Origin of the sequence: Amycolatopsis rubida, assembly GCF_900115345.1 — a bacterium.
Lineage (GTDB): Bacteria > Actinomycetota > Actinomycetes > Mycobacteriales > Pseudonocardiaceae > Amycolatopsis > Amycolatopsis rubida.
The window spans coordinates 338,981-568,373 of the sequence record NZ_FOWC01000001.1 but is presented as its reverse complement, the minus strand read 5'-3'; the positions used below and the strand labels follow the sequence as shown (position 1 = coordinate 568,373).

215 protein-coding genes, 4 tRNA genes, 3 pseudogenes and 1 CRISPR repeat array (2 of these 223 cut by a window edge) are annotated in these 229,393 nt (G+C 69.1%); of the genes and pseudogenes, 139 read left to right on the top strand and 83 right to left on the bottom strand.

What is annotated here, in order from left to right:
- Window positions 1-1,533: the 5' portion of an NADPH-dependent 2,4-dienoyl-CoA reductase gene (locus BM362_RS02795; RefSeq protein ID WP_093572115.1), read on the bottom strand. 474 nt of this gene lie to the left of the window's left edge; 1,533 of the gene's 2,007 nt are visible here — the first part of the coding sequence; its start codon is at window positions 1,531-1,533; its stop codon lies beyond the left edge, outside the window.
- Between the two features lies 1 nt (window position 1,534).
- A complete protein-coding gene (locus tag BM362_RS02790; RefSeq protein ID WP_093572712.1) occupies window positions 1,535-2,077 on the bottom strand; it encodes a PadR family transcriptional regulator in 543 nt (180 codons plus the stop codon).
- Between the two features lie 113 nt (window positions 2,078-2,190).
- Here BM362_RS02790 and BM362_RS02785 point away from each other — a divergent pair, with 113 nt between their 5' ends.
- Complete coding sequence (locus BM362_RS02785) at window positions 2,191-3,120, top strand: patatin-like phospholipase family protein (RefSeq protein ID WP_093572114.1); 930 nt, start codon at window positions 2,191-2,193, stop codon at window positions 3,118-3,120.
- On the opposite strand, the gene BM362_RS02780 is transcribed toward BM362_RS02785, so the two are convergent.
- The 3 genes from BM362_RS02780 to BM362_RS02770 are packed head-to-tail and all read right to left on the bottom strand — an operon-like array spanning window position 3,121 to window position 4,876.
- Entirely contained in the window at window positions 3,121-3,462 is a 342-nt protein-coding gene (locus BM362_RS02780; protein WP_093572113.1) for a hypothetical protein, read from the bottom strand. It lies immediately after the preceding gene.
- Window positions 3,463-3,504: 42 nt separating this feature from the next.
- Entirely contained in the window at window positions 3,505-4,353 is an 849-nt protein-coding gene (locus BM362_RS02775) for an SAM-dependent methyltransferase (protein ID WP_067583924.1), read from the bottom strand.
- A gap of 49 nt (window positions 4,354-4,402) precedes the next feature.
- Complete coding sequence (locus BM362_RS02770; protein ID WP_067583927.1) at window positions 4,403-4,876, bottom strand: MarR family winged helix-turn-helix transcriptional regulator; 474 nt, start codon at window positions 4,874-4,876, stop codon at window positions 4,403-4,405.
- A gap of 164 nt (window positions 4,877-5,040) precedes the next feature.
- Here BM362_RS02770 and BM362_RS02765 point away from each other — a divergent pair, with 164 nt between their 5' ends.
- A complete protein-coding gene (locus BM362_RS02765) occupies window positions 5,041-6,003 on the top strand; it encodes an alpha/beta hydrolase (RefSeq protein ID WP_067583930.1) in 963 nt (320 codons plus the stop codon).
- 155 nt (window positions 6,004-6,158) lie between these two features.
- A complete protein-coding gene (locus BM362_RS02760) occupies window positions 6,159-7,376 on the top strand; it encodes an alpha/beta hydrolase (RefSeq protein WP_093572112.1) in 1,218 nt (405 codons plus the stop codon).
- Between the two features lie 3 nt (window positions 7,377-7,379).
- Here BM362_RS02760 and BM362_RS02755 read toward each other — a convergent pair whose 3' ends face one another.
- Together BM362_RS02755 and BM362_RS02750 are read right to left on the bottom strand one after the other, a co-directional pair.
- Window positions 7,380-8,264, bottom strand: a complete 885-nt coding sequence (locus BM362_RS02755; RefSeq protein WP_093572111.1) for a serine hydrolase — start codon at window positions 8,262-8,264, stop codon at window positions 7,380-7,382.
- 119 nt (window positions 8,265-8,383) lie between these two features.
- Entirely contained in the window at window positions 8,384-8,962 is a 579-nt protein-coding gene (locus BM362_RS02750) for a TetR/AcrR family transcriptional regulator (RefSeq protein WP_067583939.1), read from the bottom strand.
- Window positions 8,963-9,052: 90 nt separating this feature from the next.
- Here BM362_RS02750 and BM362_RS02745 point away from each other — a divergent pair, with 90 nt between their 5' ends.
- Complete coding sequence (locus BM362_RS02745; protein WP_067583942.1) at window positions 9,053-9,499, top strand: anthrone oxygenase family protein; 447 nt, start codon at window positions 9,053-9,055, stop codon at window positions 9,497-9,499.
- Window positions 9,500-9,663: 164 nt separating this feature from the next.
- A complete protein-coding gene (locus tag BM362_RS02740) occupies window positions 9,664-10,194 on the top strand; it encodes a DUF4383 domain-containing protein (RefSeq protein ID WP_067583945.1) in 531 nt (176 codons plus the stop codon).
- A gap of 183 nt (window positions 10,195-10,377) precedes the next feature.
- Here the strand turns inward: BM362_RS02740 and pcaB are convergent, their stop codons facing one another.
- Complete coding sequence (pcaB, locus tag BM362_RS02735) at window positions 10,378-11,733, bottom strand: 3-carboxy-cis,cis-muconate cycloisomerase (protein ID WP_093572711.1); 1,356 nt, start codon at window positions 11,731-11,733, stop codon at window positions 10,378-10,380.
- Window positions 11,734-11,894: 161 nt separating this feature from the next.
- Here pcaB and BM362_RS02730 point away from each other — a divergent pair, with 161 nt between their 5' ends.
- A complete protein-coding gene (locus tag BM362_RS02730) occupies window positions 11,895-12,095 on the top strand; it encodes a hypothetical protein (RefSeq protein ID WP_143132368.1) in 201 nt (66 codons plus the stop codon).
- Window positions 12,096-12,557: 462 nt separating this feature from the next.
- Here the strand turns inward: BM362_RS02730 and BM362_RS02725 are convergent, their stop codons facing one another.
- Window positions 12,558-13,097: a DinB family protein gene (locus BM362_RS02725; protein ID WP_067583951.1), complete on the bottom strand. Its 540-nt coding sequence runs from the start codon at window positions 13,095-13,097 to the stop codon at window positions 12,558-12,560.
- Window positions 13,098-13,428: 331 nt separating this feature from the next.
- Between BM362_RS02725 and BM362_RS02720 the strand changes: the two genes are divergently transcribed.
- Together BM362_RS02720 and BM362_RS02715 are read left to right on the top strand one after the other, a co-directional pair.
- Window positions 13,429-14,526, top strand: a complete 1,098-nt coding sequence (locus BM362_RS02720; protein ID WP_244287025.1) for a tryptophan dimethylallyltransferase family protein — start codon at window positions 13,429-13,431, stop codon at window positions 14,524-14,526.
- 45 nt (window positions 14,527-14,571) lie between these two features.
- Window positions 14,572-15,945, top strand: coding sequence for a tryptophanase (locus BM362_RS02715; protein WP_093572109.1), 1,374 nt, complete (start codon window positions 14,572-14,574; stop codon window positions 15,943-15,945).
- 81 nt (window positions 15,946-16,026) lie between these two features.
- Here the strand turns inward: BM362_RS02715 and BM362_RS02710 are convergent, their stop codons facing one another.
- From BM362_RS02710 to BM362_RS02690, 5 genes are all read right to left on the bottom strand, one after another.
- Window positions 16,027-16,614 carry a GTP-binding protein gene (locus tag BM362_RS02710; RefSeq protein ID WP_067583957.1) on the bottom strand — a complete coding sequence of 196 codons (588 nt, stop codon included), beginning with the start codon at window positions 16,612-16,614 and terminating at the stop codon, window positions 16,027-16,029.
- Window positions 16,595-16,960: a DUF742 domain-containing protein gene (locus tag BM362_RS02705; protein WP_067583960.1), complete on the bottom strand. Its 366-nt coding sequence runs from the start codon at window positions 16,958-16,960 to the stop codon at window positions 16,595-16,597. The genes BM362_RS02710 and BM362_RS02705 overlap by 20 nt, the downstream gene beginning before the upstream one ends.
- On the bottom strand, window positions 16,957-17,382 hold the full coding sequence (locus BM362_RS02700) for a roadblock/LC7 domain-containing protein (RefSeq protein WP_009071597.1): 426 nt from the start codon (window positions 17,380-17,382) through the stop codon (window positions 16,957-16,959). The genes BM362_RS02705 and BM362_RS02700 overlap by 4 nt, the downstream gene beginning before the upstream one ends.
- Window positions 17,383-17,424: 42 nt before the next feature.
- On the bottom strand, window positions 17,425-19,785 hold the full coding sequence (locus BM362_RS02695) for a sensor histidine kinase (RefSeq protein WP_093572108.1): 2,361 nt from the start codon (window positions 19,783-19,785) through the stop codon (window positions 17,425-17,427).
- Between the two features lie 388 nt (window positions 19,786-20,173).
- Window positions 20,174-22,558: a class III lanthionine synthetase LanKC N-terminal domain-containing protein gene (locus tag BM362_RS02690; protein WP_093572107.1), complete on the bottom strand. Its 2,385-nt coding sequence runs from the start codon at window positions 22,556-22,558 to the stop codon at window positions 20,174-20,176.
- 318 nt (window positions 22,559-22,876) lie between these two features.
- Here BM362_RS02690 and BM362_RS02685 point away from each other — a divergent pair, with 318 nt between their 5' ends.
- The 4 genes from BM362_RS02685 (at window position 22,877) to BM362_RS02670 (ending at window position 24,947) form a co-directional block, all read left to right on the top strand.
- Window positions 22,877-23,242, top strand: a complete 366-nt coding sequence (locus BM362_RS02685; protein WP_067583964.1) for a hypothetical protein — start codon at window positions 22,877-22,879, stop codon at window positions 23,240-23,242.
- A 22-nt stretch (window positions 23,243-23,264) separates the two neighbouring features.
- A complete protein-coding gene (locus BM362_RS02680) occupies window positions 23,265-23,627 on the top strand; it encodes a hypothetical protein (protein WP_093572709.1) in 363 nt (120 codons plus the stop codon).
- A 158-nt stretch (window positions 23,628-23,785) separates the two neighbouring features.
- On the top strand, window positions 23,786-24,499 hold the full coding sequence (locus BM362_RS02675; protein WP_067583967.1) for a S1 family peptidase: 714 nt from the start codon (window positions 23,786-23,788) through the stop codon (window positions 24,497-24,499).
- An 82-nt stretch (window positions 24,500-24,581) separates the two neighbouring features.
- Window positions 24,582-24,947: a DUF427 domain-containing protein gene (locus tag BM362_RS02670; RefSeq protein ID WP_067583970.1), complete on the top strand. Its 366-nt coding sequence runs from the start codon at window positions 24,582-24,584 to the stop codon at window positions 24,945-24,947.
- A gap of 118 nt (window positions 24,948-25,065) precedes the next feature.
- On the opposite strand, the gene BM362_RS02665 is transcribed toward BM362_RS02670, so the two are convergent.
- Window positions 25,066-26,112, bottom strand: a complete 1,047-nt coding sequence (locus BM362_RS02665) for a LysR family transcriptional regulator (protein ID WP_093572106.1) — start codon at window positions 26,110-26,112, stop codon at window positions 25,066-25,068.
- Between the two features lie 267 nt (window positions 26,113-26,379).
- Here BM362_RS02665 and BM362_RS48100 point away from each other — a divergent pair, with 267 nt between their 5' ends.
- Complete coding sequence (locus BM362_RS48100; RefSeq protein WP_208865095.1) at window positions 26,380-26,682, top strand: hypothetical protein; 303 nt, start codon at window positions 26,380-26,382, stop codon at window positions 26,680-26,682.
- Window positions 26,683-27,432: 750 nt separating this feature from the next.
- Here BM362_RS48100 and BM362_RS02655 read toward each other — a convergent pair.
- The gene (locus BM362_RS02655) at window positions 27,433-28,029 is read right to left on the bottom strand and encodes a TetR/AcrR family transcriptional regulator (RefSeq protein ID WP_093572105.1); all 597 of its coding nucleotides are present in this window, start codon (window positions 28,027-28,029) and stop codon (window positions 27,433-27,435) included.
- 79 nt (window positions 28,030-28,108) lie between these two features.
- Here BM362_RS02655 and BM362_RS02650 point away from each other — a divergent pair, with 79 nt between their 5' ends.
- Complete coding sequence (locus BM362_RS02650; protein ID WP_093572104.1) at window positions 28,109-28,855, top strand: alpha/beta fold hydrolase; 747 nt, start codon at window positions 28,109-28,111, stop codon at window positions 28,853-28,855.
- A gap of 6 nt (window positions 28,856-28,861) precedes the next feature.
- On the opposite strand, the gene BM362_RS02645 is transcribed toward BM362_RS02650, so the two are convergent.
- Window positions 28,862-29,629, bottom strand: a complete 768-nt coding sequence (locus BM362_RS02645; protein ID WP_093572103.1) for a methyltransferase — start codon at window positions 29,627-29,629, stop codon at window positions 28,862-28,864.
- 117 nt (window positions 29,630-29,746) lie between these two features.
- Between BM362_RS02645 and BM362_RS02640 the strand changes: the two genes are divergently transcribed.
- Window positions 29,747-30,118 (top strand): YciI family protein, encoded by a 372-nt coding sequence (locus BM362_RS02640; protein ID WP_067583987.1) that lies wholly within the window; start codon window positions 29,747-29,749, stop codon window positions 30,116-30,118.
- Entirely contained in the window at window positions 30,115-31,317 is a 1,203-nt protein-coding gene (locus BM362_RS02635) for an RNA polymerase sigma factor (RefSeq protein WP_093572102.1), read from the top strand. The genes BM362_RS02640 and BM362_RS02635 overlap by 4 nt, the downstream gene beginning before the upstream one ends.
- Window positions 31,318-31,500: 183 nt before the next feature.
- Here the strand turns inward: BM362_RS02635 and BM362_RS48675 are convergent.
- Window positions 31,501-31,551: pseudogene (locus BM362_RS48675) on the bottom strand (hypothetical protein); the annotation flags it as partial.
- A 19-nt stretch (window positions 31,552-31,570) separates the two neighbouring features.
- Between BM362_RS48675 and BM362_RS02625 the strand changes: the two are divergent.
- The 7 genes from BM362_RS02625 (at window position 31,571) to BM362_RS02595 (ending at window position 38,642) form a co-directional block, all read left to right on the top strand.
- Window positions 31,571-31,993, top strand: a complete 423-nt coding sequence (locus tag BM362_RS02625) for a nuclear transport factor 2 family protein (protein WP_208865094.1) — start codon at window positions 31,571-31,573, stop codon at window positions 31,991-31,993.
- 27 nt (window positions 31,994-32,020) lie between these two features.
- On the top strand, window positions 32,021-32,491 hold the full coding sequence (locus BM362_RS02620; protein WP_093572101.1) for an NAD(P)H-binding protein: 471 nt from the start codon (window positions 32,021-32,023) through the stop codon (window positions 32,489-32,491).
- 153 nt (window positions 32,492-32,644) lie between these two features.
- On the top strand, window positions 32,645-34,279 hold the full coding sequence (locus BM362_RS02615; RefSeq protein WP_093572100.1) for a fatty acyl-AMP ligase: 1,635 nt from the start codon (window positions 32,645-32,647) through the stop codon (window positions 34,277-34,279).
- A complete protein-coding gene (locus BM362_RS02610) occupies window positions 34,272-34,529 on the top strand; it encodes an acyl carrier protein (protein WP_067584101.1) in 258 nt (85 codons plus the stop codon). The genes BM362_RS02615 and BM362_RS02610 overlap by 8 nt, the downstream gene beginning before the upstream one ends.
- A 1-nt stretch (window position 34,530) precedes the next feature.
- Complete coding sequence (locus BM362_RS02605; protein ID WP_067583998.1) at window positions 34,531-34,863, top strand: hypothetical protein; 333 nt, start codon at window positions 34,531-34,533, stop codon at window positions 34,861-34,863.
- Window positions 34,863-38,228, top strand: a complete 3,366-nt coding sequence (locus BM362_RS47235) for a WXG100 family type VII secretion target (protein ID WP_093572098.1) — start codon at window positions 34,863-34,865, stop codon at window positions 38,226-38,228. Before BM362_RS02605 ends, BM362_RS47235 begins: the two co-directional genes overlap by 1 nt.
- 9 nt (window positions 38,229-38,237) lie before the next feature.
- Window positions 38,238-38,642: a hypothetical protein gene (locus BM362_RS02595; RefSeq protein WP_067584002.1), complete on the top strand. Its 405-nt coding sequence runs from the start codon at window positions 38,238-38,240 to the stop codon at window positions 38,640-38,642.
- 42 nt (window positions 38,643-38,684) lie between these two features.
- Here BM362_RS02595 and BM362_RS02590 read toward each other — a convergent pair whose 3' ends face one another.
- Window positions 38,685-39,674: an NADP-dependent oxidoreductase gene (locus BM362_RS02590; RefSeq protein WP_067584005.1), complete on the bottom strand. Its 990-nt coding sequence runs from the start codon at window positions 39,672-39,674 to the stop codon at window positions 38,685-38,687.
- A 124-nt stretch (window positions 39,675-39,798) separates the two neighbouring features.
- Here BM362_RS02590 and BM362_RS02585 point away from each other — a divergent pair, with 124 nt between their 5' ends.
- The 4 genes from BM362_RS02585 to BM362_RS02560 all read left to right on the top strand — a co-directional run bounded on the left by BM362_RS02585 (window position 39,799) and on the right by BM362_RS02560 (window position 43,698).
- Entirely contained in the window at window positions 39,799-40,692 is an 894-nt protein-coding gene (locus BM362_RS02585; protein WP_093572097.1) for a LysR family transcriptional regulator, read from the top strand.
- 918 nt (window positions 40,693-41,610) lie between these two features.
- Window positions 41,611-41,859 carry a diguanylate cyclase domain-containing protein gene (locus BM362_RS49840; RefSeq protein ID WP_067584011.1) on the top strand — a complete coding sequence of 83 codons (249 nt, stop codon included), beginning with the start codon at window positions 41,611-41,613 and terminating at the stop codon, window positions 41,857-41,859.
- Between the two features lie 70 nt (window positions 41,860-41,929).
- Window positions 41,930-42,862 (top strand): patatin-like phospholipase family protein, encoded by a 933-nt coding sequence (locus BM362_RS02565; RefSeq protein ID WP_067584014.1) that lies wholly within the window; start codon window positions 41,930-41,932, stop codon window positions 42,860-42,862.
- On the top strand, window positions 42,859-43,698 hold the full coding sequence (locus tag BM362_RS02560; RefSeq protein ID WP_093572095.1) for an SDR family NAD(P)-dependent oxidoreductase: 840 nt from the start codon (window positions 42,859-42,861) through the stop codon (window positions 43,696-43,698). The genes BM362_RS02565 and BM362_RS02560 overlap by 4 nt, the downstream gene beginning before the upstream one ends.
- Here the strand turns inward: BM362_RS02560 and BM362_RS48095 are convergent.
- Together BM362_RS48095 and BM362_RS02550 are read right to left on the bottom strand one after the other, a co-directional pair.
- A complete protein-coding gene (locus tag BM362_RS48095) occupies window positions 43,669-43,983 on the bottom strand; it encodes an SGNH/GDSL hydrolase family protein (protein WP_208865093.1) in 315 nt (104 codons plus the stop codon). The genes BM362_RS02560 and BM362_RS48095 overlap by 30 nt on opposite strands.
- Before the next feature lie 158 nt (window positions 43,984-44,141).
- Window positions 44,142-45,287 carry an FAD-dependent monooxygenase gene (locus BM362_RS02550; protein ID WP_093572094.1) on the bottom strand — a complete coding sequence of 382 codons (1,146 nt, stop codon included), beginning with the start codon at window positions 45,285-45,287 and terminating at the stop codon, window positions 44,142-44,144.
- 111 nt (window positions 45,288-45,398) lie between these two features.
- Here BM362_RS02550 and BM362_RS02545 point away from each other — a divergent pair, with 111 nt between their 5' ends.
- Window positions 45,399-48,491: an AfsR/SARP family transcriptional regulator gene (locus BM362_RS02545; protein ID WP_093572093.1), complete on the top strand. Its 3,093-nt coding sequence runs from the start codon at window positions 45,399-45,401 to the stop codon at window positions 48,489-48,491.
- 62 nt (window positions 48,492-48,553) lie between these two features.
- Here the strand turns inward: BM362_RS02545 and BM362_RS02540 are convergent, their stop codons facing one another.
- Window positions 48,554-49,087 (bottom strand): DUF4232 domain-containing protein, encoded by a 534-nt coding sequence (locus BM362_RS02540; RefSeq protein WP_093572092.1) that lies wholly within the window; start codon window positions 49,085-49,087, stop codon window positions 48,554-48,556.
- Window positions 49,088-49,189: 102 nt separating this feature from the next.
- On the opposite strand from BM362_RS02540, the gene BM362_RS46760 reads away from it, so the two are divergent.
- From BM362_RS46760 to BM362_RS02525, 4 genes are all read left to right on the top strand, one after another.
- Complete coding sequence (locus BM362_RS46760) at window positions 49,190-49,681, top strand: hypothetical protein (RefSeq protein WP_143132367.1); 492 nt, start codon at window positions 49,190-49,192, stop codon at window positions 49,679-49,681.
- A 1,092-nt stretch (window positions 49,682-50,773) separates the two neighbouring features.
- Window positions 50,774-54,979, top strand: a complete 4,206-nt coding sequence (locus tag BM362_RS02535; RefSeq protein WP_093572091.1) for a LamG-like jellyroll fold domain-containing protein — start codon at window positions 50,774-50,776, stop codon at window positions 54,977-54,979.
- Between the two features lie 105 nt (window positions 54,980-55,084).
- Window positions 55,085-61,837: an RHS repeat-associated core domain-containing protein gene (locus BM362_RS02530; RefSeq protein WP_143132366.1), complete on the top strand. Its 6,753-nt coding sequence runs from the start codon at window positions 55,085-55,087 to the stop codon at window positions 61,835-61,837.
- On the top strand, window positions 61,834-62,229 hold the full coding sequence (locus tag BM362_RS02525; RefSeq protein ID WP_342029777.1) for a CPCC family cysteine-rich protein: 396 nt from the start codon (window positions 61,834-61,836) through the stop codon (window positions 62,227-62,229). The genes BM362_RS02530 and BM362_RS02525 overlap by 4 nt, the downstream gene beginning before the upstream one ends.
- A gap of 581 nt (window positions 62,230-62,810) precedes the next feature.
- On the opposite strand, the gene BM362_RS02520 is transcribed toward BM362_RS02525, so the two are convergent.
- Window positions 62,811-63,083: an ASCH domain-containing protein gene (locus BM362_RS02520; RefSeq protein ID WP_208865092.1), complete on the bottom strand. Its 273-nt coding sequence runs from the start codon at window positions 63,081-63,083 to the stop codon at window positions 62,811-62,813.
- A 104-nt stretch (window positions 63,084-63,187) separates the two neighbouring features.
- The gene (locus BM362_RS02515; RefSeq protein WP_093572088.1) at window positions 63,188-64,195 is read right to left on the bottom strand and encodes a hypothetical protein; all 1,008 of its coding nucleotides are present in this window, start codon (window positions 64,193-64,195) and stop codon (window positions 63,188-63,190) included.
- Window positions 64,196-64,277: 82 nt separating this feature from the next.
- Between BM362_RS02515 and BM362_RS02510 the strand changes: the two genes are divergently transcribed.
- Both BM362_RS02510 and BM362_RS02505 read left to right on the top strand, forming a co-directional pair.
- Entirely contained in the window at window positions 64,278-64,475 is a 198-nt protein-coding gene (locus tag BM362_RS02510; protein WP_093572087.1) for a hypothetical protein, read from the top strand.
- An 18-nt stretch (window positions 64,476-64,493) separates the two neighbouring features.
- Complete coding sequence (locus tag BM362_RS02505) at window positions 64,494-64,694, top strand: hypothetical protein (protein ID WP_093572086.1); 201 nt, start codon at window positions 64,494-64,496, stop codon at window positions 64,692-64,694.
- Between the two features lie 381 nt (window positions 64,695-65,075).
- Here BM362_RS02505 and BM362_RS02500 read toward each other — a convergent pair whose 3' ends face one another.
- A complete protein-coding gene (locus BM362_RS02500; RefSeq protein ID WP_143132365.1) occupies window positions 65,076-65,276 on the bottom strand; it encodes a hypothetical protein in 201 nt (66 codons plus the stop codon).
- Between the two features lie 690 nt (window positions 65,277-65,966).
- Here BM362_RS02500 and BM362_RS46070 point away from each other — a divergent pair.
- From BM362_RS46070 to cas2, 14 genes are all read left to right on the top strand, one after another.
- On the top strand, window positions 65,967-66,374 hold the full coding sequence (locus tag BM362_RS46070; protein ID WP_167545188.1) for a site-specific integrase: 408 nt from the start codon (window positions 65,967-65,969) through the stop codon (window positions 66,372-66,374).
- A gap of 1,046 nt (window positions 66,375-67,420) precedes the next feature.
- Window positions 67,421-68,482 carry a DUF6414 family protein gene (locus BM362_RS46755; protein WP_143132364.1) on the top strand — a complete coding sequence of 354 codons (1,062 nt, stop codon included), beginning with the start codon at window positions 67,421-67,423 and terminating at the stop codon, window positions 68,480-68,482.
- 33 nt (window positions 68,483-68,515) lie between these two features.
- Complete coding sequence (locus BM362_RS46750; protein ID WP_143132363.1) at window positions 68,516-69,061, top strand: AbiTii domain-containing protein; 546 nt, start codon at window positions 68,516-68,518, stop codon at window positions 69,059-69,061.
- A gap of 4 nt (window positions 69,062-69,065) precedes the next feature.
- A complete protein-coding gene (locus BM362_RS02490) occupies window positions 69,066-69,587 on the top strand; it encodes a tyrosine-type recombinase/integrase (protein WP_244287023.1) in 522 nt (173 codons plus the stop codon).
- 485 nt (window positions 69,588-70,072) lie between these two features.
- Window positions 70,073-70,627 (top strand): hypothetical protein, encoded by a 555-nt coding sequence (locus BM362_RS48090; RefSeq protein WP_208865091.1) that lies wholly within the window; start codon window positions 70,073-70,075, stop codon window positions 70,625-70,627.
- A 201-nt stretch (window positions 70,628-70,828) separates the two neighbouring features.
- Complete coding sequence (locus BM362_RS02480) at window positions 70,829-74,674, top strand: YobI family P-loop NTPase (protein WP_143132362.1); 3,846 nt, start codon at window positions 70,829-70,831, stop codon at window positions 74,672-74,674.
- Window positions 74,608-77,199 (top strand): CRISPR-associated helicase Cas3', encoded by a 2,592-nt coding sequence (gene cas3, locus BM362_RS02475; RefSeq protein WP_342029776.1) that lies wholly within the window; start codon window positions 74,608-74,610, stop codon window positions 77,197-77,199. Before BM362_RS02480 ends, cas3 begins: the two co-directional genes overlap by 67 nt.
- A 245-nt stretch (window positions 77,200-77,444) precedes the next feature.
- Entirely contained in the window at window positions 77,445-77,672 is a 228-nt protein-coding gene (locus BM362_RS02470; protein WP_093572080.1) for a hypothetical protein, read from the top strand.
- A gap of 347 nt (window positions 77,673-78,019) precedes the next feature.
- Window positions 78,020-78,682 (top strand): type I-C CRISPR-associated protein Cas5c, encoded by a 663-nt coding sequence (gene cas5c, locus BM362_RS02465; RefSeq protein ID WP_093572079.1) that lies wholly within the window; start codon window positions 78,020-78,022, stop codon window positions 78,680-78,682.
- Complete coding sequence (gene cas8c / locus BM362_RS02460; protein WP_093572078.1) at window positions 78,683-80,458, top strand: type I-C CRISPR-associated protein Cas8c/Csd1; 1,776 nt, start codon at window positions 78,683-78,685, stop codon at window positions 80,456-80,458.
- Between the two features lie 52 nt (window positions 80,459-80,510).
- Window positions 80,511-81,398, top strand: coding sequence for a type I-C CRISPR-associated protein Cas7/Csd2 (cas7c, locus tag BM362_RS02455; protein ID WP_093572077.1), 888 nt, complete (start codon window positions 80,511-80,513; stop codon window positions 81,396-81,398).
- A 5-nt stretch (window positions 81,399-81,403) separates the two neighbouring features.
- Window positions 81,404-81,949, top strand: a complete 546-nt coding sequence (locus BM362_RS02450; RefSeq protein ID WP_280142702.1) for a CRISPR-associated protein Cas4 — start codon at window positions 81,404-81,406, stop codon at window positions 81,947-81,949.
- 86 nt (window positions 81,950-82,035) lie between these two features.
- Window positions 82,036-83,052 (top strand): CRISPR-associated endonuclease Cas1, encoded by a 1,017-nt coding sequence (gene cas1, locus BM362_RS02445; RefSeq protein ID WP_093572076.1) that lies wholly within the window; start codon window positions 82,036-82,038, stop codon window positions 83,050-83,052.
- Window position 83,053: 1 nt separating this feature from the next.
- Window positions 83,054-83,344, top strand: a complete 291-nt coding sequence (gene cas2, locus BM362_RS02440) for a CRISPR-associated endonuclease Cas2 (protein WP_093572075.1) — start codon at window positions 83,054-83,056, stop codon at window positions 83,342-83,344.
- Window positions 83,345-83,469: 125 nt separating this feature from the next.
- Window positions 83,470-84,470: direct repeats of the CRISPR family, unit length 37 nt; unit sequence GTGGCATCGGCCCTCCGGGGCCGATGAGGATCGAAAC.
- Between the two features lie 220 nt (window positions 84,471-84,690).
- On the opposite strand, the gene BM362_RS02435 is transcribed toward cas2, so the two are convergent.
- The 6 genes from BM362_RS02435 to BM362_RS46745 form a co-directional block, all read right to left on the bottom strand.
- Window positions 84,691-85,215, bottom strand: coding sequence for a suppressor of fused domain protein (locus tag BM362_RS02435; protein WP_093572074.1), 525 nt, complete (start codon window positions 85,213-85,215; stop codon window positions 84,691-84,693).
- Complete coding sequence (locus BM362_RS02430; RefSeq protein ID WP_093572073.1) at window positions 85,212-85,619, bottom strand: ankyrin repeat domain-containing protein; 408 nt, start codon at window positions 85,617-85,619, stop codon at window positions 85,212-85,214. Before BM362_RS02430 ends, BM362_RS02435 begins: the two co-directional genes overlap by 4 nt.
- A 37-nt stretch (window positions 85,620-85,656) precedes the next feature.
- Window positions 85,657-86,958: a putative T7SS-secreted protein gene (locus BM362_RS02425; protein ID WP_093572072.1), complete on the bottom strand. Its 1,302-nt coding sequence runs from the start codon at window positions 86,956-86,958 to the stop codon at window positions 85,657-85,659.
- A gap of 1 nt (window position 86,959) precedes the next feature.
- Window positions 86,960-87,301, bottom strand: coding sequence for a hypothetical protein (locus BM362_RS02420; RefSeq protein WP_093572707.1), 342 nt, complete (start codon window positions 87,299-87,301; stop codon window positions 86,960-86,962).
- Window positions 87,302-87,330: 29 nt separating this feature from the next.
- Complete coding sequence (locus tag BM362_RS02415) at window positions 87,331-87,723, bottom strand: SseB family protein (protein ID WP_093572071.1); 393 nt, start codon at window positions 87,721-87,723, stop codon at window positions 87,331-87,333.
- A 567-nt stretch (window positions 87,724-88,290) separates the two neighbouring features.
- The gene (locus BM362_RS46745; protein WP_143132361.1) at window positions 88,291-88,752 is read right to left on the bottom strand and encodes a hypothetical protein; all 462 of its coding nucleotides are present in this window, start codon (window positions 88,750-88,752) and stop codon (window positions 88,291-88,293) included.
- 587 nt (window positions 88,753-89,339) lie between these two features.
- Here BM362_RS46745 and BM362_RS02410 point away from each other — a divergent pair.
- The 5 genes from BM362_RS02410 to BM362_RS02390 all read left to right on the top strand — a co-directional run bounded on the left by BM362_RS02410 (window position 89,340) and on the right by BM362_RS02390 (window position 93,389).
- On the top strand, window positions 89,340-89,546 hold the full coding sequence (locus tag BM362_RS02410; RefSeq protein ID WP_093572070.1) for a DUF397 domain-containing protein: 207 nt from the start codon (window positions 89,340-89,342) through the stop codon (window positions 89,544-89,546).
- A gap of 123 nt (window positions 89,547-89,669) precedes the next feature.
- Entirely contained in the window at window positions 89,670-90,536 is an 867-nt protein-coding gene (locus BM362_RS02405; protein ID WP_167545187.1) for a Scr1 family TA system antitoxin-like transcriptional regulator, read from the top strand.
- 113 nt (window positions 90,537-90,649) lie between these two features.
- Window positions 90,650-91,534, top strand: a complete 885-nt coding sequence (locus tag BM362_RS02400) for an SAM-dependent methyltransferase (RefSeq protein WP_093572068.1) — start codon at window positions 90,650-90,652, stop codon at window positions 91,532-91,534.
- 408 nt (window positions 91,535-91,942) lie between these two features.
- Window positions 91,943-92,302: a hypothetical protein gene (locus BM362_RS02395; RefSeq protein WP_093572067.1), complete on the top strand. Its 360-nt coding sequence runs from the start codon at window positions 91,943-91,945 to the stop codon at window positions 92,300-92,302.
- A gap of 145 nt (window positions 92,303-92,447) precedes the next feature.
- Window positions 92,448-93,389 (top strand): transposase, encoded by a 942-nt coding sequence (locus tag BM362_RS02390; protein ID WP_093572066.1) that lies wholly within the window; start codon window positions 92,448-92,450, stop codon window positions 93,387-93,389.
- A gap of 210 nt (window positions 93,390-93,599) precedes the next feature.
- On the opposite strand, the gene BM362_RS47230 is transcribed toward BM362_RS02390, so the two are convergent.
- Window positions 93,600-93,776, bottom strand: coding sequence for a hypothetical protein (locus BM362_RS47230; RefSeq protein WP_167545186.1), 177 nt, complete (start codon window positions 93,774-93,776; stop codon window positions 93,600-93,602).
- A gap of 233 nt (window positions 93,777-94,009) precedes the next feature.
- On the opposite strand from BM362_RS47230, the gene BM362_RS02385 reads away from it, so the two are divergent.
- The 3 genes from BM362_RS02385 to BM362_RS02375 all read left to right on the top strand — a co-directional run bounded on the left by BM362_RS02385 (window position 94,010) and on the right by BM362_RS02375 (window position 99,509).
- Window positions 94,010-97,144 (top strand): RHS repeat-associated core domain-containing protein, encoded by a 3,135-nt coding sequence (locus BM362_RS02385; RefSeq protein WP_093572065.1) that lies wholly within the window; start codon window positions 94,010-94,012, stop codon window positions 97,142-97,144.
- 512 nt (window positions 97,145-97,656) lie between these two features.
- Window positions 97,657-98,169: a hypothetical protein gene (locus BM362_RS02380; protein ID WP_143132359.1), complete on the top strand. Its 513-nt coding sequence runs from the start codon at window positions 97,657-97,659 to the stop codon at window positions 98,167-98,169.
- Between the two features lie 146 nt (window positions 98,170-98,315).
- Window positions 98,316-99,509: a helix-turn-helix domain-containing protein gene (locus BM362_RS02375; protein WP_093572063.1), complete on the top strand. Its 1,194-nt coding sequence runs from the start codon at window positions 98,316-98,318 to the stop codon at window positions 99,507-99,509.
- 61 nt (window positions 99,510-99,570) lie between these two features.
- Here BM362_RS02375 and BM362_RS02370 read toward each other — a convergent pair whose 3' ends face one another.
- Window positions 99,571-99,891, bottom strand: coding sequence for a hypothetical protein (locus BM362_RS02370; RefSeq protein WP_143132358.1), 321 nt, complete (start codon window positions 99,889-99,891; stop codon window positions 99,571-99,573).
- A 233-nt stretch (window positions 99,892-100,124) separates the two neighbouring features.
- On the opposite strand from BM362_RS02370, the gene BM362_RS48660 reads away from it, so the two are divergent.
- Complete coding sequence (locus tag BM362_RS48660) at window positions 100,125-100,304, top strand: SAM-dependent methyltransferase (RefSeq protein ID WP_244287020.1); 180 nt, start codon at window positions 100,125-100,127, stop codon at window positions 100,302-100,304.
- Window positions 100,305-100,397: 93 nt separating this feature from the next.
- Here the strand turns inward: BM362_RS48660 and BM362_RS02360 are convergent.
- A tRNA-Lys gene (locus BM362_RS02360) sits at window positions 100,398-100,470 on the bottom strand.
- Window positions 100,471-100,685: 215 nt separating this feature from the next.
- Between BM362_RS02360 and BM362_RS02355 the strand changes: the two genes are divergently transcribed.
- Window positions 100,686-101,183, top strand: coding sequence for an amidohydrolase family protein (locus BM362_RS02355; RefSeq protein WP_342029775.1), 498 nt, complete (start codon window positions 100,686-100,688; stop codon window positions 101,181-101,183).
- Window positions 101,184-101,325: 142 nt separating this feature from the next.
- Here BM362_RS02355 and BM362_RS02350 read toward each other — a convergent pair whose 3' ends face one another.
- Window positions 101,326-101,736, bottom strand: coding sequence for a histone-like nucleoid-structuring protein Lsr2 (locus tag BM362_RS02350; RefSeq protein ID WP_093572059.1), 411 nt, complete (start codon window positions 101,734-101,736; stop codon window positions 101,326-101,328).
- A gap of 455 nt (window positions 101,737-102,191) precedes the next feature.
- On the opposite strand from BM362_RS02350, the gene BM362_RS02345 reads away from it, so the two are divergent.
- Entirely contained in the window at window positions 102,192-102,629 is a 438-nt protein-coding gene (locus tag BM362_RS02345; protein ID WP_093572058.1) for a peptidase inhibitor family I36 protein, read from the top strand.
- Between the two features lie 309 nt (window positions 102,630-102,938).
- Here BM362_RS02345 and BM362_RS02340 read toward each other — a convergent pair whose 3' ends face one another.
- The 16 genes from BM362_RS02340 to BM362_RS50190 all read right to left on the bottom strand — a co-directional run bounded on the left by BM362_RS02340 (window position 102,939) and on the right by BM362_RS50190 (window position 116,855).
- Complete coding sequence (locus tag BM362_RS02340) at window positions 102,939-104,150, bottom strand: methyltransferase domain-containing protein (protein WP_093572057.1); 1,212 nt, start codon at window positions 104,148-104,150, stop codon at window positions 102,939-102,941.
- 427 nt (window positions 104,151-104,577) lie between these two features.
- Window positions 104,578-104,973, bottom strand: a complete 396-nt coding sequence (locus BM362_RS02335; RefSeq protein WP_244287019.1) for a helix-turn-helix domain-containing protein — start codon at window positions 104,971-104,973, stop codon at window positions 104,578-104,580.
- Window positions 104,974-105,255: 282 nt separating this feature from the next.
- Window positions 105,256-106,179, bottom strand: coding sequence for a helix-turn-helix domain-containing protein (locus BM362_RS02330; RefSeq protein WP_143132357.1), 924 nt, complete (start codon window positions 106,177-106,179; stop codon window positions 105,256-105,258).
- Window positions 106,180-106,508: 329 nt separating this feature from the next.
- Entirely contained in the window at window positions 106,509-107,744 is a 1,236-nt protein-coding gene (locus BM362_RS02325) for a Scr1 family TA system antitoxin-like transcriptional regulator (RefSeq protein ID WP_107309520.1), read from the bottom strand.
- A gap of 436 nt (window positions 107,745-108,180) precedes the next feature.
- Window positions 108,181-108,435, bottom strand: a complete 255-nt coding sequence (locus tag BM362_RS02320; RefSeq protein WP_093572054.1) for a helix-turn-helix domain-containing protein — start codon at window positions 108,433-108,435, stop codon at window positions 108,181-108,183.
- A gap of 148 nt (window positions 108,436-108,583) precedes the next feature.
- Entirely contained in the window at window positions 108,584-109,591 is a 1,008-nt protein-coding gene (locus tag BM362_RS02315; RefSeq protein ID WP_093572053.1) for a S1 family serine peptidase, read from the bottom strand.
- The gene (locus BM362_RS02310) at window positions 109,573-110,307 is read right to left on the bottom strand and encodes a hypothetical protein (protein WP_093572052.1); all 735 of its coding nucleotides are present in this window, start codon (window positions 110,305-110,307) and stop codon (window positions 109,573-109,575) included. Before BM362_RS02310 ends, BM362_RS02315 begins: the two co-directional genes overlap by 19 nt.
- Window positions 110,304-112,559: a glycoside hydrolase family protein gene (locus BM362_RS02305; RefSeq protein WP_167545184.1), complete on the bottom strand. Its 2,256-nt coding sequence runs from the start codon at window positions 112,557-112,559 to the stop codon at window positions 110,304-110,306. Before BM362_RS02305 ends, BM362_RS02310 begins: the two co-directional genes overlap by 4 nt.
- Entirely contained in the window at window positions 112,556-113,209 is a 654-nt protein-coding gene (locus BM362_RS02300) for a sigma-70 family RNA polymerase sigma factor (protein WP_167545183.1), read from the bottom strand. Before BM362_RS02300 ends, BM362_RS02305 begins: the two co-directional genes overlap by 4 nt.
- A gap of 83 nt (window positions 113,210-113,292) precedes the next feature.
- On the bottom strand, window positions 113,293-114,153 hold the full coding sequence (locus BM362_RS02295) for an SAM-dependent methyltransferase (protein ID WP_244287018.1): 861 nt from the start codon (window positions 114,151-114,153) through the stop codon (window positions 113,293-113,295).
- Window positions 114,141-114,809 (bottom strand): HAD family hydrolase, encoded by a 669-nt coding sequence (locus BM362_RS02290; RefSeq protein WP_093572048.1) that lies wholly within the window; start codon window positions 114,807-114,809, stop codon window positions 114,141-114,143. The genes BM362_RS02295 and BM362_RS02290 overlap by 13 nt, the downstream gene beginning before the upstream one ends.
- Window positions 114,803-115,414: a hypothetical protein gene (locus tag BM362_RS02285; RefSeq protein ID WP_093572047.1), complete on the bottom strand. Its 612-nt coding sequence runs from the start codon at window positions 115,412-115,414 to the stop codon at window positions 114,803-114,805. The genes BM362_RS02290 and BM362_RS02285 overlap by 7 nt, the downstream gene beginning before the upstream one ends.
- Entirely contained in the window at window positions 115,411-115,638 is a 228-nt protein-coding gene (locus BM362_RS02280; protein ID WP_143132356.1) for a hypothetical protein, read from the bottom strand. The genes BM362_RS02285 and BM362_RS02280 overlap by 4 nt, the downstream gene beginning before the upstream one ends.
- 95 nt (window positions 115,639-115,733) lie before the next feature.
- The gene (locus BM362_RS02275; protein WP_093572045.1) at window positions 115,734-115,967 is read right to left on the bottom strand and encodes a DUF397 domain-containing protein; all 234 of its coding nucleotides are present in this window, start codon (window positions 115,965-115,967) and stop codon (window positions 115,734-115,736) included.
- 34 nt (window positions 115,968-116,001) lie between these two features.
- Window positions 116,002-116,379, bottom strand: a complete 378-nt coding sequence (locus tag BM362_RS50195) for a DUF5753 domain-containing protein (RefSeq protein WP_342029774.1) — start codon at window positions 116,377-116,379, stop codon at window positions 116,002-116,004.
- Window positions 116,295-116,855, bottom strand: coding sequence for a helix-turn-helix domain-containing protein (locus tag BM362_RS50190; protein ID WP_342029773.1), 561 nt, complete (start codon window positions 116,853-116,855; stop codon window positions 116,295-116,297). Before BM362_RS50190 ends, BM362_RS50195 begins: the two co-directional genes overlap by 85 nt.
- 628 nt (window positions 116,856-117,483) lie before the next feature.
- On the opposite strand from BM362_RS50190, the gene BM362_RS48655 reads away from it, so the two are divergent.
- The 7 genes from BM362_RS48655 (at window position 117,484) to BM362_RS02240 (ending at window position 123,451) form a co-directional block, all read left to right on the top strand.
- Window positions 117,484-117,813 (top strand): hypothetical protein, encoded by a 330-nt coding sequence (locus tag BM362_RS48655; RefSeq protein ID WP_244287017.1) that lies wholly within the window; start codon window positions 117,484-117,486, stop codon window positions 117,811-117,813.
- 436 nt (window positions 117,814-118,249) lie between these two features.
- The gene (locus BM362_RS46740) at window positions 118,250-118,543 is read left to right on the top strand and encodes a hypothetical protein (protein ID WP_143132355.1); all 294 of its coding nucleotides are present in this window, start codon (window positions 118,250-118,252) and stop codon (window positions 118,541-118,543) included.
- On the top strand, window positions 118,540-119,094 hold the full coding sequence (locus BM362_RS02260) for a hypothetical protein (RefSeq protein WP_143132354.1): 555 nt from the start codon (window positions 118,540-118,542) through the stop codon (window positions 119,092-119,094). The genes BM362_RS46740 and BM362_RS02260 overlap by 4 nt, the downstream gene beginning before the upstream one ends.
- Before the next feature lie 20 nt (window positions 119,095-119,114).
- Window positions 119,115-119,588, top strand: coding sequence for a hypothetical protein (locus tag BM362_RS02255; RefSeq protein ID WP_093572043.1), 474 nt, complete (start codon window positions 119,115-119,117; stop codon window positions 119,586-119,588).
- On the top strand, window positions 119,585-119,875 hold the full coding sequence (locus BM362_RS02250) for a hypothetical protein (RefSeq protein WP_093572042.1): 291 nt from the start codon (window positions 119,585-119,587) through the stop codon (window positions 119,873-119,875). The genes BM362_RS02255 and BM362_RS02250 overlap by 4 nt, the downstream gene beginning before the upstream one ends.
- Window positions 119,872-120,438, top strand: a complete 567-nt coding sequence (locus tag BM362_RS02245; RefSeq protein WP_208865089.1) for a DUF6624 domain-containing protein — start codon at window positions 119,872-119,874, stop codon at window positions 120,436-120,438. Before BM362_RS02250 ends, BM362_RS02245 begins: the two co-directional genes overlap by 4 nt.
- 709 nt (window positions 120,439-121,147) lie before the next feature.
- A complete protein-coding gene (locus BM362_RS02240; protein ID WP_093572041.1) occupies window positions 121,148-123,451 on the top strand; it encodes a tetratricopeptide repeat protein in 2,304 nt (767 codons plus the stop codon).
- Between the two features lie 1,188 nt (window positions 123,452-124,639).
- Here the strand turns inward: BM362_RS02240 and BM362_RS02235 are convergent.
- Window positions 124,640-125,290, bottom strand: a complete 651-nt coding sequence (locus BM362_RS02235; RefSeq protein WP_093572040.1) for a prepilin peptidase — start codon at window positions 125,288-125,290, stop codon at window positions 124,640-124,642.
- 219 nt (window positions 125,291-125,509) lie between these two features.
- On the opposite strand from BM362_RS02235, the gene BM362_RS02230 reads away from it, so the two are divergent.
- The 11 genes from BM362_RS02230 (at window position 125,510) to BM362_RS02180 (ending at window position 134,261) form a co-directional block, all read left to right on the top strand.
- Window positions 125,510-126,082 (top strand): hypothetical protein, encoded by a 573-nt coding sequence (locus tag BM362_RS02230; RefSeq protein WP_093572039.1) that lies wholly within the window; start codon window positions 125,510-125,512, stop codon window positions 126,080-126,082.
- Window positions 126,076-127,095 (top strand): hypothetical protein, encoded by a 1,020-nt coding sequence (locus BM362_RS02225; protein WP_244287016.1) that lies wholly within the window; start codon window positions 126,076-126,078, stop codon window positions 127,093-127,095. The genes BM362_RS02230 and BM362_RS02225 overlap by 7 nt, the downstream gene beginning before the upstream one ends.
- A gap of 128 nt (window positions 127,096-127,223) precedes the next feature.
- Window positions 127,224-127,943 (top strand): SAF domain-containing protein, encoded by a 720-nt coding sequence (locus tag BM362_RS02220; protein ID WP_244287015.1) that lies wholly within the window; start codon window positions 127,224-127,226, stop codon window positions 127,941-127,943.
- Window positions 127,943-128,875, top strand: a complete 933-nt coding sequence (locus tag BM362_RS02215) for a CpaE/TadZ family protein (protein ID WP_093572038.1) — start codon at window positions 127,943-127,945, stop codon at window positions 128,873-128,875. The genes BM362_RS02220 and BM362_RS02215 overlap by 1 nt, the downstream gene beginning before the upstream one ends.
- Window positions 128,872-130,251 (top strand): TadA family conjugal transfer-associated ATPase, encoded by a 1,380-nt coding sequence (locus tag BM362_RS02210; protein WP_093572037.1) that lies wholly within the window; start codon window positions 128,872-128,874, stop codon window positions 130,249-130,251. Before BM362_RS02215 ends, BM362_RS02210 begins: the two co-directional genes overlap by 4 nt.
- On the top strand, window positions 130,248-131,180 hold the full coding sequence (locus tag BM362_RS02205; RefSeq protein WP_093572703.1) for a type II secretion system F family protein: 933 nt from the start codon (window positions 130,248-130,250) through the stop codon (window positions 131,178-131,180). The genes BM362_RS02210 and BM362_RS02205 overlap by 4 nt, the downstream gene beginning before the upstream one ends.
- Window positions 131,177-132,070 carry a type II secretion system F family protein gene (locus BM362_RS02200; protein WP_093572036.1) on the top strand — a complete coding sequence of 298 codons (894 nt, stop codon included), beginning with the start codon at window positions 131,177-131,179 and terminating at the stop codon, window positions 132,068-132,070. Before BM362_RS02205 ends, BM362_RS02200 begins: the two co-directional genes overlap by 4 nt.
- A 65-nt stretch (window positions 132,071-132,135) precedes the next feature.
- On the top strand, window positions 132,136-132,330 hold the full coding sequence (locus BM362_RS02195) for a hypothetical protein (protein ID WP_043835512.1): 195 nt from the start codon (window positions 132,136-132,138) through the stop codon (window positions 132,328-132,330).
- A gap of 2 nt (window positions 132,331-132,332) precedes the next feature.
- Window positions 132,333-132,773, top strand: a complete 441-nt coding sequence (locus BM362_RS02190) for a TadE/TadG family type IV pilus assembly protein (RefSeq protein WP_093572035.1) — start codon at window positions 132,333-132,335, stop codon at window positions 132,771-132,773.
- 49 nt (window positions 132,774-132,822) lie between these two features.
- Window positions 132,823-133,803 carry a hypothetical protein gene (locus tag BM362_RS02185; RefSeq protein ID WP_143132353.1) on the top strand — a complete coding sequence of 327 codons (981 nt, stop codon included), beginning with the start codon at window positions 132,823-132,825 and terminating at the stop codon, window positions 133,801-133,803.
- On the top strand, window positions 133,800-134,261 hold the full coding sequence (locus tag BM362_RS02180) for a TadE/TadG family type IV pilus assembly protein (protein ID WP_342029772.1): 462 nt from the start codon (window positions 133,800-133,802) through the stop codon (window positions 134,259-134,261). Before BM362_RS02185 ends, BM362_RS02180 begins: the two co-directional genes overlap by 4 nt.
- Window positions 134,262-134,269: 8 nt before the next feature.
- On the opposite strand, the gene BM362_RS02175 is transcribed toward BM362_RS02180, so the two are convergent.
- On the bottom strand, window positions 134,270-134,800 hold the full coding sequence (locus tag BM362_RS02175; RefSeq protein WP_143132352.1) for a hypothetical protein: 531 nt from the start codon (window positions 134,798-134,800) through the stop codon (window positions 134,270-134,272).
- Between the two features lie 99 nt (window positions 134,801-134,899).
- On the opposite strand from BM362_RS02175, the gene BM362_RS02170 reads away from it, so the two are divergent.
- The 16 genes from BM362_RS02170 (at window position 134,900) to BM362_RS02100 (ending at window position 148,941) form a co-directional block, all read left to right on the top strand.
- Complete coding sequence (locus BM362_RS02170) at window positions 134,900-135,289, top strand: hypothetical protein (protein ID WP_093572032.1); 390 nt, start codon at window positions 134,900-134,902, stop codon at window positions 135,287-135,289.
- A 32-nt stretch (window positions 135,290-135,321) separates the two neighbouring features.
- Window positions 135,322-135,744 carry a hypothetical protein gene (locus BM362_RS02165; RefSeq protein WP_093572031.1) on the top strand — a complete coding sequence of 141 codons (423 nt, stop codon included), beginning with the start codon at window positions 135,322-135,324 and terminating at the stop codon, window positions 135,742-135,744.
- Complete coding sequence (locus BM362_RS02160) at window positions 135,744-138,746, top strand: BTAD domain-containing putative transcriptional regulator (protein ID WP_093572030.1); 3,003 nt, start codon at window positions 135,744-135,746, stop codon at window positions 138,744-138,746. Before BM362_RS02165 ends, BM362_RS02160 begins: the two co-directional genes overlap by 1 nt.
- A 1,068-nt stretch (window positions 138,747-139,814) precedes the next feature.
- Window positions 139,815-141,026 (top strand): AAA family ATPase, encoded by a 1,212-nt coding sequence (locus tag BM362_RS02155; protein ID WP_093572029.1) that lies wholly within the window; start codon window positions 139,815-139,817, stop codon window positions 141,024-141,026.
- A 47-nt stretch (window positions 141,027-141,073) separates the two neighbouring features.
- Window positions 141,074-142,825: a VWA domain-containing protein gene (locus tag BM362_RS02150; RefSeq protein WP_093572028.1), complete on the top strand. Its 1,752-nt coding sequence runs from the start codon at window positions 141,074-141,076 to the stop codon at window positions 142,823-142,825.
- Window positions 142,826-142,907: 82 nt separating this feature from the next.
- Window positions 142,908-143,075: a hypothetical protein gene (locus tag BM362_RS47225; RefSeq protein WP_167545182.1), complete on the top strand. Its 168-nt coding sequence runs from the start codon at window positions 142,908-142,910 to the stop codon at window positions 143,073-143,075.
- Window positions 143,076-143,193: 118 nt separating this feature from the next.
- Complete coding sequence (locus BM362_RS02145; protein ID WP_093572027.1) at window positions 143,194-143,739, top strand: F0F1 ATP synthase subunit epsilon; 546 nt, start codon at window positions 143,194-143,196, stop codon at window positions 143,737-143,739.
- Window positions 143,736-144,050, top strand: coding sequence for a hypothetical protein (locus BM362_RS02140; protein WP_093572026.1), 315 nt, complete (start codon window positions 143,736-143,738; stop codon window positions 144,048-144,050). The genes BM362_RS02145 and BM362_RS02140 overlap by 4 nt, the downstream gene beginning before the upstream one ends.
- A 61-nt stretch (window positions 144,051-144,111) precedes the next feature.
- Window positions 144,112-144,798, top strand: coding sequence for a hypothetical protein (locus BM362_RS02135; RefSeq protein WP_093572025.1), 687 nt, complete (start codon window positions 144,112-144,114; stop codon window positions 144,796-144,798).
- A gap of 32 nt (window positions 144,799-144,830) precedes the next feature.
- Window positions 144,831-145,160, top strand: coding sequence for a hypothetical protein (locus tag BM362_RS02130; RefSeq protein ID WP_093572024.1), 330 nt, complete (start codon window positions 144,831-144,833; stop codon window positions 145,158-145,160).
- A gap of 155 nt (window positions 145,161-145,315) precedes the next feature.
- Window positions 145,316-145,534 (top strand): hypothetical protein, encoded by a 219-nt coding sequence (locus BM362_RS02125; protein WP_093572023.1) that lies wholly within the window; start codon window positions 145,316-145,318, stop codon window positions 145,532-145,534.
- Between the two features lie 13 nt (window positions 145,535-145,547).
- Window positions 145,548-146,033: a hypothetical protein gene (locus BM362_RS02120; RefSeq protein ID WP_093572022.1), complete on the top strand. Its 486-nt coding sequence runs from the start codon at window positions 145,548-145,550 to the stop codon at window positions 146,031-146,033.
- Window positions 146,030-146,845: a hypothetical protein gene (locus BM362_RS02115; protein ID WP_093572021.1), complete on the top strand. Its 816-nt coding sequence runs from the start codon at window positions 146,030-146,032 to the stop codon at window positions 146,843-146,845. Before BM362_RS02120 ends, BM362_RS02115 begins: the two co-directional genes overlap by 4 nt.
- Before the next feature lie 36 nt (window positions 146,846-146,881).
- Window positions 146,882-147,232, top strand: coding sequence for a hypothetical protein (locus BM362_RS02110; RefSeq protein ID WP_093572020.1), 351 nt, complete (start codon window positions 146,882-146,884; stop codon window positions 147,230-147,232).
- Entirely contained in the window at window positions 147,229-148,398 is a 1,170-nt protein-coding gene (locus BM362_RS48085) for a hypothetical protein (RefSeq protein WP_208865088.1), read from the top strand. The genes BM362_RS02110 and BM362_RS48085 overlap by 4 nt, the downstream gene beginning before the upstream one ends.
- A 327-nt stretch (window positions 148,399-148,725) precedes the next feature.
- Window positions 148,726-148,941: a DUF4314 domain-containing protein gene (locus tag BM362_RS02100; RefSeq protein WP_093572019.1), complete on the top strand. Its 216-nt coding sequence runs from the start codon at window positions 148,726-148,728 to the stop codon at window positions 148,939-148,941.
- 567 nt (window positions 148,942-149,508) lie between these two features.
- On the opposite strand, the gene BM362_RS02095 is transcribed toward BM362_RS02100, so the two are convergent.
- Window positions 149,509-150,441 (bottom strand): hypothetical protein, encoded by a 933-nt coding sequence (locus BM362_RS02095; protein WP_093572018.1) that lies wholly within the window; start codon window positions 150,439-150,441, stop codon window positions 149,509-149,511.
- Between the two features lie 381 nt (window positions 150,442-150,822).
- On the opposite strand from BM362_RS02095, the gene BM362_RS02090 reads away from it, so the two are divergent.
- On the top strand, window positions 150,823-151,860 hold the full coding sequence (locus tag BM362_RS02090; RefSeq protein WP_143132351.1) for a restriction system modified-DNA reader domain-containing protein: 1,038 nt from the start codon (window positions 150,823-150,825) through the stop codon (window positions 151,858-151,860).
- 142 nt (window positions 151,861-152,002) lie between these two features.
- Window positions 152,003-152,698: a hypothetical protein gene (locus BM362_RS02085; RefSeq protein ID WP_093572016.1), complete on the top strand. Its 696-nt coding sequence runs from the start codon at window positions 152,003-152,005 to the stop codon at window positions 152,696-152,698.
- Window positions 152,699-152,874: 176 nt separating this feature from the next.
- On the opposite strand, the gene BM362_RS02080 is transcribed toward BM362_RS02085, so the two are convergent.
- The 8 genes from BM362_RS02080 to BM362_RS02045 form a co-directional block, all read right to left on the bottom strand.
- Window positions 152,875-153,852, bottom strand: a complete 978-nt coding sequence (locus tag BM362_RS02080) for a C40 family peptidase (protein ID WP_093572015.1) — start codon at window positions 153,850-153,852, stop codon at window positions 152,875-152,877.
- Between the two features lie 96 nt (window positions 153,853-153,948).
- The gene (locus BM362_RS02075) at window positions 153,949-155,028 is read right to left on the bottom strand and encodes a replication-relaxation family protein (RefSeq protein ID WP_093572014.1); all 1,080 of its coding nucleotides are present in this window, start codon (window positions 155,026-155,028) and stop codon (window positions 153,949-153,951) included.
- Window positions 155,029-155,413: 385 nt separating this feature from the next.
- Window positions 155,414-157,978 (bottom strand): type IV secretory system conjugative DNA transfer family protein, encoded by a 2,565-nt coding sequence (locus BM362_RS02070; protein ID WP_093572013.1) that lies wholly within the window; start codon window positions 157,976-157,978, stop codon window positions 155,414-155,416.
- 66 nt (window positions 157,979-158,044) lie between these two features.
- Window positions 158,045-160,015, bottom strand: a complete 1,971-nt coding sequence (locus tag BM362_RS02065) for a VirB4 family type IV secretion system protein (protein WP_093572012.1) — start codon at window positions 160,013-160,015, stop codon at window positions 158,045-158,047.
- A 5-nt stretch (window positions 160,016-160,020) separates the two neighbouring features.
- Entirely contained in the window at window positions 160,021-161,310 is a 1,290-nt protein-coding gene (locus BM362_RS02060; RefSeq protein WP_093572701.1) for a PrgI family protein, read from the bottom strand.
- 11 nt (window positions 161,311-161,321) lie between these two features.
- The gene (locus BM362_RS02055) at window positions 161,322-163,742 is read right to left on the bottom strand and encodes a TrbL/VirB6 family protein (protein ID WP_244287014.1); all 2,421 of its coding nucleotides are present in this window, start codon (window positions 163,740-163,742) and stop codon (window positions 161,322-161,324) included.
- 3 nt (window positions 163,743-163,745) lie between these two features.
- On the bottom strand, window positions 163,746-164,036 hold the full coding sequence (locus BM362_RS02050; RefSeq protein ID WP_093572011.1) for a pilin: 291 nt from the start codon (window positions 164,034-164,036) through the stop codon (window positions 163,746-163,748).
- Between the two features lie 242 nt (window positions 164,037-164,278).
- Entirely contained in the window at window positions 164,279-165,331 is a 1,053-nt protein-coding gene (locus BM362_RS02045) for a sigma-70 family RNA polymerase sigma factor (protein WP_244287013.1), read from the bottom strand.
- An 837-nt stretch (window positions 165,332-166,168) separates the two neighbouring features.
- Here BM362_RS02045 and BM362_RS02035 point away from each other — a divergent pair.
- The 8 genes from BM362_RS02035 to BM362_RS02000 all read left to right on the top strand — a co-directional run bounded on the left by BM362_RS02035 (window position 166,169) and on the right by BM362_RS02000 (window position 173,828).
- A complete protein-coding gene (locus tag BM362_RS02035; protein WP_093572008.1) occupies window positions 166,169-166,951 on the top strand; it encodes a hypothetical protein in 783 nt (260 codons plus the stop codon).
- Between the two features lie 68 nt (window positions 166,952-167,019).
- The gene (locus tag BM362_RS02030) at window positions 167,020-168,165 is read left to right on the top strand and encodes a TRM11 family SAM-dependent methyltransferase (protein WP_208865087.1); all 1,146 of its coding nucleotides are present in this window, start codon (window positions 167,020-167,022) and stop codon (window positions 168,163-168,165) included.
- Window positions 168,166-168,306: 141 nt separating this feature from the next.
- On the top strand, window positions 168,307-169,269 hold the full coding sequence (locus tag BM362_RS02025; protein ID WP_093572007.1) for a DNA cytosine methyltransferase: 963 nt from the start codon (window positions 168,307-168,309) through the stop codon (window positions 169,267-169,269).
- 258 nt (window positions 169,270-169,527) lie between these two features.
- Window positions 169,528-170,022, top strand: coding sequence for a hypothetical protein (locus tag BM362_RS02020; RefSeq protein WP_093572006.1), 495 nt, complete (start codon window positions 169,528-169,530; stop codon window positions 170,020-170,022).
- Between the two features lie 260 nt (window positions 170,023-170,282).
- On the top strand, window positions 170,283-170,819 hold the full coding sequence (locus tag BM362_RS02015; protein WP_167545181.1) for a recombinase family protein: 537 nt from the start codon (window positions 170,283-170,285) through the stop codon (window positions 170,817-170,819).
- Window positions 170,816-171,292, top strand: a complete 477-nt coding sequence (locus tag BM362_RS48645) for a hypothetical protein (RefSeq protein WP_244287012.1) — start codon at window positions 170,816-170,818, stop codon at window positions 171,290-171,292. The genes BM362_RS02015 and BM362_RS48645 overlap by 4 nt, the downstream gene beginning before the upstream one ends.
- A gap of 44 nt (window positions 171,293-171,336) precedes the next feature.
- Window positions 171,337-172,266 carry a helix-turn-helix domain-containing protein gene (locus BM362_RS48640; RefSeq protein WP_244287073.1) on the top strand — a complete coding sequence of 310 codons (930 nt, stop codon included), beginning with the start codon at window positions 171,337-171,339 and terminating at the stop codon, window positions 172,264-172,266.
- 83 nt (window positions 172,267-172,349) lie between these two features.
- Window positions 172,350-173,828 carry a tyrosine-type recombinase/integrase gene (locus BM362_RS02000; RefSeq protein WP_093572003.1) on the top strand — a complete coding sequence of 493 codons (1,479 nt, stop codon included), beginning with the start codon at window positions 172,350-172,352 and terminating at the stop codon, window positions 173,826-173,828.
- 136 nt (window positions 173,829-173,964) lie between these two features.
- Here BM362_RS02000 and BM362_RS01995 read toward each other — a convergent pair whose 3' ends face one another.
- On the bottom strand, window positions 173,965-175,437 hold the full coding sequence (locus BM362_RS01995) for a helix-turn-helix domain-containing protein (protein WP_093572002.1): 1,473 nt from the start codon (window positions 175,435-175,437) through the stop codon (window positions 173,965-173,967).
- A gap of 211 nt (window positions 175,438-175,648) precedes the next feature.
- Between BM362_RS01995 and BM362_RS49830 the strand changes: the two genes are divergently transcribed.
- The 3 genes from BM362_RS49830 to BM362_RS01980 all read left to right on the top strand — a co-directional run bounded on the left by BM362_RS49830 (window position 175,649) and on the right by BM362_RS01980 (window position 178,151).
- Window positions 175,649-175,774, top strand: coding sequence for a hypothetical protein (locus tag BM362_RS49830; protein ID WP_267903761.1), 126 nt, complete (start codon window positions 175,649-175,651; stop codon window positions 175,772-175,774).
- A 77-nt stretch (window positions 175,775-175,851) separates the two neighbouring features.
- A complete protein-coding gene (locus BM362_RS01985) occupies window positions 175,852-177,414 on the top strand; it encodes an asparagine synthase-related protein (RefSeq protein ID WP_093572000.1) in 1,563 nt (520 codons plus the stop codon).
- Window positions 177,411-178,151, top strand: coding sequence for a class I SAM-dependent methyltransferase (locus tag BM362_RS01980; RefSeq protein WP_093571999.1), 741 nt, complete (start codon window positions 177,411-177,413; stop codon window positions 178,149-178,151). The genes BM362_RS01985 and BM362_RS01980 overlap by 4 nt, the downstream gene beginning before the upstream one ends.
- 106 nt (window positions 178,152-178,257) lie before the next feature.
- Here BM362_RS01980 and BM362_RS01975 read toward each other — a convergent pair whose 3' ends face one another.
- Window positions 178,258-180,552 (bottom strand): helix-turn-helix domain-containing protein, encoded by a 2,295-nt coding sequence (locus BM362_RS01975; RefSeq protein WP_093571998.1) that lies wholly within the window; start codon window positions 180,550-180,552, stop codon window positions 178,258-178,260.
- Between the two features lie 236 nt (window positions 180,553-180,788).
- Between BM362_RS01975 and BM362_RS01970 the strand changes: the two genes are divergently transcribed.
- The 6 genes from BM362_RS01970 to BM362_RS01945 all read left to right on the top strand — a co-directional run bounded on the left by BM362_RS01970 (window position 180,789) and on the right by BM362_RS01945 (window position 185,212).
- The gene (locus tag BM362_RS01970; RefSeq protein WP_167545180.1) at window positions 180,789-181,205 is read left to right on the top strand and encodes a helix-turn-helix domain-containing protein; all 417 of its coding nucleotides are present in this window, start codon (window positions 180,789-180,791) and stop codon (window positions 181,203-181,205) included.
- Window positions 181,206-181,391: 186 nt separating this feature from the next.
- Window positions 181,392-181,838, top strand: a complete 447-nt coding sequence (locus tag BM362_RS01965) for a zinc metalloprotease (RefSeq protein WP_093571996.1) — start codon at window positions 181,392-181,394, stop codon at window positions 181,836-181,838.
- On the top strand, window positions 181,835-182,959 hold the full coding sequence (locus BM362_RS01960; protein ID WP_093571995.1) for an MAB_1171c family putative transporter: 1,125 nt from the start codon (window positions 181,835-181,837) through the stop codon (window positions 182,957-182,959). The genes BM362_RS01965 and BM362_RS01960 overlap by 4 nt, the downstream gene beginning before the upstream one ends.
- Window positions 182,956-183,402: a hypothetical protein gene (locus BM362_RS01955; protein ID WP_093571994.1), complete on the top strand. Its 447-nt coding sequence runs from the start codon at window positions 182,956-182,958 to the stop codon at window positions 183,400-183,402. Before BM362_RS01960 ends, BM362_RS01955 begins: the two co-directional genes overlap by 4 nt.
- A gap of 17 nt (window positions 183,403-183,419) precedes the next feature.
- Window positions 183,420-184,595 carry an amidohydrolase family protein gene (locus BM362_RS01950; RefSeq protein WP_093571993.1) on the top strand — a complete coding sequence of 392 codons (1,176 nt, stop codon included), beginning with the start codon at window positions 183,420-183,422 and terminating at the stop codon, window positions 184,593-184,595.
- Window positions 184,596-184,912: 317 nt separating this feature from the next.
- Entirely contained in the window at window positions 184,913-185,212 is a 300-nt protein-coding gene (locus tag BM362_RS01945) for a hypothetical protein (protein ID WP_093571992.1), read from the top strand.
- A gap of 706 nt (window positions 185,213-185,918) precedes the next feature.
- Here BM362_RS01945 and BM362_RS01940 read toward each other — a convergent pair.
- Window positions 185,919-186,537, bottom strand: a pseudogene (locus tag BM362_RS01940) (epoxide hydrolase N-terminal domain-containing protein).
- Window positions 186,538-186,608: 71 nt separating this feature from the next.
- On the opposite strand from BM362_RS01940, the pseudogene BM362_RS01935 reads away from it, so the two are divergent.
- Window positions 186,609-187,497: pseudogene (locus tag BM362_RS01935) on the top strand (helix-turn-helix transcriptional regulator).
- Here BM362_RS01935 and BM362_RS01930 read toward each other — a convergent pair.
- The 3 genes from BM362_RS01930 to BM362_RS01920 all read right to left on the bottom strand — a co-directional run bounded on the left by BM362_RS01930 (window position 187,484) and on the right by BM362_RS01920 (window position 189,797).
- Window positions 187,484-187,993 carry a hypothetical protein gene (locus BM362_RS01930; RefSeq protein ID WP_093571991.1) on the bottom strand — a complete coding sequence of 170 codons (510 nt, stop codon included), beginning with the start codon at window positions 187,991-187,993 and terminating at the stop codon, window positions 187,484-187,486. The pseudogene BM362_RS01935 and the gene BM362_RS01930 overlap by 14 nt on opposite strands.
- Before the next feature lie 122 nt (window positions 187,994-188,115).
- On the bottom strand, window positions 188,116-188,523 hold the full coding sequence (locus BM362_RS01925; RefSeq protein ID WP_093571990.1) for an acyl-CoA thioesterase: 408 nt from the start codon (window positions 188,521-188,523) through the stop codon (window positions 188,116-188,118).
- Window positions 188,517-189,797, bottom strand: a complete 1,281-nt coding sequence (locus tag BM362_RS01920) for a hydroxyacid-oxoacid transhydrogenase (RefSeq protein ID WP_093572698.1) — start codon at window positions 189,795-189,797, stop codon at window positions 188,517-188,519. Before BM362_RS01920 ends, BM362_RS01925 begins: the two co-directional genes overlap by 7 nt.
- A 124-nt stretch (window positions 189,798-189,921) precedes the next feature.
- On the opposite strand from BM362_RS01920, the gene BM362_RS01915 reads away from it, so the two are divergent.
- The 8 genes from BM362_RS01915 (at window position 189,922) to BM362_RS01880 (ending at window position 199,827) form a co-directional block, all read left to right on the top strand.
- On the top strand, window positions 189,922-191,565 hold the full coding sequence (locus tag BM362_RS01915) for a thiamine pyrophosphate-binding protein (protein WP_067584041.1): 1,644 nt from the start codon (window positions 189,922-189,924) through the stop codon (window positions 191,563-191,565).
- 232 nt (window positions 191,566-191,797) lie between these two features.
- The gene (locus BM362_RS01910) at window positions 191,798-192,139 is read left to right on the top strand and encodes a hypothetical protein (protein ID WP_093571989.1); all 342 of its coding nucleotides are present in this window, start codon (window positions 191,798-191,800) and stop codon (window positions 192,137-192,139) included.
- 211 nt (window positions 192,140-192,350) lie between these two features.
- The gene (locus BM362_RS01905) at window positions 192,351-192,554 is read left to right on the top strand and encodes a cold-shock protein (RefSeq protein WP_009071749.1); all 204 of its coding nucleotides are present in this window, start codon (window positions 192,351-192,353) and stop codon (window positions 192,552-192,554) included.
- Window positions 192,555-192,725: 171 nt separating this feature from the next.
- Complete coding sequence (locus BM362_RS01900) at window positions 192,726-192,947, top strand: heavy-metal-associated domain-containing protein (RefSeq protein WP_093571988.1); 222 nt, start codon at window positions 192,726-192,728, stop codon at window positions 192,945-192,947.
- 146 nt (window positions 192,948-193,093) lie between these two features.
- Window positions 193,094-194,149, top strand: coding sequence for an ATP-NAD kinase family protein (locus tag BM362_RS01895; RefSeq protein ID WP_067584048.1), 1,056 nt, complete (start codon window positions 193,094-193,096; stop codon window positions 194,147-194,149).
- A gap of 91 nt (window positions 194,150-194,240) precedes the next feature.
- A complete protein-coding gene (locus BM362_RS01890) occupies window positions 194,241-195,629 on the top strand; it encodes a hypothetical protein (RefSeq protein WP_067584050.1) in 1,389 nt (462 codons plus the stop codon).
- A complete protein-coding gene (locus BM362_RS01885; RefSeq protein ID WP_232791721.1) occupies window positions 195,626-196,594 on the top strand; it encodes a glutamate ABC transporter substrate-binding protein in 969 nt (322 codons plus the stop codon). Before BM362_RS01890 ends, BM362_RS01885 begins: the two co-directional genes overlap by 4 nt.
- A gap of 899 nt (window positions 196,595-197,493) precedes the next feature.
- Window positions 197,494-199,827 carry a serine/threonine-protein kinase gene (locus BM362_RS01880; RefSeq protein WP_244287072.1) on the top strand — a complete coding sequence of 778 codons (2,334 nt, stop codon included), beginning with the start codon at window positions 197,494-197,496 and terminating at the stop codon, window positions 199,825-199,827.
- Window positions 199,828-200,219: 392 nt separating this feature from the next.
- Here the strand turns inward: BM362_RS01880 and BM362_RS01875 are convergent, their stop codons facing one another.
- Window positions 200,220-200,798 carry a PaaI family thioesterase gene (locus BM362_RS01875; protein ID WP_067594954.1) on the bottom strand — a complete coding sequence of 193 codons (579 nt, stop codon included), beginning with the start codon at window positions 200,796-200,798 and terminating at the stop codon, window positions 200,220-200,222.
- A gap of 204 nt (window positions 200,799-201,002) precedes the next feature.
- Here BM362_RS01875 and BM362_RS01870 point away from each other — a divergent pair, with 204 nt between their 5' ends.
- Window positions 201,003-202,361, top strand: a complete 1,359-nt coding sequence (locus tag BM362_RS01870) for an MFS transporter (RefSeq protein ID WP_067594964.1) — start codon at window positions 201,003-201,005, stop codon at window positions 202,359-202,361.
- 352 nt (window positions 202,362-202,713) lie between these two features.
- Here the strand turns inward: BM362_RS01870 and BM362_RS01865 are convergent, their stop codons facing one another.
- The 4 genes from BM362_RS01865 to BM362_RS01850 all read right to left on the bottom strand — a co-directional run bounded on the left by BM362_RS01865 (window position 202,714) and on the right by BM362_RS01850 (window position 205,443).
- Entirely contained in the window at window positions 202,714-203,223 is a 510-nt protein-coding gene (locus BM362_RS01865; protein WP_067594952.1) for a hypothetical protein, read from the bottom strand.
- Window positions 203,220-203,765, bottom strand: coding sequence for a SigE family RNA polymerase sigma factor (locus tag BM362_RS01860; RefSeq protein WP_067594949.1), 546 nt, complete (start codon window positions 203,763-203,765; stop codon window positions 203,220-203,222). Before BM362_RS01860 ends, BM362_RS01865 begins: the two co-directional genes overlap by 4 nt.
- A gap of 7 nt (window positions 203,766-203,772) precedes the next feature.
- Window positions 203,773-204,072, bottom strand: coding sequence for a hypothetical protein (locus BM362_RS01855; RefSeq protein WP_093571987.1), 300 nt, complete (start codon window positions 204,070-204,072; stop codon window positions 203,773-203,775).
- A 162-nt stretch (window positions 204,073-204,234) separates the two neighbouring features.
- Window positions 204,235-205,443: a L,D-transpeptidase gene (locus tag BM362_RS01850; RefSeq protein WP_093571986.1), complete on the bottom strand. Its 1,209-nt coding sequence runs from the start codon at window positions 205,441-205,443 to the stop codon at window positions 204,235-204,237.
- Between the two features lie 458 nt (window positions 205,444-205,901).
- On the opposite strand from BM362_RS01850, the gene BM362_RS01845 reads away from it, so the two are divergent.
- Window positions 205,902-206,105, top strand: a complete 204-nt coding sequence (locus BM362_RS01845; protein ID WP_003097368.1) for a cold-shock protein — start codon at window positions 205,902-205,904, stop codon at window positions 206,103-206,105.
- A 729-nt stretch (window positions 206,106-206,834) separates the two neighbouring features.
- Here the strand turns inward: BM362_RS01845 and BM362_RS01840 are convergent.
- Window positions 206,835-207,254 carry a hypothetical protein gene (locus BM362_RS01840; protein ID WP_067594937.1) on the bottom strand — a complete coding sequence of 140 codons (420 nt, stop codon included), beginning with the start codon at window positions 207,252-207,254 and terminating at the stop codon, window positions 206,835-206,837.
- Window positions 207,255-207,704: 450 nt separating this feature from the next.
- Here BM362_RS01840 and BM362_RS01835 point away from each other — a divergent pair, with 450 nt between their 5' ends.
- The 7 genes from BM362_RS01835 (at window position 207,705) to BM362_RS01805 (ending at window position 209,948) form a co-directional block, all read left to right on the top strand.
- Window positions 207,705-207,956, top strand: a complete 252-nt coding sequence (locus BM362_RS01835) for a hypothetical protein (protein WP_037807458.1) — start codon at window positions 207,705-207,707, stop codon at window positions 207,954-207,956.
- A gap of 380 nt (window positions 207,957-208,336) precedes the next feature.
- Window positions 208,337-208,409 (top strand) — tRNA-Glu (locus BM362_RS01830).
- A gap of 14 nt (window positions 208,410-208,423) precedes the next feature.
- Window positions 208,424-208,497, top strand: a tRNA-Asp gene (locus BM362_RS01825).
- A gap of 31 nt (window positions 208,498-208,528) precedes the next feature.
- A tRNA-Phe gene (locus BM362_RS01820) sits at window positions 208,529-208,602 on the top strand.
- A gap of 215 nt (window positions 208,603-208,817) precedes the next feature.
- On the top strand, window positions 208,818-209,033 hold the full coding sequence (locus tag BM362_RS47220) for a cellulase N-terminal Ig-like domain-containing protein (protein ID WP_093571985.1): 216 nt from the start codon (window positions 208,818-208,820) through the stop codon (window positions 209,031-209,033).
- Between the two features lie 108 nt (window positions 209,034-209,141).
- Window positions 209,142-209,669: a hypothetical protein gene (locus BM362_RS01810; RefSeq protein ID WP_093571984.1), complete on the top strand. Its 528-nt coding sequence runs from the start codon at window positions 209,142-209,144 to the stop codon at window positions 209,667-209,669.
- Window positions 209,670-209,681: 12 nt separating this feature from the next.
- A complete protein-coding gene (locus tag BM362_RS01805) occupies window positions 209,682-209,948 on the top strand; it encodes a hypothetical protein (protein WP_093571983.1) in 267 nt (88 codons plus the stop codon).
- Window positions 209,949-209,984: 36 nt separating this feature from the next.
- On the opposite strand, the gene BM362_RS01800 is transcribed toward BM362_RS01805, so the two are convergent.
- Window positions 209,985-210,818, bottom strand: a complete 834-nt coding sequence (locus BM362_RS01800) for a serine protease (protein ID WP_093571982.1) — start codon at window positions 210,816-210,818, stop codon at window positions 209,985-209,987.
- Window positions 210,819-210,974: 156 nt separating this feature from the next.
- Between BM362_RS01800 and BM362_RS01795 the strand changes: the two genes are divergently transcribed.
- Window positions 210,975-211,775 carry an arylamine N-acetyltransferase family protein gene (locus BM362_RS01795; protein WP_093571981.1) on the top strand — a complete coding sequence of 267 codons (801 nt, stop codon included), beginning with the start codon at window positions 210,975-210,977 and terminating at the stop codon, window positions 211,773-211,775.
- Here the strand turns inward: BM362_RS01795 and BM362_RS01790 are convergent.
- Both BM362_RS01790 and BM362_RS47215 read right to left on the bottom strand, forming a co-directional pair.
- The gene (locus BM362_RS01790; protein ID WP_093571980.1) at window positions 211,769-214,474 is read right to left on the bottom strand and encodes a sensor domain-containing protein; all 2,706 of its coding nucleotides are present in this window, start codon (window positions 214,472-214,474) and stop codon (window positions 211,769-211,771) included. The two genes, BM362_RS01795 and BM362_RS01790, sit on opposite strands and share 7 nt — an antisense overlap.
- A 117-nt stretch (window positions 214,475-214,591) precedes the next feature.
- The gene (locus BM362_RS47215) at window positions 214,592-215,596 is read right to left on the bottom strand and encodes a rhomboid-like protein (RefSeq protein WP_232792052.1); all 1,005 of its coding nucleotides are present in this window, start codon (window positions 215,594-215,596) and stop codon (window positions 214,592-214,594) included.
- Between the two features lie 148 nt (window positions 215,597-215,744).
- On the opposite strand from BM362_RS47215, the gene BM362_RS01780 reads away from it, so the two are divergent.
- Complete coding sequence (locus BM362_RS01780; protein ID WP_093571978.1) at window positions 215,745-216,275, top strand: hypothetical protein; 531 nt, start codon at window positions 215,745-215,747, stop codon at window positions 216,273-216,275.
- A 40-nt stretch (window positions 216,276-216,315) separates the two neighbouring features.
- Here BM362_RS01780 and BM362_RS01775 read toward each other — a convergent pair whose 3' ends face one another.
- Together BM362_RS01775 and BM362_RS01770 are read right to left on the bottom strand one after the other, a co-directional pair.
- Window positions 216,316-217,734 carry a pyridoxal phosphate-dependent decarboxylase family protein gene (locus BM362_RS01775; RefSeq protein WP_067594922.1) on the bottom strand — a complete coding sequence of 473 codons (1,419 nt, stop codon included), beginning with the start codon at window positions 217,732-217,734 and terminating at the stop codon, window positions 216,316-216,318.
- Between the two features lie 212 nt (window positions 217,735-217,946).
- A complete protein-coding gene (locus BM362_RS01770) occupies window positions 217,947-218,387 on the bottom strand; it encodes a pyridoxamine 5'-phosphate oxidase family protein (protein WP_067594919.1) in 441 nt (146 codons plus the stop codon).
- Between the two features lie 90 nt (window positions 218,388-218,477).
- Between BM362_RS01770 and BM362_RS01765 the strand changes: the two genes are divergently transcribed.
- On the top strand, window positions 218,478-219,047 hold the full coding sequence (locus BM362_RS01765) for a TetR-like C-terminal domain-containing protein (protein ID WP_093571976.1): 570 nt from the start codon (window positions 218,478-218,480) through the stop codon (window positions 219,045-219,047).
- Here the strand turns inward: BM362_RS01765 and BM362_RS01760 are convergent.
- Entirely contained in the window at window positions 219,004-220,344 is a 1,341-nt protein-coding gene (locus tag BM362_RS01760) for a nucleobase:cation symporter-2 family protein (RefSeq protein ID WP_067594913.1), read from the bottom strand. The genes BM362_RS01765 and BM362_RS01760 overlap by 44 nt on opposite strands.
- A 74-nt stretch (window positions 220,345-220,418) precedes the next feature.
- Between BM362_RS01760 and BM362_RS01755 the strand changes: the two genes are divergently transcribed.
- Together BM362_RS01755 and BM362_RS01750 are read left to right on the top strand one after the other, a co-directional pair.
- Complete coding sequence (locus tag BM362_RS01755) at window positions 220,419-221,540, top strand: 5-methyltetrahydropteroyltriglutamate--homocysteine S-methyltransferase (RefSeq protein WP_093572696.1); 1,122 nt, start codon at window positions 220,419-220,421, stop codon at window positions 221,538-221,540.
- Window positions 221,537-221,845: an NIPSNAP family protein gene (locus tag BM362_RS01750; protein ID WP_067594907.1), complete on the top strand. Its 309-nt coding sequence runs from the start codon at window positions 221,537-221,539 to the stop codon at window positions 221,843-221,845. Before BM362_RS01755 ends, BM362_RS01750 begins: the two co-directional genes overlap by 4 nt.
- Here the strand turns inward: BM362_RS01750 and BM362_RS01745 are convergent, their stop codons facing one another.
- Window positions 221,846-222,517, bottom strand: a complete 672-nt coding sequence (locus tag BM362_RS01745; protein ID WP_093571975.1) for a MerR family transcriptional regulator — start codon at window positions 222,515-222,517, stop codon at window positions 221,846-221,848.
- Between the two features lie 89 nt (window positions 222,518-222,606).
- Between BM362_RS01745 and BM362_RS01740 the strand changes: the two genes are divergently transcribed.
- From BM362_RS01740 to BM362_RS01725, 4 genes are all read left to right on the top strand, one after another.
- Complete coding sequence (locus tag BM362_RS01740) at window positions 222,607-223,686, top strand: erythromycin esterase family protein (protein WP_093571974.1); 1,080 nt, start codon at window positions 222,607-222,609, stop codon at window positions 223,684-223,686.
- A 67-nt stretch (window positions 223,687-223,753) separates the two neighbouring features.
- The gene (locus BM362_RS01735) at window positions 223,754-224,977 is read left to right on the top strand and encodes an NAD(P)/FAD-dependent oxidoreductase (protein ID WP_093571973.1); all 1,224 of its coding nucleotides are present in this window, start codon (window positions 223,754-223,756) and stop codon (window positions 224,975-224,977) included.
- A gap of 13 nt (window positions 224,978-224,990) precedes the next feature.
- Complete coding sequence (locus BM362_RS01730) at window positions 224,991-226,163, top strand: 4-hydroxybenzoate 3-monooxygenase (protein ID WP_093571972.1); 1,173 nt, start codon at window positions 224,991-224,993, stop codon at window positions 226,161-226,163.
- A gap of 61 nt (window positions 226,164-226,224) precedes the next feature.
- A complete protein-coding gene (locus BM362_RS01725) occupies window positions 226,225-226,947 on the top strand; it encodes a Clp protease N-terminal domain-containing protein (protein ID WP_093571971.1) in 723 nt (240 codons plus the stop codon).
- A gap of 55 nt (window positions 226,948-227,002) precedes the next feature.
- On the opposite strand, the gene gndA is transcribed toward BM362_RS01725, so the two are convergent.
- Window positions 227,003-228,439: an NADP-dependent phosphogluconate dehydrogenase gene (gndA, locus tag BM362_RS01720; RefSeq protein ID WP_067594893.1), complete on the bottom strand. Its 1,437-nt coding sequence runs from the start codon at window positions 228,437-228,439 to the stop codon at window positions 227,003-227,005.
- Between the two features lie 86 nt (window positions 228,440-228,525).
- Window positions 228,526-229,393: the 3' portion of an MBL fold metallo-hydrolase gene (locus BM362_RS01715; protein WP_067594890.1), read on the bottom strand. Its footprint extends 50 nt past the window's final position; only the last 868 of its 918 coding nucleotides appear in the window; the start codon falls outside the window, past its right edge; its stop codon occupies window positions 228,526-228,528.

Genomic DNA, 229,393 nt, shown 5'->3' with positions numbered 1-229,393 from the left:
GACGTCGACGCCGATGCCGCCCGCGCCGATCACCGCGACCCGCTCGCCGACGGGTTTGCCGTGCCGCACGACATCGACGTACGAGAGCACCTTCGGATGGTCGATCCCGGGCAGCGCCGGGACTCGCGGTGTGACGCCGGTGGCCAGCACGACCTCGTCGAAACCGGTCAGGTCCGTGGCGGTCGCCCGGGTGCCGAGGCGCACCTTCACGCCGGTGACCTCCAGCCGCCGCAGGTAGTACCGGATGGTCTCGGCGAATTCCTCTTTGCCCGGAATCCGTTGTGCGATGCCGAACTGGCCGCCGATTTCGTCGTCGGCCTCGAACAGCTCGACGTCGTGGCCGCGTTCGCCGAGCGCGGTCGCGGTGGCGAGCCCGGCCGGTCCGGCTCCGACGACGGCGATCCGCTTGGCGCGCCGGGCCGGGAGCAGGTTCAGGGTCGTCTCGTGCCCGGCGCGGGGATTCACCATGCAGGACACCGGTTTCCGGCTGAACGCGTGATCGAGGCAGGCCTGGTTGCACGCGATGCAGGTGTTGATCTCGTCCGCGCGGCCGGTTTCGGCCTTGTGGATCCAGTCCGGGTCGGCGAGCAGCGGCCGGGCCATCGAGACCAGGTCCGCGTCGCCGTCGGCGAGCGCTTGTTCCGCGACGTGCGGCAGGTTGATCCGGTTGGAGGTCACCACCGGCACGGAAACGTGCGGCTTCAGCTTGCCGGTGACCCAGGTGAACGCGCCGCGCGGCACGGACGTGACGATCGTCGGCACGCGGGCTTCGTGCCATCCGATGCCGGTGTTGATGATCGTGGCTCCGGCCGCTTCGACCTCGCGGGCAAGCGCGACGACGTCGTCCCAGCTCTGTCCGCCTTCGACGAGGTCGAGCATGGACAGCCGGTAGACGATGATGAAGTCCGGCCCGACCTTTTCCCTGGTACGGCGGACGATCTCGACCGCGAACCGGCGACGCTTCGCCGCGGTGCCGCCCCAGGCGTCGGTGCGCCGGTTGGTGCGTTCGGCGAGGAACTGGTTGATCAGATAGCCCTCGGACCCCATGATCTCGACGCCGTCGTACCCGGCGTCACGGCCCAGCGCGGCGCAGTCGGCGAACGCGCGAATGGTGCGGTGCACGCCGTACGCGGTGAGCGCGCGCGGGCGGAACGGGTTGATCGGCGCCTTGCGGCTCGACGCGGAAACGCTCAGCGGGTGGTAGGCATAACGGCCGGCGTGCAGGATCTGCAGCGCGATCTTGCCGCCCTCCGCGTGCACCGCGCTGGTGAGCAGCTGGTGCTGTTTCGCTTCGGCGGACGTGGACAGCTTCGAGGCCAACGGCAACAGCCACCCGGTGCGGTTCGGCGCGAACCCGCCGGTGACGATCAGGCCGACGCCGCCGCGCGCGCGTTCGGCGTAGTACTCGGCCAACTGCGGGAAGCGGGACGCGCGGTCCTCCAGACCGGTGTGCATCGAGCCCATCAGGACGCGGTTGCGCAGCTTCGTGAAGCCGAGATCGAGCGGGGACAGCAGGTTCGGGTACTCGGTCATGTCAGTCCTTCTCGTCGGCCCGCAACGCGGTCAGGATTTCTTCCAGCCACTCGACCTGGCCTTCTTCGACCCGGATTCCGCCGCGCAGCACGAGGTATTGGTGCAGCGGACGGCCGCGGAGCCGGTCCGGGGCGGGGAAGTCGCGCTTCTCGATCTGCCGGTACAGGTCGAGCCGTTCAGCGTGCGCGTCGCGATGCCGGGCGATCTCTTCGGCGACCGCGTTCGCGTCGCCGAACGACGCTCCGCGCAGCTTCACCGCCACCTCCTGCGGACCGGCTTGCGGCGACGGTTCGGCGAGCCAGCGACGCAGTTCGACCCGGCCCGGTCCGGCGACGGTGTAGACCTTCTTGTCCGGCCGACCGTCCTGCGGGACCACATCGACGGCGACCTGGCCTGCTTCCTCCATCCGCTTCAGCACGCGGTAAATCTGCTGGTGGGAGGCACTCCAGAACAGCCCGATGGACTTCTCGAACCGGCGGGCCAGCTCGTAGCCCGAGCCGGAGCGTTCCGACAGCGAGACGAGGATCGCGTGCTCCAGTGCCATGCCGGACAGTGTCATATGCAACTAGGTGCAGTGCAACTGAGTGCAATCCAGGTCACCCCGCGGAGGGGGCAAATCGGGTCGATCGGAGCCGGAAACGGGATCAAGATGGAGGAGTGCACCCGGTCCTAGAACTGCTCACCACCCGAATCGCCGAAGGCAGCGTGCCAGGGCGGCGAACAGACGACCGCCGGCTGGCGCTCGCGGTCGAAGGTGGCAGCAGTCGCGGCACGTACTCCAGCGGGATGGTGCTCGCGCTCGACGAACTTGGGGCCACCAGCGCGTTCGACGACGTCTACGGTGCCTCCGCCGGTGCGCTCAACGCGGCGTGGCTGTTGTGCGGGCGCTCGCGGACCGGCGTGCGGACCTGGTGGAATCCGACCGTCATGCGGCGGATCATCAACCCGCTGCACACCCTGCGCGGCCGGGCGGTGATCGATCTCGAGTATCTCGTGCACCAGGTGTACTCGGTGCTCGAACCGATGGATTTCCCGGCGATACTGGCGAATCCGGTCGGCTTCCACCCGCTCGCCACCGACGCCGACACCGGCGAGTCCACCGATCTGCATCCGTTCATCGAGGACGTCGACGGGATCAAAACGGCGCTCGCGGCGTCGTCGTGCATGCCCGTGCTGGCCGGGCCGCCGATCGCGATGGGCGGGCGGCGGTTCGTGGACGCGGGGATCGCCGAGCCGCTGCCGTTTCGTACTGCGTTGGCCCAGGGTGCGACGGACGTGCTGGTGTTGCGGACCCGGCGCGAGGACGAGCATCCGGTGCCGCCGCCGCGTGTGCAGGACGTCGTTGTGCCGCGGTTTCTGCGCCGGCACGCGCCGGGCACCATCGACGCTTGGCGGACGCAGTATCACCGGGATCTGGAGGATGAGCGCCAGTTGCGGGAAGATCCGCGGTTGGCGAGTGTGCGCCCGCCCGCTGGCGCTCCGGATGTTGTTGTGCTGGAACGGGATCCGGTCGTGCTACGACGTGCGGTGGAGTTGGGGCGGGGAGCGGTTTATGCGGCGTTGGAGGGCCTGCGCAGGGCGTCGTGACTACGAGAACGTACTGTTATTCGTTGGGCGAAAAGCGAAACCGCGAGGTAGAGCAGGATTGACGCCCCGCCACAGGGTTCCGCCGGTGCACCAGATGCGCATGGTGTACCCGCGGGCCACGCCGAAGCCGTCAGCTACCGCGAAACTGGCGATGAGCAACAGGATCGCCGCCGAAGTCGGAGTGGTCTTCGCGATCGCCGCGCCGAGTGCGGCGGCACCCAGTGCGCTGATGACGAGCAGGATCACTGGCGGCCGGTCGGCGCGACGGGCTTGCAGTTGTCGCCACATCAGCCAGGTCAGGACGACCAGGCCGATCAGGATGTTGTCGAAGGTGTTCGGCACGGGGGCCACCGTGCCGGGCACGCGCCGGGTGGGAAAACCCTGTCAGGCCTGCGGTTTGCGGGCCACGCCGCCGATCACTCGCGATTCCGACGGCACCTTCGCGAACACAGTGTCGGCGTCCGGATGCCACGCCGGCGCGTACACCAGGCCCGGTTCGAGCAGCGGCCAGCCGCCGAAGAACCGTTCGAACTCCGCCTTCGTGCGCAGGATGCCCGGGTTCGTGGTCGACTCGTAGTAGTTGATGATGTCGACCAGTGCCTGGCGTTCGTTGTCGTCCACCGGGTTTTCGTTGGTCATCTGGGAGAGGATGAGCAACGAGCCCGGCGCGAGCTGTTTGCGGTAGAACTCGAGGATGCCGTCCGGGTCCTGCTCGTCCTTGATGAAGTGCAGCACCGCGTTGACGATCAGCGCGACCGGCTGCCTGGCGTCGATCACGTGCGAATCGGCGACCCGGTCCCACAATTCGGCGGGCTGCAGGAGATCGGCGGCCATCGCCTGGTGCCGGTCCTCGTCCGCGGTGTCGGCGAGCAGCACCTGCGAATGCGCGAGCGCCACCGGCTCGTTGTCCAGGTACAGCACGGAGGTGTCGTGCTCCGGGCGTTCGTCGTCGGCCACCTCGTGCACATTGCCCGCGGTGGGCAGGCCGGAACCGATGTCGACGAACTGCCGGATGCCCTCGCGCACGCTCTGGCGCACCGCGCGGCCGAGGAACTGCCTGCTGGTTCGGCAGTACTCGCCCATCAGCGGCAGCCGTTCGCGCACCTTCTCGGCGAAGATCCGGTCGATCGCGTAGTTGGTGGTGCCGCCGATGAAGTAGTCGTAGACGCGGGCCGCCGACGGCCGGTCCAGACTGGCTTCCACCGCGCGCAGTGCTTCGTCCTGTGTGCTCATCGCCGTCCTCACGCTCGCCCTGGCGCTCATGCTAACCATGGCGTCGGGTTCAGTTCGGCCGGTAGGACTCCCGGTAGGTGTTGACCGAAGCCGTCAGCTGATCCATCGCGGCGCGCATCCGGCCCAGTTCGGCGTTGTCCAGGCCCATCGCCGCGCCGATGTGCGGCGGGATCCGTTCCGCCTTGGCGCGCAACGCGGTTCCCTCGCCGGTCAGCCGGATGCGGACCGAACGCTCGTCGTCGGATTGGCGCTCGCGCTTGATCAGCCCGGCCTTCTCCAGCCGCTTGAGCAGCGGCGAGAGCGTGCCGGAGTCGAGGTTCAGTGCGGATCCGAGTTCCTTGACCTGCTGCTCGTCCTGCTGCCACAGCGCGAGCATCACCAGGTACTGCGGATACGTGAGGTCGAGCGGTTCGAGCAGCGCGCGGTAGAGCGCGGTGACTGCCCGGGAAGCCGAGTACAGGCCGAAGCACAGCTGGTCGTCAAGGAGCAACGAGCCGGTTTCCCCGGTGTCTGGGCTGGTCATCGGTGGCCTCCCGCGAGTTTCTTCCGCCAGCTCTCCATCCTCTCTCGGTTGGGCGGGAAGGGCAACTCAAGTGCTCTAGATCTCATTGGGCAAGATTAAGTTGTGTACAACTGAATTGCGAGTTATGTTTGTGCGGTCCGACCGATCCGCTACCGGAGGAACCCATGACCGCGAACCCGCAGAACCTCGTCCTCGAGCCGGCCGCCCAGGCGTTCGCCGAGGCCACCGACCAGCCGCCGTACCTTTTCCAGCTCCCGCCCGCCGAGGGCCGCAAGGCGGTCGACGGCGTCCAGGACGGCGACATCGAACTCGCCCCCGCCGACATCGAGACGCTGACCGTCCCGGGTGGGCCGAACGGCGACGTCGAGGTCCGGATCGTGAAGCCGCAGGGCGTCACCGGGGAGCTGCCGGTGCTCGTCTACGTCCACGGGGCCGGTTGGGTCTTCGGCGATTTCCACACCCACGAGCGGCTCGTCCGCGAACTCGCCGCCGGAACCGGTGCGGCAGTCGTTTTCCCGGAATACAGCCGTTCCCCCGAGGTTCGCTACCCCGTCGCGATCGAAGAGAACTACGCGGCCGTGAAGTGGGTTGTCCAGAACGGTGCGGAGAAGGGGCTCGACGCCACCCGAATCGCGATCGCGGGCGACTCCGTCGGCGGAAACATGACCGCGGCGCTGACGCTGATGGCGAAAGAGCGCGGGGACGTGAAGTTCCTTCAGCAGGTGCTGTTCTACCCGGTCACCGACGCGTCCTTCGACACCGAGTCGTACGCCAAGTTCGCTGACGGCTACTTCCTTAGCCGGGAAGGCATGAAGTGGTTCTGGGACCAGTACACGACCGACGAAGCGCAGCGCGCCGAGATCACTGCTTCGCCGCTTCGCGCCACTGTGGAGCAGTTGGCCGGACTGCCGCCGGCGCTCGTGATCACTGGTGAAGCGGATGTCCTTCGCGACGAAGGTGAGGCGTACGCCGCGAAGCTGCGTCAGGCGGGCGTGCCGGTGACGGCGGTTCGGTACCAGGGCGTGATCCACGACTTCGTGATGGTGAACGCGCTTCGTGAAACGCACGCGGCGGAAGCGGCGATCACCCAAGCGATCACGGTGTTGCGCGGCGCATTCGGCAACTAACCGGGGACTAACGGGCAATCCTGAGGTTTCGCTGAGTTTGACGGGGCCATTCTGGCGTGATCGACGTCACGTGATCACAACGAGAATGGCCCCTCAAACGTGTTTAGAGCAGCGGGTCCCGCCTTCCGGGCGCGCGATCGGTCCTGGAGGTTCCCGTGCACCTGAGCGCAATCAGGTTGGATTCGCCCGTCATGCTCGCGGTGGTCGGCGTGCTCGCACTTCTCGCGGTCGTCTCGGTCCCGTGGTTTTGGGACAAATGGCGCAAGCGCAAGCAAATTGGCCGCAGTGCCACGGTGGTTGTCGCGCTGTGTCTGGTAATCGTCACCCTTGGCCTGACCGGCAATATGATCGGCGGATTCTTCCCGACGCTCGGCTCGCTGCTCGGGACCGGCGCGTTCGCCGCCGAGGGCATCGACGTCGAGGGCGGCGACAACGGCGTCGACCTCGGCCGGGCGCGCGACCTCGGCGTGGCGCACGCGCGGGTCGGCAAGGGGACCATCGCGCACGTGCCGGTGACCGGGCGGCGCACCGGCCTGACCCGCGACGTGACGGTTTACCTTCCGCCGCAGTACTTCCAGCATCCGTACCGGTCGATGCGGTTCCCGGCGATCATCTGGATCCCGAACTACCCGTCCGGCCCGGAGGTCACCACCGCCCCGATCGGGTACCACCTGCCCGAACAGCTTGACGCGGCGATCTCGAAGCACCTCCTGCCGCCGGTGATCGTGCTGATCCCGGACCCGACCGGAACGCCGAAAATCGGCCACGACACCGAATGCGTCGACGAGGTCAACGGAAGCCCCAACGACACCTATTTGTCCGCGGACGTCCGCGAATGGGGAATCCAGCGCCTCGGCATCAATCCGGACCGCCGGGCCTGGACGATCGCGGGATGGTCGTCCGGCGGCTATTGCGCGCTGAACCTCGTGACGCGGCATCCGCAGTGGTACGCGCAGGCAGCGAGCGTGAGCGGCTACGAAAAGGCGCAAGTGGACGGTGAAACCGAGAACCTTTTCCGCGGCCGCAAGGACATCGAGGACGCGAACAACGTCAAGATCAACCTCCGGCAGCATCCGGCCCCGCTGGAACTCCTCGCGATCTCCGGGGAGAAGGAGGCGAACGAAAGCCGGGCGGTCGACCAGATGCGCGCCGCCGCGCAGCCGCCGGTGCAGTTCACGACGTGGCGGATTCCGGACGCGGGGCACAACATGAACACGTTCAAGGCGCAGTTGCCGGACGTGCTGACGTGGATCGGGCAGCGAATCCCCGGCCCGTCGGCTCCGGGGCAGCGGGCCGACGTGACCGGCGGGGTGAAGCCGTGGCCGTTGCCGAGCACGGGCGCGCGGGGCGCGCTGACCGCGGTGGAGCAGTGACGCTCAGCGGATCCCGGGAAGGTGCTTGACCACCTCGGTGACCTGAGCTTCGGCGTCGTCGTAGCTGACCGAGCGGGGATTCTCGGTGAGGACCGTGACGATGTACCGGTGGTCCTCGACCAGGCCCGAGGTGTGCAGGATGCGCCCGGGGTTGCAGCAGGACCAGCCTTGTTTGACCGCCCAGGAAACGTCGCCGAGAGCGTCCGGGATGCCGAAGTACTGGCGGAATCCGTCGGCACCGTTTTCGGTGGCGCCGCCGAGTGCGTTGAGAATCGTCATGCGGTGCTGGGCCGGCGCCCGGTCCATCAGGTAGCGGTAGACGCGCGTGATGTCGGCGGCGGTGATTTCCGTGTCGCCCCAGCGCCCCGGGTTTTTGGGCGGCCTGGTTTCGGCGAGGCCCATTTCGGTCACCGCGGCTCGGACGATCCTCGTCTCGCCGCCCTGGACCCACAGCTTGCTGGCGGTGTCGTCGTCGCTGCGCGACAGCATTTCCCGCACGATTCCCGGATTGCCGCCGCGATCGAGCGCGTCAAGGGCGATGAGCAGCTTCACGAGGGACGCGGAGGTGTAGCGCCGATGCGGGTCGAGGGAGACCGGTGTCGTCCCTTTGGCGCGGTCGAAAACGACCACGCTGACGTGCCCTTGCGGGACGAGCGCGGGGAGTTCGGTGCTGAGTTCAGGCCCTTGCTGGGGCGCGGAGCTGCCGGTGCTCAGTTCCGGACTGGGGCCGGGCGGGCTCGACTCGGTTGCCGCGGAGAGGACTCCCGGCCCATCCGCCGGTCCGGCGGCGGTGACCACCTGCCGGTACGGCTCGGCCTCGGTGGCCAGAAACGCGATGACCGCACCGAGAACGAGGCCGAGCAAGAGGAACGTATTCGCCCTGCGCATGCCCCGATTTCCCCGATCGGGTGATCAGGGTTCGCCGAACAGGGCGGATTTGTGGGATGGGTCTCGGTACCGGCCAGTACGCGTGACGCTCGGGCGGGCTGCGGGCAAGCAGCGGTGGATCAGGCCACGACGAGGCGTTCCACCAGCAGGTCGATGCGGCGCTCGGCGAATTCCCTCGGCAGCCGTCCCGCTCGGGTCAGCGTCGCGATCCCGTGCAGGGACGCCCAGAACAACTCGGTGAACAGACCCGGTTCGACGCCGTCCCCGGCGACCTCGCCGAGGGTTTCCAGCAGGGCGGCGAAGGCGTCCTTCAGCGGTTCCGGGGTGTCGTCCCGCGCGAACGCGAGGCCGCCGTCGAGCTGGAAGATGGCGTCGTAGACCGCCGGGTGGTGTTCGGCGAAGTCGAGGTACGCGCGGGCGAGGGCGGTGACCCGGGTGCGCGGATCGGCCACGCCGAGGGTCGCGGTCCGCACCGCTGCCGCCAGCTCGGCGGCTCCTTCGAGAGCGACTGCGCCGATGATCTCGCGCTTGCCGCGGAAGTGGCTGTACAGAACGGGCTGGCTGTACTCGATGCGCTCGGCGAGCCTGCGGGTGGTGACCGCGTCCCAGCCCTGCTGCTCGGCGAGCTCGCGGGCCGTCGCGACGATGAGGCGCTCGCGTTCCGCCTGTTCGCGCTGTTTGCGTGTGTGTACCGACATGACCTGAGTCTAGCACCGCTAGACAATCGAGCGGCAGTAGTACTAGCATCGCCTCATCAGCTAGCAACGCTAGATTTTGGGAAGGTCATCATGCTCAGCGCACTCGCGGTCTGCACCATCGTGGTTGTCGGCGTGATGGTGGGGGTGGAATTCTGTGTCGCCTTCGTCATCAACCCGATCCTCAACGGGCTCCCGGACGACAGCAATCAGCAAGGCCGTGCGCACGGCGGCCGGATGCTCGGCGCGATCATGCCGTTCTGGTACATCGGCTCGCTGGTGCTGAGTGCGATCTGGGCGATCGCCGCGTGGGATCGGCCGGGCATCAGCCTTGTCGTGATCGGCGCCGGACTGCTGATGGTGAGCGTGGCGATGTCGATCCTGCTGCTCGTCCCGATCAACGACCGCGGCAAGACGTGGACCCCGGAGAACCGGCCCGCGGACTGGAAGGAGCAGATGAGCCGGTGGGACCGCTACCACTACGCGCGCGTCGCGGTGATCATCGCAGCCTTCGCTCTGCTGGTCACCGCGCTCGTCTGAGCCGGTGCCCCACTCGGCCACCGCGTGGCTCAGCAGCCCCAGCAGCCCCGATCTTGCCCGGCGGGCGGGTTCAGGACGGCCGGATTCGGGTTTCGGCCCGGTTTGGGCGGGGGATTCCTTCAGGGTTGACCCACCGTCATCTCGGTACGGGAAGGACTGGAGTCATGGTTCGTGCGCATCGAGCCCGCGTCCGGGTGGAGGGACTGCAGCCCGCCCAGATGCTGGCCGTTCTGCTCGGGGTCCTGTTTCTCGCCTACGGCATCATCGGGCTCGTGAAGTCCGGGTTCGGGGATTTCACCGGACACGGTGTCACTTTGTGGAGGTTTTCCGCCAATCCGCTGAACAACGTCGTCCACGTGGTGACCGGCGTGATCGGCCTGCTGCTGGCCCTGGGTTCCGGCCGCGCGCGGACGTTCGGCTGGCTGCTCTTCATCGGTTACGGCGCGCTGTTCGTCTGGGGCCTGATGCTGTCCGGGACGATCTCGGTCAATCCGGTGTCCGGCCTCGGCAACCCGCTCAACCTCGCCGACGCGGACAACTGGCTGCACCTGGGCATCGCGGTACTCGGCCTGCTGACCGCGGTTCTCCCGGCGCGGCACGGAGTTCTGCTTCCCGACGACGAGGAACCCGTCGAGGTCGACCCGGCCGCCCAGCCGCGTCGACCCGAGACCGGGGGGCATGGCTTGGCCCACTAGGCCTGGTTGCCCAGTCGGGTCGGCCCGAGACCGGGGGCATGGCTTGGCTCACTAGGCCTGGCTGCCCAGCCGCGTCGACCCCCGAGACCGGCGGGCTGGCCTGGCCTACTAGCCGGTCCACCGTGGAGTAACTGAGCAGCGGGATCGCTTGCCGGGATCGCCTTTCTCCGGCAGCGATCCCGCTCATTCCGCGGGATCTTCCAATGCCCGGTCCACCAACAGCCGCGCCACCCCGACGTACTGCGCTGGGTCAAGGAGATCGGCGAGGGTCGCGGGGTCGACGACGCCGGTGACCTCCGGTGTGTCCGCCAGAATCTCCGACAGCGGACGGTCTTCCTCGATCGCGCGCTGGGAAGCGGTGCCCAGCAAGTCTTTGGCGCGAGCCTTGCCCACCATGGGGGCCAGCGCGGCCGACAGTCGTTCCGACACGATCAACCCGTTGGTCAGCTCAAGGTTCTCCCGCATGCGGTTCGCGTGAATGTCCAGCCCTCGCACTAAATCCACGGTCGTATGCGTCGCTCCGCCGGCCAGCCGCAGACATTCGCGCAGCAGCTGCCATTCGGCCTGCCAGACCCCAGCCGAACGCTCGTCCTCCGCCAGGCCGGCCTGCGTAACTCCTGCCGCCAGCACTGGTACTTGCAGCGCCGCCGACCGGACCAAGGCCGACTGCACCGGGTTCTGCTTGTGCGGCATCGCCGAGGACCCGCCGCCGGTCGCCTCGGTCGCTTCGCCGATCTCGGTGCGGGCGAGGACTTGAACGTCGACCGCGATTTTGCCCAACGCCGTCGTCACCCCAGCCAACGCGGAAACCAGTTCGGCCACCGGAGTGCGATCCGCGTGCCAGGGCAAAATCGGCGCGGTCAAACCGGTTTCCTCGGCGAAAGCGCCGACTAACCGTTCCGCGTAGTCGGCGGTGCCGTCGCCGTACTGGACATACGCGGCCAATGTTCCGGCCGCACCGCCGAGCGATACCGGCAGTCGCAGCTCAGCGATCCGGCGAGCGGATTCCTGGACGCCCTGCCGCCAGACCGCCGCTTTCAGGCCAAAAGTCGTCGGAACCGCGTGTGCGGTAAGGGTGCGCCCGGGCATGACCGTGTCGCGGTGGGCGCGCGCCAATTCGGCGAGCGCGTCCGCGATCGCCGTCAGGTCTGCGGTGATCAGCCGCAGAACGTCGCGCGCGACGGCCATCATTGCCGTGTCGACGATGTCCTGACTGGTCGAGCCACGGTGCACGTAATCGGCGACGTCCGGCACCTTGGCGGACAGCGTGCCTACGAGGCTGACCACCGGGTTCCCGGTCGCGCGCGCTTCACGGGCCAGCTGGACGACGTCGAGTTCGCCCTCGCCCAGCACACGAGCGGCCGCGGTGATGCGCTGGGCTGCCTCGGACGGAACCGTGCCGAGCCGAGCCTGCGCCCGTGCGAGCGCGGCCTCCGCCTCCAGCATGGCGGCGGCAAAGGCCCGGTCACTGGTCGCCGCTTCAGCCGGGGTTCCGGCGCGCACCGGGGAGAGCAGGCCGGAGTCAGGATCGGCGATCATGTCGTTCAGCATCGCACGCTGGGCGCTTTGAGGAGGGACGGCCGCCGGCAGCTCGCCGCGTGGGTGGTGGCGACGTAACCGGGGGCGCGAGCTTCGCTGACCAGCTCCGATGCCGCTGTCGCCGACCACTGACGGTGTCCGGACGGCTGGGTGCTGACGGCGTGACCGAGCTGCAGCTGGAGGCGTGCGGACGACTGGATGACGGCGGCGCGGGCAGGACGAAGCTGACTGCGTGCGAGCGGTCGGGTGTCGGCGGCGTGATCTGGTTGGAGGTGGCGGTGTGCGCGGGGCTGGGTGTCGGCGGCGTGATCCAGCCGAAGGTGACTGCGTGCGAGCGGCCAGATGCAGACAGCTCGACCTAGCCGCAGCTGGTGGCGTGCGGAGGGCTGGGTGTTGGCGGAGCGACTCGGCCGAAGCGCGCGGTGCGCGGACGGCTGGATGACGACCGCGCGACCTAGCCGCAGCTGGCGGCGCACGAACAGCCGGATGCTGCCAGCACGACACAGCTGATGCTGCCAGCTCGCCAGCCCGACACAGCCGATGCCGCCAGCCCGCCAGCACGACACAGCCGAAGCTGCCAGCGAAAGCGCGGTCGGAACGGTCGCCGATCACCCGCGAGCAAGCCGCGACCTCACCGCATCGCCTCCACTCAGGACTCGGGTCAAGCCCCAGGTCGTGGTGCCGCCGCACTCCGCATCGGACGCGGCATCGGACGCGGCATCGGACGCGGCCACGACTCTCCACCGCATCACCTCCCGTTCGGGCCCGCAGCCGAAACACCAAGCAGCACCCCATCAACCTCCCCGTCCGAGACCTCACTCACCTCATCGCCCAGTGGCTCCGTCCGTCACCTCCCTCAGCAAATCCGCATGCCCGTTGTGCCGGGCGTACTCCGCGATCATCGACAGCAGCATCCACCGCAGCGAGAACGGCTCTCCCGTGGTCTTCCCGATCCCCTGCGCGTCCAGCGAAGCCGCTGCCGCCACGATTTCCCGGCTCCGGTCGCACTCCGCGCGCCACAAAGCCAGTGCCTCGCCGAAATCCCCGTCCAGGCGGTCGAAGTCCTGGTCCGGGTCGTCGTCCGAGTAGTGCAGCAGTGGGACGTCCTCGCCGGCGAACTGGATGCGGAACCACCATCGTTCGCAGCCCGCCAGGTGCCGGACCAGGCCGTGCAGCGACATTGTGGAGGGTGGCACCGCGCGCGCCGACACGGCTTCTTGGCTCAGGTCCGCGCACTTCAGCGCGAGGGTTTCGCGGTGCCACTCCAGATAGGCCAGCAGCGTCGAGCGTTCGTCGGCGACGCGGGGGATGGGCGGGCGCTCGCTCTCGGCCACCTTGGACAGATGCTTCGGGGTCGGTGTCATGAGACGAGCGTCTCACCCGCCACCGACAATTTTCGGCGCCGTCGCACTGCATCGGGCGCACGGGACACCGTCCGGGCGCAGCAGTGGGATAGGCCACATGGCGGGGGTGGGTAGCTGCAGGATCCGTTCCTGTCGATGCGGAATTCAGGTGAATTCCGGTGTTGATCAGCACACTCAGGCACGGTTTCCGGACGGTGTTGTCGCTCCGTCAGAGGTATCGTGATCGGCATTCCGGGGATTAATCTTCTCGGCGGCCCGTGAACGCCCGCTACGCCGAACGGCGGATGCTTCGCGGGGCCGAACGCACGAATGAAACGGTGAATACAGCGCCATGGTCGGAGCGAGTGTGCCGATGGTCGAGTTGTCGATGTACAGCCACGCCGGTGGTCAACTCGACCGGCTGTGCCGGGCAGTGGGATTCGATCCGGAAGAACGCCGTCACCTGGATCTTCTCCGGTTGTTGCTCGGCGAGTCCGGGGAAATGACCGTCGACGCTCCGGCGCAGTTCCCGTGCAATGTGGCGGACGACACTACGCCCGTTGAATTCTCGGTCGCATTCGACGCCAATGGCGAATGTGTGGTACGGGTTCTCGGCGAGACCGTCGGGGCTCCGGACCCGCGCGGGTTCCTCGCTCAGGTGGCTGGCGAGTACGGCCTGGTCACCGACCGGCTCGACGCGGTGGCCGACCTCTTCCTCCCGCACGAGGAGCGCCGCGGGCCGTTCACGCTGTGGTACTCGCTGATCTTCCGCAACGGCTCCGCGCCGAAGATCAAGGTGTACCTGAACCCGCAGATCAGCGGGCCGACCATGGCGGATTCGCTGGTCAGCGAGGGGTTCCGGCGGCTGAATCTCGGCGAGGCGTTCGACCCGGTGGTCGAGCACGCGCTGCGCCGCGGCGAGCGCGACAACTTCACCTTCTTCGCGCTCGACCTCGACGACGACCCGCTGTCCCGGGTCAAGGTGTACGTCTCGCACGACGCCGCCGAGACCGAGGACGCGGTGCGCGCGGCGGAGCTGGTGCCGGGCACGGATCCGATGCTGATCCGGGAGTTCCTCGCCGTGCTCGGCGGCGGGAAAGGTCCTTTCGAAGGTCGCCCGCTGGTTTCCAGTTATTCATTCGTCGAGGGTATGGGTGGCACTCCGGGAAACTACAGTCTTTACCTCCCTATTCGGAGTTACGTGCCGGACGACGAGGTAGCCCGCGCCCGCGTGCACGCCATTCTCGCGCAGTACGACTTCGACCCGACACAACTGGACAAAGCGCTGGCAGCGGTTTCGGAAAGGCCGCTGCGCGACGGCGTCGGACTGATCGCGCACGTGTCGCTGAGAATGGGTGAGTTCGGCTCCGGAATCACGGTCTACCTGTCGTCGGAGGCTTATGCGGTAGCGCCGCCGAGAAAGCGGCCGGTGCTCGGCCGGATGACCTGACGCGGTAGTTTTGGGCTGTCACCCACAACTGGAGGAAATACCCTGATGCGGACCTTCCCGCCGTACCGCTCCCAAGTCGTCGCCGAAATTCCGGTCACTACTCGTGCCGAGCGGGAACAAGCACTCGCCGCGGCGGGCTACAACGCCTTTAACCTGCCCGCGAACAAGGTCAGCATCGACCTGCTCACCGACTCCGGCACCGGCGCGGTCTCCACCGCGCAGGAGGCCGCCGCGGCCGCCGCGGACCGCTCCTACGCCGGGTCGGACTCGTTCTACCGCTTCCGCGACGCGCTGAGCGACCTCACCGGATACCCGCATCTCCTGCCGGTGCACCAGGGCCGCGCGGCTGAGCGCGTGCTGTTCTCCAGCGTGCTGGAGAGCGGCCGGATCTCGGTCAGCAACACGCATTTCGACACCACCCGCGCGAACGTCGAACTGCTCGGCGCCGAGGCGATCGACCTGCCCTGCGCGGAGTTCGGCGACCTCGACAGCCTCGAACCGTTCAAGGGCAACATCGACCTCGACGCGCTCGAACGCCTGCTCACCGGCCCGGACGGCGCCCGCGTCGGCCAGGTGCTGCTCACCATCACCAACAACGGCGGCGGCGGACAGCCGGTCTCGATGGCGAACCTGGTCGCGGCGGCGAAGCTCGCGCGAGCGCACGGCGTGCCGGTTTTCCTCGATGCCGCGCGGTTCGCGGAGAACGCGTGGCTGGTCATCCAGCGCGAGGCGGGCTACGCGGACAAGACGCCGCGCGAGGTCGCGCGAGAGGCGTTCGGCCTGGTCGACGGATGTGTCGCGAGCCTGAAGAAGGACGGCATCTCCCCGATGGGCGCGTTCATCGGCCTGACCGACCCGGAACTGGCGCAGCGCTGCGAAACCAACCTCATCGCCACCGAGGGCTTCCGTACCTACGGCGGGCTCGCGGCGCACGACCTCGACCGGGTCGCCAAGGGCCTTCAGGAAGTCGTCGACCCGCACTACCTCGCCGCGCGCGCGGGCGAGGCAGCTCGGCTCGCGAAGCAGGCCAACGACGCCGGGGTGGACATCGTGCAGCCGCCGGGCATCCACGCGCTCTACCTCAACGCGGGCCGCCTGCTGCCGCATCTGTCCGCCTCGCGGTTCCCGGGCCATTCGCTGGCCTGCGAGTTGTATCTGGCGGGCGGCATCCGTTGTGTGGAACTGGGTTCGCTCTATCTTGGCACGCTCGACGAGCAGAACGAGCTGATCACCCCGGCTCCGTTCGAACTGGTCCGGATGGCGCTGCCGCGGCGCGTGTACAGCCAGGGCCACTACGACTACGTGGCCGAAATCCTCGGCGACATCGCGAAAAACCCGGAGCAGGTGCCCGGCTACCGGATCGTGGAAGCGCCGAAGATCCTGCGGCACTTCAACCTCCGGATGGCCCCGGTCCATTAAGAACAGCAGAAAGCGAACGAGGGGGCTCCCCGCGCCGGGAACCCCCTCGCTGGTCTCACCGCCGCCGGTCGCGGCGCTGGGTCAGGCGGGTTGCGGAACCACCGTCATCGCGTGCTTCACCAGCCGGATCAACGCGATCTTGCTCGAATCCCGCTGCCGCGCGTCGCACATCACGATCGGCACGCCGTCGGGCACCACGAGCGCCTCGCGGATCTCGTCGGGGGTGTAGCGCGGCGCGTTGTCGAAGCAGTTCACCGCGACGACGAACGGGATCTTCCGCCGCTCGAAGAAATCGACCGCCGCGAAGCTGGTCTCCAGCCTGCGCGTGTCGACCAGCACGACGGTGCCGATCGCGCCGCGCGCCAGGTCGTCCCACATGAACCAGAACCGTTCCTGGCCCGGGGTGCCGAACAGGTAGAGCACGTGCCGGGGCGAGATGGTGATCCGGCCGAAGTCGAGCGCGACCGTGGTGGTCTTCTTCTGCTCCACGCCGGAAAGGTCGTCGACGCCGGTGCTCGCCTCGGTCAGCACCTCCTCGGTGGACAGCGGCGGGATTTCGCTGACCGAGGCGACCATGGTGGTCTTCCCGGCACCGAACCCGCCCGCGACGATGATCTTGACCGGGGTCGGCACCGACGCCGCGGCGTCTTCAGAGCTTGATGAGGCCATCGAGAACCGCCTGGAGAGTTTCGTGGTCCGGCATCTGGGCCGGCTGACGGGACGGGGCGCGGGTGATGACGAGGCCGCGGTCGATCAGGTCCCCGCACAGCACGCGCACGACGCCGAGCGGCAGCTTCACGTACACCGCGATCTCGGCCACCGACAAGGGTCTGCGGCACAGCTGCGTGATCGCCAGGTGCTCCGGGCCGAGCCCGACCGGGTCCGATCCCTGTTGCAGGGTCATCACCTGGGTGGAGAGGTCGAGCTGGTCTTCGGACGGTGTCCGTCCGCTGGTGATCGTGTAGGGCCGGACCAGCGGTCCGGCGGCCTCGTCGTACCAGCCGTCGTCAGTCACGTCGCCTCCCGCAGCAGGTTCGCGGCCTCGCGCGGTGCCGACGCCAGATAGTCGCCGACGCGCTTGACCAGCCGGTTCATTTCGTACGCGATCATTTCGACGTCGATGTCCGCGCCGGCGAGCACGGCGAGGCACGCGCCCTGCCCGGCGGCCGAGACAAAGAGGTACCCGCGTTCCATCTCGATCATGTTTTGCAGCACCGGACCGCGGTTGAACTGCCTGCTCACCCCTTTGGCGAGGCTCTGCAGGCTCGACGCGATGGCCGAGAGCTGGTCCGAGTCGTCCTTGCTCATCCCGGACGACTTGCCGAGCAGCAGGCCGTCGGCGGACAGCACGATGGCGTTCTGCGCGCCGACGACACGGTTGACGACGTCGTCGAGCAGCCAGTTGAGATCAGGGGTGGAATTCCCGTACTCGTTCATGCGGACAGACCCTGACTTTCGGTGTGGTGAGGTGTTCGGTCGTTATGAGTCATTTTGCCCGCCTCGCGCCCGGCGGGTGCCCTTGTGGAACGCCATCAGCGTCCGCGCGGTGGTCTCGCCCGCGTTGGTGACGTCCGCCTCGGCGGCGTCCGGGTCGTCGTGCAGCTGGGCGACGAGGTTCTGCTGCGGCTGCCTGCGCGGGAGCCGGGGCCGGTCGTCGCCCTCCAGCTCGCTGAGGTCGGGCTCCGCGGCGCGCGGTGCCGCCGGGACGTCCGGGATCTGGCCCGCGGACGGGGGATACGGCTCCGCGGTGCGCGGGTCCGGCGTCGGAAGCGGGCGGGCGGGATACGGTCGCGGCGCCGGCTGCGGTGCCTCGGGGGCCGGTCGCTGTGCGGCGCTTTCCGGTGCGGGCGCGCCGACCTGGGCGAGCGCCGGGGCCTCGGCCAAGGGTTCGGGCGCGTTCGCGTTGGCGAGGTGGTTCGACGGGATCAGCACGGTCGCCCGGGTGCCGCCGTAGCGCGACGGGTCGAAGGTGACCGTGATGCCGAGCCGCGAAGCCAGCCGCGCGACCACGAACAGGCCGAGGCTGGAGTCCGCGCGCAGTGCCATCGCGTCGAATTCGGGCGCGTCGGCCATCATCGCGTTAGCCCACTCGCGCACGCCTTCCTTCATGCCAAGCCCCTGGTCGGACACGTCGACCACGACGCCGCGCGCGACCATCCGGCTGGTCACCTCGACCTGCGAACCCGGCGGGGAGAACGACGTCGCGTTGTCGACCAGCTCGGCGACGAGGTGGATGGTGTCGGCGACCGCGGTGCCGACGATCGCGACGTCTGGCACCTGCTCGACCTGCACCCGCGAGTACTGCTCGGTTTCCGAGACGGCCGCGCGCAGCACCTCCATCAGCGAAACCGGTTTGCGCCAGCGCCGTCCGGGCTGCTTGCCGCCGAGGATGATCAGGTTCTCGGTGGTCCGGCGGGCGCGCGCGGCGAGGTGGTCGAGCTGGAACAGCGAGGCCAGCTGGGTCGAGTTCTCTTCGCGGCTTTCCATTTCGTCCAAGATCTGCAGCTGCCGGTGCACCAGCACCTGGTTGCGGTGGGCGATGCCGAGGAACACGTTGTGCACGCCGCTGCGCGCCTTCGCCTCGCTCGCCGCCGCGTTGACCGCGGTCAGCTGCGCGGTGTTGAACGCCTCGGCCACCTGGCCGATCTCGTCCCGGCCGTGGTCCAGCTTCGGCAGCTCGGCCTCGATGTCCACCGGATCGCCGCTCTTGAGCCTGCCGACGATGTTCGGCAGCCGGTTGCGCGCGAGGTCGAGCGAGTCGTTGCGCAGCCGCTCCAGGCGCGTCATCAGGGTCCGGTCGACGAGCGACCGCGACACCCGCACCGCGACGATGATCGCGGCCAGCGAGGCGAGCAGGGCCACGATGCTGCCGATGATCGCGTTGCGCAGCTGCGCGTTCCCGGAGTCGATCGCGGCGGTGGAAACCTGGTCGGCCTGTTCGATGGTGAGCTGGTTCAGACCTTGGGCGACCTGCGCGGTCAGCGCGTGCCAGTCGCCCGCCGAGACCGGGACGTTGTTCTGGTCGCCGCTGGTCCACGGGCCGTGCTTGATCAGTGAGTCCTCGGCCGCGTTGAGCCGTTTCCACGCGTCGCTCGTCGAGAGCTGCTGGTAGTGCTGGCGCACAGCCGGTTCGAGGAACGGCGAGATCTGCGCCAGCTGCGTGCGGTAGTAGCCGACCAGCTGGGAGAACTGGACGAAGTCGTCCGGCGCGAAGGTGCTGCCGGAGAACGCCGCCGACACCAGCGACGTCTCGCGCGACATCAGGTCGCCCGCCCGGAAGAGCGAGGTCGCCGAGATCGCGCCCTGCACCGCGGTCGCGTCGGGGACGATGCGCGCCTGCGTGTCGAACAGCGTCGCCGCGGAGTCGAGGACGCCGTTGTAGTAGGTGTTGACCTGTGCGCGGTTGATGCTGCGGAAGTTGACCTGCGAGCGCAGCACTGGCAGCTGGTCGAGCTGCGCCTTCAGTGCGGTGACCTTGCTGGCGATCTCGTCCGGCGCGCTGGAAATGGTGGCCGCGAAGGCTTCTTGCAGACCCTTCAGCTTGCCGTCGCTGTCCTGCTCCTGCTGCTGCAACTGCTGCGGGCCGGAGCTGGGGCTGTCGAGATACTGCAGGGCGAGCTGCCGTTCTTGCTGCAGCGACGACAACGCGGTGAGCGCGGGGATCGAAACGTCACGCACCGAGCCCGCGACGAGCCGCACGTACAAGCCGTTGATGAAGAAGGCCGTCGCCAGCACCGCCCACAGCACGAGCAGGGTGATGCTCGGGATCAGGACCGTCCGGGTCAGCCTCTTCCGGATCGACTTGTCGTACGCCTTGCCGGGATCGTCCTTGTTCTCCACGATGATTCACGAACTCCTGGGTCACCCTCGGCGAGAGTGCGGACACGGCCGGGGAAGCGGACACGCCAGTGGGTGCGAGTGGTCCTCGTCACGGAAATCTCGGATACACCCTTCGTAGGCCCACCGAACGGAACAGCCCCGGTTTCTATCACGAACGGGGGCCTCGTGGTGCCGCTGAACGAGCAGCCGAACGTCGTCGTGACGGCGGTTACCGACCGTAGCGGCGGGTTCCCCCGGCGTTTTCCGAGGCCCCGGCCCTGGCTGCGGATTTCGGACCAACGGGCTGGGCTGAATGAGTGATTCAAAAAGTGTCCGGACACTCAGTCAAGGTTCCGCGTGGTGGAACTGTCGGCGAATTGACTTGTCGACAGTTCCTGTCCACAGTGGACTAATGACCGACCCGCGGCGTCGGGCCGAGGAACGGGAGCAGTTCGATGCCGTCCTGAAGCGCGGCGAGGGTGCGCAGGACTCCGGCGCCGCCGGTGGCGACGTCAGCGGACAGTCGTAGCAGGCGAGTGCCGGGGAAGGCAAGGCCGCCGCGGAACGGGACCGCGTACCAGGAAAGCCGCGTCAGGTGCCGGTCGATCGCGTCCTGGGTGCGCCGGTCCGGCGTGCTGCTGAAGGCCAGGCCCGCGGCGAGCCCGCAGCGTCCGTTCAGCAGACCGGGATGGAGCGCGAATTCCCCGCGGCACGCGACGCGCAGTGCGGGCAGGCTGCGCGCGGCCTTCGCGTCGAAGCGGTACCGCGCCAGTTGTTCGGTGACGATCAGTATCCCGGCGCTGCCGATTCCCGCCCCGCGCCGCGAACCGCGGTTGCCGTCGCGGACCGGCAGCGAGCCGTCCAGCGCCGGGACGCATTCCTCCAGATCGCGTTCGAGCGCCTGGTCGGCGAACGACAGCCAGGCCGGTTCACCGGTGCGTTCGTAGAGCCGCAGGAACAGCAGGGCCGGGCCGGACCAGCCGTACAACAGCCCGGCCCGCGCGGTCGCTCCCGGCGGTTCCGCGGTGTCCAGTGCCTCGGCGAGCCGGATGCCGATGTTCAACGCCTGCCTGCCGAATTCGTTGTCGCCGCGGGTCGTGGCGAAATGCAGCCGGGTCAGGCCGATGCCGGCCAGCCCGCTCGCGAGATCGTGGCCGACGGTGTGGTCCACCAGCGCGCGCGAGACGGCGAGGAGATCGGCCGCGGCCTTCCGGTGGCCGAATTCCTCCAGCACGTACGCGATTCCGTGGCTGCCGTCGTAGAAACCCGCGCGGCTGGGCTGTTCCCCGTCGATCGCGTCGAGCAGCCACTGCTCGTGCTCGGGGAACCGGCCGGCGCCCGCGACGTGCAGCGAGTGCAGCACGCCCGCCGCGCCGGTGCCGAAGGTCGCGCCGCCGACGCGGAACTGCTCGATGTCGCCGGGGAACAGCCGATCCTGGCGATCCGGGGTCGCGCACGCGAGCAGGGCTTCGGCGATCTGCTTGCGCACCAGGGTCCAATCGGGGCGGGGTTCGTCGAGTTCGGTGTGCGCGGGCTCGGTGTGCGGCGCGATGCGGTCGGCGTACCCGGCGGGCAGGGAGAACCGGCGTTCGGTGAGCTCAGCGGCCCAGCGGAGGCGTTCCGGCACCAGGCGGTAGAGCGGGGCCAGCGGCAGGAAGAGGCGCAGCCGCAGGGCGGTTTCGTCGCGGTCGAAGCCGGTCAACGACACCGTGCCGGAACTGTCGACCAGGATGTTGCGCGGGTTTTCGAGCACGACGCCGCGTTCGGCGGCTTCGGCGACGATCCGGTCGACCTGCGCCAGCACGGACAACGCCTGTTTGCGGTAGGCGGCGAGGTCGGTTTCGGGGCAGTCGCGGCGGGTGAGCGGGTAATGCCGGGTGAGCCAGGCGTCCAGCGGCAGGCCCTGCCGGTACTCCCGCACCAGGTAATGCCGCTGCCCGGCGAGGTAGGCGTGGGTTTTCGGGATGCCGGGGATTCCGGCGAGCCGCTCGAAGAGGTCGTGTTTGCGCTCCAGTCGCGCGGCCGCGTCGACGCCGTCGCCGTCCAGTCCGGTGTAGGGCCAGGCCTCCTCGACGAGCACCTGCTCGACGCCGCGTTCGGCCAGGTAGACGGCGGTGCCGTGGGCCTGGCGGAGCACTTCGGCGACCGGGTGCGGCGGCATCGGCGCGTCGGTGTACTCCGCGACGCAGTCGGGAATCCGAACCCAGTCCGGCACGGAGAACTCCGGGCCCCGCGGCGCGGGTTCGAGAGCGCTGCTCGGCCTGCGCAGCGCGGGCACCCGGGCGCCGCCGTGCTCGGTCCACAGTGGCATGAACCCGCCATAGTGCACGTGAATCGGGCATTCTCCGCAGCGAAGCGCACCGTCGATATCTGGTCCGGGCTCGCCGGCGAGGAGTTCGGAAAGATCGTCGAGGATCTGCTCTAGCGCGTTATTGTCGGGAGGATAAATAGTGGCCAGCGCACCGGTTCCGCCGGTCGTCGGATATTCGGCATTGCGATCGAGGAAAATCGACCGGGAACGCAGATGCCGGTGGTGCAGCCGGGCGATCCGGCAGTACTCGCGGATCCGGTCCAGTACTCGGTCGGCATTGCCGGGGGCGGCGGAAATCTCTACCGCCCAGCCTTGTTCGGGCAATACGGCACCGGCGGGGCGCAGGCGACGCCAGTGTCCGTGCTCCTCCACAGTCCACTGTGGACCGTAGGATGGGGCGGCCAGGTCGTCGGCGGATATTTCCCGTCGGCGGTCGAAGAACCACGGATCGGCGAGGCAGAATGCCTCGTGCCGGACGTTCATAAAAGTGGATCCTTCCGCGTGTGCGCTGCTCCGGTTCTCCGGCGACGGAAACTATTTCCGCACAGCTTAGCCGTCGCGCCAATCCGCCATTTCAGCGTTCGGCCGACCCGGGCGGGGCGCGGATAAATCCGGCACTGGCGAACCGAGAGTGAGTTACCGTCGCCCGGTCGAGCGGGATTTCCGTGGCATTCGAGAATTGACGGAATGCCAGCGACCCGTTCCGGTGAACGTGGTCCCGGCCACGCTGTCGGCCCCTCGCCCGTCCGGGCCGGCAAGCGAGGCGGGTACGTTGAGGCCGGCGGGCAGAAGGAGGAACGGGTGATCGTCGGGTTCGCGATAGCGGTCGCTGGATGCGCCGCGCTCGTCGCGCTGTGGAGTTTCGTCCAGGCGGCGCGCAAGAAGCTCCCGGACACCCCGCTGCTCGTCGCGCTCGCGGTGATCGAGGTGCTGCTGCTCGCCCAGCTCGTGATCGGGATCGTGCTGCTCGCCGGCGGGCACCACCCGGGCAGCCTCGCGACCTACCTCGCCTACCTGATCGGCTGCCTCGTCGTGCTGCCAGTCGGCGCGGCGTGGGCGCTTGCCGAGCAGAGCCGGTCGAGCACAGTCGTGCTCGGCATCGCCTGCCTGGCTGTTCCGGTGATGGTGCTGCGACTGAACGAGGTGTGGAGTGGAGCAAGCGCGTAGGACGGCCACCGGCCCCGGCCGGATCCTGGTCGCGGTGTACGCCATCTTCGCGCTCGCCGCGACATCGCGGGCGGGCGTCCAGATCGGCACGAAATTCCACGAGGCGCCGCTGGCGTACGTGCTGTCGGCCTTCGCCGCGCTCGTCTACATCCTGGCCACGATCGCGCTCGCCCGCGGCGGCCGGACGTGGTGGCGCATCGCGCTCGCCGCGTGCACGGTCGAACTGCTGGGCGTGCTGACCGTCGGCACGCTGAGCGTTTTCGACCGGCAGGCGTTCCCGGACGCCACGGTCTGGTCGGTGTACGGACAGGGGTACCTGTTCATCCCGCTGGTGCTTCCGGTAATCGGCCTGTACTGGCTGCGCCGGACCAGGGCCGCCGGCTGAGGAACAGTACGCGGAACTGTCCGTAGCGGCGGCAGCAGCAGAAGAACAGGTGGTCCCCGGCTACTTTCGCCGGTTCTGGTTCCTGGGCGACGCCCTGATGATCGGGGTTCCCCGTCCCCACCGGAACCGCGGCGACGAAGCCGCAGAAACGAGAGACCATGCGTTTGCGCACCTGTTTGCTCGTGCTCGCTACCGCGCTTGGCCTAGCCGGATTTGCCGGACAGGCCGCTGCCTCCAGCGGACCGGCCTCGACCCCGGCGATCATCGGCGGCGGTTACGCCTCCAACGCCCCGTGGGCCGCGCGCCTGTTCGTGAACGGGCAGCAGAACTGCACGGCCACGATCATCGCGCCGCAGTACATCCTCACCGCGAAGCACTGCGTCGCCTCCAGCGGGAGCTACACCTTCCGCATCGGCAGCCTCGACCAGAGCAGCGGCGGCACGATGGCCACCGGTGCCGCGATCACGCGCTACCCGGGTGCCGCTGACCTGGCCATCGTCCGGCTGTCCAGCTCGGTGAACGCGACGTACTCGCCGCTCGGCACGACGAACGACGTCCGCGCCGGGCAGACCGTGCAGGTGTATGGCTGGGGCGCGACGAGCCGGTGCGGTTCGGAGATCAACTGCCAGTCGCGGTACCTGAAGGTGGCCAACGTGCGCGTGACGACGCCGTCGTGCAGCGACTACGAAGGCGGCGTCGCGGTGTGCGCGACCTACGGCGACGGCATCACCGCGGGCGGCGACTCCGGCGGCCCGATGTTCGCGTCCGGACGCCAGGTGGGCGTCGCGTCGACCAGCGACCGGCAGAGCAGCACCGCGTACACCAACATCACGCGGTACCGCAGCTGGATCTCGCAGGTCGCGGGCGTCTGAGCCTTCCGGCGTCTGATTTTGTCGGTGGTCCGGCCTAGTGTTGGGAGTGCGCACCGCTTCCGTTGCGCGGAGGAGGAGAACCATGCCCGACAAGCTGATCCCGGGGCCGGACCACCCGATCACCGTTGCACCCAACCCGGCGCGGGTGGTGGTCAAGGCAGGCGAGAAGACCATCGCCGACACCACCCGCGCGCAGGTGCTGCGCGAGGCCAGCTACCCGCCGGTGCAGTACATCCCGCTGGAGGATGTCGACCTGGCGATGCTGTCGCCCACCGAGCACCGCACGCACTGCCCGTACAAGGGCGACGCTTCCTACTACAGCCTCGCCGCGGTGCCGGACGGCGAGAACGCGGTGTGGGTGTACGAGGCCCCCTACGACGCGGTGGCTCCGATCAAGGGGCACGTCGCGTTCTATCCGGACCGGGTGGAGATCGAGGAGGTCGGCTGAGGGGTGCTTGGCTGTTGCGGTTTCGGTGCCGATCCAGTGCGCCGCTGATCCGGGTCCGGCGTCTCGCGGTGTGGTGCTGACCAGCGCATCGGCACGGCTCCGCGGGCGAGAGCACGGCTCAGCGGCCGACTTCGAGCCAGGACGCCTCTCCCGCTTGTCGCAGTGCGTTCCACAGCAGGTTGAGGGGATGGCTGTCCGGGTACGAGGACCGTTCGCCGCGCCGGGCGAACACGCCGACGAGCAGTTCGAGTTTCGGCTCGATGTCGTCGACGAGGCCGATGGTGCGCAATCCGGAGGCGGCGTGCAGGCGGTTTTCGCCCGCGGCCTCGCCGAGCCCTTGGGTGACGAGCATGCAACCGCGGACCAGACCTGAACGGAGCAGTTCGAATCCGTATTGCGCGGAGTCGATCTCGGCGACGATGTCGAGCCGGTTGCGGTAGTCGGAGCCGAACCAGCCGCGCATAAAGTCGTTGATCACGCCGCCGCTGGGCACGACGAGCGGAAGCGTCGGCAATTGGCTGGTGGCGACGGGCTCCCCGGGCTTCGGAGTGTCCATATTGGTCACGATGCCGAGTCCGCTGCGCCGCCATTCGAGCACGTCGACGGAGTCGAGCGCGCTGGTCGTGACGACGCTGCCGCACACCAGGTCCACGTCCTTGGCCAGCAGCCGGTCGATCAGGTCTTTGGTGCGCACATGCACCACGTTCAGCTCGATGTCGCGGCCGCGGAACTGCTCGGCCACGAGATCGCCCGCGTGGGCTAGGCTGCCGAGGGTGTAGCGAGTCGCGCCGACGGTGAGCGTTCCGCCGAGTTCGCGCCGGCATTCGTGAATGGTGTCCAGCAATTCGGTGAGAGTGCGGCGCGCTTGCTGTGCGACGGCGCGTCCGGTGTCAGTAAAAAGAACGTCACGACCGCGGCCCTGACGGTGCAGCAATGGTTCTCCGCACAATTCCGAGAAATTGCGGTTGAGGGTGTCGAGTTGTTTTTGCACGCTGGACTGGTCGCGGCCGAGCGTGCGGGCCGCGGCGAGGGCGGTTCCGGTTTCCGCGACCGTGATCAGCGTGCGCAACTGGTCGAACGTCGTGTCGAGCAGGGCAGGTGACGAGCGCAGGAGCCTGCTGAGCACGTTGAACGACGGCGACCGGAACGGGCTGGGTGCGGACATCTGGCAGGACTCGCCTTCTCATTCTCTTCGCGGACGTCGGAGAGCCTAACCCGGCGTTCCTGATCTCGTGGCCAGTTAAAAAAATCTGAAGATTTTATCGGCGAACCAGTAGACGGCGCAAGCAGTCGGCGGAAAACTTGGTGACGCTTGATTCGATTGCTGAGCCAAGGAGTCCGACAGAAGTGAGTTCGTACGGTTCCGCCGGCGCGCGACGCTCGCGCACCCTGACCATCGGCGGGCTGGGGTTGCTCAGCGGGCTGCCGTGGGGTGCTGGTGCGGGGCGAGGGCCCGATTCGCCCCGCCAGGCAGGAGTACCTGCGGGCCGAAGGCTGGGACTTGGCCTTGAGCGGCCTGCTCCCGGCTGGCGACCTGACCGGAATCGCCCTGTCGTCGTTCACCAGCCGCGCGGCGATCTGGCTGGTCCTCGGCCTGGTGACCTTGGTGTCAGCCGCGACGGTGCTCATACCTTGGGCCCGGATGGTGCTGACGGCGTTCGCGGTCATCGGCCTTGCCCTGCGTGACCTGATCGACCTGAACCCGGCTTCGCCTTCGACGCGAGTGCGGTGCTGAGCCTGCTGGCGGTGCTCGTGGTGCAGCGGCTACCCGGGGCGTTCGGGCGCGGAAGGCTGCGGCGTTCGCGGCCTGAGGTTTTGAGGGGGCGCAGTGTTTGCGAGCGGCACGTCTGAGGGGTCGTGCCGCTTGGGAAGCCGAACGGTCGAAGCGGTGCCGGAGGGCAGTGTTGCGAGGGTTCGTCTGGGAGAACGTCGTTGGAGGGGCGGCGTTTCGGAGACGGTGCGTGACTGATCGCTCCAGCAGATCCGTGTGAGGGGACGGATGCTGGTGAGCGCCCACGTCCTGGAGGGGATGGCCGCTTGAGCCGGGTCCGGTGCGGATCCTGGCCGAGAGCCAACGCCCCTGCGAGGGCGGCCGAATGAGGCGGGCTCGTTGGGGAACGATGCCGGAGGGGCGACGTTCGAGGGGGCGAGCCGTCGGGGGCAGCGCTTCAGCGGAAGCGCTGCTGGGAGGGGAGTGCCGTGCGAGGGGGAGTTCCGCCTCGTCGCTTGACGGCGGCGGGGCGGGACTGGGTCGCGGGACGGTGTTTGTTGACGGCCGCAGGGCGGGATTGGGTCGCGGGACGGTGTTTGTTGGCGCGGCGGGGCGGGATTGGGTCGCGGGGCGGTGTTTGCTATCGCTCTCCGGTGACTGCCGCCAGTTGATCTGGCCGATTGACGGGTCGCGGTGGCAGCGGTCCTTGCGCCCCGAGCGTCAGCGGGGTCGGACGCATGCCGGTTTCAGGGTCGACGGCGGCGCGACGCAGCTCTAGGACAGCGCCCGTTTCCACACTTCGGTGGCGCAGCGGCATAGCTCGGCCGGCTCCACCGCGGCCGGGTCGAGCAGGCACTGCAGCGCGATGCCGCGGAGCTGCCCGACGATGGTGACGGCGATCTGCTCGGGGTCGACGTCGGAGCGGATGGTGCCCTCAGCGATGCCCGCGGAGATCTCTTGCCGCAGGTCGTGGCGGAAGGCGGTGTCGCGTTCGCGGAAGATCGGGGCGAGTTCCGGCGCGGTCATCGATTCCGCCCACAGCACCAGGAAAGCCCGGCTCAGCACGTCGGGCTCGCTGAGCCGGGCGAGGTAGCCCTCGATCAGCCGCAACAGCCGGTCCAGGCCGGGTGCCACGGTGTCGAGACCGGGGACGAAACCGGTCTGCGTGGTGCGGGCGAGTTGTTCCAGCAACGCTTGTTTCCCGCCGAAGTGGTGGGTGACCAGGCCGCGGCTGTACCCGGCGCGCTCGCCGACGCGGGCCAAGGTCACGGCGCGTACGCCTTCCTCGACGACCAGCTCGGCGGCGGCTTCCAGCAAAGCGGCCGACGCCTGGTCCCGGCGTTCCTGTTGAGTGCGGCGCGGCGCGGTCACGGGAAGAAACTCTACAACATACTTGCCAGTCGACAAGCAAGTATGCATAGAGTGGGAGCGACGAGAGGGAGGAAGTCCGATGACCGCAGTTTTCGTCCACGGCAATCCGGAAACCGCCGCGGTGTGGGAGCGTCTGCTCGCCGAGCTGGGCGATCGCTCGACCGTATGCCTGTCCCCGCCCGGGTTCGGCGCGCCGTGGCCGGAGGGGTTCGGCGCGACGGCGGTCGAGTACCGCGACTGGCTGATCGCCGAGCTGGAGAAGTTCCCCGAACCGGTCGACCTGGTCGGCCACGACTGGGGCGGCGCACACGTGCTCAACGCAGTCATGGCGCGTCCGGAATTGGTGCGCACCTGGGCCAGTGACACGGCCGGCGCGTTCGACCCGGATTACGTCTGGCATGACCTCGCGCAGGGGTGGCAGAAGCCGGGCGTCGGCGAGGAAGCCGTCGCGGCGATGTTCGGCGCGCCGGCGGAAGCCCGGGCCGAGCGCCTGGTCCGCAGTGGAATGCACGAAGCGGTGGCCGCCAAGGTCGCCGAGGGAATGAACGACGACATGGCCCGCGCGGTGCTCCCGCTCTACCGGTCCGCGGCGCAGCCCGCGCTCGCGGAGTCCGGCCGGAACCTCGAACGCGCGGCGGAGCGTCCGGGACTCGTCGTGCTGGCGACCGAGGACCACTTCGTCGGGACGGCCGAGCAACGCCGCCGCTCGGCCGCACGAGCCGGGGCGAAGGTCGCGGTGCTGGAGGGGCTCGGGCACTGGTGGATGACGCAGGACCCGGCCCAGGGCGCGCGCGTCCTCGCCGAGTTCTGGGACTCGTCCAAATAGGACAGTTCAGGCGCGTGCGACGAGATGGAACACCCGGCTGAGCCGCCGGTACGGGTCTCGTCGCGCGGCCTCCAGCTCGACCTCCGCGATCTCGCCGATCCGGCTCTCGTCGACATCCAGGTCCATCCAGTCGGCGAACAGCCAAACCCCGTACCAGGCAAGCGGTTCGGCTCCCTGTCCGACGAGCAGCTGCGACAGCCCTGCGACGGTGTCGGCGCGCGTGTCCACGCCGAGGACGCCGCGCTCGCCCTGCCCGTCGAACGCCGTCAGCGCGTCGCTCCACCGTCCTTCCAGGGCCGGGAGGACGGCCAGCGTCTCGGCGTTGAGCGCCATCACCGAGACGACCCCGCCCGGTGCCGCGCAGGCGCACAGCGCGTCGATCATCGGTACCGGATCGTCCACATACATCAGCACGCCGTGGCACAACACCGCGTCGAACTTCTGGCCCGCGACCGCCGCGACGGCGTCCTCGCCGCGGCTGCGCACCAGCTGGACGCGCTCGCGTACCTCGGCTGATTCTGCGGCGAGACGCTGCGCCGCTTTCGACAGCATCGCGTCGGACGAATCCAGCAGAACGACGTCGTAACCCAGGCGTGCCAAGGGGAAGGACTGATGTCCGGCCCCGCCGCCGACGTCGAGCACTGTCGCTGGTGGCGGAGGCAGGTGCGCCAGGAGCTGCTGATGCAAGACATACGTGCGCACTCGGCCTTTGACGGTCGCGTACGCGCCTTCCACGAACGGACTCGCCAGTGCGGCCCAGGCGTCGGTCTCCATGCCGTTCATAGTGCGCCCGAACTTATAGTGACGCGCATCACATAAAGTCCAAGTCCAGAACCCGCTCGCGTCTCCGACCACTCCGCGAAAGACCCCGAAACCACGAGGAGCAAGACGATGAAGTTCCTGATCAGCCTGCACATCAACCAGTCCGTCCTCGACGCGCTGACCGACGAGGAGAAAGAGGCCCTCGGCAACGGCGTCACCGCGTTCATGGAGTCGACGAAGAAGTCCGGCGAGCTGATCGCCGCCCAGGCGCTCGCCGACCCGTCGCAGGCCGCGGTGGTGTCGGTCCGGGACGGGCAGCCGGTGGTGACCGACGGGCCGTTTCTCGAGTCCAAGGAGTTCCTCGGCGGGTACTACATGATCGACGTCGAGAGCAAGGAGCGGGCGATCGAGCTGGCCGCGCAGGTCCCGGACGCCGCGATCGAGGGGCTCGGCGTCGAGGTGCGCCAGGTGATGTTCTCGGAGGGACAATTGGACGCGTGACCGCTCCCTCCGTCGAGGACCTGCTGCGCGAACTCGTGCCGCAGGTTCTTGGCGTGCTGGTGCGCCGGTACGGCCAGTTCGAGGGCTGCGAGGACGCCGTGCAAGAGGCGGTCCTCGCGGCTTCTCGGCAATGGCCGGTCGACGGCGTGCCGAACAATCCGCGCGGCTGGCTGTCGACGGTCGCGTCCCGGCGCTATGTCGACCAGTTGCGCAGCGACCAGGCGCGCCGCGAGCGGGAGCTGGCGAACGCCGCCGAGGCCGCGCCCGAGGTGCCGGACACCGACGACACGCTGCTCTTGCTGTTTCTGTGCTGCCATCCGGCGCTGACCCCGGCGTCGCAGACCGCGTTGACCCTGCGCGCGGTCGGCGGTCTGACGACGGCGGAGATCGCCCGCGCGTTTCTCGTGCCGGAGGGCACGATGGCTGCCCGGATCAGCCGTGCCAAACAGCGGATCAGGGCGGCGGGCAGTTCGTTCCCGGGTTCGGCGGAGCCGGAGCGGCTGAATGTCGTGCTGCAGGTGCTTTACCTGATTTTCAACGAGGGTTACACCGCGTCGTCGGGCAGCGATCTGCACCGCGCCGACCTGGCGTACGAGGCGATTCGGCTGGCCAGAATGGTGCACGCGCGGCTGCCGGACGACAGCGAGGTGACCGGTCTGCTCGCGTTGATGCTGCTGACTCACGCTCGTCGGACGGCCCGCACGACGCCGTCGGGCGATCTGGTGCCGCTGGCCGATCAGGACCGCACGACGTGGGACCGTGCGATGCTCGACGAGGGCACCGAGCTGGCGAAAGCGTCGCTGGCGGGTTCGGCGCTCGGCCCGTATCAGCTGCAGGCGGCCATTGCCGCGACACACGCCGACGCGGCGACCGCGGACGAGACCAACTGGCGGCAGGTGCACGCGCTGTACCTGATCCTGGAACGGATCGCGCCCAATCCGGTGGTGACGTTGAATCGGGCGATCGCGCTCGCCGAAACCGAGGGGCCGCTGGCCGGGCTCGCTCTGTTGTCCACATTAGACAGTGAGGAGCGGATCGCCCGGCATCACCGGTTGCTGTCGGTGCGAGCGCATTTGCTGGAGAAAGCCGGGGATCTGCCTGGCGCGTACGAGAACTACCGGCTGGCCGCGAAGGCGACGGCGAGTGTCGCGGAGCAGCGTTTCTTGACAGCTCGGGCCAGCCGGGTGAAGCCGTGGTAGGCGCCGGCGGCCCGGGCGAAATAGCCGAACACCACCGCCGCCTCTTCCGGCCGGTAGCCGCGCAGGATCTCGCCGACGCTGGCGCGAGCCGGGGGCGAGTGCCTTGTCCAAGCCCTCGGGCTGGTGGAGCGGCTGGACAACGACCTTACGCCGGTCGTCGGGGTCGGGTGCGCGGCGGACGTAGCCGCCCTCCTCAAGGCGATCGACCAGGCGGCCCAGTTCGCTGGCGGTCATCGCGCCGCGCAGCTCCAGGATGTTCAGCGCGTACAGGTCGGTCGCTCCCAGTCCGACCGCTCGCGCGCTCGCCTGCGAGTGCAGGACACCGACCTCGCCGCTATCACCGCCGTGCTGGATCGCCTATGTCGGCACCCTCGACCAGAGCGCGGACGAGACCGGCCGGGCGCATCAAGCGCTCTTCGACAGCTTCGTCAAGGGCACGCGGCTGGCTCACGAGGTGTTGAGCGTGCGCCGGGTCGGTCCCGCTTCGGCCCACGTCGTCACCCACGGTGCGACCGCCAAGGGCTCGAAGCCCGCTGAGCTGAACAAGGTCCGGACCTACAGCCTGGTCCGCACCGGGAGCGGATGGAAGGTCGCTGCGTTCCAGAACACGAAGCACCGGCCGTTGCTGGAGGCGGCCCGCTTCAAGTTCCAGCCGGCGAGCAAACCGGCCGCCTGATCCGGACCGGGCTCCTCAAGAAACGCCCTGCCTTCGCTCGCTGTCGTCGCCACGACCGGACGCACCGGCCAGCTGGTCGTCGAACGCGGTTTGGCCGCCGGATACGACGTGACCGCCATCGCCCGCCTGCCAGGGAACCTCGCCCTCGATCATCGCCGGCGCACCGCCGACGCGCTGAACCCGGAGTCGCTGCGCGGTGCGCTCGCCGGACCCGAGGCGGTGGTTTCCGCGCTCGGCTCGACCGGCCTCGGCCCCACCACCGTCTGCTCCGCCGGGACCGCCGCCATCGTTTCGGCTTTGCCGTCCGGTGCGCGGCTGATGGTGCTCTCCTCCGCCGCTCTCGCGACGCCGCCGGACGCCGGGCCGGGCGCGCGGTTGCTCGGCGGGATCCTGCGCTGGGTGGCTGCGGCATCCGTACGCCGACATGGCGCGGATGGAGAAGCTGTTGGCTTCCAGCGGGCTCGCGTGGACAGCGGTGCCGCCGAGCGGGTTGACTGACCAGCCGGCCCCGCGTTTCCCTCGACTCCGCTGAAGGTCTCGGCCAGCGCACGTCTCGGGCTGATCTGGCGGCCTGCGTGGTGGATCACCTTGGCGACTCGCGGACTTTCGGCCGGGTGGTCGCGGTCTCGTCGTAGCGGGTAGCTTCGCTGGGTGTCCCACACGGTGCCTGCCGAGGTTCTGCACGTCTCGATCGTGGATCGGCTGTTCGCCCGTGCCGACGACAAACGGCCGTTGTTCACCCACCAAGACCACAGTCGCGGCGTCGAGCACACCTGGGCGTGGGCGGAATTCGCCGCCAAAGTCCGGATCGTGGCCGGGGAACTGCGCCGGGTCGCGGAACCGGGGGAGCGTGTCGCGATCCTCGCCGGACAGGAACTCGCTTATCCGCTGGCGTTCTTCGGCGCGCTCGCCGCCGGGATGGTCGCCGTTCCGCTGATGCTGCCTGGCAATCGCGCGCAGGCCGACCGGCTTTCCGGGGTCCTCGCCGATTCCGGCGCGCGAGTGTGGGCGACGTCGTCGGCTGTCGCGGCGAAGGTGCGCGAGTTCAGCGATCCCGGCGACCTCGTGGTGGTGGACGAGCTGTCCGGACCGGGCCTCGACCCGGTCCGCGTCGATCCGGAAAGCCCCGCCTACCTGCAGTACACGTCGGGGTCGACGCGCGAACCGGCGGGCGCGGTGATCCCGCACCGGGCGATCGTCGCGGCTTGCTGGCAGGCCAGCCAGGCCTACGCCTCGGACGAGCAGACGACCTGCGCCGGCTGGATCCCGTTCTTCCACGACATGGGCCTGATCCAGCTGCTGTGCCTGCCCGTTTACGTCGGCGGCCGGTCGGTGTTCATGTCGCCGGCGGAGTTCGTGCACCGGCCGCAGCGCTGGCTGCGCCAGCTCTCGGACTATCCGGCCGTCTTCACCGCGGCCCCGAATTTCGCCTACGACCTGGCCGCCGACGTCGGCGGCCAGGACGACCTGGACCTCTCGGACGTCCGGGTCGCGCTCAACGGCGCCGAGCCGGTTCGACCGCGCACAGTCGAGCGGTTTCACGAGGTGTTCGGTCCGCGCGGGTTCCGCGCCGAGGCGCATCGGCCGTCGTACGGGCTGGCCGAGGCCACGGTGTACGTCGCGAGCGCGGGCGAGGAAGGGCCGCGCGGCGCGGTGCTCGACCGGGAAGCCCTGGCCCAGGGCCGCGCCGTCGAAACGCCGGACGGCCAGCCGGTCATGTCGGTGGGCCAGCCAGTCGGGCAGCTCGTCCGGATCGTCCACGACGGACACGAACAGCCCGAGGGCGAGGTCGGCGAGATCTGGGTGCACGGCCCGAACGTCGCGTCCGGCTATTGGGGCCGCGGCGACGCGGAAGCGTTCGGCGGCGTCCTCGACGGGCTCCAGGGCTGGCTGCGCACCGGCGATCTGGGCGTGGTCCACCGCGGCGACCTCTACGTCACCGGCAGGCTCAAGGACCTGATCGTCGTCGACGGCCGCAACTTCCATCCGCAGGACCTGGAGGCGGCGGCGGGCGAGGCGCATCCGGCGATCCGGCGCGACCGGGTCGCCGCGTTCGGCGTCGCCGACGACCAGGGCGAGGGCGCGATGGTGGTCGTGGAATGGGCCCGCGGAGCGGAAGCCGAGGTCAAGGACGTGACCCGGGCGGTGCTGCGAGCGGTGTCGAGGGAGCACGATCTCACGCTCCGTGCGGTACACCTGGTCCCTTCTGGCGGACTTCCGCGCACTTCCAGCGGAAAGGTCGCCCGGTCCGCCGCCAAGGCGCGTTACGGTGGCGTGCGTGGGTGATCACTGCGCCGAGGTCACGAAGGTCGTCAGCGACACCTTCCGGCTCGACCCGGCCCTCGTCGTGCCCGACGCTCCGCTGGAGGAGCTCGGCATCGACTCGAAGGGCCGGATCCGGCTTCTCGCGGCGCTGGAGATCTACTACGACGTGTCGATCGATCTGGACGAGCTCGATCGGTTCACCGACGTGGAATCCGTGGCGGAAGTGCTCGCGGAGGCCCTGACAGCTTGCCGAGCCGAGGAGAAGCACTGAAATGAGCGGTGGGGGCGGGTACACCGCGACAACCGAAGCGTTGTCGACGGCGTCGAAGAAGATCGGCGACCTGGCGGAAAAGCTGCTGGACGACAATCCGGACCTGGAGAACTCCGAGCTGACCAAGGAGAAGTTCGGCCGGGCGCACCAGGCGCACTCCGACAAGTACCTTGAGGGAACCAAGCAGCTGTGGGGCGCGCTCTCCGGCTACAGCAAGGCTCTCGAATCGTTCGGCACGAACATCAGCACCGCCGGGTCTGCCTACGGCACGAACGAGGACAACCAGTCCGGCGCCATTAACAAGACCGGCAACGGCGTCGACGGGATCCTCTGATGGCGGACGAAAACAAGCCCAAGACGTGGCCGGATGTCAAGAAGCTGCTCGACAACTCGGCGGTGCCGCCGGAGCTGAAGGACGGCCTGCTCCGGGCGTGGGTCAACGAGCACCCGAATCCGGGCGGCGACGAGGGCCAGGACGTCGCGAAGTACATCAAGTCCTACGGGCGGACGTTCATCGCCATCCCGAAGAACCCGTTCGAGATGCCCGGCGGCGCTCCGAAGCTCGACGAGATCTACGAAGAGGCCCGGCAGAAGGGCCAGCAGAACAGCTACAACCAGGACGAGAAGAAGAAGGAAGTCGACAAGGGCAAGGGCGAGCTCGACAAGAAGCAGCCGCCCGCCCCCGGCGAGGGCAAGGACGCCGAGGCGACCGGCACGAAGACCTCCGACGAGCTCTTCGACCCCGCGGCGGCCGCGCTCCGGGTGTTCGAGACCTTCGGCGGGCTGCTTGAGAAGCTCCCCGACGACTGCAAGGGGAACACCCGCAAGCTCGACCTCGACAAGGACATCCGCGGTCCGTTCGACGAGCAGCGCGGGATCAGCTTCGAGGGTTTCATCAACGACGCCATGCACTTCAAGACCGGCTCGGAAACCGTGAAGTCGACGCTGACCGAGACCGGAACCGAACTGGGCACCCTGTTCGGGACCTGGACCGGGGCGGGAGCCGACGCGGCGTCGGACCGGTACAACGAGAGCATCCAGAAGAAGGCCGCGAAGCTGGGGGAGGACCTCAGCCACGCCAGCGAAGCGACGCTGCACACCACGAAGACGCTGTTCGACCTGTGCAAGGGCAAGGCCGACCAGGTCATCGCGCTGTACCGCGACCAGGTCGGCAAGGCCGACTACACGATGGCGCAGAAGGTCATCGCGGTCGCCAACGGCGAGCACGGCAGCGTCGACGACCTGGCCCAGATCGCCGGCTGGATGGACTACAACTTCGGCACCAACCTGGTCGACACCCTCAACGACCAGGGCTGCTGCAACGACGACGAGATCCAGAGCCACGGCAAGGACCTCGCCAAGCAGTGGATCATGAACCAGTTCAACCCCGACATGTGGGACACCATCTACAAGGGGTTCGAGAAGGCCTGCAAGGACGCCAAGGATCTCGTCGACAAGGCCTACGACACCCTTGACAAAGAGATGGGCAAGGTCAAGAACAAGTTCGAGGGCGCCAAGGACGGCGGGGCAGGCGGGACTGGCGGCTCGGGCGGTCCCGGTGGTCCCGGCGGCGGGGGGCAGGGGCCCGGCGGCGGCCCCGGCGGTGGCGGTCAGGGTTCTGGTGGCTACGGCGGTGGCCAGGGCGGTTCTGGCGACGGTCAGGGCGGCGGCTACGGCGGCGGTTCCGGTGGCGGTCCCGGCGGCGGGTCCGGCTCGGACACGCCGCAGGGCGACCACTCCGGCAGCGGCTCGGGCGGCGGCATCGGCGGGATCGGCGGCGGTACTGGCGGCGGCTCCGGCTCGGGCGGCGGTTCCGGCAGCGGCTCGGGCGGGGGCGGCGGCAAGGTGCCTGACCTCGACGTTCCGTCCGATTCACCGGGCGGCGGCCCCCTCGGCGGCGGCTCGGGTGACGGTTCCGGCGGCGGTTCCGGCGGCGGCGGTCCGGTGGACGGTCCACCGATCAAGACCGATCCCGGCGGTTCCGGTTCCGGCGGCTCTGGTTCCGGTTCGGGCGGTTCGTCCGGCTCGGGCGGTTCGGGTTCCGGCGGCGGACAGGACCAGCAGCAGTCCGAGGAAGCGGCCAAGCAGCAGGCCGAGCAAGAGGCCAAGCAGAAGGCGCAGGCCGAGGCCAAGCAAAAGGCCGAGGCCGCGATGGAGTCGCTGAAGAAGGACGCGCAGGGCAGCCACGGCGGCAGCCCCCTCGGCGGGCCCGGCGGCGGCGAACCCGGTTCGACCGGCGGCGACGGCAAGGGCCCCGACGGAAAGGGTCCGGACGGCAAGGGCCCCGACGACAAGGTTCCCGGCGACGACAAGAGCCCCGGCGACAAGGGCGGCGGCGGTTCCAGCGGCGGCGGTCCGGTCGACGGCCCGCCGATCAAGACCGACCCCGCGGACGGCGGTCCCGGCGGCGAAGACGGCAAGCCGGGTGAAGACAAGGACCACGACGGCAAGCCCGACGACGATGGCAAGGGTCACGACGGCAAGCCGGGCGAGGACAAGGACCACGACGGCAAGCCCGACGACGACGGCAAGGGCCACGACGGCAAGCCGGGCGAGGACAAGGACCACGACGGCAAGCCCGACGACGACGGTCGCGATGTCCTGAAGGTCAAGCAGGGCGACAAGACCTTCGAAATGTCCGAGCCGGACCACGACGGCAAGATGGACATCAAGATCGGCGAGGGTTCCGGGAACGCCAAGGACTTCAAACTCGACTGGTCCGACGACAAGTCCGCGCACGACGGCGGCGACGGCCAGCAGCACGACGCCCAGGTCCACCACCCCGGCCCGGACGGAAAGATCCACCTCCGCGACGGCGATACGAAGATCACCGCGGAGCGTCCGGACGGGCCCAACGGGCCGACCGTCGTCACGGTCGACGACGGCAAGGGCAACCCGACGACCTACACGCTCGGCGAGGAAGACAAGAAGCAGGGCGTCCACGAGATCGACCACGGTCCGGAGATGCCCGGCGACAGCACCGGCAGGCATCACGCGGGCGACGGTCCTGGCCAGCACGGAGACGACGGTCCCGGCAAGCACGCCGGCGACCACAAGGGACCCGACGGCAACGGGCACGGCGGCGCCTCGCCCAGCAGCAGCCACCCCGGGCATCCGATCGCGGGCGGGCCGGGTCCGGAGATGTCGCACAGCGGCGACCCGTTCGGCGGGCATCCGGCAGGCGATCCGGCGCATCCGGCCGGAGGCGGCCCCGGTCCGGGGGGCTCGGATTCGGACGCCCCGGGACACCCTGCGGGCGGTCCGGCCCAGCCGTTGCAGCACGGCGTCCCGAGCGGGGCTCCTGGTCATCCGATCGAGGGCGGTCCCGGTCCGGAGATGTCGCACAGCGGCGGTCCGGGCGTGCCCGCCGGCGCTCCGAGCGCTCCGCTGCACGGCGCGCCCATGGCCGGGGTCGACAGCACGCCGATGGTCGGCACCCAAACCGGCGGCGGGTTCTCGCAACCGGCGGGCGACCACGCAGGCGGTTCCGGCCAGCCGGGTCAGTCCGGTGGCTCCGGGATGCCCGGCATGGGCTCGATGGGCGGCGGGCATGGCGGCGGTGGCGGCGGCGGCGAAACCGAGCGGCGCGCGGCGTACCGCGTGGAGGGCGCGGTCTTCGACAATCTCGGCGAGCCCGCCAGCCGGATCACTGGTTCACTCGACGATGACGACGACGCGCCGATCATCCGGACCAGGTAGGAGGCACGCATGAGCGAAACCGCCGCGATGAAGGCCGAACTGGACGCGCTGGTCCGGGAGCAGGCCGACCGCAGGGCACTGCGCGAGCAGAAGGCCGAGGAGGTCAAGGCACAGTCCCAGGAGTACATGACCAAGCAGGTGCAGGCGGCCGAACGGTACGTCCAGCACCGGCGGGAGATGGGGAAGCGCAAGACCAAGTCCGGGTGGAGCACGGACCGGCCGAGCACCGAACCGCCCTCGGCGTTCGATTCCGACGAGTTCGGCAACGAGCCCGGCTCGGCGTCCCCGTTCGCGGTGACTCCGAATCAGCCCGCGCTGCGAACCGAGGCTCCGCGCCGTCCGGCGCGTCGCCCGCGTCCGGTTGAGGACGACGAGGACGACGACGCCTTCCTCAACAACCGTTGGCGCGACTGAGGATCTGAGCGGGGTGGGGGCTTTCCGGCCCCCTCCCCGCGGTCAGACCCGGACCAGCATTTTCCCGACGTTCGCTCCGCGCAGCATGCCGATGAACGCGTCCACGATGCTGGAAAACCCTTCGGTCACAGTCTCGTTCACGAGCACTCGCCCGCTGCGGACGTGCGGGATCAGGAATTCCTCGAACTCTTCGCGTGCGTCGAGGTGATTGCGCACCAGAAACCCTTCGATCCGAAGGCTTTTCCCGACCACCTCGAACAGGTTGTGCGGCGCGCTCGGCGGCGTGCGCAGGCTGTTGTACTGCGCGACTGAACCGCACCAGGCGACGCGACCGCGCTCGCGAAGGGCGTCGATGGCGGCGGCCAGGTGATCGCCGCCGACGTTGTCGAAGTACACGTCGATTCCGTCCGGAGCCGCTTTCGCGAGCAGATCGGTGACGGGACCGTCGTGGTAGTCGAAGGCGGCGTCGAAGCCGAGGTCGCGAGTCAGGTGCTCGACCTTCGCCGCTGACCCGGCGCTGCCCACGATCCGTCCCGCGCCGAGCAGCCGGGCGATCTGCCCGGCCGCACTGCCCACCGCACCGGCCGCCGCGGAGATGAACACGTCGTCACCGGGGCGGACCTGCGCGATCCGAGTGAGACCGGCGTACGCGGTGAGCCCGGTCCCGCCGAGAATGCCGAGGTAGGCGCTCAGCGGAACGCCGTCCGCGGGTGTGATCGCCCGGACGTCGGCGGCGGTGAGGACGGCGTGGGTAGCCCAGCCGTGCCGGTGGAACACCGTCGTGCCGACCGGCAGCGTCGGCTCCTTCGACTCGACCACCTCGCCGATCGTGCGGCCTTCCAGGCCCGCGCCCAGTTCCCAGCCGCCCCACTCCATGAACTCGCGCATGTACGGATCGACGGACAGGTAGCGGTTTTCGACCAGCGCCTGTCCGTCGGCGAGCTCCGGCAGCGGCTGGGTGACGAACTCGAAATCGGCGGCGCTCGGCGCGCCCTCGGGGCGGCGGACCTGGCGGACGGCGGTCAGGGACACGTGATCTCCTTCAATTGGCTCTGACCAGTAACTTAAGCGCGCCGAAGCCGCCCGGGCAGACCTCCGGATCGATGGACCGGGCTAATCCATGAATCTCGCTCATGGTTGCGGCTAGGCTGGCCGCATGGATGCTGTCGACCTCACGCCGGGCGAGCTGCGCCTGCTGCTCGCGGTAGAGCGCACCGGCAGCTTCACCGCCGCTGCCGCCGAGCTGAGCCTGACTCAGTCCGCGGTCTCGCACGCAGTCCGGACCTGCGAACGCAAGGTCGGCACCATCCTCTTCGACCGCGGCCGAACCGGTGCTCGCCCGACCGCCGCCGGTGCCCGCGCACTCGTGCACGCCCGGTTGATTCTGCGCCAGCTCGACGTTCTCCGCGCTGAAGCCCGGGGCGCGGCAGCCGGGACCCTCACCGGCCCGCTGCGGATCGCCGCTTTCCGCAGCGCCGCCGCGCATCTCCTGCCCGCCGCGCTGGAACGCTTGACCGCCAAGCATTCCGGCCTGCACCCGCAGGTGCTGGTCGTCCCCGAACTGGGCCGCGGCACCGCGGGCGAGGTCGCCGACGGACGCGCGGATGTCGCCATCGCGACGCTCGGCGAGGACGAAACCCCGCCCGCCGGATTGGTCGCCGGAGAACTGTTCCGGGAACCGTACTTCCTGGTGAACCCGGACGGTCAGGCCGATCCGCGCGGTCTCCCGCTGCTCGACTGGCCGGAAAACTGCTCCTCCTACACCCGGTCCTGGTGGGCCCGGCAGAACTGGTTGCCGTCGGCGAAGATGGAGGTCGCCGACGACGGAGTGGTCCTTTCCATGGTGGCGCAAGGGATCGGCATGGCGATCTTGCCGAAGCTGACCCTCGCGGCCGTCCCGCCGGGAGCCGCGGTCACGCCGATCGCCGACCCGCCCACCCGGCGAATCGGGTACGTCGCCACCTACGCTGGCGCGCAATCCCTTGCGGTGCGCGAATTAGTACGGGAATTGAGGGCGGTGGCCGAGGCGGAATTCCTCGGCGCGGCTTGATCTCTGACAAAGACCGTCGTTCCCGGGAATGTGACATCTTCCGCGCGCGCGGACGGAGGTTGTGCCTCCCCGTGCAGCGGCAAGACTGGAGACAAGCGTTCCGCGGCGATGACCCGCAGTTTGTCATCGGTCGAGCCTGCCCGGCCAGGCGGGAGCGAAGGAGGACGGATGAGATTCGACGAAAAGGCACCCGCTGCCCGCGCAGGCTGTGCTCAACCAGGCCGACCACGGGAGAAATCCGGACAACGGCACGGTCGCGCCGATCGTCGACGGGTCAATGCTGCCGATGTCACCCGCCGAAGCTTTCGCCACCGGGCGCGTCAATCACGTAACCTTGATGCACGGCGTCGATCGCGACGAAACTCAGCTGCCGTTCGCTGAAGCCGCGACACATCGGTTTCGCGCGCACCGGAAACTCCACTGTGGACGGTGCGCCGCAGCATGATCCGTACACAAAGGACAGTCCAGCGGTCATGGCGCTCAACGCTGCTGGAGACGGCCAGCTCCCGACGGAGATCCCGCGTCAGCACCACTGCGCGGAACTCCGGGAACCGTTGACTCTCTTCGCCGGCCACCGGTAGGGCTTGCCCGCGGGTGCGCCGATTCGTTCGGTGCACCCGGGTTCGACAAATCAGCTGACCGCGCAGTCGCGACATCGTTTTCCCGCAACGGTTTCCGAACTCTGCTGAGAAGACGGGATCTTCAACGCCACCGGCCGGCACGCCCGCGCGCTCGACCGGGCGCAGCGAACCGTCGACTCCAGTTTCGGCGTGCTGATGGTGGATCTCGACCGCTTCAAGCGGATCAACGACCAGCACGGGCATCTCAGCGGCGATGCCGTCTCGCGCACCGCGCCGTCGCCACCGCAGTGTGCGGCTACGACTCGGTCGGCCGGTTCGGCGGCGAGGAGTTCGTGGTTTGCTGCCCGACATCCACGAATCCGCCACCCGCGTTGTCGCCGAACGCGTTCGCGAAGCCATCGCCCGGCTCGTCGTGGAAGTGCCTGCGACGAAGACCATCGACGGGCTCTCCGGCTCGATCGGCCTCGCGACCTGTCCCGAGGCCGGATCCGCCATCGATCGCCTGGTCCACGCGACCGACCAGGTGCTCTGCAACGCGAAGAACACCGGCAGCGACAAGGTCGTCAGCAGCGCCGATCGCGCCTGACCGGTATTGCCCCGGGCGTGTAAATGACATACGGTTCCGACACTGACACGTGATTCCGCAGAGGTGGTCGATGACCAAACGCGCACTGGTGCTCGGTTGTGGCGGCACGCTCGGCTTCGCCTGGACCGCCGCTGCCCTCGCCGCGGTCGAGGACCAGCTGGGCTGGGACGCGCGCGAAGCTGACGTACTGGTCGGCACCTCGGCGGGTGCGGAGATGGCGGCGTTCCTCGGTTCCGGCATCGGGGTCGGCGAGATCATGGCCGGGTTGCGAGGGGAACCCGCCGACGACCGCGTCGTGCGCCATCTCGCTCAGCATCCGGGCAAGCTGCCGCCGTTGCCGACACCGGTTTGGCCTGGTCTCGGCCTCACCGCCGGGGCAGTGCGCGGCCGGGTGGACCTGCTGGCCGGGCTGGCCGGAACGTTGCCGAGGGGACGTGGCGACGCTGGATGGCTGCGCGGTCTCGGCACCGCGCTGGCCACTGCCGAAGGCTGGGTCGACCACCCGCGGACCTGGCTCGTCGGAGCCGATCTCCGCACCGGGGAGCGGGTCGCGTTCGGGAATTCGCAGCGTACCCAGCTCGGTACCGCGATTGCCGCGTCCTGGGCCATTCCGGGATGGTTCCCGCCGGTCGGCGTCAACGGCCGCGAGTACGTCGACGGCGGCACCGTCTCGCCGACGTCCGCCGATCTCGTCATCCCGGCCGGGGTCGAGGAGGCCGTGCTCATTCCGCCGATGTCCACCTCCGGCGGCGCGCCCGGCCGCGGCTTCGCCCGCGTCGAACGACTCGCCCGGCGCGCGATGACCCGGCGCGTCGACGCGGAGGTCAAGCAACTCCGCGCTGCTGGAATCCGCGTGCTTCGGATCGAACCCGGCCAGGCCGAACTGGACGTCATGGGCCCGAATTTCATGGATCTGCGCCGCCGCTCCGACGTGCTCCGCGCCTGCCGCACCCTGACCCCGCCGCGCGTGCGCGCCGCCATCGAACAAGGAGCGACCCGATGACCTACCCCAGAATCGACCTCGACGGCGCGTCCGTCGCGATCACCGGCGGAGGCGCCGGGATCGGCCGCGCGGTCGCCAAGCTGTTCGCGAGCAAGGGCGCGCACGTCGCGATCGGCGACCTCAACCAGGCGGCCGCCGAGGAAGCCGCCGCGCTGGTCGGCGGCACCGCCCACCACCTCGATGTCGCCGACCGCGACTCGTTCGCGTCCTTCGTGGCCGCGACCGAGAAGGCCCACGGACCGTTGCACGTGCTGGTGAACAACGCGGGCCTCATGCCGAACGGCGGATTTCTCGAACTCGCCGACGCCACCGACCGGCTGCAGATCGACGTCAACCTCGGCGGTGTCCTCAGCGGAATGAAACTGGTGCTGCCCGGCATGGTCGAACGCGGTTTCGGCCACGTCGTCAACGTCGCCTCGCTGGCAGGCAAGTTCCCGGTCAAGGGACTGGCTGTCTACAACGCGACCAAATTCGCGGTGGTGGGGCTGACGGCCGCGACCCGCTTGGAGTTCGCGGACGCGGGCGTCAGCCTCACCGCTGTGCTGCCCTCGGCGGTCGACACCGCCCTCGCCTCCGGCCTTGACCTGCGGCCGATTCCTAAGGTGCAGCCGGAAGACGTCGCAAGGGCGGTCGTCGATTCGGTGCACAACCGCCGCGCCGAAATCGCCGTGCCCGGCTACGTCGGCCTGCTCGCCACGGCAGCGAGGGTCACCCCGGAACCGGTTCTCAACCGCATCCGGCGGCTGGTCCGAGACGACCGCGCGCTGCACTCAGACCGCCCGGAACGCTCTGAATATCGCGCGAATCTAGAGGCGCAGCAAGGAACTCGGCGGTAGCCAGGCGCAGCCAAGCCTCGGTGAACAAGCCGTCCGCGGCGAGCAAATGCGCGCCGTATTTGCGGGCAAGTTCGCGCACCACTTGGATTTTCGGGTCCAGATCGACGCGCCACTTCTGTCGGCGGGAATGACGTAACCGTCCGGGTCACAGAAATGCCAGCCGACGTCGTTGATGCCGACGAGGATCGGCACCACGTCCGGGCGCGCATCCAGAACATCGTTCTGCCAACGGGATTCGAGGTCCATCACCTTGTTGTCCGCGATCGCGGAATTCAGCCAGGTCACCGGCCGTTCCGGATAACGGAGTCCCCATTCGCCGGGATCCGCAGCGGGTAACCGAATCCGAGACCGTCCTCGCTCTCGTTCCGCTGTGCGTCGGTGATCGAATCGCCGGTGAACAGCACAAGTGCTGCCCGGGCGGAGAGTGATAGTCATGTCTGCTCCTAGTTTTCGGCGAACCACTGAGTTTTGGCTTGAGTGAACGAGTCCTGGAAAAAGTCGCGGTCGCCCGCCCAGGCGACGATGCCGTCCGGCCGGACAAGCACGGCACCCAATCCGAGGTCTTCTTTCGCCGTACCCGGCCGCGTAACGCAACTGGCCCGTTGCCTCGCGCAGCCGCTAGCGCTGAAGTCGAGGACGACGCCATGACCGTCCTGCATCAGATCGCCGCGATTTCCTTTTGCCAGCTGGAAATCGGGGGCGTAACGGCCGATCAGCGGATGCTCGCCGCCGAGGTCATAGCGGAGCGACGCGCCGGACATCTTCCCGTACACATGGGTCGTTCCGTCTCGGGTGCTGAGCAGATCGCGAAGGACGCCCTGCACCGGCTGGCCGTGCGCGTCCGGCCGCACCGCCGCGAGCTTCCACCCGAGGTTCAAGGCGTCGCTGATGCCGGTATTGAGTCTCTGGCCGCCCAGCGGGGAGTGGATGTGCGCGGCGTCGCCGGCGAGCAGCACGCGACCGCGCCGATACGTCGTGGTCTGCATCGCGCGATCGGTGAACGTCGAGACGAGCCGGACGCCGGTCAGCGTGACGTCGGTGCCGGACACCCGGCGCAGCACGGTCTGAAGGTGCTCGATGCTTGGCTGCTGCGTGCGGTCGAACGCGCCGTGGTCGATGGTGTAGCCGGTGAACTGCGGTTCGGTGCCGGCGAACTCGAAACCCGCCAGCCCGCGCACAACACTGCGCCCGCTGTCTTCGTGCTGCTCAAGATCGGTAACCTCGACCCCGCGCCGGATTTCGACCCCGAGCCTGGCAGCCTGCTCGGATAGCACCGCCTCGATCGCGTCGAGGTTGGTCATCATGCCGCCGGGCAGTGAACTGGGCGGCCGGTACGGCAGCGCGTCGACGTCGACCTTGGCCGGGTCGAGGATGTCCGGTGCCGCCATCAGCGGAGGCAGCATCCCGCGGCGGTGGAACGCCTCGATCGACGTGGCCGACAGACCGCGCATCCCGAGCGGTGCCGTCCGCCACTGGGAACCGGGCTCAGGCTCCCGTTCGAGCACCAGGACCGAACTGCCCGCGAGACCAAGCTCGCAGGCCAGGAACAGACCGACCGGTCCGGCTCCCGCTATTACTGCGTCATGCATGGCAAGCCCCCGGTGTTCTCGTTCGCTGTGACCACCTTGGCGACGGCCCGCACACGGCGCTCATGCGGGGGCGCATGGCGCTGACACCGGTGTTCGCGCGAAGATCGTCGAATGGACGGGAGCGCGCGGCTTCGAGTCACGCTGCTCGGGGCCTTCCAGGTGACGCGGGGTGCTGAGGCGCTCGCGGTGCCCGGTGCCCGGTTGCGGGGACTGGTCGCGCGGCTGGCGCTGGCCGGCGGACGGCCGGTCGAGCAGAGCGTCTTGGTCGACGCGATCTGGGGCCCGGACCTGCCCGCTGACCCAGCGCACGCCCTGCAAGCCCTGGTCTCCCGGCTGCGCCGAGCGCTTGGTTCGCCCAGCGACGTCACGCAGGTCGCAGGCGGTTACCGGCTGACCGTCGACGCTGCCGACGTGGACGCGCTGCGGTTCGAACAACTCGCCACGGCGGCTTCGCTGGACGACGCCGTGACGCTGTGGGGCGACCGTCCCGGCGTCGAACCCCCAGTCGTCGCCGCGGTCGATCCTGCCGCCGCGACCCGGTTGGCCCGCCTGTCGATCGAAGCCGTCATCGACCTCGCCAAAGCCGAGCTTTCCCAGGGCCGTCCCGACTCGGCAACTGCCCGCCTGACCGCCCTGCTCGCCGAGCACCCCGTCCACGAACGCGCCGCCGCAGTGCTTATGGACGCCCTCGCCACGCAGGGTCGTCAGGCGGAAGCTTTGGCCCAGTACGAACAAATCCGCGAAGCGCTCGCGGACGACCTCGGCGCCGACCCGGGCACCGCGCTGCGCGAACGCCACCTGAACCTGCTGCGCGCCGAACCGGCCAAGGAGACCGAACCGGCCACCTTGCCCGCGCCGCTGACCAGTTTCGTCGGCCGCACCGACGACCTGGCTCGGATCGACACCCTGCTCGGCGCCGGCCGGATGGTCACCGTGCTCGGCCCCGGCGGTGCCGGCAAGACGCGGATCGCCCTGGAGGCGGCCCGCCGACGGGAATACCGCGACGGCCGCTGGCTGGTCGACCTCTCGTCGGTCACCGAACCGGCCAAGGTCGCCGCCGCGGCGCTGGCCGCGATCGGACTGCGCGGCACCGCACTGTTCGAGGCTTCGGCCAAACCCGTCGACGACCTGGACGTGCTGGCAGATCAGCTGAGCGGCAAGGAAACCCTGCTGGTGGTGGACAACTGCGAGCACCTGATCGACGCTGTGGCCCACCTCCTTTCCGCATTGCTGCCTCGCTGCGCCGGACTGCGGGTCCTGGCCACCAGCCGCGAACCGCTGGCGATCGACGGCGAGGCGCTGGTCCCGCTCGGCCCGCTTCCGCTGCCCGAACCGGACGCGGACGTCGAGCAGGCCCGTGACACCGCGTCCGTGCGGTTGTTCACCGAGCGCGCGGCCGCGGTGCGCCCCGGCTTCACGGTCGACGAGCGCAATCTCGACGACGTGCTGCGAATCGTCCGCGGCCTGGACGGCATGCCATTAGCGCTGGAACTGGCCGCGGCCCGCCTGCGGACGCTTTCCTTGGCAGACCTGGCTTCCGGCCTGTCTGACCGCTTCCGGCTCCTCGCCACCGGCAGCCGCACGGCTTTCCCCAGGCACCGCACGCTGCGCGCGGTGATCGCCTGGAGCTGGGACCTGCTCAGCGAGGACGCGCGGACGGTCGCGGAACGGATCTCGGTCCTGCCCGGCGGCGTCACCCCCGCCTCGGCCGCCGCGGTCTGCGCCCTCCCGGTCGAACAAGCCCGGGAACTGCTCGCCGACCTCGTCGACCGTTCGCTGCTCCAACTCGTCCCCGGCCGGTACCGGATGTTGGAGACCATCCGCGAGTACGGGCTCGAATGCCTTGCCGAACAAGGCATTCTGCCCACCGTGCGCAACCTGAGCGCCGAGTACTTCGCCGAACTGGCCGCGGTCAACGACCCGCTTCTGCGCGGCCCCGGGCAACTCGACGCGCTTCAGTCGCTGACCGCCGAGTACGACAACGTGCTGGCCGCCCTGCGCCACCTCTGCGATACCTCGGACGCCGGGCTCGCTCTCGCGCTCGATCTGACCTGGTATTGGCACATGCTGGGCCGACACGCCGACGCGTCATACTGGCTCGGCCAAGTGACTGCCCAGCCTGGCATGCACCACGACGTCGCCGCCGGAGCGCTGCTGCTGGACGCTGACGGCCCGGCCGACGAGGTGGTCACCCGCCTGCTGAACTACCCGGAGTTGCCGCCCTTCGGCGTACTGACCGCCGCCGGGCTGGCCGCCCGCGCCGGAATCGACGCGTCGCCGCTCATCCAGCGGCTAGCCGACGGCCCGGACCGATGGCTGGCCGGATTGGCCCGGATAACCCGTGCCGAACTAGCCGAGAACGACGGCCATTTAGCTGAGGTCGGCGAAGACGTCGCCGTCGCACTGGACTGCTTCGCCGAGGCGGGAGACAGCTGGGGCCTCGCGATGGCCCTGCCGATGCGTGCCCTGCTGCGGCAATACGACGGCGACCTGGCCGGTGCGCTGGCCGACCTGACCGAGGCCAAACGGCTGGCCCAGGAGTTCGGATCGCTCAATCACAGCGATGAGACGTTCATCGACCTGCGCCTGATCGACCTGCACGTCCGGCTGGGCGAAACCGACCAGGCCGCGGCGATGATCGCGGTAACCCGGGACCGCACGTTGCGCTCGACCATGCCCGAGACCGTGGTGCTGCTCTACGCGCGAGAGGCCAGCTTCCGCCTGCGAACCGGTGACCTGACCAGGGCCGGCGAGCTGATCGAGGCGGCCGAGGCCGGGTTGTCGGCCGAACTCCCGTTCGGCGACGACCACGGACAGGCGCTGGTGAGCGCGGTACGAGCCGAACTCTGCCTGGAACTCGGCGACGGCCCCGGTGCCGAGGCAGCGCTGGATCGGGCGTACCCGGCCGCGGTCGACAGCAAGGACCTGCCGATCGTGGCCACCGTCGCGGTGACGGTCGCCGGCCTGGCCGAGCTGTACAGCCGATACCTGGACGGAGCGGAAATCCTCGGCGCGGCGGCCCGGCTGCGCGGTGCCCACGACCGGACGGACCTACAAGTCCGCACGCTGAGCAGCCGTGGCCGGCTGGCCCTCGGCGAGGAACGCTTCGCGGCGGCGTACGAGATCGGCTGGCAGCTGCCCGCGCCGGCCGCAGTGGCCCGTACCGATCCGGCTCGGCTGCGCCGGAGGTCGCCTGGAACCTGACGGCGTGCTCAGCCGACAGCGGCGGGACCGAGTAATTCGGTCCCGCCGCCGCAGTGTGCCGGTCAGATGGTGGGCGCGGTGCCAGCCGTCATGGTGCCGGTGTGGACGGTGTGGCTGCCGGAGGTGGCGTCGACTCCGCCGAGGTTCCAGGACAGGTCGATCTTCGGGTCGCTGGTGTCGCCGCGCGGGCTGGTCTCCTGGGGCGCGGTGACGGTGAGCGCCAGCGGGGTCTCCTGCTCCCCGGGCGCGCCGATCGCGGTCCAGTGCAGCGGCAGGTAGGCCGAGGAGCCGTTGCTGACCTCCACCGCGGGCGCGTCCGGCGCGGCATCGGAGGACACCAGCACGTCGTGCGCCCCGGTCAGGTCGACCGGCAGCGACCCGGGCAGAGTGCAGGTTTCGCCCGGCTTCGCGGTGAACTGGACGGCTCCGTCACGGCCGCCTGCCCCCGCGCCGCCGTAGACGAGTTTGGTGGTGACCTGGCCGGACGTGCAGTTGAAGTCCGTCGGCATGGCGCTGGCAGTGCCGGTGGTCAGCGCGACGGTTCCGGCAGCGGCTCCGGCGACGAGCAGAGCGGCGGCAGTTGTGCGGACAGTCATCGGTCTCCCCTTCTACCGGTTCCGGAGCGGGCGATCCGCCCCGGTCGAGATCGGTGGCTCAAAACGCCGACCTCGGTTGCGCTCACTGGATAGAGTGCCCACTTGATCGACTGGCCAAGCGCTTCCGTGAAATGGGCCTCTCGAACGCAACCTCGACGATTGCCGGACGTCCATGCCACTGGCGGCGGAAATGCGAAGGGCCCCGCCGTGCTGAACTGCTCCCCGCAGGTCGGCTGCTCGCTGACAACGACCATCGGCGACAACCCGTTCTCGACATCGTCGACCGCTTCGACAGCAGCGCAAGCGATTGGCCCGGAACTCGCGGCAGCCCGCCGTGACGATGTCCTCGCCGCGACCGAACGGCACCTCGTGCCGGAGCGGCATGCGGCGCTGTGGTCAGCAGCTTGTCCGGAGGAAATCGCCACAGCCACGGTCGGAGATCTGCCGCGAGGCCTTCCTCGATCGTCGCTGTTCGAAGCGGCAATGCGGGAATTTGACGTGCTGAAGCCAAACGAAACGCCATCGCAGGATTCCATTTCCCACTGCTCGTGCCGCGCGAACCGGTCGGGCATAGGCTTGAAACCCCGTACCTGAACCGAATCCTGCTATAGCCAGTCGTTGGTTCAGCACGTTTGCCCGGCAGCGATGGCTGAATCCTTTGCGCTGCGGTTGGACACACCACCGCAGCAGGAAACGTCCAGCCCGGCGGCGTGGTTCCCATATCGTTTGCCGTGCCGGCAGGTCGCGAGCTAGGTCCGCGCTCAGTTCCGGCGAAGCCGGGTTCACCGGTCGCATCGACGACAACTGCGGTCGCTTCCCTCGGACGTTGACCGAGCTCAACGTCCCTAACTGCGGTTGCAACTCACGAACATCCGCGGCTGGTTCCCGTCGTCACAACCACCTGTCCGGCCCGAGGCATCCCCGGTGGCCACGTTGGATCTGGGGCCAAATCGGCACAGCGGAGCAAACGGCGCGAAACGGAGCGCATCGGCCTGGACACGCGACCGCGAAGTGGATCTTCCGGGCGGTGTTTGCACTGGTCAACGCGTTAGGTGAGTGGTGGGCCGCCTGGGCTCGAACCCAGAAATGCGGATTAAATGTCCCAAGGTATTGAATTTCGGAAATGCCAAAACAGTGCTTGGTTGTATCAGTTTATGCAGGTGTCGGGAAATTTTTGCGGTGATTGACTGGCGCTTTGTGTTGTGCCGTGTCGGGCTCTGCGTCGGCTCCGGAGCACATTCTGGGTACATCGGCCGTGTTGCCTCACGATGCAGGAGGCGCTGCGGGACGTTGTGAAGTGCTGCTGGCAGCCCTGTGTCGGTTCGGGCGGTGCTTTGTCGCGGCCGTTGGTCGCGGCGTTACTCCTTGCAGACTAGTTCGAGTACACACTGGAGACTTTCCAACAATGATCTCATGTGGCGAGAGATCTCCGAAGATGTCGGTTTTATTCGAATTGCCTTATAGGTTCCTTTATTCTGTTTAAAGCGGTCACGGTCACGATTTGTCGAATACGCCACTTGGCCTATTTCTTTGGTTAACGCTGTTTGGCAAAGTCGTCTCGGGTTCGTCGGGGACCCAGCAGGTCGTTGGCTGGTTGTTCTTGACGTGGGGGATCTCGTGCGTTCATTTGGTGTGCGCTGGCGCGCTGTTCTTGTCGCTGCCGCAGTCTCAGCGAGTTCCGCGGCTGTGGTTCAGCCGGTTCTCGCCGCTCCGGCCGAGAACGTTCCGGATGTCGCTCCGGACGAGGCGACGGCGACGGCGTATGCCCGGGCGGCTGGCAAACAGGTCGAAGTCGCTTCCGAGACCACGGAGACGTCCAAGACGGTCGCGAACCCGGACGGTTCGTGGACGTTGACTCAGTATGTGCATCCCGTGCGGGTCAAGCAGGGGAGCGGTTGGGTTCCGATCGACACGACGCTGGTGCGGAGACCCGACGGTTCGATCGGCCCGAAGGCCGTCACTGTGGACGTCAGCCTCAACCCGGGTGGCAGCGGTTCGGCGGCGAAACCGATCGTCCAGGCCGGTGAAAAGGGCACCGCGGTCGGTCTGAAGTGGACTGCTGATCTCCCGGTGCCTTCGCTGTCCGGCGACACCGCTACCTACTCCGAGGTCCTTCCCGGCGTTGACTTGACCGTGAAGGCCGCGACGGAGGGATACACCGAGAACCTCGTCATCAAGACTCCCGAGGCGGCGAAGAATCCGCAGCTGCGCGAGGTGCCGTTCGGCCTCTACACGCACAACGCCACCGTTTCCGTGAAAAAAGGCGACGGCCGCGGTACCCCGGCCCAGGCCGCGCCCACCAACGGGCTTGAGGTCAAGAACTCCAGCGGCGACGTCGTGTTCGCCGGCGACGCGTCAAGGATGTGGGACTCCTCCGGTGCGGGCTCGGCCGCTGAGCAGCACCTGGGCGAGGGCGGCGGCAGGCGCGAAGCGGTGATGGGCTTCGCGCTCACTCCGGACCAGGTGACGATCAGTCCGGACGAAGCGTTTCTCGCCGATCCGAAGACGAAGTACCCGGTGTCCCTCGACCCGGACAACTGGTGCACTTCCTGTGGCATCCAGTCGCACGTCGTGGTGCAGTCGGGGTATCCGGACGCGCACAACTGGAACGCGTCGACGGGGGACCTGTCGAATCTGAAGGCCGGGTACGAGGACTACGACAACGCGAGGACGTCGCGGTCGTACATCCAGATGAACACCTCGGTTCTCGGCGGCAAGGTGATCAAGTCCGCGACTCTGAACACGACGATCCAGCACAGCTACAGCTGCAGTCCGCAGCCGACCGGGCTGTGGGTCTCGAACCCGGCCGACCCGGGCACGACTTGGAACCTGCAGCCGGGCTGGGCGTACTGGGTGTCGGACATGAACGTCGCGAACTGCCATGACGCATCGAATGTCGTCGGCCAGTTCAACGCGCTGCGAGCAGCGCAGGACGCGGCGGCGAACTACTGGCAGAGCACGTGGTTCGTGCTCGCGGCGCGAGACGAGGGCACCACTGCGGCGTGGCGACGGTTCGATCTGAACCCGTATTTCCAGGTTGACTACAACTCCCGCCCGAACCCGCCGTGGAACCTGACCATGCAGCACGGCACCTCGAAGTGCGTCCAGGGCGAGAACCGGCCGTGGGTGGCTACGAAGACGCCGCAGCTGGCCGGGTCGGTGTCCGACCCCGACGGCGGCACGCTGTATGCCGGGTTCGCGGTGGGTGCCGGGACCGCGGGCCACAGCACGAACGTCCACGACAACGGCGGTAATCTCGTGACAGTCGGCACGCCGGGGCCGAACCAGGCGGCGACCGCGCAATTCGCGGCCGTGCCCGGAGGATGGATCACGAGCGACGGGATCTACAACTGGTCGATGCAGGTCAGCGACGGCGAGCTGGCGTCGGCCTGGGTGGGCAGTTGCGAGTTCACTGTGGACTCGGCGGTGCCGCGGGCGCCAGCGGTGCGCATGACCGGCACGGTTCCCGACCACCAGAACGACAGTGTGCATTTCACTGTCTCGGTGGACATGGCCACCCCCGGGTTCTACGACATCGGCCGTTTCATCTACACCACTGACGGTTCCGAGCCGCAGCCGCAAGGTTCGCCCAGCGTCACCGCCACCCGGGGCACGGACGCGAACGGCAATCCGATCGCGACGGCTGATCTGTCCGCGTTGGCGGTCAACGGCAACCAGAACTTCATCAAGGTCAAGGCGGTGAACAAGGCAGGCACCCCGGGCCCTGATGCCACCTGCCTGGCCAGCGGCAACCTCGAGGCCGCTTCGTGTTCCTTCCACGTGTTGCCCTACACCCCGTCGGTCGGCTTGGTGGGAGCCTGGCCGTTCGACGAGATGGGCGGCCGGGTCCTAGCCGACACCGCGAACACAACGCCGGACAACAGCGGCCTGGCCGTGCACACCGCGAGCCTGAACGGCGGTGGCGACTGGGTCGCCGGTTACGACCACGGCAACGCCTGGACCCACCCGGACGCCGGCGGCTACAGCGAAGGCACCAAGGGCGCGCTGACCCTGGACGGTTCCAGCGGCTACGTCAACACGAACGGCCCGGTGCTGGACACGACAAAGTCCTTCAGCGTGGGCGCGTGGGTCAAACTGGCCAACACCAACGGCTTCCAAACCGTGGTCTCCCAGGACGGAAGCCAGGGCAGCGGGTTCTACCTGCAGTACTCCAAAGACGACAACGCGTGGGCGTTCAGCATGCTCGCCGCCGACCAGGCCAACGCCGGAGTGGTCCGGGCGAAGGCGACGAAGCCGCCGGTGCTCGGAGTATGGACTCACGTCGCCGGTACCTACGACGCTTCGACCGGGACGATGTCCTTGTACGTCGATGGCGTCAAACAGACCACCAACGTCATCACGAGCTGGGCTTCCTCCGGAAATCTCGTGATCGGCGCGGGCAAATACAACGGGGCACGGGCCGACCTCCTCGCGGGACAGGTGGACGACGTGCAGGCGTGGCAGCGGGTGCTGTCCGCGCAGGACGCGCATGACCTGGCCAACGCCGCGATCCCGCTGGCTAAGTACGGCCTGGCGGAGGGCTGTACCGACGTCCTCGGCACGACTGTCCCGTCGTTGCAAGGCAATTGGGCTCTGGATGACGGCACGGGCAGCACTGCCGACGACTCGAGCGCGTTGGGCAACGCCCTGGCCCTCAACGGAGGCTATGGCTGGACGACCGGCAAGACCGCGGGCGCTGTCCACTTCGATGGCGCAACTGGCTATGGCTCAGTGGCTCCGGCGGTGGACACGGCGCGGTCTTTCACCGTGTCCGCGTGGGCGAAACTGGACGACGCGAACGGCTACTACACGCTGTTCACGCAAGGCGGGAAGCACGCGGCCGCGTTTCAGCTGCGGTATTCGCCCGACGTCAACCGGTGGGTCTTCGGGATGACCACGGCTGATGACGACACCGTCGACAACTACCGCTGGGCGTTGGGGAACCAGCCGCCACAGGTCGGCACCTGGACGCTGCTGACCGGCGTTTTCGACCAGACATCGATGCGCGTCCGGTTGTACGTCAACGGAAAGCTCGAAGGACAGAACACCCTTCCCACCGCCTGGAGCGCCACGGACGCCTTCACGGTCGGATCGAACCTCGGCACCGGGAATTTCTTCAAGGGCTCGGTGGATCAGGTCCAGGCGTGGAGCCAAGTCTTGACCGACGACCAGGTTGCGTCGCTCTACGGCCACCACTACTTCGACACGATCAGCAGGGCGACCGGGACCGGTTCCGGCGGCGTCAGCCTCGCGTCGAGCGACAACGCGTGCGCCGCGCGGTTCGACGTCTCCGGTACGGGACAGATCGACGCGGGCCGGCCGGCGAACCTGCGCACGGAGAAGTCCTACACCGTCGAGGCGTGGGCTTACCACTCCTGGACCGCCGGTGACGTCGCCGCCCACGGCGCGATCGACACGAGCGGACGGGCGGTGGTGGGAATGGACGACGCGCAGTTCTCCGCCGAACTGCTCGGGTACCACAGCTTGCCCGACTCCAACGGCGTGCAGCATCCTAAATGGACGATGCTCATCAGTTCGTCGGCAACGGGAACCGGGGCGTGGTGGGCGGTCAGCGACGCCGACGCCGTCGACAACACCTGGGTGCACCTGTCCGCTACGTACGACGCTTCCACCGGAACCATGGCGTTCTACGTCAACGGCGTGAAGCAGAACACCTACTTGAACACGAGCGGCGGCCAGGGCGTCGTCAGCAGGCCCAGCACCGGTGACCTGTTCATCGGACGAGGCGTGTGGAACGGGACGCGGTCCGACGAATGGTATGGCGGTGTGGCCGGAGTGCGCGTGTATCAAGGCCTCCGCACCGCGAAGGATCTTCTTGCGGATGCCAAAACCGATGACCCCGGGGTGACTTTCGGTCGCCGCAATCTGTAGTCGATCAACGGCCTTCTTCTTTTTCGTGTTGCACCTGTGCAGACAAGGGTGATGAGCATCATGACCGGCTCGGGACGGGCTTTTCGGATCAAGAGATGGTCGCGCGTGACGGCTGTCGTGATCGCCGCGATCATGCTGGCGTCGAGCCAGGACGCGGTCGCGGCGCCGACCGGCTGGCACGGGCTGGGCTGGGATCTGCCCGCGCTGCAAGCCGAGCGCTCGGTGAAGGGCTCCGACGTCAAGGCGCTCTCCGGCAACGCGCCGTCAAAAACCGCGTCGGCGCCCGTCCCGGCAGTGCATTGGCCCGCCGCGGGCAAGGCACAGGTCGATCTGCCGGCCACCGCGCAGGGCGGCGCGTCGCCGAAGAAGCTGGCGGTGGGGAATCAGGTGTCGGTGACCCGCGGGCACGGCCGCGACAGCCGCACCGGTGCCTACAGCGCGACGGCAGCCAGCTCGCCGCAGAAGCACGACGCGGCACGGGTCGAGGTCAGCACAGTCGATCACGCGGTGGCCGACAAGGCGGGTATCCGCGGCACGTTGGTGCAGGTCGCCCCGGTGTCGGGCGACACGTCCGGGCCGGTCGAGGTCGTCTTGGACTATCGGTCGTTCGCCGGTGCCTACGGTGCTGATTTCGGACGTCGGCTGCGGTTCGTGCAGTACCCGTCCTGTGTGGTGAGCACGCCCGAGAAACCCGAGTGCCGCACCGGAACACCCGTCGCGTCAGCCAATGACGCGAAAGCCGGGCAGCTCGCCGGCGAAGTCGCCCTCGCCCCGACGGCGACGGTGCTCGCGGCCACCCCGGACACCTCCAGCGGCGACGGCGACTTCAAGGTGACGAAGCTGTCCCCGGCCGGGTCGTGGACCGCGGGGGAGCCCTCGGGCGAATTCAACTACTCCTACCCGCTGTCCGCCCCGGCGGGCCCGGGTGGTCCGGCACCGTCGGTGTCGTTGCAGTACTCATCCGGGGCCGTGGACGGCCTGACGTCGGCGACGAACAACCAGGCGTCGGAAATCGGCGACGGCTGGAGCGTGAGCGGCGGCGGATACGTCGAGCGGTCCTACAAATCATGCTCCGAAGACCTCGGCGGCAACAACGGGCAGACCAAGACCGGCGACCTGTGCTGGGCGACCGACAACGCGAGGCTGTCCCTGGCAGGCAGGACCACCGAACTGGTGAAGGACACTGCCACCGGTGCCTGGCGGTTGCGGACGGACGACGGTTCGCGCGTGGAGAAGGTGACCGGCGCGAGCAACGGCGCTCAAGGCGGCGAGCACTGGAAGATCACCACCGTCGACGGCACCCAGTACTTCTTCGGCCTCAACCACCTGCCGGGCTGGCAGGCCGGCAATCCCGAAACGCAGTCCACCTGGACCGAGCCGGTTTTCGGCAACAATCCCGGCGAACCCTGCAACGCGGCGACGTTCGCCGCGTCGTGGTGTCAGCAGGCGTGGCGCTGGAACCTCGACTACGTCGTCGATCCGCGCGGAAACGCGATGACGTTCTACTACCAGCCGGAAACCAACTACTACGGGCTGAACCTGAACACCACCAGCCCCGGCACCCCGTACGTGCGCGGCGGCTACCTGCAGCGGATCGAGTACGGCTTCAACACCCGCGTCGCGGGTGTGTTCACGCACGCACCCGCGCAGATCGTGTTCGACACGACCGAACGCTGCCTGCCCGGCGGCGCCGTCACCTGCGATCCGGCCCAGCTCACCACCGCCAACGCGGCGTCGTGGCCGGACGTGCCCGCCGACCAGCTGTGCGCGCAAGGCGCGAACTGCACCAACGTGTCGCCGGCGTTCTTCTCCCGCCGCCGCATCACCGCCATCAGCACGCAGGTCACCGACGCCGGCACCGGCTGGAAGACCGCGAACCAGTGGACGCTGGCCCAGTCCTTTCCCGCCAGCGGCGACGGCTCCAGCCCGGCGATGTGGCTGGACTCGATCACCCAGACCGGGAAGGCAGGCGGCTCGATCAGCCTGCCGCCGGTGAGCTTCCACCCCAAGGCCCTGGCGAACCGGGTCGACGCGAGCAACAACTACACCGCGCTGACCCGCAACCGGATCGACGCCGTCACCAACGAAGAGGGCGGCGTCACCGCGGTCAAATACGCCGATCCGCAGTGCGTCCCCGGCAAGACCATGCCGGCGAACCCGGAGACGAACACACTGGCCTGCTACCCGACGTACTGGACACCGGGCGGCGCGACCGAGCCGGTGCTGGACTGGTTCAACAAATATTTGGTCACCGACGTCACCGAGGACGGTCGCACGACGCTGTCGCAGCAAACCCTGACGCACTACGACTACGTCGGCGGCGGTGCCTGGCACTACGACGAGAACTACCTCGCCGACCCGAAAAACCGCACCTGGTCGCTGTGGCGCGGCTACGCCGCGGTGAAGACCACCGTCGGGCAGGCCACAAGCGATCCGTCCGGGCCTCCAGCGGTCACCCAGACGCTGTACCTGCGCGGCATGGACGGCGACACCCTGCCCGGGGGCGGCAAGCGCAGCGTGTCGATGACCGACAGCCTCGGCGAGACCATCCCCGACAGCAAGCCCGTGCCCGGATTCACCCGGGAATCCCAGACCTACCTCGACGGCAAGGTCATCGCCACCACGATCAACGACCCGTGGATCTCCGCGCCGACCGCGACCAACGGCGACGGTACCCAAGCCTTCTACACCGGCACCGGAACCACCCGCACCCGCACGTGGATCGCCGCGGCCAACAACTGGCGCACCACCCGCACAAGCACCACCTTCGGCAACTACGGACTGGCCACCCAGGTCGAAAAAGACGGCGACATCGCCGATCCGAACCAGGCCACGTGCACCCGCAGCACCTACAGCCAGAACACCACTGCGTGGCTGATCAACTACGTCAACCAGGTCCAAACCACCGCCGGCACCTGTGCCACGCCCGCGAGCAGCGCCACCATCGTCTCCGACACCAGGTCCTATTTCGACCACCAGCCGTTCGGGGCCGTGCCCACGGCAGGCAATGTCACCCAGACCGACACCGTCGACTCCTGGCCGGCCGACAACGCGGAACACTTCCTGTCCCCGGCCACCCGTACCGACTTCGACAACTACGGCCGCACCGTGTCCGCGACCGACGCACTGGGCCTGACCACCACGACGGCCTTCACGCCGTCCACCGGCGGCCCCGTCACCCAGGTCGTGACCACCACACCGCAAGTCAGCAGCACTGACACCACCAAGTTCACCTCGATCCGGTACCTCGACCCGATCACCGGCGCCCTCACCGCCGCGGTCGACCACAGCGGACTGCGCACCGACGCGGCGTACGACGCCCTCGGCCGGCTGACTGCGGTCTGGCCCCCGGGCCACAGCAAGAGCGCCAACGCTCCAGCCAAAACCACTTACGCCTACACAGTCAGCAACACCGGGCCCAGCGTCGTCGCCACGAACACGCTGCTGTCCAGCAGCAAATACGCGACGAGCTACGCACTGGTCGACGGACTCGGCCGCACCGTGCAAACACAGGCACCGACGTCGTATTCGCAAGGCGGACGTGTCGTCACGGACTCCTACTACGGCTCGCACGGCCAGGTGTGGAAAACCCACGACGCGTACTGGAACGGCGATTCCGGGCCCGTCGGCACTCTGTTGACGGTCACGGACAACACCGTCCCGAGCACAACGGTGTCCACCTTCGACAGCGCCGGACGCGCGACAGGCTCGGCTTACCAGCTGTACGGCGTCGAACAATGGCGCGGCACCACCGTCTACGACGGCGACCGCACCACCGCCATCCCGCCTCTCGGCGGCACGGCCAGCAGCGTCGTCACCAACGGCCTGGGCCAGAAAGTCCAGCTGGCGCAATACAAAGACCCCGCCCACACCAACCCCGGCGACCCGGCCGACGTCACCAGCTACACCTACACCCACGACGGCCTGCTCGCCTCGACCACGGACTCCACCGGGCACAACACCTGGAAGACCAGCTACGACCTGCTCGGCCGGAAGACCTCCGCCACGGACCCGGACACCGGCCTCAGCCAGTACACCTACGACAACGGCGGGCGGATGCTGACCAGCGCCGACGCCAGCGGCCGCACCCTGGCCTACACCTACGACAACCTCGGCCGCAAAACCGCCGAATACCAGGCTTCCACCAGCGGAACCAAGCTGGCGGCGTGGACGTACGACACGGTGCTGAAGGACAAGCCCACCGCCTCCAGCCGCTACGCCGGCGGCAAGACCTACACCAACACGGTCGAGGAGTACGACAAGGCGGGCCGGGTCGCCTACTCCCACTTCACTGTCCCTCTCGGCGAAACCGGGTTCGGCGGCAACTACTCGTTCTCCTGGCGTTACGACCCGCTCAGCGATGTCCTCCGGTCCTTCGGCAGCCCCGCAGTCGGCGGCTTGCCGGACGAGTCCATGATCACCGGCTACGACGCGCTGGACCAGCCCGTCACCTACCAGGACGCCGGAGACGGCGGCACCCTGCTGGTCTCCGAGACCGACTACAACCCCTACGGGCAGGTTCTGCGCACCAACTACCAGGACCCGACGCTGCCCGACCAGATCGCGGTCACCCACACCTACGCCGACGGCACCAACCGGCTGGCCACCACCCTGGCCGAACGCGCGACCAAAACGAACTTCATGATCGCCAACCGGTTCTACGGCTACGACCCGGCAGGCAACATCACCTCCCTCGCCGACACCCCCCAAGACGCCCAGTCCGACACCCAGTGCTTCAGCTACGACTACCTCCAGCGCCTGACCCAGGCATTCACCCCCGCCGCGGGCAACTGCGCCACCACCCCCAGTGCCACGGGCCTGGGCGGTGCCGCGCCGTACTGGACCTCCTGGACCTACGACACCACCGGCAACCGCCTGACCCAAACCCAGCACGGCGCCGCCGGGGACACCACATCGAAGTCGACCTACCCCAACGCCGGGCAGCCGCAACCGCACGCGATCCAGGCACTGGACACCACCGGCCCCAACGGCAGCAGCCACTCCGCCTACACCTACGACCCCTCCGGCCGCACCCTCACCCAAGGACCCGCGGGCGCGGGACAGACCTTCACCTACGACGCTGAAGGCCACATCGCCACCGCCACCGACGCCAGCGGCAAGGTCTCCAGCTACACCTACGACGCCGACGGCAACCTCCTGCTGACCAAGGACCCGACCGGCACCACCCTGAAACTCAACGACCTGGAACTGTTCCGCGGCACCGGAACCTCCCAGACAGTCGGCACCCGGTTCTACACGTTCAACGGAGCACCCGTCGCCGAACGCGACGCCAACGCCGGCCTGACGTGGTCGATGACCGACACCCAGAACACCGCCTACGCCACCGTCAAAGCTGACACCCTCGCCGTCACCCAACGATGGCAGGACCCCTACGGAGTCTCCCGCGGCCCGGCTCCCTCCCTCTGGCCGGACAAACACGGCTACCTGGGCGGATACCGCAACACGACCGGCCTGACCCACCTCGGTGCGCGCGAGTACGACCCGGCTCTCGGCCGGTTCACCACGGTCGACCCGGTGCTGAAGACCGACGACCCGCAGCAGATGAACGGCTACTCCTACGCCAACGACAACCCGGTCGGGCTGACCGACCCGTCCGGTCTGTGCCCCGGCGTCCCCGACGGCGCGTGCCGCATGCCCGACGGAAGGATCGGCGGCGGCGACGCCTGCCGCAACGGCGGCTGGAGCTGCGACAAGCCAACCAACAACACCTGCGGTTGCCGGGCGGCCCAGCAGCATCCTGCCAACCATGGCGCTCCCGCGTCTTCCGGCGGGCACCGCAAGGCCGCGCCGAAACAGCACGGGGCATCAGGCGGCGGTGGTTCCGGTGGGTCCGACGACGGTGACGACGGAGAAGATTTTTGGGGATGGCTCGGGGGCCACCTCAAGAAGGCCGGGGAGGCCGTGTACGAGTTCTCCGGGGCGAAGGACTTGGTGGACGGCTGCTTCCGCGATCCCGCAGTCGTCGGATGCATCAAGGGCGTACTCGAGGTCGGGGCGTGGTTCGTCCCCGGCGGCGCCGCGGCCAGAGGCACCGAACTCGCCGTCTCCGGCGGTGCTCACCTCATCGAAGGCGAGGTCGGCGCGGAAAGCCGTGCCGTCGCCGAAGATCTCGCGGCGGGTTGCAACAGTTTCGCCGGGTCCACTTCGGTGCTCATGGCCGACGGGACGATGAAGCCGATCGAGCAGGTCAAGGTCGGCGACAAGGTCCGCAACGCCGAGCCCGACAACGCGAGCACCGAGATCCACGCCGTCACGGCTCTGCACATCACCGACACCGACCGCGACTTCGTCGACGTCACCGTCGCCACCCCCGGCGGACCGAAGAAGATCACCAGCACCGCGCACCACCGCTGGTGGGACGCAACCACCCACACCTGGACCGACGCCACCAACCTCCGGCCCGGCGACCTCCTCGACACGCCCGGCAACGGCCACGCCGCCGTCCAAACTCTTAACCGCTACACCACCAGCATCCGCACCTACAACCTCACCATCGACACCACCCACACGTACTATGTACTTGCTGGCACTACGCCGGTTTTGGTCCACAACTGCGGCGGGTGGACGAGTGAAGGGAATCTTGATCGGCATTTCGACAAGCACGGTCACGAAATGGGGATTGACACCAAGTCGGAGTATGACTATGCGGCACGCGACCTAACCTGTACGTGTGGTGGTCGTCGGCCTGGAGTGCAAATCAAGCAGGATGGCGCAAAAACGTATTATTTCGATCCGCACACTAGTGAGTTTGCAGTGACAGGAAATGAGGGGATCATGTCGTATTATCACGCCGATCAAGCCTACTTCGGCAGGCAGCCTGGAATGTTGGTGCCATGATGGACGATCAGGGTGAAAAGTTCCCTTGCCCCTGCTGCGGACGCAGAGTTTACGAATGTTCACCGGGGTCATCGGAAATCTGTCCGATTTGCTACTGGGAGGATGACTTGGTGCAGCTTCGATGGCCAATTTCGTGCAGTGGGGCGAACGGGGTCTCGCTCATCGAGGCTCAACGCAACTATCGGCAAGTGGGGGCAAGTGAATCTCGATGGAAGGATAGAGTGCGTAAACCGAATGATGGGGAATTGCTCGACAAGGGCTGGCGTCCCATTGATCTGAGAATTGATTCTTTCGAAGACGAGGACGATCGGTTAATTGGTTGGCCTAGTGATCGAAGTGTTCTTTATTGGTGGAGGGATACATTTTGGCGGCGGACTGATCGCGTAAAGTGAAAAATGCTTAAACGAGAATACTGTGCGTTGATCTTTAATTATTAGTGCAGTGCCTCACGTTCCTTTGCAGTAAGAAAATTTAGTCAAATCTGGGTGCGATCTGCGAAACTAGCAGACTGCGCTGGCTCAGTCATTGCTAGCCGGGAATCGATTTGCTGCCCCGGTTGGCTCCGCACAACTACTGGCGCGTGTGGGATGCATCAGGACCGCGGTGCCTGCAATGTTGCGGTACGGGCGCTTGAGCCCGTCGGCGGACAGGCCGCCCATAATCGGTTCGGTTTCGGCGATCGCCGCAGCGGAGCCGATGATCGTCGAGTCATAGTGTCGTCCCCGAGACTTCACTCGGGGAGCCCGTAGGGTTTGAGTTCTGGGCTAGCTGCCTTGCGGGGGTCAATGGGCGGCGGCGTGAAGGATCTCGGGGTCGAACTTGCCGAGGTAGCGGTAGCTCTGGGGTGGCCGGAAGCCGGTGGCGGCGCGGAATGCGGCGAGAGTGTGCGGTGCTGCGAGCCGTTCGGGGGCGGCGACGGCGATGGCGGTCGCGAGTTCGGCACCGGCGAAGTATTCGTCGTATTCGGCTTTGCTCAGGCAGACACGGCTGCGGTGGCGTCGCCAGATTTGCCGGGGCTGGCGATTTCGATGCCGATCAGCGTGGCGATGCCGACGACGGCCATGGTCGGTGCGCTGGCGTAGAGCACGAGTTTGGTGCCGGGTGGGGCGGACACTCGTGTGCGGCGCAACTCGATGGTTTTGGTGCCGTCGAGGATTGCCTCTGCGAAGCGGGGGCGCAGCGACATCAGCAGCGGTCGTGCCGGTGCGGCGGCGTTGGTTGCTGGGGAGGTCGCGCGTGTGGTCACGGCCTGGACCCTAGCTGCGGGGACCGACAAAAACCTTCAGAGGCTGGTTCTGTTGCGTCTCGGTTGGTGTGCTTCGGCGTCCGGTGTGTACGGAAGGGGCTGGGCTAGCCCTGTCCTAGGCGGTAGATCGCGGTGAACAGCTCTGGTGACACGTTCACCGGGGACTGTATGGATTGGGGGCCTTTGTGGATGCGCAGCAACCGGTCGTAGTTCTTGCGGTCGACCGGTTTCGGGAAGAGTTCAGTGTCGGAGAGTTGCAGGACCTGAGCGCGGCCGTCTCGCGCGGCGTCGTAGATGTTGGCCAGGTGGTAGACGCCGTAGTGTCCGTACGCCGTGAACAGCTCGTCGGGCGTGCCTGTGGTGATTCCGTCGAGCAGGGACGTGCCGATGATGGCCGCTGGCCCGTCCCTGCGGCTGCTGCTCATGTACCAGAGGATCCGGCTGGGCGTGGTCAGGGTGCTGTTGCGTCCGCTGCGGAAGTAGACCTGCTCGCGGCCGAACGCCAGATCCGCTCGTCGCTTGAGCAACGGCGCGGGCACGCCGAACAGCTCGGAACTCCACACAGGCCTGATCAGGACGGCGAAGTGGGGGAGTTCGCTGTCGATGATTTTGGCTGGCCACCACACCCGTTCGTAATGGTGGGCGGTGTCGGCGTCGATGCGTGCCGGGATCAGCGGGGCGGCGGCGAGACCGGCTTGCCGGTAGGCCTGGGTCGTGGCCGCGCTGATCTCAGCGCCGGTGCCGATCTGGTCGACGACGACGGCGTACCAGTGGTCGCCGACGTGCTGGTAATGCTCGCGTCGGGCGATGTTTTGGAGGTGGGGAGGAAGGTGCGGGTCGGTGATGTCGACCACGGAGCAGCCGCGCGTGCGGGCTTGCTCGCGCAGATGCCACAGCAGTTGCCGACCGAGCGTCGGGGCGATGGCGTGATCGGCCAGCCGCAGCAGAGGGACCTGAAGGTTTCGTTCCGCCTCGACGAGGGCGTAGCAGGCGACGGGCGCGCCGTCGGGCGCGGTGACGATCAGCTGCTCGCGCTGGTCCCGGGCGAGCTGGTGCAGTGCGGCCTTCAGCTTGGCTTTGGTCTCGCCGCCGTTGCGGTCGAGGAACCGCATGAGCGTCGGCTCGGAGGCCGACCCGGCGCGGCCTGTCTCGAACTCGCTGCCCTTGAGCGTGTCCGGCCGGTAGGACGCGGCGGTGGGCGAGTTCGTCGAGGTGAATCAGCAGATGGTCGGGGTCGAGGACGCGAAGCTGGGAGATCTCGGGCGTGTCCGGCACGCCGCGCAGCAGCGGGGCGATCGTGTTCTTCAATCGTTCGTCCCAGGTCAGGAAGACCTTGATGCCCGCCGCCGCTGTTTCGGACAGTTGCCACAGGTCGCCGACGTCCTGGCTTGAAGCCGGGAACCCCGGGACATGGGCCTCGACGTGCGCCTTGAGCGCCTCGAAGAACTCCTTGGCCCTTTCCCGGGAGCCGCGAGGCCTGGAGTAGTGAGTGGCGGCGTCGAGCAGGCGGCGCGCCTGGTGTTCGTCTTTGCCGTCGAGATCGTGCTCCAGGCCTGGCGGCACCACGATGTCGATGCGGTCGAGGAGGTCGTCGGCGGCGAGCACCCGTGATCGCTGGGCGTTCGGCTTGTCGGTGCGCAGTCGCAGGTCCATGAGGATGTTGGTGTCGATGGCGACGTGCACGACGGCCGGTTCGTCCATCGGCACGGTGAACAGGTCGGGGTGGCCGTGGTCGCGCCACCACACCGTCATCGCCGAGGCGTCTTTGCCGCGTCCGCGGGTCTTCGTGTCCCGCGGTTCGAACCCGAGTGCGCGCCAGGTCGGTTCGATGCCCGGGTAGTCGTCGCGGCATTTCGCGCGGATTCCCTGGCGGCGTTGGTGCCTCCTGCTGGTCTCGTCGACCAGTGCTTGGGCGACTCCGCTCTTGCGGTGGCTTTCGGCGACGCAGAGGTGGGTGATGACAACCTCATCGCGCGGCAGGCGGAACAGGATTTAGCCGATCACCTTGCCGGTGGCGGTGTGCCGCGCGGCCAGCAGGCAGTGCTTGCCCGCGGCGTCGTGGTAGACCGCACGCCGCAACAGGCCCAGCGTCGCGCGCGCCTGGTCACTGAGCTTGATCGTCTGCTCGATGGTCGCGAGGTCAGCGTGCGGCACGCGCTCGACGGTGATCTCGCTGGTTACGCCTCCACCCACGAACACGAGTGTCGTCAAGCACGCTGTCGGGTTCCATGATTTTCTGTCGATCATCACCCGTCCGGCCGCACAATTCGAATATGTGATCGATAAAACTCAGAGAATTGTTTCGCGGACCCGGAACGGAAGCCGACCGTGTCAAATGGCAACGGAGGTTCTGCTGGCCATCACGCAGGTATTGCCTGGCCGCACATGACGGTACGTGCGTTCGAGAAGGCACGGAAGTCTTCGACGCTGTTCAGCTCTATCGGCCGTTTGCATGCACGTCGCGCTACCGGGTCGGCGGACAGTTGACGAAGCGCGGCCGGCTGAGGTTCCGATGACGAACCCGGCGTAGCCCTCCGTACCGGGCGAACCTCAGGTTGCTGTTTGACCGTCCGGTAGCTCTATTTGCTCGTCGGCGGCGCACGCTGAGAGGTGTCCGTCGATGGTGTGGGCGGTGTGCCATGAAGGTTGCTGGCGTGTACAAGCGGTGCGGATGCCGGGACAGCGCGGGGCGGTTGCTGGGCGGCGGGTGTCGGCGCTTGCGGGTGCGGGGGCACGGGAGTTGGTATTTCCGGGTGGAGATGCCGCCGCGGCCGGACGGGCGGAAGCGGCAGGTTCGTCGCGGCGGGCGGCACGGCGGGCCCGTGCCTGCCTGTGCGACCCAGGCGGCAAGGATCTGTCGGCCGCGGTGATCACGGTCGGGCAGTGGCTGCGGTTGTGGCTGGACACGCGGGTCGGGCCGGGTGCGTCGAGGCGGGCTATCTGACGGTGTCGCATCAGATCTGGCAGGTCGGCGCGACGGTCGAGGTCGGGAAACCGAAGAGCGACACCAGCAACCGGGTGATCGCTCTCGACCACGGCACCGTCGCCCTGCTGCGCCGCCACCGCGCTACGCAGGACGGCGACCCGGCGGGGTATCCGTTCCTCAACGGGCACGGCCGCCCGATCCGGCCCGACGCGCTGACGAGCCTCTTCCGGGTCCTCAACACGCGTTCCGGGCTGCCGCCGGTGCGCTGCACGACCTGCGCCACGGCGCGGCCAGCCTGTCGCTCGCCGCGGGCGCGGACTTCAAGACGGTGCAGCACCTGCTCGGGCACAGCAGCATCGTGCTGACCGCGACACCTACGTCAGCGTGCTGCCGACACTGGCCCGCGACTCCGCGGAAGCCACCGCCTGTCTCGTCCTCGACGCCGCCTGCACCACGGGCACGCGCCTGCGGGTGCCGCGTCGGCGACGCCGCGAGGCGACTCGCCGCCCGGTGACCGCCGGCAGACGAACCCGCCGCACGAACACCGCCGCCTGAGACGCAGAAACCCATAAAGCCGACCGGAAAGGGCACAAACCCGCAGCGGCGAAGCACACCCTGAACACGCCGTTTCGCCAGTGTTAAAAGGGTTTTCCCTGCCCGGTGCCCAGGAAGAGCTCCTCCGCGAGCCCACGCAAGATCACCGCGAAGACCGGCAAGATCGGCAGACGAGAACATCCCCGCTGGCCAGCTGGGATGTCGATCGTGGTGGGCCGCCTGGGGCTCGAACCCAGAACCTACGGAGTCAAAGCCCAGGTCAGTGGCTGTTTCTCGTCATCTGCCGATCTTGGCCCTCACCTGCGCGGGCACGCTCCGCGGCTGATCATGCTCGGTCGCTGATTCTCGTCGTTCGCGATCGTTTTCCGGGGGAAAACCGGGGAGATGATCATGCTCTCGGACGGTGCCTGACGCTCGCTCGCTCAGCCCGCATCTTACCCACCCGCACTTTCCCCCAACCCCGATACGAAGCTCACACGCGGTCGGTAGGCCGGGTCAAGGCACGCTTTCCAGCCTTGACGCGGTGCTACCGGCCGTTGTCACGATCAGGCTTCGGGGTGGCCTCAGGCGATGCGTGTGCGTAACAGGTCCAGGATGGTCGGCGACTGTTTGCGCATGGGTGGGTTGTCCGGTTCTGGCGCGAGGGTCGTGTGTGCTGCTGGCGGGCGGCGCTGGGGTCCGGCACCGCTGGCGGCCGCGCGGCCCGGCCGGTGGGCGGAGCGGAGCGGGAGCCCGCTGTGCCGGGATCGCGGCGCCGCCCGGGTGAGGGGCTACGGACCGCAGCAGGCGCGCCGCCCGGCGGCGCGCCCTTGATCCCATAGAGCCAAGTTCGGCAGCTACTACGAAAGGTGCCAAGTTGTCTGAAGTCGTTATCAGTAATGAGCACGCTCCTCGTGGCCAATTCCTTCGCGACTATTTGTATTTAGATATTGAAAAAGTCAGGTCTATTGCCGGTCAGCTAGAATTTGGCGTGCCCGAGGAGTTTCGTGAGACTGATGCGACCATGAGGAAGAGGTCGCTCGGCTGGGAGAAATTTGTCTCCGGAAGCAATGAATCAACGGAGGAGCGCTACTTGCAGCGCTCAGTCGTTGATTCTCTTTTCCCAGAGCTGGAAGCGGCCTTGGAGGACGGTTGGCTTGTTGATATTACCGAAGAGTTTGGGGCGGGCGTTGATAAGTTCTCCGCAATCAAGTCGATTAGGCCAGAAGGTTCCATCTTTCGTTTAACTGCTCCCGGAGTTCTCTTTGACTTTGAATATTTTGCAGATACCCTATCCAGCTTCTCTGCAGCTGCTGGAGGGTTTGAGGATTTCACAAAGTTGATGCTCGCCGATGATGGCGATTCCGGGGACAGCCTCAAGAGGCCTAGTCAAAAGCGTCCTCCAAAGGCGGTGAGGATCGAAAATTCATCTCGCTACAGATCTATTCCTGCGGACGCGACAGCAGAAGACTATATTGAAGAATTCGAAGCAGCGGACGGTACTTCTCCTGCCCTATTTCGAAGTATGGCTCGCTTGACTAGGGGAATTTCGCGTCCTGGCATGACCTTGATCGTCGAGTCAAGCGCGGACGAGGATGCACTCGTGCTTGCCGCTCGATTTCAGCAAAACCGCAGGTACTTCGATGCCGATTCTGCAACTGTCGCAGCAAGGTATGGCTTGTCTAAGCAGAACTGGACAATCATCGGAACAATTGGCCATTACACGCAGTCTGTCGAAGATGTCAAGCTGCTTAATCAATTGATGAACGCTCGTGGATCCGTGGATTCTAAAGGTAACTTTTCGAGAAAATACTTCATCGACACGGTGTCATCCCTAATTCAGAGTTTCGGAGCTTTTGGCCTATCGGATATTCCTCAGCACCCGGGTATATCTGTGATCCCGATCGCTGTCTATCGGTCTTTTTCAAGAAACCCCTGATCATGTTTTTGTCTGATTGAAAGAAGTAATAAAGTGACCCTTCTTGAGAATTTGATCGAGGGTGCTTCTTCCGGAAACGCCAAGGTGGATTCCCTTCTCCGTCAAGTCAAGGTGTTCGCGGCAAGAGCTGATTCTATTGTGCTTGATCATTGGGTTGAGAAAGAACTGTCCGGGTATGGATCAGGTGACGAACTTCCGCAGTATCGACGTGCGGTCGAGGTAGAGGTCATCGGTCATTTCAGTGGCCCTTTTAATTCCGGTTTGCAGAACGCGCCTATTCCGAAGATGGCGTTCCCAGAGTTCTTTCGAAAAAATGGACTGTGCCAGATTTCCATTGTCGAACCAATATCCGTTGTGGAGGAGTTCTCAAATTCGAATACGCCTCTAAGGGCTCCTTGGCCCGCTGACGTGGTTGCACTGGCGAATGGTTTGATCCAGTCGGGACAAGAAGCCGCGCGCCCTGGACGCCGAAGAGCGTACGAAGTGGCTGGCTCGGGTCGAGGCCAACGAGAAGGCACGACGCTGGGACCTGCCGGATCTGTCGCGCTTCATGATGGCGGCGGGCGTCCGGGTCGGTGAGGCGTTGGCGACGTACTGGGAAGACATCGACTTCGTGGCGGGAACGGTCGACGTCACGCACACGGTGGTCCGGGTCAAGGGCGAAGGGCTGCTTCGGAAGCCTCGGCCGAAAACGGAGTCCAGCCTGCGTGCGCTTCCGTTGCCGTCCTGGGCGTTGGCGTTGCTGAAGCGGCGGTGGGCTGAGGCGCGGAAGGACGGTCGGCCCCTGGCGAGTCCGGTGTTCGCCAGCACGGTCGGCGGACTGCGAGACCCGAACAACGTCTTGCGGGTCATCCGGGAGATCCGCAGTGGCGACGAGTTCATCTGGCTGACGTCGCACAACTTCCGCAAGACGACGGCGACCGCGATGGACGACGCGGGCATCCCCACCCGCCTGATCGCCGATCATCTCGGCCACTCGCGGGTGTCGATGACGCAGGACAACTACCTGGAGCGGAAGGCCGTCGATCCGGTCACGGCACTGGCCCTCGAAGGGCTGCTGGATAATCCGTCCCAGCCCAAAACCAGGGATAAACCGGGGAGCTGATCTTGACCGGCTGCGAGCAAAGAGCCGCTGACCTGGAAGTTTGAGTGGGCCGCCTGGGGCTCGAACCCAGAACCTACGGATTAAAAGCCCCCGTGTTCAACTGTGGTGATCTTGAAACGGTCTTCGATTACAGGGGTTCTACCAGGGGCTTCGCCGACTTCAAGATCATATTGGCGGTTGCTGGCGGCTAGTCTGGGCTCCGTTATGTCTCCGTTCGCCCTGCTGTGCTCAACGGAGCCGGAGATGCGACTTGACCTGGTATTTTACCTCGCGCTCAGAGCTGGGACTGCGGTTCTCCTTTCGGAGGAGCTGCGGATTATTTTCTGCGGCGGCAACGGATCGAAAGTCCGGCGGATGTAAGTCTTGGTGATATTCAAACGATCTTCGCCGCATGGCTTCTTCCTGGGGCTTTGGCGGCTTCAAGATCAAATTTGTGATTGCTGACCGTTGGTCTGCGTCTCCGTTGTGCCTCCGTTCTTCCTGCTGTGCTCAAGCGGGTTCGCGACATCGAGGCGCGCGCCGATCGCGAGATCACGCCGCTGCAATTGGCGGTCAACTGTTGGCGGCAATGTCTGGACGGCGCGATGATCAAGCTCCTGCTCGACCGCGGAGTCGACAAAGCCAGTGCGGACATGCACGGGTGGACGCCGGGCGCGCGGGCGAAGGGCCAGTTCGGCTTCCTCGACGAAGGCTTCGACGCCATCGTGAACAACGGCGCGGTCATGGTCCAGCTCGTCACCCTGATTCCCCCTACCGGCACCGAAGTCCGTCAAGCGCAAACATCCGGCCTGGAATCGCTCATGGACACGCTGGAAGCCGCCGGCCCGGCACTACACGACGTCAACGCGAGCCGGCTAGCCGGCTCGCGTTCCTCCTGGCCTTCAGACCGCGGTGCGATGCTGTTTGACGACGGTGGCGCGCCAGCTGGTGGCAGCCACAATCGAGACGGCCCCTGGCATGACAGTCGAGTGGAAGATGCGGTGCGCTCGACGGCATGCAAAACAGTCAGATCACCGTCACCGTCGCCGTCGTGTAGGTAATCCCGTAATCCCGCGAGCCGTCCTCACGTGACGGTCTCCGTTGTAACGGTTGACAGCTGTGAAGCGACGAAATGACGCAATCGCAGCGAACGGGAAGAGCGATTGCGTCCGGTACGCCTGATCGAGTCAGGCGGCCTTGAACTGTGGTGTGGCACGGAGCGCACGCTCCAGAAGCGCCTGCTGGACTGAGGAAGGAATTCAGTGAGCGACGCCGAGCACGGTCCTGGCTGCCGTAAGGAAAAGCTGGTTGCTTCTGCGGATGAAACAGAAGAGCCTGTCGAGGCATCGAGGAAAGCGCCGCTGAGCAACGCCTCCGGTCGCTCGTCTTTGACGTCGTTGGCCCCGCAGTACGACGAAGACCAGCACAAAATATATCTGGACCAGCTGGAGGCGGCGGTCAACGACCAGAAGAACCGCAACATCGCCCTCAGCGGACCGTACGGGACCGGGAAGTCCAGCGTTCTCGACAAATTCCAGGAGAACCACAAGGACTCGATACTGCGGCTTGCCGTCTCCACGCTGTCACCCGAAACGCAGGACTCGACGCTGACCAACCGCATCCAGAAGGAAGTGCTCAAGCAGCTAGTCTACAGCGCCCGGCCTCGGACGCTCCGCCATTCGCGGTTCAGTCGGCGGGGTCCGCTGCCACGGTGGCGGGCGTTCGGCGAGTCCGCGCTGTTCGTCAGCGTGGTCGGCGGACTGCTGGCATTGTTCGGGCGCCTGCCCCCGCAAATAGCCACCAGCGCCAACCACACGGCCGTCGTACAGGCGCTGGTGTGGCTGGGGATATTCGGGCTCCTCGTCGTGGTGTTCGCTGCGCTGCGGTTGGTTACCTACGACCGGTTCGTGCTGTCCAATGTATCCGCTGCGGGCGCAACCCTGGCGTTGTCGGCTCAAAACCACACCTACTTCGACGAGTATCTCGACGAGATCGTGTACTTCTTCGACCAGGAGCCCAAGGACATCGTCCTCTTCGAGGACCTGGACCGCTACAACGATCCTCAGATTTTCCAGGCGTTGCGGGAACTGAACACACTCCTGAACAGCACCCCGAAACGGCTCAGGAAAATCGAGAAGCGCGAGAAGCCGCTCCGCTTCGTCTACGCCGTGCGCGACAGCCTGTTCGAGAAGCTCGGAGAGGACACAGCCGCGGAAGGCGACGACGCCGCCCGCGCGGAGACCGTCCGCGCGAACCGGACCAAGTTCTTCGAGTTCGTCATCCCGGTCGTGCCGTTCATCTCGCACCGCACCGCCCGCGAGCACCTGTACCGGCTTCTGCGAGAGAAGAACATCTACGTCCAGCGCGCGCTGATCGAGACCGTCGCCAGGCACGCGACCGACATGCGGCTCCTGGTGAACATCAGCAACGAGTACCTCGTGTTCGCCGACCGGCTGCTGAACATCGGACGCGGACGCCGCGCTCCCGACCTGTCCCCGAGCCACCTGTTCGCGCTGGTCGCCTACAAGAACTTCCACCTGAAAGACTTCGAGAACATCGCACGGGGCTCCAGCCTCCTCGACCGCCTGTACGACTTTCACCGCAACCTCGTTGCAACGTCCGTGGCCGCCCGGGAGAAGCGCAAACGAGACCTCTTGGCGAAGGACGCGCAGGCTCGCGCCCTCGGGCTGTTCGCCGAGCGCCTCGGCGGACTGCTCAACGCCATCGCGAAGATCGAGACTCCGCAGAACCAGTCCTTGGCGAGCCGTCCCAAACACTTCGTGATCGGCTCGGCCCGGTACGACGAACACGCCGTGACCACGCCCGCGTTCTGGGAAGCGGTCATCGCTTCACCCACTATCGCCGTGCAAGCGGAGCAGACCCCTGGATACAACAATTGGGTCTTGTACCTGACGTTGACGCAGAAGCACCTCGAGGATCTGTTCCCCGACGTGCTGAAGGGGCGGTGGGAGAAGAAGAGCGACAAAGCAAGGCACGAGGAGTTGCCGAAGATCGACCGCGAAATCGAGGAACTCCGTAGCGCCGACTTCCAGGATCTGGTCGCCGACGGCAGGTTCACGCTCGAGATCACCACGCCGCAGGCGGACACGGTCGACGCTGCCGACGACGTGTCCGAGAACCTGACGTTCGGGGCGCTCGTGGACAAGATTCTGACGTCGGAGCTGGCACGCGACCTGGTCCGGCAGGGCTACATCGACCGGAACTTCACCCTCTACGCCGCACAGTTCTACGGCGACTTCACCGGCGTCGACGTGGCAACGTTCATCGTCCAAATCGTCCAGCGCAACACCCTGGACATCAACTTCCAGTTCACCAGCTCCGGCGCGCTCGCCAACCTGCTGGCCGAGGCCGGCGAGGACTTCACCCGCACCATCAGCGCTTACAACATCCAACTCGTCGACTACTTTCTCGACGAAGATCTCGAGCGCGCGGACGAGGTCGTGACACACCTGACCTCGAACTTCGGGGAGGACGCCGCAACGTTCCTGTCAGCCTTCTTCACTACGGATCCAGAGGGGAGCAGGCTGGCGGCACGGCTGAGTCATGCGCAGTGGAAAGATGTGTTCGTCTACCTCGTCACGAATGAGGGCGTGCCCGATGACAGGCGCGCAGTGCTTGTGGACGCCGCGCTCGCACACGCTAACCCCGACGGCGACTACAACCTCACTGCTGCTGTCAGCGACTTCGTGGTCTCGCACTACACGGAGATGCCTGCGTTCACGCAGCTACACCCCAAGCCTGTGCTCGATACGGTTGTGCTCATCTTGCAGCGGGCCGAGATCTCTCTGCCCAACCTCTACGGTGTCCACGACGAGCTTAAGACGCTCCTCGTGGACAACAACATGTACGACCTGACCGCGGAGAACCTTCGCGCGGCAGTCGACCTCGACGGTCAGGTGACACTGGACGAGATCTGTGGCAACCACACCGTCTACCAGTATTGCCTGGCCAACCTCGTCGCCTACCTCGACGCGGTCGAAGCCGACGCTGCCACCGACTACTCGACGCAGGCTCCCGAAACCTTGGTCGATGCTCTCCACGCGCTGGCAGACGAGACCGGCCAAGCGGTGGCCGAGCCTGACTATTGGCCGGTAAGCGGCTACGATCTCGTCGAGCGGCTCACCGCCACCGCGTCGCCGGAGAGTGTGTTGCGGCACCTGGCCGACGCACCCAAATCGACCTGGAAGGCGCTGGCCTCGGCCAAGTTGTTCCGCGCATCCCTTGCCAATCTCGACACGTATCGGGCTGAAATCGGCGGCATCGACGAGAGTCTCGGCCAGCTACTGCTCGATGCCGGCGCAATCCACGCCGACGAGGGCGAGACGCCGGAGCCCTCGGACGGGGACAACGATGCGAAGGCTGAGCGCAGGGCCGCCGCAGCCGTCGCGATCCTCAATGCCCGGCGAGGCATCCGTCAACCCGAGGATCGGGTCCGGCTCGTCGTCAGCCTCGGGATCGACACCCAGTTTTCCGCCGCCGACGTCGCATCGGAGAACAGCAACCTGTTCGCGCTGCTTATCGAACACGATCTGGTACCTGACGACGCAGTCACCTTCGCTCACCTGCGCAGCGCCGGTTGGACCGCCCTCAGGGCCGCGGTTCTCGCCTCGAAGGGCGTGGAAGATTTCCTGGCCCCCGGTTTGGTCGACGGGATGCTCGTCGATCTCTTTGAGGACCCTGAAACCAGCGCCAAGGTAGGCCGCCTAGTGCTCGGTGGTCTCGCGAGCTTTCTTCCGGTTGACGATCACGAAGCCCTTGACGCTGCGGCCAGGTTCGCCGTTCTCAGCGGTGCCGAGTTGCCGGTTGACCAGATCCGCCGCGTCGCGACGACGGTCAACGAGCCGAACCTGACCATCCGGCTGTTGCAGATCGCGGCACCCGACGCGGGTGCCGTCACGTCTGTGCTGAACGAGTTGGGCGGCAACTACAGCTACCTGACGACCTGGGAGCGCGATGAGTTCGAGGTTCCGTCCGACCAGGCACACCGCGACGTGTTCAAGATTCTGTCGGACGCGGGCGTGTGCCGGACCCGCCAGCGACCGCGAAAGGAGATGCTCGCTGTCAGGCGGCCTGTAACAACCGCCTGAGCGGGTGGCCGTTTGCGGTGACGCGAGATTTCCCGGGTTGTTCTGCGGTGGAGCGGTCTTCTGCCCGACGTACCATCCGTAGCTTCAGGAGAAGCTGTCGATCCTGCCCTACTCGCACGACGAAAGCAGCGCCCGTGACCGATTTTCGGTACTCCATCTCCTGGGGTAGTGACACTGCGGAAGGCGTTGGGCTTTCGCCATGCTCAGTAGTCTCGTCGTGGCGGGTGCGGGGGGCATGCGTTCGTCGGCTTGTCTGGAGGCTGGAGTCCGACGTTTCCGGTCGTGGGGGTTGCAAGGAACGGGGAGTTTTTGTGTGGGCGCATAGTGCGAATGTGTTGGGTCGGCGGCAGTTGCTGTCGGATCATGCTCGTTCGACGGCGCGGTTGGCGGGTCTATTCGCGGGGGAGTTCGGGGCTGGGGAGCTGGGGTTTGCGTTGGGTTTGTTCCATGACGCGGGCAAGGCGTGCGGGTTGTGGCAGGAGGGGTTGCTGCGTGCCGAGGTCCGCGGCGGACGGGTCGGGGTGCCGCACAAGGAGCTGGGTGCGAACCTTCTTCGGGGTGTGGCGGGTGCGGCGGCGATGGCGGTCCTGGGCCATCACGGTGGCCTGACCAGCCTGGAGGACTTGCGCGGGCTCGATTCGGCGGACGCGGCGCGGGGCGCGGCCGGGGTCGGGTCCTTTTTGGACTTGTTGCCGGAGGCGGAGCGGGTGCTGGCAGGGACTCCGATGTCGCTGGTGCCGGTCGGTTGGCGGAGCGGGAACACGGTCGCGGAGATCGGGGTGCGGTTGGTGTTCTCGTCGCTGGTCGATGCCGATCATCTGGACACGGCGGCTCACGCGCAGGGGTGGGCAGGGCCGAGGGTGCGCGCGAATGCGGACATGGCGGCGTTGCGGGATCGTTTCGAGGCTGCGCGGCGGGAACGGCTGGCGGGCCGGGCCGGTTCGCCGGTGGACGGGGTCCGCGAGCGGGTGTATCGGCGGGCGGTGCATTGTGCGGCGGACTCGCCGGGGGTGTTCCGGATGCCGGCGCCAACCGGGGCGGGGAAGACGTGGGCGTCGGCGGGGTTCGCGTTGCACCACGCGGCCCGGTACGGAAAGCGGCGGGTGATCGTCGCGGTCCCGTTCGTCACGGTCACCGAGCAGAACGCCGCCGAGTACCGCGCGATGCTCGGCGAGGACGCGGTGCTGGAGCACCATTCGGGGGTCCGCTCGCCCGATTCGGGCGCGGCCGGGCGTGCGCTGCGTCCGGCGGCGGAGAACTGGGACAGCCCGTTCGTCGTGACCACGACGGTGCAGCTGTTCGATTCGCTGTTCGCGCGCACGCCGTCGCGGATGCGCAAGCTGCATCGGCTGGCGAACGCGGTGGTCGTGCTCGACGAGGTGCAGGCGCTGCCGTTGCGGGTGCTGACGCCGATCCTGGACGCGCTGCGGATCCTGTCGGAGCATTTCGGCACGACGGTGCTGCTGGTGTCGGCGACGCAGCCCGCGTTCCCGGTGTTCGACGTGTGGCGCGGCGTGAACGTGCGCGACGTGGTCGACGAGCCGCGCGCGTTGTTCGCGGCGATGCGGCGGGTGCGCTACGAGTGGTGGCTGGACCCGAGGCCGACGCTGGTCGAGGTCGGGGCGCGGGCGTGCTCGCATGAGCAGGTCCTGATGGTGGTCAACACGACTGCCGACGCCCGGTCGGTGTTCCGGGCGTGGGCGGAGTCCGGCGCGGACGGGATTTTCCACCTGTCGACTCGGATGACGCCGGAGCACCGCCGCGACGTGCTGCGCGAGGTGCGCGGCCGCCTGGCGAAGGGCGGGCCGGTGCGGCTGGTGTCCACCCAGCTTGTCGAGGCGGGCGTGGACGTCGACTTCCCGGTCGTGTTCCGGGCGTTCGCGCCGGCGGAGGCCCTGCAGCAGGCGGCCGGGCGGGCGAACCGGGAAGGACGGCTCGGGCAGGACGGCCTGGTGGTGGTGTTCGACGCGCGGGACATGTCCAGCCCGGCGGGGTACGCCCTCGGGGCCGCGGTGACCGCCGAGTACTTCGGTCCGCACGGCGAGGTCGAGGTGCGACCGGACGACCTCGACGCCCTGGACCGCTACTACCAGACCCTGTACCGGCGCGCGAACGCCGAGTACGGCACGCGTGCCGCGGAGATCCAGCGCAACCGCCATCGCCTCGACTTCGAGTCGGTGGCCGACGGGCCGGAGCGAGCGATGGGAGAGGTCAACGGCCGCGACCGCACGCTGGCTTTCCGGATGCTCGACGACGACACCGTGCCGGTCGCCGTCACCGACCACGACGGCACCACCCCGGCCGCGGCGTTGATCGCGCGTCTGCGCAGCGAACCGGGACAGGCCCGAGGGATAGTGCGGCAACTGCAGCCCTATCTCGTGGCGCTGCCGACGAGGCTGCTGAACGACCCGGCGATCGCGGCGCTGTGCGAGCCGGTGCTCGGCGACCTCTGCGAGTGGACCGGCCCCTACGACAAGCATTGCGGCATCGACACCACCAGCGGCGCTGAGCGCGAAGTGTGGTGACCGAGGCGACGAAGATACGGCCAGGCGGCGCCGGGCCGAAGCCCGACGCCGCGTGGCGTCGCCAACGACAGACGACACCGGCGCGTTGCGATCCTCGCCGGGCAACCCCAGCGCCGAGCCCAGCCTATGCGGGCGTGCCATCGGGCCGTACCGACCCCAAGTTCATGCATACAGATGACACAGGCGCGAACTGGTGATGCGCTACGCTCCTGCTCGACGGAGCCATAAGGCGGAAAGGGAGCCGAATGCATGTGCAGGTGAGCGTCGGGATCGAGACGGACGAGCACCCGGACGAGGCAGCGCCGCGCGATCGCGATGTCGATGAGCGTCCTGTTCCGATCCGCCGAGGCGGTTTACGGCGCTGGCCCGGACGGCGTCGTTGGAGGGTCGCGTTCAACGGATACGCCCTGATCAGCGGGGTCGAGCTTTTCGTCATCGTCTGGATCGTGGTTCACAGCTGGCCCGGGCGGTAGAGGCCCGAAGGTTCGAACCCGGCGGTCTTCGCGGATCGTCGGCGCGTTCCCGTCTGCTGCAGCACATTCGGCGGATGCCGGGACCTCGGAGCAGTTGTCGGCTGAGTCTAAGGACCGCGCCGTCCAGAAGATTCAGCGACGAACCAGTCCCTTCAGCGGTGTGTTCGCCTGTGATCGCACGATTGGCCAAGATCGACTCGTCGCATTGCAAGTGGCGCATTGCCAATTCCGTGGTTTCTGCAGCGAAAAGGTCGACAGGCAATATTGCGCAGGCGTTATCCCTGAATTGTCGGTGGGGTCTGGTAGGTACTGCACAGCAGGTCAGACCGATATGAGAGGACTGTGTCGTGGACGAGGGGTTGCCGCGTTCGCCGGAGGGTGCTGTCCCGGTGGGTGTGCAGGTGTGGGGGCCGGGTGCGTTGTTCACGCGTCCGGAGTTGAAGGTGGAGCGGGTGTCGTATCCGGTGATGACGCCGACGGCTGCGATCGGCGTGCTGGAGTCGATTTTCTGGAAGCCGGAGATGCAGTGGGTTCCGGTCGCGATCGATGTGCTTGCTCCGGTCAGGCAGTTCACGCAGCGCCGCAACGAGACCACCGACGTCCCGTCGGTGAGCGCGGCGTTGGCGGGGCGGACGGTGGACACGGCCGGGCATCGGACGCAGCGGCATGCGGTGTGCTTGAAGGACGTCTGCTACCGCATTCACGCCCATGTCGAGCTGCGCGGCCGCGCGACGAAGCCGGTGGCGGCGTACCGGGACCAGTTCCGGCGGCGGGTGGAGCGGGGCCGGTGTTTCCACCAGCCGTATCTGGGGACGCGGGAGTTCAGCGCGTTTTTCGCGCCGGTCGACGACCGCGAGCGGGTTCCGGTGACCATGGACCTCGGGGTGATGCTGCACCGCGTCCATCACGAGAAGGCGGGTGTGCGGTTCTCCTGGTTCGACGCGATGCTTCGGGACGGGCGGATGCTGATTCCGCGCGTCGGCAAGGCGGCCGAGCTGGCGGAGGCGTGAATGCTGCTGCAGCGGCTGGCCGGTTATGCCGAGGAGAACGTGACGGTGGCACCGTTTCACCGGGAACGGGAGTTCCTGTGGCGGCTGGACCTGTTCACCGACGGCCGCGCGACCCGGCTGACCGGGCTTCGCGAGCCGGACGGGAAGCGCCGCGGCCAGTACCGGGTCGCGCCGGCGGTGACGCGGACGGTCGGCGTGGCGCCGCAGCTGGGAGCCGACGACGCCCAGTACGTGTTCGGGTGGGGCGACGACACCACGAAACCCGCGCGCGTCGCCGAATGCCGTGACCGGTTCGCAGCCCTGGTCCGGGCATGGGCGGCGGACGCTCCGCACGACGCGGCCGCCGCGCGGCTGGCCCGTTTCTACCGTGACGAGGCGATGCCGCCGCGTCCGGACGGGGTGGGCGCGAAGGACGGCGTCCTGATCGCGGTGGACGACGAACTGGTCATCCGCCGGCCGTCGCTGGTGCGGTTCTGGACGACAGAGGTCGCGCGCCGCAAGGGCGGCACGACCCCGCGGGCCGGGCTGTGCCTGGTGTGCGGGAAACACCGGCCTCTCCTGAATTCGATGCCGGGCACGGTCGCCAAGCGCCTCGTCCCAGGAGCCGGCAACGACGCGGCGCTGGTGAGTGTCAACGAACCGGTGTTCGGGTACGGGCTGATCACCGGCCTGGAGCACACCCCGATCTGTTTCGACTGCGGCAACGCGGTCAGCGCCAGCCTGACCCACCTGCTCGGTTCCCGGCACGCGATCAACCTGCCCGGGCAGGACAGCCGGACGGCCTGGTGGGTCATCGGCGCCAAGGAGCCCGACGTGCTGTCGGGATTCGCCGCCGAACCCGATCCCGACCAGGTCAACGCGCTGCTGAGGAAGCTGCGCTCCGGCGAGCTGGCGCAGGCCGCGCAGCTGGCGCAGAGGGTCGACAGCGACGAATGGTTCTGCTCGCTGACCGTCGGCGGCAACGCCTCGCGGATCATTGTCCGGGACTGGATCGACATGCCCCTGCCGACCGTGCTGCTGAACCTGGCGCGCTGGTATCGCGACCTGCGCATGGTCTCCCGGGGCAGCGACGAGCCGGTCGTGTTCGGGCCGTGGCGACTCGTGCTGGCCACCGGCCGGTGGGACCGCCGCGGCGGCGAGCGCGGCCGCTACGCCGAGATCGGCAGCACCAGCGGCCGGCGGCGCGCGCACGTGCAGCGCGATCTGCTCGCCCGCGCGCTGCGCGGCGTGCCTCTGCCGCCGTCGGTTCTGCATCACGTCCTGCACCGCATCGCCTCCGACCGCCGCATCGACGCCGCGCGCGCGGCGCTCGTGCGGCTGGCGCTGTGCGATCCCCGAGAGAAGGAGTCCCGCGTGTCCGCCGGTCTCGACGAGAACAACACCGATCCCGCCTACCTCTACGGCCGCGTGTTCGCGCACCTGGAGAAAATCCAGCTCAAAGCCCTCGGCAACGACGTCAACACCACCTACGGCGACCGGTTCATGGCCTCGGCCATGGGCAACCCCGTCCCGGCGGTCATGGAAGGCCGGAAACTGGCCACGGCATGGCTGGCCAAGCTCCGCCGCAAACCGCAGACCAAGGCGACCGAACACGCGCTGCGCACGACGCTCACCACGCTCATCGCCAAGATCGACGCGGCGGAACCGCTCGCCGGATTCCTTCCGCCGCGGCGTCAGGCGCAGTTCGTCCTGGGCTATCACCAGCAGTGGGCCGAAGATGCCCGCCAGGCCCGCGCGCACAGGAAGAACGCCGCGTTCGACGGCGCCGGCGAGTGACGCTCCGCTCGCAGCCGCGTTTCCCCCTCTTCCGCAACGAAAGGACTTTCCCGTGACCGTCGATCCGCACCTCGACCCGGCCGTCCGCCACGACATGGTGTTCCTGTTCGACATCGCCGACGGCAACCCCAACGGCGACCCGGACTTCGCCAACCGGCCCCGCATGGACGTGGAAACCGGGCACGGCCTGGTCACCGACGTCGCGATCAAACGCAAGATCCGCAACACGCTGCCCCTGGCCGCGGACGGCGACCCGCGGTACGGGATCTTCGTCGAAGCCGGCCACGCGCTCAACACCCGGCTCGCCGAATCGCTGACGGCCGCCCGCGTCACCGACAAGAAGAAACCCACACCGGAACAGAAACAGGCCGCCCGCTCCTGGCTGACCGACACCTACGCCGACATCCGCCTGTTCGGCGCGGTCCTCTCGACCGGCGACACCAAATCCCTGGGCCAGATCTACGGGCCGCTGCAGGTCGCCAACGCCCGCAGCTACCACCCGATCATGCCCCAGCAGCACGCCATCACCCGCGTCACCCAGACCAGGCAGGAAGACATCGACCGGGGCGAGAGCACCGAGATGGGCGGGAAATGGACCGTCCCCTACGGGCTCTACAAAGCCGAGATCTACTACTCCGCCGCCCGCGGCGCGCAGACCGGCGTCGACAGCCGCGACCTCGAACTGCTCTACCGCACCCTGGAAATGATGTTCGACCACGACCGCTCCGCCGCCCGCGGCACCATGACCGCCCGAGGGCTCTACGTGTTCAGCCACGACAACGCCTTCGGCAACGCCCCGGCGCACAAGCTCACCGAACGCGTCCAGGTCAGCCTCGCCGGGCACGTCGAGGGATCGCCCCGCTCTTTCGGCGACTACACGGTCAACGCCGCCGACGGCGACCTCCCCCGCGGCGTGACGCTGGCCAAGCTGGTGGCCTGAACGCCATGGAGGAAACACGGCCTGCCGAGGACGAATGGGCGAGCGTGCCGATCTCGGCGATCGAGCACTACGCCTACTGCCCCCGGCAGGCGGCGCTGATCCACCTGGACCGCGACTTCGTCGACAACGCCGACACCCAGCGCGGGCACCTCGCCCACGCGGTCGTCGACGCCGCCGGGCCCGGCGTGTCGCGCACCGGGATCCGGACCTGGACCTCGCTGGAGGTAGTGCACGAGGAACTCGGCGTGCACGGCGTCTGCGACGTGGTCGAGTTCCCCGGCGGCGAGCCGGTCCCGGTCGAGCACAAGTCCGGCTCCTACCGGCCGGGCGGCGCCGCCGACCTGCAATTGGCGGCGCAGGTGCTGTGCCTGCGCCGCATGTTCGGCGCAGCGGTGCCCCGCGGCGTGGTCTTCGCCGGGACGCCGCCGGCGCAGGCACGAGGTCGTCGTCGGCGACGACCTCGAAGCTCGGCTGCGGCTCCTGATCGAGGAGCTGCGCGGCGTCTTCCGCGCCGGTTCCCTGCCGGATCCGGTCAACGACGCACGCTGTGACCGCTGCTCCCTGAAGGACAACTGCATGCCCGCAGCACGCGTCGACACCTCGAATCTGTTCACCGCTCGACCGATGGGGGACTGGGATGACTGAACTCCTGCGCACGCTGTTCGTCACGACCCCAGGCACCAGCCTGCACCTGGAAGGCGACACCGTGCGGATTTTCCATCCCCAGCGGCCTGGCCGCCACGTGCTGCCCCTGGTGCGGATCGAAGGGCTCGTGGTGTGGAAAGGCGTCGAGGTCACCAACGACCTGCTCCTGCGGTGTTCCGCGGACAACCGCACGGTGACCTGGTTCTCGCGCAACGGGCGTTTCCTCGGGCGAGTGGGCGGAAACCAGCTCGGCAACCCCGCTCTTCGCCTCGAACAGGTCCGCGCACACGACGATCCCGAACGACGCCTCGGGATCGCGCGGTCCGTCGTCGCGGGCAAACTGCAGAACTGCCGCCAGCTGCTGCTGCGCGCCGCCCGGGACGCCGACCCCGCCCGGCAGACCGCGATCCGGGAACTGGCCGCAGCCCAGGCCGACTCGCTGACCGCCGCCGGGAACGCCGGCTCGTTGACCGAACTGCTCGGCGTCGAAGGCGCAGCCGCCCGGCTGTACTTCCAGAACATGCCGTTGCTGGCGAAAGGAGTTCCGCCCGGACGGACCCGGCGACCGCCCGAAGACCCGTTCAACTGCGTCCTCTCCTTCGGCTACGGCATGCTCCGCGTCGCGCTTGCCGGCGCCCTCGAACAGGTCGGCCTGGACCCGTACATCGGCTACCTGCACGGCGTGCGCTCCGGCAAACCGTCGCTCGCGCTGGACCTGATGGAGGAGTTCCGGCCGCTGCTGGTCGACCGCTTCGCGCTGACATTGTTCAACCGGAGGGAGATCACCGCCGCGCACACCGCCCAGGATCCTGCCGGCGGAGTGAGACTCACCGACGACGGCAGAGCGTTCGTCCTCGACCGGTGGTCGACAGCACGCGAACGGACATGGCAGCACTCCGTGCTCGCACGCGCTGTCCCCGCCGGATTGCTCCCGAACGTGCAGGCCCGGCTGCTCGCGCGGCACCTGCGAGGAGACCAGCCCGCCTACCAGCCCTGGATCGCGACCTGACATGGAACTACTGATCACCTACGACGTCGACACCACCACCCCCACCGGACGCCGACGGCTGCGACACGTCGCGCGGGCATGCGAAGCCTACGGATCCCGGGTACAGAAATCGGTGTTCGAGGTCGTCGCGAGCGAGGCGCAGGTACTGCTCCTGCGTCACCGTCTGCTCGACATCATCGACCCCGATCTCGACAGCATCCGCGCCTACCGGTTACCCGCCGGGTCTTTCGGCGACGCTGCTCACCTCGGACACTCCCCACCGGCAGGCCACAACGCCCCGCTCGTGTTCTGACCGCCACCTCGGAGCCGGAAGCGTCGTGCGACACGCCACCAGGTTCCAAACCGGATCCCGGGCATGTCGGTAACGAACAGAGCACAAGACGCCGCTGTCGACCAAGAATTCCCAGCTCACGCAGGGTGGCATCGGCCCTCCGGGGCCGATGAGGATCGAAACTTCTTGCCGGTGACCGGGCTTTCGCCGATGCAGATAGTGGCATCGGCCCTCCGGGGCCGATGAGGATCGAAACAGTCCCGGTTCGGTCCCGGGGCGGGCAGGCGCGGACGCGTGGCATCGGCCCTCCGGGGCCGATGAGGATCGAAACCGGTGGATCCCGGCGGGGGCGGGGGGTTGCCGGAGCCGTGGCATCGGCCCTCCGGGGCCGATGAGGATCGAAACAGTCGAGTGTCGGTGGTGGTTGCCGATTCCGGTCAGCGCGTGGCATCGGCCCTCCGGGGCCGATGAGGATCGAAACCACCGCCCGGAGGCCGCAATGATCAGCACGTTGTGGGAGTGGCATCGGCCCTCCGGGGCCGATGAGGATCGAAACCCGCAGCCGGACCAGCCGTTCGTCCTCGGCACCGGGTGGCATCGGCCCTCCGAGGCCGATGAGGATCGAAACACCTCCAACGCGTGGACGCTCGTGCCGGACGAAGACAGTGGCATCGGCCCTCCGGGGCCGATGAGGATCGAAACCCACGCACGACTGCGGCACGTCCCCGAGCAGTACTGCGGTGGCATCGGCCCTCCGGGGCCGATGAGGATCGAAACTTGTCTTCCGCGGGGCGCAATCTCGGCCACGGCGGAGTGGCATCGGCCCTCCGGGGCCGATGAGGATCGAAACCGCACCTCCGGGTCGTCCAGGAAGCTCCGCAGCCGTAGTGGCATCGGCCCTCCGGGGCCGATGAGGATCGAAACTCACACGCCTGGAGCAGGTCACCGGCCGCGAAGCCAGTGGCATCGGCCCTCCGAGGCCGATGAGGATCGAAACCTGTCCAGCGCGCGAGCCTTGGACCTGGCCCGCGACGGTGGCATCGGCCCTCCGGGGCCGATGAGGATCGAAACGACGACGTGCCGGTCGAGCTGGATCCGGTCGGTGAGGTGGTGGCATCGGCCCTCCGGGGCCGATGAGGATCGAAAAATCCAAAGTGGACAGTCGGGCACGCTGTATCTGCTGGGGGTGGCATCGGCCGCGGGGTCGGTGAGGATCGAAACCGCGACGTGCAGAAGGCCACCGCCGAGCACTCCGAGATGGCATCGGCCCTTCGGGGCCGATGCTGTCGCGGCAGTTCCGGATCTCCAGCAAACGCTGTATGCCTTCGCTACGGCACACCATCCCTCAAATCATGCGAGTTAGCGGGCTAGCCGGCTCGCGTGACGTCGAGGAGTGCCGGGTCGGTGGCTTCTAGGGCGTCCATGAGCGAGTCCAGGCCGGATGTTTGCGCTTGGCTGACTTCGGTGCCGGTGAGGGGGATCAGGGTGACGAGCTGGACGGTGACGGTGCCGTCGCGGGTGATGGCGTCGAAGGCTTCGTCGAGGTAGGGATGGCCGGTGGCGAGCAGCCCGTGGATCTGGGTGCGGTCGAGGATCGGCGTCGTGTTGGGGATCAGCTGCGGCACGACAGGCCCGCGGTCGGTGGCGAGGATCTGCTCGAACAGCACTGTGACGAGCTGCGCGGCGGCTCCGTCTTGGCCGGGCAGGACCGAGCAGACGAGTTCCTGCGGTTTGAGCGCGGCGACGTCGAGATCGGAGAGTCCCCGGGTGGCGAACGTGACGAATTCTGGCCGTTCGTAGCGCCACAGTTCGACGCCCCGGTCGAGCTGGGCGGCGCGCTGGCCTTCGCCGAGGAAGCGGGTGAGGTGCTCGGCGAGTTCAGGCTGGGTCACGGGGCGAGCAGCTCCTTCAGATCGTCGGGGAAGCCGAACTGGCCCTTCGCCCGGTCGCCCGGGGTCCACCCGTGCATGTCCGCGCTGGCTTTGTCAGCGCCGCGGTCGAGAAGGAGCCTGATCATCGCGCCGTCCGGGCTCTGCCGCCACCGGTTGACCGCCAGGTGCAACGGCGTGATCTCGCGATCTGCGCGGGCCTCGATGTCCGCCCCGGCGTCCAGCAGCGCTTCGGCGGCGTCCACCGCGCCGTTGTCGACGGCGAAAAACAAGGGCGTCCACCGCGCGCGCTGTTCGACAAGATCCACGGCGACGCCGGCGTCCAGGCGTCGGCGGAGCGTGTCGACGTCGTTGGCCTTTGCCGCGTAGTGCAGTTCGTCGCGCCCTTCGCGGTCCAGTTCGCTCATGACGTGGTCCTCCCTTGCGCCCGACCGTACATGATGATCACGGCGGCAATTCGTATTCGTGGCTTCTGTTCGCGACGCGGTCTTCGACCCGGTAGCGGCCGGGCTCGTTCTGGTCTTCGATGACGCGTTGCCGGTCGTAGCCGCCGGCTTCGGCTTCCTGTTTGTAGCGCCACCACTCGTCCCCCGGGCGGTGTCCCATGTCGTACTTGCCCTTTTCGGGGACTGTCATGCCGTTGGGATCCGGTTTGCCGTCCTCCGGGTTGACCTTGGTGAGGCTGCCGTCGGGGTTGTGCTGCGCGGGGATGATCTTGCCGGACGCCTCGCATTCGAAGCCCTGGCCGTCAGGGGTTCGGGGCGCGTCGCGGATGATCGCGAGTTCGGTGCCTTTGCGGAGCTTGACCCGGTTGCGGGTGGGTTCGTAGACCGGTTTCGGCACCGGCGGCGGTGGTTCGGCCGGGCTGCCGTGGCCGTCGGGTTTCGGTTCGCCGTGCTCGCCGCTGCCGTGTTTGTGCAACAGGCGGCTGGCTCCTCCGGTCGCGAGCCCGACCAGGATTTCGCCGGTGACCTTGCCCAGCGCGCGGTCGCCGCGCCCGGCGGCCCAGTCGTCCCAGGCCACCATCTGCTTGAACGTCTCGACCGGGTGGGCGAGGTTGTCCGCCATCGCCGCTACCGTCTCCGCCGGATCCGCTAGCAGGTTGTACAGCGACTCCCCGGCGCCCTTGAGGCTGTCCCAGATGCCGCCGAAGAAGTTCGCGTCGGCTTGTTTCTGCGAGTCCTGCGGCGCGAGTTCGGCCTCGGCCCGGATCGCCTGCGCGCACCGTTCGCCCTCCCCCGCCAGCTGCTGGCGCGCTCGGGCGAGCATGTCCCGCGCGGCCTGGCGGCTCGCTTCGCCGGGGTCCTGGAACGCGGGCGCCTGCACCACCGTCGGGTCGCCGTTCTGGGCGTTGGCGCGAGTCCGCGCGTCGGCGTCGGCGACAGCTCGGTCGTGCTGGGACTTGGCCTCCCTGGTGGCGTTCTCGCCCTTCTCCCACTGCGCGATCGCCTCCGCGGCTTGTCCTTGTGCCCAGGCGAGGCAGTTAGCGAGATCAGTCAGCGCGAGCGCGGCGTTCTCCAGCGATTCGCCGGCGTCGCTCCACCGGGGCACCTCGGTCTGGTGGTCCTCGCGGAACTTGTCCGCGGCCGTGCCCTGCCACGCGCCGGTGTCGATCCGGCGCAGCTGGTCGGCGGCGGCGGTCGCGTCGCGAGAGCGGGCGTCCAGCACCCGCGCGTTCTCGAACACTGCGTCCGGATCACCCTCGACCAACGCTTTCGGGTCCGTGGTCTCGCCGAGCTCGGCCACCTCAGACCGCCCCCGGCGACGGCGCGTCCGGCGTGACCGCGTCGAACCCGGGATCGACCTTCAGCGCGCCGGTGTTCTCGTGCTCGACCGCCCGGTACGCCTTGGCCGCCTTGCCCAGCAGAGCGCCCATGTCGTTCGCGCGGTCGGACAACGCGTCCATGCCCACGCTCCACCGGCCGCAGAACTCCGCCAGCGCGTCGTGCACCCCGCCGTGCCCGTACATCGGCGGCTCCCCGCACAATCCGCGCAGCTCGAAATCGCTCTGCGCGTGCGCGACCGCTTCCATCTTCGCCGACGCGCCCTCCAGCGCGTCGACCTCGACATGAAACCCCGGACCGTCCATCCCCTGCACCCCCTCTACCCCCGAGCCGGTCAGCCACGGGCCGCCAGCGCGTCGGCCCACGCACGCGCCACGACCTCCGGCGGCGCCATCCGCGCGACGATCGGGAACCGGTGCGCCTCGTCCGGATCGAGCATCACCCCGACCCCCGGCGGCACCAGCTCCAGCACATCCGCGCCCGTCGCCGCGAAGTAGTCGCACTCGCCAACATGCCGCGCCAAGCCCTCCAGCGACGAGAACACCGGCATCCACGCACCACGCGCCCCGAGATCAGTCACCAGCAACCGCCCCGGCTCCGCAGGGCGTTGCACGAACACTCGCTCACCGGCGAAAACGTCCATGAAATCGGCCACGCCCCGCGCGCCGCTCCACATCTCGCGGGCAACCTCCGCCAGACGCGACGCACTCCCCTCGTCGCCCTCCACACTCGGTACGATACCGACCGTCACTTTATGGATCAACCAAAGTCCAGCCCTGCGGGGAGACCCAAGAGACACGCCGATCTTGCAGCCGCTCCGACCAGGACTCGCGTACCGCGCATGAAAAGGCCCGCTCGGTCGAGGGGGAGGCACCGAACGGGCCGAGGTTCGAATGTACGGTCAGAACCTCCTGTTTCATGCGTGGCAGACTGAAATTCACTCGTCCGGCCGACCATCAGCAAGAAGCCAGGAGCTTCTCGCTGATCTCCAGTTCGGCAGGCCAGTCACCACAGCTTGCAGAGCGGCTTGGCCCCGGAATACGCAAAGTCCCGAGAGGCCGACCGCATAGCACCTGCGGGTTGTTGAGCGCCCAAACGAGTTCCTGCAGCCGCGAGAGCCCCGCCGCACCAGCATCGTCGGCCTCAATCGAACCTGCCTTCTCTACCGCAGACTCAAGCTGGCTGGCCGTCGCGACTATCCACAGTTGTCAGCGAAGACCGTGTTCGACGATCCCGGCGGCAGCAGGCCTGCCACGATCGTCTCTCGCGACGGGCCCGCTGCCAGAACCGTGAATTACTTCTTGCTACGCCCGCCCGGTATTGGGGCGCGACCAGGCGAAACGCCGCAGGCACGGTGTCCGCGGCGCTGGGCCAGGCTGAGCACGACGAGCGCCAGTTGGCCGCCGATCCCTAGGGTCGCGGCTATCGCGGCAGTCCCGGTCAGCACGACGACGATCAACAGCGCGAGCCGGAGAGTGACGGGCCAGGACTGCAACAGACGTTCCAACCGGCCGAGCCATGTCGTGTCGGCGAGTTCATGGCGTCCGCCACGTCCTTTCCCGCGTTTCGACGCGGTCACTGACGGCGTCACCGCCGACGGCTTCGCCTTCGGTGCCGGATTACTCGACTTCCCGTCTCCGTTCTGCAGACCTGCCGGCGCGTTGTGGATGACTAGGGTGACACGCGGCACCCTGTTGGGTGACTTGCGCGGCGCTTCGTCTGGATTAGTCGGCGACGCGCCATCTATAGTGGTCACGCTGTAACTCCTCTTTCCGTAGGGGTGGGTTCCAGCAGAGTCGGCTCCCTGTTGCGCGCAGGGAGCCGCACCTATTTAGGCCCTGTTTCACAGGAAGCTTTTTCAGGCGCGGTTAGCGCAGTACTCCGACTCGTCAGACATTCTGCCGGGAACATGTCGCTTCGATCGCCCAGCACGGCAACGTGCGCCGAACGGCGGCTGCTTAACGCCGAACGGTCGATCTCGACGGAAGCAGCGAACACTCCGGCGTAACGCCGCGATTAGCTGCGCGACCTGACTACCCAGATGCCGAACGATTCACTCTTTACGTCGCACCATCGGATTCGATCGTGACGTGTGGTTATTTCCCAGGGTCGGCGTTGCTCTGTTCAGATGGCAGCACATACCACTCTCGGCCGATTCGGCGATTAGTCGCGAGCTACAGCTCGCAGCCGCCGACAACCTCGCAAGATGCGCCGCAGGTGAGGCGCCTAGGCCGTCCACCTGCACAGATGCCGCCGGTCGTGATCTACTGGGATGGCGCGCAAGAATAGTCGGGACCACGCGACTAATCGCAAGACTCAGACTCGGGGGAGGCTGATTCGATCATGACAACTATCGTTCAGGGGCACGCTGACGACGAAAGCCGGGAACGGTGGGCACGTTCCAGCTATTCGACGCCCAACAACAACTGCGTGGAGGTGCTCATCCTTCAAGCTGGCGTTCAAGTACGCGACTCGAAGGACGTGCAGGGCGGAACTTTGGCCCTCAGCCACGAAGCATGGAAGGCGCTTCTGTCCAGCATCATGCGCTAAGCTGTCATCACGGACAGTCGCACCAGACCCGGTCACGCGTTCTAATATGACCCGATCGCTGGACGCGGCTTTCTGGAATGTAGCTTTTGAGTGGCTCTCGGAGGGCGAGGGTTCCCTCGTGAGGTGAGGCGGAAAGAAGAAGTGCCACATGACGCCATCAAAGCCCGCCTAGAGGTCGGCAAGAGACTGAAGAAAGCGCGCACAAGGATCAACTGGTCTCAAAATCGCGCCGCAGCGGCCCTGGGATGCACCCAGTCCAAGATCAACAAGATGGAGAACGAACAAGTGGCGATCAGCCCTGGCGATCTGAGCCAGCTGCTGCATCTCTACAGCGTGCCCGACATCGAAGCCGACCGCATCCAGCTGCTGGCCGCGCAAGCGAGAGGCGGGCCGGTCGCAGGGGTAACCGCGAATCGCGACTACCTGAAACTGCTTGAGGCCGAACGCGAAGCCGTGGAGATCCTCGGTTGCTACACCGAGCGCTTCCCCAACCTGTTTCAGTCGGAGCCGTACATCGCGGAGCAGTACAAACTCGGCGGGGCGCTGCACGACATCACCTCCGTGCTCGACAGTCGCCGAGAACGCGAAGAGCTGTTCCAGATCGACAGACCGCCGCAGTATCGGGCGGTGTTCAGCCCCTCGTCGTTCTACCGGCTTCCCGGCGGCCGGAAAGCCGGGCTTGGCCGTGAGCAGATCGAGCATGTGCTGAGGATGATGAAAGACTACCGAGGGTACCTCTACGTGCATCTGCTGCCTTGGGAGGCGGAGGTGGCTTACGCGCCTCACGACCTGACAATCCTCAAGTTCGAAGGACAGGGCAAGGACATGGTGTACCACGAGTACTCAGGCGGCCTGGCCCGAATCTACACCGGGCGACAGCAGGTCAAGGCGCACATCGACGAGTGGGACAAGGTGTTCCTGCAGGCACTGGGCGTCGAGGCGACCAGGGAAGCGCTTCTGAAGATGCACCATGAAGCGCGGAACTGGTGAAGCCCGTGATCGTAACGACTGGCCAACAGCAAACCGCCCTCGACCCGCGCCACTCTCCTTGTTCGCTAACATCGGAGACTAATCCGGAAGGCGACGACGGGGAGGCCCGGCCGGTGTCCGAGGACAAGTCTGATCCGATTCGACCAGACGGTGTCGATCTGAATCGCCCGAGCGTAGCTCGGGTATACGATTATTATCTGGGCGGTACCGCCAACTGGGCGGTGGACCGTGATTTTGGCGATCGAGTGCTCTCGAAATTCCCGTTGCTGCGGGACATCGCGCTGTCCAATCGCCAGCTGCTGAACCGCGTGGTGCGGCATTTGACCAAACGGGGCGTGCGGCAGTTTCTCGACATCGGGGCCGGCGTCCCGACCGCCGGCAACACGCACCAGGTGGCCGACGAGACGCTGATCGAAGCAGGCGCGACACCGGATGTTCGCGTGGTCTACGTCGATAACGACCCCGTTGCCGTTGCTCACGCCAACATGCTCTTGAACCGTGAAGGCGACGCGTCCCGACAGGCCGTCATCGAGGCCGATCTCCGCAACCCGGACGAGTTATGGCGTGAAGCGATCGACACCCAGTTGCTGGATCCGAACGAGCCTGTCGCATTGCTGCTCATCGCGGTACTTCACGTTCATCAACCGGATGCCGACGGCAACGATATCGGCCCTGAATCCGTCGCGCGATTCCGAGATCTGCTGCCGCGGGGCTCCTATCTCGCGATCTCGCACATCACAGACGAGGCCGTCCCGGAAGCGCTATCCGCCAAACTGGCCGAGCTGAAACGGATGTACGACGAATCAAGTAGCAGCAACGCCATCTGGCGCACACGCGAACAGATCGCCGCACTTCTCGGAGATTTCGAGGTCATCAACCCTGGCTGGACGTGGACACCGGATTGGCATCCGGAGGAGGGCGGTCCGACCACACAACCGGTGGCGTTCCACGCATCGAATGAGGCAGTGGTGTGGACGGGCGTCGGCCTGAAGCCATAACGTGACCGACTGGTGGACAATGCAGTGCTGCTTTCGCCCAGCCGGGGCGCTGGGCAAGTTCGGCCCAGGCCAACGGTTTCGGAGTAGATCGTCATTGTGGTGATGTCGTGGGCCGCGATGAGCGGGATCGGAGACGTTCCCGGCGAGCTATCCGTCCGCAGGGGTGGGGTGCGTCGTTGATGCTGTTGCTGAGCAGGGCGTAGAAGGCCTGTGCGAAGGCGAGGCTCGCGCAAATGCCGTGCCTGCGCAGCAGTAGTTGCAGCCGGTGGGCGGTGTGGAGTCTGTCGGTCTCACCGATGCTGGCCGGACGAATGCTGGCGTGAGGCTCTCGGCCCTGGCTGCATCTGTCTCGACCGGCAGTTTCCGCAGCCATCGGTTCGCCAGCACCGCCAGGCGTGACGCACCTGCGTGGACGACATCAACATCGCTGACCTGGCGGCGCAGGCTGCGGCTGCCGTCGGCGGCTACCTGGCCGCGATCGCCGGGAAGGTGGCCGACAAGGTCAAAGACGGCGCGGCCGCGCGGCTGTACGGGCTGATCGAACCGCGTCTGACGGGAACCGCTTCCGGAGCGGCCGCGCTGGACAAGCTGCGCGAGGCGCCACACGCGCAGGACCGGCGGCAGATGGTGGCCGCCGGCCTCCAGGACATTCGCGACCGCCGACCCGGGGTTCGCCGAGCAGCTCGCCCGTCTGGCCCCCGCCAGGGCAGAGGCGTTCGCGCAAATACTGGCTCTGGCTCAAAGTTCGTGACGGCTGGTGCCTGGTGATCGGCGGGTCGGCGGGGTCGATCATGTTGGTGGTGCGACGGTCGTGGTCTGAAGACGTTGTTCCCTCATCTCGCTCCGCTGGTCATCGGCCAGGTTGTTCGGCGAGGAGCGCGGGTCGAACTGCACGCGAGCGTCCTCCGGGCCGATGCTCGCCTGTTCTGGTTGCGGCACCCGTTCGGGCCGGGTGCACAGCCGCTGCCAGCGTTGCATCGCGGACGCCGCGGTCGGTGGGCAGGAGACCGTGATTCGGCTGCTGGTGCGGCGGCTTTTCTGCGACAACGCTGACTGCGCGAAGCGGACCTTCGTTGAGCAGGTCGTCGGCGTGGACGACTTCGCGTTCCGCCGCCGCCACAACTACGGCACCATTGTGATCGACATGGACACCCACGGGCCGATTGATGTGCTGCCCGACCGGCTCGGCGACACGTTTGCCGGCTGGCTGCGCGCGCATCCCGGCGCGAAGGCGGTCTGCCGCGACCGCGCCGGCAGTTACGCCGAAGGCGCGAGGCTCGGTGCACCCGACGCGGTCCAGGTCGCGGACCCGTTCCACCTGCTTTACAACCTCACGGACAAGGTGGACAGGATCGTGCGCGCCCACCGCAAGTGCCTGCACGATCGCCCCGCTGCGGAGGCCGTTGCCCAGCCCGAGCCACTGAATTCGGAGCCCGTCGAGGGCAGGCGGGCCGAGCTGACTCGCCAGCGGCACGCCGAGGTTCATGCCTTGTGGGACAAGGGCGTCGGGACTACGGCTATCAGCAAGGCACTCAACCTGGACGACAAAACCGTGCGACGCTATGCACGCGCGGAGACCGCCGGCGAACTGCTGACCCAGGTGGCCCGGCGCGGAAGCGACCTCGATGAGCACACCGGGTTTCTGGTCCAGCGCTGGCCGGAAGGCTGCACCAACGCCGCCCGCCTCGCCCAGGACCTGCGCGGTCGCGGCTACCGCGGCAGCGAACGAACGGTCCGGCGGCTCATCCAAGACCTGGCGCGACACCGCGACGCCACCGGCCGCCGTCTCGACGACCGCGCCGAAACCACGGCAGATCACCAGCTGGATTATCCGCCCTGCGGCCGATCGCGCTGACCAGGAGCAGGCCGATCTCGCCCGGATCCTCGAACGCTGCCCAGTCCTGCGCGGTCGACCAGCTCGTGGCCGACTTCGGCGGGATGCTGCGCGACCTCCGCGGCCAGCACCTGGACGCCTGGATCGCCAAGGCTCAGGCCAGCGGGATCTCCCAGCTGGACGGCTTCGCCGCCGGACTGCTCAAGGACGACGACGCCGTCCGCAACGGACTCAACCCTCGCCTGCAACAGCGGCGCTGTCGAAGGCGCCGTCTGCAAGATCAAAGCACTCAAACGACACATGTTCGGCCGCGCCGGATTCGACCTCCTCCGCCGCCGCATACCCCTCGGAAACCGACGCCACATCACGAACTTTGAGCCAGAGCCAGAACAAACTGACCGTTGACACTTCACCAACTGGACGGGTCTAGTCCACTGCCGCTGCTCCGCCGGGGTGAAACAAAGGGATATACCAGACATTTCAGTCGCATTGTTGTCACAAAGCAAGTGTCGGCGGCGATGAAGCCTCTTGCATGATCATGCTCCGCCGCGTCGTCTGGTGTCGTCCAGGGCCTGTAGACCTCGGGTCCGAGTGTTTCCGGCGCGGTTCGTGCTGCACTCATTTCGTTCGAGGGGAAGAATATGAGGCACAGATCTGCGTTGGCGGTTTCCGCCGTGACTTTGGGGGCGCTGGTGGTCGCTGTACCGCACGCGGCGTCCGCCGCGCCGCGCACGGTGGCGCCGCCGACGACGGTGTGGACGCCGCCGTCCACCGTGAACAGGACTCCGACCGGCGGGCAGCCGCCCGCGGCGAACTGGCGGCCGGGCTACAAGCCGGGCGCGGCCCCGGCGGCGGTGTCGGCGTGCGGGGCGAACGAGACGGGGTTGCTGCCGCAGTATCCGTTGGAGCGGTTCAAGATCTCCGACCGGATGGAGGCACTGGTCAACACCCACGACGGGAACCTGACCATCACGCAACGGCAGCTGACGGTCAAAGGCACCGGCGAGAACCTGTCCCTGTCGCAGGTGTACAACAACCAGCGCCCGGGCAACGGCGCCTTCGGCGCCGGCTGGACGCTCAGCCACGGCCAGGACGTCGGCCTGACGTTCAACGGCAGCGATGTGGTGCTGCACGGCGATTCGGGCTACTGCGCGACCTTCGCCCACCAGTCCGACGGCAGCTACACCCCGGCTCCCGGCGTGCACGCCGAACTCACGAAAGCTCCCGGCGGGAAATACCTGCTGACCTTCAACGGCTCCAACGAGACCTGGACGTTCAGTCCCGCGGGCTGGCTGGTCTCGGAGGCCGACCGCAACGGCAACACCGTCACCCCGCGCTACAACACCGACGGCACCACCGCCTCCATCACCGACACCCAGGGCCGCGTCACCACCTTCGGCTACGCCAACGGCCTGGTCTCGGCGATCACCGACCCGACCGGCACCACCGCGGCGACCTACCGCTACACCAACGCCGCCCAGCTGACAGATTTCACCGACCGCTCCGGCGCCTCGATGCACCTGACGTGGACCGGCACCGGCGACCTCGCCTCGATTCAGGACCCCAACGGCACCGCTTACAGCTTCGCCTACGACGCCTCGCACCGCGTCACCGAGGTGACGTTCGCGCGGCAGACCGGGCAGGTGAAGTCCACGTTCGGCTACGGCAGCGGGCAGACCACCGAAACCGACCCGAACGCGCACTCCGCGACCTACAAGTACGACAGCCAGGGGCGGCAGACCTCGGCCACCGACGCGCTCGGACACACACGCGCGCAGACCTGGACCGCCAACAGCGACGTGCACACCACCGTCGACGGGCTGAACAACAGCACCACCAACAGCTACGACCCGCTCAACAACCTGATCGGCACTCAGCTGCCGACGGGCGCGAAGACCAGCGTCGGCTACACCGACGCCGCCCACCCGCACCTGCCGACAGCGGTGACGGATCCGGCCGGGGACAAGGTCTCCCGCAGCTACGACAACGCCGGGAACGTCACGAAGATCCATTCCGACGGGTTGAACGCCGATCTGCAGACCCTGACCTACACCCAGCCGCTGGGACTGGTCTCGACCAGCGTCGACGGCAACGGGCACGTCACCCGCTACGACTACGACGCCGCCGGAAACCTCGCCACCGTCACCCCGCCCACCCCGCTCGGAACCACGCACTACACCTACGACTCGCTCTCGCGGGTCGCTTCGGTGACCGACGGGCGCGGGATCCGGCTGGATTACGGCTACGACAAACTCGACCGCGTCGTATCGGTTACGAAGCACAGCAACGGTGTCGTGCTGCAGGCGGCGGTCTACGACAACAACGGCAGTCTCACCCGCCGCGACACCGCCACCGCCACCCACGCCTTCGCCTACGACACCGGCGGGCAGCTTCTCGCCGACACCCGCAGCGACGACACCAGCCCCGACGAGCATCTCGCCTACGGCTACGACCTCGCGGGGAACCTCACGTCGATGACCGATCCCGGCGGAAAGACCGACTACGGTTACGACGCAGCGAACCGGCTCACCTCGCTGGCCGATCCGTTCGGGCAGACCACGACGTTCGGCTACGACAACGCCGACCGCCGCACCAGCACCACCTGGCCCGGAGCCGGCAGCCAGACCAACGGCTACGACAACTCCGGCCGCCAAACCAGCCTGACGGTCAAAAACACCGCGGGAACGCAACTGCTGCAAACCGGCTACAGCTACACCCGCCCCGGCGGCGCCGACTCCGACCAGATGCAGTCCAAAACCGACGCCACCGGCACCACCAGCTACACCTACGACACCCTGCAAAGGTTGAAGACCGCCGGCGCGACCGGCTACGCCTACGACAACGCCGGCAACATGACCAAACTCGGCGCAGCGAACTTCACCTACAACGCCGCCGACCAACTCGTCAACGACGGCCGCACCCGAAGCTACGACACCGCCGGAAACCTCACCGGCGCCACCAACCCCGACGAAACCAACAACTACAGCGACACCGGCCAATTCGTCTCCGGCAACGACGCCGCCGGCAACACCTTCGCCGCCACCTACGACACCCTCAACCAAACCCAACCCCACCAACTCGCTTACACCACCAGCGGCGGCACCACCACCGACCGGTTCACCACCACCGCCCTCGGCCTCACCCAAGCCGTCCACAACGGCGCCCGCACCAGCCTCGCCCGCGACCCCAAGGGGGCGATCGTCACCCAGAAATCCGGGACCGGGGCACGCTACAACGTCGTCATCGACTACCAAGGCAGCGTCACCGCCCTCATCTCCACCACCGGCACCGTGGCAGCGACGTATCGCTACGACCCCTACGGCGGGAGCACCACCACCGGACCCAACGCCGGAGACAACCCGTTCCACTACCTCGGCCAATACCAGTACGGTGTCGACATGCTGCTCGGCTACCGCTGGTACTTCCCCGGATGGGGCCGCTTCCTCACCCCCGACCCCACCGGACAAGAAACCAACCACTACGCCTACGCCAACAACGACCCCGTCAACCACAGCGACCCCACCGGAGCGTTGTCTTTTGCTGACTTCACCGGCGCGGCGGGTGCCTTGGTGGGCAGCGCGATCGGCATCGGAGCTGTAGCGGCCGGATGCACTCTTGCAGCCCCCGCATGCATCGCGATTGGCATCGGGGCCGGCGCAGTGTGGGGAGCGACCGGAGGCGGGCTCGGCGCGGCGGCGGGAGGAGGGAGCAGTGAGGAGGTAAAGAACAACTTTCTCCTTGGCACCGTCGGCGGGCTTGGCTATCTATTGACGTGAAAGAGGCAAGTTGTGGTAGCTCGAACACTGTTGGTGCTGACCTTAGCGGCAGGAGCCGCCACGGTTATCGTCTGGCTTACCGGACAGTCATATTTTGCAATACCATTAGCAGTGTTCGTCGCCCTCGGGGCAGGCTTCCTTGTGAGATACCGAAGCAGTAAACGAAACAGTTCCCAGAAGAACGACGATTAGAACCTTTCGCGTCTGGCTGGAAGCCGCAGGACTGTAGTTCGCGACTTTCGGCCAGACGCCTCACTGCCTCGGCCAATACCAGTACGATGTCGACATGCTGCGGGGCTACCGCTGCCGCTCTCCTGTCTCGCCTGGCGCGCATCGGGGACGCGCAGGAGAGCCTGCGGATCGCGGCGGCGCTACCGGGCCTGCGCGAGCGGGGCCCGGGATTGTTCACCACGACGAACTGTCCCGGCCGGTGCGAGGTGTGCGGGACCTGCCGCAACGATTGCGCCGACTGCCCCCGGTGCCGCGACTTCGACTGCGAGGTGTGCCTGCCGGTGGTGATCACTCCCCGCACTGCCGCCGCGTTGGACGCGGCGCTGGGCAGGTTGGCCGACGAGGTCTACGACATCGCCGAGTGGACGCCCCAGGGCGGCGGGGGGCCGGCAGCCGAGGCGGACACGACCGTACCGGCATGCATGGCCGACCGTGGCCCGTGGTTCTTGCGGTGCTACGCACGTGCCTTCGACGACCTGGCCTGCGACCTGGCTGCTGGGCGGCGCCCGACCCCGGCCTGCACTGCCGAGGAGATCGCGCTGGACCTGGCGATCCAGGACGCCGAACGGTGCCAGCAGGACGAGCCCGACGTGCACGCCGAGCAGGTCGCCGCGCATCCGAGTTCACGGTTCGACTACCGCTGGTCGATCCTGCAGGACGCGTTGTTCCAGGACAAGGACTACGAGGGGCTGCTCTATCACCCGAGCCCGTTGCCGGACGTGGACGCCGAGGACTGGTTCGGCGAGTTCGACAACGTCCCCACCCGCGACCCCGAGCGCGGATTCCGCCGCTGAACACCCCGCCGGCCCGTCCCGCACCGCCGGGACGCTCACGCTGTGGAACCTCGCCTGCACGTTCGGTGTCAAGGTGGGTGAAGCCGTCTGGGGAGGGGAGCTACCCTGGCGGGTAGCGGCAGGTGTCCCGGGAAGGGAGCGTGGCCATGGCAGCCGAGGAGGACCGTGGGCTGGCGGGTGTCGGGCGGCGAGTCCGCGCCGCGCGCAAGCTGCACCCGAATTTGGGCCAGCGGCAGCTCGCCGACCGGATGCATGTGTCGGTATCGCTGGTGCGGGCAGTCGAGCAGGGCCGCAAACCGGCATCTCCGTCGTTCGTCGCGGCGGCGGCGCGGGTGCTGAACCTGACCGTCTACGACCTCTACGAGCAGCCCAGCCCGCAGTTCGGCGCCGAACGCGAGGGCATCGCCGAGCTGGAGACCGCCGTGATCGCGGGCCCTGCCCTGGCCACCGACGACCCCACCGCGCCTCTGGACACGCTCGCGCGGGCGGTGGCCGCCGTCGCCGAACTGCAGCGGAAGTCGCGATACGACCGCTCGTCGGCGACGATGCCCGATCTGCTCGCCGCTCTGCACACCGCCGCCGTCCGCGCCCGTACGGGGGCGGAAGCCGAGCGGGCGCACGGGTTGCTGACCCACCTCTACCAGTGCGTGACGATCTGCCTGCACCGCATGGGTTCACCGGTGGCCGGGCAAGCCGCCGAACGCGCCGCCACCGCCGCGGCCTCGTCCGGGGACCCGCTGCTGGCCGCGCTGTGCGAGGGCGAGATCGGCCTGCCCCTGATGCACCGCGGCGCCTACCGGGCCGCCGAGCGCCTCGCCGCGACCGGACGTCGCCTGGCCGAGGCCGAGCCCACCGGCCCGGCGTCGCTGACCGTGCGTGGCTATCTCCATCTGCGCTCGGCGATCCTGTCCGCACGCTCCGGCGACCGCGCCACCTCCGACGCGCACCTGGCCGAAGCCGCCGACTGCGCCCGCGTCCTCGAGCCCGGCACGGACTTCTACGACACCGCGTTCGACCCGGCCAACGTGAGCATCCATTCGGTGGCCGCCGCCGTCGAACGCGGCGACGGCGCCACCGCGCTGGCCCGCAACACCCCGCTCCCGCCCGGCACCCTGGCCTCCCGGAAAGGGCATCACCACGTCGACCTAGCCCGGGCGGCGCTGCTGCACGGGCGCCGCGACCAGGTCCTGGCCGAACTCAACACCGCCCGCGAACTGGCACCGCAGCTGACCCGCTACCACCCCCAGGTCCACGAAACGGTGGTCACCCTCGCCCACCAGGACCGCCGCCGCTCCGATTCCCTCGCCACCTTCGCCCACTGGGCCGGAATCAAGCTCTAACCCGGCCCTCCCGAACGCCGCCGACGCCTTCGGCGGACACGTCGCGCGACGACGAGAGCGTTCACGCCTGCCCGGGATCCTCGGTGGTCGGCCGCTTGCCGAACACGAACCGCTCGATCAGCGTTCGTGGGCCGTCGAACTGGCACAAGGCGACCAGGATGATCACGGCGGGCCAGGCCACGACCGCCACGCCGGTCAGCAGCACTGCCCGCGCGACGTGCGACCAGTACCAGCTGCGTGTCAACCCCGGAATGTAGCTGTGCCACGCCATCCGCCACACCGTGATCCCGGCGGACACCCCCATCAGCACAGCCAACCCAGGCAATGCGCGATCGGAAAAAGGGAACACGTGCATGTACAGCCGCGTAATCAGGTCGTCCACGGAATTGCCGCCTCGTCTCTCGCGATTGTCGACAGCGGTGTCGTGCGCTGTCGAGCGCACGAGGAATCGACAGAATGTCGCAGCAGTGCGGCACCGAAGTGCCACCGCACTGCCACACGGCGATCGCGCTGAGCGGCGACGATGCTGAGAACGACAGCTCCGGGCATTGGAGGGAACGCGGGTGCGGGCGCATGCTGGACGTTCCTGTCGCAAGACACGAAAAGGGGACGGCCATGCTTGCAAGACCGGCCGCTGCCGCCACCCGCGACGAGATCGAAGCCCTGCTCGACGGACTGGACCTCATGCCACCCGGCCTCATGGAGTTCGACGACTGGTGGCCCGACGGACCCAGCATGACCCCTCCGGCACCCACCCGGAGCCTGGGACTCGCCGCCATCGGAACCGTCCCCTGAGCGACCTCGCCTACGGGGCCGCACGCGGGCCTGCCGGTCGAGGCCGCGTCGCCGGATTTACCAGGGGGGCTGGGCTTGACCTGCGTAAACTTGTGGGCCGCCCGGGGCTCGAACCCGGAACCTACTGATTAAAAGTCAGCAGCTCTACCGATTGAGCTAACGGCCCGTGCCCTGAGTTTAGCGGCAAGCCATCGGGCACCGTGCGTCCAGGTAGCAAATTGGCTGCCGGACCCGTCGTGCCGGGAGTACGACGGACACGTGTCGTTCGGTGCTGAGACGGCCAGCCGGGCCGGCTCCGGCGGCCAGAACTTCGGCGGCGGAAGCCCAGGCTTCGAGCGCTGAGCTGGTATTCATGCTTCGTGCAGGGTTGCTAGCACCTGTGTGCCGACGACGGAATCTCGGCATCCAAGGAGGTCAGCCGTGTGCGGACACCTGGCGCTCGCGCGTCCCTTGAGCCGGTCGAGAATTTCCAGGCTCCTGAGGTACGTTTCGCGAGCCTGCTCGGTCTGGCCGAACCGACTCGGCCTCGCTCTCGCCGACCACGTGGCGCAGCGCTTCGCGTGGATGGTCCAGCACGGCATCACGCTGATCCCGGGCACCGACGCCAGTACCCCGAACTCGAACTTCGACAACTACGCCAGAGCGCTCCACCTCTACGAGCACCTCGGCTGTGACCGAGCCAGCGTGATCGAGATGGCCACGATGGCCAGCGCGCGAGCGCTGGGACTCGACCGCACCATGGGTCGGCTGTCGACGGGATACGTCGCCGACGGCCTGGTCGTCAACGGCGACCCGCTTGCGGACCTCGCTGCGCTGAGCCGCGTCTGCATCGTGCTGGCACAAGGACGCGCTGCCGAAATTCGGCGGCCGTCCCCGTAACGCGCAGTCACGAAACGTCCCCGAGTGCGTCGGATTTTGCAAAGCATCGAAACGAGGAAATCGGCCATTGCGGAAGCCTCGTCGGGCCGAACGTCCGATACGTCCCGTGCAGGGGCTGCTATGGCGTCAGGTCGCGCCTGACCTATCCGGCGCGTTTCCTGCTGCGAGGCTTGCTCGACTTGTCTGCCCCGGGCTCTTCGGCTTCATGCTTCTCGAACGCTGCTAAGATCCGGTCAGGGATGCGTCCGATATCGGATACATAGAAATCGTTGGCTTTCGCCCATGTGCGAATCCGCTGGTTGCGTTCCCTTGCGGCAGCAAGCTGGGCGCCAGGTGTCCTGCGGAAGGCTTTGCCGGTCGTGGCGCGGAGTTTTCGTCCGGCTTGCCGCCGCGCGTTCTCAATGTAGGCGCGCAGCTCCTCGCGCAGAGTCTCGGCGTTCTCTTTCGAGAGGTCGATTTCGTATGATACCCCGTCGAGGATGAAATCGACGGTTTCATCTGCTCTTCGGCCGTCGATGTCGTCGATCAGCTCGACACGAGTCCTCTGGGCCATAATAAACCTTTCTGGTGTGATTAATTTGTTATTCATGCTACCTGGAATGGCAGTTTTTGCAACGTTGTCTCATGAGCGATGCGGTCGGGCCGGCTGCCTCCGCGTGTACCGTGTTGTAAGTGATGTTCATCTTGACAGGTTCGGCACAAAGGCAGCACTGATTTAGTGCACGTTTGTGCTGCCGCGCATCTTCCGCAGGTCTTCGCCTGTTTGCGAGGGTGTGTTCATGCGATTCGACAACCTCCCTTCGGCATTGCCTCGGTTCATGGCAGTTGCGCCGATCCGTCGATCGCGCCGGGTGGGCGACGGGTCTGTTTCGCGTTGCAAGGCGCGTCCGTTGTGCGGATCCGGACGGCTGCGGCGCATCTGATTATCCCCTCCTGGAGACGCCGCGCCGTCCGACCCGGAACCGGTAGTTCCCGGCAATTCCCAAACGAGGTTAGGAAAGGAAGACCATGCGACTCAACGTCATCGGTGCTGCGATCGTCGCGGCAGCAGGAGCGGCAGTGATCGGGGGAGCGCCTGCAACGGCCACCGGAAGTCAGGACCCTGCTGCGGCCGTGAGGCAGGAGATTCTCGCCGGCGGCCGTGACAGCGGCGCCGTCGCCACCCTCGACGGCGGCTGGAACCGCTGTCCGGCGGGATACTTCTGCATATTCGACGGATACGACGGCAGCGGCCGCATGGCCTATTTCCGGACCGGCAGCCCGAACCTCGGCCAGCAAGGGATGGACAAGAAGGCCAGCTCCCAGACCAACCGCAGCCGGTGGACGTTCGCGATGTACGAGGGCTGCAACTACACCGGCCGTGTCGGCTATCACCCAGCTGGAAGCCAATACAACCTGTCGCCTTGGGGCGGCGACAACTTCGACTCGTCCCTGCGACGCGTGTAGTACGAGTTTTCGCGCTTTCGCTCGACCAATGGTTCGGGTTCAAAGCACTGGACGACGTCGCCAGCCGAACTGTGCGCGAAGGCAAGCACCGCGGTTGCAACCAGGTGACGATCACGGTGACTGTGCCGGAGCGAGCACGGGTTTCCGACGACAGAGGTGGCTGCGGGCCAGTCCCGCCCTCACCGGGCCACCGCAGCCCGCAGCGCTGAAGAGCGCTCTTGCCGGAACGACCTGATCGGCAACGCAACTGCGGGTTGTGGTCTGTTCGGTGTGGACCGTGCCAGCCGATCGGCGAAGACGCAACGAGCATTATCGGGTTCCACCGATCTCCGGTTCGACCAGTACGGGCAGAGGATTGTCGGGCTTGTCGAGCCAGCACCATTGCCCGGTGTGAGTCATGGTGACCCCGAATCGTCCTCGGTCCGGGCGGCCGGCGTTCTGCCACCAGCGCCAAGCTGTGACGGCGTGTTCCCAGAGCGGTTCCGGGCCGTATCGGCGCACTTTGTAGAGGCCTCGATGTGTGGATTCCGGTGTGACGTGGCAGATCGCCGCCGATTCGGTGGCGAGGTCGTACAGGAGCACTTTCCAGCGGTGGGCGTCTTGGACGAGGATTTCGCGCTGCACGCCGGGCAGGTGCAGCCCGATCGCCATCGCCGCGTTCGGGTCTTCCCCGATTTCCCGGGGATCTGCCCAGGTCGCCGACTCGGTGGCGGACGCGTCGTCTTCCACGAGACGTCTCATCCGCTCCGCGTGTCCGGGCGGGAGCGGACGCGGCCGCAGCGGTATCCGCGTGACGTCGTCGACGATGCGCCCGTGCGCGGTCCCGTCATGGACGACCAGCTTGAGCACGCCGCTGCCGTGGAATCCGGTTGTCCAGGGCGTGAGGATCGTTCCGCCTGAGACGCTCTGGCGCAGCCAGGCGGTCGGAATGCGCCCGGCGACGACTTCTGCGGCGGAGACGATCCGGCTGTAGGGGGCCCGTCGGGGAAGTCCTGCCGCGCCGTCCGCGGCGACCGCTTCGATCCGGTCGTGCCCGGTCTCGCGGAGGGTACTCCGGTTGTGGTGGATCGCGTTGCCGGTCTCGACGGCGGTGACGGCCTGGTCGCCGAGGCAGGCACCGAGAAGCGCGGCCAGGTAGCCGGTCCCGGTGCCGGTCACCAGCACTGTGTGCCAGGGCTGCAGGTCGAGGGCGTTCAGGATCCGCAGCACCGCGCTGGGCTGCGGGATGAAACCGGTTGCCTGATGGCCGATGTCCGGCCATGTCACACGGCCTTCGTCGAACTGGGTGATGATCGCGGTGTCGGAGAAGACAGCGCGCAGCCATTCGGTGCTGCCTCGCTCGATCGGCCAGGGCAGGCGGGCGCCGTCGTCGGCCCACGCGTGACGGGGCACGAACTCGGCGCGGTTGGTGAGCGCGAACGCGGATTCCCAGCGTGGCGTGAGCGTGCCGGACTTCCTCAGCCAGTCGGCGAGGCTGGCTGGGCCGGCGCGCCGTTCTCGCGCTCTGTCGGAGTCGGCCATCGTGGGGTCTCCTTTCTTCCTGTGCCACGGGTCGGTGTCGGTTTCGTTGTGCGGGTTGGTGCCCTGGGCGATCGCGGTGCGGTGGGTAGCGGGCTGGCGGGTCGGTGTTCGCGGAGGCCGCCGATCGGGTCTGAGTGGGTCGGCGACCGCCCTCGCCGCTGCGGGCGGTCGCCGACCCTGCCCCGCGTCTGCGCACACGGGGCCGGGCTGACCGCGCGCCGGAGGAGGCTGCACGGTGCGACGGTCAGCGAGTTAGTCTCCGCGAGCCCCCGGACCACGCGCCCTCGCCGGAGGGCAGGCGCGGCACACGGAAAAGCCCGCCGGATTCTCGGCACCGGGCGCTCGTGCTGGCCGCACTGCGACGCGGGGCACTGCGCGTCGAATCCGGAGCCGCCGTGGCGTTCCTCGCCGGTCGAGACGGCAAGATTCACCAAGTGCGGGACGCGCGATCGTCCGGCGGAGGCTTGGGCCGGTCGATCGCGTTCTGTCCTCCGTGCGGTCTGATCGCCACTTTTTCCCGGAGCAGCAGCCGGCGGATCGTTCCGTAGGACGTCTCATGTGCGTCGGCGATGTTTTGCAGGGTGCCTCCGGCTTCGTACTCCCGGACTATCCGCGGCACGTCGAGTTCGCGGCGCACTCCCTGCCTGATTTCCGGCATGACGGCGCCTTCCTGCCGGAGCAGGCGTCCGGTCCAGCTCAGCGACAGCCCGAACTCGTCGGCGATCTGCGTGATCGACGCGCCCGCCCGCCACTTCCCGAGCATCTGCCGATTGCGTTCGACGCGTCCGATCTGCTTGTCGTGGTAGCGCTCGTCGGAAGTCACCTGAGGTTTGGCTTTCTTTCCGCGGGTTGTCCTGCGGTTTGCCTCCACGGCAGCGGAAGCGCTGGGCTTCGCGTCCTGCGAGGAGCTGCTCGGACTGGCTGGGCGAGATGGTGGTGGACGCTGGTGCCGTCACGCGGATCCGTACGGCAGGTTCGGCGGAATGGCGTCGCGTCTGGGTGCCGGCGTCGTCGGCGCGGGCGTGCCTGTGCGCCGCCGGCATTGCGTGCCGGTGGCGGGCGGTACGGCCGAAGCGGTCTGTGCTGGCTGTGCGCGCGTGTCGGTTCACCCGGTCCTCGCGATGTGGCTGGGGCGGGCGGGCGGTGGTCCGGGTTTGAGCCGGAGGGCGTAGTCGTAGATCAGTTCGGCCGACTCGCTGGTGCTGAGCGCGACGGTGTCGAGCTGGTTGAAGACGTCGAACGCGTCGATCGGCAGTTCGTATTCGTTGCGGTCGGGCGCGGTGAACGTCCCGGCGAACCCGCCGGGTCGGTAGTCGATCAGTCCCGCTTCGGTGTGGTAGCGGGTGACCGCGCCGTCGAGGCCTTGGTGGTAACCGGCGCGGATCGGCACGACCCGGATGCGGGGGGCTGCGAAGCGCAGTCGTCTCGGACGCGTCAGCGGATGCGGCTCCGCTTCGAGGAGGTAGTGCAGTTGGCGGAATGCGGTGTGCCTGGCTCCGATCGGGTGGGCGATGGCGTGTTCTCCGATGTACACGGTGACGGCCTCGACGAGGGCGTCGCTTTCCGGGCGGTCCGGCGCCCAGGATTCCGTGCAGGCATGCGTCCCTGTGCGGTGGTCGCGCCGCGGGCCGGTCAGGGCTGCGGTGTAGTCGGGGATCTGGAACATGGGCGGCACGAGGAGCGGGTTCCAGGTGTCGATGCGGCTGGACCTGCGCGCGCAGTCTTCGGCGACGGCGAGGTGGTCAGGACGGTCTGGCGCCCCGAGCGCGAGCACGGAGTCCTCTTCCGGGTGCCGCGCGAGGCGGATCAGGCGGTCCCGGTGGGCCGTGGTGATGCCGATCTTGGTCGAGAGGGCTATGACGTCTTCCAGGTGCGGTGATCGTCTTCCCAGCTCCCAGCAGTTGAACAGGGCCGCGTTGACGGGCGTTTCGCGGGCCAGTTCGCGCATTTTCCAGCCTTTCGCCTTGCGGGCCGTGCGAAGGCCGCAGCCGAGCAGCACAGTTCGGGCTCGGTCTTGGTGGCTGTTCATGTCCTTGGGTTCTCCGCGGTTTCGGGCGGGACGGAGGTCGGAGCGGGTGCGGGGAGACGCCGGGGACGAGGTGCCGCGGCGCGGGCGGAGTGTCGGGACAGCGGCGGATCGGCCTGGTGCGTTCGCCTGCGGCTCCAGGCTGTCGTGGAGACAGGACGCGGGCTGCGGCGAGAGCGGTGGCGCAGGGTCTGGAGGAGGCATCGGTCATCCTGGAATGGCGGGTTTTCCGTGCAGGCGTGTCGAGGGCAAGTCCCGGGCGTGAAGAATCGGTCGGCGTCGCGCCGTCTCTGTCGAAAGATGTGTGTCGCGACGGCCAGGCGCGGCGAGGCTCAGCCGTCCGGGGTGCGGAGAAGCCGTCGTCTGTGTCGTGGTTCTTCGGGCGGGAGAGGCGTGCAGCCGCACGCGGCCAGGCGACCGCTGACCCCATCGCTGTCGAGGACGCCCGGGGGGCGGAGTTCCATCCCCAGTTTTCTCACCCAGTACTTGATCCTGTCAGGAGTTTCATTTTCCGCGTCGGCAATTTCGTCTGTCGTTTTTCCGGCTCGGTACAGTTCGACCCAGCGCGCCTTCGCGTGGCCTGGTTCGGAGGCGGGCGGGCGGTCTGGGCTGCCGGCCGGTGCTTTTCGGGACGGGGAAGGGTGCGGGTGCCCGGGTGCGGGCCGGGCCGGCCGCGGGTGCGGTCGATCGGCGCCGGACAGCGACGCGTGGTCGGTGATCAGGTCGGCGGACTCGGCGGCGTCGAGGGCGACGGCCTCCAATTGGGCGAAGACGTCGGATCCGTCGGCCGGAACGGCGCCGATCTTGCGACCGGGCAGTGCGAACGATCCGCTGAAGCCTCCGGGCCGGTAGTCGACCGGTCCGGCTTCGGTGTGGTAGCGGGTGACCGCGCCTTCAAGCCCGCGGTGGTAGCCCGCGCGGTCCGGCACGACGCGGATCAGGAGAGCCGCCGAGGGCGCGGATCCGTCCACGTGACCGGCCAGGTGCTCGATTTGGCGCGGACCTCGGCGAGGTTCTCGCGCCAAGCCGGCGAGGACCTGCTCGCCGATGAACACGGTGACGGCGTCCTTGCGGACGTCTCCTCGCGCATGAGCTGGTATCGCGGCCTCCGGGATCGCCCGGGCCGGCCGGGCGTTGCGCAGCCGGGGGCCCGTCATGGCCTCCGCGTAGTCAGGCGTGCGGAGTGCGACCGGCACGGTCAGCGGATTCCAGATGTCGATGCGGCCGGACCTGCGCGCGCAGTCTTCGGCGGCGGCGACGTGGTCGGGCTTGCCCGGCGTCCCGAGGGCGAGCACAAGCTCTTCCGGAATGCGGGCCAGGTCGATGAGGCGGTCTCGGTGGTACTTGTTGACGCCGATGACCGACAGGATGGCGGTGACGTCATCTGGCCGGGGCGAGCGTTGTCCCAGTTCCCAGTTGGACAGCAGCCCGGGCGAAAGGAATGTTCGGCGGCTGAGTTCGCGCAATCCCCAGTCGTGATCCTCGCGTGCGTTGCGCAGGGCGCACGCAAGCAGCACGGTTCGTGCGAGCCTTCCCTCGGGACGGTGCTTTCGAGGATGCTCAGGCATCCGGTCCTCCCGGGGCAGGCGCGACGCGGGGATGCCCGTCGGCTGCTTGGCCCGGAACCTCGCTCATCTGCTGCGGCGGCCCTGTGTGCCAGCCCGGTCCGACGCCGTGGCCGGGCGGGCGGCGGCGCGCGAGCCGGAGGCCGGGGTCGCTGGGCCGAGCCGGCCGACGCCGGCGCGTCACTGCTGTTCTCCGTGCGAGACGACGTCTCTGACACGGCGCGGCGCAGGCCCGTCCGCGTTTGCGGGACGAGTGCCGGTGCGGGGCGGTTCGCGGTCGTCGAGGCTGTTCATCGATGCTGGGCGCTTTCCTTGTCGGGCGGGGCGGGTGCCGGTCCGCGTTGGTGGGTCCGGAGTCCGGTCTGCCGCGGACCGCGTGGTGCGCGGCGCACGGCTGCGGTCCAGGGGCTGCGGAAGGACGTCGCGCGTGACGTCGTTGTCAGTCCGCGGCTGGTTCGGCGTCGGCTCGGGCACGGCGAGGCCGGGTGCGCGCGTGCCTGCCCCCGCGTGGCCGCAGATGCACGCCGGCTTCGACGAGCAGCTGGTGCACGAACCCGTAGGAGCGTCCGCTGCTCTCGGCGAGGGCGCGGATGCCCGCGCCTTTCTCGTATGCGCGCTTCAACCGGGCGGCCATCGCTGTCCGCGCGGGGCCGACGATCTTCTGGCCTTTAACCACACGGGGCTGAGGGTTCATGTGCGGCGCCTTCGGTTCGGTTCGGGCAGGTGTTCGCCGTCGGGGCGGGCGGAGGGTCCGGGCGGGTGTCACGGTGCCCTTGTTCGGTGAGGAGACCGGCGGTGCGTCGGGCCGGAGCGCGGGCGTTCGCGCTCCGGCCCGACGGTGGTCATCCGGCGAGCGCGAAATCGGCTTGGGCCGAGCCTGCCCGGGTTGCCTCGACCCGCAGGTGCGGTTCGAGGTCGTGGATCTGGTGGACGATCCAGCGTCCGTAGGGCCAGATCTGCGTGTAGATGTTGGCTGTGCCGCACCGGTTCTCGATGCCGCGGGAGGCGATCGCGGTCAGAACCCACTGGGAGCCCCAGCGGCGGACTCCGCCGCCTCCGGCGTCGCCTTTGCAGGTGCCGCCGTTGTCGGCGGCGACGCCGAGGCAGGCTTCGTTCGTGCCGATGCCCCCGGCCGCGCACTGGGAGCGCGAGGCGAGGTGCACGGTGGTCTGGTGCAGCCGCGGTCCGAGCGGGCCGGTCCAGGTTTCCGGGCGGGGGTCGGTGTGGCCCCAGCCCAGTTCCGTGATCTCCCCGGGCCGCAGCGGGGCGACGATCGCGCCGCGGGTCTTGATGGGGTGCTGCAGCTGCACGAGCGCGATGTCCCAGATGCGGCCCTGGGCGTCGGGCACGCCCCAGTTCCAGTCCTTGGGGATGATCCATTTCCTGATCCCGACGGACTTGCCGGTGAACCGGTTCGTGCTGCCGTAGACGTACCGGAAGGCGGCCGGGTCTTCCGGTACGGACTTCACGCCTTCCTGCGCGCTGCGGGCGGCGTCGGGCGCGGCGGCGCCCGGTCCGGGCCGTTCGGCGGCGTGCCGGAACGCGGCGAACCGCGCGGAGTCCGCAGCGGACTTCGCTTGGGGCTGGCCGGGCATGACGGTGACGCACTGGGCGGCGGTGATCAGCAGGTCGGTCTCGCTGTCCTCGTCGCTGCCGAGCGCGTGCGCGGTGCAGGTCGCCCAGCGGTCGTAGCCGTTGTGGGGATTGACGTATTCGAACGTCCCCTCCCCGGCTTTGATCGCGGTCGCGGCGGTTCCGCCGACGATCGCCTCGGCGGGCGCAGCCAGACCGGCAAGCAGTGCGGCCGACGCGAGCGCGGCGACGAGCCCGCCTAGTCTTCGAAAACGCACAAGGCACCTCGATTCTCTGTGTGGGAAACGCCCTTTCCCTCGGGGGAAAGGGGGATCAGGGGGAAGGCGAACACCGGACCGGCGGGGGCGAGCCCGGCGGGCGCTAGCCTCGCCGGCACGGCCCCGGGCCCGACGTCGCTGTCCGGCGCGGCGGCGCCGGTCCGCGCGGCCGGTGTGCCCGGGCGGCGGCGGGGGGTGTTCGCGGTGGCGCGTTGCGCGGGACCCGGCGGCGCGGGCCGGGACCGGCCGGCCGGGAAGGTCGTTTCGACCCGCACGAACGGGCCGCCGCGGACGGCGTCCGCGCCGCCGACGACCACGACGTGCGCGTTGTCCCGCAGCCAGGCCGCGCACCCGGGGCAGGCCGTGCCGTCGTCGCCGAGCGACCGGTGTTCGCGGGCTTCGATCAGCTGGGTCGCGTGCGGCGTGGCGTTGGGTCCGGCGCAGAGCGGGTGGATCGCCAGCCAGGTCCCGCACAGGTCGAGCAGCAGGTAGGCGTGCAGCAGCGGCGGCGCGAGGACGTCTCGGTGGTCGTCGCTGTAGCGGCGGATCCCCACCCGCGCCGGGTCCTGCTCGAACTGCAGCAGCACGAAGCCGTCCGGCGGCACGGCCGTGTCCTCGGCGCGCCACGAGGTCAGGTCGCCGGCGAACGCTCCGGCGAACGGGCACGGGGCCGCGTCCGTGTCCGGGAGCGGAGCTGCCGCGTCGGTCCGCGTCACGCGTCGAAGTCCAGGTCGGCGGTGTCGGACTCGGGCCGGGTGTGTGCGGCGCAGGTGACGCGCGCCCAGCAGGAGACCATGAGGTGGTCGGACTTCGACTTCGGCGGATGGACGCGGTAGGTGCTGGGGATGAAGCGGGCGGGCGCCTGTCTGCTGACGATCAGCCGGTCGATGGGCATCCGGGAATCGCCGCCGTGCTCGGGGTTCACCGTGGGGGTGCGGTCTCCCTTGAGCTGGGCGGCGTCGAGGAATCCGTGTTCGAGCATGCCGTCGTAGGAGGCGGTGTGGGGCTGCCACGTGCCGTCGGGAGCGCGGATGCCCTTGGTGCTGCGCTGCCACGGGGCGCCGTTGCCGTCGAAGTACGGCGCGAGATCCTGCGGGTAACCCGGGTTCTCTCGCTGGGTGGGGCACATGTTCATGTCGCCGCCCGCGAGAACCGGGTACTTCGCGAGCTTCCCCAGCAGCGCGAACTGGGCGTCGAAACCGACCGCGCCGTGCCGGCCGCTGACGTGGAGGGCTTTGAGCGTGAGTTCGCGTCCGGCGATCTCCACGTCCAGGCTGTGGGCGGGCACCTCCCGCACGAGCGGGTCGTCCGGTCCGTGCCACAGCTTCGGCCGGACGGTGGGGCGGGAGTAGAAGAGCCCGGGGCCGTGGACCAGGTATTTCTCCTTGGTCAGCAGGCCGTCGTAGATGCCGGTGTCCACGTGCTGCCCTTCCGGGTCCGTTCCGGCGGGGAGGGCGTCGAGCAGTTCGAGCATCGTGTAGTACGCCTCGCGCTTGAAGGCGTCGTAGAGGGTGCACTCGGACAGGAACAGCACGTGCGGCGGGCACTGCAGGCCGGCGAGGTTGGCTTCGATCCCGGAGAAGTCGTGGCGGCGGGTTTTGCCGTTCCAGCCGCCTTGTTTCTCGTTGAGGGTGGCGACAAGGACCAGTCGGCAGTCGGGGCAGGGCATGTCGGTCTCCTGGAGTCGGCGGCGGAAGGTCGGGCCGGGGCGGGGACGGGCGAGGGGACGGGCGGGGGGCGGGCGGTGCGGGGCGAGCAGGAGCAGCGAGTCCCACGCGGCCGCCCCGTCGGGCGGCAGGGCGATGCGGGGGTCGCCGACGGACCGGGTGATGCGTTCGCCGACCGTGCCGTCGAGCAGTCCGCCGTGGATGTCCCCGAGCCGGGCGTCCGGGCGGACGGCCCGGAGCAGGTTGGCGGCGGCCTCGGCGAGATCGGCGGCGGTGTCGCCCGGTTCGTCGGCGGCGATGCGCAGCGCGGCGACGGCGGCGCCGTGCGGGCCGTGGCAGATCCCGCCCGTCTCGAACAGGTGGGTGTCGCGGGTCAGGGCGGTGCGGGCCGTGGCGAGGGCGCTCCGGCGCAGCGCGGGATCGCACAGCGCGATCCCGGCCAGCTGCGTCGCGCGGGCGATGCCGAGGTTCCCGCACAGGCCCGGTCCTTGCGCGTCGGCGGCCTGGTGCGCGATCGGCCGCGGGTCGGGGCGCGGGTCGGTGACGACTTCGGGCCAGTGGGCGAGCCCGTGCTCGTCGGTCAGCCGGTGCGCGTCGTGCCAGGCGGACACCGATCGCAATGCCGCGTCCAGGAGCGGGACGCGGATGCCGCGCAGGCGGGCGAGGGCGAGCAGCGCCATGATCCCGGCGCTGCCGTCGAGCAGCGTGAAGCACGCGTGCCCGTCCGGCCACTCGCCGTCGTCGCTGCGGTCCTGGCTCGGGCTGTGGTGCACCCACCAGCCCGGCCGGCCCGTCCGGTCCGCCGACAGGACCAGCTCGACGGCGTACGCGGCCACCTGCACGAGCATCGGGTCCCGCTCCGCGCCGGGGCGCTGCAGCAGGCACGCGCCGAGCCCGACCAGGCCTTCTCTCAGGGAGAATTCGGCGCGTTCCAGCGGACGCCGCAGCCGCAGGCGCTCGCGCGCGGCCTGAAGACGGCGGTGCACGATCATGTCGAGCCGGGCGTCGGCCAGGTCCAGAAAGCCCTGGTAGCGCCCGCGCAGGTGCGGCGCGTTGATCACCACGACCTGCAGCGTCGACGCGAGGGCAGGGTCCCCGTCGAACGCCGACTCGCCCGGGGCGTCCGCCGACGGCCCGGTCAGCGCCCGGTCGAGCAGATCGCGCAGGCGGCCGGTGTCCCCGCCGGCCTGTCCGGCGCGCACCGCCTCGCCCAGCGCCGCGGTCAGCGGCCCCCGGCACAGCAAGGTCTCCGGATGCCCGCCGCCGTCGCAGTGGAAATCGGGGCACGCGAGCGATTTCACCGCCGCACCGCCGGAGACGCGCCGTCCTGCGACCGGGCCGTCTCGCACCCGGGGCGCGGCCTGCGCCCGGGCTTCGGGAGCGCGGCCGGAACCGCGACCGGAGACGGGGCCAAGCCGGCGCGCAGCTCGGTGAGCGCGCGGTGCTGCGTGACCCTCACCGACCCCGGCGTCACGCCGAGAATGCCCGCGGTGTCCGCCGCGCTGCGCCCCTCCATCACGCGCAGCACCAGCACCCTGCGGCGCTCGCGCGAGAGTCCGGCGAGCAGCCGGGCCACGGCGTCGCGGCGTTCGGCTGCGAGCGCTCGCTCGTGCGGCCCCTGCTCGCCGGAGAGCGTCTCGGGCGCCTGGTCGACGAGGTGTTCGCGCGCCCTCGACCTGGCCCGGGCGCGACGGGCGTCGGCGACCTTGTGCGCGGCGATCCCGTAGACGAACGCCCGAAACGGCTTGTCGCCGCGCCGGGGCCGGTACCTCGGCAGGAACTGCAACACCGCCGCGCACGTCTCCTGCGCGACGTCCTCGGCGCAGCCGGGGTCGACGCGCGCGCGGCAATAGTTCAGCATTTCCTGTTGCGCACGCGGAACCAGCTCGTCGACGCCCGCGTTTGCGGCAGCCGCGGACACCCGCCGATCGCGGGTCGAACCTGTCGTCACGTCCCCTCCCCGGGCAGCGTGTGTCGGCACAGCGGATTTCCTTGCGAATGGGACCGGCCCGACGGACATCGGAGAACTCGCTGTCAGGGTTTGCGGCCCACGCCGACCCCGACGATGCGGTGCGCGACGGCGGCGGGGTCGTCCAGCGGCGGGCCGTCGGGCCACCAGTCGATCACCGGCACGATGCCCGCGCGCGTGTCCGGCCCGCTCGGGATCAGCTCCAGTCCGTGGAACAGCTCCTCGATCTCGCCGCGGGTGCGCGCCACGACGTCCCCCATCGGGCCGTGACGGACCGACTCGACCAGGTCCCGCACGGCGGCGTCGGCTTCGGAGCCGTCGCGGGCGTCGAGCAGGTGCGAGATCGCCACGTACGACCCGGACGGGAGCCGGTCGATGAACTCCTTCGTGACCTTCGACGGAAGGTCGCGATCGCCCTCGTAGTGGTGGTGCAGAGCCAGCATGAACAGCACCGCGATCGGCTGAGTCCAGTCGAGGTGCCCGGTGACCGTCGGATGGCCCAGAACACTCGGCGGGTCGAAGAGATCCGCTCGGACGAATTCGGTGAACTCGTTGTCGAGAAGCCGTGCGCGGACGTGGACCGCCACCACCGGGTCGTAGTCGACGTAGACGACCTTGGCAGTGGGATCCGCGCGCTGCACGATCTGGTGCACGTTGTCCCTGCACGGCAAGCCGCACCCGCAGTCGACGAACTGACGGACGCCCGCCCGCTCCGCGAGGAACCGGCAGACCCGCGACAGGGCGTGCCGGCTGACCCGCGCGGCCTCCACGACATCCGGCAACACCAGGGCGGCGTCCTTGGCGACCTGCCGGTCGATCTTGTAACTGTCCTTGCCGCCCAGCAGATAGTCGTACACGCGGGCAGCGCTCGCCTGGTTCGGGTTGACCCCCGGCGGCGGGTTAAGCGAGTCACTCACAGCGAGCATCTCCAGGGCGCCGATGCCGCCGCCAGCTCGGCCAGACGGTCGGCGGCGTCGGCGAGGTCACGTACGACGGTCACTCGCGGGTCATCCCGAATGTCTGCGGGCACGTCGACATTGCGGGTGTCGACCAGCACGGCCGCGCGGCACCCGGCCGCGAGCGAGCCCCGGACGTCTTCGAGCACCCGGTCGCCGAGGTGCACGATGTCGCCGACCGGAATCCGGTGCTCGGCGGCAACAGCGGCCCAGCAGCGCGGCTGGGGTTTCCGTGCCTGCAGCTGATAGCTGGTGCAGACCCCGGCGAGGAACTGCCCGCACTGATCGCGCAAGTCGCCCATCCTGGCGGGGCCTGAAATGCAGGAGACGTTCGACAACGCCACCACCGGAGCCAGGACCGCCACACGTTCCAGAGCGGTCAGCGTGCCGGGGAAGGCCGTGAAACCACCGGTAGGCCAGATCAGCGGCCAGTCGGAGATGCTGATCAGCAACCGCTCCCGCACCAGCTCGGCGACCTCGTCAGTCAGCTCGGGAACGACGTGCAGGATGTTGCGGTCGATCTCGGCTGCGTCGTCCGGGGCCAAGGCGATCTCCCGCAGCACGTCTGCCGTCCCGGGCCCGTGGAACGAGCCGAGAGTGCCGCCTACGCCGGAAGTGATCAGCACGCCGCACCTCGCCTTCGACGGAGCGCGGGCACGGCGAGGCGGGCCATCACCGCCGCCGCGAGGACCATCAGCAGTTTGTGGAGACCCTGGTCGAGGTCGTAGAGCGCCGTGCCCGGCCCCGCGGCATCCGGTTCCGCGCCGGGTTTGCGCACCACAGTGGCGTACGCGATGTAGGTGTCCTTGCTGTTGACCTGTTTCGCCAGCCACAGCAGAAAACGACGTCGGTCGATGATCCAGTGCGTCCCGAAGTTGATCGCCGCACCGGCCAGCCGGGCGCGCCACGGCAGACGCAGGCCGAGGGTGCGCGCGACGACCTCGGTGACGGCCAGTTGCCCTGCCGCGTAGGTGAGCACGTGCCCAGTGGCCGCGCGGCGCCCGACAACGCGGGCCGGCACCGGAGTCTCGTCCTCGCGCGAGACTTCGGTCGCGGGTGCGCCGTCGCTCGGATACACCAGATCGTCGCCGTGAAGTCCTTTGAGGACAGCATCTTTCGGCCGCTGGAGCCAGGAATCCGCCCACAAATGCAGGCCGTGGAACGCGCTGGCGAGCGCCCCGAACAACGCGACTCGTTCCACGACACGGCCCGGGAAAGTCGCCGCGGTCATCCGGCGAACTCCTGCGCACCCGAGCCTTCGCTTCCGGAGCGCTGGTAAAACAGCTCGAGATACACGTCCGCATCCGCGGCGTCGGCCCCGCGATCGATGCGGCGGGGCTGGTCGAGATCGACGCCCCACACTTGAATCTCAGCCTGCAGCGGGGCAGCCAGCCATTCGGCTGCGCCTGCGAACACTTCCGCGCAGTCGCGACCTCTGAACGTCGTGCAGTCCACGGTGCCGCGTGCTGGTTGTTGGTGTGACATACGAACCGATCCTTCCTTCTTTCGAGATGCCTTCGCACGAACGCGACTGCGAGCGTCCGTTGTGCTCAGCCGGTGCCGGGAAGAGGCGGGGCGGTGGACTCGCCGCTGACATCCTCGGCGGTCCGCTCGGCCATGACCGGAACCGCACCGTCCGGGTTCTGGCTGTCGCGCATGCCGACCGCGTTGCTGGTGAAAGAGAGTTCGACGCATTGGTTGCCGTTGGGATTACTCAGGGGCGACTTGACCCACTCGCGGAAGTCCGTGTCGAGGTGCGCCTTGTTGCCGTTCTGGATGTCCATGGCTGGGGAGATGCCTTCCGGTGGTCTTGCGCGGCTACAAGCTGGCAGCGAAGTCGAGCAGGAAGCGCCGCGCCCGCTCCTGCCCGATGGCCGCGGCTTTCTGCTGGTCGAACAGGTCGAGGTAGCGGGCGGTCTTCTTGGCTCCTTCGACGTACTCGCCGCCGTCATGCTTCTCAAGGTAGACGATGCTGACCTGCGGATCCGCCTCATATTGGAACACGGTGTAGTCATGGCTCTGCCCCATGTAGTAGCCGATGTCGAACGGGACGATCTGCAGCTCGACGTTGGGCCGGTCGATCACCTCGACCAAGTGCGTGATCTGGGGTTTCATCGCCTCGGGGCTGATCGGTGTCCGCCGTAGCGCCGCCTCGTCGATGATGAACCAGAACTTCTGGCCGGTGTTGTCGAGCACCCGCTGCCGCCCGAGCCGGTTCGCCGTGTCGCGATCGATGTCGCCTGGGTGGGCGAGGGGCGCCACGCGCGGAACTGGGCACGCATGTAGTCCTCGGTCTGAAGGAGGCCGGGGATCACCATAGCCTGATGTGACAAGAGCTCGTTGCAGCTAGGTTCCATGTCCACCAGCAGCCGCATTTGCTGCTTGAACCGGGTGCTGAACGCGCCGCGCTTCGTGCGCCGGTTGCTCTCCGCCTGCAACGCCCGCGCATAGGCCGTGTCGTTGTCATCGGCGCCGTAGAGGTCGAGCAGCGCGTCGAGCTCCATCGCCTTGATGCCGCTGCCGCCCTCGATGTGGGCGATCTTGGACTGCCCGCAGCGCAATCGTTGCGCTGACTGCTCCTGGGTGACCTCTGCTCGGAGACGCTGCCGTTCCAGTTCGGCGCCGAGCACGATCTTCATGACCGCAGGTGGCAGCTGCTGATGCTGAGTCACGCCATCTCCTTACCGGATCACACTCGCAGCCACCGAGGGCGCCCATCATGCCACCCAATTGGCGGACTATCTAACTTTCATATTCAAATTATAGTCGATGGGTGTCCCGGCAAACACCCAGGACAGAGGGAGCTTCCAGTGGCGACTATTAAAGTTAGCATCGCCGTAGAGGTGGCTATGTCCTCCCCCACACAGTTGAGCCTCGCTGACACTTCAGCGGGGCCGCCAATCGCCGGGATGGCCGTAGGGGCGCTCCTTCTCGTGGGCTGCGTGGCCGGAGCCGGTGCCGGGTGGTGGTACGCCGCCGAGCGGCGGCGCGTGCGCCGCTGCCGAGCGGAGCAACCACCGGTCCCGAACCCCGAGGCGCCGACGCCGACCGGGCTCCATCCTTCCGCCTCCCAAGATGTCGAGACCGTCGCCCAGCCACGCAGCCCCTTCCACCTCCGCACTCGCCGGAAACACGCCGCATGACGACACAAGCCGAGCAACCCCGAAAGGAGGCGCCATGAAACGACGAACGCGCGCAATCCCCCTGCTCACCCTGCTTGCGAGGTTGGGATGGCAGCGGGACCGGCAGGCATGGACGGTCCCGTGCCGGGACGAGCACGGCCGCCGGGGGCACGTCCGGGTGTCGGTCGACGAACGCGGCCCCCAGATCACGCTCGACCAGCCCGGCGCTGCGGTGTTCGATCCGCTGGCCAGCGGACGGCTGCGCGCGGCGCTGCGTGAGGCGATCGAAGTCCACGCGCGGCTTAGCGAGCCAGGCCGGGAGCGGGTGCCCGCACCTCGAAGTCATCCCGGCGCTGCGCCCACGCCGCATCGCGAGGTACCAGCTGGACGGCACTCGGCGATGACTGCAAGTCGGGTTCAGGTCGTTCTCGGTGAAGACGACGAAGGCGAGCCCAGCGGTCGTCACGCGCTGACGTCGACACCCGTGGCCATATCGGAGGCCGCGTGATGGTCGGAGCCCATGAAGTAGTGACCCGCCGGCTTCACCGGGGATCGTCGCATAGCGCAGGGGGCCGTGCGGTGACCGTGGGGCAGGCCGTTGATGTCGTAGACGTACCGGTAGAGCTGGCGCGGCCCGTGGTGGCCGAGTTGACGGCGGGCTGCCTTCGGGGCCCTGTCCTGCGGCGCGGGCCCGGACGGTGGGCAGTACTAACCGCACCGCATCGGCGGGCCGATTTCGCGTTACCGGAATCGTTGGTGCGAGCCAACGTGCGGCTGCTGCCGGAAGGTTCACAGCTCTCACTACCGAGGAAGATCTACGGAGGGGCAAGGAAAGGACCAGGAGACGGCGACTGGGTGGTGCCACCCAGGCGGAACCAGCTTCTGCCACCATGCAGCGCGGTCGTCGCGTTGCTGGAACAGGTCGCGCGGGGAAAGGCGCCCTCGTGAGCCGGCACGCCTTCGACGAAGCTCGCATGCCCGAGCCGCTGCCCAGCCCGGGTTCGTCGACAGAGTCCGCCGCCGAGTCCGCTCTCTCACCGCCAGACGTCGAGGTTTGCGAGCGCGCCGTGTTGTTCGAGGAGGTGCTCGACGGTCTCGACCGCTGGGACACCGACGAGCCGCGTCGCACGCTGGGGGAGTTCCATGACTGGTTCACCCCGACAGTGGCGAGGAATGGATCGTCGCCCGCGGACGAGGTGCCCGCGTCACCGTCGGAGGCGGGTGATGGACGGTGTTGAGCACGCATCCGTATCCAGCGGGCGAGCTGACGGAGATGCGCTGCGCCGCGATCGAGTACGCCGCGCACGGCTGGCTCATCTGCCCCGGTGCGCGGGTTCCGCACTCCGGGGCGGACGCCTCTGACGGCCGGTCTCTGTCCGGGGAAGCCGACCTGGTGTGCCGGGCCGGGCCCCTGTCCGAGGATGAGGTGTTCGAGGCGTGGACGGATCGGCCATGGCCGATTCTTCTGCGACCCGGTGCGGTGGGAGTGCTCGATCTCGGTCCTGGTGATGGCCGGACCGAAGCGGTCCTGCGGGACGCCGGGTGCCTCGGGCCGATCTTGGTCAGGCCGGGCCCGCGCTGGCACCTGATCGTCGACCACGCCTCCGACCGGCGGGCTCGAGCGGGTCGACCTCCGCGATCGGTACGCGAGGGATGCCTGCTGCTGCCGCCGAGCCGGGTGCCGTCCTGGATCTCGCGCTGGCGGATCAGCCCGGACGACACCGGCTGGTCCTTGCCCGACCACGCCCACGCGCGAGCAGCGCTGAACACCGGAACACGAAGGGACTGATGGGCATGTCCGTTACCTGTATGGCACCCCCGGCATCGGCCGGGGACACCGCAGCGCGGTGGTGCGAGTACTACTGGGCCACCTGCGGGCTGTCTGCTCAGCTGGTTGACGACAACCGGATCGTTCTGCGCCTGGGCGGGTTGCTCGGCGCGGTCACGATGCCCGCCGCGCTGGGCCGGAAGGTCGCGCCCAGCCTGCGGGTGCGGGCCATGCCCGCCCCGGCGCTGGCGCATCCCGGCGAGCAGCGGTGGACGTTCCTGAGCGGCCCGGGCAGCGCGACGCTGGAGCACATGGCCGCGCTGGTCCCGATGGGCGTCAGCGTCGTCGGCGACAACGCCCTGGTGGTGCTGCCGTCGCCGGAGACCGAGGCACTGGACTTATGGCATTGGGTCGACTGGCCCACCCGAGCGGATCTGCCCGCGCAAGCCGCGCTGCTGGCCACCACCCGCGCGCTGGCCACCTCGGGGCCATCCGTGCGATCGGAGAAGCCATGACGCCCGCAACCTCGTTCGACACCGCCGAACCCGCCACCGGGATGCGCAGCCGCGCAGATGGCACCGGGATCGACCCCGCGTCCTGGTGGGCGTTGCGCCGGGCCGCGCGCGGAGCGCTCCGTCGTCACGGCGGCGAGCTGTTCGCCGATGGGGGCCGGGCGGTGCCTGAGTGGATCGCGGAGGCATGTGCGGACCTGCTCGCCTCCGGCCATCTCGCCTCCGACGCTGATCGGCCGCTCACGCTGACCCCGTCCGGATCGGCGGCGCTGGCAGGAGGACACCCATGAACCGAGCGAGCGTCGACCCGGAGCTGGCCGCGCTGCGCGGAGAGCTGGTCGAGCGTGCCGCCGCCGATCAGCGCGCTCGCGCCGAGCTTGACCCCGTGGCTCCCGCGCCGGAGCAGTGGGCAGCCGTTCACCGCGTCGACGAGGACAACGTGCGCTGGTTCGCGCCCATCGTGGCGGTACACGGCTGGCCCGGCCGCCGCGCCGTCGGGGCCGACGGCGCGCACGCCGCGTGGGTGCTGGCCCAGCACGCGCCCGCGCCGTACCGGGCCTGCTGGCTGCCGAAGTTGCGCGCCGCGGTGAAGAACCGCGACGCCGCCGCCCGTGATCTGGCGTTTCTGTCCGATCGGGTCGCGACCGATCAGGGCCGCCCGCAGCGCTACGGCACCCAGCGGTTACGGCTCGGCGCCGAGGCGGCCGGCCGGCTCTACCCGCTGCACCGTCCGGCTGAGGTCAACCTCGCGCGCGCCGATATCGGGCTCGACCCCTTGCCGGACTCCGCGATCGAGGCCGCGTACTCCAGCTTCGACGAGATCGCCGCCGCAACCAGTGGAGGTTTCCGATGACCACCGTGCGATGGGGTGTGAGCCGCTACCACCGCGATCGTGCCCACACTGCCCTGCCCGGCACTGACGTCTCCGTGTGCACCCGGCACCTGCACGACGGCCAGCTCGTGCTTGATTCTCTGAGTCGGCTTCGCCCCGCGAACCTGCGAATCTGCCCGGAATGCGCTGTGGAGACGGTGGCGCTGCTGTTTCCGACCCCGGCTCCGTACCCGCGTACTCAGGAGGCGCAAGCGCCATAACACTCGGTAACCCATAAGCAGGACTACTTAGCCGCGCCGAGTAACACCACGTGTCACAATTAGCCCAAAAGGGGTCATCGGTTACCTGGTCGTTGCATCAGGCCGGAAGATCCAGGTGTCCAGGAAAGATCGGGTGATCTCCTCCGCCGGGGAGCGGTCTTGCGGTTCGAGACCGGATGAACTGGGAAATCTCCCGACTGCTGTGGCTGGTGGCTGTCATGCGGTTCTGCAGCGCGACAGTGGCGAGGCGTCCGATCAGGCCGTTGGGCAATGACGGGCTGTCACTGATCAGTCGGTCACTCCGCGTGTCGGCGCGGGTCAAACGAATCTCGGCTGTCGCGGTCGTCGCTCATTGGTGATGCGGACGTCCGATCCGGCCCCCACAAGCCTGCGGCTCCGTCTGCGACGAGCCGGGACGCTTCTACACCGCCACGGCGGCCGATCTGGCGTCGTCGATCCAGGGGGAGATAGTGACATTGAGGTCTATCAACAGTTTTGCCGAGGCGGTGCACCGGTTGCGCCGTCGGCGGGGGATGACGATCGGGGATATCGCGGCGCGAACCAACTACAGCGCGAGCTACCTGTCGAAGATGCTGCACGGCGCGCGGCCTCTCGCGCCCGCGCTGGTCGCCGAGGTCGACCGCGCGCTGCGCGCCGAGGGCGAGCTGGAACAGCTCGCGCGCGACCAGGACGATGCCCGCCGTCCGCTCGCACGGCCGATGCAGCTGCCGCCGGCCGCCGCGGACTTCGTCGGCCGCGAGTCCTATCTGCACCAGCTCGACACCGCCCTGATCACCCAGACCCGGCCGGGAGCCGCCGTCACCGCTGTCATCGAGGGCGGCTTCTGGGTCGGCAAGACCTCGCTGGCGCTGCACTGGGCCGCGCGGGTCCAGGAGCGCTTCAGCGGCGGTTGCCTGTTCGCCGACATGCGCGGACTGGCTCCGGGCAGCGCCGTTGAGCCGGGGGAAGTCCTGGACGGCTTCCTGCACGCCCTCGATGCCGGTACCGACGCGCTGCGGGGCACCATCGACGAACGCGCCGCGCGGTACCGCTCACTGCTGGCACAGCGGCCCGCCGTGGTCGTGCTGGACAACATCGCCAGCTACGACCAGGTGCGGCACCTGCTGCCCGGCGCGGGCAGCATGATCGTGCTGACCAGCCGCGAGCACCAGCCCTCGCTGCTGCTGCACAGCGGCGGCCTGCACATCGACCTGCCACCCCTGTCGACGGAGGAAGCCCTGACCCTGCTGCGCGCGCGGGTGGGCGAGGCCCGCGTCGGCGTCGAGCACGAGGCGGCCGAGGCGATCGTGCACCGCTGCGGGCGACTGCCGATGGCGGTACTCGTCGCCGCCGAACGCATCCATCAGCACCCGCACGACTCACTGCAGGACCTGGCCGACCAGCTCGCCAGCGAGAAACGGCGACTGGACGTGTTCACCTCGTCGGATCCCACGGTGAACATCCACGGCGTCATCGACCTGTCCTACCTCGCGCTCTCGCTGGGCGAGCGGCGGGTGTTCCGGCTGGCCGGCATCATCCCCGCGTCCTTCATCAGCGCCGAGGCGGTCGCGGCCCAGTCCGGTCTCAGCCCGGATGCCGTTCGCGACACGCTCGACGTGCTGCGTCACGCGCACCTGCTCGAAGCGGCACCCGTGGGCGCCGGACGCCTGCGGATGAATCACCTCCTGCGCGCCTACGCCTACCAGCGTGCTGTGGTCGAAGAACCCCTCAGCGAGCTGGAACGAGCCCACGACCGGCTCCTGCGCCGGTACGTGGCGACCGCATGGGCGGCCAGCAACTCGCTGGCCCCGAACTGGGCAGGCTCCGGGCTCGTCCTCGATGTCGAATTCGACACCGATACCGGCGTCGCCGTGCCGTTCGCTGCCGGGGACTACCACGGCGCGCTGGCCTGGTGCGAAACCGAAGCCACCACCGCGATCGAACTCGCCCGGCACCCCCGATCCCGCGGCGCGGGAGACGCCGCCTGGATGCTGCCCGCGCTCTTCCTGCCCTACTTCTACCTGACGAAGAACTGGAGTACCTGGCTCACCGCCAGCACCGAAGGGCTCGCCGCCGCGCAGGCCCTGAAGAGCGCCCATGGCATCGCTCGCTGCACCCAGAGCGTGGGCTGGGTCCTGCACGAACTCGGACGCGCAGCGGAAGGCATCGAGCACCTGCGGCGCGCGATCGAGCTGCAAACCGAGCTGGGCGACGACCGCGCCCGTGCCTGGAGCGAGTTCGGCATGGCCGCCGCCTACACCGCGCTCGACCGCCACGACGACGCCAAAGCCGCCTACGAACTGGCCGAAGCCCTGTTCGCGCGCGTCGGACTCGACCTCGGCGTCGCCGTCGTCCGCGCCATGCTGTCGGGAACCAACCAGAACCTGGGCAACACCGACGACGCCCGAGCCCTCGCCGAGGACGCGCTCGCCCGAGCCCTGGCAATCGCGCCGAAGCAGCCCGTCGCCAGCCTGGCCCACCACCAGCTCGGCCTGGTGCTGCTCCAGCAGCAGCACACGCGCGCCGCGCTGACCCATTTCGACGCCGCCCTGGCCGTGCGCCGAATCGGCCGCGAACGCTGGGGCGAAGCCGAGACGCTCGTCGCCCGCGCCGAGGCGCTGGCCGCGCTCGGCGACACCGACGGTGCACGCGCCTCCTATCGCGCGGCGGGCGCGATCCTCGAATCACTGCAAGACCCGCGCGCCCTCGACATCCAGGCCCAGATTGCCACGATCAACGTCTGCCTCGGCGTTCGCGACGAGCCCTGCGCCTAGCGAGGAAACAATCGAGGGCCGCCACGTTCCTCTGTCTCCGCGACAGTGGGCTCCGGTGTGACACGCCCGGAGCCCACTGTCGCAACGTGCGCGTATGCCGCTACGCTGATCCGCGCACAGGTATGGCATAACGAGACATGCCGAGTTCGGCACCCCGGGCCGCCATTCTTCAAACCAGATGACAATGGTTTCCATCTGGACAAAACGAGCACAAGTCGAGCACAGAAAAAGCACAAGATTGTCCTCGGACGATCGCGCCCGGCGGGCTCTCGTTGTTCCACTGTGGAGTCATGCGAGCCGAGCCACCTCACGGAACCATCGAACCGGTCGGGGGATCGATGGTGCCCCGCGCGGCTTCACTGGTCGGGGCGACATTCCTCCCCCTAGGTGTCACCCCGGCGCCCGGCATTATGTCCGCGTGCCTCATCGCAGGGGAAACGTCGACAGTCCACAGTCTCCATTTCCACAGTGTGACCGCATTCAGCTGCCGGAATAGAAATTCGCGCGTAGCCGCCTTCCGGCGTGCGTTGTCTCGTCTGGACATCCATGGGGGTTTCACAATTTCGGCAGCTGCCTCGTGGCCCGTTTTGGCGACGGACAGGGCCGTCGAGTCGCTCTACGGGCCATCGCCGGTAAACGGTCAGCGGCAACCGACTCCGGGAGCCGGGCGGCACCCGGGCCGGTCGGTTCGGGGGCTCGCCAGGAACCCAGCCTTCGCGTCCCCCGCACCGCCACTTCAGCCCTCACGCCCCCGCCGTCTCGGACGGAGCACGCCGATGGCGCGCTTCCTTCTCCTCTGCTCCCACGCGCGCTGCCGAACTCGTCGAGGGCCCGCAATCCATTCCCCGGTACGTCTGGTGCGGCCACTGCGTCGCGCGGCAGCCGGTCGCCGAACTCCTCACCCGATTCACCCACGTCCGGCAACGCCAGCGACCCGGCCCGTGCCGAACCGGTCGCCGACGTGAGCACCGCGCAGGGAAACGCCCACGCGGCCGTTCCCGGTCCACGCCCCGAACAGGCCACGGGAACGGCCGACGCCGAACCCAGACCCGGTGTGGAGGGCCCGGGATCGCCCGCGCCCTCCACGCCGCTTGCCACCGCACGACACCGCAGATCCTCCCGATCGGAGCAGTACGCGCGATGACTCCACGCCTCTACCGCACGCAATCCGCTGTGGCGAGTACGGCGCTACCCGCCGACTACCACCATGACCAGCGCACCGGCCAGAAGGCACGGACCGAACGGCACCGCCGTGGCTCCGTTCTCTTGATGTCGGCGGGCGCCGGGCACGGCGAGCACCACCAGGGCGAGCACCGAGGCCACCAGCAGCGCTCCCGCGACCTGGGCCCATCCGCTCCACCCGGTCACCAGACCTACCACGGCAGCGGCGCCGACGTCCCCGGCGCCGACACCTCCGCCCGTGGCCACGGGCAGAACCAGAAACAGCACGCCCGCCGCAGCCAGCGCGGCGAGCGCCCGAACACCCGGTGCGGGGTCGTGCCGCACCAGGCACAGCACCCCGAACCCCACCAAGGCGCCGGCCAGCTGTGGCCACGTCAACAACCGGGGCAGCCGATGGTCGCACCAGTCGATGACCGCCAGGGGGACCGCCAGCACGGCCACGAACCCGTAGACGGCGAGTTCGCCGCGGGCTCCGACGCGCCAGCCCAGCAACCCCAGGACAGCGGCGGTGAGCACGGCGCCGAGCCACCACGACCCGGCCAGCGCCCGCTCGCCTCGCAGAAACCGGCGGGTGAGCCTGCTGGCCGCAGCGCCGAGCGCCAGCCCGGCCACGGCGGCACCAGCGGTCCACCACCAGTTGCTGGTCGTCAGATACACGATCCCCCCGGCCTTCGCATGATCGCCCTGTACGCCATCCTGCCCGCCCGCTCCTGGACCCCGCCCGTGCTCAACCCAATGGGTGAACTTCACCCGGGAGCGGCTGCCCGGAGCGCCAACGCCATGAAAGTCGGTCCTGGGACGAGTCCGCCACCGGGGTGCACCACGGTGGTGCCTGCCCGCGCTGACCAGCGACCGTCGACGAATTGGGGGACCGTGATGACCCACCGCAGCACCCGCCTCGCCCTGGCCGCTCTCGCCACCGCGACCGGGCTCGGGCTGAGCGTGGGCGCCTGCAGTTCAGACACCGGCGCGGCCCCGGCCACCTCAACGCCCACACCGTCGCCCGCCCCCAGCACCACGGGCGCCTCGTCCGCCGACATCGCCAAGCAGAAGGCCAGCACCGCCTACCTGGGGATGTGGGAGGACGTCGCCGCCGTGGCGACCACGTCCGATTGGCAGTCGCCCCGGCTGGCTGACCATGCCACCGGCGACGCGCTGTCGGTGCTGTCGCGCCAGATGTACGCCGATCATTACAACGGCCTGATCACCAAGGGAAAGCCCGTCAACACCCCGGTCGTGCAGTCCGCAGAGCCGCAGGACGCCCCTAAAACCGTGATGATCCGCGATTGCTCGGATGCCACGAACTGGTTGAAGTACCGCGCGGACAACGGGCAACCCGCCGACAACGAGCCCGGCGGCAAGCACCTGATCAACGCCGAGGTGAAGCTGGCTGTCGACGGCTCCTGGCGGGTGACCCGGTTCGCTGTGGAAGGAACCGGAACATGCTGACGGCAAGACGACTGGGCACCTTGACCATCGTGACCTCCGCCGCGATGCTCGCGAGCCTTACACCCGCCCTGGCCGGCGACTGGTACGGCGACGTCAACTGCGGCAAGAACTCCTACGCCGGATGTGAACTCGGCGCGGGACAACGCGGTGGCGGCAAGCCCGCACCGCGACCGGGGCCGCGCCCCGGCGAACCGAAATCACAAGCTGGGGCCCCGGACGCCCCAGCCCCTCCACCCGGCGACCGGATTGTCGGCGGCGACGATAACAAGGCCGATTGCTCGTATGTGCGCAGCGACTACCAGCCACCGGCGAACGGGGTGCAGACGGTCAGCTACCACCCACGGCCCTCGCGTTCCGGCGGTGTGCAGTTCGTGTCGCTGTCCCGTTCGCGACCCGAAGGCATGGTCCTGGCGCAAGCTCCGGGGCAAGGCGGCGGGTGGTACGTCTACCAATGTTCCGGCCAGGGCATGCGCGACGCACTCTACCGGGCACCGGTATGGATTCCCGACGGTCAGGCACCGGGTGCGGCGCCCTTGCCCTCGCCGGAGGAACTGGCCGAGCAGGCCCGCTCGCAGCTTCGGTTGCCGAGCCCGGCGATCGTGTCGAGTCCGGCAGGAACGCAGTTGGTGCGGCTGCCGACCTGGTTGTGGCTGGACCGCGCGATGTGGCAGCCGCAATCGGCGACAGCGTCCGTGCCAGCGATCTCGGTGACCGCGACCGCGACCCCGACCTCGGTGTCTTGGGCGATGGGTGATGGCAGCACCGTGACCTGCACCGGGCCAGGCACCCCATTCCCCGCTCACGGCGATCCGCACGCGTCCTCGCCCGATTGCGGCCACACCTACCAACGATCCTCGGCCGGTGCCCCGGGCGAGCGGTTCCCGGCCACGGCGACGGTGTCGTGGCGGATCACCTGGTCCGGCGGCGGGGCCGCGGGGACCTTCCCGGACATGACCACCAGTGCTGCGGCGTCCTTCCGGGTCGCCGAAGCCCAGGCCCTGGGCACCGGATAGGCCGGAATGTCTTTTCCCAACTGAATTAGTCGTTTTCGTTTCTTTCCTTTCCTGACCGCGTATTCGCGGCGGCTGCAAATCGCCGGATGAATACGTGGTGCGGGCGAGCTATGCCTGGAGGTCTTCTCGTGACCGGCACCGACACTCCCGCACGCGGCCACAACGCGACCGGTGAACCCCGGCCGGTGTCGTGGCTGGACCGTTCCGGCTCCCCCTCGACATCGGCTCCGCGCCGCGGTCGCCGCAGGCGGCTGCCGCACCTGGTGGCCGGGGTGCTGCTGGTCGTGCTGTGCGTCGGGGGCGCGGTGTGGTGGACCACCAGCACCCAGGATCGGGTACCGATGCTGGCGCTGGCGGAGCCAGTCGCGCTCGGGCACGTGCTGACGCCCGCGGACCTGCGCAGCATCGACGTGTCCGCCGCCCCGGGAGTGGCCCTGATTCCGGCGGACCAGGCGGCCAGCGTGGTGGGGCGGCCGATGGCGACCAGCCTCGGGCCGGGAGCGTTGCTGACCCCGGATGCGGTGGGCGGTGCCGCGATCCCGGCGGCGGGCCGGGCCGTGGTCGCGGTCGGCGTGAAGCCTGGGCAATTCCCGCCCGAACTCGCCGCCGGAACCCCGGTGAGCGTCGTGGTCACCGCCGCCACCGCGGCGGGAACCTCGACCGCCACCGCGCAAGGCCAAGGCCCGGGTACGTCCTGGCGGGCCACCGTCGTCGGCGTCGCCCCGGCGGGCACGGACCAGACGACCGTGGTGTCCCTGGACCTCGACACCGGGAGCGCGGCGCAGCTGGCGCAGGTCCCGGCCGGGCAGCTCGCGCTGGTGATGCAACCCGCGGGTGGTGGCCGCTGATGCTCATCGCGTTGTGTTCGGTGAAGGGCTCGCCGGGAGTGACCACCCTGGCCGTGGCCCTGGCCGTGAAGTGGCCGCAGACCGAGAACACCCGCCGTCTGGTCGCCGAGGTCGACCCGGCCGGCGGCGATCTGGCGATGCGCTTCGGCCTGCCCGCGAGCCCGGGGCTGGTCAGCCTCGCCGCCGCCGCGCGCCGCACCCGCGACCCCGCGGTGGTGTGGGAACACACCCAGGCCCTGCCCAGCGGCGCCCGCGTGCTGCTGGCCCCGCCCGGCGGCGCGCACGCCCGCGCCGCGCTGTCCACCCTGGCCACCGCCCCGGACGGGCCGCTGCTGGATGTCGTAGCCCAGGAACCGGGCGTGGTGGCGCTGGCCGATTGCGGGCGCGTCGATCCGGGTTCCCCGGCCGAGGCAATCGCGCGCCGCGCCGACGCCCTGGTCCTGGTGATCGGCACCCAGGGCGACGACCTCGCCCACACCGCGGCGCGCTTGGGTGAGCTGGCCCGCTGGACCCCGCGTCCCGGGCTGCTGCTCACCGGAGACGGCTACCCGACCGCCGATGTCGAGCGCGAGCTGGGCGTCCCGGCGATCGGCCGCATCCCGCACGACCCGGCCGCTGCCGCCACCTTGACCGGGCATCGGCCACCACCGGCCCGCCGCCGCGGCAATGGCGGCCTCGCCCAGCAGGCCGCGGCCCTCGCCCGCACGCTGGCCGGACCCGCCGCCCCGGCTGCCTCGCCGTCGGCGAACGCGCCGGGGGCCGTGCCGGGCGTACCCGCCCAGCAGGTGCGCCATCAGCGGGGCGGCGGCGTCATCACCCCGCCCGGACCGGCGCCTCACCCGCCGCGCCTGGTGCCCGCGCCGCCGCAGGTCAGCGATCCGCATCGCAACGGCCATCAGCCCAGCACCGCAGGGAAGGAGCCACCCGTATGACGCGCACCGACTACCCAGCAGCGCCCCCTGCCGCGCCCGGCGGCCCGGATGACGCCGAGCACAGGCTGCGCGCCCGACTTCGGCAGGCGCTGACCACGGACCTGCCCGGCCGGGTCGAGGCCGCCACCCGCACCAATGACGGGCCGTTGTCCCTGGCGCGGCGCCGGGAGATCGGCCGCGAGGTCCTCGACACCGCGGTCGCTACGCACAGCGAGGCCGAACTCCTCGCCGGGCGCTCCCTGGTCGATTCCGCAACTGAGCAGCGGGTCGTCGAGCAGGTCCTCGACGAGGTCTTCGGGCTCGGCGGTCTGCAACCGTTGCTGGCCGACCCGTCGGTGGAGACGATCGCGGTCAACCGCTACGACCGGGTCTTCGTCCAATACAGCGACGGCCGCCGCGCCCAGGTCGCCCCGGTGGCGGCGTCCAACGAGGAACTCACCGACCTGATCCGCACGCTCGCGGCGCGCGCGTCGTCCGAGGAGCGCCGGTTCGACCGAGGCAGTCCCGCGCTGAACCTTCAACTGCCCGGCGGTGAACGGCTCTTCGCGGTGCTCGGTCTGACCGCGGGCGGGGTGACGGCGTGCACGATCCGCCGGCACGGCTACCTCACCGCCACCCTCGCCCAGCTGCGCCGCCGAGGAACCCTCGACGTCGGCTTGGAGCGGTTCCTGCGCGCGGTCGTGCGGGCCCGCAAGAACGTGCTGAACACCGGCGGCACCGGCGCCGGCAAAACCACGTTGCTGCGCGCGATGGCCGCCGAAATGGACCCCATGGAGCGCATCGTCACCGTGGAGGACGCGTTCGAGCTCGGCCTCGGCCTCGACCCCGAGCTGCACGCCGACGTCACCGCCCTGCAAGCCCGCGAACCGAATGTGGAGGGCGAGGGTGCGATCGATCAGGCAGAACTCGTGCGCTGGGGGCTGCGCATGTCTCCGGACCGGGTGATCGTCGGCGAGATCCGCGGCGCCGAACTCATTCCCGCGTTCAACGCCATGAGCCAAGGTAACGACGGGTCCATGGCCACGTTGCACGCGTCCAGCTCGAAGATCGCGTTCACCCGGCTCGCCTCCTACGCCGCGCAGAGCCGCGAGCGCCTGCCGCTGGAAGCCACCGCCCTGCTCATCGCGTCTGCGGTGCATTTCGTGGTGCACCTCGACCGCGCGACCGACCGGACAACCCGGGTGATCGCCTCGATCCGCGAGGTTGTCGGCGCCGAAGACGGATCGGTGATCTCCAACGAGGTCTACCGGCCCGGCCCCGACGGCCGCGCGGTGCCGGTGGCGGGGGCGCTGCGCGCGGACACCCTCGACGACCTGGTCGCCGCCGGGTTCGACCCGGACCTGCTGGCCCGCCCGGAGGGGTGGTGGACGCCATGAGCCTCGACACCACCACCCTTCTCGCCGCCGTGCTCGGCTTGGGGACCGCCGTAGGCGTGCTGCTGATCGTGGCCGCCTGGCGCCCGCCCGCAGCGGTGGTGCCGCCCTCGCGGCGCACCAGGCTGGTTCGCGCCGCGCGCGGCCAGGCAGGCGACCGGCGTGCCCTGCTGCGCCTGACCGTGGCGGTCGGCGCGGGCGTGCTGATCGGAGCCGTGACCGGGTGGATCGTCGGCGCGGTGCTGGCCGCCGCCGCGGTGTGGTTCCTGCCCCGCTTGGTCGGCCCGGATCCCGTCCATGCCCGGCGGGTCGCGCGGATCGAGGCGATCGCGTCGTGGACGGAGATGCTGCGCGACGTCCTGTCCGCCGCGGCGGGGCTCGAGCAAGCCATCCTCGCCACCGCCCCGCTCGCGCCCGCCGCCATCCGCGGCGAGGTCGCCACCCTCGCCGCTCGGCTGGAAAGCGGGCAGCGCCTGGCGCCGGCGCTGCGAGCGTTGGCGCGCGAGCTGGACGACCCGACCGCGGACCTCGTCCTCGCCGCCCTGGTCCTCGCTGCCGAGCACCAGGCTCGCCAGCTCGGCGACCTGCTCGGCTCGCTGGCCACCACCGCCCGCGGGCAGGCCGCGATGCGGATGCGGGTCGAGACCGGTAGGGCTCGGACGCGGACCTCGGTGCGGGTCATCGTCGCCACCACGCTGGCCTTCGCCGCCGGGGTTGTGGTGTTCAACCGCGCCTACCTCGACGTCTACAACACCGCCACCGGCCAGATCGTGATGCTGCTCATCGGGTCCCTGTTCGCCGCCGGGTTCGCCTGGCTCGCCCGGATCGCCACCAGTGGACGGCAAACGCGGGTGCTGGCCCTCGACATCCCGGACGTGACCGGAGTGCCTGACGGCGACGAGGCGACGGTCGGCGGAGGTGAGCGCTCATGATCCCCGCTCTGCTGTTCGGTGCCGGTGCTGGTGCCGGTCTATGGCTGCTGCTGACCTGGGCCCTGCCACCGGCGCCGGCACTGAGCGACCGGCTCGCCCAGGTCAGTACGCGACCACTGGCCACACCGATCGTTGCGGCGGCGGACGCCGCCTGGGTGCGCGGCTGGGGCCGGGTGTTCGTCCCTGGCCTGCGCATGCTTGGGCTGCCGGGCGCGAAGATCGAGGCCGATCTGCGGGTCACCGGCCGCGGCACCGATACCCACCTGGCGTCGAAAGCACTGCTCGCCGTGGCCGGGCTGCTGGCGCCGTGGCTGCTGCAAGCACTGCTGGCCCTGGGCGGGCTCTCGCTCGGACTTGAGGTGCCGCTGCTGGCCGGGCTCGTGCTCGCCGCACTCGGCTTCCTGACCCCGGATCTCGACGTCCGCGCCAAGGCCACCCGGCTGCGGCGAGAATTCCGCGACGCCCTCTCCGCGTTCCTGGACCTCGTTTGGATCACCCTCGCCGGAGGCGCCGGGGTCGAGGCCGCTCTCGGCGACGCCGCAGCCGTCGGAGCCGGGCCAGCGTTCGACAAGATCCGCCGCGCCCTGCACGCCGCCCAGCTGACCCGCACCACCCCATGGAACACCCTGCGCCAGCTCGGCGAGGAACTCGACATCACCGAACTGTCCGAACTCGCCGCGTCAATCTCGCTGGCCGGGACCGAAGGCGCTCGCGTGCGCGCCTCGCTGGCCGCGAAAGCCCAGGCCCTGCGGACCCATCAGGTCACCGACGCCGAGTCCGATGCCCAGGCCGCCACCGAACGCATGGCCCTGCCGGTCACGTTGCTGTTCCTCGGATTCTTGGGATTCATCGCCTATCCCGCGGTAATCCAAGTCCTCAATGGACTCTAGCCCACCCGATATCCCTCCTCGCCATCGAGAAAGGCATTGCACCACAAGGGAAAGAAGGCACCACCATGTTGCACTACATCCGTACCCTCTGGGAGCTGACGCGTGCACGCATCGTCCTGTTGCGCGCGGACCCGGAGCGCGGGGAGATCACCACCACCGTCATCGTCACCGCCCTGATGGCCATCGCCGCAATCGCCATCATCGCGATCATTGTGGCGAAATTGACGCAAAAGGCGAACTCGATCAACCTCGGCGGCTGAGGATGCTCACCAGAGCCGCCCGCACTCGCGCCCGCGCGCTGGCCGAGCGTATCCGGCGCGCGCTGCGTGGAGACCGGGGCGAGGTCACCGTCGAACTGGTCATCGCGACCCCGCTGTTGCTGCTGGCGTTGCTGGCGATCATCCAGTTCGCGGTGTGGTCGCACGCCACCCACGTCGCGCAGGCCGCCGCTTCCCAGGCCCTGGCCGCCGCCCGGACCCAGGACGGCACCACCAGCGCCGGGCAGGCGGCCGGGCAGCGCCTGCTCGACGACCTCGCCGCCGGACCCCTGCGCGAGCCCCAGCTCGCGGTGTCCCGCGGTGCGGCCGCGGTGTCGGTGAGTATCCGTGGCGAGGCCGCCGCGGTCTTGCCCGGTGTGCACCTGCACGTGCACGCCGAAGCCTCCGGCGAGATCGAGCGTTTCGCGCCCGACACCGCGCCCTAATTCCTTTGCCGCAGCAGCGATCTCGGCGACCGGCCGAAAGGAAAGCCTTATGGCACACCATAACCCGCCTGACGCGGTGATGCCGGTGCGCGCGGCGACGTTCCCGGACGGGCCGGATTCGGTGCTGCTCAACCCTGATATCCCGCAGGCGCGGTGGCGTGGCGAGCGTGTCCGTGCGGGTCTGCGTCCGCGGACTGTCCTCACCGGACTGGCCGGGGTCGCCCTGGCGGTGCTCGCGGCGGCGTCCGGCAGCGGGTTCGGCGCGGTGTTCGCGCTGGGGGCCGGAATTCTCGCGGTGGGCGTGAGCCTGTTCGCCGGCTGGTACAGCGCCGCCCGCATGCTCACCGACCATCGCCACGGCCCGGGGAGCCCGTGTCGGCTGGATCGCGTGCGGGGTGAGTTCTTCTTCCGCAGCCGCGATTTCACCGACCTCGGCCCCGCCAGCTACGCGGTGCGGACCCTGATCGCCGGGGTGGGCGAACTGCACCGCAGCCCAGCCCGGACGTGGATCGACCCAGGCGTACCGCGTGAAGTGCACCGGGTGGTCTGGCAGGCGCTGTGCTGCCTGGACCGCACCCGCGCCGCCCGCGTACTGGTTGACGAACTCGCCGCCGATCCCGATTCCGTGGTCGGCCAGCTGGCCGTCGCGGCACGCAAAGCGGTCCTGGTGATGGATGACGCCCTGGACGAGGTCGTCCAGCACGTGCACGGCTGCGTCGTGCTGACCCGGGCCTGGGAGGCGAAACTGCGCCACACCGAGTTGACCACCCGCACCGACCACATCCTCGCCGCCCTGCCCGGCCACGCCGAAGTCCGGCGGCTGACCGAGGCCGCGGAAGCGTTGCCGCAGAACGTGTTCGCCTACATCACCGCCGCCCGCGACATCACCGAGGCGGGAGCGTTCCCGTGGGAACAGCCGCCCTCGTCGTGGTCGCGGCTTCTCCGCATCCTGCCCCGCGGGCTCAGCCGCGGCACCTCATCCTCGAGGGCGCTGGCGCGGCGAGGCCGGTCAGGAGAGGGGCAGTCGTGACCGGGCGCGCGCCGAAGGCAATGACGGTCCGGTTGCGGAGGTGGTGGGCCGCCGAGCGCGGCTCGGTGACCGCCGAGGCCGTGCTGGTCACTCCGCTACTGGTGATGCTGCTGGTGTTCCTGGCGGTGGTGGTGCATCGCGGCGTCGACGCCCGGCTGCGGCTCGACGACGCCGCCCACCAAGCCGCCCGGGCCGCCACCCTGCAACGCAGCGCCACGGCCGCGATCAAAGCCGCCCGCGACACCGCCAGCGCCGCGCTCGCACAAGCCGGACTGGTCTGCCGGGGCGTCACCACCACGATGTCCGGCTCGCTCGTGCCCGCTGGGGCGGTGACCGTGCATGTGCGCTGCACGGTCGACTTCGGTCAGGCGCTGCTGCCCGGCGGGAAAACCCTGGAATCGACCGCCAGCGAAGTCGTCGACACCTACCGGTCCTGGCACCAGCCGGGGGGTGGGTGATGGTCGACTCAGCGCGCGAGCCAGTGCCCGGGGACGCAGGCGCGGAGCTGGGCACCGGTCAACGTCCGATGCTCGAGCAACCCCGCCGCGACACGGCCGATCTCGGTCCAGTGCCGGTCGATCAGGTCCTGCGCGATGCCCGCCCACAAGTCGGGTCGCCGGGCGGCCAGGCCGTAGGCGCGGCGGGCTTCGGCGATCACGGCGAGGTCGTCGTGCCCGCCATGCAGGTAGGCGTCGAGGCGGACGTCGTCGGCGGTCACGTCGTCCTCGTGGAGTCGTTCGTCCGCGCCGGTGGTGTCGAGGACATAGCGTGCCTGGGCGAGCGGTCCGGCATGGGCGACGACCGCCAGCGCGGACAGATCGACCCGGCGAGGCCGGACCGCGGTGAACCCGGCCCGCCCGGCGGTGCGGGGTCGCGGCGTGACGTAACGCAGCGACCGGCTCTGCATCAGGTAGACGACCGCGTGTCCGGCCTCGTGCCAGGCGGTCAGGCAGTCCTCACTCGCAAAGGGCGATTCCTGCGTCGCGGGCGCGGTCACGCGGCCCATTCTGCTCACCCCGCCGCCCCGTCGCGCACCGGCGTTCCTGGTGCGGCGGTGCGGCGTGGGCTGCGGTGGTGGCGGGCCGAGGAAGGCCGGGTGACCGCCTTCGTGCTCACGCTGCTGATCGGGCTGCTCGCCCTGACCGGCCTGAGCCTGGACGGCGGCCTCGCCCTGGCGAGCAAGGTCCGCACCGGCGGGCAAGCCGAGTCCGCCGCCCGCGCCGGCGCTCAAGCCCTCGACCTCGCGGCATACCGCGCCAGCGGCGTGGTTCGGCTCGATCCGGTGCGGGCCCGGGACCTGGCCCAGCGGTACCTGGCCAGCGTCGGCGCCACCGGCACGGTCCAGGTGGCCGGGGACACCGTGACGGTCGAGGTCACCGCCACGTATCGAACCCAGCTGCTGTCGCTGGTCGGGATCGACGCCATCCATGCCCATGGGCGGGGCGCCGCCCACCCGCAGCGCGGTGTCAGCGGCATCGAGCCCTGACCGCGGCTGCGCCGTCACGGAAGGAGAACGGCATGGTCGCCTCGGAAGAAGAGATCGCCCGCCGGCTTCAGGAACGAGACTCCGCACGCAGCGTGCGCCGCGCCCGAGCGGCCACCGCCGTGGGCGAGCTGGCCCGTCGGCACGCCGAGCTCGCCGGGCAGCTCGCCGACCTCGAACGTGAGCTCGGCGAGGTCCTGACCGCTGCGGGCGAGGTCATCGACGTGCCCGAGCTGGCCCAGGTCACCGACGTCCCGGCCGACGACCTCGCCCGCTGGCGCGACCAGGCCGCCAAGCCCGCCCGCGGCGGCAAGCGCAAGCGACCGAGCGCGAAGAAGAACGACGCTCCCGGCAAGGGCACTCAGGCCGCCACCGCGGCGCGTGCCACACGCCCCGCGGCACCGGCGGCACCTGAGTCCGTCGCCGGCGGTGCCGCGGGGCGTGTGGCGAGTCACTGATGGTGCCGTCTCGTCGGGCAGGGATCGCGCGCGTCGGGCGGCTGCTGGGCCGCGTGGCGCGCGGGCTGCTCGCGGCCATCCTGCTGGCCGCGCTCGTGGCTGGTCTTCCCGCAGCGCTGATCTACGGCGTGGGATGGCCCCTGCCCGATCACCTGCCGAACCTGGACGAGATCGGGTCGGTGTTGATGGCGCCGATGTCGACACGTTTCCTGCTCGACGTGCTCGCCTGCCTGGCATGGCTGATCTGGCTCGTGTTCGTCATCGACGTCGCGGCCTGCGGGGTCGAGGTGGCCCGGGGTGCCCGGTGGCCGGAACTGCGCCGGCAGACGGGTCCGGTGCGCCGCGTCGCGGCCGTGCTCGTCGGCGCCCTGCTGGTCGCCGTGCTGGGCCGCACCGCCACCGCCGCACCCGCTGCCCCCGCCGAGGCCGCCCGGCCCGTCGGCCACGCCCCGGTCATCGCGACCGCCCCCGCACGGACCCCACCGGTCGCCGGCGAGCACACCGGCACCCCGCTGTCCCGGTCCCAGCCTGCGGTCGAGCCCGGAACCGAGCGGGTCCGGCCACCGGAGGATGGAGTGCACGACTCGCTGTGGAGGATCGCGCAACGTTGCCTGGGCGACGGGGACCGGTGGCCGGAGATCTGGGCGCTCAACGAAGGCAGCACCCAGCCTGGCGGACGGGTGCTGAGCAACCCGCACCTGATCCACCCCGGCGACACCCTCCGCCTCCCCACGACCAGCCCACCGCCCAGCCCGCCTGCTCCACCACCGGCACCCCCGGAACCGACGCCCCCGAGCCCAGCTCCCGCCGCCGAACCAGCGCCCCCGGCGCCGAGCACGACCACGCCACCTCCCGCCACACCACCTCTCTCGGAGCCCGCCCCGGCCACCACGGATCCTGCCGCCGGCACGGCGGCGGACGAACCCGCCGGGGGCGCGGTGACCTGGGGCAGTGGCGAGGTGTTCGTCAGCCTGGGCCTAGCGGCAGCGGTCAGTGCCCTGCTCGTGCGCGCGCGACGGCGGCGCCACGCGCGCTACCGGCCCGGCAGCGGCCGGCGCGGCGACGACCTGCCCGTCGCGCCCGTGGTGTACCGGCTGCGCCTGGCCCACCTTCGCGCCCAGCACCACGACGAAGACAGTGAACTCGAGGCCGGGACCGACGAGGCGGGCGACACCGGGACCGACGACCCGGCCACGCACGAGGACCGGCCCGACCCCGGTCGCTGCGGTGCCGCAGCGCGATCGAGGCGCGCGGACACCGGGACCGAGGGCCAGGTGCGGGTGCTCGCGCCGCGCGTCCGCCGGGTGATCGGCACCGCCTCGGCCCCTGGCACCGGACCGGCGGAGCCGCCGTCAGTGGTGGATATTGCTCTCGACCCGACCGCGCCCGGTGCTGGCGGCGAGACCGTCAACGCCGCGGCGGGCGAAGGGACGCAGGTCGCGTTCGACCTGGCTCGCGTACATGGCCTGGGACTGGTTGGGCCTGGCGGCTACGCTGCGGCCCGCGCCTTGCTGCTCAGCGTGCTCACCGCCGTGTCCGAGGGCGGATCAGTGCCGAGGGTGTTCGTGCCCGCCGCGGATCTGGCCCGGCTGCTCGGCGTGCCGGTGCCCGCCGCTGGCCTGCCGGACACGGTCGCCGTCGTGGCCGACCTGGACACCGCACTGGCAGCCCTCGACGCGCCGGAACCGTCCCGGCCCGCCGTCCTGATAGCGACGCCGCCGGGCGAGCCGGACCGGCAGGCGCGGTTGCAGCAGTTGCTCGACAACGGCGCCCAGCACGGCCTCGCCGCGCTGCTGCTGGGCCAATGGCGTCCCGGGGTGACCGCCTACGTCACCGCGCGCGGGATCTTCTCCGCGACCGACCCCGGCCTCGGCGAACCCCTGCGCGGCACCCGCGCCTTCACCTTGCCCGAGACCGCCACCCGCGACCTGCTGGCTTTCCTGCGCACCGCACAACCCCCCGACGCCGGCGGCGTCAGCGACGCCCCCGAACCCCGCAACCGCGCCCTTGCGCCTCGCCGAACGCCGACGCAGGAGGCTGCTCCTTCCCCGCCGGAACGTGCCGGAGACGGCCCCGGCCGTCTGGAAATCACTGCGGGCTCACCGGCACCGGAACCGGCGGCCGCCGAGGCCGACGCGCACCGCGGCAGCGAACCACGCCCGCTGCCGCCGCCGACGGAGGCCGCGGGGACGCCCGCGGCGCCGCTGGTGCTGACGGTGTTCGGCACGCCGGCTCTGCACTGGCGGCCCGATCCCTCCCGGCTCGAGGACACCCGCGACCTGTACGGCGAGTTGAGCAGCCGCCCGGTCGAACTGCTGGTGTATCTCGCGGTCCATCCCGGCGGGGCGTCCCGGGACGGGATCGTCGACGCCCTGTGGCCCGACGAGCCGCCCCGCAACCCGGCCAGCGTGCTCCGCACCGTGCTCTCCCGGATCCGCCGCGCCCTCGACGCCGCCACCCGCGGCGCGGCCGGCGAACTGGTGCTGGCCGAGCACGGCCGGTACCGGCTCGACCCCGCGGCGGTGGAGGTGGACTACTGGGGCTTCGCCGACGCAGTCATCGCCCGCCGCACCGCCGCTACGCCCGAGCGGCGCGCCGACGCCTGCGAAGCGGTCGTGGCGCACTACGGCGGCGCGCTGGCCGAGGGCCTGGAGGCCGAATGGCTCGCCGCCGCCCGGGAAGCGACGCGGCGCGACGCGCTCGACGCCGTGGTCGCGCTCGCCCGCGCCCGGGTCGCGGACGACCCGGACTACACCCTGGACCTGCTGGAGACCGCGCGCGCATTCGATCCGCACAACGAGCTGCTCTACCGCGACATCATGCGCCTGCAGCACGCACTCGGCCGGCACGACGCCATCTCCCGCACCTTGGCCCTGCTGCGGACCCGCCTGGACGAAATCGACGCCGCACCCGACACGGACACCGTCGACCTCGCCCGGCGGCTGCGCGCCCGCGACACCGGGATACCGGTCGACGAGTTTTCCCGATCCACGGCGCCGTGAATGAGCGCACCGACGGTTCCCGTCATCACCTCGCCGGAACGGAAAACGAGACGCGATTCCCGGGCGATCGAGGCAATTGCGCGGAACAGTGAAATACCTCGATTTCGCACCGCGATACCGATCGCGCCGATGCTAGCGTCGACCGTGACAGCGCAATCGACGATGCCGAAGAAAAAGAATCCCGTGGACGCGACTCCGTATTCCGCGACAACGCCGACACCGTTGCCCGTCGAGTGTCGCGCGCGTCTGCCGCGCAATACGGCCCGGCACCGGATGCGCGGCCGCGACGTCCAGCGCGACACCAGAGCCTCGGGCACCGGGCGCCGCGTCCTCGCGCGGCTTCCCGGCACCGCGCTCGCGGCCCGCGACGACGCGGAGAGCGACCGCCGACCGCGGGGCCGCCGACCCGGCCGATCAGCCTCGTCCTCCGGCACCCGGCTAAGGCGGATCCCCCCGCATCAGCTGTTCTTGCAGCTCACACCCCCTGCGAGGGGATCCGCCGATGTCCCAGACTCGCTTGACACCAAGCAGGAAAGCACATCGGACCCGGCGGCGGAGTCATCCGCTCTCGTCCTCGCTGCGGACCTGCTCGCCAGTGCGCTCCGCTCACCCTGTCCGGCTCTCGGCTGCCGGCCTTTCTCTGAAAAGAACTGCACTCCTCCGCAGTCCCGCCTATGGCCGGCGTTCCCGTCCCGAACCATTCCCAAGCGTCCCGACCTGCGCAAACATTTCCGTGAAATGCCCGCCGTTGTCGCCGAAATGCGGTCGAAATTCATTGAAAACAACCCCGGAAAACTATTGCGCGGCATCACGAGGTCGAGTTACGTTTGTTGTGTCACCGGGAAAACCGGAAACAGCGAAAAACCACCGCCGGGAAAACCGGAATCCGCGAACGGGGACCGCCATGCGCTACGCCAGCACCGACACCGCCGCCCGCACGACCGCCGGTCATCGGCCGGATTCCGGCGTAGCGAAAAGAAAAACCGGCCCGGTATGGGCCGATGCATCCGCCCCGCAACGATTCCCCGACCCGGCCGCAGCGACAACCGCGCGAAAGGACCCGACGCCATGACCACCCCAGCCGCCGCCCCGGGCACGGCGCCCCGGTTGCCCAACGGCGAACTCCGCCGCCAGGTGGCCGAAGTGCTCGCCCTCGACCCCGCCGCCGCGCACACCCCCGGCGCCATCGCCACCGCCCTGGGCGGGAAGTCCTCCGGTGCGGTCGGGAACGCGCTGGCAACGCTGGAAGCGCGCGGGGAAGCCGAAAAAGCCGGAACCAGCCCGCTGACCTACCGCGCGACCGCCAAAACCGCCGACGCCGCCAAAGCCGCCACCGTCGCCCCGCGCGGCGCCGTACCCGCCGCCGCGCCGCCGAAACCCGCCCCGTCGAAACCCGCGACGTCGAAACCCGCCCCGTCGAAACCCGCGACGTCGAAACCCGCGACGTCGAAACCCGCGACGCCGCCCGCTCCGGCCCCGCTGGTCACCGGACCGGTGCGCCGTCCGAACGGGCAGATGTACCACCCGCGCAAGCTGTCCGGGCTGTCGGACGTGACCGCGCTGCGGCGGTTGCGCGCGGCGGGGGTGTCCGCGCTCATGTACGGCCCGCCCGGCACCGGGAAGACGTCGGTGGTGGAGGCCGCGTTCGACGACCTGGTGACCGTCCAGGGCGACAGCGACACCGTGACCGACGACTTCGTGGGGTCCTACGTCCAGACCCCGGACGGGCGCTACGAGTTCGCCTACGGGCCGCTGGCGACCGCGATGCGCGAGGGCCGCGCGCTGTTCATCGACGACGCCACCCTCATCCCGCCGACCGTGCTCGCGGTGGTGTACCCCGCGATGGACGGCCGCCGCCAGATCCTGATCAAAAGCCACAAAAACGAGGTGGTCGACGCCGTGGACGGGTTCTACGTCATCGGCGGGCACAACCCCGGGGTGCACGGCGCGGTGCTCACCGACGCGCTCTCGTCCCGGTTCTCCGTGCAGATTCGCGTGCCCACCGACTACGACCTCGCCGTCCAGCTCAAGATCGACCCGAAAGCCGTGCGCGTGGCGCGGAATCTGGCCCAGCGGCAGGAAAAAGGCGAACTCGGGTGGGCGCCCCAGCTGCGCGAGCTGATCGCGTTCAACCGAGTCGCCGACGCGGTGGGCATGTCCTTCGCCGCCGGGAACCTGATCAACACCGCGCCGGAAGAGGACCGAGACGTGGTCGCCGAGGTTGTGCGCAACGTGTTCGGCGCCAACGTCACCCCGCTCGAACTCGGACCTCAGTTCTAGCCCGCTGCCCGTCGCGCCCGCGCGACCGTCCGGAAAGGACAGACACCGTGACCGCACACGTAGCCGCACCCGCCGCCGCGCCCACTGCCGTGTTTCCCGCCGCCCCCGGTTGGCTGGACCTGTCCGCCGCGTTCGGCGACGAGGTTCCCGCGATCGCCGACCGCGACGACCTCGTGGTGACCGTCGCCCCGGGAGCGGGGCACGGCGCCCCGGCCTGTTTCTTCCCCGACCTCGCCACCATCGAAGTCGACGGGACGCACCTGGACAAAGGGGTCGACCCCGCCACCGTCGCGCCGCACCGGGTCGGCGACCGCCGCCGCTACCGCACCGCGTGGGGGCTGCTCACCCACGAATGCGGCCACGCCAAGCATTCCGCGTGGCGCGCGCCCGACGGCGCGCCCCCGGGCGCGGTCGCGGCGGCAGACCTGCTGGAAGAGACCCGCATGGAAGCGGCACAGGTGCGCCGCCGCCCGGGCGACCGGTACTGGCTGCGCGCCAGCGCCACCAACCTCATCCTCGCCGACACCCGCGCGAACGACCCCGCCGCCGCGCCCCAGATGACCGCGCAGGACGCCGCCCGCAGCGCCGCGCTGCTGCTGGCGCGCGTGGACGCGGGCATCCTCACCAGCCGCGAAGTCGCCCGCGTCGCCCGCGCCGTGCGCGACGTCATCGGCAACGGCACCCTCGCGAAACTCCGCACCATCTGGCGCGCCGCGCACGCCACCGCCGACGACGACGGCACGCGCATGATCGAACTCGGACGCCGCTGGTGCGAAACCATCGGCGCCGACCCCGACCAGCCGCCCGACACCCCCAACGCCGACCCCACGGCGAACGGCAACGGGGCGCCGTCACCGCTCGCGGCCGCGATCACCAGCGCCGCCGCCGCGATCGCCCGCGCGGTCGCCGCCGAGTCTGCCCCCACCGACCCCGTCACCCAAGCCATGGAGGCGCGCGCCGCCGACGAGAAGGCACGCCGACAGGCACAGGACACCGCGAACACGGTCTTCGGCGGTGCCGGGACCGGATACGACCCGGCCGCCCGCCACATCCGGGGAACCCGCGCGCCGAGTGCGGCCGAGCACACCGCCGCGCGGCACCTCGCCCGCGCGTTGACCACCGCCGGACACCGCGACCGCACTCCTGCGAAAACCCGCTCGACCGTGCCCCCGGGACGGCTGCGGATGCGCGGCGCGATGACTGCCGACGCCCAACGCGCGGCGGGCGCGATCCCTACCGCCGAACCGTTCACCCGCACCACCCGCGCCGCCGTGCCCGCCCCGCCGCTGCGGCTGGGCGTCATCTGCGACGTCACCGGATCCATGCGGGCCTTCACCGATCCCGCCGCCTCGGCGGCCTGGATCCTCGCGCACGCCGCCCGCTACACCGCCGTGCCCGCCGTCACCGCCACCGTGACCTTCGGCTCGGGCAGTGTCACCTCGATCACCCGCCCCGGCAGCAGCCCGGCGAAAGTGACCGAATTCGATACCGGGTTCGGCTGTCACACCATCGACACGGCGATCAGCGCTCTCGACGGCGCCCTCGATCTGTCCCGCCCCACCGCCGCGCGCCTGCTGGTGATCATCTCCGACGGCAACTTCGAAACCGAATACCGGGCGGAAGGGCAGAAGATGCTCGACCGGTTGCGCGGCAGCGGATGCGCGGTGCTGTGGCTGGCGCCCGGCAAACCCGGCACCGAACCGATGAACGGTGCCACCGTGCACGCGCTCACCGACCCTGCCGTGACCGCCCGCGCGATCGGACAGGCCGCCACCGCCGCCCTGCGCGCGACCCGCTGAATCGCTGCCCGGGGCGGCAGCGCGTCCGCCCCGGGCCGCGAGGCACCCGAATTCGCCAAGGACACAGAAGGGAAAACCCGCCATGGCCACGACCAGCGAACCCGCTACCACGACGCCCGCCGCAACCCGTGACGCCGCACCGAGGGTGCCGCCGCGTCTCACGAAGCACGACCGGGTGGCCCTCGGCGCGATCCGCATAGCCGCCGCGTTGCCCGGGGAACTGGACGGTCGGCCGTGGCCGCACCGGTGACCAGGTCGCCGACCTGCTGTGCCTGGACACGGGATTCCGCATCGGTTTACAGCCCTGGGATCGGCGCGCGTGGGGGTACCACCTGATACCAGGCGCGGTCCCGACACGGCTTCGGGACGTGTTCGTGTGGCCGTGGCCGCACGGGCCGGGCAAGGACGACTGCCCCGGCTTCGCCGTCCGGACCCCGGCCGCCGAGGTCGCCGCCTACATCCACGACGTGTTCGTCCCGGCGTACCGACAGGCGCTCGCGCGCGCCGAAATCGACCTGCGTGAACGCGACGAGGCACACGCTCGCAGACAGGTCGCTCTGGCCAAAGCGCGCGCTCGCGGACAGGCCGTTCGCGACGAACTCGCGACCCAACTGCTCCACGCCATCGCGCCGACGTCCCGATGCGAGGAGCGGGGCCGGGGGAAGCCCGTGTCGGTCAGCTATCTGCCATACAACGACGTCCTACGGATCGAGTTGACTCTTCCGGTCGACGACGCGATCGCCCGTGCACCCGCCCTCGCCCGCGCCCTCGGCGCACCGGACGACGACACCGCACCGCCACCCCCCGTCGCCTGCGCGCGACCCACTGAACACCGCACCCCGGCGGCGGGCAACCGCCATCCCGCCGCCGGGCGGTCAAACCAGAACGACCGCAACGGAAAGAGGCGCGCATGACCGCCCACGCTCCACCGACCGCGCCCGCAGAGCCTGTCGTCAACCACCACGGCGAGACGATCGCGGTACTGCACTGGCACGACAATCTCGACGGCACCGAGTACGCGCAGATCGACGACGGCAGGATCATCCGCCACCGCGACGGCACCGTCACCTCCAAGTGCCAGGACCACGCCGGAACCGTGCGGCGTTACACGATGCCGGACACGGCGACCGCGTTCTACGCCCTCGGTCTGTCCGCGCACCGGTGCGACGGCATCGACGGGTGGAGAGAATTCGGCACCCTGCCCGGAATGGCCGGGTGCGACTGAAAAAGAACCGCAAGAAGTCTTCTCTTCCGATTCCCGGAACTGACACCAAAGGAGCCTGATCATGGCGACGACCACGACATCCGATCCGACCCTCCCCGCCGCACCGGACACGGCACCGCGCCTCGGCACGGACACTCTCGCCGGACGCGCCGCCCACGCGCTCGACCGGGTTCGCCGTCAGGATCCCGCGTTCGACCAGCGTCCCGGCGATGTCCGGCGCGCCGCCGTCCGCCGTGAGTTGGCGCGCGAGATGACCGACGTGTTCGGCGTCGCGCGCGAGGCGGTGACCGTCACCGACGACCCCGACCGCGAACACGGCGGCTGGCGCTGGTTTCGGGTGACCGTCGACGACGGCGCCGAGTACCGGTTCACGTCGTTCGACGGCACCGTGGACGACCTGTACGTCCTCGCGCCGTGCCCGGACTGCGGCGGCGAGATTCCGCGGGCCGCGGCCGCCGACCTCGCCTGCCTCGGCCGATATCTCGACTCGCGGGCCGGCGGCCGCTCCGTTACCCCTGCCGCCGGGGTCCGAACACGACATCGGCCACCGGGACGAATGCCCGGTCCAGGCGGACTCCTGACCGGCCCGGAATCCCCCGGGCACCGCGCCAACGGAAAGGACCGCAAATGGCCACCCGCACCGACTTCTACGTTGGCACCGGAACGGCAGCGAGCTGGATCGGATCCCTGCAGTTCGCCTGCCATCCCGACAACCTCCTCAGACACCCGGACGGCCATGCCGCGCTGACCGCACGGCGGCCGTCGGCCTACCGCGCGGCGGTGCGCGTACTGCTGACGATGTGGCCCGTCGAGGGGCTCGGCGCCGCGTTCGAGCCGCGCAACGGGTGGCCGTGGTACTGGGAGACCAGCCACTGCAACGACTGGATCGTCAGCTATCACGACAACGCCGTGCACCTGACTGGGGGCGGCGGCGATCGATGGCACCGGCTCGATCCCGAGGACCCGTGCCCGCCGCTGCTGTGCGGGCCGCCGGATTTCGCGCGGTGGCTGCGCGACCCCGGCGGGGAGCCAGCGGTCCGGCTCCCGACGTATCACGCGCCCGGCTCTCGAACCGAGGACTGGGGGAGCGTGCTGTGGCGGCTCCCGTGACCCGACGACCGAACAGTCCCGAAAGGACAGACCACAGCCTTGCTGCGGCGAGTACGACGTGCCCGAGCACGCGTGGCCCGCCGTCGTGGCCGAGGTCGTCGCCGTCCACCTGACCCGTTCCGGTACCACTGCTCCGTGGAAAGGGGCGAGAAACCATGCACGACCAGAAGAAACGGCTCGTGTGGGCCGTGCTCGCGGCGCTGTTGCCGGGACCGTGGACCCCGGTGATCGTGCTCGCCTACGTCCTCGGCCGCGCAGCCGACCAGGACCAGGACACCACGCGCGACACCGAGGCGCCGTCATGCCCGCCGCCCGACCCCTACGCCTGCGTTCCGGTATCGCACGGCCGGAACCGTTACGCGCCAGCACGATAAGGAGGTCTGTCTCATGTCGAGCTACACCGATTTCTACGTCGGACGCGGCGGGAGCGCCGAGTGGATCGGCTCCCTGCGCGGGGAGTCCTGCCCCGACAACGTCCGCGCCGTCCCGCCGTTGCTGCTGGCGCTGACCACGACCGACGAGGACGTCTTCCGCGCTGCGGTCGCCGACACCCTCGACGTGTGGGAGGACGAACGCCTTGGCCAGGGATACCGGCCCGGACGCGGCTGGCCGTGGCCGTGGCACAGCAGCCACTTCGCCAGCTGGATCGTCGTCTTCGACCCCGAGCCGGGCGCGGTGTTCGTCACCGTGGGCGGCGGGACCCGCTGGCACCGCATCGACCCGCGCGACCCGCGATTCCCCGACAGGGGCTCGGCGGGCACGACCGATGTCTCGGCGTGGCAGCGTGATCGGGCAGCGCCGCCGTCGGTGCCGATGCCGCTGATGCTCGACAAGCCTGCCGATGCGCCCGTCTTCGGAGGTGAGGTCCGATGAGCCGCGCGACGACGCACGACTTCTATCTCGGGCGCGGCCCTGACTCCGAGTGGATCGGAGCGGTGCGCCTCGGCGACTGCGCCTGCCCCGGCCTCGACGGGATCGGACGGGCGCGCACTGCCGAGGAGTTCGCCGGACTCGTCGACTTCTTCCTGCACGCCCCGGAGATCGACGAGGCCGGCGAGGTCACCCATCGGGGCCGTGAGTGGCCGTGGCCGTGGCCCACCAGCCACGGCACCGATGTCGTCCACGCCTTCGACAGCGCAGCGGTGTGGACCGCGCTGCGGGGAGAGCGGTGGTCGGTGCGCGCGGGCGAGTACGTCCCGCCCGGGCCGGGCGAGGTCCCGCTGGTGTTCCCGCACGGGCGGGTCACCTGCGGCTACACCGGGATCTTCGCCGCCGACAGCGTCGCCCGCCGCTACGGCCCGCTGCTGGGCGCGACCTATGACCACGACCTGGCCCAGCTCGGCCTGCGGATCCTGGCCGACCTCACGCTGCCGCCGGACCCGGCCGCGCCCGTCGAGCTCGCCGAACTGCGGGCCCAGCTGTCGCCGCACCTGCGCTGCGCCGTCCACGCCGATGAATCGGCGGCGGAGCTGGAGTTCGAAGTGTTCGGCTACCGCGACGGCGACCCTGCCGCCGAGAACACCGCGCACGCTCTCTCGGTCCTGCCCGCCCTCTACGGCTGGACCGATCCCTCCGGCGGCCCGCCGCGCTTCGGCGTGCGCGTGCTCATTGCCGACGACGACCGCCACACCACCCATCCCGTGCTGGCCGACCGCCGCGCCCGCGCCGTGCTCACCGCCTGCTGACCCAGCTCCACGCCGCACAACCACAGGAGGAACACCATGCCGCCGAACACGACCCCCACCGACGACAAGGCGGGCACGACCGAGCCCCGCAGCGCCGCCGACCACTGCGCCGCCGCCGAGGCGCTCTTCGCCCGCGCCCGTGCGATGTATCCGACGCTGGGCGGCACCGGCGCCGAGCACGGCGAGTACAAACGCTGCTTCGACTGGGCGGACATGCACCTGCGCATCGCCGAGGCCATGACCGCCGGAGCGCACGTGGTCGCCGCCCACCACCCTCTCCTCGCCCAGGCGGACGTGCGCGTGGCCGAGGCCTGCCTCAGCCACGAGACCTACCGGTGGACCGAGTTCCTCCACAACGGCCCCGGCACGCCCGGGAGGACGGCATGACCGCGCACGCAACCGACACCGAGGGCACGCCGCCGGAGCCGCTCTGCCCGGACTGTGAGGTCGGGATCGGTCAGTACCACCTGGAGGGCTGCGACCTGGCGCGCTGCCTGGCCAACGGGCGCCAGCGTCTCGCCCACGACCCCTCGTGCGGCTGCCCTCAGGACGTGTGGACCGGGCGGTGGCCCGGGGAGGCGGAGTGCGAAGAGTTCGGCTGGATGATCGGCCCCGGGCTGCACGACATCCTCCGCCTGTACGCCACGGCCGTCTGGGACCCGGACACGCTCCGCTGGACGCTGCCGCCCGGGCACCACGACACCACGACCGTCGAAGGAGAACCACCCGTGTCCACGCTCGCCGCCGCTTCGGACTCGCCCGCGGGGACCGGTCTCGCCGCCGGCGAGTGCTGGATCGAATTCGTGCCCGCCGCCCGCGCCGCCGAACCGCACCAGGCCAGCTTCCCGGCCGTGGTCGAATCCCGCCGCCACCACGGCCTGTGGGTGCGGCCCCGGCTGCGCCGGGAGGTCGCCGAGGAGGTGTGCCAGTGGCTCAACGTGGTCTACCCGATCGATCCGGACTGGTACCCGCTGGCCCGTTTCGAAGACGACCTGCTGGTCGTGTTCACCGGGCAGGGCGCCCGCCGCCGCCACGAGATCGCCGTCGGCGAGGACGGCCGCTACCCGCTCGGCGACCTCGGCCGCTGGTTCCTGTCCGCTCCCACCCGCACCCTCGGCCGTTTCTACCGGCAGCTCGAACTGCTGCGCGACGCCGAGCGGCGCCGACCGCGCTCCGGCGAAACCCTGGTCACCTGCGATCCCAGCCGCACGTCCGCGAGCGGGTTTCCCGCCCGGCTCGACGCCCCGCCGGGACAGGCGCGGGTCCCGGTGTTCCGGCCCGAGATCGCCGAGGCCGTCGCGGCGTGGTGCACGACCAGCCACGGCAAGGACCCCGACCGCCACCCCCTGGCGTACTTCGACGGCGGCACGCTGGTCCACGTCCACCAGCACCAGCGGGCATTCGACGGCTACCTGCCGTGGCGCATCGAACCCGATCTGGACGGGAACTACCGGATCGACGGCGACCAGTGGACCTTTCGGACAGTCCCCGCGAAATCCGAGGGAACGGTGTGTCCAAGTGCGGCGGCACCGGAGCACAGGCACCGGTCATGACCCGCCCGTTTGACCGACGAGCGGGTCGCTGCCAACGGGCGGACGGCGGGCTGGCCGCCGGGTGCTCGGACGGAGGCACGGGTTGCCCTGAACCGGCTGCCCAGGTGGCGAAGCCCCCGAGCGGCCGATCAACTTGTCCGGACCGCCTGGCCAGAGAAGGGAGCTGAACGACGACGACCGCGACCGGCAACCCGGCCGCGCCGACCTGGTGTTCTGCGGCGAACCCGCCGTGACAGCGTGTGCCGAGCTGGCCGAAGGCGTGCCCGGCCGCGCCATTTCGAGGATCCCGACCGAGACCGACCTGACCGAGACCAAGGAGAACTCGCTGTGGGCAAGTACGCACGGGGCCAGCGCGTGGTGCTGGTGCGCATCAACGACGAGGACACCGACCTGAAACCCGGCGACAAGGGCACCTACCTGGCGACCGATGCGCTGGGAACGCTGCTGATCAAGTGGGACTGCGGATCGACGCTCGGGATCGTGCCCGAAGCCGGCGACAAGGTCGAGCCGATCGACGAGGGCCAGGCGGCCACCACCGCGTAGCAACGGCTTGACCTGCGAAGCCAGCCTGCCTCGGCGACTACGGCCGGGGCAGGCGCACATGCGGCGCGCGGTGAGCGCGCCATGCCTTCCCGGATGCCTGGACAACCGCTGACGGTTGAGTGCCGGGCCCGAGAAATCCGTTGGTCGAGTGACGACAAATCGTTGGCACCGGGGCGAGAACCCTTTCTTTGGCGCCCCTTTCCCTCGGGTTTCGGCTTGCCCCGTCCAGAACGGCCAGGCGTCGTGACTGGGCAAGCAGCTTCGTCGCAGCAGGGCCACGGAAGCTGATGTCGTCGCGGCCCTGCTACGGCTGCCCGAGACACGGACGGTGTGGGCAGATTCGTGCTGTGGCGATCGGCCCGGTTCCTACGCATGGCCTGTGGCAGCGGTAGATCCGCGCGGGCAGGGGGAAGCACCCGGGGCCAAAGTTGCGGCGCTGTCGTGGACACGATCGCCGATCGGCGATCTGAACGCCCTGTTGCCTGTTCGGTGCGAGAAGGCGCGCGCGGGACCGGTGCCCTCTGGTGGTCGGGCGGCGGTCCCGCGCGGGGCTGGGCCTGGCGGCTGTCAGGCTTCCTGTGCGGGTGCGTGGGCGTTTTCGGTCGTCATCGGGACGTCGGTCTTGTCCGGGTTGATGGCGAATCGCTTCGGTGCTTCGCAGGTCTTGATCGCATACCCGTCCTTGACGAGCTTCTCGCACGCGTTGTTGACGGCGCCTCCCGATCGGTTGAGGTCTTTGCCGATCTGCGCGGGACCGAAGCTCTCTCCTGTCCGTTCGGTGAGGTATTCCTCCACGAGGCCACGCAGTTGGCCCTTGGCCAGCCGGTCCTTGCCCGGCCGGGCTGTTCCGGTCGTGGTGTCGGCGGCGACCGCAGGCGCGTCTGCGGAGGACAGTGCTGTCTCGCTTGCGTTGTCCACCGGGTTCATCGGAGCGGTTTCGGGTGCCGGGGCGGCACTGTCGGCATCGGACGGCGGGGCGGTCTGGTGGCCGCTGGTGTCCGTGGCGTCGTCGGATTCCGGTCCGTTGGCGGTCTCCTGCGCTGCTGCGGTGTCCTCTTCGACGGTGCCCTCGACGTCGGCGACTGTCGTCTCCGCTGCTTCCGTGTCGTCGGTCGTGGCGTCAGCGGTGTCGCTGGCTTGCGGAAGCGGCCCGTCGGCGCTGGGCGTCGCGGTCGCGTCCGGCTGGGCGTCGTCAGGCGCGGCGACGTCAGGGCCGGGCGTGGAGATCTCCCAGGTGTCGGGATTGCGCGGGCCTGTTCCTGCCGTGCGGACCGCTATGCCGTCGTGTCCCCAGCGGGCCAGGATTTTCGCGGCGGTCGAACGGCCCACGTTGGCGGCTGCCGCCACATCGGCAGTCGTCGAGCCGGGATGGGCGGTCAGCGCCGCCCGCACCTTGCCCTCCGAAGTCGGCGCGTTCTGCTGGTCGGGTCCGTCGGCCACGGCGTGCAGGCGGCGGCCGTCGGCGGTGGCGCTGCGGGCGTTGCGGTTCTTGTGGGACATGACGAACTCCCTGTGCTGGTAAGGAATGGAAGGTCATGCCCCGGCCGGGGCTTGCTGGCCCGCCGGTGCGCATCCGGGTGTTCGGGCTGCACGTCTATGGACGCTTCGTGACCGCTGCTATGTCAAGCGATCCGTCAAACAAGACAGATGTCTCGTGTGGGCATACCGTCGCATGCGCACCGCGACGCACCTGGTCCGGTGAAAATCTGCGCGGGTATTGACATTCTTCGTACACGGAGCGTCCATGGACCTGTCGTGCCGCGAACACCCGGCCGCGGAGAAAACCATGCCCGCACAAACCCTTCGCGACGCGGACGCTTCTTCCTCAACAATGCGGCGCGACAGTTTCCTTGATGACGCTCACAGCAAAGAGGGACGACCATGTCCAATGACAGCACCGCCGAAGCCGCAACGCCACCGCCCCCGACAGCGCACGGCGTGCGCCGGAGGCAGGCGCTTCCCCATGATGCTGCGCTGATCGTCGCAGAGGGCAAAACGGCACCGCTCCTGCGGCTTCCCTGCGATGCGTGGGGATTGCTGGTCGTGGCGGTCGACATTGTCTGCGCCACAGGAGAAACGGATCTGTTCGCCGGGCAACTGCTGGAGACGGAACCCGACGCGCGTCGGCACGACGGCGACGTCGTCGTGCAGCTGATCCCGGCGGCGACCGCCCAGGAGAACCTCGTCGATGCAAGGATCCTGGTCGCCCGTGACGGTGCCTGGGAATGTGCCGAGACCAGGCGAGGACCAGATGTCGGCTGGCCATCGCTTATCGCGCCGCTCGTCGCGGAGATCATGAACCGTGAGGCCGTGGCCGATCCGGCGGCCGCGCCCGAAAGGACGGTCGGTGCTTTGCACCCGCTGGTGTCCGCCGGACACCTCCGGGACGGTGAAGCGTTGCGGTGCCGCCGCCCCGCGAACGGGCTCGTTCACGAAGCACGCGTCGCCGACGGAGGCATTCGCTTCGACGACGGTCGGTGGTTCGCCCAGCCTTCCGGCGCGCTCACTGCGCTCGGGTACCTGCACCAGAACGGCTGGGAATACTGGTTTCGCGCGCGCGACGGTGCGCGCCTATCCTCGCTCCGGACGGCTGTGGGCATACAGGTAGCCGTCCACAAGCCCGGGCCCCGGGGTCCCGACCTGGCGACGCTGGTGGCCGCTGGCATCGTGCAGGTAGGAGACGAGCTTCGCTACTTCCGCCGTCTCAAAGGCGAAGTGCACACCGCACGCGTGCTCGCGGACGGCCAGTTGCAACTCGCGGACGGAAGTCGCCACCGCACCCCGTCGGCCGCGATCCGGGCGGCGTGCAACGGAAAAATCAGCGAGGGTTGGCGAACATGGCGGCGGGTAAAGGACGATCGCACACTCCTGGAACTCCGCGAAGAATACACCGCAAGCCAGGAAAAGAAATCGCCCTAGAGATCGTGGACGCCTCCGCCACCACGGTTGTACGTCCGGGCTGGCGCTCGCGCGACCGCTCCCGAGATTCGCGAACGCGGCAATTGCCTTCGTTCATGGAAATCGGCGCGGCTGCGCCGATCCGCGAAACGCGACCGGTACCGTGGCTTTGTTCCCGCCCGGCGCGGAACCGGTGCTCACGCGAAACACCGCACTCGGCGACGTTGTCACGTTGCCCGAGGAGGCTGTGAAGGTCCTGCGGTACGGCATCCCGGAGCCCGTCGGCCGCCGTGACGAGTGCGTGATCGCGTTGGTGGTGGTGCCTGCCCCGGCGCGCGCCGTCGCGTTCGCGGTGGGGCCGTTCGACAAGGATCGCGCACGCCAGTGGCTTTCCGCCGCGTCGATGCTCCGATCAGGCCGAGACGCCGAGTGCCGCATGCTGCCGATCCGCCGTCTCGGTGCTCCCGGCGCCTCGTGCACGCCCGACCCGTCCCGGGAGACGCCGGTCCCGGCGGTGGTCCTGCTGGACACCTCGGACGGCCCGGCCTGTTACGGGCCGTTCGACAGCTCGACTGACGCCGCCCTGTTCTGGCGCGACGCCGCCCGCGTCCTGGACCCGGGCGCTGTGCGCCACGCCCGCGTATGCGACCTCACTCCGCCCGTCCCGGACACGACTGCCGGGCCAGCGTCCTGGGAGGAACTGGACGACGACCGTGTGCGGGGCTGGGCGGTGTGCCTGCCTTCAGGCCAGGGCGCGGGGACCGACGTCGGTCGTGAGGTCGTCGGCCTGTCGGCTTGTCCGTTCCGCTCGGACCTGAACACTTCGCGGCAGGGAACCTGCGGTTTCCGTGCTACTTGAACACCGCGCGGCAGCGGTTCTTCCGGGCTTCATGAGCATCAGAACCTCCTGGTGTCTTGCGTTCGCTGTCCGTGTCAGGGGCTGAGCTGGGCTTTCCGCGCTACTTGAGCAGATGTCCACCGCGTGCTCGTCTATCGCGGAACGTGTTCAAGCGGGCGCGGAAACTACACGGCTGATCAGGGAGCGGGGCGGGTGGCGCCCGCATAGTCGTCTCCCGGACGGCGGTAGTCGGCGATCTGCACGGTCTGGCCGAAGTCCGGGGCGTTCAGCATTTTCCCGTTTCCTGTGTAGAGTCCTACGTGCCGGATGTGCGTGGGCGGTCCGTAGTAGACGAGGTCGCCGGGCAGGAGCGGCTGTCCGTCGGGCACGTGCGTGCCCGCGCGGTATTGGGCGTCGGCGGTGCGGGGAAGGGAAATTCCGGCTGCGGCGTAGGCGGCTTTGGTCAGGCCCGAGCAGTCGAATCCGTTGTCGCCGTTGCGGGGGCCGTTGCCGCCCCACACGTAGGGCAGTCCCCGTTGGCCGCACGCGTAATTGATCGCGGTCGCAGCGGCGGCGGTGGCGGCCTGGATGTTGTCGCAGCCCCCGGTTCCGGCGGTCGCGGGCTGGCAGCGGACGCCGGACACGGCGGCGACGATCGCGCGTGCCGTGGCTTCGTGGCGGGCGTAGGCGCCGGGGAACCCGGACTGCTGCACTTTCTGCGCGGCGTCGGTGACGCTCATGGCCTGCCAGTTCGGGGTGGCCAGCAAATGCTCGTAGAACTTCGCCGCCGCGTAGCCGGGTGTGGTGACCTGCTGCGGGGTGCCCCATCCCATGGAGGGGCGTTGCTGGAAGAGTCCCTGGCTGTCGCGGTCGCCGTAGTGCAGGTTGCGCAGCTGGGATTCCTGCAGCGCGGCGGCGATCGCGATCACCCAGCCCGGTTCGGGCACGCCCTTCTGCTTGCCGACCGCGACGATGGTCGCGGCGTTGCCCGTCTGCTCGGCGGTCAGGCCCGCCACGGATCCGGCAGGCGCGCCGCTGAGCGTGCAGGTCGGCGAACCGGACGTGTCGCTGCTGCTGCCGAACAGGGAGCTGACGATGCTGGCGACTCCGGCACCGATGAGCAGCGGAACGGCGAGGACCAGAGCGGCGACGCCCGCGACGAGTTTGATTCCCATGACCGGACCGCGTTCCTTTCGTGTTGACGGTGTCGGAGCTGGCGGGGCGAGAAACCCCAGTGACAGGGGCAGGAAAGAAGAGCGCTGTTTTTTGTCTCAGCGCTCGCTGCGGGCGACTCGGTTCGGTGTGGCCCGCGGCGGGACGGGGTTCGGCGGGGGCAGCCGGTACGGCGAGGCCGCTGCGGCGTCGCCGCTCTCGCCGTCGTCGGGGTCGGCGGGCGGGGCCAGGCCGGGCCAGGCTCCGGGGAGGTCGGCGAGGCTGTAGCGCGGGCCGGCGCGGTCGGCGCGCGCCGAGGTCAGCGGCAGCCAGACCGTCTCGGCCGGGCTCGGGTGCGGCGCGGCCGGGTCGAGCAGGTCGGCCGCCGCGGTGGCCACCGGGACCGTGCGCGGGTCGTCGAGGCCGGAGTGGATGCGGGCCAAAGCGGTACGGGCTCCGGCTTCGCGCCGTGCGGTCGGCAGCCACACCAGCAGCGGGGTGGCGATCCCGGTCGATTCGGCCAGCCGCGCGTACCCGATCAGTTTGCGCCCGACTTTGGCGAGGGATTCCGTGCCCGTGTCGAATTCGAGGAACCATTCGGTCTCGTGCGCGGCGCCGCGGCTGCGGGTGGCCCAGCGGCCGTAGCCGTCGGGGATGACGAGGTCGCCGAAGTGGCGGGCGCAGCGGGATTCCGACCACCAGGCCGTCAGCGCTTCCGGTTCGCCGGCCGGGGCGCGGCGGGCGCGGGCGATGAGCGAGGTGAAGAAGTCGTTGACGCCCGCGGTGTGGGCGAGGCGCTGGTTGTGGGCGATGCCCATGGCGCGGTCGTGCCGGTAGCCGAGGTCCTTGACCTCCAGGCCGTGCTCGGCGGCGAGCACGGCGGCTCCGGCGGGCCCGAGGACGTAGTGCATCGGGGCCGAGCCCAGCTGCCGGAACGGCTGGAACCTGCTGACAACCCTCCACAGGTAGAGTTCGCGCAGCCGCTGGCGGGCCGCACGGCCGGAGGGGAAGGCGGCGTCCTGGATCTGCGCCGTGGTCAGCACACGGTGCTCGTGCAGCAGGGCCAGCAGCCACTTGTCGCGGGCGGTGAGCCGGGCGGCGAGCAGGGCCTGGTGCTCGACCGAACCGGCGGCGCGGGGAGTGCGGCGGCCGGCCAGATGGTCGCGCAGGCTGTGCTGGCGGGTGGTGGTCGTGATCACGAACGCTCCTCGGGCAGTATTGGTTTTGTCCGCAGGTGCTTGGCATCTGCGTGTCGCGCGAGCGTGGATGCGGGTGCGGTCCGAACGCGTTGTGGGGCCCGGATAGGGCCGCGGTGCGTTAGGCGAATGCCGTGCGTGTGCGAAAAGTCGGTGACCCCGAGCCGTATCCGTGGCCGTCGACGTTTGGCCGGTTGAGCCGAAGACGGGGGCCCACTTCCCCTTGGGGGATCAGGAATCAGCTCAAGTCGCGGGGCAACGGTCGTTCTTCAGTTGTCAACAGGCTGTGGGCAAGTGCTGTGGACAGAGTCGGCTTTCTGTGCCGGGCGGGTCGTCGCGGATGCGGCTGTTTCGTTGCGGTGCGGCGGAATTCAGTGTTGTGCGGCGGTCAGGGGCGGGTGCGGCGCGGGTCGGTCTTGGGCGGCCGGGCAGGCGGCACCCGCCGCTCTGCGGTCGCGGGTCGCGTCGTGGAGGCGGCAGGCGTTCCGCTGCCAGCCGTCGCGGTGCCCTCGCCTGCCGCCGCGCGGCGGCGGGCGCGCAGCGCGGCGCGGATGTCGCGGGCGCGTCCGGGGATCGGGTCGGGCAGGGGAGAGGTGGTCATGGTGAAGGGCTGGGTTTCCTGGCCGTTCACGATCAGGCGGGTGGCGGTGTGGTAGGCGTCGAGGTGGGAGAGGTCGTGTTCGGACAGCCCGGGTGCGGTGTGGCGGGCGAGTTCGCGGGCGTCCTCGGGGGAGGCGGCGTAGATGGTTTTGTTGCGGGCGTTGGTGGAGAGGCCTTCTTTGAGTTCCCGGGTCAGCTGGCCGAGGTGCTGGTGGGCGAGGACGAATCCGTTCCGGAACGCGCGGGACTCGGCGAGCATGTCCTCGATGGGGTAGGGCAGGTTGAGGAAGTTGTGGCATTCGTCGATGACGGTGTGCGCGTCGGCGCGCCGGCGCTGCGGGATGCGGGCGCGGGCGGTGGTGGCCTGCCAGGTGCGGGCCACGACCAGGGAGCCGACCAGCCGCGTGGTTTCTTCGCCGAGGGAGCCTTTGGGGATGCGGACCAGGCAGATGCCGCCTTCGTCGAGGACCTGTGACATGTCCACTGTGGACCTGCCGCCGGCGATGGCTTCTTTCACGAAGGGCCGCAGCAGGAACGCGCGGAGTTTGTTCATCAGGGGCGAGATGACCTGGGAGCGGGATGAGTCGGTGAGCGCGTCGTACCACTCCCAGAACCCGTGCAGCACGGGATCTGCGAGCCCGGCGGTGATGCGGGAGCGGAACGCGTCGCTGGTCAGCAGTTTCGGAAGGTCGGCCAGGGTCGGCACGTTTTCCTGGGCGCGCAGGGTCAGGCAGGCGGCGCGCATGAGGTCGTCGGTGCGCGGTCCCCAGAACGCGGAGTAGACGCGGCGGAAGACGGAGACGAGGTTGTCGACGTCGCGGTCGGTTTCCCCGCCCTCCAACGGGTTCAGCACCGGGGGACGGTGGCGGGAGTCGGCGTCGAAGAGCACGACGCGGTCGGCGGCCTCGCGGGGGAGCCGGTTGAGGACGTCGGTGACGAGGTCGCCTTTCGGGTCGATCAGGACGACGCCGCGGCCGTGGTCGGCGTCGTCGAGGATGATGTTGCCCAGCAAGGTCGACTTCCCGGAGCCGGTCGCGCCGATGAGGTGCAGGTGGTAGCGCAGGTCGGCGACGCGCAGCCCGACCGGGCGGGCGGTGCCGGTGTCGGCGTGTCCCAGCGGGATCACGCCCGGCCCGGGGACGGCGATGCCGGGCGGCGGCGCGACGGCTTTGGCTCCGGCGCGTTCGACGCCGGGGATCTCGGCGTCGGTGGGCAGGTGCGCGAGCGCGGCGAGTTCGGGGACCGAGAGCAGGTCGCCGCGGCCGAGGCGGCGCTCGGCGAGCGCGCGGGCCGGATGGCGCAGGCGGGTGCGGGTGTAGTGGTTGTGGTCGGTGTAGGCGGCGAACGCGGAGGCGAGCGCGTGCGCGCGGCCGCGCGCGGTGTCGCGGGCCTGGCGTGCCAGCGTTTCGGCCGCGTCGGCGGGGAGGTCGGCGGTCACGGCGTAGCGGATGACGGTCTCGTACTGGGAGCCGCGCTGTTTGCCCACGATGGCCTTGTTCTGGGCGGAATATTCCAGCGACAGCTGCGGGTCCTCGCTGATCCGGCGCGAGTCCGAGGTCCGGCCGGGGCGGGTGGCGTTCGCGCTCGGCGTGATCGCGTCGAGGATCCGGCCGCCGAGGTGCCTCGGGGAACCCTGGTGCACCCGGCGGGCCGCGCGGCGGGCCCTCGCGACGCGGCGTCCGGTGACCGGGCGGGCGAGGATCTGCACGCAGGCGCGCTCGTCGCGGCCGAGCCCGACGGGCGCGCCCAGCAGGGCGCGGATCGGGTCGGCGTCGAAGCTCGTGCGGATCGGCAGCGCTTCGGGGCGGGCCAGGCGGAGTTGCCCGCCGACGGTGATCCGCCGGCGTCCGGTCTCCAGCGCGGGGAACGGGGAAGCGGCGGCGCTGGTGCGGGTGTGCGAGCCGGGCCAGGCGGCCTCGACTGCCCGTTCCACCAAGGACGGCGGGATGACGCCGGGGACCCAGAACTGCACGGTCACGCCGTGCTCGCCGAACACGTACTCCAGCGCCAGATGCGGCTGGCCCGTCCACATCCGCCGCCAGGCGGGGCGGAGCAATCCGACGAGGTTGGACCAGACCGCGGCGCCGCCGGCGGGATCGACGGTGGGCGGGGCGAGCACGGTGATCCGGCGAGCACCGGCCTGCAGCGTGGCTTGGCGGCGAGCGCGCAGCCAGCGGCGCGCCACGACGATGCCTGCCGCCGTCACGGCCAGGACCGGGACGACGACCGGCCCCCACGCCAGCGCCCACTCGCGCAGGGCGGCGAGCAGGGCGGCGGTGGCGCCGCCCGGGTCGCGCAGGTAGTCACCGACCCAGTTCTGCATCACCGGCGATGCCGCAGCGCGCGCAGCCATAGCGGAACTCCCTTCCGGGAAACGTCGTGCGAGAGAGGGAAAAGTCGAGAGCGGTGCCAGGCCCGTTCACACGGGGTCGAGGTCGACCTGCCCGGCGTCGAACCCGTCACCTTCGAGTTCCACGTCGGCGCCCAAGGCGGCGGTGTCAGCTGGCCCGAGGTCGATGTAGGCGTCGGCGAGGCCGCAGTCGGTGGCGTCCGGGTCCTCGCCGGCGAACCGGGCGAGTTCGGCTGGGTCAGTGGTGACGAGGAAGTTCTCCGTCGGCGAGGCCAGCGACTGGAACGCCACCCGCTGGGTGCCTGAGGACAGCAGACCCTGGCCACGGTCGGCCGAGAGCAGGAACTGGCGTTCCCCGGCGGAGAGGTCGAAGGTGTCGGCGATCTGGTCGATGGCCTGCGGCGCCTGGCGCAGCAGCACCTGGGTGGCGGCGTTGGACACGATGGCTTTGCCCAGCTCGCTGCCGAGCACGTCCTCGGCGTCCTGGGTGGCGACGGTGAGCCCGGCCCAGTGTTTGCGGGCGGCCTTTGCCATGCGGTACAGGAACTTCGCGCCTTCGGGCTGCTGCATCAGCAGCCACGCCTCGTCGACCACCACCAGCCGGGGCCGCCGGCAGGCCGGGTTCGAGACCTGGCGCCAGACCGCGTCTAGCACCAGCAAGGTGCCGATGGCGCGCAACTCGTCGGGCAGGTCCCGCAGGGAGAACACGACGAGATGCCCGTCCGGGGCGGCGGTGGTGGGTCCGTCGAAGAGATCGGCGAACGACCCGTCGACGAACGGATGCAACCGGGCGGCCAGATCGGCCGCTGCGGCGTCACCCTCGTCGCCGGCGGAGGCGAGCACGTCGCGCAGGCCGCGCAGCAGCGGCGCCGGGCGCGTCCAGGTCCGGGCGTCGTCGGTGATCCCCGCGCGGTGGTAGGCGGCGGTGATCGCGGTGTCGAGCACGGCGCGCTCGGCGGCGGTGACCTCCGTGCCAAACAGCACCGACAGGACGGTGTGCAGGAACAAGGCGCGCCGCTTGAGCGCGTCCCGCGGAGCGGTGCGCCGCCCGCGTGCGTCGGTGTGCACGGGCAGGTCGAACGGGTTCAAACGCACCCCGCCCGCGCCGAGGTGCACGTAGGTGCCGCCGACCTGGGAAGCCAGACGGGCGTACTCGCTCTCGGGGTCGACGACGAACGCCTGCACCCCGTCGCCGGCCCACCCGCCCTCGTCGTCGTGTTCGTCGCCGAGCCTGCGGTAGAGGCTGCGCAGGGTCTCGAGCTTCACGAAGTACGACTTGCCCGAGCCGCTGCGGCCGAGGACGACGGAGTTGTAGTTGTCGCAGGCGAACCGGTCCCAGTGCACCAGTCCCGAGCTGCCGACGTTGTAGCCGTACAGCACGCCGGACGGTGCCGAGGCGGTCGGGTCGGTCGGCGGCAGGTCCGGCGAGGTGAACGGATACGCGGCCGACACCGCTGCAGTGTCGAAGGTCCTCTTCAGACCCAGCGGGTCGAGGCCCAGGGGCAGGGTGGACACCCAGCCCTGCAGCGCCCGGTAGGTGGCGGGTTTCGCGTCGAGCAGCAGCGACGCGCACAGCGACCGCAACGCCGAGACTTCCTCGGCAAGGGCGTCCTCGTCCGGGGCGTGCACGGTCAGGTACAGGCCGAACTTGAAGAGTTTCCCGTCGCCGCGGGCGATGCGCTGCGAGAGGTCGGCGGCGTCGGCGGCGGCGGCGTCGAGGTCCGGGTCGTCGAGCCGGTCGTGCCGGGAGTTGTGGCGGCGGGACGATTCCAGTTTCGCGCGTTGCTTGCGCAGGCCGATGGCGGCCGTGGCCGGGTCGACGGGCTGGACGTGGACCGAGACGTCCAGCCGCGCGGGGTAGGTCAGCAGCGGCGCGAGCCACCCGGGGTGGACCTCCTGCGGATAGCCGGTGACCCCGAACGAGGCGACGAACTCGTTGCCGACCTCCAGATGCCGGGCGGACACCGACAGCGCGTCCGGGGTAAACGCCCCCGCCGACCCGGACCGGGCCGCAGCGGTGTGGTTTCTAGTGCGTGGCATGGGGTCTACCTGCTTTCGCTCTCGTCGTCGTAGTCCCAGTCCTCGTCCTCGGACAGCCACGGCCCCGATGCTTGCGACCGCCTGGACCGGGACGGCTCGGGGCGTGCGGGCACGGGTCCGCGAATCGGGCGCGTCGCCGGTGCGCGGCCCAAGGACGACGGCGCGGCGGCCGTCTGTGCCGGCCGGGCAGGGAGGGATTCCGTCCCGAGGTCGGTGTCGTCGTGGCCGTAGAGGTCGGTGAAGGTGGCGGTGGAAGTGACGACCTCGTCGGCTCCGGCCAGCGCCGCCGAGGGAGGCAGGAAGGTGTCGGGGTTGCACGCCGCGGCCAGCACCCCGGTCGCGGCGGCGGCATCGAGCGGGGTGGCCACGATCCCGGAGGGAGTGAGCAGGTCGACGGCCTCGCCGAGGCGGCGCACCAGCCTCTGTTCGGCCGCCTGCCGCGCCCCGTCGTCCGCCGGTCGCGCGTCGTCGCTGCGGTGGCGTCGCCACGGCAGCACGCCCGCTGCGGCGGGGGCGGGCCCGGTGCGCAGCGGCTCGCGCAGCACGAGCAGCACCTGCCGGCGCAGCAGGTCCGCGTGCGCGGTGAGCTCGGCGAGGTAGTCCGCGTGGTCGCGGGCGGCGGCCTCCAAGGCGGGGTGGGGGAGGCCGCCGGCACGGGCTCGCAGTTCGGCGATCTGCGGTGCGAGGTCGAGGCGTTCGGCTCGCACCAGGATCTGCACCGGCGCGGTCAGGCTGTGCAGGTAGCGCGCGAAGCTGGCGACGAGCGCCTCCTGTTCCCCGGGCGTGCGCAGGGAGAAGTTCACCGTGGAGCAGACCGCGATCACCGCGAGCCCGTCGGTGCCGAGGTCGACGACCCCGGCCTGCGCGCCGGTGTCGGCCACGCCGCTGGCCGGGAGTTCCAGCGGTGCCGGGGACACCGGTTCGGCGGCGGCTCTGCCCCGGCCCCGGGCGCGGGTTTCGGGTTGCTGGGCGGTGAGCCAGGCAGGGGCGGCGCGCACGCCTTCGGGCGCGGCGACCCGATGGCGCGGGGACAGGTGCTGGCGCACGGCGGCGAGGGCGAGCTTGTCCAGCGGGAGCCCGTCACGCTGCCCGAGCGCCAGCACGGCGACCGCGACCCCGGCCGGGACGGCGACGACGAGAAACACCGGCAGCGGCAGGAACGCGCGGGTCGCGGAGTACAGGCTCCAGAGCCCGAGTGCGGCGGTGCCGAGGATCGCGAGCTGGCGGGCGGTCAGGGGCCCGAGCACCCGGTCCGGGCGGTCGACGTCGGCGGGCACGCGCACGGGAGACGTCATGGCGAACGGCCTCACTTCTTCTTCGGGGCCCGGCGGGCGGGCAGGTCCAGGGGCAGCGGCAGTTGCGTTCCGGCCCGCCGCTTCGGCGACGGCGAAGCATCTGTGCCGGTGGCCGCCGGCGGTGGCGTTGGTTTGGGCTGGCGGCGGACGCCGAGCGGCAGCGGGTACTGGCCCGAGGCCAGCGGCCGGTTGCCGGTGTAGGCGTCGCGCGCGGGGCGGCGCGGTGCGCGGGCGGCGCGGTTGATCCGCCCGGACGGGGTGATCAGCCCGGGCCCGGTCTGCGGCGGCCCGGGCGGCGCCGGGTCGGCGAGGTCGTCGGCCAGCGTCCGCCGGGGCGTGCGCGGCGGGGCGGGGCGCAGGTGGATCGGCAGCATCCCGGCGCCCGGCGCGAGCAGCGCGCGGGGCAGCTGCGCGGGCGGGCGGGCGTTGCGGTTGATCCGCCCGTCGGCGGTGAGCAGCCCGGGCTGCGCCGCCGGCGGGGTTCGGGCGGGGCGGTCGGCGAGGTCGTCGGCCAGGGACCGGCGGCCGGTGCGGTCCGGGTCGCGCCGGGTGGTGATCGGCAACCCGAGCTGATCGCGCGGCAACGCGCCGGGCAGGTCGTCGGGCGGCAGCGCGCGCGGGTTAACCGCCATGGTCTGCTCGTCGCCGGAGCCGCTCGCGGTGAACAGCGACAGCTGGCCGGGACCGGGCCGCCGGTCCGTGCGCGCGGTGCCGGGGAGGCCGCCCAGGCGCGGGGACCTGCGCGGCGCGGGCCGGGTGCGGCGCACGCGCATCGGCAGCATGTACTGGCCCGAGCGGGTGGACGGCGGGTCCGCCGCAGCATCCCCGCCTCCGCCTCCGCCTCCGCCGCCGTTGTCCCGGTGCGCGCGAGGGCGGCCGCTCTTGCCGCGCGAGCCGGCGCCGCGCAGCAAGCCCATGGCCTTGTAGGCGATCGCGCCGCGCACCAGCGAGCCGAGCATCGACCGGCCGCCGCCGTGCATCGGCCGCAGGCACCAGAACGGGATCATGATCAGCACCCACATCAGCGCGAGGCACATCAGCACGTTGACCACCCCGCTGCCGGCCTGGCCGAGCACGGTGGCGAGGCCGTTCGGGGTGAAGACGGTGCGCAGCGCGGCGACCAGGACCATCGACTGGCCGACCTGGATGCCCAGCACTCCGGCGAACGCTTTCCACCACCGCTGCGCGATGCCGTCGGTCTGCGGCAGGGCATGGCACATCAGGGCGATCGGTGCGGCGCCGATCAGCAGGACCGTCGCCAGCACCCGCACGACAAACGTGACGAGCAGGATGACGACCATCACCACCAGCGCCAGGCCGATGAGGATGACCCAGAAGCTGCCGCCGAGGGATTTCAGCAGCATGTCGGTGAGGGTTTTGGCCGCGGCCTGCGGACTGACCCCCTCGCCCATCACCGCCTGGGCGAGGGCATTGGCGAATTCGATCCCTTTGGTGGCGGCGAACAGCGACAGCGTCCCGGCGAGGAACCCGGCCGCGACCCGGGGCGCGATTTCCTTGGCGGTGTAGCGGTTCTGCAGGGTCCCGTAGCCCATGAGGAGCAGCCCGGCGACCGTCACGAGGATCGCGTAGACCGCGAGCATGATCTGCCAGGACCCGGTCCACAGCTGCCCGAGGCCGGGCAGGGAGCCGGGGTCCGGGGTGGTCAGCAGGGTCTTGCCGAGCAGGTCCAGCAGCGGGTTCAGGGCGTCGGTGACGACGCCGCGGAAGAAGCTCTCGATGCCTTCGGTGACGCAGGCGACCGGGTCGGTGATGCCGCACTTGTCGGCCTGCTCGCCGGAGCCGGTGCCCGGGGCGGGAGCGGTGCCCGGGCCGCCGGGGCCGGACGGGACCGGCTGGGGGATGCAGTTCGGTCCCGTGCACGACGGCGGCGCTGTGGTCGGCGGAGTCGTGCTGCCGAGACCTCCGCATTCGGGCATCAGCGCGCCCGGGAAACACGACGGCGGCGGCGTGGGCGGCGGCACGAGCGTGGCGGACGGCAGCCCCGTGGGCGCCGGGGCCGGGGCGGTGGGCAGCGTGCACGCCGGATCGGGTGCTCCGGGGCCGCATGCGGGCTGCGGCGGCAGCGGCAGCGGCGGTTGCGCGAGACCCGGTGCCGCCGCAGCGGGAGTGTGCGGGGTGCCGTGCGCGGCCGAGGCGCTCAGCGCGAGCCCGGCGAGCACCGCCAGCAGTGGGGCCAGCACCGCGAGCACGCGGACCCACGGCCGCATGCGGGACGGCCAGCCGTGGCGACGGTACCGGGTGCGAGCTGACGGCCCGGGGGCCAGCAGTTGAGTGTCGCGTCCGGATCCGGTGTTCGCACTGTTGTGGACCGGGCCGGTGTCGGTGGTTCGGGTGGTGCGCTCGTCCGGTGTCGCAGGTCGGTGGGCCGGGCCGTGCGGGCGGATCAGACGGGTGCGGCGAGGAGTGGTCATCGCTCACACCCCGCCCACGATGCCCTTGAGGATCTCGACCACGAGCGGGGCGAGCGCGGCGAGCCCGAAGCCGACGCAGCCGGCCTTGAACGCGCCCTTGGCTTTCTCGACTTCGCTGGGATCGCCGGAGAAGAGCAGGTAGCGCAGGCCCGCGATGGTGAACAGGATGAGCGCGACGCCGGCGAGGATCCCCATGATCCAGTTGCGGATGTTTGTGAAAACGTCGTTGATGGTCTGGGCGAGCGCGACGATCTGGACGGTCTCGGCTCGTGCGGCCGAAGACGTCAGCAGCATCCCGGCGGCGGCCAGCCCCCCGAGGAGCGGGACGACGCGGTGGCGGCGCGCTGTCCGTTCCGGTACGGGCGCGGCGGCGCTGGCAGGGGGACCCGCGCAGCGGCTCCCGCCGTCGCGCGGGGCTGTGGTCGAGGACCGGCGAAGCGCCCGGCTCGGTCGTGCCCGGGGAACTGGGGACCCGGGGCGGTGGGCCGCCGCGCGGATCGGCGGGCGACGACGGTGCCGGTGGCGGCGGAGTGGTGTCAGTCGCATGGGCGGGCCTCCCGGCGGGTATGCGCGGCCGGACCGGGGCGGGTGCGGCGGGCACAGGAACGGCGGTCTGCGGGCAAGCGGGTCCCGCGCTCACTAACTCCGGATTTCGGGCCGTTCGGGGACACAGGAGCGCGCAGTTTCTTTGCCGATGCGACGTGCGCCCTGGTCACGTTGCGTAGCCGGGTGCGGTGCGTGGGCCTGGGCTTCGCGACCGGCGGCGGTGCGCTGTCGCCCGGATGGGCGCCGTGCTCCGGCGTGGTGTCGGTGGGCCCGTCGGTCGCGCTGTCGGTCAGGTGAGCGGCCAGCCGTGCCTCGGCCCGGTTGCGGGCGTGTTTCGCGGTGTCGTAGGACTGGCCGCGGGCGTGCGCGGCTTCGGCCAGCGCGACGTCGCCGACGCGTGTCGCGGAGATGAGCTCCGCCTCGCTGTCGGTGATGACGCCCGCCTCGACCGCCGCGGCCAGGACAAGATCCCGGTGTCCGCTGGGCCGCGGCGGAGGCGCGGAGCGGGACGCGAGATTCTCGTGCGGGACCGGGCGCTCCAGCGTCTCGCGCAGGGCCTGCTCGCCCCCGCGGTACGCGGTCCACCGCAGCCGCACCAGCACCGCCCGTCGAGCCAGATCGACGTCGCGCAATCCCTCCAGGAACCTGGTCAGGATCGCGGCGTGGATGTCGTCGCGGTCTGCGGCGTTCAGGCCACGAGTGAGCGTGCGCGCGGCGGGCAGCAGCACCGGCAGCGCCAGGCCGGTGCACGCCACCGTCCACTTCCCGCCCTCGGCACGGGACCGGGCGACCAGATGCCGCCACGCGGCGTCCCGCGTGTCCTGTTTGCACGACGGCGACAACAGCACCGTGCCCAGCTCGTCCAAGGCCAGCAGCCGGGGCGGCAAGCCTGCGATGTCCCGGCCGTCGACCGAGAGTGGTGCCGGCCCGGTCACCAGCCACCCGAAGCTGGCCCAGGCCGCGTCGAAGACGTTCGCGTCCTCGGCAAAAACCGGCTTGGAACGAGCGAAGAAAACGGGTTCTTTCGTTTCTGTCTCGGACAACGACAAATCCATGGAAACTCCCCGGGGAAAATCGGTATCGGCGAGCCACCAGGAAGCCGTTCGTGCCGCCTCAAAAGCGCCTCAAGACCGCCTCTCGGGCGCGGCAAAAGCGCCTCGAAAGCGCCTCATGCTCTTAGTGTGCGTACGGGCGAGTCGCCTCGCTGAACTGCTGAAAGCAACCTCTCATCGTCGGTTGAGGCGCTCAAAAGAAGCACTTGAGCAGCTAGAACACTCGACGCCACGCTCGCGGTTACCGGGCAGTGCCTCGGATGTGCTGCGTGCCGGGGAGGTGTTGAGGAGCCTGTCGTCAGAAGTCTCGAAAAATTCTGGCCGATGCGGGTTTTTCCCGACGTGAGTTCGCTGCGTTTTCTGAGCTTCAGAAGGGGTATCGCCTCGGCTGCTTGTCTCTCCGGCGGCCCATGGCGAGAAATTGCGGAATTTTTGGACACCGCGTGTCCCGAGCGGCCCTGTTTTCCGGAGTTAGGGGATGACAGCAAGCAAGACCCCGGGCCCCACACGGTCCGGTGTCGTTCCCATCCTGGAGGGCCTCACATGACCCAGCGCTCGCAGTCCCCGGACGGTCGCCCCGGCCGCCGGTCAGACTCGGCTCGTCCGCCGCGCTCCCGGCGCGGGGGCGACCGCGTTCCCTATCCCGGAGCCCGCACGCGCGCCACCGGGGCGGGTGCTCGACCGACCCGTGCGGCCTCCCGTCCCGAGGGCGCGCCGGCACCGTCGCGCCGGCGTGCGACGACCGCGCCGACCGCGCCGACTCCGGCGACGGTATGGACGTGCGGAGACGAACCGGTCGACGGCCACGCGGCGTGGCCGGTACCGATCGTGGAGACCGTCACGGCGGCGTTCACCGCCCCCGGCGCACACGTCGTCCTCGTCGACATCGGCACGGCCGCGCGCACCGGTGCCGACGGCGCCGCACCGGCCGGCGGCGCGTCGGCGGTGGCGGTGGCGCGCGAGGCGGTGCGCGCCCTCGACCGCACCGCCGAGACGCTCGTTCTCGACCCGCGCGCGCACGTGCCGGGCGCGCAGTCGCGGCCGTTCTGGGCAGACCTCGTCACCGACTCCGCCGATCCGTCCGCGGCCCTTGCCGGACCGCCGTCGCTCCCGGGGCGCACCGGTGCTCTCGACAGTGCGGACGGGCTCGAATCGGAGCGCGGCGCGCGGGCGGATCTGGTGCTCGTGTCGTTGCCTGCCCGTGCCGCCGGGACGGTGTCGCTGGACCGGCTCGCGCTGCTGGCGGCAGACCTGCTGCGCCACGGCGGCATCTTCGCGGTGTATACGCACAGCGACTGGACGCGGGGGCGGTTGGCCGACCCGACTGGCGCGATCGTGGCCGCAGCCCAGCACGCCGATCTGCTCTACCTGCAGCACATCGTCGCCCTGCACGCCCCCGTCGAGAAGGGGCGTCTGCACGCCGCGCCGACCGCGACCGCGGCCGCCGAGTACGACCGCGCCCGGCACCGCGCGACGGTGCGCGGACTGCCCGCGCCGCACCTGCGCGCGCACGGCGATGTCCTCGCCTTCGCACGACCCGCCGACCCTGCCGCGCCGCCACCCGACACCGGCCCGGAGACCACCGCGCCCAGCGCTGGAGGCCACCGGTGACGCCGCGCTGGCCGCGCTCGCCTAAGCCCCTGCCGGTCGTTCCCGCATCCGCGAAAGGCATCACGCTCATGTCCCACCAGCACCCCTCGGCCCCGAGCACCACCGTCGTGAACGGCTCCCCCTCCCACTGCGGCGGCGACCCGACCGTGCCGATCTCGCGCGCGTTCATTGATGCCCTCGACACCGTCGGCAGTGCCCGTCCGGCGCGGCCGGGCGCCCCGGTCGGGAACGATCCGACCGACCCGACCACCACGACAGGCATTGACGACGCGGGCGAGTTGCCGTTGTCGGTGTGGGCGACCGCGCAGACCTCGCCGTCCGCGCAGCGCAAGGGCCGCTACGTGCCCGAGTCGACCGCGCACCCGGCGAAGATGCTCCCGGCCGTGGCCGCGCACGCCATCCGCGCCTACACCCGTCCCGGGGAACTGGTGCTCGACCCGATGGCCGGATCCGGCACGACCCTGGTGGAGGCGATCGACGCCGGGCGCCGCGCGGTCGGCGTGGAGTACGAACCGCACTGGGTCGCGATCGCCCGCGCGAACCTGGAGCTGGCCCGTGCACGCGGGCGCGACCACGACGCGCAGGTCGTGCGCGGCGACGCGCGGCATCTGCCGTTCCTGCTGCCGCAGCAGCACCGGGGACAGGTCGCGCTGGTGGTCACCTCGCCGCCCTACGGGCCGTCCACGCACGGGCAGGTCGTCACCGCCGCCTCGGACTCGCCGGACGGGAAGGTGCACAAGTACCACCACCGCTACGGCTCCGCGCTGGACCGGGGCAATCTGGCCAACGTCGGCCATCACCGGCTGCTGGCCGGGTTCACCCGCATCCTGACCGGGTGCGCGGCCGTGCTGCGCCCGGGCGGGCACGTCGCGATCACCGTACGGCCCTGGCGAGAGCACGCGGAACTGATCGACCTGCCCTCGCAGATCGTCGCCTGCGGCCAGGCCGCCGGGCTGGTGCCCGTCGAGCGCTGCGTGGCGCTGCTGGCCCGCGTCGCCGAGAACGACCTCGTCGCCCGCGGCTCGTTCTTCCAACGCGACTTCATCCGCAAACAGCGCGAGCAGGGCCTGCCGCTGCATCTGATCGCGCACGAAGACGTCATCATCCTGGTCAAGCCTCTCGTGCCCCGCAGCACCTCGGTCCCGGCGTCGCCGCGCGGCGGCCACATCGCTTCGCGCAGCGGGGTCGAAGGCAGCGGGCGGTGGCAGGCATGAGCACGCTCGTGCACTGCCGGGACTGCGGCCGGGACGCTCGTTTTCGGCGTCCCGCCGCAGTCCGGCGCACCGTCGCCCACCACCGCTGCCCACCGCCGAACGCTGCCTCGGATCGGCGGGTTCCTGTGCCCGAGACCCGCCATGCCTGAACGCCACGCAAAGGGCACCGAACCGCTGCGGTTCGTCGCGACCGACGGCCCGGTCATCGGATCGCTGTGCACCGGTCTGGCCGGACTCGACCTCGGCGTTGCGGCCGTGCTCGGCGGCCGGATCGCCTGGTACTCCGACATCGACCCGCACGCCGCCGCCGTCCTCGCCGCACGGCTGCCGGACGTGGCGAACCTCGGCGATCTGCGCGCGGTCGACTTCGCCTCCGTCGAGCCGGTCGAGGTGCTCACCGCCGGGTTTCCGTGTCAGGACATTTCCGCCGCCGGTCGGCGTGCGGGTATCGAGAAAGGCGCTCGCAGTGGACTGTGGAGCAGCATCCTGGACGCCATTCGCGTACTACGACCGAAGCTCGTCGTCGTGGAGAACGTCGCCGCCCTCCGCTGGCGCAACGGCGGCCTCGACCGTGTACTCGCAGGGCTGGCCGACGCGGGGTATGACGCGGTCTGGCGTTGCGTACGAGCCGCCGACGTCGGCGCCGCCCACCGACGCGAACGCGTGTTCCTGTGTGCCGTCCCCCAGCCGGGACGGGATGAGGATGATGCCGACCCCGCAGGCGCGCGACGGCGAGCCACGCGGTCCGGCGGATCCGGCGCGCCGCCGCGCGGGCGGGCATCAGGTGAACCTCAACGACGCGGTCGACTCGGTAGTCCGGCCGGCGCAGTTGTTGCCGACGCCGACGGCGGCGGACTCCCGGTCGGCAGCGATCCAGACCGTGCTCAACCCGGGCCGTCAGATCCCTGCCGGGTGCGTGACGCTGACCGACTCGATACGGCTGCTGCCGACTCCGACGGCCTCGGACGCCAAGAACTGCACCCATGCCACCCACGACGGCGGACCGTCTCTTCCCGACCGCGCCCGCGCACTCAGCCCTCCGACGCTACCGACGGACGGAACGTGCTGCGCGGCAACGCAAATTCTGGGGAGGGGGGTTCGTAGCTGCCTTCCCCCGGGTGCGTGGGGCCCTTCTGCCGACAACGACCGCGCACGACGGTTCTTTCAACCGAATCCCCGCCGCGCCACGACAAGGAGGCCCGTCCCTCTTGAACACTCCACGACTGCTGCCGACCCCGCGGGCGACCGACGGCACAAAAGGCTGCCCCGCACAGCGCGGCTCGAAGGGCGATCTGATGCTGCCCTCAGTCGTCATCGCAGTCACCAGGCCGAAGCTGGAAACCCGCGTGCGGAAGGAGGCGGATGACCGTGGCAACCGCCCGCGCACCGCGCGCCCACCGCGCCGCGCGCGGTGAACCCGGGCCGGTGGCCTGGGGCGAGTACGCCGCCGCCGTGCACCGTTGGGAACTCATCACCGGGCGGGGCGCGCCCTACCCGACGCAACCCGGTCGGCATGGCCGCCCGGTTCTCGCGCCGCCGTTCGTCGAATGGCTCATGGGCCTGCCCCCGGGCTGGGTCACCGCCGAGTTCCTCGACCTGCCCCGCACCGCGCAACTGCGTGCCCTGGGCAACGGAGTCATGCCCCAGCAAGCGGCGCACGCACTCCGCCTCCTGCTGGACGACCTGACCCACCTGCACCGTCCGCCCTGCCACCCCTCGGCCAGCGCGACACGGGACACCACGACCCGCGCGAGCCGCCCGGCCGCAGCGCGCGGCGGCTCGACGCGCCCGTCCGGTGCCGTCCGGGCCTCGACCGCCGCGCGCGCTCGCCGCAGCGGTACCCGCTCGCGCCGCTGAACCTGTGGCGCTCCGGGGCGAGGACACCGCCGAGCCCGCCCCGGAGCGCCACGCTCCGCCCGCCGCCCACTTTCCGCAGGCCCGACTTTTGGAAGGGGCTCTTCGCCATGCCCATACACCGCAGGACACAGTGCCCCGCGATCCGTCTGCGCCGCTGGATCCGTACCGCCCGCCACCGCCTCCGGCTGCGATACCGGCGGCCACCGAACCGGCCACACGCCGGCCACACGCCTTCCGGTGTTCAGCCTGCGCAGCATCCGGTGACGCGGCGGTCGGCCGAGGCGATCGCGGTCCTGGTCCGAGCGGGCTGGAATGTTCACCACCCGCCGTACGGCTACATCACGATGACCGTGGCTGGAGCGCAGAGCCGACGTGGTACTCCCCGCACCCGCCTGACACCGGACCCGCGCCGTGCCCCCGTGGTGCAGGACGTCTTCTACTGGCGCGCGATCACCGGCCTGTCCGTCGACGACATCACCGCGCGGCTCGACGCCGATCACGGTCGCTACCCACCGCCCGGGACACACCTCTCCTGGCCACCTGCGGCAGTCGCCGCGATCTTGACCAACATCAAGTACACGGGCTACCAGGCGACTGCCACCCGGGACGAGAACGGTGCGTTCCGTCCCGTCGAGCAGTGGGTGCTCTCCGACCAGCCCGCGCATCGCGCCCTGGTCACCTCCGCGCTGTTCTGGGCCGCGCAAGATCCCGCAACCAGCGTGCGGCGCATCCCGCACCGGCTTCTCGCCCCCGTCCACGGATTTGCCGCCCAGTGCGACGGGAAGGAGGTGCGGTGATGATGGCATCGCGTCCACCGTCCGCAGCGCGCGCCGCCACGTCGCGCCCGCCGACACAATCGTCAGCGCGCTGCCGTCCGTCCACGACGCCGGCGGCCCACCGATCGGGCACGCCGCGTCGCGAGAGCTACCCCGGCCAGCCACGTGGCCGCTATCTGAGCCTCGGCGCCGGGGTGCAGAGCCTGTCCGTGTTTCTGCTCGCGTGCGAGGGCCGGATACCGCGTTTCGACGCCGCCTTGTTCGCCGACACCGGCTGGGAACCCAAGCAGGTCTACGCCCAGCTGGACACCGCGCGCCGCATCGGTGCGCGAGCCGGGATACCGGTGCTGACGGTGTCCAACGGCAACATCCGCCGCGACGCCCTGAACCCCAAAGCGCGCTTCGTGACAATGCCGTTGTTCGTCAAAAACCCCGACGGCTCAAGAGGAATGGCGCGTCGTCAATGTACCGGTGACTATAAATCCGGCCCCTAAAGAAAGCGGTCCGGGAGATCCTCGGCTACCCGCACCCGTTGCGCGTGCCGCGCGGCGTGTTCGTCGACCAGGCCATCGGTATCTCCACCGATGAATTCCACCGTGCCAAGGACTCCGACGTCAACTACGCCCGCAACATCTTCCCTCTGCTGGACCTCGGGATGTCGCGTTCGGACTGCCCGGCCTACCTGTGCGAGCGGGGCCTGGGTGACACGGTGAAAAGTTCGTGCCTGGGATGTCCGTACTTGGGCAACTCCCGGCTCCGGTTCATCCGTGACACCGATCCGGACGCGTGGGCGGACCTGATCGACAAGGCGATCCGCAACGGCAGCCCCCGCACCAACGCCGAGGGAAAACCGTTGCGCGGCCAGTTCTTCATCCACCGCTCCCTGCTGCCGCTGGACGAAGTCGACCTCGACGCCACCCGCGGCCGAACCTGGCGCCGAGGAAGACGATCCCGACGGCTGCTCCCCGTTCTCCTGCCGCAGCGGTCCTGCGGCCACGGTGCCGGTTCCGTAACGGCCCGACAGCCGCGTCCCGGGCTTGCCGTGCCGGGGCCGGACAGCGCCGCTGAGCGCCGTTCCGGTGTTCCACGCCCAACGCCGCCGGGTGCCCGTTCCGTGTCGGTCAGCGCTCGCGCACGAGAACCCCTGCTCTACCAACGAACTCTGACATCGCCTCGCCACGAGGAGGTTGCTGTGCACGATCTCGACCGAATCCACTCCGTCGCACCTGATTCGACAACCACGGCCGCGTCGTCACCGGCGTGGTCGCGCGAACGGCTCGGGGACCTCGGAGTGACTACCGACCTGATGACCGCCGCCCGCATGCTCGGCATCGGCCGCACCACGGCCTACAAACTCGCCCGCGCCGGAACCTTCCCGGTGCCGGCGGTCCGCGTCGGCCGCAGCTACCGCATCCCTGTCGCGCGGATGGTCGAGCTTCTCGGGCTGGACAAAGAGCCTCGTGCCTGATCCTTCCTCTCTGCGCGCACCGGAGCGTCCATGGTCCCTGTCCGAGCGCGACACCCACGGATTGCGGGAAAGGAAAATCCGCGATGACTTTCAAAGGCACCACCTACAAACGTTGCACCTGCACGAAGCCCGGTACCAAGAAACAACTCGGCTCCCGATGCCCGAAACTCAAGCGCGCCAACGGCATGTGGAGTTCCAACCACGGGACCTGGTCGTTTCAAGCCGAGCTTCCCAAGACTCACGATGGGAGCCGCCGCACCCGCAGGCGGCACGGCTTCGCCTCGCAGGCCGACGCCCAAGAACCACTGGGAAAGATCGCCGATCTGGTCGAACTCGGTGAAGGACGCGGCGAGACCGTACTCGCCACGATCGGCGACCTCATCGACAACCGGTTGCGCACCGGTGAACCATTCCCCGAACCGGGCGCGGTCGCCAAGCAGCTCGATGCGGGTAACGCCAGCCTCGGCGCCATGCCTACCGTCGGCGAATGGCTGACCAGCTGGATCACCACGCGCAAGAAGATCCGGGAAGGAACCCGGATCGCCTACCGGTCCCACCTCACCAACTGGCTGGTCCCACACCTGGGCCACTACCGGCTCGACGCGCTCACCGTCGACCACATCTCGCGGATGTTCGACGCGATGGCCGAACGCAACGACACCATCACCGCAGCCAAGGACAGCGACGACCCCGAGATCCGCAAGACCGTGTATGGTCTGCGGATCATGGGGGCGGCCACCATGCAGCGCTACCGTGCCACCTTGCGCGCTGCGCTCAACGCCGCCATCCGCGCCCAGAAGATCACCTTCAACCCCGCCTCCTATGTCGAGCTGCCCTCCGGGCGCCGTCCAAAGGCTCTGTTGTGGACACCGAACCGGGTCGAGCGGTGGCAGCGCACCGGACAGAAGCCCTCGCGGGTCATGGTGTGGACACCCGAGCAGATCGGAAAGTTCCTCGACCAGGCCGAGGGACATCCCTACTACGCGTTGTTCCACCTCATCGCCTACCGGGGTTTGCGGCGCGGGGAAGCCTGCGGGCTGCCGTGGTGGAACATCGAGCTGCCCAACCGGTCGATCACCATTTCCACTGTGATCGTGCAACTCGGATGGAAGGCCGAGTTCGGCGAACCCAAGAGCGAAGCCTCCGGCCGCATCATCGCTCTCGACGAAGCCACCACCCTGGTGCTGCGGCGGCAGAAGAAACACCAGAACGAACTGCGCGCTGCAGCCGGGGCTGCGTGGGTCGAGCACGAGCTGGTGTGCACCGAACGCGACGGCACCCCGCTGCACCCGGCCAAGCTCACCGACGCCTTCCACGCCATCGCCGACGCCGCCGAACTCCCGCCGGTGCGCCTGCACGACCTGCGCCACGGCGCCGCCACCCTCATGCTCGCCGCCGGAGCCGACCTGAAAGTCGTGCAGGAACTGCTCGGGCACTCCACCATCGCGATCACCGCCGACACCTACACCCACGTCCTGCCCGAACTGGCCCGCGAGACAGCCGAAGCCGCCGCGTCCATCGTCCCGCGCAACCAGCGGCGCAACCGGCCCAACGCTGCCTGACCCCTCCACGGGACACCCCGAAACGAGAAAAACCGGGGCACGTCCATCCACAATGGATTGACGCGCCCCGGTTTTCTCTGTGTGGTGCTGTGAACCGCGTCGCCGCGCCATTCCGCGAATACCAGTGGCGGTTGGCCTATCGGGCAAAGAGCGTCGCGCGGTGGGTCCAGGCCAGGTGCAGAGCTGCGGCCGCACCCGGTGAAAGGTGCCCCTGTCCCCGAAGGTCGCGCAGCGTGTTCTCCTCGAATGGAAGAGCGCGGGCCGACACGGTGCCCTCGGAGTTCGAGCTGACGGCACTGGCGAACAGGGTGTCGTAGAGATCCGGCTCGATGACCGCGACGGTCAGGATGTCTCCGCAGAGGGTCAGCGCGTCGAGCGTGACGCCGAGGCACCAGACCTGGATGTCGCCGCGACGGTAGGCGTCATCAAGCGTGGCGAAGGGTTCGAGGTCGCTGTAGGCGATGGGATGTCCGCTGCCGTCGTACTCGTCGTGCCCGAGCAGTTCCTCGGCGAGTTCCCGCTCGATGTTGCGCCATAAGGAGAAGTCTTCGGCGACAGCGGCGGGCAGGACGCTGGAGGGCTGGAAGATCCCGGCGGGCATGAGGTGGGTCATGCCTCCGCCGCCGGCGACTCGTCCGCCGTCTCGCTGGTGCAGCACCATGCTGGGGGATTCGCCGCCGCGGATCGTGAGGGTGCCGACGGCGCCCATGAGCGGGCGGCGGGAGAGGTCGAACGGGTCCGCGATCAGCTTGCGGAAGGCCAGGTTCCGCCAGGACGGTTTGGTGGTGATCACCTCGCCGTGTCGGTCTCGGGCCAGGTGGTGCAGGGCGGTTTCGTGGGCGAGGGCCTCGTTGGTGTCCATCGAGTCGAAGAAGCCCATGTGCCCGAAGGTCATCCGGATCGTGCGGGCGGACCAGTCCAGCCCGGTCAGCCGGAAGCACAACCTGTTCTCGAACAAGCGCGGCGCGGCCAGTTCGCGGATCGCATCGTGGTAACGGCGGAACCGCTGCGCAGGGGTGGCCAGGGGGCGTACGGCGGCGGTCTCGGGTTCACCACCGGTAAGGCGGGGGAGAGCGGCGGCGGAGTCCAGCGTCAGCGTGACTGCGCCCAGCGGTACGGGTGCGGCCGGGATCCAGTCCGGCCGGGTGATGACGCCGGTGTGTGCCAGGCCGGGGACGCGGTAGTCGGGGTAAAGGCCCTCGGCGACGAGCGCGAGCGATCGGCGGGTGCTGCCGAGCGCGGTGCGGACCGCTCGCCACCGCTGTCGGTCCTCGGACACGTCCGGGTTCTCGTCCGGCGGTGCGGGCGCGACGGCAATGGCGGCGGGCGGCCGACTGGCCTGGAACCGGGGCCGATGGAAGCCGAGTTCGGTGATGGAGACGCCGAAGTACTCGGCGAGCAGTCGCTGATACAGCCGCTTCGGGAATTCCGTCTCCCCGGATTCCCACCGGTAGACCGATTTCTTGGTCAGCGTCAGGTGCCGGTTGTGCTTCGTGGTCGCCAGCCGGTTGAGTTCCTCGGCCAGCTCCTGCTGCGACAGGGCCTGCTCGACCCGCAGGGCGATCAGGGCATCGTTCGGCAAACGGAACGGGTCGGAGGAGCCAGCCATACGCACACAGTAAGCGCGCCGGGACGCAGGGCGGATGCCGAAGTCCGTCACCTGCCCCCACAACGTCCACGATTCGGGTACCGCCCGCCCGCCATCCGGGGTCGAACGGCGGCAAACGCGCTGGTGGAATTGGGTGAGCGCGTTGATCGGCGCGTTCACTGCGGCGGGCCGACCCAGCTTGCCGCAGGTTCCAGCACACGAAGGAGTCGAGATGGACCTGGACGCGATGTTCACTGGAGACCTGGTGCTCGGTGTGCCCTCGTCGGAGAGCCTCTACGCACCGAAGATGCCCGGCGACGCCGACGGCAACGACAAGGGCGACCACTGCGCCAGCTGACCGGACGGCCACACCTGACGCGGCTCGGGCGGCTCGCCGTCGCCTGAGCCGCACGGTGGAAAGGATCTGACCCGACAATGCTCTCGTTCCGGCTGGCGCTGGCCGACCTGACCCGACCAGAGTGGCACTGGGACACCGATCGATGGCGCAGCGGCGAGAGCTGGGTCCAGCCAATCTCCCACCCGGCGCTGCGCCACGAGATCGACCACGACGCACGAGCGACCACGATCCTGGTGCGTGACCTCGTCAGCCCGGTCACCCTGGCGGGTCCGGCGCTTCACGCAGGGGGTTGCGACACCATTGCCGACACCGCCCGTGGCGACGCGCTGTTAATGCACCTGCAGCCGGGACGGATCACCCTCACCGCCGGAATCGGCGGTACCTCGCCGTTGTATCTGGCCGCAGACGGCGAGGTACTGCACGGGACGTGGGACCTGCCCGTGCTGCGCCGTCTCACCCGGCCGTCCCAGCTTCGAGATCGTGCCGTGGCACGCGCCTTGACCAGGCGGCACCGCTACAGCAGCGACACCCTGTTCACCGAAGTGACCATGCTGACCGAACGCGCGATCGCGACGTTCACCACGGCGGGAGTCCAGTTCGCCTACCCGCCCCCGGCCGAACACGTCACGCACGCACGGGAGCTGCGCCCCGGCGCCGACCCTCGCGACGGGCTCGCCTACCTGCTCACCGAGGCACTGCAGCCGTGGTGCACCAGTGGTGCCGGGATAGGGCTGGAACTGTCCGGCGGCTTGGACTCCGCCACGGTCGCGGTCGCCGCGCACCAGTTGGGCGCACCCGCGCTGCGGACCTTCGGGCTCGTTGTCGAGGGAGCCCTCGGCGCCGAGCAGCACCGCCGTCGCGTCGAGATCACCGACCGCGTCGGCGCGACCGACGACGTTCTGCGCGCGCACGAGCATGCCCCGTTCTGCGTCGGCGGCGTCCGTACCAGCGGCACCGCGCACGATCCCCGCGGCGAGTTCTACCGCGAAGCGTTCGAAGCCCTCGCCGACCGCGCCGCCCACCGCGGCGTCACGATCATGCTGACCGGCAACGGCGGCGACGAGATCATGGCGCCCCGCATCGACGAACTCCCCCCGCCTCCACCCCAGAGCCTGGCCGAAGTGTCCTGGCTGGGCCCCCGGACCCTAGACGCCGTCGCCGCGATCGACGAGAACCTGGCACCGTCGGCCGTGTTGCCGACACCGACCTTGATGGGGTTCGCGATCCACCACCCCGCCTACCTGCGCGGGGGAATCTGGCCGGTCACGCCGTTCACCCACCCGCGCCTGGTGCGCTTCGCCGAACAGCTCCCACTTGAGGTCCGCCGCGGCAAGAAGCTCTACCGTGACTTCCTGACCCGCGCCGGCCTCTCGCCGTTCGTCACCCACCCCAAGCGCACAGAACACTTCCGGGACCTCATGCAGCACGGCCTGCGCCGCCACGGGCTGCTCGTCGCCGAACGACTGCTCGCCGACGGCATGCTGCTCGCCGACCACGGCTTCATCGACCCCGACGCGCTCCAGCGCATCGTGCGCGACGCGCACCAGAGCGCTACCGTGCCGTCCGTGCTGTGCGACACCCTCGTCCTCGAAGTCGGCCTCCGGTCCCTTGCGGCCCCGGACACTGCCCCGGTCGCATGAGTCTGGCCGAGCACAACATTGCCTACCGGCGCCCCGACCTCTACGACGCCCTGACCCGCGACAGCACGGCAGCCGCAACCTGCCGGTGCCTCATCAACGAGTACGGGACCGGGCCCGCGGGGAGCGTTCTCGACCTCGGCTGCGGCACCGGCCGCGACCTGGCTGGGCTCGCTGACAGCCACGACCGCGTCGGCGTGGACCTCCAGCCCGCGCTCATCAGTCATGCATGCCACCAGCATCCGAGCTTGGACCTGCGTGTCGGCGACCTGCGCACGATCCGGCTGGACCGCACCTTCGACACGATCCTCTGCCTCGGGAACTCCCTCGCCTATCTGCACCGCAACGACGAAATTCGGGCTGCATTTGCCACGTTTGCCGCCCACGCCCACCCCGGCACCCTGCTGATCATCGTCACCCAGATCGCGCCCGCTCTCGCCGCCACGCCAACCCGCGGCCGCATTCAGGCGGCGGGCATCCAGGCCGAGGTCACCACCGAGCACAGCTGGGACGCTCGCACCCAAATCGCCACCGTGCGCCGCACTTGGCAGCTCGACGACGGGCCCACCGAACACGACCTCATTCAGCGTCGAGTCCTGTTCCCGCGCGAGCTGGAACTCCACGCCACTCTCACGGGGTTCCGTCCTGCAGCACTGTTCACCGATCCGCAGGATCGCACTGGCCCGCTCTCCGGCTCCGCCGCTCACTTTGTTGGCAGGTACGACCTCGCCGCGTCGTAGGCCACGGACTTCGGCCCTTCAGGCAGAAGGACCCGTGGTGTCGGCGGGACCGGGCCGGATCGAGCCCGGGCCACGGCCGTCAGCGGTCGTTGGCCGAACGGTACTTTTAGGCGGACGCGGTGCTTGCTGGTGAGCAGGTCGCGGTACCGGAACAGGAAGCTCCCAGAGCGGCAAGCCGAGCACGAATCTCCATTGCCTTTGCATCGTGGAGGACTTCGAGGTTCTGCAGGCTCCTGCGGTATGCCGTCTGCGCCTGGTCAACTTGCCCGAGCGCGCAGAGGACTTCAGCTCGCGAGATCAGCGTTTCGGCCGCGCTCCAGCGCTGCCAGCTCCTGCTGCGGACAGCCAGGGCTTGGTCGAAGTGCTTCAATGCTGCTCGATGCTGGCCGTGCCGACCGAGCAACGAGCCGATCCGTTGATGGGCAACGCCCAGGACGGCCCTTGACGTGAACATTTGCGCACGGTTCAGAACGTCAAACGCGTATTCCATCGCCTTGTCCGGGTCGCCCAGCAGGTCGCACGCTTCGGCAAGGGCAGCGCGGTTTACGGCGAGGCCGACCTTGACTTCCGAAGTCGTGAACATGCCGTCAGCGAGTTCGTGCAGCCGCCGTGCCTCAGCCACCCTGCCGCAGCTGGCATATGCGAGGCCCAGGCCGTATGCGGTCCAGGCCTGTGACCGCTCGTCGTTGAGGTCGCCGTGGCGCTGGAGTGCCTCTTCGAGGTGCGCGATGCCGTTGTCAGCTCGGCCTAGTTCGTGTTCCACCCAGCCGAGGACCTCCAGGCTTCTCGCGACTCCGGCGTCGCTTCCGGCCGCGCGCGCGGCGGAGAGCCCGTCGTGCGCGGCGACCAACCAGGTGTTCCAGCTGCGCGTGAGCACGAAGTACGGCAGGAAGGCCGTTGGCAGGAGCCATAGGACGTCTTTCGCTCCGTGCGTCCGCGCGCTCCGCGCCACCTGGAGTGCAATAGCCACCTCGCGCTCGCACCAGGCCATCGCTTCCTCGAAGCCGTCCTCTTCGAAGGGCATCGGCTCGACGCCCGCCAAATTGTCAAGAACAATTCCGTTGTCCGCCCAACCAGGAATCAAGGTGTTGTTCGCGTTCCAAGCTGTCGCGGCATACCAGCGCAGAGTCCGGTCGTGGGCGCGCTCGATCTCGTTCAGTCGTTCTTCGACTAGCGCGCGCTGGTGCGCGTAGGCGCGGAGCAAGTGGCTGATTCGGTATCGCCCGTTGGCGAGGGTCTCGATGAGGTGTGCGTGCGCGAGCAGTCGCAGAGCGTCGCGGGCGCGATCGAGGTCTAGCCCGGTGAGCACGGCGACAGACTCCGCACCGACGACATCGGCAGGGCTGATCCCGAGATAGCGGAAGACCCTCCTTGTCATGGGAGGCAGTGCCAGGTATGAGACGTCAACGACGCCGTGGATGTTCACGTCGTTCGAGGTGAAGAGATCGAGGCGGGTCTTGTCGGATTCGAGCTGGTCGGCCAGTTCGTCCAGCGTGGTCTCCCGGTGGCGCTGGAGGTGCTCGGCGGCGATGTGAACCGTCATCGGCAAGCGGCCGCACCGCTCGACGATGACCTCCGCAGCAGCCGCGCTGGCCCGCACACGAGCATCTCCCACTCGGTGTCGGAGCAGCTCGAGCGCTTGTTCTGAGGAAAGCGGCGGAAGCTCGATCGCCATTCCACCCGTTCGCGCGAGCAACCCGGGCTGTTGCTCCCGGCTCGTTACCACCACAACGCTGCCGGGGCTGGGCAGCAGCCATTCGGCTTGCTGGTAGTCGGCGACGTTGTCCAGGATCACGATCGCCGGTCGCTCGGCAAGCAGTGATCGGTAGCGTGCGATCCGGGCGGGCACGTTGGACGCGCCGAGTTCGGCGGCGCTCACGCCGAGCGCTACGAGGAATCCGTCCAAGATCTCTTCCGGGGCAGCCGGCATGCCAGGCGCGAGCCCTCGCAAGTCGGCGAAGAGACAGCCGCCGGGGAAACGAGCTTGGACACCGGATGCCCAGTGAACGGCGAGCGCGGTCTTGCCGGTCCAAAATCCGCCTTCGATGACGATAGTCACGTTCGATCCGGGACGCCCTTGGGCGACCAGCGCATGGTCCATCGCCTGCAGCTGCTCCTCACGGCCGACGAAGTCCGGCGCAGCAGGCGGGAGCTGGACGGGACGAGTCTTCACGCGGGAATCCCCTCGCTGTTCCGCGGCGATCTTGTTCAGCTCGCCATCAGCCGCGAGCGCCGTATCAAGGTCATGCACGACGCCCGGCAGCAGGGTGCGGTGACCATGCAAGAGCTTCGACAGGTAGCTCGCGCTATAGCCCGCTTTCGCCGCCACCTCGCCAAGCGTCAATCCCCGTTCTCTCCGCCTGCGGTGCACAGCCGCCGCAAAGCTGTCGATGGTCCGCATCGCGCCTCCCCGCGCGTCGAGACGCGCCGGTTGACGCGTCAGCGTGGGCGGGGACCGGGGTCGCGACCGGACGAGCAGCAGTCACTCGATCGGACGGTTTCCGCCCTGCTCGACGTCCAGTAAATTGGAATGATCAACGTCCACAGTAAGAGAAGTCGAACTCAGAGTCAAATACTGACGACGCAGAGCGATCGGAAGTCCAGAAAGTTGGAATACTGGGTCCGGAGGGGGTGACGGTGTCCGAGCCTGGAAGTCCGCAGCCTCAGCCGCCTGAATCGTTCGGCAGACTTCTTGAGCGGCTGATTCTCCTCAAGAAGCACGACGATGGCCGCCCGTACACGGTGCCTGAGGTCGCCGAGGAAATCGGCATTTCGAAGAGCCAGCTGTACAACCTGATCAAGGGGGCCAACGAACCGAAGCTGCGCCTCGCCCAAGAGGTCGCGGCTTACTTCAGAGTCGATCTGGAGTACTTCGGCACGGGTGAGCGGGCTCGCGAGATCCAGGGCCAGTACGCCCTTCTCGAGCGACTGTCTCAGCAAGGAGTCCGTGACATCGCATATCGGGCGAGCGCGCTATCCCCGGAAGTTTTGGCAAGTGTCCTGGACTTTATCGACTTCCAGGCAAGCCGGGCGGACAACAGCACGTCTGGGTGACTGGTCGGCGATCAGGTCGTCAGCGGCCTCTGATCTGCGAGGATGGGCCAGAGGTGATCAACACGGGCTGGGAGGACCGTCGTGAGGAGCCTGATTCAACGTATGCGCCGCAGCCGGCGAATCGTCGGCCTGCGTCGTCGGCTGCGGTCCGAACTGCGCGCTGCTGGCGTAGAAGGACCGAGGCCAATGGCCGAAATCTGTGCCCGATTCGGCGAGCGCCGCGGCAAACCGATCCGGTTGTTGGCTGCTCCGATGGACGTGCCTGGCCCGTTCGGCCTGTGGATCAAGATGGCCGCCGCCGACGTCATCCTGTATCAGGCCACCGGCACCACGCGATTCCATCAGGAACACATCATCGCCCACGAACTCGGTCACCTCCTGGCCGATCACCCCTCGGACGAGGGCGACGACGATATGTGGCGTCTGCTGCTGCCCGACATTCCTCCTGAGGCCATCCGGACAGCTTTGCGGCGGCGCACGTCCTACGCCGACGAGCATGAGCGGGAGGCTGAAGCGCTCGCGACAGTGCTCTTGGAGGCGACCACCAAAGCGCAGGAGATCATCCTGCCGGGGCGGTCTCCGCGAGCCCGCCGGGCCCAGACCTCTCTCGGCGATCCGGTGGACGTCCTATGAACCTCACGAACTTTCTGCTGCTCGTGTTGGCATGGTTCGTTTACCGATTGGCCCGATCGCCGCGGGATCCTGCGTTGTGGGCTGTGGTGGTGGCCATCGCTTGCCAGTTGCTCGGCGCGTCCACCTTCGTCGCTTTCGTTCGGACAGTATTCGGTGAGTTGCCGCCGTCAAGCACTGTGAAGTTGCTGACCAACGTTGCGCTGAACATTTCGCGTTATGCGCTTCTGCTCTTCTTCTTGCTCTCGGCGGGCGGTTCGTGGCGCCGGGTCCGCATCGAGACCGGGATCCTTCTCGGCGTCTGCTTGGCAATGACCGCCGCGATCCTCGCGCTCCCGCCCGGAGCGCGCGACAGCGCATACCCGCTGACAGGGCATCTGCCGAACGACATGAGCGCTCCCGGTGTGGCGCCTTTCTACATCATCGGCGGCGGCTACATGCTCTATGCCGCCGCGCAGGCGGCGCGATGGGCTCTGCGATACGCCGCCGAGTCCAGTCGCCGCGCCCGCTTCGGGCTTCACGTCCTGACCGTCGCGCTCGTCGCCACAGCCATCACGACCGGCCTTCGCACGGCCGTCACGATCATCCGCTGGGCCGGCCAGCCGGGGTACGGTGCTTCGGTCATGCAGGTGACCACCCGCTTGGTCCCGATCTGCACCTTCGTATTCCTTGTCGGCGTGCTTTCGGTCGGTCTCGCGGCTCGGTTCGCCGCGCTGAGGACGTGGCTTCGCCGTCGACGCGCTTACGCCGAGCTTTGGCCGTTGTGGCGGGCGCTGCACGCGGTGTTCCCGGCCGATACCCTTGACCACGCCCCGTCCCGATCCTGGCTGGACACGCTGATCCCCTTCCGCGTCGGCCACCGCTATTGGCGGCGCGTGATCGAGATTCGGGACGGTCTCCTTCAGCTCAGCCCGCAGCTCGTCGACGCAGGTTTCGATGCCGGTCGGCCAGCCGAACAGCAGCTCGGACCGTTCCGCCAGGCACTTCAGCGTCAGGCGAGCGGCCGGACGCCGACCAGCCGGACAGGCGTCCTTGTCGCGGCTCCCGAAGACTCGGGCATCAACTCCGATGTCCGGCAGCTCATCCGCCTCTCGCGGGCTCTCGCCCGGGAAGGAGTCTCGTGACCGCAGCGTCGAAGGCCGAGGTCCGTGACCGGAACCGGCAGGTGCTCGAGCGCATCCGCTCGCAGGAGCCGCAGCCGCATCGCGAGGGCCGCTACGCACTGCGCGTGATGACGGTCGCGGGTCGCACCAGCGGCGAGCCTCGCGCCGTCCCGATTGCACTCATGCAGCTCGACGGCGTCCAGTACGTCTGTTCGCCCGATCGCCGCCGCGACTGGGTCCGCAACCTTCTGGCGGCCGGTCAGTGCACGGTCGAGCCCGACGAACACGGGCTTCGCGACGCTCTTCTCGTGGAAGACGCCGACGGCGCCGCGGCGGTCGCCGGCTACTTGGGCCTGCTTCCGCGAGTCTCCGATGAATGGCCGTTCACCGGTGATGCGCCGACGGAACAGGTGCTGCCCTTCATGCGGCACGTCGCCGTGTTCCGGCTGCGCGTTCCAGCCTGACTGAAAGGTCCCTGTCTGTGCTCCAGCAGCTTCTCGCCGCGGACCAGGTTCTCCCCGGCCCTGCCGGCCAACGCATCGCCGACGGCGCCGTGCTTTGCCAAGACGGGACGATCCTTGCCGTCGGGCAGCGCACGCCCGTCGAACGCCTCGCTTCACCCACCGCCGAACGACATGACTTTCCCGGCGGGACCATCCTGCCCGGCTTGATCAACTGCCACGTCCACCTCGTATTCGATGCCGGCGACGATCCGGCTCGAGCAGCCGCCGACGCGACCCACGCCGCGATGGCGCAGCGGGCCGAACGGCTCCTGCGTTCCGGCGTCACGACGGCCCGCGACCTCGGTGACCGCGACGGCCTCGCCATCCAGTTCCGGGACCGGCACGCGCAGGGGCTGCGAATTGTCGCGTCCGGTCCGCCGATCACCGTTCCGGACGGGCACTGCTGGTTCCTCGGCGGCACCGCCAGCGGCGAAGCCGAGCTGCGGGCGCGAGTGCGCAAGAACGCCGAACTGGGCGCGGACGTCATCAAGGTGATGGCGTCCGGAGGCCAGATCACCCCGAACTCGCCGTCGATGTGGGACAACCAATTCACCGCCGCGGAGTTGGCCGCCATCGTTGACGAAGCGGAGAAGGCCGGACTGTCGGTCGCGGCGCACGCGCACGGCACGGACGCGATCGCAGCAGCCGCCGACGCCGGCGTGTCGACCATCGAGCATTGCACCTGGCTCCGCAACGGCGGAGGCGGTTACGACTTGCGCGACGACGTCGCTGCGAAGATCGCCGAACGCGGAATCTTCGCCTGCGTCGCCTGGCCCTCGGACTGGCGCGGCTTCATCGAGCGCCTCGGGCCCGCCCGCGCCGAATCGGTGGTCAGCCGGTTCGGGTGGATGGCCGAGCACGGTATCCGGATGATTCCGGGCACCGACGCCGGCGTGCGGAACTCAGAGTTCGACGACTACGCCGGCGCCCTTCAGCTGTACGAGCACCTGGGCTTCGACCGCGCGACCATCGTCGAGATGGCCACAACGAGGAGCGCGGCAGCGCTGGGCCTTAGCGGCACGACCGGGAAGCTGGCCCCAGGCCTGTCGGCGGATCTGTTGGTGACAACCGGCGATCCGCTCGCAGACTTGGCCAACCTGGGGGAGCTCCAGCTAGTGGTGGCCAGGGGCCAGGCGGCATCGACAGTGGCTTAGCAGTGAATTCACGCATGAACCTCACCGCGGATTTCTTGGAATGCTGATCAAGGAGTTCAACTTCGACAAGCGACCGGCGTGGCTTGACGCGATTCGCGCCGGACGGGAAAACGGGCGACCCCTCCAAGCGTGCGCAGCTGTTCGTGACGCGTCTGAGGCTGCCGCCGATGCGCTGCGCCAGCTGAATTGTCGAGTCGAGGCACCACCAGGCGGCCCGCCCGGGCCGGACCCCGTCATGCTGCGCGCTCGGTGAGGTTCGGTACAGCTGCCGTCGGTCGTCATTGCCCTGGTCTGTCACGCTACCTACAATCGAACACATGAGCGACTGGCTGCTGGACGGCGACACTGCGGAATGGTTATGGCGGATCGCGTTGCGCGACGACATCCTCATCCCGATGCTCGGCACGACCAACCCGCAACCGGACTGGGCGGCCACCGAAGCCGAACGCGACTGGTACCTCCAGCGCACTCACCGTCCTGTGGAGGACTACGTCGCCGAACTTGTGCCTGGTCCGCGCGACAGGGCCATGGCCGACGAACGCGAACGACGCAAACGCCTCTGGGATGACCGGCAGGAAGAGTTGCGGGTCAAGCGCGCCGAACAAGCGCAGCCATGACGGCCGGGCTCGTGCCGTCGACGTCGTGCTGCTGCTCGGGGCCACTGTCCTCGTCTAGTCCACCGGGGATGCGGTATGACGTCGTATCGGGTCCAGCGCTGATCTCGTTCATGAGATCCCTAGGAGCGTGGCCACCGCTGGGAGGCAAAATGAGGCGAGCTGAGGCGGATATGCACGACTTTGCGACCCAACGGGGACTATTCCTGGGCGGTGGACTGCGGACAACCCGGCCAATGTGGGTCTCCGATTGGGCTCCGTTGCTCACAGAGCACCCGATACGCCGCGACACTGTCCGACACCAACGCCCGCGAAAAATGCCGTCTGACCTGCACAGACCAGCCCCGGGCGGCATTATGTGACACTCGTTGACACTGTAAACCCAGGGATTAAAAGTCCGCAGCTCTACCAATTGAGCTAACGGCCCGCGCGCTTAGTCTAGCGGGCAGCCCCCAGCCCTTCGCCGGGGCCTGGCGTCATCCGTGTCGATCGGACTCGGGTCACGAACCTCGCCAGGTCCGCCGCATACGTCTCCGGCTGGTCCATTGCGATGAAGTGGTGTCCAGCCGGATTGTCGACAGGCCAGTGTACGAACTCCGACTCCCGCTCGGCCAGCCGACGGATGCCCGGCACCCGGCTGTACGCCCCGGTCGGCGCGTCCTTCTGTTCCCGCGGCCAGGCGAACCCGGCACTTACTCGCTCAGGTTCGTCAGGAACGCGTCCAGCCCACTCCCACCAGCGTTGAACTCCTGGAACTTCTGCGCCATCCACGCCAATGCGGCCACGGCGGAGTCGTTCCGTAAGCGAACGTTTGCGGCGCGGTGCGCAGCAGGGCGTGGTGGTCGACGCCGTTCATCCAGTCCTGCGACATCGTCTCGGTGAACGCCGCGCGCTCCGAAGAGTCCAGGTCGGCTTCAGTAGGAATTCCCAGGCCAGCGGTGGTGTAGACGCCCAGAACCGGCCCGACCCGTGCGACTTCGGGGGGCGACGTATGCGCATCAATTCGGCCCATGCGCGGGCCACCCGGACGACGTCCCAGCCTGGGCCGGGGGCGGAGAAGAAGCTGAAGCCGGGCAAGGGAAGGCGCGACGACGTGGAAGGCCGGCAGGTGCTCGATCAGGTCCGCGAACTCGACGAAGGAGTTCGGCCAGCCGTGCGTCAGCAACACAGGCGTGGCGGACGCCACGTGCAGGAAGTGCAGGTCGACGCCGTTGATCTCGGTGTGGAACTGGGGGAATTCGTTCCACCTGGTCTCGTGGGGCACCGCGGTCCCAGCCGTCGCCGGGCAACGGGGACGGCCAGCGGGTCTGGGTGAGCCGGGCGTGCAGGTCGGCGAGGGCGGCGTCGGAGATATCGATGCGGAACGGGCGAATGTTCAGGTCAGATATGGTCCTAGATCATGAGTGCGGCGCGGTTGTTGCGGTCGCCGAGGCAGTGGCCGGGCAGTGAGCTGGCGGAGCGGCTGGGCGTCGAAGGCCGCACGGTTCGTCGCGACATCGAGCGGGGAGCTGGGGTATCCGGTCGAGGCGGCGATGGGTGCGGAAGGCGGATATCGCCTGGTCGCGGGCAGTGCGATGCTGCTGGATGACGAGGAAGCGGTCGGGTTGCGGATGGCGTCTGGGCACGCGGTGACCGGGATCGACGAGGCGTCGGTGCGGGCGCTCACGAAGCTGGAGCGGGTCTTGCCGTCCCGGTTGCGGCGGTCGGGTGAGAGTGGTGAGCAGTGCGACGGGCCGCGGGTGGACCCGGAAGCGCTCACGGTTCTGGCCACGGCGATCGCCGACCGCGAGCGGCTGCGGTTCGGCTATCTCGCCAACGACGGCAAAGCGACGAAAAGGCTCGTCGAGCCGCATCATCTGGTGTCGTCCGGCCGTCGCTGGTATCTGCTGGCGTTCGAGAGCGACCGCGACGACTGGCGGGTCTTCCGCGTCGATCGCATCGAGAAACCGCAGGCCATCGGGACCCGGTTCACCGCGAGAGACCTGCCTGCCGAGGATCCGGCGGAGTATGTGACCAAGAAGCTGCACACCTCCCGCCCGACGCATCGCGCGGTGGTCACCGTGCACGCGCCGGCGGACGAGGTGGCGCGGATTTGGGGCGCGGCAAGCGAAGTGGCCGCGGTGGACGACCGCACCTGCCGCGTCGTCAGCCCGGCCTACACCCTGGAGTGGCTGGCGTTCCGGCTGACCAGCCTCGGCCGCGAGTTCGAGGTGCACGCACCGCCGGAGCTGGCGGAGCACCTGCGCGAACTCGGCGGCCGGGCGTTGCGTGCGGTCAGTCCTGCGTGATCACGCTGAAGTGCGCGGACGTGGTCAGGTCGTTGCCCGGCCAGTAAACGCCGATCGGCGTGCGCGACGCGTCGGACGGCAGGTGCATTTCCAGTGCCTTGACCGAGTTCGGGCCAGGCTCGGTGGTGGTCGGAATGATGACGTACGAGCTGGCGGTGTGCGTCGCGTCGATGAGCACGTCCGGCGCGCCTTCGCTGGAGTCCGAAGTGGTCGGTACGCCCAGCGGAGCGTTGGCGTTGTCGTAGAAGACGGTGTTGTACGGAGCGCCGCTGAGCGTGCAGTGCGTGTTCGGAGTGGCCGCGGAGTAGTGCAGGACGTCGGCGTGGTGGCCGGACGCGTGGTCGCTGGCCGGGGTCGCGGTGACCGTGACGTCGGCATCCGTGCAGAACGGCGTTTCTGCTGGTGACGCGTTCGCGGAGGTCGCGGTGAGGGCGGCGGTCCCACCTGCCACGGCGAAGACGGCAGCGGCGGCGAGGGTGCGGCGAAGAGTGGTCACGGTGGCCTCCTGGTGATTGTTTGTCCTAACTTTCTTCTACCCAGGCAGACGCTCACCGTGCGCCGAAGGTGCGCCCGAGGTGTCCTTTCGCACTCTCGGGCAACCTCGGCCTGTCTCAGACGTCAAACAGCCAGCTCCGCCAACGATTCCCGCAGCTTCCCGGTCACTTCCACCGGCCGCCGCGACTCGCGGTCGACGAACACGTGCACGAAATGCCCTTCCGCCACCAACGTTTCCGATGCTGTGTACATCCCGATCTCGTACCGCACGCTCGATCGCCCGAGGTGTGCCACCCGCAGGCCGATCCGCAGCGTGTCCGGGAAAGAAACCGAGGCGTGGTAAGCACAACGCGATTCCACGCACAGCCCGATCACCGGCCCGGAATCGATGTCGAGGCCGCCGCGTTCGATCAGCCAGGTGTTGATGACGGTGTCCATCAGCGAGTAGTGCACCACGTTGTTCACATGGCCGTAGACATCATTGTCCTTCCAGCGCAAGGGAACCGTCTGCCAGTGCGGGTAGTTCACCACAGCCGCACCGAGTCACGCAGAATCCCCGCCAGGTCCTTTTCGGACGGTGTGTGCGGCGCGGTGGCCAGCAACCGTTGCTGCTTAAGCGTTCCCTCGACGAGAGAGTCCACATCGGACTCGGTATAGCCGACCGCGCCGATTCCGGCGGGCAGGCCGATCTCGCGCATCAGCATGGTCAGCACGGCGGGCAGGTGGTCGGCGAAGTCGCCGGGCCATTCGAAATCCGGGGCCAGCAGCCGGGCGACGCGCTGGTGTCGTTCCGGGTTCGCGGCGAAGGTGAACCGGAACGCGGCGGGCGCGGTGAGCGAGACGGCCATGCCGTGCGGCACCATCGCTTCGTCGCCGGGATAGCCCTCGGGGTGGAAATCCCGGACCTGCCCGGCGATCGGGTACGCGTTGGCGTGCGGGATGTGCACGCCGGCGTTGCCGAAGCCGAGCCCGGCGAACGTCGCGGCCAGCGCCATCGCCTCGCGCGCGGCCAGGTCCTCGCCGTCGCGGACCGCGGCGGGCAGTGCCCACGACAGCAGTTGCAGCGACTTCTCCGCGAACATGTCCGCGAGCGGGTTCGATCCGCAGTAGGGCACCCGTTCCTCGGGCCGTTTCCGGCCGAACTCGGTGTAGGGCTTGGCGGTGTAGCTTTCCGCGGCGTGGCACAGGATGTCCATCCCGCTCGCCGCGGTGACCCCGGCGGGCTGGCTGACCGTGAGCCGCGGGTCCACGACCGCGAGCGTCGGACGCAGCCGCAGGTGGCTGATCCCGCTCTTCACCCGTAGCGACAGCACGTCCAGCACGCACACCGTGGTGCTCTCCGAGCCAGTCCCGGTGGTCGTCGGCACCGCGACCAGCGGCTTCAGCGGGTTCGCCGGCGCGCGGCCGCCGCCGACCGGCGCGTTGACGTAGTCCATCAGCTCGCCGTCGTTGCTGGTCAGCAGGTTGGCGGCCTTCGCGGTGTCGATGCTGGAACCGCCGCCGACCGCCACGAACGCGTCGTACGGGCCGGTGCCGCGGGCGAAGTCCACCGCCTTTTGCATGCTGACGTCGGTGGGCTCGACGTGCACGCCGTCGAAGGTTTCGGCCGCGATCCCGTAGCCGCGGATGCCCTCGGCGATCCGCTCCGGCCAGCCGGTCGCGGCGACGACCGGGTCGGTCACCACGAGGACGCGACGGGCGTCGAACTGGGCAAGATCGTATCCGATCTCGTCGCTCGACCCGGCTCCGTATTTGAGCGCCGGGGCCCCATAAGTGAAAACAGTCTCATGTTCGGCGGATGTCACGACGGCGTCCTCCCAACTGGTGGGCAGCGCGATCCGGCAATCGGCACAATCCCGCGGCGAGTTGTTCAAGATCACTTGACGCCGGTTCACGGTGCCGCCCTAAGCTCTCCTCATTAGATACCAAGTGGGAACCACCGTCGCGCAAACGGCCGTACGCGTCTTGAACGAGGCCCGGGTTCGCCGGGTGTACGCGGTCGTCGGCGAGTCGTTCCTGGAATTGCTCGACGCGCTGCGCCGCGAGCGCGACGTCACGCTCGTTTCGGCCCGCCACGATTCGGGAGCCGCCTTCATGGCCGAGGCCGAGGGCAAGCTCACCGAACGCCCCGCCGTGCTGCTCGCGAGCCGCGGTCCGAGCGCTGCCGCGCTGGTCATGGGCGTGCAGACGGCCTACCAGGACGAGACGCCGATGGTGGTGCTGCTCGAAACCCCCGCGCTCGACCCGGTGCTCACCGGCGAGGTCCCGGCGTCCGATTCGACCGGGATGTTCGAATCGATCGCCAAATGGTGCGTCCGCGCGGACGATCCCGACGACGTGCCGCATCTGCTCGCCGAAGGTCTCGCGCGGTGCCGCGAAGGACGGCCGGGTCCGGTCGTGATCGGCGTGCCGAGCGACGCGTGGGGCGTCCCGTACGACTCGGCCAAGCCGGTGGCGAAGGTTCGCCCGCCGGTCACCGGAACGCTGGGCCGTTCGGCGGAAGCGGTGGCCGGGCTGGTGGACGAAGCGCGCTATCCGGTGGTCATCGTCGGCGGGCGCGCACGGTCGGCGCGGGACGAGCTGATCGCGGTAGCCGACGAGCTGGCGCTGCCGGTGTACAACGCTTTCCGCCGCCAGGACGCGTTTCCGGAGAACCACGCGCGCTACGCCGGACATCTCGGCCTCGGCATCCCGGCCCGCCAGCTGGACGCGCTCGAACGAGCCGACCTCGTGCTCGCGCTCGGCACTCAACTCGACGAAGTCACGACTCAGGGGTTCCGCTATCCGACTCCGCAGCAGACGCTTGTCCTTGTCGGCACTGGCATCGACGAGCAGCGCCGTCGCGGCCTGACGTTCCGTGTGGACACTGAGGTCGAGCCGTTCCTGAAGGAGTTGCGCGCGATCGCTTCGCCGCGTACGCGCAGAGCGTCGGCTGCGAACGCCGCCGTGCACACCTTCATGACGCCGCCGAACACAAGCAACAACACGCGCGTACATCCGGTTGACGTCGTGCGCGCGCTGCGAAAACTCGCGCCGGAGGACACCATCGTCACGAGTGATGCTGGTAACTTCGCGCAGTTCATGCACCGCTACTGGTGTTTCACGGCTCCGCGCAGCCAGCTCGGTCCGAGCAACGCTGCGATGGGGTACGCGGTGCCTGCTGCCGTAGCGGCCAAGCTTGCTGAACCGCGGCGCGCTGTGGTCGCGATGGTCGGCGACGCGGGCACGCTCATGACAGGGCAAGAGATCGAGACCGCTGTACGCTACCGCGCGCCAGTGATGGTGGTCGTGTTCCAGAACGGCTTGCACGGTCCGCTCGCGATGCATCAGGCGCGTACGCACGGACGGTTGTCCGGAGTGACCATCCCGCTGACTGACTTCGCGTCGTGGGCACGCGGGCTCGGCGCGGCTGGGTACACGGTGGACGATCGCGAGCGGCTTGAACCGATCATCGCGAGCGCGCTCGTCCGGCAGCGGCCGTGCGTGATCGACGTCCGGACAGACCCGGACGTCGTGACCCCCGACGTGCGGTTGAGCACGCTTCTTGGAGCCCAGCGTCCTTCCGGGACCTGAAATCTTCCTGAGAACACAGGGAACCGCCGGGAATGTTCGGTAGCTGACGGGGGTTGGCTCAGGTAACCTGACGGTGTTCCCGGGGGTTCGGCATCCGGACCCGGTTCGCCCGGCGAGGTTCGGCCGGCGTCCGGTTGGGGAAATTCCCGGGTGGACACGTTCCCCGGCTCGGTTCGCGGCCATTCTGCGCGCTTCAGGGGTGGGGACAACCGGTTGTGGCCGGATTTTGTCGGTGCCGGATGGCACCATCGCGGTCATCGCCCCGCTTGCCGCGGGGAAGGAACGAGGGGAGTTCGTCATGGCCGACGAAAAGGACGGGAAATCCCGTACCGCCGCGGCGACGGCTCGCGGCCGGGCCCGGTCCGCGCGGGTCGGCGCGCTGGTGTCGGTAGTGCGCGAGGAGCCGGAACAGGGCCAAGCGGTCGAGGTGCCTGCCCAGACCCGGTCCGGAGTGGTTCCGGTGCTGTTCAGCGCCAGTGCGGAGGCTCACGACGTGGCCGTGGCCGCGCCTGATCAGGGCGCTGACTGGCGGTCGCCGTTCGGTGCGCCGCTTCGCCACGCCAGCGGGGAGTGACCCGGCTGCGCGAACTGGGGCGAGTCGGCTTGTCCGAGCCCGCTCCGCTGTGCTTTACTTTCGATGGTCTCGATTTTTGTGTTCGTGGTAAAGCACGCTCGCAGAACTCAGCGGGCGTGGGTCTCCTCTCCGGGGAACACCTCTCGCCCGTGTCTGGGCCCAGGACGTCGGTCGGCTTCCTGTTTTGGTGTTATGTATGGAGATTGTTTAGATGACTGAGGGCACCGTGAAGTGGTTCAACTCCGAGAAGGGGTTCGGCTTCATCACTCCCGACAACGGCGGCGGCGACGTCTTCGTGCACTACAGCGAGATCCAGGGCAACGGTTTCCGTACCCTCGAGGAGAACGCTCGCGTGCAGTTCGAGATCGGCCAGGGCCAGAAGGGCCCGCAGGCCACGTCGGTCAGCCTGATCTGACCTGCGTTTAATCGCTAAGTCGCCACCACTCCCGGTTGCGGGGGTGGTGGCTTCTTTCGTCTCTGCCGTCTCATCATGCGGATTGTCTTGCCGGACAAGGCTTTTTATGCCGGACCGGCCACTGTGGATCACCCGATCGTGGTCCGTCCGGAGGCTCGTAGGCTCGCGGACATGAGCGAAAACACCTACCTTGTCACCGGCATGTCCTGCGGCCACTGCGCACAGTCGGTCACCGAGGAACTGGCCGAGGTGCCTGGGGTCGAGAACGTGACCGTCGACGTCGAAACCGGCCAGGTGACGGTCCGCAGCGCCGAAGCCCTCGACGAGACCGCCATCCGCGCCGCGGTCGAAGAAGCCGGGTACACCTATGAAGGGCTTGCTTCTCTCGTTTGAACGACGGGTAGCCACGCGGGAACCCAGGGTAGGCTCTGGCCCGGCGTGGAGGCACGGGCGGTGCAACGTCCGTGCAACCCTTTCCTCCGCGTGACCGGACGCGTGTGCTGGTCCCCTGGTGACAGCAGACTTTGGGGGGATGCTCGATGGGGGAAGTCGTTGCGGGGATAGTGGCGAATCCGGCGTCCGGTCAGGACATCCGACGACTCGTCACGCAGGCGTCGGCCTTTCCGGTCGAGGAGAAGGCCAATCTGGTGCGCCGGTTGCTGTCGGCGTTCGCGGTGACCGGCGTCGAGCGTGTGCTGCTGTCCACTGACCTCGGCGGCATCTCCGCCGCCGTGCTGCGCGACCTCGGCCGCGACCCGCTGCCCCAGGTGGAGTTCTGCGACGAGGACACGCTCACCGGCACCGCGCAGGACACCGTCAACGCGGTGCGCCGGATGGTCGACGCCGGGGCCGGCGTGATCGTGTGCCTCGGCGGTGACGGCACGGCCCGGGTCGCCGCGAAGGCGTGCGGCGATGTCCCGCTGCTCGCGCTGCCGACAGGCACCAACAACGCGTTTCCACAGGCAGGAGAGGCCACAGTGGCCGGGCTCGCCGCCGGGATGGTCGCGAGCGGCCAGGTCGACGCCGACCTCGTCACCCAGCGGGTCAGCACGCTCGAAGTCGTCACCAAGAATCGTCGCGAGATCGCGCTGGTGGACGTCGCGGTCTCGATGAACAAGCACGTCGGCGCGAAGGCGCTCTGGGATCCCACCTCGCTCACTGAGCTGTACTGCACCTTCGCTGAGCCGGACGGTATTGGCCTGTCGAGCATTGCTGGACAACTGTGTCCGTGCTCTCGTTCCAGCGCGGACGGCGTGGCACTTCAGCTTGGTCCGGTCGACAGTTCCGCGTACGTGGTGCACGCCGCGATTGCGCCCGGCGTCGTGCGTCCAGTCGGCGTACGCGGTTGGGGAGTGCTGCGTCCGGGCGTGCGTGTGGACCTTGCCGCAGGTGGCGGCGTTATCGCGGTAGACGGAGAACGCGAGTTGGAGCTGAAGAACGGCGAAGGCGCGTACGTCGAACTGCGCGCCGACGGCCCGTGGTGCGTCGACGTACGCGCGGCGATGGCTGAAGCGGCAACCCAGGGGTTGCTACGCAGTGCCGCGACGAGCGGAACCGGCGAGAAAGGCCGAAGCCACGGTCAGTGCGCTGGCTGAGATCACGTGCAGGTGACACCTTCCGGGTGTCGTTCGCTGCGACTTGCCCGACCGGCTACCTTCTGCGAGTGGCACACGGGGAGGATCGGGGATGAGCAGCACTGCGACGCGGCCGGAAACGACTGCCGAGCCCCCACCGGAGGAATTTCGGGGCCGCAGCGGAATCGCCGGCTTGCTGGACCTGCCCGGCCAGGCGGTGCGCGCGGTCGTCAGATCCACGACCACCACGCCCGGCAAGCTTTCGCTGATCGCGGTCGCCCTGGTGCTGCTTTCGCTGGTGGCCGGTCTCGTGGGCGTGTTGTCGGTGAAGGACAAGGACAACACGATCAACGGCCTGATCGACCATCGCGAACCTCTCGCGGCGGCCGCGCAGCAGGTGTTCCGCTCGCTGTCGGACGCGGACGCGACCGCGGCCAGCGCCTTCCTTTCCGTCGGCACCGAACCGCCCGCGCTGCGGAAGCGGTATGAGCAGGACATCGCTGAAGCGGGATCCGCGCTCGCCCGCGCGGCGTCCGACACCACCGACGTCGGCAACGCCGCCCACCAGGTGGACATCCTGAACCAGAAGGTCCCGGTCTACACCGGGATCGTCGAGACCGCGCGCGCGAACAACCGGCAGGGTTTCCCGTCCGGCGCTTCGTATCTGCGCGAAGCTTCACAGCTGATGCGCTCGACGATCCTGCCCGCCGCGGACGCGCTCTACAACGAGCACACCAAGAAGCTCACCGACGAGCAGGACAGCAGCAGCGACGTGCCGTGGGTGGCGGTCGCGTTGGTCCTCGTGCTGCTCGCGGCGCTTGTGGTCACGCAGATCTATCTGACCCGGCGGACGAACCGGGTGCTGAACATCGGGCTGCTCGTAGCAACCGGCTGCGTCGTGCTGTCGCTGCTGTGGGGCGCGGTCGCGCTTGTCGTGCAGGGCAGTCTCGTCGCGACCGGGCGCACCGACGGCACGTCGCAGGTCGACATCCTGGTGCGGGCCCGGATCTACGCGCTGCAAGCACGCGCGGACGAAACCCTGACGCTGGTCGCGCGCGGCGACGGCGGCGCGTACGAGCAGCAGTTCATCAAGCTGGCCGAAAAGCTCGTCGGTGCAGACGGCAAGGGCGGTCTGCTCGGCGAAGCTCGCGGCCTCGCCTCCGGCACCACCGGGGAGCAGAAGATCGAAGTGGCGGAACAGGCCGCGCGCGAATGGTCGCTGGCCCACCTTCAGGTCCGGCGCCTCGACGACGGCGGGCAGTACCAGGAAGCGGTCGACTTCGCGACGAGCGTGAGCCCGAACAGCGCCGCCGCCGCGTTCGCCCGGCTCGACACGAACCTCCAGGCCGCGATCGACGTCTGCCGGCAGGAATTCCTCGACAGCACCAGATCCGGCGACAACGCGCTTACCGCGCTCGCGGCGGGCGTCGGGGTGCTGGCGGTGCTCGCGGCGGGCGGCAGCACAGTCGGCGTGCGAGAGAGACTGAGGGAGTACCGGTGATCCGGTCGCGGCACTTCGTCCGGACTGCCGTGCTCGCGGTGGTCGCGGTTCTCGCCGCCGCCTGCGGGACGGCGGACCAGCCGATGGAGGCCGCGCCGGTCACTGACGCGGCCTGGCCCGCCCCGGCGGGCGTCGGCGGCCCGGACGCCGCGGCCGGCGGCGATTCCGACACCAGCTGCAACCCGCTGGCCAGCCTCGCGCCCAATGGTCTCGACCCCTCCGGGCCGAGCCTGCAGAAGATCAAACAACGCGGGAAGCTCATCGCGGGCGTCGACCAGACGACCTATCTCTTCGGCTTCCGGAATCCGAAGACCGGCAAGCTTGAGGGCTTCGACATCGACCTGGTCAACGAGATCGCCAAGGCGATTTTCGGGAGTTCCGAGGGGCACGTGCAGTACCGGGCGATCACGTCCTCGCAGCGCGAGACGGTGCTGACGGACCACCAGGTCGACGTGGTGGTCCGGACCTACAGCATCACCTGCGCCCGCCGCAAGCAGGTGCAGTTCTCGTCGGTGTACTACGTGGCCGGGCAGAAGATCCTGGTGCCGAAGTCGTCGAACGCGCGGTCGCTGACCGACCTGGCCGGGAAACGCGTGTGCGCGGCGGCGAAGTCGACCTCGCTCGCGAAGATCGCCACCGACCCGGCCAAACCGGTCGCGGTGTCGGTGCCGAACTGGTCGGACTGCCTGGTGATGCTCCAGCAGGGCCAGGTCGACGCGGTGTCCACCGACGACACGATCCTGGCCGGCATGGCCGCGCAGGACCCGACGGTGAAGGTCGCGGGGGAGCCGATGACGCAGGAGAATTACGGCGTCGGGATCCCGAAGGACGAGGAGGACCTGGTCCGCTTCGTGAACGCGGTGCTGGACAAGATCCGCGGCGACGGCACCTGGGCGAGCAGTTATCAGAACTGGGTCGGCACCCGGTTGGGACCGGCGAACCCGCCGTCGGCGCAATACGGGTGACCAGGCCGGTCTCGCGGCGCCAGCGTGGCGCGAGCGGTACTTTTTGAGCGGCAGGTTTGCCGCGGGGAGTTCGGGAGGTAGTTGTGTCGGAGGAGGCGCGCCGTCCTCGGCACGCAGCACCGGAGGGGGACGGCGACGAGGCGAAGGCCGCGAACCAGCCGTCCGGGCGGGGCGAGGCGGCCGACGCTTCGTGGACCCCGCCGCCGCCAGTGCGCTGGGACACTCCGGAACCGTCGGTGTCCGGGCGGCTGAACCCGCAGGCAGATCCGGACGCTGAGACGTTGATCAACGCGCCGGTGCAGCGTCCGCAGAGTCCTCAGGGTCCGCAGGCCGGGCAGCAGGCGCAGCGGGGGCCGTCCGTTCCGGGCGCTCAGCCGGGCCAAGCGCAGCAGCCCGGGGCGTCGGTGCCGTTGGGCCAGCCCGTTCAACCGGGTCAGGCTCAGCAGGCGGGGCCCGCTCAGCCCGCGCAGCCGGGTCAGGCTCAGCCCGCGCAGCCGGGTCAGGTGCAGCCGGGCCAGCCGCGGACGCAGGGCCGTCCGGCTCCGCGCGGCGGCCAGCCGATGCCGCCGCAAGGCCGTCCGCCGGGCCAGCCGCCGTCGCAAGGCCAGCCGTACCCGGGGCAGCCCGTTCCGCCATCGCAGGGCCAGCCGTATCCGCCGCAGTCGCGCACCGGACAGCGACCGGTCCAGCCGAACCGTCCGCAGCAACCGCAGGGAAATCGGCCGTCGCGTCCGCCGGAGAACCGCGCCACCGGCCCGAACTCCGGTCCGATCCCGGCGGCCCAGGCCAAGCCGCCAGCTGACAGCGGGGACGCTCCCACGCGTCCGCCGGGCGACCTCGCGCCGGTGATCCTGCCGCAGTCGAACCAGCCGGTCGCCCCGGTCGACCCGGCCGCGCCGATGCCGACCAGCGTGCTGGCCAGCGCGACGCCGCACACCCAGAGCATCATGCCGCCGGCCCCGCGGGTGGCCCCCGCCGACGGCGGCCCGCTGCCCGACCACGGCACAGACAGCGTCCTGCCGTCGGGCGGCAGCGAGGGGCACGGCACCGGCACCCACGGTTCGCAGGGCTCCCAAGGCACCGGTACCGGCACCGGAACGGGTTCGTTCCCCGGCACGTCCCGGCGCACCGGCTCGCGCGGCACCCGCCGCTCCCGGCGCGGACGGCTCGGCGCGGGGCTTATCGACGTGCCGCCGGTGCCCTACCGCGATCCGTCGACCGCGGTGCTGGCCAACCCGGTCGTGGCCGAAGACAAGCGGTTCTGCGGCAACTGCAGCGCGAAGGTCGGTCGCGGCGAGGACGGTCAGCCGGGCGAGCCCGAGGGCACCTGCGAGAAGTGCGGTACGCCGTTCTCGTTCGTCGCGAAGCTGAAGGCGCACGAAGTCGTCGGCGGCCAGTACGAGGTGCTCGGCGCGCTCGCCTACGGCGGTCTCGGCTGGATCTACCTGGCCAAGGACCACAACGTGTCCGACCGCTGGGTCGTGCTGAAGGGCCTGATCGACACCGGCGACTCCACCGCGATGGCCGCCGCGGCGAACGAGCAGCGGTTCCTCGCCGAGGTCGAGCACCCGAACATCGTCAAGATCCACAACTTCGTGCAGCACCCGGATGGCGAGACCGGCAACAGCGTCGGCTACATCGTCATGGAGTACGTCGGCGGCCAGTCGCTGCGTCAGCTCGCCCTGCAGCACCACCGGGAGAGCAAACGGCCGGAGCCGTTGCCGATCGGCCAGGTCATCGCGTACGGGCTGGAGATCCTGCCCGCGCTCGGCTACCTGCACGGTCAGGGCCTGCTGTACTGCGACCTCAAGCCGGACAACGTCATCCAGACCCGAGAGCAGCTCAAGCTGATCGACCTCGGCGCGGTGCGGCGGCTCGACGACTACGAGAGCCCGCTGTTCTTCACCACCGGTTACAGCGCGCCCGAGCTGGCGTCGCAGGGCGCGTCGGTGTCCTCGGACCTGTACACGGTCGGCCGGACGCTGGCCGTGCTGAGCTTCGAGTTCGCCGGCTACACCCGCGAGTTCAAGAACACGCTGCCCGGGCCGGACGCGGTGCCGTTGTTCGCGCTTTTCGGGTCGTACTACCGGTTCCTGAAGCGCGCCACGCATGCCGATCCGGATCGGCGGTTCATCGCCGCCGACGACATGGCCGACCAGCTGACCGGGGTGCTGCGCGAGATCATGGCGCTCGGCACCGGCCAGCCGCGGCCGGCCGCGTCGACCGTGTTCGGGCCGGAGAGCCGGACGTTCGGCGTCCATCTCGTGGTGCCGGAGCAGGGCGAGCGGGTGCCGCTGCCGGATGCTGGCGAGGTTGTCGCCGGGCTGCCGATTCCGCAGGTCGACACGGACGACCCGGCTGCTGGTGTGCTCGCTACGACGACTGCGCTTGATCCGCACGAGGCGATCGAGGCGCTGGCTACCGCGCCGCGTGAGTCGATCGAGGTGCGGTTGCGGATTGTGCGTGCCCGGATCGAGCTGGGCGAGTTCGTGGAGGCGCAGCGGCAGCTTCAGGCCGCGCAGTATCTGGCGATCCGGCATGGGTTCCCGCACGACTGGCGGATTGACTGGTATCGCGGGTTGATCGAGCTGGCTGGCGGTCGGCCGCGGGTCGCGCATGTGGCCTTTGACGCGGTCTACGACGATCTGCCGGGGGAGATCGCGCCGAAGCTGGCCTTGGCGGTGAGCGCCGAGGGCGTCGGGGATTACTTCGGTGCTGCTCGGTTCTATGAGCTGGTTTGGCGGACGGACCGGACGTATGTGAGTGCCGCGTTCGGGCTCGCTCGCGTGTATCTCGCGCAGGGGGCGCGGGAGAGCGCGGTGGAGGTGCTGGAAGGAGTTCCGGCTACCTCGACGCATTACGTGGATGCGCAGGTTGCCGCGATCAAGATCAAGACGCGGGCGCAGGGCGCTGGCACCGGGGAGCATCCGACTGTCACGGAGGGCGATCTGGTCGACGCTTCGGGACGGTTGCAGCGGCTCAACCTCGATGCTGAGCGGCACACGCGGCTTAGTGCGGAGGTTCTTGAAGCGGCTTATGACTGGCTGAAGGTGCCTGGGCAGGCTGAGCCGGCTACGGCGGCCAAGGTGCTGGGGTGTGCGCTGGAGGAACGGGACGTCCGGTTTGGGCTGGAGCGGTGTTATCGGTCGTTGGCTCGGTTGACGGACAACGCTGGTGACCGGATCGCGTTGGTGGATCGGGCGAATGCTATTCGGCCTCGGACGCTTACCTGACGGGGTGGCTCGTCGCCTGGGGGGCGACATTGCTTGTGGGGGTTGCGTGGGGCACCCCGAAGGTTGATTGTGCTGACGGTCTGGGGTTGCTTGTCAAGGCGGGAAAGATGCCTTGACAAGCAACCCCAGACCGCAGGGGGGCTTCGTATCGGGGTGCGGGGGAGGGGCTGGGTGTCTCGACGGTCGGGTGCGTCGGCTGCGGGGAGGGGCTGGGTGCCTCGATGGTCGGCTGCGGTCTGCGGGTGGGGCGGTGAGGGGCTTCTTGAGGGAACCCGCGTTCGTGAAGGGGCCCCCTCGCGGGCCGGTGGGGGGCGTGAGGGGAACCCTGCGGGAATCAGAGTCAATGAGGGTGGCCCTCACACACGTCGAGAGGGTTCGACTGGGGCGAGGGGTCAGGGGTTGATGTCCCACTCGCGTTTGTTGCGGCGGTGCTGTTCGGCTAGCTTCTCCAGCGCTTGCGGGTCGCCGTGGGTGCTGAAGTGCTCGAAGCCCACGGCGATGAATACCGCCCGGGCGTTCACCGCTACCGGGCCGTCCGCGGCGTCCAGGTGGCCGTCCGCGCTGACGTAGATTTTCCGGCCGGCGACTCCGTCCAGCCGGGCCTCGATGTACAACGTGGACCCGACCGGTACTGGGCGGCGGAAGTCCGTCTCAAGCTTTCCCGTTACCGCGGGGCGGTGCAGCAGGTTGCCGACGGTCGAGCCGAGCGCCTCGTCGAAGGCGCACGCCAGCAGGCCGCCGTGTGCGAGTCCGGGCGCGCCCTGGTGCGCGGAGGTCACGGTGAACTTCGAGTGCACCGTGTAACCCTCGCCGATCGCTGAGCGCAGGTGCAGGCCGTCGTCTACCTCGTCGCCGCAGCCGAAGCATTCGGCGAAGTGGGCGCCGAGTTCGGTGCCGGGGGCGGGGGCTTTCGGATGGATCTCCGGCGGCTCCACCGGCACGGGCGGCCACGGGCCGGAAACAGGACTCATGGGACGACGTTAACCCGGCGGAAGGACCCGCCGGCACCCGCCCTGACCGGCGCGGTCGCATTTCCTGAGCGCAGGGTAGTCGGAAAATTCCGCACGGTAGAAATTTCGCGACTCACCCTGCCAGCTTGGTTCAACAGGTCAAGACTGGGGAAATGTGCTCTACGGGATGGGCCGGGACGTGTGCAGGAGGAGGTCACCGCCGGGATGAGTGAGCCAAAGACGGGGAAACCCGAGGTCGATCAGAGAACAGTCAAACGCGCGGTGATCGCGTCCGCGATGGGTAATGCGACCGAGTGGTACGACTACGGCGTGTTCACCTCGGGCGCGATCGCGACGAGTATCGGAACGCTGTTCTTCCCCGGCGAGGGCAACGCGGTGCTGAAATCGCTTGCCCTGCTGGCAGTCGGCTTCATCGTACGACCGTTCGGCGGAGCGTTCTTCGGCCCGTTGGGGGACAAGCTCGGCAGGCAGAAGGTTCTCGCGCTCACCATTCTGCTGATGTCCGGCTGCACCTTCCTGGTCGGCGTGCTGCCGACGTACTCAGGCGGGTACAGCATGGGCATCGCGGCTCCGATCGCGATCTTGCTGCTGCGGCTCATCCAGGGCTTCTCGACCGGTGGCGAGTACGGCGGCGCGGCGACGTTCATCGCGGAATACGCGCCGACGAAACGGCGCGGTTTCTTCGGTTCGTTCCTGGAGATGGGCACGCTGGCCGGCTACGTGCTGGGCAACGCGACCGTGCTGATCACCTCGCTGTCCCTGACGACCGAACAGTTCGACTCGTGGGGCTGGCGGATCCCGTTCTTCATCGCGCTTCCGATCGGTGCGATCGGGCTGTACCTGCGGTCGAAGCTCGAGGACACGCCGGAGTTCCGCAGGCTCGAGGCGGCGGGCGAAAAGGCGGAGAAGGCTCCGCTCAAGGAGACCATCCAGCGCAACTGGCGGATGATCCTCAACCTGATCGGGATCGTGCTGCTGGTCAACATCGCCGACTACATGCTGCTGACCACGATGCCGTCGTACTTCACCGACACGCTGAAGATCGGCGACACCGAATCCAGCCTGATCATCATCGGCGTGGAGATGGTGCAGTTCGCGTTGCTGATCCCGCTGGGCGCGCTGTCCGACCGGATCGGCCGGAAACCGTTGATGCTCACCGCGGCGATCGGGTTCATCGTGCTGAGCTGGCCCAGCATCAAGCTGATGCAGACGGGCAGCCTTCTGTGGCTGATCATCGGCTTCCTGGTCGTGGCGATCCTGCTGGCGCTGCTGCTCGCGGTGATCGGCTCGACGTTCCCGGCGATGTTCCCGACGCGCGTGCGCTACGGCTCGTTCGCCATCGGCTACAACATCTCGACGTCGCTGTTCGGTGGTACCTGCGGCGTGATCGTCACGGCGTTGATCGACAGCACCGGCAACGCGGACTGGCCGGCGTACTACTTGATCGCCGCGGCGCTCATCGCGCTGGTCCCGATCATCAAGATCCCGGAGACGGCCCAGGTGCCGATCGAGCAGATCGACACCGCGGACACCGGCGGCAAGTTCGTCGGCGCCGGCAAATGAGCGGCTGAGCCGACCCGAAAACCGCCCTCCGTCCATTAAGGACGGAGGGCGGTTTTCGGTTGCGAGTCAGCTGTTCTGCGTCGCCTCGACCGCCTGCGGAGCGAAGCGCTTGCGGGCCCAAGCTGCCAGGCCACCGGCGACCACGACGGCAACAACGGTTTCGATCATCAGTGCAACGAGCACCATGGTGCTTCCTCCTCAGGTTCTCGGGCCGGCCAATGGTGTGCCGGCTGAGCGACTGGTTCGACGGCCGCTCCGGCCGTCACTGAGAACATCGCCCCGGAAGCCTGGGATATTTCGTCGAAAACCCACTTGATCTGGTGACCTCCACCACTCTTGCCGCGAATGCGTTTCACCTGGAGGTCGAGCTGGGTAACGAGGTGCTTCCCGCAGGTGAACGCATAGCCGCGGGGGCCCGTTCGCCCGCGGTCGGATGCGCTCGCGGGGGCGCGGGCACCCGGGACGTGCCCGCCCGCGGACCGGTCGGCTCCGCCGGCGGTTGCCTGTCCGGCGAACCCGGGCTCACCTCCGGACCGGGTGTCGGCACCTGTGCCGGATCCGACGGCGCCTTCGTCGGCGCGGCCGGACTAGAGGGGGCGGGCGAGACGGTGGCGAGCCCCGGTCCGGCAGGCATGACCGGCGGCTGCTCGGTCCCGCGGCTGCCCACCGCGAGACCGGCCAGCACGACTACCGCGACCGTCGCGGCGGAGCTGCCCGCGACCGCCCAGCGCTTGCGCCTGCGACGGACGGCGGCGCCGCGCACGATCACGTCCGCGGCGCCGACCTGCATGGGCGGGCCGTCCGGCGTGCGGGCGAACAGCGCGCGCACATCCTCGGCATCATCGGAGACCATCTCGTTCACCTCCTTCCAGGCACGGGCAGTGCCTCGAAATGCGGACCCAGCCGGGTCCGCAGGGTGGCCAGACCGCGTGCGGCCTGGCTTTTCACCGTGCCGGTCCGGCAGCCGAGCGCCGCGGCGGTCTCCTCGACGGACAGGTCCTCGAAGTACCGCAGCACGAGCACCGCGCGCTGGCGCGGGGCCAGCACGGCGAGGGCCTGCTGGATCAGCTGGTCGTGCTCAGTCTCGGCGGCAGGAGCCGGGACGTCGGGTGGTGCGTCGGTGAGCCGCTCCCGTTTCCAGCGGCTGCGGCGGTTTTCCGCGAGGAAAGTGCGCAGCACGATTTTGCGCGCGTAGGCGTCGAGCGCGTCGTGCCGGGCCAGCCGCGGCCAGGCGAGGTACAGCTTGAGCAGCGCCGCCTGTGCGAGATCCTCGGCCCGGTGCCAGTCCCCGCACAGCAGGTAGGCCGTGGACCGCAGGCTGTGCGCGCGCTCGCCGAAGTACCGGGCGAACTCGCCGTCCCACGACGAGTTCTGCCCGGACGCCGGACGGGAGCGGGAAGGCACCGGGCGATCAGCCCCAGACCGAGGGCAGGTGCAGGTCGCCGGTCGGGCCCGCGGGCACGGCGGTCGGGACGCGCTTGGACTTCGCGGGCTGCCCCGGGGCGGCGACCCTCGGCGCGGCCGGGGCGGCGGTCTGGCGTTCCGTGGGCGCCGGGGCCGGGGCAGCGGTGGGCCGCTCGGCCGGGGCGGTCTTCGTCGGGGCCGGCTGCGCCGAGGGCGGGGCGTCCGCGGCGAAAGCGACCGCGCCGCCGGTCAGCGCGCCTCCGGCGAGCAGCAGCGAACCGATGGCGAGAGCGAAGCGAACACGCACGAGTTTCCTCCTGGTTCAGGCGAGCGCCGGGTGGCGCCTCTCTGCTCTAGTCATGCGATCGGCGGTCGCCGGGGTTGCATCGGATTTTTCCGGCCGGGACAGCGAACGGCCGGGAGCGTTCGAGAGCTCCCGGCCGTCCGGTTGGCGCTTGTTCGGTTGTGCTCAGGCGGCCAGCGCCGACAGCTTGGTCCACGCCGCCCAGTCATAGGTCCAGTCGCTGTAGTCGCCGTCCTTCGGGCCCAGCTGCTGGGTGCTGCCGGAGATCTCCACCGGGTCGCCGGGAAGGACGCTGTCGTAGTAGATCTTCGCGTTCTTCGGCGACAGGTTGAGGCAGCCGTGCGAGATGTTCTGCTTGCCCTGCGCGTAGATCGACCCCGCGAGACCGTGGATGAACTCGCCGTTGTTGGAGATCCGGACCGCCCACGGCACGTTCACGTCGGTGTAGTGGTAGCGCGGGTTGCTCATCGAGTAGGTCGCGTGCTTGGACATCACCACGTGCGTGCCGCTGTGCGTGACGCGGCCCGGGTCGGAGTCGAGGCCGTAGCTCACCGGGAAGTCCATGACCTGCTGGCCGTCGCGGATGACCTGCATGGTGTGTTCCTGGGTGTTGCCCTTGACGATCTGCGACCGGCCGATGGTGAAGCTCGCCGAGACGTCCTGTTTGCCGTAGACGCCGTCGCCCATCGAAACGCCGTAGACGTTGGCCGAGACGATGACCTTCGTGTTCGGCTTGAAGTACTCCTTCGGCCGCCAGTGCACCGACGTGTCGCCGTTGAGCCACGCCCACGCGCCCTCGGTCTTCGGCGTGGTTTCCACCGACAGCGCGCGCTCGACGGCGGCCTTGTCCTTGACCGCGCTCGGGAACGTGAGTGCGATCGGCATCGCGATGCCGTAGGTCTGCCCGTCGCCGACGTTCAGGCTGCCCTGCATCTGGCGGCGCGGTTTGACCGTGGTGAACGAGCCGTTGATCGGGACCTGCTTGCCGTCCTCGCCGACGGCCTGCCCGGACCAGGTGTAGGTCTTGCCGTAGCCGAGGTCTTCGGTGCTGCTCCAGCTCTTCTTGTCCGGGGACTGCTGTCCCTGTACCTGTTTGCCGTCGGCGTTCGTGAGCGTGACGGCCCCGATGGTGCCGTTCGCGACGGTCACCTTCGCCGGTTCGCCCGGTGCCACGTCGCCTGTGCCGGAGGCTGGCGTGAGCGCCACGGCCGCCGGTTTCACCGGCGTGGCCGGCGCCTCGGTAGGCCCGCCGCCCGCGGTCCCGCCCGCGTTCACGCTCGACCCGCCGCTGCTGCACGCCCCGAGCGTCAGCGCGGCGATCAAGCCCAGCACCGCGACGCCGGCCCGGCGGCGTGCGAAGTGTCGGATTGTCACACCGATCCCCAATCTCCCCTTGGTACCCCGAACACCCAGACGTCCCGAGATGCCTTCACGTTCACCGGAAACGGGGTGACCAGCATCACACTGCACCGAGTGACCATTACGGAAGCGGCTCGACCGACCGCGCACTGTGCATCCCCGAAATGCGCTGGGTGTACTGGATCAGAGTAGTCGCGGGGTCCGACAGCGGTGCGTAGGCGGCGATACGACGTTCCGGTGATGCGCGCACGTCGGAACCGATCCTTGCGATCAACGGGGTTCAGATTTGGTGAGATCCCGGTAGGCTGCTGACCAGGCCGTCGTTTTGCGTGTTCGTGGCTTCACACTCGCGGAACTTCTGACGCGAGCCGTGGGGCCGAAAAGCTCTTCGCTCGTCTCGTTGGAACCGCCCGGGACGGCCTGGGTGCCGCTTCGGTGGCATTCGAAGCGGATCTGTTACGAGGAGTACAGCGGTGGCGCAAGGCACTGTGAAGTGGTTCAACGCGGAGAAGGGCTTCGGCTTCATCGCGCAGGACGGCGGCGAAGGCGACGTTTTCGTGCACTACTCGGAGATCGAGGGACGCGGCTTCCGCACCCTTGAGGAGAACCAGCGAGTGGAGTTCGAGGTCGGCCAGGGGCAGAAGGGCCCGCAGGCCCAGAAGGTCCGCGCGATCTGAGTCAGGCCCGCGCGTTTTCTCAGGCCTGAAAGAAGGGCCCCGACGGGATTTCCCGTCGGGGCCTTTTTTCATTGCGGGTTCCGTTGTGGGGAATGTTTGGAGCGACGGTTACCGCGGTCGATCCGGGCGGGGTTGGGTCGACGGTTGCCGGGTGTGCGGGTGCGCCACCGGGTGCTGGGGTTTCGGGCGGGCTACCGGGCTGGGCTCGCGGTTGCGGGCTGGTTTGGCGGGTCTCGTCGAGGCTTCCGGCACGGACGGGCGACGCCGGAACGGATGGTTGCTCGACTGTGGGTGGGCTGTGTGGTCTGACCCGGTTGGGTGGCGCTGGCCGCTGTGGCTGAAGGCCGGGGCTCTCGTGAGTGGCAAGCACGGTTTTAACCGTGATCGCTGCTCACGACGCTGTGCTGCGCCGCTCTTGCCAGGTGATCGCCGCTCGCGACTCGTGCTGCGCCGCTCTTGCCAGGTGATCGCACACCTTGCCGCCACCGTGCCGCCACCCGGCAGCAGCGGCCGGGCCCATCGCTCCTCAACTGGCTTCCGGCAACTGGCTTCCGGCGCGGCGGTCTCGCCACCCTCTGCCATCCTCCGCCGCCCGCCGCGCCGCCCGTTCCGCGGCCAAGACCGCAGCGTCCCACCCACCGGAACCGCGGCTCTGCGGCGACTCCGGAAAAGGGAAAACCCCCGGCCGTCGGGAGAAGCCAGGGGTTTTCGTTCGGGGGGGGGCGGGGATCAGCGTCCGACGAGGGGCTGTTCGAACGTCTCCGCCGGGAAGTGGAATTCGTCGGTCATCGCGTCGGAGTGGCGGCGCTCCTGGGCGGAGGCGGCCTGGCCCTCCCACGAGAGACGCTCCAGGATCCATTCCTGCGCCAGGGCCTGCGGGGTCAGGTTCCTGGCGACGGCGATGTCCTTGAGCTGCTGGCTGGCGATGAGGTTCATGCGCAGCTGGTAGACCTGCGCGTCGCCGAAGCGGCTGCCGGTTCCGGTGCTCTCCGGGTCGGAGTCCGGGGCGAGGGCGGCGAGGTAGCTGGTGAGCTCCTTGTCCTCGACGACTTCGTCGCCGACGGCCTTGGCGGCATTGCGATGCCGCCCGCTCGAGACGGCTTTGAGATTCGTGCGGCTGCTGAGGCGGCCGAGGGAGGGAAGAGGCACGCGGTCACGATAACGGTTGGGTCTCGACAAGGAAACCACTGTGAGCCACGACACACGCATTTCTATGCCCGGCAAGCCTAATTCGATCACCTGTTCAGCCCAGTCGGTAAACGCATTTCGCGACTGTCTGTTGATCAGGGTACGGAGAGTGGATCCGCAGGTCAGTGCCGATGTGCGGAAATGGAGAGACCCCCGCGCCAGGGGGAGGAACGCGGGGGTCGGAGGGGATCTCCACAGGCGCTGACCGGGGGTGTGTCAGCAACACCGATTGTTGCACGAGTTCCGGGGATCGGCGAGGGGAAGCCGGGAGAAATCGTTCTGCGCGATCTTGGAATGCGTTACCAGGGAAGCTTCGGAGAGTGTTCGCAGGTTCACTCTCCGGGGGGCTGCCGGTGCCGCTCGTCGCTGGTTAGCCTCGCGGCCAGTTGTTGCGAACCGCACGGAGGGGCCATGAGCGGATCGGTCGAAGTTCGTCAGTTCCTCCTTCGGTACGAAGGTGCCGACGGGGGAAGCACGTCACTGTCCGGCGGCGTGCCGGCGCAGCGCGGGTCGTCGGAAGGGCAACGGGTCTCCGACGACCAGGTCCGCCGAGCCCGCCTGGCCGTCGCGGCCGGCGCGCTCGACGTGGAGGACTGCGCGCAGTTGCTGGAGATGCTCGGGCTGAGTCCGGGCGACGACGGTCAGGCTCCCGTGCAGCGCTGAGGGTCTGGACGCTGGGTTCGCGGGTCCGGGCGGAGCCGGCTGCCGGTGTTCGGTCGCCAGCGCGTCCGGCTCGCCGTCCTGGTGACGAACTGCCCGAACTCGTGTCTCGGTGGCCGGGAAGGCCCGGATTCCCGGCGTGCGCGACCGTCTCCGGCGTAGAGTGGCGTGGCGCACACCGGTCGCCGGGCCCGGCTTCGAAGCGGCCGATCGGCGGGAGGCGGCGCGGCCGGATCGTTGGTGCTGGCGTTACCGCAGGCAGGAGGCTCGCCGATCGCTTAATGAACCCCCCGTGCAAAGCCCTTGGAACGTGCCCTATGCTTGTAATCGCTCCCAGGGGAACACCTGAGAGCGCGGTCGGTCGGTCCACCGAAACCGATCGGGCTCCCATCGTTCAGTGGCCTAGGACTCCGCCCTTTCAAGGCGGCAACGCGGGTTCGAATCCCGTTGGGAGTACGCAGTACCAGTAAGGCCCTGTGGCGCAGTTGGTTAGCGCGTCGCCCTGTCACGGCGAAGGTCGCGGGTTCGAGTCCCGTCAGGGTCGCAAGATCGTTCGGCTCCTAGCCGGCGTTCCCGGCCAGGTAGCTCAGTTGGTACGAGCGTCCGCCTGAAAAGCGGAAGGTCGCCGGTTCGACCCCGGCCCTGGCCACAGCGAATTTCGGTGAAGCAGCCCCCATCCAGCGGATGGGGGCTTTTTCGTCGCCTCGATCTGCCAGGCGGTCGCCGTTCGGCGGCAGTCTTGCCAACCCGCTGGATCGCTACTTAGCCGCAATGACCTCTCAAAAGGTCTGGACCACCGGAGGTCGAGTATGCCGGGAGATGTTGCCGGATCGGCGGCGGTGGGGGTCGGGGCAGTGGGGGGCGATGACTCCGTTCGGAGCCGAGGCGGGGGCCGTCGAGGGGCGATCCGGGGTGGCGGTTTACGCGAACAACGTCGGTTACGTACCCGGCGCGCCCAAGCGGGCGGTGCTCGCGATCGAATCGCCGCGGGCGATCCCGAGGTTTACCGTCGCGGACGTCGCTATCGGGAAGGTCGCCTTCACCGGCAGCCCGCACCCGACGGCTCAGGTCCCGGGATAGGACGACCGGCATTACTGGACCGCGGACTTCTCCGCGCTGAAGACCGAGGGCGAGTACGTCCTGCTCGCCGCGGACGGGCGGTCGCAGCCGTTTCGCATCGATCAGCTGGTGCTTGAGCGCTACACGCTCTCCCCTGTCGTGCACTACTTCAAGGGCACCCGCAGCTCGGACCGGTTCGATCGCCGGGACCGGCAAGCGTCGATCGGCCCCAAGACCACGCAGGTCATGGACGCGCACGGCGCCTGGTACGACGCGACCGGCGACTTCGGCGAGCATTTCACGCAGCTGTCGGACCGCAGCTACTTCAACACTCTCCAGATCCCACTCACTGCCTGGGTGCTGGCCAAGGCGTACCAGCGGCTCACCGCGCGCGGCGACCCCGACTACCTGCGCTGGGTCAAACTTGACGGCGGCACCTTCGTCGCCTCGGTCATCCAGCCTGGACCGCCGAAGGATCCGAAGCTGCGGTACGTCCTCGCGAACAGCGACGGCGAGCCTGTCCAGGTGAATTACCGCGAGGGCGGCGGGGTCGCGATCGCGGCGCTGGCTGCGGCGGCGACGTTGGACGCGCCCGGCGACTACTCGCACGAGGAGTATCTGGCGACAGCGGAAGCCACGTTCGAATTCCTGGAGTAGCACAACGTCGAGATGACCAATGACGGCAAGGAAAACATCCAGGACGACTACGGTGCGTTGCTGGCGGCGGTCGAGTTGTACCAGGTGACCAAGAAACCAGCGTACCGCGAAGCAGCGGATCGCCCGGCGCGGAACCTGTTGCAGCGCTTGGTTTCCTGGAAGTCTTACCGGGATTACGGAGCCTGGTCGTGCCCAGCACGAGCCGGTCCGGTCCCCGGCTCGCCGTGGGCGTTCACGAGCGCTCGGCCACACAACCGGATCGTGCCCGGCACGAGCTGAATCGTGCCGGGCACGCCGGTGGCCGCGAACTCGAAGCTAGATCAACGGCCCGCGGAACTTGGTCGTCCCCGGAACAAGCTGGACCGTCCCGAGCCCGCTGTGCGCGCTCGCGTACTGCAGCTCGCGCGACAGATCGCCAACGCCGTTCGTGCCCGGCTGCGGCAGCAGGTTCAGCGTGCTCAGCACCCCGAGTGCGTTGCCGTCGCGGTCGAGGAAGCCACTGCCGGAGTCGCCGGGGATGCCGGGGGTCACGGTGAGCACCGTGTGGCTCCAGCCGCTGCCAGTGTCCCCCAAACTGGTGCCCTGTTTGGGGGACAGTTGGGTGATCCCGCCGCGCAGTTCTGAATTGCCGTAGCTGAGCACGGTACCCAGTTGCTTCGTGCCGGTCGTGTGCACGCCGGTCGGCCCGCCCCAGAACGGCAGGCTCGGGTTGACCTTCGACACGTCCGCGGGGTCGATCTTCACGAGTGCGAGGTCGTTGTACTGACAAGTGTTCGCGTCCGCTTCGTGGCGGGACTGCATGGTCAGCCACGAGTTGTAGACGAGCGTGCCTGGCTTGCTCGCCCCGGTGATCTCGACCGGGGTGCCGATCGGGAGCGAACCGGCGGAGCAGCCGTTCGTTTCGGTCGAACCGCCGGTGCCGGAGCAGTGCGCGGCCTGCCCGAGGAACACGTCGGTTCCGTTGCTGTACACGAAGTTCGAGGTGCACTGCGCCCCGTTGGTGTGCGTCGGCACCCCGGGGTGCACGGCTGCGGTGCCGGCCGGGGCCCAGGTCGGGGCCGCCGCCCACGCGGTCGCGGGCAGCAACGCGGCGGCGGTCGCCAGTGCCGTCACCGCACTGGCCCGGGCCAGTGGTCGAGGGGTCTTCATCGGGCTCCCTTCGAGAAGGCCAGCACTCACTCGAACGTGTGCTACTGACCGGTAGGCATCGGGGCTACATCACACCAGAGAGTGGTGCCAGTCACAACCGTTGTGACCCTGGGTGACTATTGACCTAGAGCTGGCTGGAGGTTGCAGACTGATCGCATGGCTGGGGAATGGAACATCGAGGCAGCAGACGTCGACGCCTACCTCGCCCGCGTGGGGCAGCGCCGGGAGGAACCGTCCGCGGCGGCGCTGGGGCGGCTGGCGCAGGCGCACGTCGAGACGATCCCGTTCGAGAACGTCGACGTGGTGATCGGCCGGCATCGCGGGATCGAGCTGGAGGTCGTCAGCGAGAAGCTCGTCGGGCGGCGCCGGGGCGGGTACTGCTACGAGCAGGCCGGGTTGTTCGCGGCCGTCGCGGAGCAGCTGGGTTACCAGGTGCAGCGCACGGTCGCGCGGGTGCAGCCGCGCAAGAGCGGTCCGTATACGCACATGACGCTCGTGATTACCGTTGAGGGGCAACAGTTTCTCGTGGACGTCGGGTTCGGTGCCGGGATACTGGTGCCGATGCCGTTGATCGACGGGGCCGAGGTGGACCAGGCCGGGTGGAGGCACCGGATGACCTTGCGCGAGGGCTGGTGGGTGCTGCAGAAACAGGACGCCGATGGCTGGGACGACCTGCACGAGGTGCTTCCGCTGGTGCACAGCCGTCCGCTGGACTACCAGGTGTTCCACCACTACACGTCCACGCACCCGAAATCCCCGTTCACCGGGCGAGTCGTGGTGATGCGGCTCGAACCCGGGCGGTTCCGCCGGCTGCTCGGCCGCGAGTACCAGGAAAGCCGCCCGGACGGCACGGTCGAGACGCGCACGATCGAACTGGTCGATCTCGGCAAGACGCTGGAGGACCTCGACGTCTTCCTTGCCGAGGACGAGCTGGCGGCGCTGCTCAAGACTTACTGAAACAACTCCGCGGCGGCCAGCGGCCGGCCCAGGTGATAGCCCTGGGCCTGGTCGCAGCCAAGTTCCCGCAGCAGCGCAAGCTCTTCCGCGGTTTCGACGCCTTCCGCCACCACTGTCAGATCCACCGCGTGCGCCATCGCGATGATGCTCGTGACGATCGCGGCCGCGTCGCGGGAGTCTGCGATTCCGGTGATGAAGGAGCGGTCGATCTTGAGCGTGTCCAGCGTCAGCCGACGCAGCTGGGCCAGCGACGAGTAGCCAGTGCCGAAGTCGTCGATCGCCAGCAGGACACCGAGGGAACGCAAGGCGGACAACACTTCCGCGGCCGCCGACGTATCGCGCATGAGGGCGCTTTCGGTGACTTCCAGCGTCAGCGAGCCGGGCGGCAGGCCGGTGGTGGCCAGTGCGTCGCGGACCGCGGGCACCAGGTGCGGGTCGTCCAGCTGCCGGACCGAGAGGTTGACCTTCAAGCTGAGGTCGAGGCCCCGGCCGGTGCGCAGGGCGGCCAGTTCGCGCGTGGTGTCGCGCAGGACGTACTTGCCCAGTACGTTGATCAGTTCGCTTTCCTCGGCCAGCGGGATGAATTCCGCCGGCGAGATCGCGCCGTGTTTCGGGTGGGTCCAGCGCAGCAGGGCCTCGACGCCGACCATTTCGCCAGTGCGCAGGTCGACCACCGGCTGGTAAGCGGGCCATAACTGTTCACTGTGGACAGCGTCGCGGAGGTCCTGTTCCATCCGCAGCCGACGCTGCATGCGCCTCCGCAGGGCGACGTCGAAGAACTCGAACCGGCCGCGGCCGCGGGATTTCGCTTGGTACATCGCGACATCCGCGTCGCGCAGCAGGTCCTCCGCGCTGCGGCGGTCGCCCGGCTCCACGAGCACGATGCCCATGCTCGCGTCCAGGTGCAGTTGCCTGCCGTGCACCGAAACCGGTTCCGCCAGCACCGAACGCAGGTGCGCGGCGAACACGCCGACCTGCGCCGGACCGGTCGTCGCGGACGTCACGACCACGAACTCGTCGCCGCCCAGCCTGCCGACGACGTCCTCGGGGCCGGTGGCGCGGCGCAGCCGTTCGCCCGCGATGCGCAGGACCTGGTCGCCGACCGGGTGGCCGAGCGAATCGTTGATCAGCTTGAACTTGTCCAGGTCGAGGAACAGCACGGCGGCCTCCTCGGCGCCGTCGCGGCGGTCGAGCCGGTCCAGGACCAGGGTGCGGTTGGCGAGGCGGGTCAGCGGGTCGTGCGTCGCCTCGTGGGCCAGCCGGGCGCTGATCGCGCGCCGTTCGGTGATGTCGGTGAAGGAGGTGACCACCGAGACGCCCTTCGGGTCGTCCGGATCGAGCAACCGCGACGTCAACGACACCCACACGTCGCGGCCGTCGGGGCGGCGCAGGCGCACGACCAGTCCGTTGTGCGTGATCCCGGTGCGACGCGTGTGCATGGACGGCAGCTCGTCGTCCGGGATCCGGTTGCCGTCCTCGTCGAACAGCACGAGCGTCGTGCACGGCACGCCGAGCAGCTCCGCTTCGGGGACCCCGAGGATGCGGCAGGCGGACGGGTTCGCCGACTGGATCAGCCCGGTCGGGCCGATCACCAGTACGCCCTCGTCGAGTGCGGCGACGACCGTCGCGTAGTGCTGTTCTACGCGGCGACGTGCGGTTTCGTCCGTGCAGACGAGAAGGAAGCCGTCGACGGTCTCGGTCGCGGACACCCGGACCTGCCGCGGCGAGCCGTCCCGGCCGCGGTGGGTTTGCTCGGCGACGCCGTCGCGGATCGAGGCCGGGTCCGGGTCGATGCCGAGTACCTCGTGCACCCGCCTGCCGAGCGCTTCCGGGGCGGGCCAGCCGTAGACGGTCTCGGCGGCCGGGTTCCAGCCGGTGACGATGCCCTCGGCGGTGATCGTGACGATGGCGTCGCTGACGTGCGTGACCAGCGCTTCCTGTGCGTGGACAGCGGCCGCGGCGGCGTGTTTGACGGTGCTGTCGCGGATCACCACCTGGTAGGACGGCGGGTTCGAGTCGCTGGTGCGCACCGAAACGGTCTCCGCCACGAATTTGCTCCCGTCCAACCGTTTCAGCACCGCTTCGCGGGGTTCCGCGCTGGGATCCTCCAGCAGCTGCGTGGATTCGGCCGCCACGAAGTCCGCGAACTCGCGGCTGACGACCTCGTGCGCCGCCCGTGCCGCGAACAGGTCGAGCGCGGCCTGGTTGGCGTAGGTGACGACACCGCCCGAGTACACGCAGATCGCGTCCGGGCTCTGCTCCATCAGCAACCGGTACCGGTCGGACAGCTCCGCGAGGTCGGACTTCTCCGGCACCGTTTCCGCGACCGCCGAGGCGACGCCGAGCAGGCCGGTCGTGTGGTCCTGTTCGCCGACGGTCCGCGCGCGCAGCCGGATGCGGCGCGGGGTGCCGTCGGGGCCGTCCTGCGGCTGTTCGAGTTCGAAATCGCGGCCGGGCGGGGTGCGGCGGAGGTTCGCGGTGAGCGGGCGGAGCAGTTCGGTGAGCCGGTCGCACAGCTCCTTGCCGGTCGCGCCGGGGAGGCCGAGCACCGCGTCGAGGCCGGGCAGCCAGGTGAGGGTCGCCGGTTCGGAGGCGTGCAGGGAGAACAGGACCCCCGCGCCGGCGTCCGGCCGCAGGCCCGCGAGCTGGGCGCGCCGGGTGATTCCACCCGGTTCGCCGGCCAGGGCGTCAGCCTCCATGGTGCTTCCGATCCCCCTTGTCGGCGTATGGCCCGTCGATTACACCACCGAGTGAAGCCCGTGTATATCCGCACGGGCAGCTGCTTGCGTCACTCGTCCGGACGCCGCCGGCGGGTGCTATCGGGCGATGCGGGGCACGCTGCGCAGTCGCGGACCCCACACGAGCAGGCCGAAGTGGGCCGCACAGGCATGTCCGAGGACGGTCACCACGGACGCGAGACTGGCCGGGTCGTCGGTCACGTAGACGCCGATAACGAATAGCTCAAGGGCCACGATCCCGGCGATCCGAGCCCGCCCGCGCAGCAGCGCGACGAGCACGCCGGCGGTGGTGAGGAAGCCGTAGCTGACTCCGATGTCGAGCCAGCGGCCCGCGGAATGCGGCAGCACGTCGGTGTGGATCAGGGCCATCACCGGCAGTTCGGTGGCGATCGTGGCGAGCACGTGCCCGCTGAAGAAGACCAGCGCCGTCCGGAGCCCGCCGAACCGCCGCTCGAACGGGGCGACCGCGATCGCGAAGATCACCGCGTACGGCAGCCAGCCGCCGCCGGCGATCCAGAACGCGCTGGTCAGGAGTGCGGTCAGGGGGTGGCGCGCCATGTTGTGCGCGTCGGTGCTGGAGACCGTGAGGAGTTTGCCGGTGAGCGTGGAGCTGCCGAACCGGATCAGCAGCGAGGTGCCGAGGAGCAGCACCAGGTAGCCGAAGGTGAACGGCGTGGACCGCGGGCTGGGGACGAGGCGCAGCCAGGCTCGCTTGGGCCGCCAGGTCGCGGGGACGGCGGCCAGGAAGGGAAGCCTCGGCGCGGGCTGGACGAGTCCGAGCGAGCTGGCGGCCGGGTCGTTCTTGACCAGCACGGCGGTCGCCGTAGGCCGCGAGGATCCGTCGATGATCTCGACCAACGGGGTGCCGCCTGCTCTGCCGGGGGTCGCTGCCGCGGTGGTGGCCGGTTCGGGGATTTCGGTGCCCGGCCCCGGCTTCCCGGCCATCGGGACGGCGGACGGCCGTGCGCGCAACCACGTCAAGGAGCGCCACTTCCGGGGGGTTCCGGTGGTGGCAGCAGTGCGTGCCGGGCGGGGTGCCGGATCCGGCTCGCGCAGCGACATGCGTCCAGAGTGGCTGGGCATGCTGGGATTTTGGCTAAGCGCAGCTGTGAATGCGCTGTGATTCACACCCGCTAGAGTGAGCACTCTGGGTAGAAGGTTTCACTCTTTGTCACCCGTTCGGTGGCCGCATCCGGTAGGAATAGGCCACTCCTGGTGAAAGGTCTCGCTGGTGAACGACGAGGTTTCGGTCGCCGAGCTGTTGGTGCGCGAAGGACACGAACGACGGATTCCGCCGCCGTCCCGGTCCAGGTGGCGCATGGTTTCGGTGATGCTCGCGGTGATCGTCGGCTGCGGGGCGGCGGCCATGCTCGTCTCGTACGGGACCACGGCGAACGACGGGGCCGCCCGGATCACCGAGATGCGCGTGATCGAGATGCCGGACCGCACCGGCGGCGCGGGCGGCGTCGACGAGACGAACCCGCCGACGCCCACCGGCGAGGAAACCGAAGAGGGCACTGCCGGGGTCGGGGACGCGCCTTCTGGCAAGGCGAATGTCAATCCGTTTGGCGAGCACAGCACCGCGGATCACCCGGCTGATTCCGCTCCGGCGCATCCGTCGTCGAGCGAGCGGCCGGAAACGACCGGTCCGGCCGGGCCGACGCAGCCGCCGTCGACCACGTCGGGTCCGTCGACTTCCAGCCAGCCGTCGTCGCCGAGCAGTCACGAGCCGCCTTGCGTTTTGAACATCATTTGCCTTTAGGGCTGGTTGGGTGCATTGCTCGCGGTTTCGCGGGGCGGGCTCAGAGTGCGGCCAGTGCGGTTAGGCGGTTGGCCAGCAGGTCGATGTCCGCCTCGGTGGTGCGGTGGTTGGTGACGCAGGCGCGGACGCAGGGCTGTCCGTTGACCTTGGCTGGGCCCAGCATCGCGGTGCCTTCTTCGTGGAGTCTGGTGAGGAGTTCTGCGTGTGCTTCGGCGGTGCGGCCGGGCATTCGGACGCAGACTGCGGTGAGCGTGACTGGGTTCATCAACTCCAGGCCGGGGGCGGCGGCGATGTGTGCGCCTAGGCGGTTGGCCAGGGTCAGGCAGCGTTCGGTGACTGATCGGAAGGTGCCTACGCCGAAGGTGCGCAGGGCGGCCCAGACCTTCAACGCCTTGAAGCTGCGGGAAAGTTGCGGGCCGTGGTCCATGTAGTCGAGCAGGTGGGCGTCGTCGATTGCGGTGAGGTAGGACGACGAGGAGGAGAAGGCGAAGGCGGCGCGTAGTTTTGCCATGTCCTTGACCAGCAGGGCTCCTGCTTCCAGCGGGGCGAACAGCAGCTTGTGCGGGTCCAGGGTGACGGAGTCTGCTCGGGAAAGCGGGAGCAGTGCGTCGCGGGTTGAATCGGCCAGGACGAAAAGTGCGCCATACGCACCGTCTACGTGCAGCCAGAGGTTTTCTTTTTCGCAGAGGTCGGCGATGGGGCCGATTGGGTCTATCGAGCCGGTGGTTACTGTGCCCGCGGTGGCGACTACGCAGAACGGTTCTTTTCCGGCGGCGCGGTCTTCGGCGATCGCTCGGGTTAGCAAGTCGACGCGCAGTTGGAAATGGGCGTCGGTGGGGATTGCGCGGACGTTGGCCAAGCCGATTCCTAGCAGTGTCGCGGCTTTGACTACGCTGCGGTGCGCTTCGTCGGAGGTGTAAAGGACCAGCGGGGCGCGGTTTTCTTGGAGACCGCGTTCGCGGAAGTCTGGCCGGCGGTTGGCGATGGCGGTGGTGATCGCGTCCTTCGTGGCTCCGGAACCGCCGCTGGTGAGGATGCCGCCGGAAGCCGGGCCCATGGCGAAGAGGCCAGTGAGCCAGTCCATGACGGAGCGTTCGATCACGTTGGCGGCTGGGGAGATCTGCCACAGGTTGCAGTTCTGGTTCAGTACTGCGGCGATCGCTTCCGCGTAGGCGCCGATGCCGTTTGGCGGGCCTTGTACGTAGGCGAGGAATCTTGGGTGCGCGATCGTGGTGGTGTAGGGCACGAGGCGGTCTACGACGTCGGCGAAGAATGCTTCGACGCCGAGCCCTTCTTCCGGGAACGGTTCCGCTAACAGTTTAGCCAGCGTTTCCCGGTCCGCGTCTGGGGCGATCGGGCGACTGGTGAGTGAATTTTCGTAGCTGTCGGTGAACCGGGCCAAAAGTTCGGCCGCTCTGGTCCGTTCGGCGGAATTGAGAATGAGGGAAGTGCCGTCCATGCGCCCTCTTCTGTCCGAAGGTCTTTTCGGGCACAAGGTGCCATGGCCGGGACGGCGTGCGTAGCGGGCCAGGAAAGAGCTGCCCGAACGGCCGGGGAAACGAGGGCGGCCGGACATGATCAGCAGTTGCGACCGAACGGCGGTACCGGGGAAAAGGTTGGGGGACAAGGGGCCCGGTCGGCTCCGCGGAACGGAGCCGGCCGGGGCGCGGGTCAGGAGAGTTCGTCGGTCAGGTCGCTGAAGTCAGCGGTGTTCCAGCGTTCCGGGCGCATCGAGATCACGATGTTCTCGCTCTGCTGCGGAGTGGCTTTGACGTAGGCGATCGCCGTCTCCTCGGGCAGGTATCGGCGGGCCATCGCGAGCCGGTCTTCCTCGGTGACTGCGCGGATGCCGGTGACCGGGCCTTCAGCGGTCGCGTAGCGGATGGTTTTCGGATCCTGCACGCACAGCGCGAAGCGGCCGGCGGCTTCGATCAGTTTCGTTTTCCGGGCACCGGGCGAGGTGAGGACGGTGACCTCGCCGCCGGGTGTGTACTGGTGCCAGATCGGGGTGGTGAGCGGTGCGCGACCGGGCTCGGCGGTCACGCTCAGGACGCTGATGATCGGTTCGGCGAGCAGGGCCTCGCGCTCGGCCGGCGGGATCTTGCTGACCATCTCAGAGTGCTCCTTAAGGCCAATTGATTTGCCTTTAGTTTACGCACACTCCGGTCATTAAGGCCAGCCTCTTTGCTTTAGGATGGTGGGGTGACTCGGCCGGGCGGACGTAGCGCGCGGGTGCGCGAAGCGGTGCACCGTGCGGTGATCGAGCTGCTCGCGGAGGGCGAAACGACCGCGGGGATCCCGCAGATCGCCGAGCGGGCGAGGGTGAATCCGACCAGCATCTACCGTCGTTGGGGCAGTTGTGCGAGCGTGCTCCTCGACGCCGCGGTCGCGCGGTTGAGCCTTGCCTCGCCGGTGCCCGACACTGGGTCGCTGCGCGGCGATGTCGAGCAGTGGGCGACAGCGGTCGAGCGCGCGCTCGCTGATCCGGACGGTGCGGTGCTGGTCCGGGCGTTGATCACGTTCATCGGGACCAACGCCGACCCGATCGAGCATCTGCTGTCGCGCGGGGAGGACCTGGAGCAGATGCTGACCGCCGCCGCGGGCCGGGGCGAGCCCGCGCTGAAGCTGCAGGACCTGCTGGATTACGTGCTCGCTCCGATGTACCTGCGGGTGTTGCTGAGCAGGCCGATCGAGCCGGGCATCGGCGTGCGGCTCGCGGATCGGCTGCTTAGGGCAGCAGGTCTTCCTCCCGCTTCCGGCCAAGGTGGTTGAACAGCAGGTTCAGCACGAAGGCCAGCACCGCGGCGACGGTGATCGGGCTGCCGCAGATCGTCCGCAGCCAGGCGGGGAAGTGCTGGAAGAACACCGAGTTGCCGAACCGGTCGAGGCCGAACGCGGGAAGCAGTCCGACACCGAGCGCGACGGAGACCACGAAAGCGTTGTGGTTGCCGGAAAAGTCGACCTTCTTGAGCGTCTGCACGCCGACCGCCCCGACCATCGCGAACATCACCACCGCGACGCCGCCGACGACCGGCTCCGGGATCGCGGCGATGAACGCGCCGATCTTCGGCACCAGGCCCATCACGACGAGCATGCCGCCGGTCGTCGCGACCACCCAGCGGCTGCGCACGCCGGTCATCTGCACCAGCCCGACGTTCTGCGCGAAGGCGGTGTCCGGGAAGGAGTTCATGAAGCCGCCGAAGATCGCCGACAGGCCGTCGGTCGCCAGGCCGCGCGAGAGATCCGACGGCGTGACCGGGCGGCCGGTGATCTCGCCGACCGCGATCAGGTCGGCGGTCGTTTCGGTGAACGACACCAGCATCACCACGCACATCGACACCACCGCGGCGACCGGGAACGTCGGCGCTCCGAAATGGAACGGCGAGGCCAGCCCGAACCAGCTCGCGTCGCCGACGCCGGAGAAGTGCGTGCGGCCGAGCGGAATCGCGATCAGGACACCGGCGATCAGCGCGACCAGCGGCCCGATCTGGCCGAGGAACCCGCGCAGCACCCGGGTGAACAACACCACCAGCGCGATCACGCCGAACGCCAGCCCGAGGTTCGCCGGATCGCCGTAGGACGGGTCGCCGGTGTCGTGCCCGCCGATCATCGCCGTGCCGGGCCCGAGCAGCGAGATGCCGATGACCAGCAGCAGCGTCCCGGACACCAGGGGCGGGAAGAACCGGATCAGCGCGGCGAACGGCCGGGCGATCAGCAGCCCGAAGACGCCGGAGGCGATCATCGCGCCGTACACCGCGGTGAGGCCGTACTGCGCGGCGATCAGGATCATCGGGTTGACCACGGTGAACGTCGCGCCCGCGACCACCGGCAGCCGGACGCCGAACACCCGCCCGATGCCGACCGACTGGACCAAAGTGGCCAGTCCGGCGACGAACAGGTCGGCGTTCACCAGCAGCGCGATCGACGCGGTGTCCAGATGCAGCGCGCTGCCGATGACCAGCGGCACGGCGATGCAGCCGGTGTACATGATCGCCATGTGCTGCAGTCCGAGCAGAAGCAGCCGTCCGGCGGGAAGGCCCCGGTCGACCGGGTGCGCGGCGTTGGTCATGAGCGGCTCCTTCGGTGTGGTCCCGCCGGATTATCGCTGCACATACCGCCGGTTTGTGTGTGACCATGCCAGACATGACTGCACGACCTCCGTTCCGTGCCGATCATGTAGGGAGCCTGCTGCGGCCGGCGGTGCTGCGCGAAGCGCGGCGCGACCACGCGGCGGGGGAGATCTCCGCCGAACAACTGCGAGCCGTCGAGGACGACGCGATCCGCGACGTCGTGAAGATGCAGAAGGCGGCCGGGCTCGAATCGGCGACCGACGGCGAGTTCCGCCGGTCCTCCTGGCACATGGACTTCATCTACGCGCTCGGCGGCGTCTCGCGCAGCGACGAGCGGCTGCACGTGAAATTCCACAATCTGGCCGGCGACCTGGAGTTCAGCCCGCCGGGCCTCCAGGTCGAGGGCAAGGTGCGTCTCGACAAGCCGATCTTCGCCGACCACTTCGAGTTCCTGAAGGCGCACGCCGACCCGGGGATAACGCCGAAGCTGACCATCCCGTCGCCGAGCATGGTCTATTACCGCGGCGGCCGGGCGGCGGTGAGCGAGACCGTGTACCCGGAGCTGGACGAGTTCTTCGCCGACCTCAGCGCGGCGTACGCGGAGCAGTTGCGGGCGATGAGTGCGCTGGGCTGCACGTATCTGCAGCTGGACGACACGAGCCTGGCGTATCTCAACGACCCGGAGCAACGCGAACTCGTCGCGCGCATGGGCAGCGACCCGGACACCATGCACCGGCGCAACATTTCGACGATCAACGCCGCGCTCGCCGGGAAACCGGCTGACCTGACCGTGACGACGCACCTGTGCCGCGGCAATTTCCGCTCGTCGTGGGTGGCGTCCGGGAGCTACGAGTTCGTCGCCGAGGCGCTGTTCGGCGAGCTGGCGGTGGACGGCTTCTTCCTGGAGTACGACGACGAACGCTCCGGCGGCTTCGAGCCGTTGCGGTTCGTGCCGAAGGGAAAACGGGTCGTGCTCGGGCTCGTGACCAGCAAACGGCCGGAGCTGGAAGACCCGGACGCGCTGGTGCGCCGGATCGAGGAAGCGTCGCGGTACGTGGACGTGGACCAGCTGTGCTTGTCACCGCAATGCGGGTTCTCCTCCACCGAAGAGGGGAACGACCTGACCGCCACTGAGCAGCTGCGGAAGCTGGAGCTGATCGTTTCGACGGCGGAGCGGGTCTGGGGCCGCTCGTGATCACCTGCGTTGTCGACTACGTGATCGACCCGGAGAAGATCGCGGACTTCGAACGATTCGCCGCCGAGTGGATGCGGCTGGTGCGCCGCGAGGGCGGGGTGCACCACGGGTATTTCCTCCCCGCGGAAGGGGCCAGCGACGAGGCAAGGGCGTTGTTCAGCTTCGAAAGCCTGGCCGCGTACGAGCGGTACCGGACGTTGTTCGGAGTGGACCCGGAGTTCGTGGCGGCGGACCGGATCCGGGACGAGAGCGGCTGCGTGATCCGGTACCGGCGGACGTTCCTGCGGCCGTTGCTGCCGGAGTGATCAGCCGAGGTAGCGCGACAGCTGGGCGGCCCCGTCCAGCATCGCGTGCGCCCGGGCGGTGAGCCGGGAACGCCAGGTGCGCGAGGCTTCTTCCAGCGGGGCGACCCCGCCCGCGTGCCGGACCTGCTGGAGCACCGCGGCGATCCGGGCGAGCGGGTAGCCGCCGCGGCGCAGTTGATGCGCGAGGCGGGCGTCGCGGACCACGGCCGGTGAGTAGCGGCGGTTTCCGGCTCGATCCCGCTCCGGTTGGAGGATCCCGGCGGCCTCCCATTTGCGCAGTGTGGCGGGGTGCACGGACAGTTGGTGCGCGAGCGCGCCGATCGACGGAACGGTCTGGCGCACGTCCGGTTCCCGGGTCAGGTTCCGCAGCGCGTGTTCGACCTCGGTGAGGGTGCCGCGGTCGTGCAGCAGCTCGGCGTGGCCTTCGTCGATCAGCTGGAACGCGGTGTCTTCTGAACGCTCGTTGACCGCGCGAAGGATCGCTGCCGCGCGGGCGTGGCCGAAGCCGGGGCGCAGGGCGAGGAAGGCGCGCAACGCTTGTGCGTGGTGTTCGGCGTACGTCCGGTAGCCCTGCGGTCCGCGCTCGGCGGGCGGGAGGATGCCGTCCTCCTCGTAGTTGCGGACGGCCTGGGTCGACAAGCCGTGCTCGCGGGCGAGGTCCTTCGGACGCATGTCACCTCCGGTTTGAGGGTTTCCACGCTATTCAACCAGGTGATTCGCGGATAAGTGCCAACTGAGAGTTCAACGATACGGTCAAAGCAATGAAGACCCTCGACGACTTCCTCGCGCACCGTTCGCCGACCCTGCTCGGGCTGGGGGAGCCCACGCACTGGACCGAAGCGTTCCCGTTGTTCCGCAACGAAATCTTCCAGCACCTCGTCCTCGAACACGGCTACCGCTCGATCGCGCTGGAGAGCGACTGCTTGGCCGGACGGCTGGTCGACCGCTACGTGACCACCGGCGAAGGCGACCTCGACAACGTGCTGGCCACCGGGTTCAGCCACGGCTTCGGAGCGTTCCCGTCGAACCGTGTGCTGGTCGAGTGGCTGCGCGACCACAATGCTGGCCGCAAGCCCGAGGACCAGGTGCACTTCCACGGCTTCGACGCCCCGCTGGAGATGGCGAGCGCACCCAGCCCGCGCGCGGTGCTCACCGAACTGCACGGCTTCCTGGCCAGGCATCTTGACGACGTGCCGCACGATGTCGCGACCATCGAGGGGCTGGCTGGCGACGACGCGGCTTGGGCGGACGAAGCGGCGATGTGGGATGGGGCGAAGTCCAAAGGGGACAGTCCGGACGCGCGTGAGCTGCGGTTGGTCGCCGACGATCTCGCGAGCCAGTTCGAACGGGCTCGGCCCGCGTTGCCCGATGGCGGCGATCTGCTCGCCCGGACCGCGGTCGGGCTTTGCCGTTACCACTCGCTGATGGCCGACACCTCGCCGGAGCGGATGGGCCGCCTCGGCGCGCAGCGCGACGCGATGATGGCGGACAACCTGCTCGCGTTGCCAGGCACCTTCGTCTCCGCGCACAACCAGCACCTCCAGCGGCGCGCGGCCTCGATGATGGGTGCGCAGTGGTGGAGCGCGGGCGCGCAGGTCGCGCACCGGCTCGGTGCCCGGTATGTGTTCATTGCCACCGATTTCGGCTCGTCCGATGGGGTAGAAGCTCCCGCGCCGGGGACGCTGCAGGCGTATCTCGCCGCGACGGTCCAGGACCGTGAGCTGGTCGAGACCGCCGGAATCGACCCCGATCTGCCCGCGCGGACCGGCGACGGACGCGGGTATCTGCCGTTCGACGCGGTCGGGGCGGCGGACGCGATCGCGTTCCTGCGCCGGGTGTGACCGCTGCTCCTCGACGATCTTGGCCCAGGTGTGCTCAGATGGAGCCCGGGATGTCGGGAGGAGCGAGATGAGCACCGAGACCGTTCTCGTCGTGGGCAGCGGGCAAAGCGGCTTCCAGGCCGCGGCGTCCTTGCGGGACAAGGGGTTCGCCGGCCGCGTGATTCTGATCGGGGACGAGCCGGGGGTGCCGTATCAGCGACCGCCGTTGTCGAAGGCGTACCTGGCGGGCAGCGCGGGCGTCGAGCAGCTAGTGCTGCGGCCGGAGGACTACTTCGCGGAGAAGGGCATCGAGCTGGTCCCCGGCCGGGTCGCCGCGATCGAACGGGACGCGGCGAAAGTCCGGCTTGAGGACGGTACGGAGCTGGGGTACGACCATTTGGTGCTGGCCACCGGCGCGCGCAACCGTGCGCTGCCGGTGCCCGGTGCCGGCCTCGAAGGCGTTCTGATGCTGCGCACCCGCGAGGACGCCGACCGGCTGCGGGCTTCGCTCGGCGCGGCGGGCGACGTCGTGGTGATCGGCGGCGGCTTCATCGGGCTGGAGTTCGCCTCGCACGCCGGCCGTCCGGTCACCGTGGTGGAGGCGCAGGACCGGCTGCTGGCGCGGGTCGCGTCGCCGGAGATCTCGGAGTTTTTCGCCGAGCATCACCGCGCGGCTGGGCACACGCTGTTGCTGGGCGTCGGAGTTACCGCGCTGCACGGGTCCGGTCACGTGGAGTCGGTTGAGCTGTCCGACGGGCGACGGCTGCCCGCGGACCTCGTGGTCGTCGCGGTCGGCGTGCTGCCGGAGACGGCGCTGGCCGAGGCGGCTGGGCTTGAGGTGCGCAACGGCGTGGTCGTGGACGAACACCTGCGCACCGAGGACCCGAAGATCTTCGCGATCGGCGACTGCGCGTGCTTCCCCTGCGTCCAGGCCGGTGCCGCGACCCGGTTGGAATCCGTGCAGAACGCCGTCGACCAGGCCCGTTCGGTAGCCGCGGCGATCGCCGGGGAACCGGCGCGCTATGACAGCCTGCCTTGGTTCTGGACCGACCAGACCGGCGCGAAACTGCAGATCGCGGGCATCCTCGACGCCGCGGACCGGACCGTGGTGACCGGCGACCGGTCCGCCGGGAAGTTCTCGGTGCTGTCCTTCCGCGACGACGTGCTGATCGCCGTCGAGTCGGTCAACCGCGCGCCGGACCACATCGCCGCGCGCCGGCTTTTCGCCGTGGAACCGCATCCGGCGTACGCGGATCTGGAAGCCAGCTCGTTCGATCTGAAAGCACACCTGAAGTCGCGCACCGCGGCTTGATACGGAGGTCCCGTTGCGCACGCAGGTCGCCGTGATCGGTGCCGGCCCGGCCGGGTTGCTGCTGTCGTACTTGCTGCACCAGGCGGGTGTCGAGGCGGTGGTGCTCGAAGCCCGCGACCGTGAGTACGTGCGGCAACGCGTGCGTGCCGGGGTCTGCGAACAACCGACGGTCGACCTGCTGACCGAGATCGGCCTCGGCGGTCGGTTGGCCGCGGAAGGCTTGCCGCACGAGGGTTTTTCGCTTCGGTTCGACGGTGCCGATCACCGCATCGCGCTCACCGAGCTGACCGGCAAGGCGATCACGGTGTACGGGCAGCAGGAGATCGTGAAAGACCTCGTGGACGCGCACGAGGCCGCGGCTCTTCCGTTGCACTTCGAGGTTTCGGAAGTGTCTCTGTCCTCATTGGACACTTCGCGGCCCGTTGTGCGTTACCGGGATTCCGCTGGCTACTGGCAAAGTCTGGAATGCGACGCCGTGGCAGGCTGCGACGGTTTCCACGGTGTCTCGCGCCCGTCCATTCCAGGCGGTGTGCTGACGACTTTCGAACGGGAGTACCCCTTCGCCTGGCTGGGGGTGCTGGCGCAGACACCGCCGTCGCACGAGGAGCTGATCTACACCCATCATCCGCGGGGATTTGCCTTGCACAGCATGCGTTCCCCGGATGTCACGCGGTTGTACCTTCAGGTTGCTCCGACGGAGAATCTGACGGCCTGGTCGGATGACCGGATCTGGACGGAACTGTCGGCGCGCTTGGCGGTCGAGGGGGAGTTCACTCTGCAAGAGGGGCCGATCCTGGACAAGGGCATCACGCCGATGCGGAGCTTCGTGACCGAGCCGATGCGCCATGGCCGGTTGTTCCTGGCCGGCGACGCGGCGCACATCGTGCCGCCGACCGGGGCCAAGGGAATGAACCTGGCGGTCGCGGACGTGGTGGTGCTGTCGCGGGCCTTGGCCGCTTTGCTGCAGGGGGATTCGTCGCTGGCGGAGTCCTATTCGGACACTTGCCTGCGGAGGGTGTGGCGGGCGGAGCACTTCTCGTGGTTCATGACGACGATGCTGCACGTGGATCCGGGGGCGGACGCTTTCGCCCGGCGGTTGCAGCTGTCACAGCTGCGGTACACGGCTTCGTCGAGGGCGGCGGCGACGAGTTTGGCGGAGAACTACGTGGGGTTGCCGTTCACCTGAGGGTCTCAACCTGGTCAACCCAAGGTTGACGCACGGATGTCGTCAACCTACAGTTGACGACATGACCGACTCAGTGAAACTCGACGACCTCATCGGCGCCATCAAGGCCAACAACGAAAAAGACGCCCTCGCCCAGCTCACCGACGCCGTCTACGTCGGACAGCACCTCGGGGACGTCGCTGACCACCTGATCGGCCACTTCGTCGACCAGGCTCGCCGGAGCGGGGCTTCCTGGACCGACATCGGGGCCAGTATGGGTGTGTCCAAACAAGCCGCGCAGAAAAGATTCGTGCCGAAGAGCGACGATTCCCCCGGCGGGATCCAGCGGACGTTCGGCCGCTATACCGAACGGGCGCGGCACGTCGTCGTCGCTGCTCAGCAGGCGGCTATCGAGAGCGAAAGCCCCGGGATCGACACCGTTCACCTGCTGCTCGGCCTGCTTTCCGAACCGGACGCGCTGGCTGCGGGCGCGATCGTCGCCCAGGGCGTGACGTTGGCGGCGGTGAAGGAAGCCGCGGAGGCGAGGCTGCCGGCACCGGTCGACAACGCGCCGGATCCGGTGCCGTTCGCTCCGGCGGGCAAGAAGGCGCTGGAGCTGACCCTCCGGGAAAGCCTGCGGCTCGGGCACAACTACATCGGCACCGAGCACATTCTGCTCGGCATCCTCGAACAGGGCGAGGGCGCGGGGTACGAAGTCCTTGCCGCGCTGGGGGTCGACAAGGAACAGGCCGAAACGAAAATCAGGGAATATCTCGCGGAAATCCTCGGCACCTTGCGCAACTGACCGAAAGAAGGGCTCTCCCAACACATTGGGGAGAGCCCTTCTCGCAGCGCCAAGATCAGGCTTCGACCTCAGACTGGTCCCCGGCCCACAGCGTGTGGAACGAGCCGGGGCGGTCGACCCGCCGGTAGGTGTGCGCGCCGAAGAAGTCGCGCTGTCCCTGCACCAGCGCGGCTGGCAGCCGGTCCGCGCGCAGGCCGTCGTAGTACGCCAGCGCGGTCGAGAAGCCGGGCGTCGGGATGCCGAGGCGGACCGCCGTCGAGATGACCGAACGCCACGAGTCCTGCGCGTCCTCGACTGCCTTCCGGAAGCCGCCGGAGGTGAGCAGCGTCGGGAGGCCCGGCTCCGCGGCGTAGGCGGATGTGATGTCGTTCAGGAACTTCGCCCGGATGATGCAGCCGCCGCGCCAGATCGCGGCGACGCGACCCAGGTCGATGTCCCAGCCGTACTCCGCGGCACCGGCCTGGATCTGGTTGAAGCCCTGTGCGTACGCGACCACCTTCGACGCGTACAGCGCCTGCTCGACGTCGTCCGCGAAGGTCTCCAGCGCCGACCCGGTCAGCGGCGTGCGCGTCGGGCCGCCCAGACCGCGTGCGGCCGAACGCAAGCCGGTGGACCCGGACAGCGACCGCGCGAACACGGCTTCCGCGATGCCGCTGATCGGCACGCCGAGGTCGAGCCCGATCTGCACGGTCCAGCGGCCGGTGCCCTTCTGCTCCGCCGCGTCCTCGACCACGTCGACGAACGGCTTGCCGGACGCGCCGTCGACGTGCTTGAGCACCTGGGCGGTGATCTCGATCAAGTACGAGTCGAGCCGCCCGGTGTTCCAGGTGCCGAACACGTCGGCGATCTCCGCCGGGGAGTAGCCCGCCGCGCCGCGCAGCAGGTCGAACGACTCGGCGATCAGCTGCATGTCGGCGTACTCGATGCCGTTGTGCACCATTTTGACGAAATGCCCGGCCCCGTCCGCGCCGACGTGCGTGCAGCACGGTTCGCCGTCGACCTTCGCCGAGATGTCCTCGAACAGCGGGCCGAGCGACTCGTAGGACTCCTTCGACCCGCCGGGCATGATGCTCGGCCCGTGCAGCGCGCCTTCCTCGCCGCCGGACACGCCGGTGCCGACGAAGTGCAGGCCGCGTTCGCGCAGCGCCTGCTCGCGGCGGCGGGTGTCGGCGAAGTGCGCGTTGCCCGCGTCCACGATCACGTCGCCCGGCTCCAGCAGCGGCGCGAACTCCTCGATGACGGCGTCGGTCGGGCCGCCCGCCTTCACCATGATCACGATCTGCCGCGGCCGCTCCAGCGCGTCGACGAACTCCTGCGCGGAGTACGCCGGGATGAAGTCGCCTTCGTCCCCGAACTGCTCGACGAGCGAGCGGGTGCGCTCCTCGGAGCGGTTGTGCAGGGCGACCGTGTGCCCGTGCCGGGCCAGGTTCCGCGCCAGGTTGCGGCCCATGACCGCGAGGCCGGTAACCCCGATGCTCGCCTTCTTGCTCATCCGAAACCTTTCCGAAAGCCTCTGCCGGATTCCGAGCTTAGTCAACCCTCGCGAGTGGCAGTCCCGGTTGGAACCGTGATGAACACTTACGAGAAGCAGCGGATCGGGCCTCCGTTCCAGGCCAGCATGTCCCGCATCGGCGCACCCAGATCGAGTGGCGCACCCCACCCTTCGCCGTCGAGTTCGGCGTACGCCCGGTGCAGGTTCCCGGCCAGCCGCTCCTGCTCGGTCAGCTCGGCGAACCGGCCGAGGTCGGTCGCCTTCGCCTGGTCCAGCGGCGAGCGTCCGGCCGCCTTGCCGGTTTCCGCCGCGCGCTGCACGAACTCCAGGTAGTCATCGACCGCGTCCACCGTTTCGAGGCCGCACACCGGGCCGTGGCCGGGCAGGATGACCGCCGGGTCGAGTTCGCGGATCACGTTCAGCGCGGCCCGCCAACCGGCCACCGAGCCCATCAGCGCGAACGGGCTGCCGCCGTTGAACACCAGATCGCCCGCGTACAGCAGGCGCTGTCCGGGCAGCCAGACCAGGACGTCGTTGGTGGTGTGCGCGGCGTGCCCGGGGTGGATGAGGTCCATCCGGGTCCGCCCGGCGTAGATCGTGACCGTGTCGTCGAAGACCAGGTCGGGCACGCGCAGTTCGAGCTTGCCCCACTCGCTGTCGGTGAAGACGCCCTCGTACCGCTGGATTCCGTCGGCCAGCAGCGTCTCGCGGGTCTTGCGGTGGCCGACGACGGTCGCGCCGCCGACCAGATAGTTGCCGTTGGTGTGGTCGCCGTGGTGATGGGTGTTGACGAGCGTCGTGACCGGGCCGGCGGTGTCGCCGACGGCCGAAAGCAGGGCGCGCGTACGTCGTTCGGTCGCGCATGTGTCGATAAGCACAGCGTGCCCGTCGGCGTCGACGAAGCCGCAATTGTTGATGAACCAGGAACCGTCGGGCTGGACGTAGCCGAACGCG

Excerpts from the sequence above, each read along its gene's own strand:
- BM362_RS02790 (WP_093572712.1), bottom strand. The coding sequence starts at position 2,077 with ATGGCACTGGAGCACGCGATCCTCGTCTCGCTGTCGGAACGCTCCGGC.
- BM362_RS02775 (WP_067583924.1), bottom strand. The coding sequence starts at position 4,353 with ATGAGCACACAGGACGAAGCACTGCGCGCGGTGGAAGCCAGTCTGGAC.
- BM362_RS02770 (WP_067583927.1), bottom strand. The coding sequence starts at position 4,876 with ATGACCAGCCCAGACACCGGGGAAACCGGCTCGTTGCTCCTTGACGAC.
- BM362_RS02765 (WP_067583930.1), top strand. The coding sequence starts at position 5,041 with ATGACCGCGAACCCGCAGAACCTCGTCCTCGAGCCGGCCGCCCAGGCG.
- BM362_RS02755 (WP_093572111.1), bottom strand. The coding sequence starts at position 8,264 with ATGCGCAGGGCGAATACGTTCCTCTTGCTCGGCCTCGTTCTCGGTGCG.
- BM362_RS02750 (WP_067583939.1), bottom strand. The coding sequence starts at position 8,962 with ATGTCGGTACACACACGCAAACAGCGCGAACAGGCGGAACGCGAGCGC.
- BM362_RS02745 (WP_067583942.1), top strand. The coding sequence starts at position 9,053 with ATGCTCAGCGCACTCGCGGTCTGCACCATCGTGGTTGTCGGCGTGATG.
- BM362_RS02740 (WP_067583945.1), top strand. The coding sequence starts at position 9,664 with ATGGTTCGTGCGCATCGAGCCCGCGTCCGGGTGGAGGGACTGCAGCCC.
- pcaB (WP_093572711.1), bottom strand. The coding sequence starts at position 11,733 with ATGATCGCCGATCCTGACTCCGGCCTGCTCTCCCCGGTGCGCGCCGGA.
- BM362_RS02725 (WP_067583951.1), bottom strand. The coding sequence starts at position 13,097 with ATGACACCGACCCCGAAGCATCTGTCCAAGGTGGCCGAGAGCGAGCGC.
- BM362_RS02720 (WP_244287025.1), top strand. The coding sequence starts at position 13,429 with ATGGTCGGAGCGAGTGTGCCGATGGTCGAGTTGTCGATGTACAGCCAC.
- BM362_RS02715 (WP_093572109.1), top strand. The coding sequence starts at position 14,572 with ATGCGGACCTTCCCGCCGTACCGCTCCCAAGTCGTCGCCGAAATTCCG.
- BM362_RS02710 (WP_067583957.1), bottom strand. The coding sequence starts at position 16,614 with ATGGCCTCATCAAGCTCTGAAGACGCCGCGGCGTCGGTGCCGACCCCG.
- BM362_RS02700 (WP_009071597.1), bottom strand. The coding sequence starts at position 17,382 with ATGAACGAGTACGGGAATTCCACCCCTGATCTCAACTGGCTGCTCGAC.
- BM362_RS02690 (WP_093572107.1), bottom strand. The coding sequence starts at position 22,558 with ATGAACGTCCGGCACGAGGCATTCTGCCTCGCCGATCCGTGGTTCTTC.
- BM362_RS02675 (WP_067583967.1), top strand. The coding sequence starts at position 23,786 with ATGCGTTTGCGCACCTGTTTGCTCGTGCTCGCTACCGCGCTTGGCCTA.
- BM362_RS02670 (WP_067583970.1), top strand. The coding sequence starts at position 24,582 with ATGCCCGACAAGCTGATCCCGGGGCCGGACCACCCGATCACCGTTGCA.
- BM362_RS02665 (WP_093572106.1), bottom strand. The coding sequence starts at position 26,112 with ATGTCCGCACCCAGCCCGTTCCGGTCGCCGTCGTTCAACGTGCTCAGC.
- BM362_RS02650 (WP_093572104.1), top strand. The coding sequence starts at position 28,109 with ATGACCGCAGTTTTCGTCCACGGCAATCCGGAAACCGCCGCGGTGTGG.
- BM362_RS02645 (WP_093572103.1), bottom strand. The coding sequence starts at position 29,629 with ATGGAGACCGACGCCTGGGCCGCACTGGCGAGTCCGTTCGTGGAAGGC.
- BM362_RS02640 (WP_067583987.1), top strand. The coding sequence starts at position 29,747 with ATGAAGTTCCTGATCAGCCTGCACATCAACCAGTCCGTCCTCGACGCG.
- BM362_RS02625 (WP_208865094.1), top strand. The coding sequence starts at position 31,571 with ATGTTCAGCGCGTACAGGTCGGTCGCTCCCAGTCCGACCGCTCGCGCG.
- BM362_RS02605 (WP_067583998.1), top strand. The coding sequence starts at position 34,531 with ATGAGCGGTGGGGGCGGGTACACCGCGACAACCGAAGCGTTGTCGACG.
- BM362_RS47235 (WP_093572098.1), top strand. The coding sequence starts at position 34,863 with ATGGCGGACGAAAACAAGCCCAAGACGTGGCCGGATGTCAAGAAGCTG.
- BM362_RS02595 (WP_067584002.1), top strand. The coding sequence starts at position 38,238 with ATGAGCGAAACCGCCGCGATGAAGGCCGAACTGGACGCGCTGGTCCGG.
- BM362_RS02585 (WP_093572097.1), top strand. The coding sequence starts at position 39,799 with ATGGATGCTGTCGACCTCACGCCGGGCGAGCTGCGCCTGCTGCTCGCG.
- BM362_RS02565 (WP_067584014.1), top strand. The coding sequence starts at position 41,930 with ATGACCAAACGCGCACTGGTGCTCGGTTGTGGCGGCACGCTCGGCTTC.
- BM362_RS02560 (WP_093572095.1), top strand. The coding sequence starts at position 42,859 with ATGACCTACCCCAGAATCGACCTCGACGGCGCGTCCGTCGCGATCACC.
- BM362_RS02550 (WP_093572094.1), bottom strand. The coding sequence starts at position 45,287 with ATGCATGACGCAGTAATAGCGGGAGCCGGACCGGTCGGTCTGTTCCTG.
- BM362_RS02545 (WP_093572093.1), top strand. The coding sequence starts at position 45,399 with ATGGACGGGAGCGCGCGGCTTCGAGTCACGCTGCTCGGGGCCTTCCAG.
- BM362_RS02540 (WP_093572092.1), bottom strand. The coding sequence starts at position 49,087 with ATGACTGTCCGCACAACTGCCGCCGCTCTGCTCGTCGCCGGAGCCGCT.
- BM362_RS02525 (WP_342029777.1), top strand. The coding sequence starts at position 61,834 with ATGATGGACGATCAGGGTGAAAAGTTCCCTTGCCCCTGCTGCGGACGC.
- BM362_RS02515 (WP_093572088.1), bottom strand. The coding sequence starts at position 64,195 with ATGCGGTTCCTCGACCGCAACGGCGGCGAGACCAAAGCCAAGCTGAAG.
- BM362_RS02505 (WP_093572086.1), top strand. The coding sequence starts at position 64,494 with ATGGGCCTCGACGTGCGCCTTGAGCGCCTCGAAGAACTCCTTGGCCCT.
- BM362_RS02470 (WP_093572080.1), top strand. The coding sequence starts at position 77,445 with ATGCATGTGCAGGTGAGCGTCGGGATCGAGACGGACGAGCACCCGGAC.
- cas8c (WP_093572078.1), top strand. The coding sequence starts at position 78,683 with ATGCTGCTGCAGCGGCTGGCCGGTTATGCCGAGGAGAACGTGACGGTG.
- BM362_RS02450 (WP_280142702.1), top strand. The coding sequence starts at position 81,404 with ATGGAGGAAACACGGCCTGCCGAGGACGAATGGGCGAGCGTGCCGATC.
- cas1 (WP_093572076.1), top strand. The coding sequence starts at position 82,036 with ATGACTGAACTCCTGCGCACGCTGTTCGTCACGACCCCAGGCACCAGC.
- cas2 (WP_093572075.1), top strand. The coding sequence starts at position 83,054 with ATGGAACTACTGATCACCTACGACGTCGACACCACCACCCCCACCGGA.
- BM362_RS02430 (WP_093572073.1), bottom strand. The coding sequence starts at position 85,619 with ATGAGCGAACTGGACCGCGAAGGGCGCGACGAACTGCACTACGCGGCA.
- BM362_RS02420 (WP_093572707.1), bottom strand. The coding sequence starts at position 87,301 with ATGGACGGTCCGGGGTTTCATGTCGAGGTCGACGCGCTGGAGGGCGCG.
- BM362_RS02410 (WP_093572070.1), top strand. The coding sequence starts at position 89,340 with ATGACAACTATCGTTCAGGGGCACGCTGACGACGAAAGCCGGGAACGG.
- BM362_RS02390 (WP_093572066.1), top strand. The coding sequence starts at position 92,448 with ATGCTCGCCTGTTCTGGTTGCGGCACCCGTTCGGGCCGGGTGCACAGC.
- BM362_RS02385 (WP_093572065.1), top strand. The coding sequence starts at position 94,010 with ATGAGGCACAGATCTGCGTTGGCGGTTTCCGCCGTGACTTTGGGGGCG.
- BM362_RS02375 (WP_093572063.1), top strand. The coding sequence starts at position 98,316 with ATGGCAGCCGAGGAGGACCGTGGGCTGGCGGGTGTCGGGCGGCGAGTC.
- BM362_RS48660 (WP_244287020.1), top strand. The coding sequence starts at position 100,125 with ATGCTTGCAAGACCGGCCGCTGCCGCCACCCGCGACGAGATCGAAGCC.
- BM362_RS02350 (WP_093572059.1), bottom strand. The coding sequence starts at position 101,736 with ATGGCCCAGAGGACTCGTGTCGAGCTGATCGACGACATCGACGGCCGA.
- BM362_RS02345 (WP_093572058.1), top strand. The coding sequence starts at position 102,192 with ATGCGACTCAACGTCATCGGTGCTGCGATCGTCGCGGCAGCAGGAGCG.
- BM362_RS02340 (WP_093572057.1), bottom strand. The coding sequence starts at position 104,150 with ATGGCCGACTCCGACAGAGCGCGAGAACGGCGCGCCGGCCCAGCCAGC.
- BM362_RS02330 (WP_143132357.1), bottom strand. The coding sequence starts at position 106,179 with ATGAACAGCCACCAAGACCGAGCCCGAACTGTGCTGCTCGGCTGCGGC.
- BM362_RS02325 (WP_107309520.1), bottom strand. The coding sequence starts at position 107,744 with ATGCCTGAGCATCCTCGAAAGCACCGTCCCGAGGGAAGGCTCGCACGA.
- BM362_RS02320 (WP_093572054.1), bottom strand. The coding sequence starts at position 108,435 with ATGAACCCTCAGCCCCGTGTGGTTAAAGGCCAGAAGATCGTCGGCCCC.
- BM362_RS02295 (WP_244287018.1), bottom strand. The coding sequence starts at position 114,153 with ATGCTCGCTGTGAGTGACTCGCTTAACCCGCCGCCGGGGGTCAACCCG.
- BM362_RS02285 (WP_093572047.1), bottom strand. The coding sequence starts at position 115,414 with ATGACCGCGGCGACTTTCCCGGGCCGTGTCGTGGAACGAGTCGCGTTG.
- BM362_RS02275 (WP_093572045.1), bottom strand. The coding sequence starts at position 115,967 with ATGGACATCCAGAACGGCAACAAGGCGCACCTCGACACGGACTTCCGC.
- BM362_RS02255 (WP_093572043.1), top strand. The coding sequence starts at position 119,115 with ATGGCACCCCCGGCATCGGCCGGGGACACCGCAGCGCGGTGGTGCGAG.
- BM362_RS02250 (WP_093572042.1), top strand. The coding sequence starts at position 119,585 with ATGACGCCCGCAACCTCGTTCGACACCGCCGAACCCGCCACCGGGATG.
- BM362_RS02245 (WP_208865089.1), top strand. The coding sequence starts at position 119,872 with ATGAACCGAGCGAGCGTCGACCCGGAGCTGGCCGCGCTGCGCGGAGAG.
- BM362_RS02230 (WP_093572039.1), top strand. The coding sequence starts at position 125,510 with ATGACCCACCGCAGCACCCGCCTCGCCCTGGCCGCTCTCGCCACCGCG.
- BM362_RS02225 (WP_244287016.1), top strand. The coding sequence starts at position 126,076 with ATGCTGACGGCAAGACGACTGGGCACCTTGACCATCGTGACCTCCGCC.
- BM362_RS02215 (WP_093572038.1), top strand. The coding sequence starts at position 127,943 with ATGCTCATCGCGTTGTGTTCGGTGAAGGGCTCGCCGGGAGTGACCACC.
- BM362_RS02210 (WP_093572037.1), top strand. The coding sequence starts at position 128,872 with ATGACGCGCACCGACTACCCAGCAGCGCCCCCTGCCGCGCCCGGCGGC.
- BM362_RS02205 (WP_093572703.1), top strand. The coding sequence starts at position 130,248 with ATGAGCCTCGACACCACCACCCTTCTCGCCGCCGTGCTCGGCTTGGGG.
- BM362_RS02200 (WP_093572036.1), top strand. The coding sequence starts at position 131,177 with ATGATCCCCGCTCTGCTGTTCGGTGCCGGTGCTGGTGCCGGTCTATGG.
- BM362_RS02195 (WP_043835512.1), top strand. The coding sequence starts at position 132,136 with ATGTTGCACTACATCCGTACCCTCTGGGAGCTGACGCGTGCACGCATC.
- BM362_RS02190 (WP_093572035.1), top strand. The coding sequence starts at position 132,333 with ATGCTCACCAGAGCCGCCCGCACTCGCGCCCGCGCGCTGGCCGAGCGT.
- BM362_RS02185 (WP_143132353.1), top strand. The coding sequence starts at position 132,823 with ATGGCACACCATAACCCGCCTGACGCGGTGATGCCGGTGCGCGCGGCG.
- BM362_RS02165 (WP_093572031.1), top strand. The coding sequence starts at position 135,322 with ATGGTCGCCTCGGAAGAAGAGATCGCCCGCCGGCTTCAGGAACGAGAC.
- BM362_RS02160 (WP_093572030.1), top strand. The coding sequence starts at position 135,744 with ATGGTGCCGTCTCGTCGGGCAGGGATCGCGCGCGTCGGGCGGCTGCTG.
- BM362_RS02155 (WP_093572029.1), top strand. The coding sequence starts at position 139,815 with ATGACCACCCCAGCCGCCGCCCCGGGCACGGCGCCCCGGTTGCCCAAC.
- BM362_RS47225 (WP_167545182.1), top strand. The coding sequence starts at position 142,908 with ATGGCCACGACCAGCGAACCCGCTACCACGACGCCCGCCGCAACCCGT.
- BM362_RS02140 (WP_093572026.1), top strand. The coding sequence starts at position 143,736 with ATGACCGCCCACGCTCCACCGACCGCGCCCGCAGAGCCTGTCGTCAAC.
- BM362_RS02135 (WP_093572025.1), top strand. The coding sequence starts at position 144,112 with ATGGCGACGACCACGACATCCGATCCGACCCTCCCCGCCGCACCGGAC.
- BM362_RS02125 (WP_093572023.1), top strand. The coding sequence starts at position 145,316 with ATGCACGACCAGAAGAAACGGCTCGTGTGGGCCGTGCTCGCGGCGCTG.
- BM362_RS02120 (WP_093572022.1), top strand. The coding sequence starts at position 145,548 with ATGTCGAGCTACACCGATTTCTACGTCGGACGCGGCGGGAGCGCCGAG.
- BM362_RS02115 (WP_093572021.1), top strand. The coding sequence starts at position 146,030 with ATGAGCCGCGCGACGACGCACGACTTCTATCTCGGGCGCGGCCCTGAC.
- BM362_RS02110 (WP_093572020.1), top strand. The coding sequence starts at position 146,882 with ATGCCGCCGAACACGACCCCCACCGACGACAAGGCGGGCACGACCGAG.
- BM362_RS48085 (WP_208865088.1), top strand. The coding sequence starts at position 147,229 with ATGACCGCGCACGCAACCGACACCGAGGGCACGCCGCCGGAGCCGCTC.
- BM362_RS02095 (WP_093572018.1), bottom strand. The coding sequence starts at position 150,441 with ATGTCCCACAAGAACCGCAACGCCCGCAGCGCCACCGCCGACGGCCGC.
- BM362_RS02090 (WP_143132351.1), top strand. The coding sequence starts at position 150,823 with ATGTCCAATGACAGCACCGCCGAAGCCGCAACGCCACCGCCCCCGACA.
- BM362_RS02080 (WP_093572015.1), bottom strand. The coding sequence starts at position 153,852 with ATGGGAATCAAACTCGTCGCGGGCGTCGCCGCTCTGGTCCTCGCCGTT.
- BM362_RS02070 (WP_093572013.1), bottom strand. The coding sequence starts at position 157,978 with ATGGCTGCGCGCGCTGCGGCATCGCCGGTGATGCAGAACTGGGTCGGT.
- BM362_RS02065 (WP_093572012.1), bottom strand. The coding sequence starts at position 160,015 with ATGCCACGCACTAGAAACCACACCGCTGCGGCCCGGTCCGGGTCGGCG.
- BM362_RS02060 (WP_093572701.1), bottom strand. The coding sequence starts at position 161,310 with ATGACGTCTCCCGTGCGCGTGCCCGCCGACGTCGACCGCCCGGACCGG.
- BM362_RS02055 (WP_244287014.1), bottom strand. The coding sequence starts at position 163,742 with ATGACCACTCCTCGCCGCACCCGTCTGATCCGCCCGCACGGCCCGGCC.
- BM362_RS02050 (WP_093572011.1), bottom strand. The coding sequence starts at position 164,036 with ATGCTGCTGACGTCTTCGGCCGCACGAGCCGAGACCGTCCAGATCGTC.
- BM362_RS02030 (WP_208865087.1), top strand. The coding sequence starts at position 167,020 with ATGTCCCACCAGCACCCCTCGGCCCCGAGCACCACCGTCGTGAACGGC.
- BM362_RS02025 (WP_093572007.1), top strand. The coding sequence starts at position 168,307 with ATGCCTGAACGCCACGCAAAGGGCACCGAACCGCTGCGGTTCGTCGCG.
- BM362_RS02020 (WP_093572006.1), top strand. The coding sequence starts at position 169,528 with ATGACCGTGGCAACCGCCCGCGCACCGCGCGCCCACCGCGCCGCGCGC.
- BM362_RS02000 (WP_093572003.1), top strand. The coding sequence starts at position 172,350 with ATGACTTTCAAAGGCACCACCTACAAACGTTGCACCTGCACGAAGCCC.
- BM362_RS01995 (WP_093572002.1), bottom strand. The coding sequence starts at position 175,437 with ATGGCTGGCTCCTCCGACCCGTTCCGTTTGCCGAACGATGCCCTGATC.
- BM362_RS49830 (WP_267903761.1), top strand. The coding sequence starts at position 175,649 with ATGGACCTGGACGCGATGTTCACTGGAGACCTGGTGCTCGGTGTGCCC.
- BM362_RS01985 (WP_093572000.1), top strand. The coding sequence starts at position 175,852 with ATGCTCTCGTTCCGGCTGGCGCTGGCCGACCTGACCCGACCAGAGTGG.
- BM362_RS01980 (WP_093571999.1), top strand. The coding sequence starts at position 177,411 with ATGAGTCTGGCCGAGCACAACATTGCCTACCGGCGCCCCGACCTCTAC.
- BM362_RS01975 (WP_093571998.1), bottom strand. The coding sequence starts at position 180,552 with ATGCGGACCATCGACAGCTTTGCGGCGGCTGTGCACCGCAGGCGGAGA.
- BM362_RS01965 (WP_093571996.1), top strand. The coding sequence starts at position 181,392 with ATGGCCGAAATCTGTGCCCGATTCGGCGAGCGCCGCGGCAAACCGATC.
- BM362_RS01960 (WP_093571995.1), top strand. The coding sequence starts at position 181,835 with ATGAACCTCACGAACTTTCTGCTGCTCGTGTTGGCATGGTTCGTTTAC.
- BM362_RS01945 (WP_093571992.1), top strand. The coding sequence starts at position 184,913 with ATGAGCGACTGGCTGCTGGACGGCGACACTGCGGAATGGTTATGGCGG.
- BM362_RS01905 (WP_009071749.1), top strand. The coding sequence starts at position 192,351 with ATGACTGAGGGCACCGTGAAGTGGTTCAACTCCGAGAAGGGGTTCGGC.
- BM362_RS01900 (WP_093571988.1), top strand. The coding sequence starts at position 192,726 with ATGAGCGAAAACACCTACCTTGTCACCGGCATGTCCTGCGGCCACTGC.
- BM362_RS01895 (WP_067584048.1), top strand. The coding sequence starts at position 193,094 with ATGGGGGAAGTCGTTGCGGGGATAGTGGCGAATCCGGCGTCCGGTCAG.
- BM362_RS01890 (WP_067584050.1), top strand. The coding sequence starts at position 194,241 with ATGAGCAGCACTGCGACGCGGCCGGAAACGACTGCCGAGCCCCCACCG.
- BM362_RS01880 (WP_244287072.1), top strand. The coding sequence starts at position 197,494 with ATGCCGACCAGCGTGCTGGCCAGCGCGACGCCGCACACCCAGAGCATC.
- BM362_RS01875 (WP_067594954.1), bottom strand. The coding sequence starts at position 200,798 with ATGAGTCCTGTTTCCGGCCCGTGGCCGCCCGTGCCGGTGGAGCCGCCG.
- BM362_RS01870 (WP_067594964.1), top strand. The coding sequence starts at position 201,003 with ATGAGTGAGCCAAAGACGGGGAAACCCGAGGTCGATCAGAGAACAGTC.
- BM362_RS01835 (WP_037807458.1), top strand. The coding sequence starts at position 207,705 with ATGAGCGGATCGGTCGAAGTTCGTCAGTTCCTCCTTCGGTACGAAGGT.
- BM362_RS47220 (WP_093571985.1), top strand. The coding sequence starts at position 208,818 with ATGACTCCGTTCGGAGCCGAGGCGGGGGCCGTCGAGGGGCGATCCGGG.
- BM362_RS01805 (WP_093571983.1), top strand. The coding sequence starts at position 209,682 with ATGACCAATGACGGCAAGGAAAACATCCAGGACGACTACGGTGCGTTG.
- BM362_RS01800 (WP_093571982.1), bottom strand. The coding sequence starts at position 210,818 with ATGAAGACCCCTCGACCACTGGCCCGGGCCAGTGCGGTGACGGCACTG.
- BM362_RS01795 (WP_093571981.1), top strand. The coding sequence starts at position 210,975 with ATGGCTGGGGAATGGAACATCGAGGCAGCAGACGTCGACGCCTACCTC.
- BM362_RS01790 (WP_093571980.1), bottom strand. The coding sequence starts at position 214,474 with ATGGAGGCTGACGCCCTGGCCGGCGAACCGGGTGGAATCACCCGGCGC.
- BM362_RS47215 (WP_232792052.1), bottom strand. The coding sequence starts at position 215,596 with ATGCCCAGCCACTCTGGACGCATGTCGCTGCGCGAGCCGGATCCGGCA.
- BM362_RS01775 (WP_067594922.1), bottom strand. The coding sequence starts at position 217,734 with ATGGACGGCACTTCCCTCATTCTCAATTCCGCCGAACGGACCAGAGCG.
- BM362_RS01770 (WP_067594919.1), bottom strand. The coding sequence starts at position 218,387 with ATGGTCAGCAAGATCCCGCCGGCCGAGCGCGAGGCCCTGCTCGCCGAA.
- BM362_RS01760 (WP_067594913.1), bottom strand. The coding sequence starts at position 220,344 with ATGACCAACGCCGCGCACCCGGTCGACCGGGGCCTTCCCGCCGGACGG.
- BM362_RS01755 (WP_093572696.1), top strand. The coding sequence starts at position 220,419 with ATGACTGCACGACCTCCGTTCCGTGCCGATCATGTAGGGAGCCTGCTG.
- BM362_RS01745 (WP_093571975.1), bottom strand. The coding sequence starts at position 222,517 with ATGCGTCCGAAGGACCTCGCCCGCGAGCACGGCTTGTCGACCCAGGCC.
- BM362_RS01740 (WP_093571974.1), top strand. The coding sequence starts at position 222,607 with ATGAAGACCCTCGACGACTTCCTCGCGCACCGTTCGCCGACCCTGCTC.
- BM362_RS01735 (WP_093571973.1), top strand. The coding sequence starts at position 223,754 with ATGAGCACCGAGACCGTTCTCGTCGTGGGCAGCGGGCAAAGCGGCTTC.
- BM362_RS01725 (WP_093571971.1), top strand. The coding sequence starts at position 226,225 with ATGACCGACTCAGTGAAACTCGACGACCTCATCGGCGCCATCAAGGCC.
- gndA (WP_067594893.1), bottom strand. The coding sequence starts at position 228,439 with ATGAGCAAGAAGGCGAGCATCGGGGTTACCGGCCTCGCGGTCATGGGC.